160 protein-coding genes, 5 pseudogenes and 1 riboswitch are annotated in these 191,511 nt (G+C 73.9%); of the genes and pseudogenes, 78 read left to right on the top strand and 87 right to left on the bottom strand.

The window, feature by feature from the left end; translation table 11 throughout:
- Window positions 1–2,024: nitrate- and nitrite sensing domain-containing protein (locus ACFV1W_RS04950; RefSeq protein ID WP_380413178.1), on the bottom strand; the 2,024-nt coding region annotated here is incomplete at its 3' end.
- A 531-nt stretch (window positions 2,025–2,555) separates the two neighbouring features.
- On the opposite strand from ACFV1W_RS04950, the gene ACFV1W_RS04955 reads away from it, so the two are divergent.
- The 3 genes from ACFV1W_RS04955 to ACFV1W_RS04965 all read left to right on the top strand — a co-directional run bounded on the left by ACFV1W_RS04955 (window position 2,556) and on the right by ACFV1W_RS04965 (window position 6,218).
- Entirely contained in the window at window positions 2,556–4,382 is a 1,827-nt protein-coding gene (locus ACFV1W_RS04955) for an AMP-dependent synthetase/ligase (RefSeq protein ID WP_380413180.1), read from the top strand.
- A gap of 244 nt (window positions 4,383–4,626) precedes the next feature.
- Window positions 4,627–4,815, top strand: coding sequence for a hypothetical protein (locus ACFV1W_RS04960; protein ID WP_380413182.1), 189 nt, complete (start codon window positions 4,627–4,629; stop codon window positions 4,813–4,815).
- A 515-nt stretch (window positions 4,816–5,330) separates the two neighbouring features.
- Window positions 5,331–6,218 carry a nitroreductase/quinone reductase family protein gene (locus ACFV1W_RS04965; RefSeq protein ID WP_380413183.1) on the top strand — a complete coding sequence of 296 codons (888 nt, stop codon included), beginning with the start codon at window positions 5,331–5,333 and terminating at the stop codon, window positions 6,216–6,218.
- A 109-nt stretch (window positions 6,219–6,327) separates the two neighbouring features.
- Here ACFV1W_RS04965 and ACFV1W_RS04970 read toward each other — a convergent pair whose 3' ends face one another.
- From ACFV1W_RS04970 to ACFV1W_RS04985, 4 genes are all read right to left on the bottom strand, one after another.
- Window positions 6,328–7,125 carry an SGNH/GDSL hydrolase family protein gene (locus tag ACFV1W_RS04970; RefSeq protein WP_380413185.1) on the bottom strand — a complete coding sequence of 266 codons (798 nt, stop codon included), beginning with the start codon at window positions 7,123–7,125 and terminating at the stop codon, window positions 6,328–6,330.
- Between the two features lie 296 nt (window positions 7,126–7,421).
- Window positions 7,422–8,219, bottom strand: a complete 798-nt coding sequence (locus ACFV1W_RS04975; protein WP_380413187.1) for an SGNH/GDSL hydrolase family protein — start codon at window positions 8,217–8,219, stop codon at window positions 7,422–7,424.
- A gap of 308 nt (window positions 8,220–8,527) precedes the next feature.
- On the bottom strand, window positions 8,528–9,214 hold the full coding sequence (locus ACFV1W_RS04980; protein WP_380413189.1) for a hypothetical protein: 687 nt from the start codon (window positions 9,212–9,214) through the stop codon (window positions 8,528–8,530).
- 140 nt (window positions 9,215–9,354) lie between these two features.
- The gene (locus ACFV1W_RS04985; protein WP_380413190.1) at window positions 9,355–10,572 is read right to left on the bottom strand and encodes a hypothetical protein; all 1,218 of its coding nucleotides are present in this window, start codon (window positions 10,570–10,572) and stop codon (window positions 9,355–9,357) included.
- A gap of 398 nt (window positions 10,573–10,970) precedes the next feature.
- Between ACFV1W_RS04985 and ACFV1W_RS04990 the strand changes: the two genes are divergently transcribed.
- Both ACFV1W_RS04990 and ACFV1W_RS04995 read left to right on the top strand, forming a co-directional pair.
- Window positions 10,971–12,140 carry an exonuclease SbcCD subunit D gene (locus ACFV1W_RS04990; RefSeq protein ID WP_380413194.1) on the top strand — a complete coding sequence of 390 codons (1,170 nt, stop codon included), beginning with the start codon at window positions 10,971–10,973 and terminating at the stop codon, window positions 12,138–12,140.
- Entirely contained in the window at window positions 12,137–15,181 is a 3,045-nt protein-coding gene (locus ACFV1W_RS04995) for an AAA family ATPase (protein ID WP_380413196.1), read from the top strand. Before ACFV1W_RS04990 ends, ACFV1W_RS04995 begins: the two co-directional genes overlap by 4 nt.
- Before the next feature lie 50 nt (window positions 15,182–15,231).
- Here the strand turns inward: ACFV1W_RS04995 and ACFV1W_RS05000 are convergent, their stop codons facing one another.
- Entirely contained in the window at window positions 15,232–15,465 is a 234-nt protein-coding gene (locus tag ACFV1W_RS05000; protein WP_380413198.1) for a hypothetical protein, read from the bottom strand.
- A gap of 185 nt (window positions 15,466–15,650) precedes the next feature.
- On the opposite strand from ACFV1W_RS05000, the gene ACFV1W_RS05005 reads away from it, so the two are divergent.
- Window positions 15,651–16,214 carry a DUF1990 family protein gene (locus ACFV1W_RS05005; RefSeq protein WP_380413200.1) on the top strand — a complete coding sequence of 188 codons (564 nt, stop codon included), beginning with the start codon at window positions 15,651–15,653 and terminating at the stop codon, window positions 16,212–16,214.
- Window positions 16,215–16,233: 19 nt separating this feature from the next.
- Here ACFV1W_RS05005 and ACFV1W_RS05010 read toward each other — a convergent pair whose 3' ends face one another.
- Window positions 16,234–16,689, bottom strand: a complete 456-nt coding sequence (locus ACFV1W_RS05010; protein ID WP_380413202.1) for a YjbQ family protein — start codon at window positions 16,687–16,689, stop codon at window positions 16,234–16,236.
- A gap of 211 nt (window positions 16,690–16,900) precedes the next feature.
- Window positions 16,901–17,170 (bottom strand): hypothetical protein, encoded by a 270-nt coding sequence (locus ACFV1W_RS05015; RefSeq protein WP_380413204.1) that lies wholly within the window; start codon window positions 17,168–17,170, stop codon window positions 16,901–16,903.
- Window positions 17,171–18,025: 855 nt separating this feature from the next.
- On the opposite strand from ACFV1W_RS05015, the gene ACFV1W_RS05020 reads away from it, so the two are divergent.
- Window positions 18,026–20,230, top strand: coding sequence for a CDP-glycerol glycerophosphotransferase family protein (locus ACFV1W_RS05020; protein ID WP_380413206.1), 2,205 nt, complete (start codon window positions 18,026–18,028; stop codon window positions 20,228–20,230).
- A 76-nt stretch (window positions 20,231–20,306) separates the two neighbouring features.
- On the opposite strand, the gene ACFV1W_RS05025 is transcribed toward ACFV1W_RS05020, so the two are convergent.
- Window positions 20,307–20,519 (bottom strand): EF-hand domain-containing protein, encoded by a 213-nt coding sequence (locus ACFV1W_RS05025; RefSeq protein WP_030283062.1) that lies wholly within the window; start codon window positions 20,517–20,519, stop codon window positions 20,307–20,309.
- A gap of 176 nt (window positions 20,520–20,695) precedes the next feature.
- Here ACFV1W_RS05025 and ACFV1W_RS05030 point away from each other — a divergent pair, with 176 nt between their 5' ends.
- Window positions 20,696–21,364 carry a lysophospholipid acyltransferase family protein gene (locus tag ACFV1W_RS05030; RefSeq protein ID WP_380413208.1) on the top strand — a complete coding sequence of 223 codons (669 nt, stop codon included), beginning with the start codon at window positions 20,696–20,698 and terminating at the stop codon, window positions 21,362–21,364.
- Between the two features lie 132 nt (window positions 21,365–21,496).
- On the opposite strand, the gene ACFV1W_RS05035 is transcribed toward ACFV1W_RS05030, so the two are convergent.
- From ACFV1W_RS05035 to ACFV1W_RS05045, 3 genes are all read right to left on the bottom strand, one after another.
- The gene (locus ACFV1W_RS05035) at window positions 21,497–23,335 is read right to left on the bottom strand and encodes an ABC transporter ATP-binding protein (RefSeq protein ID WP_380413210.1); all 1,839 of its coding nucleotides are present in this window, start codon (window positions 23,333–23,335) and stop codon (window positions 21,497–21,499) included.
- A gap of 206 nt (window positions 23,336–23,541) precedes the next feature.
- On the bottom strand, window positions 23,542–24,315 hold the full coding sequence (locus ACFV1W_RS05040) for an SDR family NAD(P)-dependent oxidoreductase (RefSeq protein WP_380413212.1): 774 nt from the start codon (window positions 24,313–24,315) through the stop codon (window positions 23,542–23,544).
- A 428-nt stretch (window positions 24,316–24,743) separates the two neighbouring features.
- Entirely contained in the window at window positions 24,744–25,424 is a 681-nt protein-coding gene (locus ACFV1W_RS05045) for a LysE family translocator (protein ID WP_380413214.1), read from the bottom strand.
- A gap of 99 nt (window positions 25,425–25,523) precedes the next feature.
- Here ACFV1W_RS05045 and ACFV1W_RS05050 point away from each other — a divergent pair, with 99 nt between their 5' ends.
- The gene (locus tag ACFV1W_RS05050; RefSeq protein WP_380413216.1) at window positions 25,524–26,849 is read left to right on the top strand and encodes a PLP-dependent aminotransferase family protein; all 1,326 of its coding nucleotides are present in this window, start codon (window positions 25,524–25,526) and stop codon (window positions 26,847–26,849) included.
- A 124-nt stretch (window positions 26,850–26,973) separates the two neighbouring features.
- On the opposite strand, the gene ACFV1W_RS05055 is transcribed toward ACFV1W_RS05050, so the two are convergent.
- From ACFV1W_RS05055 to ACFV1W_RS05065, 3 genes are read right to left on the bottom strand one after another with little or no spacing between them, the layout of a single operon-like run.
- The gene (locus ACFV1W_RS05055) at window positions 26,974–27,879 is read right to left on the bottom strand and encodes an SDR family oxidoreductase (protein WP_380413218.1); all 906 of its coding nucleotides are present in this window, start codon (window positions 27,877–27,879) and stop codon (window positions 26,974–26,976) included.
- Window positions 27,876–28,937, bottom strand: a complete 1,062-nt coding sequence (locus tag ACFV1W_RS05060; protein WP_380413220.1) for an alpha/beta fold hydrolase — start codon at window positions 28,935–28,937, stop codon at window positions 27,876–27,878. The genes ACFV1W_RS05055 and ACFV1W_RS05060 overlap by 4 nt, the downstream gene beginning before the upstream one ends.
- Window positions 28,934–30,541, bottom strand: coding sequence for a flavin-containing monooxygenase (locus tag ACFV1W_RS05065; protein ID WP_380413222.1), 1,608 nt, complete (start codon window positions 30,539–30,541; stop codon window positions 28,934–28,936). The genes ACFV1W_RS05060 and ACFV1W_RS05065 overlap by 4 nt, the downstream gene beginning before the upstream one ends.
- 225 nt (window positions 30,542–30,766) lie before the next feature.
- Between ACFV1W_RS05065 and ACFV1W_RS05070 the strand changes: the two genes are divergently transcribed.
- Window positions 30,767–31,555, top strand: a complete 789-nt coding sequence (locus ACFV1W_RS05070) for a MerR family transcriptional regulator (protein WP_380413224.1) — start codon at window positions 30,767–30,769, stop codon at window positions 31,553–31,555.
- 113 nt (window positions 31,556–31,668) lie between these two features.
- Window positions 31,669–32,634: an ABC transporter substrate-binding protein gene (locus ACFV1W_RS05075; protein WP_380413225.1), complete on the top strand. Its 966-nt coding sequence runs from the start codon at window positions 31,669–31,671 to the stop codon at window positions 32,632–32,634.
- A gap of 29 nt (window positions 32,635–32,663) precedes the next feature.
- On the opposite strand, the gene ACFV1W_RS05080 is transcribed toward ACFV1W_RS05075, so the two are convergent.
- Complete coding sequence (locus ACFV1W_RS05080) at window positions 32,664–33,329, bottom strand: NADPH-dependent F420 reductase (RefSeq protein WP_380413227.1); 666 nt, start codon at window positions 33,327–33,329, stop codon at window positions 32,664–32,666.
- A 98-nt stretch (window positions 33,330–33,427) separates the two neighbouring features.
- Between ACFV1W_RS05080 and ACFV1W_RS05085 the strand changes: the two genes are divergently transcribed.
- Window positions 33,428–33,832 carry a winged helix-turn-helix transcriptional regulator gene (locus tag ACFV1W_RS05085; RefSeq protein ID WP_380413229.1) on the top strand — a complete coding sequence of 135 codons (405 nt, stop codon included), beginning with the start codon at window positions 33,428–33,430 and terminating at the stop codon, window positions 33,830–33,832.
- Between the two features lie 218 nt (window positions 33,833–34,050).
- Here ACFV1W_RS05085 and ACFV1W_RS05090 read toward each other — a convergent pair whose 3' ends face one another.
- The 5 genes from ACFV1W_RS05090 to ACFV1W_RS05110 form a co-directional block, all read right to left on the bottom strand.
- Complete coding sequence (locus ACFV1W_RS05090) at window positions 34,051–35,646, bottom strand: M4 family metallopeptidase (RefSeq protein WP_380413434.1); 1,596 nt, start codon at window positions 35,644–35,646, stop codon at window positions 34,051–34,053.
- Between the two features lie 551 nt (window positions 35,647–36,197).
- Window positions 36,198–36,464, bottom strand: coding sequence for a glutaredoxin domain-containing protein (locus tag ACFV1W_RS05095; RefSeq protein WP_380413231.1), 267 nt, complete (start codon window positions 36,462–36,464; stop codon window positions 36,198–36,200).
- Window positions 36,461–38,395: a protein kinase gene (locus tag ACFV1W_RS05100; protein WP_380413232.1), complete on the bottom strand. Its 1,935-nt coding sequence runs from the start codon at window positions 38,393–38,395 to the stop codon at window positions 36,461–36,463. Before ACFV1W_RS05100 ends, ACFV1W_RS05095 begins: the two co-directional genes overlap by 4 nt.
- A gap of 106 nt (window positions 38,396–38,501) precedes the next feature.
- Window positions 38,502–39,425, bottom strand: coding sequence for an alpha/beta fold hydrolase (locus tag ACFV1W_RS05105; RefSeq protein WP_380413234.1), 924 nt, complete (start codon window positions 39,423–39,425; stop codon window positions 38,502–38,504).
- A gap of 178 nt (window positions 39,426–39,603) precedes the next feature.
- Window positions 39,604–40,365: a dienelactone hydrolase family protein gene (locus ACFV1W_RS05110; RefSeq protein ID WP_380413236.1), complete on the bottom strand. Its 762-nt coding sequence runs from the start codon at window positions 40,363–40,365 to the stop codon at window positions 39,604–39,606.
- 105 nt (window positions 40,366–40,470) lie between these two features.
- On the opposite strand from ACFV1W_RS05110, the gene ACFV1W_RS05115 reads away from it, so the two are divergent.
- Window positions 40,471–40,788 carry a DUF6191 domain-containing protein gene (locus tag ACFV1W_RS05115; RefSeq protein WP_380413237.1) on the top strand — a complete coding sequence of 106 codons (318 nt, stop codon included), beginning with the start codon at window positions 40,471–40,473 and terminating at the stop codon, window positions 40,786–40,788.
- Between the two features lie 33 nt (window positions 40,789–40,821).
- Here the strand turns inward: ACFV1W_RS05115 and ACFV1W_RS05120 are convergent, their stop codons facing one another.
- Window positions 40,822–41,688, bottom strand: a complete 867-nt coding sequence (locus tag ACFV1W_RS05120; RefSeq protein ID WP_380413238.1) for a (2Fe-2S)-binding protein — start codon at window positions 41,686–41,688, stop codon at window positions 40,822–40,824.
- A 233-nt stretch (window positions 41,689–41,921) separates the two neighbouring features.
- On the opposite strand from ACFV1W_RS05120, the gene ACFV1W_RS05125 reads away from it, so the two are divergent.
- From ACFV1W_RS05125 to ACFV1W_RS05170, 10 genes are all read left to right on the top strand, one after another.
- The gene (locus ACFV1W_RS05125) at window positions 41,922–42,887 is read left to right on the top strand and encodes a FecCD family ABC transporter permease (RefSeq protein ID WP_380413435.1); all 966 of its coding nucleotides are present in this window, start codon (window positions 41,922–41,924) and stop codon (window positions 42,885–42,887) included.
- A gap of 62 nt (window positions 42,888–42,949) precedes the next feature.
- Window positions 42,950–43,963, top strand: coding sequence for a FecCD family ABC transporter permease (locus ACFV1W_RS05130; RefSeq protein ID WP_380413437.1), 1,014 nt, complete (start codon window positions 42,950–42,952; stop codon window positions 43,961–43,963).
- Complete coding sequence (locus ACFV1W_RS05135; RefSeq protein ID WP_380413240.1) at window positions 43,963–44,826, top strand: ABC transporter ATP-binding protein; 864 nt, start codon at window positions 43,963–43,965, stop codon at window positions 44,824–44,826. Before ACFV1W_RS05130 ends, ACFV1W_RS05135 begins: the two co-directional genes overlap by 1 nt.
- Window positions 44,827–44,873: 47 nt before the next feature.
- Window positions 44,874–45,872 carry an ABC transporter substrate-binding protein gene (locus tag ACFV1W_RS05140; protein ID WP_380413242.1) on the top strand — a complete coding sequence of 333 codons (999 nt, stop codon included), beginning with the start codon at window positions 44,874–44,876 and terminating at the stop codon, window positions 45,870–45,872.
- 125 nt (window positions 45,873–45,997) lie between these two features.
- The gene (locus ACFV1W_RS05145) at window positions 45,998–47,197 is read left to right on the top strand and encodes an acetyl-CoA carboxylase biotin carboxylase subunit family protein (protein WP_380413243.1); all 1,200 of its coding nucleotides are present in this window, start codon (window positions 45,998–46,000) and stop codon (window positions 47,195–47,197) included.
- Window positions 47,194–48,900 carry an IucA/IucC family protein gene (locus ACFV1W_RS05150; RefSeq protein ID WP_380413245.1) on the top strand — a complete coding sequence of 569 codons (1,707 nt, stop codon included), beginning with the start codon at window positions 47,194–47,196 and terminating at the stop codon, window positions 48,898–48,900. Before ACFV1W_RS05145 ends, ACFV1W_RS05150 begins: the two co-directional genes overlap by 4 nt.
- Window positions 48,897–50,084 carry an MFS transporter gene (locus tag ACFV1W_RS05155; RefSeq protein ID WP_380413247.1) on the top strand — a complete coding sequence of 396 codons (1,188 nt, stop codon included), beginning with the start codon at window positions 48,897–48,899 and terminating at the stop codon, window positions 50,082–50,084. The genes ACFV1W_RS05150 and ACFV1W_RS05155 overlap by 4 nt, the downstream gene beginning before the upstream one ends.
- Window positions 50,081–51,835 (top strand): IucA/IucC family protein, encoded by a 1,755-nt coding sequence (locus tag ACFV1W_RS05160; protein ID WP_380413249.1) that lies wholly within the window; start codon window positions 50,081–50,083, stop codon window positions 51,833–51,835. The genes ACFV1W_RS05155 and ACFV1W_RS05160 overlap by 4 nt, the downstream gene beginning before the upstream one ends.
- Window positions 51,832–53,058 (top strand): type III PLP-dependent enzyme, encoded by a 1,227-nt coding sequence (locus ACFV1W_RS05165; RefSeq protein WP_380413250.1) that lies wholly within the window; start codon window positions 51,832–51,834, stop codon window positions 53,056–53,058. The genes ACFV1W_RS05160 and ACFV1W_RS05165 overlap by 4 nt, the downstream gene beginning before the upstream one ends.
- 174 nt (window positions 53,059–53,232) lie before the next feature.
- Window positions 53,233–54,030, top strand: coding sequence for an inositol monophosphatase family protein (locus tag ACFV1W_RS05170; protein WP_380413438.1), 798 nt, complete (start codon window positions 53,233–53,235; stop codon window positions 54,028–54,030).
- A 54-nt stretch (window positions 54,031–54,084) separates the two neighbouring features.
- Here ACFV1W_RS05170 and ACFV1W_RS05175 read toward each other — a convergent pair whose 3' ends face one another.
- The 4 genes from ACFV1W_RS05175 to ACFV1W_RS05190 all read right to left on the bottom strand — a co-directional run bounded on the left by ACFV1W_RS05175 (window position 54,085) and on the right by ACFV1W_RS05190 (window position 59,682).
- Entirely contained in the window at window positions 54,085–55,602 is a 1,518-nt protein-coding gene (locus tag ACFV1W_RS05175; RefSeq protein WP_380413252.1) for a pyridoxal phosphate-dependent decarboxylase family protein, read from the bottom strand.
- A complete protein-coding gene (locus tag ACFV1W_RS05180; RefSeq protein WP_380413254.1) occupies window positions 55,599–57,032 on the bottom strand; it encodes a diaminobutyrate--2-oxoglutarate transaminase in 1,434 nt (477 codons plus the stop codon). The genes ACFV1W_RS05175 and ACFV1W_RS05180 overlap by 4 nt, the downstream gene beginning before the upstream one ends.
- Before the next feature lie 203 nt (window positions 57,033–57,235).
- A complete protein-coding gene (locus ACFV1W_RS05185; protein ID WP_380413256.1) occupies window positions 57,236–57,958 on the bottom strand; it encodes a response regulator in 723 nt (240 codons plus the stop codon).
- Window positions 57,955–59,682, bottom strand: coding sequence for an ATP-binding protein (locus ACFV1W_RS05190; RefSeq protein ID WP_380413258.1), 1,728 nt, complete (start codon window positions 59,680–59,682; stop codon window positions 57,955–57,957). Before ACFV1W_RS05190 ends, ACFV1W_RS05185 begins: the two co-directional genes overlap by 4 nt.
- A gap of 184 nt (window positions 59,683–59,866) precedes the next feature.
- On the opposite strand from ACFV1W_RS05190, the gene ACFV1W_RS05195 reads away from it, so the two are divergent.
- On the top strand, window positions 59,867–61,279 hold the full coding sequence (locus ACFV1W_RS05195) for a cation:dicarboxylate symporter family transporter (RefSeq protein WP_380413260.1): 1,413 nt from the start codon (window positions 59,867–59,869) through the stop codon (window positions 61,277–61,279).
- A gap of 193 nt (window positions 61,280–61,472) precedes the next feature.
- Here the strand turns inward: ACFV1W_RS05195 and ACFV1W_RS05200 are convergent, their stop codons facing one another.
- On the bottom strand, window positions 61,473–62,438 hold the full coding sequence (locus ACFV1W_RS05200) for a hypothetical protein (protein ID WP_380413262.1): 966 nt from the start codon (window positions 62,436–62,438) through the stop codon (window positions 61,473–61,475).
- Window positions 62,439–62,529: 91 nt separating this feature from the next.
- Complete coding sequence (locus ACFV1W_RS05205) at window positions 62,530–63,132, bottom strand: RNA polymerase sigma factor (RefSeq protein WP_380413264.1); 603 nt, start codon at window positions 63,130–63,132, stop codon at window positions 62,530–62,532.
- A gap of 236 nt (window positions 63,133–63,368) precedes the next feature.
- On the opposite strand from ACFV1W_RS05205, the gene ACFV1W_RS05210 reads away from it, so the two are divergent.
- A complete protein-coding gene (locus ACFV1W_RS05210) occupies window positions 63,369–63,740 on the top strand; it encodes a hypothetical protein (protein WP_380413266.1) in 372 nt (123 codons plus the stop codon).
- A gap of 214 nt (window positions 63,741–63,954) precedes the next feature.
- On the opposite strand, the gene ACFV1W_RS05215 is transcribed toward ACFV1W_RS05210, so the two are convergent.
- The 7 genes from ACFV1W_RS05215 to ACFV1W_RS05245 form a co-directional block, all read right to left on the bottom strand.
- Window positions 63,955–64,596: an ATP/GTP-binding protein gene (locus ACFV1W_RS05215; RefSeq protein ID WP_380413268.1), complete on the bottom strand. Its 642-nt coding sequence runs from the start codon at window positions 64,594–64,596 to the stop codon at window positions 63,955–63,957.
- Complete coding sequence (locus tag ACFV1W_RS05220) at window positions 64,577–64,924, bottom strand: DUF742 domain-containing protein (RefSeq protein ID WP_380413440.1); 348 nt, start codon at window positions 64,922–64,924, stop codon at window positions 64,577–64,579. Before ACFV1W_RS05220 ends, ACFV1W_RS05215 begins: the two co-directional genes overlap by 20 nt.
- 161 nt (window positions 64,925–65,085) lie before the next feature.
- Window positions 65,086–65,475 carry a roadblock/LC7 domain-containing protein gene (locus ACFV1W_RS05225; protein ID WP_380413442.1) on the bottom strand — a complete coding sequence of 130 codons (390 nt, stop codon included), beginning with the start codon at window positions 65,473–65,475 and terminating at the stop codon, window positions 65,086–65,088.
- 17 nt (window positions 65,476–65,492) lie between these two features.
- The gene (locus ACFV1W_RS05230) at window positions 65,493–68,387 is read right to left on the bottom strand and encodes a nitrate- and nitrite sensing domain-containing protein (protein WP_380413270.1); all 2,895 of its coding nucleotides are present in this window, start codon (window positions 68,385–68,387) and stop codon (window positions 65,493–65,495) included.
- A gap of 114 nt (window positions 68,388–68,501) precedes the next feature.
- The gene (locus ACFV1W_RS05235) at window positions 68,502–69,395 is read right to left on the bottom strand and encodes an MHYT domain-containing protein (protein ID WP_380413272.1); all 894 of its coding nucleotides are present in this window, start codon (window positions 69,393–69,395) and stop codon (window positions 68,502–68,504) included.
- Window positions 69,396–69,767: 372 nt separating this feature from the next.
- Window positions 69,768–71,132, bottom strand: coding sequence for a cytochrome P450 (locus ACFV1W_RS05240; RefSeq protein WP_380413274.1), 1,365 nt, complete (start codon window positions 71,130–71,132; stop codon window positions 69,768–69,770).
- 98 nt (window positions 71,133–71,230) lie between these two features.
- Window positions 71,231–72,298 (bottom strand): RNA ligase (ATP), encoded by a 1,068-nt coding sequence (locus ACFV1W_RS05245; RefSeq protein ID WP_380413276.1) that lies wholly within the window; start codon window positions 72,296–72,298, stop codon window positions 71,231–71,233.
- Between the two features lie 417 nt (window positions 72,299–72,715).
- Between ACFV1W_RS05245 and modA the strand changes: the two genes are divergently transcribed.
- From modA to ACFV1W_RS05260, 3 genes are all read left to right on the top strand, one after another.
- The gene (gene modA, locus ACFV1W_RS05250; RefSeq protein WP_380413278.1) at window positions 72,716–73,564 is read left to right on the top strand and encodes a molybdate ABC transporter substrate-binding protein; all 849 of its coding nucleotides are present in this window, start codon (window positions 72,716–72,718) and stop codon (window positions 73,562–73,564) included.
- A gap of 140 nt (window positions 73,565–73,704) precedes the next feature.
- Window positions 73,705–74,553, top strand: a complete 849-nt coding sequence (locus tag ACFV1W_RS05255; protein WP_380413444.1) for an ABC transporter permease — start codon at window positions 73,705–73,707, stop codon at window positions 74,551–74,553.
- A gap of 16 nt (window positions 74,554–74,569) precedes the next feature.
- Window positions 74,570–75,703: an ABC transporter ATP-binding protein gene (locus ACFV1W_RS05260; protein ID WP_380413279.1), complete on the top strand. Its 1,134-nt coding sequence runs from the start codon at window positions 74,570–74,572 to the stop codon at window positions 75,701–75,703.
- 84 nt (window positions 75,704–75,787) lie between these two features.
- Here the strand turns inward: ACFV1W_RS05260 and ACFV1W_RS05265 are convergent, their stop codons facing one another.
- Window positions 75,788–76,399 (bottom strand): response regulator, encoded by a 612-nt coding sequence (locus ACFV1W_RS05265; protein ID WP_380413446.1) that lies wholly within the window; start codon window positions 76,397–76,399, stop codon window positions 75,788–75,790.
- A 92-nt stretch (window positions 76,400–76,491) separates the two neighbouring features.
- On the bottom strand, window positions 76,492–77,739 hold the full coding sequence (locus ACFV1W_RS05270) for a sensor histidine kinase (protein ID WP_380413281.1): 1,248 nt from the start codon (window positions 77,737–77,739) through the stop codon (window positions 76,492–76,494).
- A gap of 222 nt (window positions 77,740–77,961) precedes the next feature.
- Here ACFV1W_RS05270 and ACFV1W_RS05275 point away from each other — a divergent pair, with 222 nt between their 5' ends.
- Genes ACFV1W_RS05275 through ACFV1W_RS05285 form a run of 3 tightly spaced genes read left to right on the top strand, consistent with a single transcriptional unit; the run spans window position 77,962 to window position 80,386 of the window.
- On the top strand, window positions 77,962–78,879 hold the full coding sequence (locus ACFV1W_RS05275; protein ID WP_380413447.1) for an ABC transporter ATP-binding protein: 918 nt from the start codon (window positions 77,962–77,964) through the stop codon (window positions 78,877–78,879).
- Window positions 78,876–79,622, top strand: coding sequence for a hypothetical protein (locus ACFV1W_RS05280; RefSeq protein ID WP_380413283.1), 747 nt, complete (start codon window positions 78,876–78,878; stop codon window positions 79,620–79,622). Before ACFV1W_RS05275 ends, ACFV1W_RS05280 begins: the two co-directional genes overlap by 4 nt.
- A 17-nt stretch (window positions 79,623–79,639) precedes the next feature.
- Entirely contained in the window at window positions 79,640–80,386 is a 747-nt protein-coding gene (locus ACFV1W_RS05285) for a hypothetical protein (RefSeq protein WP_380413285.1), read from the top strand.
- A gap of 252 nt (window positions 80,387–80,638) precedes the next feature.
- Here ACFV1W_RS05285 and ACFV1W_RS05290 read toward each other — a convergent pair whose 3' ends face one another.
- From ACFV1W_RS05290 to ACFV1W_RS05300, 3 genes are all read right to left on the bottom strand, one after another.
- On the bottom strand, window positions 80,639–81,367 hold the full coding sequence (locus ACFV1W_RS05290) for an aminoacyl-tRNA hydrolase (protein ID WP_380413287.1): 729 nt from the start codon (window positions 81,365–81,367) through the stop codon (window positions 80,639–80,641).
- A gap of 121 nt (window positions 81,368–81,488) precedes the next feature.
- On the bottom strand, window positions 81,489–82,046 hold the full coding sequence (locus tag ACFV1W_RS05295) for a hypothetical protein (RefSeq protein ID WP_380413289.1): 558 nt from the start codon (window positions 82,044–82,046) through the stop codon (window positions 81,489–81,491).
- Window positions 82,047–82,114: 68 nt separating this feature from the next.
- Window positions 82,115–83,044, bottom strand: coding sequence for a hypothetical protein (locus tag ACFV1W_RS05300; RefSeq protein WP_380413291.1), 930 nt, complete (start codon window positions 83,042–83,044; stop codon window positions 82,115–82,117).
- 124 nt (window positions 83,045–83,168) lie between these two features.
- On the opposite strand from ACFV1W_RS05300, the gene ACFV1W_RS05305 reads away from it, so the two are divergent.
- Together ACFV1W_RS05305 and ACFV1W_RS05310 are read left to right on the top strand one after the other, a co-directional pair.
- A complete protein-coding gene (locus tag ACFV1W_RS05305; protein ID WP_380413293.1) occupies window positions 83,169–83,540 on the top strand; it encodes a YbjQ family protein in 372 nt (123 codons plus the stop codon).
- A gap of 122 nt (window positions 83,541–83,662) precedes the next feature.
- Window positions 83,663–84,796 (top strand): NAD(P)-binding domain-containing protein, encoded by a 1,134-nt coding sequence (locus ACFV1W_RS05310; protein ID WP_380413295.1) that lies wholly within the window; start codon window positions 83,663–83,665, stop codon window positions 84,794–84,796.
- Between the two features lie 170 nt (window positions 84,797–84,966).
- Here ACFV1W_RS05310 and paaE read toward each other — a convergent pair whose 3' ends face one another.
- From paaE to ACFV1W_RS05350, 8 genes are all read right to left on the bottom strand, one after another.
- Window positions 84,967–86,151, bottom strand: coding sequence for a 1,2-phenylacetyl-CoA epoxidase subunit PaaE (gene paaE, locus ACFV1W_RS05315; protein WP_380413297.1), 1,185 nt, complete (start codon window positions 86,149–86,151; stop codon window positions 84,967–84,969).
- Between the two features lie 2 nt (window positions 86,152–86,153).
- Window positions 86,154–86,663 carry a 1,2-phenylacetyl-CoA epoxidase subunit PaaD gene (gene paaD, locus ACFV1W_RS05320; RefSeq protein ID WP_380413449.1) on the bottom strand — a complete coding sequence of 170 codons (510 nt, stop codon included), beginning with the start codon at window positions 86,661–86,663 and terminating at the stop codon, window positions 86,154–86,156.
- A 107-nt stretch (window positions 86,664–86,770) separates the two neighbouring features.
- Window positions 86,771–87,706: a 1,2-phenylacetyl-CoA epoxidase subunit PaaC gene (gene paaC / locus ACFV1W_RS05325; protein WP_380413299.1), complete on the bottom strand. Its 936-nt coding sequence runs from the start codon at window positions 87,704–87,706 to the stop codon at window positions 86,771–86,773.
- Window positions 87,690–87,983: a 1,2-phenylacetyl-CoA epoxidase subunit PaaB gene (gene paaB, locus ACFV1W_RS05330; RefSeq protein WP_380413301.1), complete on the bottom strand. Its 294-nt coding sequence runs from the start codon at window positions 87,981–87,983 to the stop codon at window positions 87,690–87,692. Before paaB ends, paaC begins: the two co-directional genes overlap by 17 nt.
- 2 nt (window positions 87,984–87,985) lie before the next feature.
- Complete coding sequence (gene paaA, locus ACFV1W_RS05335) at window positions 87,986–88,984, bottom strand: 1,2-phenylacetyl-CoA epoxidase subunit PaaA (RefSeq protein WP_380413303.1); 999 nt, start codon at window positions 88,982–88,984, stop codon at window positions 87,986–87,988.
- A gap of 309 nt (window positions 88,985–89,293) precedes the next feature.
- Window positions 89,294–90,640, bottom strand: a complete 1,347-nt coding sequence (locus ACFV1W_RS05340; protein WP_380413304.1) for a M20 family metallopeptidase — start codon at window positions 90,638–90,640, stop codon at window positions 89,294–89,296.
- Between the two features lie 649 nt (window positions 90,641–91,289).
- The gene (locus tag ACFV1W_RS05345; protein WP_380413305.1) at window positions 91,290–91,949 is read right to left on the bottom strand and encodes a response regulator; all 660 of its coding nucleotides are present in this window, start codon (window positions 91,947–91,949) and stop codon (window positions 91,290–91,292) included.
- Window positions 91,946–93,223, bottom strand: coding sequence for a sensor histidine kinase (locus ACFV1W_RS05350; protein WP_380413307.1), 1,278 nt, complete (start codon window positions 93,221–93,223; stop codon window positions 91,946–91,948). The genes ACFV1W_RS05345 and ACFV1W_RS05350 overlap by 4 nt, the downstream gene beginning before the upstream one ends.
- A 1,295-nt stretch (window positions 93,224–94,518) precedes the next feature.
- Here ACFV1W_RS05350 and ACFV1W_RS05355 point away from each other — a divergent pair.
- The 3 genes from ACFV1W_RS05355 (at window position 94,519) to ACFV1W_RS05365 (ending at window position 97,259) form a co-directional block, all read left to right on the top strand.
- Complete coding sequence (locus ACFV1W_RS05355) at window positions 94,519–95,532, top strand: aldo/keto reductase (protein WP_380413451.1); 1,014 nt, start codon at window positions 94,519–94,521, stop codon at window positions 95,530–95,532.
- A gap of 71 nt (window positions 95,533–95,603) precedes the next feature.
- Window positions 95,604–96,191 (top strand): TetR family transcriptional regulator, encoded by a 588-nt coding sequence (locus ACFV1W_RS05360; protein WP_380413308.1) that lies wholly within the window; start codon window positions 95,604–95,606, stop codon window positions 96,189–96,191.
- A 162-nt stretch (window positions 96,192–96,353) separates the two neighbouring features.
- Window positions 96,354–97,259: an ADP-ribosylglycohydrolase family protein gene (locus ACFV1W_RS05365; protein WP_380413310.1), complete on the top strand. Its 906-nt coding sequence runs from the start codon at window positions 96,354–96,356 to the stop codon at window positions 97,257–97,259.
- Between the two features lie 130 nt (window positions 97,260–97,389).
- Here the strand turns inward: ACFV1W_RS05365 and ACFV1W_RS05370 are convergent, their stop codons facing one another.
- The 5 genes from ACFV1W_RS05370 to ACFV1W_RS05390 form a co-directional block, all read right to left on the bottom strand.
- On the bottom strand, window positions 97,390–97,656 hold the full coding sequence (locus tag ACFV1W_RS05370) for a GlsB/YeaQ/YmgE family stress response membrane protein (protein WP_380413311.1): 267 nt from the start codon (window positions 97,654–97,656) through the stop codon (window positions 97,390–97,392).
- A gap of 249 nt (window positions 97,657–97,905) precedes the next feature.
- A complete protein-coding gene (locus ACFV1W_RS05375) occupies window positions 97,906–99,453 on the bottom strand; it encodes an NCS1 family nucleobase:cation symporter-1 (protein ID WP_380413313.1) in 1,548 nt (515 codons plus the stop codon).
- A 26-nt stretch (window positions 99,454–99,479) separates the two neighbouring features.
- Window positions 99,480–100,493 (bottom strand): TIGR03842 family LLM class F420-dependent oxidoreductase, encoded by a 1,014-nt coding sequence (locus ACFV1W_RS05380; protein ID WP_380413314.1) that lies wholly within the window; start codon window positions 100,491–100,493, stop codon window positions 99,480–99,482.
- Between the two features lie 109 nt (window positions 100,494–100,602).
- Window positions 100,603–102,033: a dihydropyrimidinase gene (gene hydA, locus ACFV1W_RS05385; protein WP_380413315.1), complete on the bottom strand. Its 1,431-nt coding sequence runs from the start codon at window positions 102,031–102,033 to the stop codon at window positions 100,603–100,605.
- Between the two features lie 12 nt (window positions 102,034–102,045).
- Window positions 102,046–102,888: a nitrilase-related carbon-nitrogen hydrolase gene (locus tag ACFV1W_RS05390; RefSeq protein ID WP_380413317.1), complete on the bottom strand. Its 843-nt coding sequence runs from the start codon at window positions 102,886–102,888 to the stop codon at window positions 102,046–102,048.
- Between the two features lie 460 nt (window positions 102,889–103,348).
- Here ACFV1W_RS05390 and ACFV1W_RS05395 point away from each other — a divergent pair, with 460 nt between their 5' ends.
- The 11 genes from ACFV1W_RS05395 (at window position 103,349) to ACFV1W_RS05445 (ending at window position 115,254) form a co-directional block, all read left to right on the top strand.
- Window positions 103,349–106,465, top strand: a complete 3,117-nt coding sequence (locus ACFV1W_RS05395) for a hypothetical protein (RefSeq protein WP_380413318.1) — start codon at window positions 103,349–103,351, stop codon at window positions 106,463–106,465.
- 146 nt (window positions 106,466–106,611) lie between these two features.
- The gene (locus tag ACFV1W_RS05400) at window positions 106,612–106,689 is read left to right on the top strand and encodes a putative leader peptide (RefSeq protein ID WP_106981192.1); all 78 of its coding nucleotides are present in this window, start codon (window positions 106,612–106,614) and stop codon (window positions 106,687–106,689) included.
- 186 nt (window positions 106,690–106,875) lie between these two features.
- The gene (locus tag ACFV1W_RS05405; RefSeq protein WP_380413320.1) at window positions 106,876–107,421 is read left to right on the top strand and encodes a cysteine dioxygenase; all 546 of its coding nucleotides are present in this window, start codon (window positions 106,876–106,878) and stop codon (window positions 107,419–107,421) included.
- Window positions 107,415–107,795, top strand: coding sequence for a rhodanese-like domain-containing protein (locus tag ACFV1W_RS05410; RefSeq protein ID WP_380413321.1), 381 nt, complete (start codon window positions 107,415–107,417; stop codon window positions 107,793–107,795). Before ACFV1W_RS05405 ends, ACFV1W_RS05410 begins: the two co-directional genes overlap by 7 nt.
- A gap of 267 nt (window positions 107,796–108,062) precedes the next feature.
- Complete coding sequence (locus ACFV1W_RS05415; protein ID WP_380413322.1) at window positions 108,063–109,265, top strand: ABC transporter ATP-binding protein; 1,203 nt, start codon at window positions 108,063–108,065, stop codon at window positions 109,263–109,265.
- Window positions 109,255–109,923 carry an ABC transporter permease gene (locus ACFV1W_RS05420; protein ID WP_380413323.1) on the top strand — a complete coding sequence of 223 codons (669 nt, stop codon included), beginning with the start codon at window positions 109,255–109,257 and terminating at the stop codon, window positions 109,921–109,923. Before ACFV1W_RS05415 ends, ACFV1W_RS05420 begins: the two co-directional genes overlap by 11 nt.
- On the top strand, window positions 109,920–110,597 hold the full coding sequence (locus tag ACFV1W_RS05425; RefSeq protein WP_380413325.1) for an ABC transporter permease: 678 nt from the start codon (window positions 109,920–109,922) through the stop codon (window positions 110,595–110,597). The genes ACFV1W_RS05420 and ACFV1W_RS05425 overlap by 4 nt, the downstream gene beginning before the upstream one ends.
- A gap of 42 nt (window positions 110,598–110,639) precedes the next feature.
- Window positions 110,640–111,593 carry an ABC transporter substrate-binding protein gene (locus ACFV1W_RS05430; RefSeq protein ID WP_380413326.1) on the top strand — a complete coding sequence of 318 codons (954 nt, stop codon included), beginning with the start codon at window positions 110,640–110,642 and terminating at the stop codon, window positions 111,591–111,593.
- A gap of 181 nt (window positions 111,594–111,774) precedes the next feature.
- Window positions 111,775–112,329, top strand: coding sequence for a hypothetical protein (locus tag ACFV1W_RS05435; RefSeq protein WP_380413327.1), 555 nt, complete (start codon window positions 111,775–111,777; stop codon window positions 112,327–112,329).
- Between the two features lie 208 nt (window positions 112,330–112,537).
- Window positions 112,538–113,092 carry a hypothetical protein gene (locus ACFV1W_RS05440; protein ID WP_380413328.1) on the top strand — a complete coding sequence of 185 codons (555 nt, stop codon included), beginning with the start codon at window positions 112,538–112,540 and terminating at the stop codon, window positions 113,090–113,092.
- Window positions 113,093–113,511: 419 nt separating this feature from the next.
- Complete coding sequence (locus ACFV1W_RS05445; RefSeq protein ID WP_380413330.1) at window positions 113,512–115,254, top strand: glycosyl hydrolase family 18 protein; 1,743 nt, start codon at window positions 113,512–113,514, stop codon at window positions 115,252–115,254.
- 126 nt (window positions 115,255–115,380) lie between these two features.
- Here the strand turns inward: ACFV1W_RS05445 and ACFV1W_RS05450 are convergent, their stop codons facing one another.
- From ACFV1W_RS05450 to ACFV1W_RS05475, 6 genes are all read right to left on the bottom strand, one after another.
- The gene (locus ACFV1W_RS05450; RefSeq protein WP_380413331.1) at window positions 115,381–116,685 is read right to left on the bottom strand and encodes a multidrug effflux MFS transporter; all 1,305 of its coding nucleotides are present in this window, start codon (window positions 116,683–116,685) and stop codon (window positions 115,381–115,383) included.
- Window positions 116,686–116,907: 222 nt separating this feature from the next.
- The gene (locus ACFV1W_RS05455; RefSeq protein ID WP_380413333.1) at window positions 116,908–117,390 is read right to left on the bottom strand and encodes a hypothetical protein; all 483 of its coding nucleotides are present in this window, start codon (window positions 117,388–117,390) and stop codon (window positions 116,908–116,910) included.
- A 459-nt stretch (window positions 117,391–117,849) separates the two neighbouring features.
- The gene (locus ACFV1W_RS05460; RefSeq protein ID WP_380413335.1) at window positions 117,850–118,728 is read right to left on the bottom strand and encodes an alkaline phosphatase family protein; all 879 of its coding nucleotides are present in this window, start codon (window positions 118,726–118,728) and stop codon (window positions 117,850–117,852) included.
- A gap of 164 nt (window positions 118,729–118,892) precedes the next feature.
- A complete protein-coding gene (locus ACFV1W_RS05465) occupies window positions 118,893–119,687 on the bottom strand; it encodes an ATP-grasp domain-containing protein (RefSeq protein ID WP_380413336.1) in 795 nt (264 codons plus the stop codon).
- A 5-nt stretch (window positions 119,688–119,692) separates the two neighbouring features.
- Complete coding sequence (locus ACFV1W_RS05470; RefSeq protein WP_380413338.1) at window positions 119,693–120,070, bottom strand: hypothetical protein; 378 nt, start codon at window positions 120,068–120,070, stop codon at window positions 119,693–119,695.
- 96 nt (window positions 120,071–120,166) lie between these two features.
- Window positions 120,167–121,345 carry an acyl-CoA dehydrogenase family protein gene (locus tag ACFV1W_RS05475; RefSeq protein WP_380413340.1) on the bottom strand — a complete coding sequence of 393 codons (1,179 nt, stop codon included), beginning with the start codon at window positions 121,343–121,345 and terminating at the stop codon, window positions 120,167–120,169.
- A 140-nt stretch (window positions 121,346–121,485) separates the two neighbouring features.
- On the opposite strand from ACFV1W_RS05475, the gene ACFV1W_RS05480 reads away from it, so the two are divergent.
- The gene (locus tag ACFV1W_RS05480) at window positions 121,486–121,800 is read left to right on the top strand and encodes a hypothetical protein (protein ID WP_380413341.1); all 315 of its coding nucleotides are present in this window, start codon (window positions 121,486–121,488) and stop codon (window positions 121,798–121,800) included.
- Between the two features lie 94 nt (window positions 121,801–121,894).
- On the opposite strand, the gene ACFV1W_RS05485 is transcribed toward ACFV1W_RS05480, so the two are convergent.
- Both ACFV1W_RS05485 and ACFV1W_RS05490 read right to left on the bottom strand, forming a co-directional pair.
- Entirely contained in the window at window positions 121,895–122,200 is a 306-nt protein-coding gene (locus ACFV1W_RS05485; RefSeq protein WP_380413453.1) for an AzlD domain-containing protein, read from the bottom strand.
- Entirely contained in the window at window positions 122,200–122,967 is a 768-nt protein-coding gene (locus ACFV1W_RS05490; protein ID WP_380413343.1) for an AzlC family ABC transporter permease, read from the bottom strand. Before ACFV1W_RS05490 ends, ACFV1W_RS05485 begins: the two co-directional genes overlap by 1 nt.
- A 167-nt stretch (window positions 122,968–123,134) precedes the next feature.
- Here ACFV1W_RS05490 and ACFV1W_RS05495 point away from each other — a divergent pair, with 167 nt between their 5' ends.
- The gene (locus tag ACFV1W_RS05495; RefSeq protein WP_380413345.1) at window positions 123,135–123,725 is read left to right on the top strand and encodes a helix-turn-helix domain-containing protein; all 591 of its coding nucleotides are present in this window, start codon (window positions 123,135–123,137) and stop codon (window positions 123,723–123,725) included.
- A gap of 147 nt (window positions 123,726–123,872) precedes the next feature.
- On the opposite strand, the gene ACFV1W_RS05500 is transcribed toward ACFV1W_RS05495, so the two are convergent.
- Window positions 123,873–125,687: a cholesterol oxidase substrate-binding domain-containing protein gene (locus ACFV1W_RS05500; RefSeq protein ID WP_380413455.1), complete on the bottom strand. Its 1,815-nt coding sequence runs from the start codon at window positions 125,685–125,687 to the stop codon at window positions 123,873–123,875.
- Between the two features lie 466 nt (window positions 125,688–126,153).
- Here ACFV1W_RS05500 and ACFV1W_RS05505 point away from each other — a divergent pair, with 466 nt between their 5' ends.
- Together ACFV1W_RS05505 and ACFV1W_RS05510 are read left to right on the top strand one after the other, a co-directional pair.
- Window positions 126,154–126,903: a carbon-nitrogen hydrolase family protein gene (locus ACFV1W_RS05505; RefSeq protein ID WP_380413347.1), complete on the top strand. Its 750-nt coding sequence runs from the start codon at window positions 126,154–126,156 to the stop codon at window positions 126,901–126,903.
- 135 nt (window positions 126,904–127,038) lie between these two features.
- Window positions 127,039–128,445, top strand: a complete 1,407-nt coding sequence (locus ACFV1W_RS05510; protein WP_380413349.1) for a class II fumarate hydratase — start codon at window positions 127,039–127,041, stop codon at window positions 128,443–128,445.
- Between the two features lie 146 nt (window positions 128,446–128,591).
- On the opposite strand, the gene ACFV1W_RS05515 is transcribed toward ACFV1W_RS05510, so the two are convergent.
- The gene (locus tag ACFV1W_RS05515; RefSeq protein ID WP_380413351.1) at window positions 128,592–129,062 is read right to left on the bottom strand and encodes an SPW repeat protein; all 471 of its coding nucleotides are present in this window, start codon (window positions 129,060–129,062) and stop codon (window positions 128,592–128,594) included.
- A 186-nt stretch (window positions 129,063–129,248) separates the two neighbouring features.
- Here ACFV1W_RS05515 and ACFV1W_RS05520 point away from each other — a divergent pair, with 186 nt between their 5' ends.
- Together ACFV1W_RS05520 and ACFV1W_RS05525 are read left to right on the top strand one after the other, a co-directional pair.
- Complete coding sequence (locus ACFV1W_RS05520) at window positions 129,249–129,833, top strand: PadR family transcriptional regulator (protein WP_380413353.1); 585 nt, start codon at window positions 129,249–129,251, stop codon at window positions 129,831–129,833.
- Window positions 129,834–129,982: 149 nt separating this feature from the next.
- Entirely contained in the window at window positions 129,983–131,683 is a 1,701-nt protein-coding gene (locus ACFV1W_RS05525) for an acyl-CoA dehydrogenase family protein (RefSeq protein ID WP_380413355.1), read from the top strand.
- 150 nt (window positions 131,684–131,833) lie between these two features.
- On the opposite strand, the gene ACFV1W_RS05530 is transcribed toward ACFV1W_RS05525, so the two are convergent.
- The 3 genes from ACFV1W_RS05530 to ACFV1W_RS05540 all read right to left on the bottom strand — a co-directional run bounded on the left by ACFV1W_RS05530 (window position 131,834) and on the right by ACFV1W_RS05540 (window position 134,454).
- Entirely contained in the window at window positions 131,834–132,529 is a 696-nt protein-coding gene (locus ACFV1W_RS05530; protein ID WP_380413357.1) for a response regulator, read from the bottom strand.
- A 493-nt stretch (window positions 132,530–133,022) separates the two neighbouring features.
- The gene (locus ACFV1W_RS05535; protein ID WP_380413359.1) at window positions 133,023–133,595 is read right to left on the bottom strand and encodes a hypothetical protein; all 573 of its coding nucleotides are present in this window, start codon (window positions 133,593–133,595) and stop codon (window positions 133,023–133,025) included.
- Window positions 133,596–133,656: 61 nt separating this feature from the next.
- Entirely contained in the window at window positions 133,657–134,454 is a 798-nt protein-coding gene (locus ACFV1W_RS05540) for a hypothetical protein (protein WP_380413361.1), read from the bottom strand.
- Window positions 134,455–134,750: 296 nt separating this feature from the next.
- On the opposite strand from ACFV1W_RS05540, the gene ACFV1W_RS05545 reads away from it, so the two are divergent.
- The 7 genes from ACFV1W_RS05545 to ACFV1W_RS05575 all read left to right on the top strand — a co-directional run bounded on the left by ACFV1W_RS05545 (window position 134,751) and on the right by ACFV1W_RS05575 (window position 143,559).
- Entirely contained in the window at window positions 134,751–136,106 is a 1,356-nt protein-coding gene (locus ACFV1W_RS05545) for a phosphoribosyltransferase family protein (protein ID WP_380413362.1), read from the top strand.
- 267 nt (window positions 136,107–136,373) lie between these two features.
- On the top strand, window positions 136,374–137,588 hold the full coding sequence (gene hppD, locus ACFV1W_RS05550; RefSeq protein WP_380413364.1) for a 4-hydroxyphenylpyruvate dioxygenase: 1,215 nt from the start codon (window positions 136,374–136,376) through the stop codon (window positions 137,586–137,588).
- Window positions 137,589–137,659: 71 nt separating this feature from the next.
- Window positions 137,660–138,862, top strand: coding sequence for a homogentisate 1,2-dioxygenase (locus ACFV1W_RS05555; RefSeq protein WP_380413366.1), 1,203 nt, complete (start codon window positions 137,660–137,662; stop codon window positions 138,860–138,862).
- Window positions 138,859–139,761, top strand: a complete 903-nt coding sequence (locus tag ACFV1W_RS05560; protein WP_380413368.1) for a hypothetical protein — start codon at window positions 138,859–138,861, stop codon at window positions 139,759–139,761. The genes ACFV1W_RS05555 and ACFV1W_RS05560 overlap by 4 nt, the downstream gene beginning before the upstream one ends.
- Entirely contained in the window at window positions 139,758–140,978 is a 1,221-nt protein-coding gene (gene fahA, locus ACFV1W_RS05565; protein WP_380413370.1) for a fumarylacetoacetase, read from the top strand. Before ACFV1W_RS05560 ends, fahA begins: the two co-directional genes overlap by 4 nt.
- A 307-nt stretch (window positions 140,979–141,285) precedes the next feature.
- Window positions 141,286–142,344, top strand: coding sequence for an enoyl-CoA hydratase/isomerase family protein (locus tag ACFV1W_RS05570; RefSeq protein ID WP_380413372.1), 1,059 nt, complete (start codon window positions 141,286–141,288; stop codon window positions 142,342–142,344).
- Window positions 142,345–142,773: 429 nt separating this feature from the next.
- Window positions 142,774–143,559: an enoyl-CoA hydratase gene (locus ACFV1W_RS05575; protein WP_380413374.1), complete on the top strand. Its 786-nt coding sequence runs from the start codon at window positions 142,774–142,776 to the stop codon at window positions 143,557–143,559.
- 65 nt (window positions 143,560–143,624) lie between these two features.
- Here the strand turns inward: ACFV1W_RS05575 and ACFV1W_RS05580 are convergent, their stop codons facing one another.
- Complete coding sequence (locus ACFV1W_RS05580; protein WP_380413376.1) at window positions 143,625–145,577, bottom strand: NAD-binding protein; 1,953 nt, start codon at window positions 145,575–145,577, stop codon at window positions 143,625–143,627.
- A 148-nt stretch (window positions 145,578–145,725) separates the two neighbouring features.
- Between ACFV1W_RS05580 and ACFV1W_RS05585 the strand changes: the two genes are divergently transcribed.
- On the top strand, window positions 145,726–146,325 hold the full coding sequence (locus tag ACFV1W_RS05585) for an HdeD family acid-resistance protein (protein ID WP_380413378.1): 600 nt from the start codon (window positions 145,726–145,728) through the stop codon (window positions 146,323–146,325).
- 53 nt (window positions 146,326–146,378) lie between these two features.
- Here ACFV1W_RS05585 and ACFV1W_RS05590 read toward each other — a convergent pair whose 3' ends face one another.
- Together ACFV1W_RS05590 and ACFV1W_RS05595 are read right to left on the bottom strand one after the other, a co-directional pair.
- On the bottom strand, window positions 146,379–147,017 hold the full coding sequence (locus ACFV1W_RS05590; protein WP_380413380.1) for a DUF6461 domain-containing protein: 639 nt from the start codon (window positions 147,015–147,017) through the stop codon (window positions 146,379–146,381).
- A gap of 77 nt (window positions 147,018–147,094) precedes the next feature.
- Window positions 147,095–148,540 (bottom strand): CoA transferase, encoded by a 1,446-nt coding sequence (locus ACFV1W_RS05595; RefSeq protein ID WP_380413381.1) that lies wholly within the window; start codon window positions 148,538–148,540, stop codon window positions 147,095–147,097.
- A gap of 220 nt (window positions 148,541–148,760) precedes the next feature.
- On the opposite strand from ACFV1W_RS05595, the gene ACFV1W_RS05600 reads away from it, so the two are divergent.
- A complete protein-coding gene (locus tag ACFV1W_RS05600; RefSeq protein WP_380413383.1) occupies window positions 148,761–149,453 on the top strand; it encodes an N-acyl homoserine lactonase family protein in 693 nt (230 codons plus the stop codon).
- Between the two features lie 114 nt (window positions 149,454–149,567).
- Here the strand turns inward: ACFV1W_RS05600 and ACFV1W_RS05605 are convergent, their stop codons facing one another.
- The gene (locus ACFV1W_RS05605) at window positions 149,568–150,827 is read right to left on the bottom strand and encodes a cytochrome P450 (RefSeq protein ID WP_380413385.1); all 1,260 of its coding nucleotides are present in this window, start codon (window positions 150,825–150,827) and stop codon (window positions 149,568–149,570) included.
- 227 nt (window positions 150,828–151,054) lie between these two features.
- Here ACFV1W_RS05605 and ACFV1W_RS05610 point away from each other — a divergent pair, with 227 nt between their 5' ends.
- The gene (locus ACFV1W_RS05610) at window positions 151,055–151,972 is read left to right on the top strand and encodes a hypothetical protein (RefSeq protein ID WP_380413386.1); all 918 of its coding nucleotides are present in this window, start codon (window positions 151,055–151,057) and stop codon (window positions 151,970–151,972) included.
- A gap of 315 nt (window positions 151,973–152,287) precedes the next feature.
- Here the strand turns inward: ACFV1W_RS05610 and ACFV1W_RS05615 are convergent, their stop codons facing one another.
- Window positions 152,288–152,554, bottom strand: a complete 267-nt coding sequence (locus ACFV1W_RS05615) for a zf-HC2 domain-containing protein (protein WP_380413388.1) — start codon at window positions 152,552–152,554, stop codon at window positions 152,288–152,290.
- A 55-nt stretch (window positions 152,555–152,609) separates the two neighbouring features.
- Between ACFV1W_RS05615 and ACFV1W_RS05620 the strand changes: the two genes are divergently transcribed.
- From ACFV1W_RS05620 to ACFV1W_RS05635, 4 genes are all read left to right on the top strand, one after another.
- Window positions 152,610–153,212, top strand: a complete 603-nt coding sequence (locus ACFV1W_RS05620) for a sigma-70 family RNA polymerase sigma factor (protein ID WP_380413390.1) — start codon at window positions 152,610–152,612, stop codon at window positions 153,210–153,212.
- A gap of 295 nt (window positions 153,213–153,507) precedes the next feature.
- The gene (locus ACFV1W_RS05625) at window positions 153,508–154,881 is read left to right on the top strand and encodes an MFS transporter (protein WP_380413392.1); all 1,374 of its coding nucleotides are present in this window, start codon (window positions 153,508–153,510) and stop codon (window positions 154,879–154,881) included.
- A 42-nt stretch (window positions 154,882–154,923) separates the two neighbouring features.
- Entirely contained in the window at window positions 154,924–156,366 is a 1,443-nt protein-coding gene (locus tag ACFV1W_RS05630; RefSeq protein ID WP_380413394.1) for a cytochrome P450, read from the top strand.
- A 123-nt stretch (window positions 156,367–156,489) separates the two neighbouring features.
- On the top strand, window positions 156,490–157,488 hold the full coding sequence (locus ACFV1W_RS05635) for an L-tyrosine/L-tryptophan isonitrile synthase family protein (protein WP_380413396.1): 999 nt from the start codon (window positions 156,490–156,492) through the stop codon (window positions 157,486–157,488).
- A gap of 29 nt (window positions 157,489–157,517) precedes the next feature.
- Here the strand turns inward: ACFV1W_RS05635 and ACFV1W_RS05640 are convergent, their stop codons facing one another.
- Genes ACFV1W_RS05640 through ACFV1W_RS05650 form a run of 3 tightly spaced genes read right to left on the bottom strand, consistent with a single transcriptional unit; the run spans window position 157,518 to window position 160,492 of the window.
- On the bottom strand, window positions 157,518–158,312 hold the full coding sequence (locus tag ACFV1W_RS05640; RefSeq protein WP_380413398.1) for an ABC transporter ATP-binding protein: 795 nt from the start codon (window positions 158,310–158,312) through the stop codon (window positions 157,518–157,520).
- Window positions 158,309–159,400 (bottom strand): FecCD family ABC transporter permease, encoded by a 1,092-nt coding sequence (locus tag ACFV1W_RS05645; protein WP_380413400.1) that lies wholly within the window; start codon window positions 159,398–159,400, stop codon window positions 158,309–158,311. Before ACFV1W_RS05645 ends, ACFV1W_RS05640 begins: the two co-directional genes overlap by 4 nt.
- A gap of 3 nt (window positions 159,401–159,403) precedes the next feature.
- Window positions 159,404–160,492 (bottom strand): ABC transporter substrate-binding protein, encoded by a 1,089-nt coding sequence (locus ACFV1W_RS05650; protein WP_380413402.1) that lies wholly within the window; start codon window positions 160,490–160,492, stop codon window positions 159,404–159,406.
- 154 nt (window positions 160,493–160,646) lie between these two features.
- Between ACFV1W_RS05650 and ACFV1W_RS05655 the strand changes: the two genes are divergently transcribed.
- Both ACFV1W_RS05655 and ACFV1W_RS05660 read left to right on the top strand, forming a co-directional pair.
- The gene (locus ACFV1W_RS05655; protein ID WP_380413404.1) at window positions 160,647–161,507 is read left to right on the top strand and encodes a helical backbone metal receptor; all 861 of its coding nucleotides are present in this window, start codon (window positions 160,647–160,649) and stop codon (window positions 161,505–161,507) included.
- 57 nt (window positions 161,508–161,564) lie between these two features.
- Window positions 161,565–162,587, top strand: coding sequence for a transglycosylase SLT domain-containing protein (locus ACFV1W_RS05660; protein ID WP_380413406.1), 1,023 nt, complete (start codon window positions 161,565–161,567; stop codon window positions 162,585–162,587).
- 108 nt (window positions 162,588–162,695) lie between these two features.
- Here the strand turns inward: ACFV1W_RS05660 and ACFV1W_RS05665 are convergent, their stop codons facing one another.
- The 3 genes from ACFV1W_RS05665 to ACFV1W_RS05675 all read right to left on the bottom strand — a co-directional run bounded on the left by ACFV1W_RS05665 (window position 162,696) and on the right by ACFV1W_RS05675 (window position 168,051).
- A complete protein-coding gene (locus ACFV1W_RS05665) occupies window positions 162,696–164,765 on the bottom strand; it encodes a hypothetical protein (protein ID WP_380413407.1) in 2,070 nt (689 codons plus the stop codon).
- 261 nt (window positions 164,766–165,026) lie between these two features.
- Window positions 165,027–166,640, bottom strand: a complete 1,614-nt coding sequence (locus ACFV1W_RS05670; protein ID WP_380413456.1) for a lipase maturation factor family protein — start codon at window positions 166,638–166,640, stop codon at window positions 165,027–165,029.
- Window positions 166,641–166,974: 334 nt separating this feature from the next.
- Window positions 166,975–168,051: a GAF domain-containing protein gene (locus tag ACFV1W_RS05675; protein WP_380413409.1), complete on the bottom strand. Its 1,077-nt coding sequence runs from the start codon at window positions 168,049–168,051 to the stop codon at window positions 166,975–166,977.
- Window positions 168,052–168,480: 429 nt separating this feature from the next.
- Between ACFV1W_RS05675 and ACFV1W_RS05680 the strand changes: the two genes are divergently transcribed.
- From ACFV1W_RS05680 to ACFV1W_RS05700, 5 genes are all read left to right on the top strand, one after another.
- Entirely contained in the window at window positions 168,481–169,836 is a 1,356-nt protein-coding gene (locus tag ACFV1W_RS05680) for an acyl-CoA dehydrogenase family protein (RefSeq protein WP_380413411.1), read from the top strand.
- Between the two features lie 419 nt (window positions 169,837–170,255).
- On the top strand, window positions 170,256–172,457 hold the full coding sequence (locus tag ACFV1W_RS05685; RefSeq protein ID WP_380413413.1) for a sensor histidine kinase: 2,202 nt from the start codon (window positions 170,256–170,258) through the stop codon (window positions 172,455–172,457).
- A complete protein-coding gene (locus ACFV1W_RS05690; protein ID WP_380413415.1) occupies window positions 172,457–172,891 on the top strand; it encodes a roadblock/LC7 domain-containing protein in 435 nt (144 codons plus the stop codon). Before ACFV1W_RS05685 ends, ACFV1W_RS05690 begins: the two co-directional genes overlap by 1 nt.
- Window positions 172,888–173,271, top strand: a complete 384-nt coding sequence (locus ACFV1W_RS05695) for a DUF742 domain-containing protein (protein ID WP_380413417.1) — start codon at window positions 172,888–172,890, stop codon at window positions 173,269–173,271. Before ACFV1W_RS05690 ends, ACFV1W_RS05695 begins: the two co-directional genes overlap by 4 nt.
- Window positions 173,272–173,359: 88 nt before the next feature.
- The gene (locus tag ACFV1W_RS05700) at window positions 173,360–173,971 is read left to right on the top strand and encodes an ATP/GTP-binding protein (RefSeq protein WP_380413419.1); all 612 of its coding nucleotides are present in this window, start codon (window positions 173,360–173,362) and stop codon (window positions 173,969–173,971) included.
- 83 nt (window positions 173,972–174,054) lie between these two features.
- Here ACFV1W_RS05700 and ACFV1W_RS05705 read toward each other — a convergent pair whose 3' ends face one another.
- The 7 genes and pseudogenes from ACFV1W_RS05705 to ACFV1W_RS05735 all read right to left on the bottom strand — a co-directional run.
- A complete protein-coding gene (locus tag ACFV1W_RS05705) occupies window positions 174,055–174,507 on the bottom strand; it encodes a MarR family winged helix-turn-helix transcriptional regulator (protein WP_380413421.1) in 453 nt (150 codons plus the stop codon).
- A 101-nt stretch (window positions 174,508–174,608) separates the two neighbouring features.
- On the bottom strand, window positions 174,609–176,723 hold the full coding sequence (locus ACFV1W_RS05710) for a hypothetical protein (RefSeq protein ID WP_380413423.1): 2,115 nt from the start codon (window positions 176,721–176,723) through the stop codon (window positions 174,609–174,611).
- Window positions 176,720–180,499 (bottom strand): DUF5682 family protein, encoded by a 3,780-nt coding sequence (locus ACFV1W_RS05715; protein WP_380413424.1) that lies wholly within the window; start codon window positions 180,497–180,499, stop codon window positions 176,720–176,722. The genes ACFV1W_RS05710 and ACFV1W_RS05715 overlap by 4 nt, the downstream gene beginning before the upstream one ends.
- A 2-nt stretch (window positions 180,500–180,501) precedes the next feature.
- Window positions 180,502–181,671: an AAA family ATPase gene (locus ACFV1W_RS05720; protein ID WP_380413426.1), complete on the bottom strand. Its 1,170-nt coding sequence runs from the start codon at window positions 181,669–181,671 to the stop codon at window positions 180,502–180,504.
- Window positions 181,668–186,737, bottom strand: a complete 5,070-nt coding sequence (locus tag ACFV1W_RS05725) for a hypothetical protein (RefSeq protein WP_380413427.1) — start codon at window positions 186,735–186,737, stop codon at window positions 181,668–181,670. The genes ACFV1W_RS05720 and ACFV1W_RS05725 overlap by 4 nt, the downstream gene beginning before the upstream one ends.
- Window positions 186,734–187,591 (bottom strand): DUF4132 domain-containing protein, encoded by an 858-nt coding sequence (locus ACFV1W_RS05730; protein WP_380413429.1) that lies wholly within the window; start codon window positions 187,589–187,591, stop codon window positions 186,734–186,736. The genes ACFV1W_RS05725 and ACFV1W_RS05730 overlap by 4 nt, the downstream gene beginning before the upstream one ends.
- Window positions 187,592–187,771: 180 nt before the next feature.
- Window positions 187,772–188,209, bottom strand: a pseudogene (locus ACFV1W_RS05735) (ABC transporter ATP-binding protein); the annotation flags it as partial.
- 23 nt (window positions 188,210–188,232) lie between these two features.
- On the opposite strand from ACFV1W_RS05735, the pseudogene ACFV1W_RS05740 reads away from it, so the two are divergent.
- The 3 genes and pseudogenes from ACFV1W_RS05740 to ACFV1W_RS05750 form a co-directional block, all read left to right on the top strand.
- Window positions 188,233–188,493: pseudogene (locus ACFV1W_RS05740) on the top strand (iron chelate uptake ABC transporter family permease subunit); the annotation flags it as partial.
- Between the two features lie 2 nt (window positions 188,494–188,495).
- A pseudogene (locus ACFV1W_RS05745) lies at window positions 188,496–188,832 on the top strand (alpha/beta hydrolase-fold protein); the annotation flags it as partial.
- An 80-nt stretch (window positions 188,833–188,912) separates the two neighbouring features.
- A riboswitch (guanidine-III (ykkC-III) riboswitch) is annotated at window positions 188,913–188,980 on the top strand.
- Window positions 188,981–188,992: 12 nt separating this feature from the next.
- On the top strand, window positions 188,993–189,850 hold the full coding sequence (locus ACFV1W_RS05750) for an MBL fold metallo-hydrolase (protein ID WP_380413430.1): 858 nt from the start codon (window positions 188,993–188,995) through the stop codon (window positions 189,848–189,850).
- A 6-nt stretch (window positions 189,851–189,856) separates the two neighbouring features.
- Here the strand turns inward: ACFV1W_RS05750 and ACFV1W_RS05755 are convergent, their stop codons facing one another.
- On the bottom strand, window positions 189,857–190,138 hold the full coding sequence (locus ACFV1W_RS05755) for a hypothetical protein (RefSeq protein ID WP_380413431.1): 282 nt from the start codon (window positions 190,136–190,138) through the stop codon (window positions 189,857–189,859).
- A 100-nt stretch (window positions 190,139–190,238) separates the two neighbouring features.
- Here ACFV1W_RS05755 and ACFV1W_RS05760 point away from each other — a divergent pair, with 100 nt between their 5' ends.
- On the top strand, window positions 190,239–190,796 hold the full coding sequence (locus ACFV1W_RS05760) for a hypothetical protein (RefSeq protein ID WP_380413433.1): 558 nt from the start codon (window positions 190,239–190,241) through the stop codon (window positions 190,794–190,796).
- A gap of 24 nt (window positions 190,797–190,820) precedes the next feature.
- On the opposite strand, the pseudogene ACFV1W_RS05765 reads toward ACFV1W_RS05760, so the two are convergent.
- Window positions 190,821–191,391: pseudogene (locus ACFV1W_RS05765) on the bottom strand (MFS transporter); the annotation flags it as partial.
- 13 nt (window positions 191,392–191,404) lie between these two features.
- Window positions 191,405–191,511, bottom strand: a pseudogene (locus ACFV1W_RS05770) (IS5/IS1182 family transposase); the annotation flags it as partial.

The following is a 191,511-nucleotide window of genomic DNA, read 5'->3' on the forward strand; positions in this document are numbered from 1 at the left end:
CCGGGGGCCGGGTCCGCCACCGCGACCAGTTCGCGCCCCCCCGCCTTGCGCCCGGCCGTCCGGCCGGCCGTCCGGCCGGCCGGGCGGCGCCCCCCCCCCCCGGCGGCGGGCGGCTCCGGCAGGCCGTCCGGCGCTTCCGCCAGCAGCTCGCGCGGGATCAGCACCACGGCCGTCGTCCCGCCGTACGGCGAGGGCCGCAGGTGGACCCGGATGCCGTGCCGCCGGGCGAGCCGGCTGACCACGAAGAGCCCCAGCCGGTCGGTGTCGGCGAGGTCGAACTCCTGCTCCACGGTCAGGCGCTCGTTGATCTCGGCGAGCAGCTGCTCGCCCAGTCCGAGCCCGCGGTCGTCGATCTCCAGCGCGAACCCGTGCGCCACCACCTCGCCCTGGACGGTGACTTGGGTGTTGGGCGGGGAGAACACCGCGGCGTTCTCGACGAGTTCGGCGATCAGGTGGGTCACGTCGGCGACGGCGCTGCCGAGCAGGCCGGTGCCGGGGAACGGCCGGACGATCACCCGGGCGTAGTCCTCGACCTCGCCGACCGCCGCGCGGACCACGTCCACCATCCGGACCGGCTTGCGCCAGGCGCGGCCGGGCGAGCCGCCGGCCAGGATGATCAGGCCCTCGGCGTGGCGGCGCATGCGGGTGGTGAGGTGGTCGACCTTGAAGAGGTCCTCCAGCTCCGCCGGGTCCTCGGTGCGGCGCTCCATGGTGTCGAGCAGGGTGAGCTGGCGGTGCAGCAGTACCTGGCTGCGCCTGGCCAGGTTGACGAAGACGGCCGAGACGCCGCGGCGCAGTTCGGCCTGCTCGACGGCGGCCTCGACGGCGGCCCGCTGGACGGCGTTGATGGCCTGGCCGACCTGCCCGATCTCGGCCTGCCCGAAGCTCAGTTCGGGCGCCTCGGCGGCCACGTCCACCGCTTCGCCGCGGCGCAGCCGCAGCATGACGGCCGGCAGCCGGGTGGTGGCGAGTTCGTTGGCCGCGTTGCGCAGGTTGATCAGCTCGCGGGCCAGGCCGCGGCCGATCCGGAAGGAGATCAGCACCGACAGCACGACGGCGACCAGGCCGATGGCGCCGGCGATGCCGCCGCGCCACAGTGCCGCGATCGCGGCGGAGCGGCCGCGGTCGTCCAGCCCGGAGGCGATCCGGGAGTTGATGGAGGAGAGGTCGCCGAGGGAACGGTCGGCGGTCTGCTGCCAGTTGTCGACGTTGAGCGCCTGGACCACCCGCTCGGGGCCGCCGGCGCCGACGAAGTCCGCCTCGGCGCGGGCCAGCGCGGCCCAGGCCTCGCCGCCGCGCAGGGCGATGTAGTCGGCCTGGTCGGCGGGTTCGAGCTCGGCGATGTACACGGTGAACAGCGCCTGCTGGTCGTGCAGGGCGTCCAGCGCGGTCTGGTACTGCTCGGGGGTGGGCCTGGTCGTGCCGGTGCGCAGGCCCTCCATCGCCGCGTCCTCCTGGGAGAGGTACTCGCGGGCGCGGACCAGCTCGATCAGGATGGTCCCCTGGCGCGGCAGTTGGCCGCTCTGCCGGGCGACGGAGGCGGAACGGAAGCCGAACACCGGCCGGACCAGGTCGCTGTACTGTCCGAGCGCGAACTCCCAGTTGAGCGCCAGGCGGCCGACCTGGGCCCGGAGCGGGCCGATCTGGTCGGCGGCGGCGGTGATCTGCACCAGGCGGGCCCGCTGGGCGGCGGAGAGCCGGTCGCCGGCGGCGTCCTTCTTCTGCCGCAGCACCGCGAGGCTGCGGTCGGTGGCGGCGGTGGCGTGCGCGAAGGCGTCCCCGGCGACCGGCGAGTTCGGATCAGCCAGGTGCTGGACGGCGGCGCGGCGCTCGTTCTGCAGGTCGCCCGCGTACTGGTCCACGACCGTTCCGTACTCCTTGTACGTACGGCTGATCGCCAGCTGGTTCCAGGCGTCCCCGGTGGCAGCGATCGTCGCGTACACCCACAGCGCGATGAGCGCGACGATGGGCACCAGGAGCAGCGCGATGATCTTCGCGCGGATCGAGCTGCTGCGCAGACGCATGGAGTCCTCGGTCGGGAAGTGCCAGGCGCGGACGGGGAGCGGTACGGACGGGTTCCGGGATGCTGGGGACGGCTGGTCGGCGGGACTTGGGGAGGCCTGGGAAGGAAGCTGGGGAGGCTTCCCGGCCACAGGTCTGCGAGACTCTACTACGCCCTGACCACACGTTCGAGGGTCGAACCATTCCGCTTCTTCACCTTGCCCCGAACACGTCAGAAGCCGATCGCCGTCCGACCGCACCACCGGCGCACCACTCGCGCGTCGCCGGCGCACCGTCGGCACTCCGTCAGCGCCCCGTCGGCACTCCGTCGACCGCCGGGCCACGGCACCCCCGGCAGCCCTCCCCGATTGCTCCGCAGCTGCGACACCGTTCCCACGGACCGGTGCCGATCTCGTCGCGCCACCGTCACAACCCTGGGCAGTGACAGGCCGATCCGATAGTTTCGCTCCACCCGCACGACCGGGCGCCGCCACCCGGGCGCCCGTGCGCCGGGACCGGCAATCAGCGCCGCGAGACGCGAACTGGGGAGGACTGTGCGCGAGTTCACCACCCCTGCCCCGGCCGGGCCCGAGGCCACCGGAGGACTCGCCGACTCCCTGTACGACACCGCCGAACGCACCCCCGACCTGGTCCAGCTGTCCCGGCGGACCGGCGACGGCGGCTGGCAGGACGTCACCGCCCGGGAGTTCCGCGACGAGGTCCTCGCGCTCGCCAAGGGCCTGCTGACCCACGGCGTGCGCTACGGCGACCGGGTCGCGCTGATGTCCCGCACCCGCTACGAGTGGACCCTGTTCGACTACGCGCTCTGGTCGATCGGCGCGATCACCGTCCCGGTCTACCCCACCGCCTCGCCGGAGCAGGTGCGCTGGATCCTCGCCGAGACCCAGGCGGTGGCCTGCCTGGTCGAGGACGAGGACGCCGCGATGACCGTCGGCGCGGTCTGCGACGCCCTGCCCGACCTGACCGGGATCTGGCAGCTCGACCGCGACTGCGTCTCCGTGATCACCGAGGACGGCCGGGACGTCCCCGACGCGCTGGTGCACCGCCAGCGGCTGGGCGTCGCAGCCGCCAACATCGCCACCGTGGTGTACACCTCGGGCACCACCGGACGCCCCAAGGGCTGTCTGATTACCCACGCCAACCTGGCCGCCGAGGCCGACTCGCTGCTGGCCGGCTGGGGCGAGGTGCTCCGCGACACCGGTGGCGGCCAGCCCGCCACCCTGCTGTTCCTGCCGCTGGCGCACGTCTACGGGCGGGCCGTGCAGATCGCGGCCGTCCGCGGTGGCTTCCGGATCGGCCACATCCCGGAGGTCTCCACCGACGCGCTGCTGCCCGCCCTGGAGAGCTTCCGGCCGAGCTTCCTGCACGCCGTCCCGTACGTCTTCGAGAAGATCTTCCAGCGAGCCAGACGCGCAGCCGAGGAGGCCGGGCGCGGCGAACTCTTCGAGCAGGCCCGGCAGGTGGCCGTCGACTGGGCCGCCGCCCGGGAGCAGAGGTCCTTCGGCCGCGGACCGGGACCGGGAGCGGCACTGCGCCTGCGCCACCTCGCCTACGAGCGGACTGTCTACCCCCGCCTGCGCGCCGTGCTCGGCGGCCGGGTGCGCACGGTGATGTGCGGGGGCTCAGGACTGCGACGGGAGCTGGGCCTGTTCTTCACCGGTGCGGGGCTGCAGTTGTACGAGGGCTACGGCCTCACCGAGACCACCGCCGCGATCACCGCCAATCCGGCCGGGCGGCAGAAGCTCGGGACCGTCGGGCAGCCGGTGCCGGGCGCCTCGGTGGCGATCGCCGATGACGGCGAGGTGTGGGTGCGCGGCGGCTCGGTCTTCGGCGGCTACCTCAACCACCCGCGGTGCACGGCCGAATCACTGGTCGAGGGCTGGTTCGGGACGGGCGACCTGGGCCGACTGGACGAGGACGGCTACCTCACCATCACCGGCCGCAAGAAGGACCTGATCGTCACCAGCAGCGGTAAGAACCTCGCCCCGGCGGCGCTGGAGGAGCGGGTCGAGGCCCATCCGCTGGTTTCCCAGTGCCTGGTGGTGGGCGACGACCGCCCGTACGTGGCGGCGCTGATCACCCTCGACCCGGCCGCGCTGGCACACTGGCTGAAGACGCACGGGCGGGAGCAGCTGGACGCCTGGGCGGTACTCGCGGACGAGCAGTTGCACATCGAGATCCAGCGCGCGGTGGCGGCGGCGAACACCGCCGTCTCGCGGGCCGAGTCGATCCGCGCCTTCCGGCTGCTGCCACGGGAGTTCAACCTGGAGCAGGGACTGCTGACACCCTCGCTCAAGTTGCGGCGGACGGCGATCGCGGAGTTCTACGCGACGGACATCGAGGAGCTCTACCTCTCCTGATGCGCCTCGAACAACCCTGTGGCCGAGGTGTTCTGATGTGTCGTCTTATTCCTTGAAATATCAGCTCGTTCGCCGGATCGGTTCACCTTGCCGTTCCCTTGACGGGTCGATTGGTCCAGTCCATTGTTGCTCTTCGGTCCGCGTGCGGCGCACCGGCACCACCCGCTCCCGCCCCTCCGGGAGCGCCCCGGTTCCACGGTCCGGATTCCCGTTCACGCATGCCCCCACCTGCTGGAGTCTTCACGTGTCGACGTCCACGCGCCTGTCCGCGCTGACCGCTTCCCTCGCGCCGCTCACCGCCCTCACCGTTCCGGCGGCGTCCGCCGATCCGGGCGGTACGGACGGTACGGGCGGTTCCGGCGGCCCGACCGTCAGCCTGGCCACCAATCCCGGCTTCGAGCCGGACTTCAGCTGGGGTGCCTCCAACATCTAGCACCCGGGACCGCTCCGGCCCGGCGACGTGGCCCTGATGCACTGGACCGACACCCTCGCCACCGACCTGCCCCGCACCCTCGCGGCCGCCGAGGCCGCAGGCCTCAGGCCGGCCGGGCTGGTGGACTACCTGCACTGACGACCGGGCGGGTGGGCGAGTGCTGGTCGGATGACAGCTGACAGATTTCAACATCTGAAATCTGTCAGCTGTCATCCGCCGTCCGTCATCTGTTCGCGCTCCGCGGGTCGCGCGGCCCGCATGCCGGGGATCTTGCTCGTTGACAGGGTGTCCGCGTGTGGCTCTAATGGGGACGTGCAGCGCGGCGTCGGCCACAGAGCAGTGGGCCGGCCGGCAGCCGAGCCAGCACCTGATGTGCAAGGGGACGATGCGCGATGAGTACTTTCTCCGCTGCCCTGATCTGACGTAGGCGGTCACCGCGGTGTCCGCCGACTGTTCGCGCACGCCGCGTGTGGCCGCGAATCCCTCGAATTCTCAGGAGACTTCACCACACACGCATGTCCATGTCCTTCAATCTGAACGTCATCGAGGAGTTCCGCGCGAACGGCGGCCGGGTCGGCGGCCCTTTCGAGGGCGGCGACCTGCTGTTGCTGACCACTACCGGCGTGCGCTCCGGTCGGCCGCACACCGTGCCGCTGGGGTTCGTCCGGGCCGAGGGGCTGCTCCTCGTCGTCGCCTCGGCGGCCGGAGCGCCGGAGCACCCGCAGTGGTACCGCAATCTGCTGGCCCATCCGGTGGTCCGGGTCGAACTCGGCACCGAGACCTTCGACGCGGTCGCGGTGCCCGCGGAGGACGACCGTCGGAAGCGGCTGTTCGAGGCCGTCGTCCGCACGGCACCCGGCTACGGCGACTACCAGTCGCACACCGAGCGGGAGTTGCCAGTGGTCGTGCTGGAACGGCCCGAGCCGCCACCAGGCCTGCCGAGCGAGGTGCACAGCCTGGCCGACAAGCTGCTGGAGACGCACACCTGGCTGCGGGCCCAGCTGCGCCACGTCCGGGCCGAGGCGCGGGCGCACGTTCCCGGCCGCCCGGCCGGACTCGGGCTCCAACTGCGCCAGCACTGCCTGGCGTTCTGCGCGGGGTTGACCCACCACCACACCGGCGAGGACTCCGCGATCTTCCCCGCCCTCGCGCGCAGCCACCCCGAGCTCGCCGGAGTGCTGGAGCGACTGGGCGAACAGCACCGGGCGATCGCGCGGATCAAGGAGGAGCTGGTGGCGCTGCTGGCCGGGATCGAAATCTCCGATCCGGACCGGCTCCGGGCCGAACTCGACCGCATGTCGGAGGAGTTGGAGGCGCACCTGGACCAGGAGGAGGCGGAACTGCTGCCGGCGCTCGCCGGGATCCCCTTCCCACCGGTGCGGCCGGCGCCGACCGGGCCATGACACGGCGGTGCCGCCTGCCCCTCCCACGGCGAGGGAGGGGCAGGCGGCACCGGGTGGTCACGTCGAGGGTCCGACGGGACGGTGGAACCCGGGCGGGACGGGCCCGGCCTCAGGACTGGCTGAAGACCGGGAGGTAGCCGTCGGCCTGGCCGGACGAGTTCGGGTGGTAGCTCTCGTCGATCGGCAGGGTGGTGCTGTGCAGCCAGGTGTCCAGTCCGCCGCAGATCTCGTGCCCGGCGAAGGTGTCGCGCACGTCGGCGAAGGTGAAGCCGGCGTTGGCGACCTCCTTGGAGATGACGTTGTCGAGCGTGTCGGCGGCGTCGTTGATGGCGGCGCGCTTGGTGTCGCCGATGCCGAAGAGGCAGTAGCCGCCGATCTGGTAGAGGTGCGGGTAGCCCATCACCACGACGTGGGCGTTCGGCGACTTCGACTTGATCGCGGAGTACACCCGGTCCAGCTGGCCCGGCAGGGTGTTGGTCGCGTAGTTCTCGGCCGTGTTGACGGCGTTGAGGCAGTCGCTGTCGGAACCGAGCACACAGGTCTGCATGGTGCGGGAGAACCCGGCGTCGTTGCCGCCGACCGTCAGGCTGACCAGCGTGGTGGAGCTGTTCAGCGCGGAGATCTGGCTGTTGAGGATGTCACCGGTTCTGGCACCCGAGCAGGCGACGAAGGAGAAGGAGGACGGGGAGTTCGCGTTCGACCACAGGTAGGCGTAGGCGTTGGTGCTGCGCTTGCAGCTACCGCTGTCGCTCAGGTAGCTGCCGGCACCGACGCCGGCCGAGTAGGAGTCCCCGAGCGCCACGTAGTTGACGCCGGCCGCGTTGGCGGATGACGCCGTGAAGAGCGTCGTCATGGTGAGGACGGCCGCTGTCGCGGCGACGGAGAGAGCACGAGCTGGGCGGAACATCGCACCTCCAGGTATGACGCGAGTCACGAAAAGGGATACCAAGCGGTAATCGAACGCGGAAGATTTCGCGCCGAGGCTGTTGACGATCCGTCAATTGAAGACGTGATGTACGCCCCCGGCACGGCGGTGCCGCCACCCCTCCCGCAGCCCGGAAGGGGACGACAGCACTTGCAGCGTTCAGCGCCGCCGCGCAGACGCCCGGGCAGGCGACGAGGTGGACGATCGCAAAGGCGACCGGACAGGCGACCGGACGGAGGCCCGGACGGAGGCCCGGACGGACGTCATGGCCGAGGCACTCAGGAGCGACTGAAGACCGGGAGGTAACCGCTGGCCTGGCCGGACGAGTTCGGGTGGTAGCTCTCGTCGATCGGCAGGGTGGTGCTGTGCAGCCAGGTGCTCAGCGAACCGCAGATCTCGTGGTCGGTGAAGGCACTGCGCACGTCGCCGAAGGTGAAGCCCGCGTTGGCGACCCGCTTGGCTATCACGCCGTCGAGCGCGTCGGCAGCCCCGTTGATCGCGGCGCGCTTGGTGTCACCGATGCCGAAGAGGCAGTCGCCGCCGACCTTGTACAGGTGCGGGTAGCCCATCACCACGACGTGGGCGTTCGGCGACTTCGACTTGATCGCCGAGTACACCCGGTCCAGCTGGCCCGGCAGGGTGTTGGTCGCGTAGCTCTTCGCCGCGTTGACGGCGTTGAGGCAGTCGCTGTCGGAGCCCAGCACGCAGGTCTTCATGGTGTCGGCGAAGCCCGCGTCGTTGCCGCCGACCGACAGGCTGACCAGCGTGGTGGAGCTGTTCAGCGCGGAGATCTGGCTGTTGAGGACGTCCCCGGTTCTCGCGCCCGAACAGGCTGCGAAGGAGAAGGAGGACGGCTTGTGCGCGTTCTTCCACAGATAGGGGTAGGCGTTGGTGCTGCGTTTGCAGCTACCGCTGTCGCTCAGGTAGCTGCCGGCGCCGACGCCGGCCGAATAAGAGTCCCCGAGGGCGACGTAGTTGACGCCCGCCGCGTTGGCAGCTGACGCCGTGAAGAGCGTCGTCATGGTGAGGCCGGCCGCTATGACGGCGACGGACAGGGCACGAGCAGGGCGGAGCATTGCACCTCCTGGTATGACGCGGGTCACAGAAGGGATACCAGGCGGTAGTCGAACGCGGAAGCGCTCATGCCAAGGATGTTGACGGACAGTCTGATGGCAGAGACGTGAACTGCCGCCGACAGAGCGTGAGTTCATGCAGGTGGGTGCGGGTGCATGTCGACGCGCGTCGGTCATCGCGTGTAGACAAAAAAGTTTCGAGACGTCAGCTCGCCGTCAGCCGAAGGTCAGCGTGCGGCCTCCGGAGCGTCAGCTGCCCAACGCGGAAAGGCGCCCGCGCCGGGGGCGGGACCGGTGTCCGAGGGTGCGGTTCAGCGCCTGGGGGCGCGCCCGCCGCCCGGGTACACGGGGCCGGGGAAGACCGTGCAGCCCTCGACGGGCAGCTCCTCGATCGTCTCGTTCGCGGCAGCGGGAACGCCGAGCCAGTGGACGGCCGTGGCGACCGCCGCCCGGGCTTGGCGCAGCCCGGGCGCACCCCAGCCCAGCAGCTCGACCGCGAGCCCCGGCGCGACCAGCAGCCGCCGGTAGTGCCGCCCCGAGGCCGGGTCGGCCTCGCTCGGCCCGACCGCCCGCAGCGCCGCCGCCATCCGGACCCGCGCACACTCGTGCCCGCCGTTCGCCGAACCGACCCGGTCGTAGAGGTAGCCGAGGTAGAACGGCCGGCCGATCACGGCCTGGGCCTCCTCACCCGCCTCCCTGGCCAGCGCGGCCGCGGGGTCTCCGTTGTCCTCCGGCTCCAGCGAGCCGCCGGGCAGCGAGCAGATCCCGTCCCTGGGGTTCACCAGGGTCAGCACCCGCCCGTCCGGGGCGAACAGCCACCCCCAGGACTGCTTGGTCGGCAGCCCGTCCGGCACCTGCTCGCCCGGCCGCCACGGCCAGCCCGCCGTGGGACGCCGACGCACCTTCCCGAGCAGCTCGGCGATCTCCGCCGTGAACTCGATCCGGCCCATGCCGCGCGTCCCCCTCTCGCTGTCGGGCTCGCCGGACCTGCGGAGCACGGTTCGGAGCGGAGCGGCCGGAGCGGCGGCTGGGGTACCGCACGCTCCTGCTGTTGATCTTCTCCGATCTTCCCCGAACAGGCGGTCGATGAACAGTCCCCAGCGCCGCACGGTGGATGCGGAGGCCGCGAACGCCCTGATCACGCCAGCGGCCCACCCCCGGCCTCCGGGAGGCCCGGCAGCGGGAACCCCGGCTGCGGGACCGCCCCGGGCGGGAAGGGCAGCCCACGCGCCGCGTCGTCGGCCAGCTCGTCGAACACCTCATGGGCGGTCATCGGCCGCAGCCGCCCAGCGCCCAGCGCCCAACCCCGCACCCGCGGACCGGGCCTCGCGCCGCCCGGGGACCCGCCCGGGGGCCCGTCGGGTGACCCGACGGACAGCCCGTCGGACGGCCCGTCTCCGGAAGCCGTGGACGGATCGCCGTGCAGCAGCAGCGCTCCCTCGCCGCCCGAGGCCACCCCGGCCGCGAGCGTGACGCAGAACGCCTCCGCGTCCCGCCCGGCGGGGTGCAGGCGCCCCCGCTCCACGCAGACGTCCACCGCGGAGGTGAGTTCCTCGCCGTCCTCCGGACCGTGGCAGCGCAGCGTCAGCAGGTGGCAGCCCTCCCCCGCGCCCTCGGCCAACGCCAGGTAGACCGAGGTCACGTACCGCATCACCGCCGCCATCCGCCGCTGCCCCGCCGGGTCGTCGCCCACCGCGCCCAGCAGCGCCGCACAGGCCACGGACATCCGCACCCGCGCCCGGTGGTCGTCCAACAGCACCGGGGCGAGGTCGGCCAGGGGCTCCCCCGCGTAGACGAAGGGCTCCCCGGCCAGCTCCGGATCCCCCGCGTACGCGACCCGGGCGGCCGGGGCCCTGGGGTCGAGCCCGAGCGCCGAGCAGTAGTCCTCGAAGTCGGCCGCCTCCAGGACACGCAGGTGCACCTCCAGCCCCTGCTGGTACAGGCCCGTCAACTGCTCCTCCGCCCGCAGCAGGTACTCCTGGTGCCCGAGCGCTCCGAACAGCCCGTACTTCGCCAGCCCGGCGAAGTCGGCCGCCTCCACGGCCAGCGCCACCGCCACCGGCTGCGGCGGCGCACCCCTGGCCCGGCCGCCGAGCCGCCGCCCGCGCGCGCCGGCGCCACCGGATCCGACGGCCCCGGCGGCCCGTCCGCCCGGCGGTCGGCCCCCTCCGGGCGGCGCCGCCCCGCCGGGCCCGCCGGCCGGCGAACCACCGGCGCCGGCGCCGGGCCCGCGCCCACCGGACAGCGACGCCCGCGACCCCCGAGCCGCCCTCGGCGCCGTGAGCGCCTGCGCCAACGACCGGCGCCGCACCACCACGACGCCCAGCACCTCGTACACCGACTCCCGCACAGCCATGGGTTTCCTCCCGTTCACTTCACCGGCACGACGAGCACGAAACAACGCGAACCAGCACCGACCACCCCGACTCTCGGAGCCGCCGACGCCACGGAACCTACACGGAGTCACTGACAATCGACTCCAAGTAATCGAACACCAGCAGCCGACGCCGCTCCCGGGGATAAAAATTAGCCCCCCATGTGCTCGCACCGACCCCGCCTCCACTCCTTGGGGAACACAATGTGCCCTTCTCGCCGACGGCCCGCCCCGCCCGCGAACCCCGGGCAACGGCCGAGGCAGCCGGAAAGGACAGCCGGAGGACAACCCGGCAGGGCGTCGGTCAACGACAGGGGCCACGACCACCCGAAACCGGTTACCACTGTCGATGTCAGTGGCGGGCGTTAGGGTCGGGGACCATGCGACTGCTGCATACCTCCGACTGGCACCTCGGGCGCTCGTTCCACCGGGAGAGCCTTCACGACGCCCAGCGCGCCTTCCTGGACCACCTGGTGGCGGTGGTCCGGTCCGAGGGCGTGGACGCCGTGCTGGTCGCCGGGGACGTGTACGACCGGGCGCTGCCCGGACTGGACGCGGTCGCACTCTTCGACGACGTGCTGCACCGGCTGGCCGGCCTCGGCGTGCCGACGGTCTTCATCAGCGGCAACCACGACTCGGCCCGCCGCCTCGGGGTCGGCGCCGGGCTTATCGGCCAGGCCGGGATCCACCTGCGGACGGACCCGGGCGAGTGCGCCGAGCCGGTCCTGCTGGCGGACGAGCACGGCCCGGTGGCGGTGTACGGGCTGCCGTACCTGGAGCCGACACTGGTGCGCGAGCGGTTCGGGCTGGCCAAGGGCGGGCACGCCGCGGTGCTGGGCGCGGCGATGGACCGGGTCCGGGCCGACCTGGCGGCGCGCCCCGGGGGAACGAGGGCCGTGGTGCTGGCGCACGCCTTCGTCACCGGCGGCGCGCCGAGCGACAGCGAGCGGGACATCGCGGTCGGCGGGGTCGCCGCCGTGCCCGCCTCGGTGTTCGACGGGGTGCACTACGCCGCGCTCGGCCACCTGCACGGCTGCCAGACCCTCGCCCCGCACCTGCGCTACAGCGGCTCCCCGCTCGCCTACTCCTTCTCCGAGGCGCGCCAGCGCAAGACCATGTGGCTGGTCGACCTCGCGGCCGACGGCTCGGTGACGGCCGAGCGGGTCGACTGCCCACAGCCGCGCCCGCTCGCCACCCTGCGCGGCACGCTGGAGGCCCTGCTCGCCGAGGAGGGGTACGCCGGGCACGAGCAGTCCTGGGTACAGGTCACGCTCACCGACGCGGCCCGCCCGAGCGAGCCGATGGAGAGGCTCCGCCGCCGCTTCCCCCACACCCTCCAACTGTTGTTCGACCCCGAGAACGGCGCGGCCGAGCCGTCCCGGTCGTACGCGGCCCGGGTCAGCGGCCGGGACGACCTGGAGATCGCCGAGGGCTTCCTGCGGCACGTCCGCCCCGGCGCCGAGCCGGAGCCGGACGAGCTCGGCTGGCTGCGCGAGGGCTTCGAACGCGTCCGCGAAGGTGCCGACCGGAAGGCGGACCTGCCCCGATGAGGCTGCACAAGCTCACCGTCACCGCCTTCGGCCCGTTCGCGGGCACCGAGACGGTGGACTTCGACGCGCTCGCCGCCGGCGGGCTGTTCCTGCTGCGCGGCGCGACCGGCGCGGGCAAGAGCAGCGTGCTGGACGCGGTCTGCTTCGCCCTGTACGGCGAGACGCCGAACGCCCGGCGGGCCAACCGGCTGCGCAGCGACCACGCCGGTCCGGGGCGGCTGACGCAGGTGGAGCTGGAATTGACACTGGGCGGGCGCCGGCTGCAGATCACCCGACTGCCGGAGCAGCGCCGGCCGAAGAAGGTCGGCACCGGCACCACCGTCGAGCGCCCGCAGACCCTGCTGCGCGAGTGGGCCACCGACGCGGGCGACGGCACGCCCGGGTGGCAGCCGGTCAGCAAATCGCACCAGGAGGCCGGGGAGGAGATCCACCGGCTGATCGGCATGAGCCGGGAGCAGTTCTGCCAGGTGGTGCTGCTGCCCCAGGGCGACTTCGCCCGCTTCCTCAAGGGCGACTCGGAGGAGCGCGGCAAGCTGCTGCGCCGCCTGTTCGACACCGAGCGCTACGGGCTGGTGGAGGCCTGGCTCGCCGAGCAGCGCCGCGCCCAGGAGAGTGCCGTCCAGTCCGGCCGACGCCGGCTGCGCGATCTCGCGAGCAAGGCCGAGCAGGCGGCCGGGCCCGCGGCCGAGCCCGCCGGGGAGTGGGTGCCGGCCGAGGACGGCGACGCGGACCTGACAGCCGGCGTGCTCGGCTGGGCGGCGATCCTGCGCAGCGGCGCGGCCGAGCAGCTCGCCGTCGCCGAGGCGGCGCTCGCGGGTGCCGAGGCGGCGCAGCGGACGGCCCAGCAGAGGCGCGAGGCCGCCGAAGAGCTGGCCGGGCGGCAGCGCCGGCACCGGGAGGCGCTGGCCGAGGCCGAGCGGCTGGCCGGGTTCGAGCAGGCCGCGGCTCGGGACCGTCGGCGCCTGGCGGCCGCGCAGGAGGCGGTCGGCGTGGACTCCGCGCTGCGGCTGCGCGACAGCGCGGCCGAGGCGCTCGGCCGGGCGCGCGCGGCGGAGCAGCGGTGCCGGGAGGCACTCGCCCGGGCGGGCGGCGGCGGGCAGCTGCCGATCGCGGCCGGAGCCGACGCCGCCGCGCTGGCCGAGGCCGAGCTGCGGCTGCGCGCCGACGTGGTCCGGCTGGAGGCAGCCCGGGCGGAGGAGCGGCGCTGCACCGAACTCGCCCTTGAGCAGCTCGCCTTGACGCAGGACCGGCGCGGCGCCGAGGAACTGGCCGAGGAGGCCGAGGACTGGCTGGCCGAGTTCGACGACGAGCTGGGCCGCTTGGAGGAACAGCAGACGCGGGCCCGGGCGGCGAGCACCCGGGTCGAGCAACTGGACCTCCAGTTGCGCGAGTTGACCGCCCGCCTGGGTGCGGCCCGGGAGCGGGACGGCCTGCTGGCACAGATCGCCGCCGCCGAGCCGAAGGCCGTCGAGCTGCGCACGGCCGCACTGGACGCCCGCGAGTTCAGCCTGGACCTGCGGGACCGCCGCCTCGCGGGCATGGCCGCCGAGTTGGCCGAACAGCTGCGCCCGCACGAGGCCTGCCGGGTCTGCGGCTCGCCGGAACACCCGGCACCCGCCGAGGCCGCCGAGGGCGAGCGGGTGAGCGCCGAGGACGAGGAGCGGGCACGCCTGGCCCAGGCCACCGCCGAGCGGCTCCGGGACGAGGCCGACCAGGCGCTGACCGCGCTGCGGGTGCGCGAGGCGACCGCCGCCGGGGCGGCCGGGCCGGAGAGCACGGACGTGCTCGCGCGATCGGTCGCCGAGCTGGAGCGCGAGCACCGCACCGCGCTGCACGAGGCGGAGGCTCTCGGCCGGATCGGGCAGGAGATCGCCCGGCTGTCCGAGGACCGTGCCCGCCGACTGAGGGAGCTCAACGAGGCCAGGGAGCACGCCGCCGTACTCACCGACCGGCTGGCGAAGCTGGACGAGGAGCAGCGCGAACTGAGCGCCAGGGTCGCGGTCGCCCGGGGCGAGGCCGCCTCGGTGGCCGACCGGGCCGCGACCCTCACCGCGCTCGCCGAGGCGGTCGCCGCGGCCGCAGCGGCCGTCCGGACGGCGTCGGAGGCACGGGCCCGGTTCGACGGGGCGGAGGCGGAGCTCGGCGAGGCCGCCGCCGCCGCGGGCTTCCCGGATGCCGGGGCGGCGCTCGCGGTGCTGCTGCCGCGCGAGGAACGGGAACGGCTGGAGGCCCGGCTGGAGCGGCACCGCGCGGAGTCGGCCGCCGTCCGGCACGAGCTGGCGCTGCCCGAACTGGTCGAGGCTGCGGCGCTGCCCCCGGCCGACCTGCCCGCCGCCGCGGCCGCGCTCTCCGCCGCCACCGACCGGCTCGGCCGGGCGCACGCGGCGCGATCGGCGGCCCGGGAGCGCTGCGCGGCACTCGCCGCGATCGGGCGCCAGCTGGGCGACCTCGCCACCGAGCTGGCCCCGGCGCTGGAGCGGTACGGACGGATCAACCGGCTCGCCGCACTGGCCTCCGGCACCTCCACCGAGAACCGGCTGCGGATGCGCCTGGAGTCGTACGTGCTGGCGGCCCGGCTGGAGCAGGTCGCGGCGGCGGCCAGCGACCGCCTCGTCCGGATGTCCGGGGGCCGCTACACCCTGGTGCACAGCGACGACCGCGGCACCGGGAACAAGCGCTCCGGCCTGGCCCTGCGGGTGGTCGACGCCTGGACGGGCACCGAACGGGACACCGCCACGCTCTCCGGGGGCGAGAGCTTCTTCGCCTCGCTGTCCCTCGCCCTCGGCCTGGCCGACGTGGTCACCGACGAGGCGGGCGGGATGCCCCTGGACACCCTGTTCATCGACGAGGGGTTCGGCACCCTGGACGAGCAGTCCCTGGAGGAGGTGATGGACGTCCTCGACGGCCTGCGCGAGCGGGACCGCGCGGTCGGCATCGTCAGCCACGTCGCCGATCTGCGCAGCCGCATCCCGGCGCAGCTGTTGGTCCGCAAGGGGCGGCACGGCTCCACCCTCGCCCTGGCCGGCCGGGAGGACGCGTAGCGGCGGAGGAACGCCGTCGGCCCTGTCGGACGCCCCGGGCCCCGGGCCCCTCAGCCCGAACAGGCGATCCGCTGGGCCTGCTGCCAGGCGCAGGTCGGGCACAGGGTACTGCCCGGCTGATCGGCGGGCAGCACCGTCGGTTCGCCGCACAGCACGCAGTCGGCGCGCGGCCCGGGCGCGGCCGGGTCCTCGCGCAGCGCCGTCTCCGCCGAGTCGGCGGGCGCCGACTCGCAGACCACCGCGTCCTCGCCCGAAGCGCCGTCGTTCGTCGCGGTATCGCTCATGCCGCTTTCCTACTCCCCGCCCCCGCCCCGCCGCAAGGCACCCCGGCCGGGCCAGCGTCCGCCCGGGCCCGCTGACTGCACCGGACCGGCCTCCTCGACCATTGCGTCGACACCGCCGCGCCCCCGATCCGTCGGCGAACCCCCCACCCGAGGCGCTCCCCGACCCGCCGACTACCGTAGCCGCCATGCAAGGCGATGGCGATCTCCAACAGCGACTGCGAGCCGCCCGGGCCGCCGGGCCCACGTACCCCGAGGTCGGGGCCACCCGCCACGGCCGGCTGCCGGGCGGGTACGCGCACCTGCGGCGCCGGGTGCACCTCGGACACGGGCCGGAGGTGCTGGAGCGGGCCGGGCGGTACGTGCTCGGGTGGGGCAGTCAGCTGGGGAGCGGGTTCGCGGTGCACCCCGGCGGCCCCGCCCGGGAGGGGGCCACCGTGCTGCTGCGGCTGAGCCTGCCGGGCAGCCGGTGGCCACGACTGGTGATCCCCTGCCGGGTGGTGTGGACGGAGGCCGGGCCGGACCGGATCGGCTTCGCGTACGGGACGCTGCCCGGCCACCCGGAGTGCGGCGAGGAGTCGTTCCTGGTGTCGATGGACGCCGAGGGCGAGGTGTGGTTCGAGGTCGCCGCGTTCTCCCGGCTGTCCGCCTGGTACGCCCGGCTGGGACGGCCGGTCGCGCTGCTCTGCCAGCACCTGGCGATCGAGCGCTACCTCGCCGCCGTGGCCGGCCACGTCGCCACGGGCCGCTGAGGCCTGTCCGCAGCACGGCTCAGCCGAGGAAGGACAGCCGGACGGTGCGGCGCGGATTGTCCCCGTTGGTGTCGATCAGCACCACCGACTGCCAGACGCCGAGCGCCAGTTGACCGCCGAGCACCGGCAGGGTGGCGTGCGGGGCGACCAGGCCGGGCACCACGTGGTCCCGTCCGTGGCCGGGGCTGCCGTGCCGGTGGCGCCAGCGGTCGTCGGCTGGGAGCAGGTCCCGCAACGTGGCGAGGAAGTCGTCGTCGCTGCCCGAGCCGGTCTCCAGGACGGCGATCCCGGCGGTGGCGTGCGGGACGAAGACGTTGAGCAGCCCGTCCCGCCCGGGGGCCCGCTCGTTGAGGAACGCGACGCAGCGGTCGGTGATGTCGAGCGCGACCTCGCGGTTGCCGGTGGTGATCTCCAGGGTCGTGCTCTGGAAGGCGCCGGTCGACCCGGCCGACGTGAAGTGGTTGTTGTCCGCCATGACGCCATCCTGGCCCAGGTCAACGGGTCGGGCGTACCGCCTCGCCGACTGCCCGCGCCGGGGCGTCGGGCTCGCATAGGGTGAGAGGTTCAGACCAAAGACACGGCCCGCCCTCCGGATACGCCGACGACCCGACGGACCGGGTGGTCCGACGGGTCGTTCAGGGACCGGCCACTGGGCCCGGGGCGCACCCCGCCCCCGGGACCGGGTGCTAGCCGCGCCCGCCGAAGAGGCTCCGCCGCAGCCGACGCAGCGGCGCCAGCAGCGAGACGCGGGTGTGGCGACGGCGGGCCGCCGCCGGGGTGTCGGCGCCTCGCGGCGTCAGCTCCCTTATCAGCCCGAGCGCCTCGGCGGTGTCCACCGCCGAGAGCGCGGGCGCGCCGAGCACGGCCAGGTGTCGGTCGATCCGGCGGCCGGTCGCGCCGACACCGCACTGGATCGCCGGCACACGGGGCCGAGTCCGCACTTGCATGTGTTCCATCAGTTTTCCCACCCCTACGAGGCGCCAGGGCCGTGAGGCGAAGACTATCCGTGAGGGACGGCCTTCGCGCAACCGTCCTTGGTGTTGTGCCACCGTACCGTGCGACGCCAACTGACGATGCACCAGGGGCCGCCCGGGCGGTCACGACTAGGCATCAATGATGGTGCACGACCGGCCGTCCGTCATCAGGGCCAGGAGGCACGGGCCCGGCGCCCGTACCCGCGGGACGCGCCGGGCGCACGGGGGCGGGCGGCCGGTGCGACCGCCGTGTCGATGAATCGCCCCCGGACGCGTCCCCCGGAAGCACCCCGGGAAAGCCCCCGGCCCGCGTCGACGCCAACCCCTCGCACGCCCTCCCTCAGCCCCGCGCACGCCCTCCCGCAGCCCTTCCCGCAGCCCCTCGCGCGACTCCGACCCGGGTCCGGCCCGGCTCCCCATATAGGGGACAGCCGTCACATCGACAAAGCGACCACCGCGTCACCGTCCAACTTCATGAAGTGAACGCATTCGGGGGATTGACTCCCGTCAATCCTCCAAGCAATATCTGATGCACACGCCCAGGTGCCCGCACCGCACCATGCGCGTGTTCGAGTGATGAACGACTCGATGAGGGCTCCGGCTCCTGCGGGCCACTGCCCGGCCACCTCGACGCTGCGGTGGCCAGGCCCGCACGGTGCCCGGACCGGCGGCCGGCCGTAGAGGGTCGGCCGGGCCGCCACCAGACTGCCGGTGCCGCCCCGCTCGGGGCCCGGCACCGGCGGTTCCGGGTCGACCACGCCACCGGCTCCTCCACTCCTCCCGCACAGCCGGACGTCCCCGCAGGTCGCACCGCGTGGATCGGTAGACTCGGCCAGCGTGTCCCTCCTCCTCAGCATCGTGCTCCCGGTCCACGGCGTGGAGCGGTACCTGCCGCGCTGCCTCGACTCGATCCTCGGCGAGACCCCCGCCGCCGAGACCCGCTTCGAGGTGATCGCGGTCGACGACCTCTCCCCCGACGGCTCCGGCGCGATCCTGGACGCCTACGCCGCCCGCGACCCCCGGCTGCGCGTGATGCACCTCACCGAGAACCAGGGCCTCGGCGGCGCCCGGACCGCCGCCCTGCCACAGGTGCGCGGCGAGTACGTCTGGTTCGTGGACAGCGACGACTGGCTGCCCGAGCGGACGGTAGGCGTGATCCTCGACGAGCTGGCGCAGGAGCACCGCCGCGAGGTGCCCGCCGACGTGCTGCTCACCGACTTCACCCACGTCTACCCGGACGGCGGCAGCGAGCCCAACCCCTGGCGGCACGTGCTGGTCGGCTCCCCGCTGGTGGAGGGCTGCACCCTGGCCGAGTACCCGGCGCTGTTCCAGACCGTGATGTCGGTGTGGAACAAGGTGTTCCGCCGCGAGTTCCTGGAGGGCCTCGGCGTCGCCTTCGGCCGCGGCTACTACGAGGACATCTCGGTCACCTATCCCGCGCTGCTGGCCGCCGAGCGGCTGCGCTACCTCGACCGCCCCTGCTACTTCTACCGGCGCGGCCGGGACGGCGCGATCACCGCCACCCCCTCCCCCAAGCACGCCGACGTGTTCGCCCAGTACGACGCCATCTTCGCCTTCATCAACCGCTCCGACCGCCCGGGAAGGGCCGTCCCGGAGTCGCTGCGCACCCTGGTCTTCGACCGGACCGTCCGCCAGGCGCTGAACGTCTACGACACCCCCGGGCTGGTCCCCGCCGCCCGGCGCAAGGACTACTTCCACCGGATCGCCCTGCACTTCGAGCGCCACCGCCCGGCGGACTACCGCTTCCCCGGCGGAGTGCGCGGCGTGCAGTACCGACTGGCCGCCCGCGGCGCCCGGATCGCCTACGCCGAGCTGCGCCGCACCGGCCGCCTGCCGCGCGAACTCAAGCGCGGCGCAAAGGCGGTGGCGCCCGCGGTGAAGAAGGGCGTGCGCAGCGGTGCCCGGTTCACCGCCTACAACGCCTTCCGCCGGCTCCCGCTGGACGAGCACCTGGCGGTGTACGCCGCGTACTGGCACCGGGGTTACGCGTGCAGCCCGGCGGCGATCTACGAGAAGGCGAAGGAACTCGCGCCGCAGATCCGGGGCGTGTGGGTGGTCGAGAACCGCCGGCAGGCCGACGCCATGCCGCCCGGCGTCCCGTACGTGATCGTCAACACACCCGCCTACCTCAAGGCGATGGCGACCGCCAAGTACTTCGTCAACAACGTCAACTTCCCGCGCACGATGGCCAAGCGCCAGGGCACGGTGCACGTCCAGACCCAGCACGGCACCCCGCTCAAGGCGATGGGCATGGATCTGCGAGGGCGCCCCGAGGCGGCCGAGGGGATGGACTTCGACCGGCTCCAGGAGGCCATCGACCGCTGGGACTTCCTGGTCTCCTCCAACCCGCACACCAGCGAGCACTTCGCCCGGGCCTTCCCCGGCCGGTACGAGATGCTGGACACCGGCTACCCGCGCAACGACCGGCTGGCCAGCGCCACCCCGGAGGAGGTCCGGGCGATGCGCGAACGGTTCGGGCTGCGCCCGGGCACCACGGCGGTGCTGTACGCGCCGACGCACCGCGGCGGCAAGGGCGGCTACGTGCCCCTGCTGGACGTGGCGGAGCTGGCCCGGCGCCTCGGTCCGCGCTTCACCCTGCTGGTGCGCACCCACTACTTCCACACCGACGGTCCGGGCGACCTGACGACCGGTGCGGACGCCGCGGAGGTCGTGGACGTGTCGGCGCACCCGGTCGTGGAGGACCTCTACCTGGCGGCGGACGCGCTGGTGACGGACTACTCGTCGATGATGTTCGACTACGCGGTGCTGGACCGGCCGGTGGTGATATTCGCCCCGGACTGGGAGGAGTACCAGCGCGAACGCGGCGTCTACTTCGACCTGTTCGCGGAGCCGCCGGGCGCCGTCACGGTGGACGTGGACGGGCTGGCGCGGGCGCTGCGCGCGGGCGATCCGGAGCCGGGGGCCCGGGAGCGGTTCCGGGCGAGGTTCTGCGTCTGGGACGACGGCGGGGCGGCGGAGCGGGTGGTGCGCCGGGTGTTCCCGGTGGGCCCGGCCGAGTAGCGAACCGGGCCGCGAACGGGGCCGCGAACGGGGCCGGGACCGCCGGTGGGGCGGCCCCGGCCCCGTCGGCGTCGGCTCAGCGCTGGCGGGCGGCCAGGAACTCCTCGAAGTCCAGGAAGCCCTGGTGACGGGTGTCCATCGCGTGGATCAGCGCCTCGGCCATCGAGATGGTGACGCTGTGGTCGCCCATCTCGTTGGCGGCCAGCGCGTACTCGGCAGCGGTGATCTTGCCATCGCCGTTCTTGTCGAAGCGGTCGAACATCTCCTTGATGGCCTCGACGCTCTCCATCGTTTCCTCCTGGGCACTGCGGGGTCTTGCTCGGTTCGGACGGCCGTACCCTACCCGGCCGTGGTGTGCGCCACGGTGTCCGGGAGTGGACGGGCGCCGGGGTTGGTGTCGTAGTCTGCGGGTCTGATTGCTGACCCGGGCGCCTCCCGGGCGGTCGTTCGTCCAGGGAGGGAACCGTGCTCGACCTCGCCACCAGGCTGGTGCTGAAACCCGTTTCGCGGGGGATCTGGCGCCCGGTCATCGAGGGCATCGAGAACGTGCCGCGCAAGGGCGGGGTGATCCTGGCCAGCAACCACCTGTCGTTCATCGACAGCGTGGTGATCCCGCTCACCGCCCCTCGCCGGGTGCACTTCCTCGCCAAGGCCGAGTACTTCACCGGCACCGGGCTCAAGGGCCGGATCTCCAAGGGCTTCTTCGAGGCGATCGGCGCGGTACCGGTCGAGCGCGGCACCTACCGTTCCGCTCAGGCCTCGTTGGAGTCGGCGCTGGAGATCCTGGAGGACGGCAAGGCCTTCGGCATCTACCCCGAGGGCACCCGGTCGCTGGACGGCCGGCTCTACCGCGGCAAGACGGGCGTGGCCTGGCTCGCGCTGACCGCCGGCGTCCCGGTGGTGCCGGTGGCCCTGGAGGGCCCGGAGCACATCCTGCCGATCGGCAAGCGCATCCCGCGGATCAAGAAGGTCACCGTCCGCTTCGGCGAGCCGCTGCACTTCGACGAGCTGCACGGGCAGGCCCGTTCGCTGAAGGCCCGTCGGCAGGTGACCGACGAGGTGATGGCGGCGATCCAGCGGCTCTCCGGCCAGGAGGTCGTGGAGAGCTACAACGAGATCCCGAAGGCGGCCTGACCGCCCTTCGGCCCGGTCGGGCGCGGCCGACTGCTCCGTGGCCTACGGCCGCGTGGGCCACGCGCCGCCGAGGCCCGGCAGGCTCAGGCGCGGCCGAGGCCCGGCAGGGCTCGGCGTGACCGGGCCCCACGGTCACGCGTGGCCGAGCGCGGCGGCGTCCGACAGGGCCGCCACCTCCGGCGCCTCCCGGCGCAGCAGCGCCGCGTACCGGCCGTCCAGCTCCACCAGCTCCTCGTGGGTGCCCAGTTCGACCACCTCACCGTGGTCGAGCACGGCGATCTGGTCGGCGGAGCGGACGGTGGAGAGCCGGTGCGCGATGGTGATGGTGGTCCGGCCGGCGGCCAGGGTGTCCACGGCCTGCTGGACGGCGCGTTCGGTGCGGTTGTCGAGCGCGCTGGTGGCCTCGTCCAGGATGAGCACCGGCGGGTTGCGCAGGATGGTGCGGGCGAGCGCGAGGCGCTGCTTCTCGCCGCCCGAGAAGCGGTAGCCGCGTTCGCCGACCAGGGTGTCGTAGCCGTCCGGGAGGGCGGCGATGGTCTCGTGGATCTGCGCGGCCCGGGCGGCCTCCACCAGTTCGGCGTCGTCGGCGCCGGGTTTGGCGAAGCGCAGGTTCTCGGCGACCGAGGCGTGGAAGAGGTAGGTCTCCTGGGAGACCACGCCGACCGCGCGGGCCAGGGTCTCGAAGGACAGCTCGCGCACGTCCACGCCGTCCAGGGTGACCCGGCCGCCGGTGACGTCGTACAGCCGCGGCACCAGGTAGCTGAGGGTGGTCTTGCCCGAGCCGGTCTCGCCGACGACGGCCAGTGAGGTCCCGGCCGGGACCTTGAGTTCGACGCCGGTCAGCGTCGGGCGCTCCTGCTCGGGGTCGTAGCGGAAGTCGACGGCCTCGAAGCGGACCTCGCCGCGGATGTCGGTCAGGTCGACCGGGCGCGGCGGTTCGGCGATCTCCACGGGCAGGTCGAGGTACTCGAAGATGCGCTGGAAGAGCGCGAGCGAGGTCTGCACGTCCACGCCGGTGGAGAGCAGGCTGACGGTCGGGCGGAACAGTCCCTGCTGGAGGGTGACGAAGGCGACCAGCGTGCCGACCGAGACGATCGGCGCGCCCGCGGCCGACGTCAGCCCGGCCGCCCAGTAGATCAGCGCGGGCATCGCTGCCATCACGATCATGATGGTGTTCATCCGCCAGCGCCCGGCCATGCTGGCCCGCACCTCCAGGTCGGCGAGCTGGTCCGACTGCTCGGTGAACTCCCGGGCGAGCGAGTCGGAGCGGCCCATGGTGCGGCCGAGCAGGATGCCGCTGACCGACAGCGACTCCTGGACCGCCGAGCTCATCGCGGCCAGCTGCTTCTGCCGCTCGGTGGTGATCTTCTTGCGCTCCCGGCCGACCCGCCGGCTGATCCAGACGAACAGCGGCAGCAGGAGCAGCGAGACGACGGTCAGGCGCCAGTCGAGGGCGACCATGGCGACGATCGAGGCGATCACCGCGGTGAGGTTGGAGACCAGGCTGGTCGCGGTGGAGGTCACCGTGGACTGCATGCCGCCGATGTCGTTGGCGATCCGGGACTGCACCTCGCCGGTGCGGGTGCGGGTGAAGAAGGCCAGCGACTGCCGCTGGAGGTGGCCGTAGACCGCCGTGCGCAGGTCGTGCATGACCCGCTGGCCGACGGTGGTGGAGATCAGCGTCTGCAGCACGTTGAAGATGCTGTTCACCACGGCGGTCAGGATCATCCCGGTCGCGAGCAGGCTGAGCAGCCCGGTGCGGCCCTGCGGGATGGCGGTGTCCAGCACGGCCCTGAGCAGGAACGGCGAGACGACGGACACCACGGCGGAGGCGGCGACCAGCAGCCCGACGGTGGTGAGGCGGCCCCGGTACGGGCGGAACAGCGCGAGGATGCGCCGCCACTGGGCCGGCGGGCGGGGGGCGCCCTCGGCGCGCTCGGGCGGGGTCCAGTCGATGGCGGCGGGCCTCAAGAACGGGCCTCCCTGGATCGGGCGCGCGGGGGCGTGGCCGCGGCGGCGGGCATGGCGGTCGGTCGGTTCTCAGCATAGCGAGAGTAGCTCATAGTTAGGCAAGCTAATAGTGAGGGTTGCTCTATTCCCGCGTTGTCCTGCCGCTCCGACCGACTGCTCCGCCCGACCGACCGCGCCACCCGCCGACCGGCCGACCTCCGGGCGCCTCAGTTCGTCCGGTAGGTGCGTGCCGCCTTCGAGGAGAGGCCGCCGAGCTTGCCCGACGGCAGCACCCGGGCGATCGCCACGGCCAGCTTGTAGCGCTTGCCCGGCACGGACACCGAGCGACCGCGGGCGAGGTCACGCATCGCCTCGTCCACCACCCGCTCGGCCGAAAGCCAGGACCAGGACGGGATGTTGCCGGTGCCCATGCCCGCCCGCTGGTGGAACTCGGTCCGGGTGAAGCCCGGACACAGCGCCATCATCCGCACGCCCGTCCCGCCGAGGTCGCGCAGCACGCCCTGGGTGAAGCTCACCACCCACGCCTTGCTCGCCCCGTACGTGCCGCGCGGCAGGAAGGCCGCCACCGACGCGACGTTCACGACCGCGCCGCGGCCGCGCTCGCGCATCCCCGGGAGGGCGGCAGTGGTCAGCCGCAGGACGGCCTCGATGTGCACCTTCAGCATGTCCAGCTCGTCCTGGAGCGGGACGGTCCCGAAGGCGCCCTTGTTGCCGAAGCCGGCGTTGTTGATCAGGAGGTCCACCGGGCGCTCGGCGTCGGCGAGCCGGTCCTCGACGGCGGCGATGCCCTCGTCGGTGGCGAGGTCGGCGGTCAGCACCTCCGCCTCGGTGCCGTACCGGGCGTGCAGGTCGGCGCTCGCGCGCTCCAGGCGCTCGGTGTCCCGGGCCACCAGGACGAGCCGGTAGCCGCTGCGGGCGAGCCGACGCGCGAAGGCGGCTCCGATGCCGGCGGTCGCGCCGGTGATCAAGGCTGTGGTCATGCCCCCGACCGTACCGACTCCCCGCAGCCACGCCCACACCCAGGGCGACTCCCGTGCTCGGCGGCGTGCGGATGCAGGCGATCGACCGTCTCGAAGAGTCGAATGCGGGCATCTCCCGATCGGGCGAGGCGAATCCGGACGAGGAGACGCCGCTGATGCCTGCTCAGTTCGGGACCGAAGCCGCACCGGCGCCACGCGGCGCGACACTCACCGCGGCCGAGACGCTCGCGAGCCTGATGGCGGAGGACGAGGCCGTCGCGGCCGCTCGGGCGCACCGCCGGGGTGGCGGTCGCGGCCTCGACGGTCGCGCTCTCCCGGGCACTGGGCAGCACCCGATCCGGCGGGCGCGTGAACGGGTTCGGAGCCGCGACGGCGGTGGGCGGTTGAGCCCTCCGTCGACCACCTGCGCGGCCCGCCCGGAGCGCAGCCTAGGCCGCCACCGCCTTGGCGCGGTCGGCGGCGATGCGCACCGCGAGTCCGGCGAGGACGGTGCCCATCACGTAGCGCTGGACGCGCAGCCAGGCCGGGCGGCGGTTGAGGAAGCCCGCGATGCTCCCCGCACTCATCGCGATCAGGCCGTTCATGCCGACCGCGATGACGATCTGGGTCAGGCCCAGCACCAGGCTCTGCGCCGCGATGTGGCCGCGCTCGGGCACCACGAACTGGGGCAGCAGCGAGATGTACATGACGGCGATCTTGGGGTTGAGCAGACAGGTCAGGAAGCCCATCGTGAACAGGCGGCGGGGCGGGTCCGGGGGCAGCTGCTGCGGGGCGAAGACGGCCGTGCCGCCCGGCTTGACCGCCTTCCAGGCCAGCCAGAGCAGGTAGCCGGCGCCCGCCAGCTTGATCGCGGTGTAGAGGGCGGGGACCACCGAGAAGACCGCGGCCACCCCGGCCGTCACCGCGACCAGGTAGACCAGGAGCCCGGCGGCTACGCCCGCCAGCGACACCAGTCCGGCGCGGCGGCCCTGGGATATCGAGCGCGAGACCAGGTAGATCATGTTCGGCCCCGGCGACAGCACCATGCCCAGCGCCACGGCCGCGGTGCCGAGCACCGCGTGGCCGTCCACCGCCCGCAGGGCGTCCGCGACGTTCGTCAGCTCGTCCATGCGTCGAGGCTAGGGGCGGAGCGATCTCGATGCAATGATGACTTTGTGCTCGGTGCAATGCGGCCCCGGGGTGACACGTGGACGAGGGATTGGTTCGAGATGGAGGACTACCGGCTGATCGCGGACGAGGTCGCCGCCGACATCACCGGCGGACGGCTGCGGCCCGGCCAGCGGCTGCCCACCCAGCGCGCCTTCGCCCGCAGCCGGGGCATCGCCGCCTCGACGGCGGGCCGGGTCTACCGCGAACTGGTCCGGCGCGGGCTGACCGTCGGCGAGGTCGGGCGGGGCACCTTCGTCCGGGCCGGGCGGTCCGCGGAGGACGAGCGGGTCGCGCTCGCCGAGCCGGCCACCGCGCCCATCGACCTGGAGCTCAACTACCCGAGCGCGCCCGGGCAGGCCGAACTGCTGGCCGGCGGGCTGGCACCGCTGCTGCGGGCGGACGCGCTGGGCGAGGCACTGCGGCCGGTCGGCGCGGCCGGCACGGACGCGGCGCGACAGGCCTTCGCCGGGCTGCTGGCGACGGGCGGGGCCGGCTGGGAGGTCGACGCGCGGGGGCTGCTGTTCGCGGGCAACGGGCGGCAGGCCGTCGCGGGGGCGCTCGCCGCGCTGGTGCCGCCCGGACGGCGGCTGGGGGTCGAGGCGCTGACCTACCCGGTGGTGAAGGCGGCCGCGGGGCGGCTGGGCATCCGGCTGGTGCCGCTCGCGGTGGACGAGCACGGGCTGCGGCCGGACGCCGTCGCCGCGGCCCACCGGGCGGCGCCGCTTAGCGCGGTCTACGTCCAGCCCCGACTGCAGAACCCGCTCGGCGTCAGCCTGCCGCCCGAGCGGGCCGTCGCGCTGGCGGCGGAGCTGCGGCGGCTGGACCTGCCGGTGGTCGAGGATGCCATCTGGTCCTTCCTGCGCCCCGAACTGGCACCGCTCGCCGCGCTCGTACCGGAACGGACGGTGCTGGTCGACAGCCTCTCCAAGCGGCTCGCGCCGGGACTGACCACCGGGTTCGCGGTCGTCCCGCACGGGCTGCGCGAACGGGTCGCGGGTGCGCTACGGACCGGCGGGTGGACGCCGAGCGGCTTCGCGCTGGAGGCTGCGGTGCGCTGGATCGGTGACGGGACACTGGCGGCGGTGTCGGCGGCGAAGCGGACGGACGCGGCGGCGCGGCAGGCGCTGGCCCGGGAGGCGCTCGCGGGGCAACGGGTGCGGGCGGACCCGTGCTCGTACTACCTGTGGTGGGAACTGCCGGGCACCTGGCGGGCGGAGACCTTCGTCGCCGCGGCGGCGCGGGCAGGGATCTCGGTGACGCCCGCGTCGGCCTTCGCGGTGGGCCCGCGGAGCACGCCGTCCGCGGTGCGGGTGGGGCTGGCCTCACCGCCGTTGCCGGTCCTGGCATGGGCCCTGCGGGTGCTGGCGGGGATCGCCAACAGCTGAACAACCGACGACTGACAGATGACAGATGACAGATGACAGATGACAGATTTCATGTTTCAAATTCTGAAATCTGTCATCTGTTCGCTGTCACCTGTTCGCCACCAACCGGTCAGCCGTCAACCGGTCAGCCGTCAGCCCCCGACCGGCTCCCCCGCGCCGCCGTGTCCGCGGCGCCCCCGGCCCCGACGGCGCCCAGGCGGGAGGCGGCGGTGGCCGCGAGCTGCGGGGCGAGCTTGGCCACGTCACGGGAGCCGACCACCGCGATCAGGCTCGGCAGCAGCCAGCGGACCGGCTGCATCCCGCGCAGCCAGGCCTGGGCGTACACGTGGGCGGACCGTCGGGCGAGCCCGGCGACGATCCGGTCCACCGCGGGCTCCAGCGGGTAGGTCTTGTTGGCCGGCCACGGCAGCCGGCCGCGCATCTGCTTCAGCACGGCGTCCTCGTCGGCGCCGCGCACCATGTCGGTGTCGGTCCAACTCAGGTACCCCACACCGACCTTGACCCCCTGATGGGCCACCTCGGCACGGATCGAGTGGGCGAAGGCCTCCACCCCGGCCTTGCTGGCGCAGTAAGCGCTCATCAGTGGTGCGGGCGTCAGCGCGGCGAGCGAGGCGATCTGCAGCAGGTAGCCGCGGCTCTCGACGAGCGCCGGCAGGAACGCCCGCGCGGTGGCGACGCTGCCGAGCAGGTTGACCTCGATCACCCGACTGAACGCCCGGTGGTCGCTGTCGGCCAGCGGTCCGCCGATCGCGATCCCGGCGTTGGCGACCACGGTGTCGATCCGACCGTAGTGCTCCTTGATCCGGCCGGCGGTGTCGTTGAGCGCTTCCAGGTCGGTGACGTCCACCTCCCAGGCGGTGGCGGCCGCGCCGCACTGTGCCGCGACGGCCTTCAGCTCCTCCGGCTCCAGGCCGAGCAGCGCGACCTTGGCGCCGCGCCGGGCCAGCTTGCGGGCCACCGAGGCGCCGACCCCCCGGGCGGCCCCGGTGACGACGACGACCTGTGCGGACAACGGCGGGACGGCGTTCATGTGACGGTGATCCTCTCGGCGACGGCGGCGGGAGCGGGGAGACTGACAGGCGCCGACCCGGCAGCGGGAGCGACGACGGCATCGACGACGGCATCCGTGACGGCATCCGTGACGGGCTCAGCCGCCGGCCCGCCCGCGGAGGCGGCAGCGGTCAGGTACGCGGCGGCCATCCGGTGGATCTCGGCGGCGACCTCCACCGGCCGCTCCAACGGCGCCATGTGTCCGACCCCCGGCAGCAGCAACAGACCCTGGGAGTCGGCGAGTTCGGCGACGATCCGGTGCGCGTGCACCGGCGGGGTCAGCCGGTCCGCGGTGCCCACCACCACGGCGGTGGGGGCGCCGATCCGGCCGAGCCCGGCCCGTATGTCCAGCCGGTCGAGCACCCCGGCCCAGTGGAAACGGACCCCGGCGGGGCAGGCGTGCACGATCCGGGCCGTCGCCTCGACCTGTCCGGCGGGTGAATCCGGCCCCATCGTCGCGTACTTGAGCGCCGCCCGGCTGACCGCCGAGACCGGGCCGAGCGGCAGCCGGGAGCGCAGCAGCTGCCGGTGCAGGAAGCGCCGCAGGCCCGGGGCGCGGACGGTGTCCGGCAGGACGGCGAGTTCGGCGACCAGCTCACTCGGGCCGGTGGAGATCAGGACGTTGGCGGCGGTGCGCTCGGCGACCTCGGACCGGCCGCCGGCGGCCATGATGGTCATCCCGCCCATGCTGTGCCCGGCCAGCACCGCCCGCTCCCCCGCCGGAACGGTCCGGGTGAGCACGGCGGCCAGGTCCTCGGCGAGCGCCCTGGTGGAGTAGCGGGCCCGACCGGGCGGGATCTCGCTGCGCCCGTGGCCGCGCTGGTCGTAGGCCACCACCCGGTAGCGGTCGACGAGTCGGCGGATCACCGGGGCCCAGAACGCGGTCGAGCAGGTCCAGCCGTGGGAGAGCACCACGGTGGGCGCTCCGGGTCGGCCGTGCACCTCGACGTGCAGCCGGATGCCGTCCGCCGAGCGGATGCTCAACTCCTCGACGGGCGTGGGCGGTAGGTACTCGGCGGGGAGCCGGACGGAACTCATGCGCGGGCCTCCTGGACGGTTCGGGCGGTGGTCGGGGCGGTGCGCATGATCAGCTCGTACTCGCCGAGGTCGACCTTGCGGGTGGCGCGCCGGAAGGAGGTCGTGGAGCCGGGCCAGAGCACGGTGTTCTTGCCGCTCGGGTCCAGGTACCAGCTGCGGCAGCCGCCGGTGGTCCAGACGGTGCGGTCCATCCGGTGCTGCAGTTCCAGGTTCCACTGCCGCTGGGCGCGGACGGTGGGCTGCATGGCGGCGGCGCCGATCGAGTGGAGCGTCGTCAACGCGTCGACCATGTAGTTCAGTTGGGACTCGATCATGAGGATCATCGAGCTGTTGCCGAGGCCGGTGTTGGGGCCGATCACGAAGAACAGGTTGGGGAAGCCGTGCACGGTCGAGCCCCGCAGCGCCTCCATGCCGTCCTTCCACTCCTCCGCCAGGCTCGTCCCGTTCGCACCGAACACCCGGGCGCCGATGGGCATGTCGGTGACGTGGAAGCCGGTGCCGAACACGATGGCGTCCACCTCGTGCTCGCTGCCGTCGGCGGCGACCAGGGTGGAGCCGCGCAGCTCGCGCAGGCCGGAGGAGACGACCTCGGTGTTGGCGGCGGCGAGCGCCGGGTAGTAGGTGTTGCTGAGCAGGATGCGCTTGCAGCCGATCCGGTAGTCCGGGGTGAGCCTGGCGCGCAGCGCCGGGTCGGAGACGCCCTGGGCGATGTGGCGTTCGGCCAGTTGCTGGACGAGGCGCAGCAGCCCGGGGCGGCGCACGAAGGCGTCCACCTGGAGCTCGCGGAGCGCGAACAGGGTGCCCCGGCGGATCTTGGCGGTGACCGGCAGCCGGCCGTGCAGCCACTTCTCCAGCTGGGTGATCTCCCGGTCGCGGCGCGGCAGGACCCAGGCCGGGGTGCGCTGGAAGACCGTCAGCTTCCCGGCCCTCGGCTGGATCGACGGGATGATCTGGGCGGCCGAGGCCCCGGTGCCGACCATCGCGACGCGCTTGCCGGTCAGGTCGTAGTCGTGGTCCCAGCGGGAGGAGTGGAACACCTTGCCGGGGAAGGTGTTCAGGCCGGGCAGGGCGGGGATCTGCGGGTCGGCGAGCGGCCCGGCGGCGGAGACGAGGGCGTCGGCGGTCCACCGGCCGGCCGAGGTGGTGATCCGCCAGCGGGTCTGCTCGCTGTCCCAACGCGCTTCCAGGACCTCGGTGTTGAAACGCAGGTGCGGGCGGAGGCCGAATACGGTGGCGACCTTCTCCAGGTAGGCGCGGATGTCCGGCTGGCCGGAGAAGCTGCGCGGCCAGTCGGGGTTGGGCGCGAAGGAGAAGGAGTAGAGGTGCGAGGGCACGTCGCAGGCGCAGCCGGGGTAGCTGTTGTCGCGCCAGGTGCCGCCGACGGAGTCCGCGCGCTCCAGGACGACGAAGTCGGTGATCCCGGCGCGGCGCAGCCGGACGGCCGCTCCGAGGCCGCCGAAGCCGGAGCCGATCACCGCCACCCGCACGTGCGGGACGGCCTCCGCCGCGGCGCCGTCACCGGTCGCAGCACTGGGGCCGGTCGCGGCGCCGGTGTCGGTCGCCGCGGACGCGCCGGAGCGGGGGCGCTTGCTGCTGGATGCCATGCGGCCTCCTCCTGAAAGGGTGGGGCGGTGGTCGTCACGCTCTTCCGGCGGTCCCGGCCCCGGAGCCTCCTGGACCGTCCTCGGAACCCTGCCAATCGCGCCAGTAATCACTGGCGCGATTGGCAGGGTAGTCCTTGCTGACACCGGATGGAAGAAGCGCGACAGCCCGGATTAACCGGAAGTTCCCCGAGCTCCCGGAGGCTCCCCCGTCGAGGTGACGGACCTATGCTGATCGCCGTGGACAAGGTCAGAGCTGCTGCGGGCGACAGAAAACGCGAGTACCGGGTGGAGGAACTGGCCGAGGCGGCCGGAATCACCACCCGCACCCTGCGCTTCTACCGCGAGCGCAAACTGCTCCAGCCGCCCCGCAAGGAGGGCCGGATCGCCTGGTACGGCGAGGAGCACCTGGCCCGGCTGCGGATGATCGGCGAACTGCTCGAACGCGGCCACACCCTGGGCGGGATCGCCGAACTGATCGGCGCCGGCGAGAGCGGCCGGGACGTCGCCGGGCTGATCGGGCTGGAGGCCGCGATCGTCGCCCCGTGGTCGGACGAGACGCCGGTGCGGCTGGACTGGGAGGAGCTGAAGACCGCCTTCGGGGACCAGCTCACCGAGGAGAACACCGCCGAGGCGATCGCCCAGGGCTACATCTCGATCGAGGACGACGGCATCACCCACATCAGCCGGCGGCTGATGGACGCCACCACCGAGCTGGTCGCCGAGGGGGTGCCGCTCGCGGCCGTACTGGACGCCAGCCGGCGCACCCGGGAGTACGTCGACGCCATCGCCGAGATCTTCATCGAAGTGGTCAGCGAGCACCTGCTCAGCGCGCTCTCCGGCGACACCCCGCTGCCGCCCGGCGAGGCGGCCCGGCTCACCGAGCGCATCCTGCGGGTCCGGCCGCTCGCCCGTACGGTCGCCGACGCCCAGTTCACCCTCGCGATGGACCGCCGGGTGCGGGCCGAGTACGCCGAACTGCTGCGCCAGCGACGGGAGTACGGCTCCGAGGCGTAGCGGGGCCGCCGGGCGGGCAGAGTTCCGGCGCCCCGTCCGGCCGTCGGCGGCCCTGCTCCGGCTCACGGCAGGCGACCGCCCGTGGAGGTGTCCGTCCGTTGGAGGAGTCGCCGATGCCCCGAACCCTCAGCCGCCGTGCCGCGCTCGGCCTCGCCGCCGGGCTCGCCCCGGGCCTGGCTCTCGCCGCCTGCGGGGCCGGCTCCCCGGCGCCGGGCGGCGGGCCGTCCGGCTCCGGCGGCACCCGGGCGGTCCGGCACGCGCGTGGGGAGAGCACCGTACCGGCCCGGGCGAGCCGGGTGGTGGTGCTGGACACCGACGCCCTGGACTCGGCGGTCACCCTGGGGCTGAGCCCCGTCGGCGCCACCACGGTCAGCGAGGGCGCGCCGTTCCCCGGGTACCTGCCCGCCGAGCGGCTGGCCGGGACGAAGGCGGTCGGCACGATCGGCCAGCCCGATCTGGAGGCGATCGCGGCGCTACGGCCGGACCTCGTCCTGAGCAACCAGGTCCGCGACGACAAGCGCTACGACCAGCTGTCCGAGATCGCACCGACGGTGCTGTCCAGGACCACCGGGCCGACCTGGAAGGAGAACGTCCGGCTGCACGCGGAGGCGATGGGCCGCCAGAGCGAGGCCGCGGCGGCGGACGCGGCGTACCGGTCGAAGCTTCGGGACGTGGTCACCGCGCTGGGCGGACCGGCCGGGGCGGCGGCCACCCGGGTCGAGATGGCCCGCTTCCTGGCCGGCGCGCCCACCCGGCTCTACCTCGACGACACCTTCGTCGGCTCGCTGTTCAAGGACGTCGGCCTCGGCCGCCCGGCCAACCAGGACAAGTCCGGGTTCTCGCTGGAGATCAGCCCGGAGCAGGTGGACCAGGCGGCGGCCGACGTCATCTTCTACTCGGTGTACGGGGACGAGGCGAAGTCCGACCGCGGCAGGATCACCGAGTGCGCGCTGTGGAAGAACCTGGACGCCGTCCGCAACGGCCGGGTGTTCCAGGTGGACGACGACCTGTGGATGCTCGGCATCGGCTACACGGGTGCCGGGCTGATCCTGGACCGGATCCGCGAGGATCTGGCATGACGGCGGTCGCCATCCGCCCTCCGCCCCCCCTACTGGGCGTCGTCCACCGCCCCCGGCGCCAGCGCCGGCGACGGGAAGACGTGCCGGGCCTCGCCGCCCGACCACCACACCCCGATCGCGAACACCGCCGCCGCCTCCAGCAGCCCGGCCCGATCGAGGCCGCCGCAGTGCACCGGGTCGCAGCCCATCGAGCCCACCAGGTCAGCGGCCAGATCGGCGGCAGCCCGGTCGTCCGCGCAGTACGGCACCCCGAGCGGCGCACCTTCGAAGCTCGGCCGTGGCAGCGACCAGATGCTCTCGTGGCAGATGCCGAACACCTTCACCACCCGCGCCGCCGGAGCCGCCGCGGCCAGCTGCCGGGCGACGGAGCCCACCGCTCCCCCCGTGGTCAGGGCCGGCCCGTCCGCGCCCGGAGCCATCGGCACGGTGCAGTCCAGCAGCACCCGCCCGGCCAGTTCACCGGCCAGTGACCCGACCACCGGCACCGCCGCCCCGGTGGGCAGCGCGACCAGCACCGCCTCCCCGAAGCGCGCGGCCTCCGCCGCCTCGCCGCCACCCGCGGCCCCGATCTCCGCGGCGAGCTTCCGGGCCGCCGCCAGGTCACGCCCGCCCACCCGCACCTCGTGCCCGCACCGCACCCATGCCCCGCCGAGTGCGGCCGCCATGGAGCCGGTACCGAGAATGCCGATCCGCATGGTCCATCCACTCCTCATCACGTCCGATGTCGTGCTCCGGACGCTAGACGGGCCGATGCACACCCCCCGGTAGGCAACGGATCGGGCAGGATGGACGCATGCGGACCGAGGACGTCATCGAGGACCGGGCGGACGACGACCTGGGCGGCGGGCTGTTCGCCGCGGACTGTCGCGCGCGGCTGGCCTTCGAGGTGATCGCCAACCGCTGGGACAGCGTGGTGGTGTACGTCCTCGGCGAGCGCGGGCCGATGCGCCCCCGGGCCATGCTGGACCGGATCGGCGGGCTCAGCCCGAAGGTGCTCAACGAGACGCTGCGCCGGCTGGAGTACAACGGCCTGGTGGAGCGCCGCCGTTACGCCGAGGCCCCGCCGCGCGTCGACTACACCCTGACGGAGGCGGGCACCGCCCTGCTCGGCCCGATCCGTGCCCTCGGCGCCTGGGCGGCCGTGCACGGCGACGCCGTCCTGGCGGCGCAGGAGCGCCGCGGCGAGGAAACGGATTGACGGATCGTCAGTGCTGCGTGCCGCCCTGGCCGTGACCCGCCCCGGTCTGACCCGACCCGGCCTGACCTGGCCGAGGACGGCGGGGGCGACGGCGGTCCGCACACCGTCACCCCCGCCGCCGGGCCCGGCCGTTCGGCACCCACAGTCCGGCCCGGCCCCGCTCGGGCGCGCCCCGGGCGGGCCTGCCCGGCTCAGGGCCGCCCCGGTTCAGGACCGGGTCAGTTGACGTTGACCGCGGTCCAGGTCGCCGCGACCGCGTTGTACTCGGCACTGTCCGCGCCGTAGAGGTCCGACGCCGCGCTGAGGGTGGCCGCACGGGCGCCCGCGTAGTCGGTCGTCGAGGTGAAGTACGCCGTCAGCGCGCGGTACCAGATCTGCGCGGCCTTGTCCCGGCCGATGCCGGCGAGCGAGGAGCCGTCGGCCGTCGGGCTGTTGTAGCTGAACCCGTTGATCGTCTTCGCGCCGCTGCCCTCGGACAGCAGGTAGAAGAAGTGGTTCGCCACGCCGGACGAGTAGTGCACGTCCAGGTTGCCGACGTTCGCGTCCCAGTAGTCCGCCGAGGAGCCGTCCTTGCTCGGCTGGTCCATGTAGCGCAGCGGGCTGCCGTCGCCGCGCAGGTTGATCAGCTCGCCGATCCAGTAGTTCGGCGGGTTGGAGGGCAGGTTGGCGTACCACTCGACCATCGTGCCCATGATGTCCGAGGTGGCCTCGTTGAGACCGCCGGACTCGCCCGAGTAGTTCAGGTTGGCGGTCGCCGCGGTGACGCCGTGGGACATCTCGTGGCCGGCCACGTCGATCTCGGTGAGCGGCGCGCTGTTGTTGCTGCCGTCGCCGTACGACATGCAGAAGCAGTCGTCGCTCCAGAACGCGTTGACGTAGTTGGAGCCGTAGTGCACCCGGCTGAGGGCACCGACGCCGTCGTTGCGGATGCCGTTGCGACCGAAGGTGTTCTTGTAGAAGTCCCAGGTGGTGGCGGCCCCGAACTGGGCGTCCACGGCCGCGGATTCGCGGTTGTTGCTGGTGCCGTCACCGAAGCTGTTGCTGGGGTTGGCGAACAGCGAACCGCTGCCGGACTCACCGTTGTTCATGTCGGTGGTGGACTGGCCGCCGCGACTGGTGTCCTTGAGCTCGAACTGCGAGCCGTTGCCGTTGGTGTTCAGCGGGACCTGGCCGACGAAGATGCCGTTGCCGGTGCCGGCGGCGGTCTCGATCTTCTCGTGGGTCGAGAGGACCTGGCCGTTGGAGGCGTCGGTGACGAGGATCTGCGCACTCGGGGTGCCGTCGGCGCGGGTGCCCTCGACGGTGGTCCGGTAGGCCAGCCGCGGCTTGCCGTCGGTGGCCCAGACGACCAGCTGGGCCTGGCCGGTCTGGTGGACGTCGACCAGCGGGGACTCGTCGGAGTCGATGGTCTGACCGACCGTGGCCTTGACCGCGCCGGAGGCCTGGTCGGCGGCCTTGTCCGCCGGGATCTTCGGGGTCAGGCTCGGCAGCGCGATCTGGGCGGAGACCGCCTTGTCGACCGACTTCACCGCGCCGTCGGCCTTCTGGTGGACGACCAGGTCGCCGCCGATGACCGGCAGGCCGGCGTAGGTGCGCTCGAAGCGCAGGTGCCGGGTGCCGTCCTTGTCGACGACGGCGTCCTTGGCCACCAGCTTCTCCTGGCCGCCGAGGCCGAGGGCCTTGGCCAGCGGGACGGACTGGCCGTTGGCCACCGCGAGCACGGCCTCGTGCTGCTGGGCGGCCTGCGCCTGCAGCGAGGGGGCCGCGGGGGCGGCCTGGGCGGTGGTGGCGACCTGGATCACACCGGTCAGCATGGCCGTGGCCGAGAGCACGGCGACAGCAGCGAGCTTTCGCTTCACGTACGAGTCCTTCCGGGAAACCGCGTGTGGGCGCGGTCGCACCGCGTCCCGGGGGCCGGGGTCGGCACCTGTGGGGCGGAACGGGCGCTGACGTGCTGGAACCCCGTGCGGTCGAGCGGCTCGCCACCGAGGGGTGGGGGTGGGGGCTACCGCTGGGGGATGACAAGAAGCATGACAATCCAGCAGGTGAATTGACAGGTCTGCCTCAGTATTTGGCCAGGTTCCGCCAGTAGGTAAAGGGCTTCAAGCGGCGGCCGAATCAGGGCAATTCACCCCGCCTTGCAGGGGGTTCCCGCTCGAACCAGGGCCGACCGCCTGCACTGACGACGGATCGGGCGCACGGCGCCGACCCGACGATCGGAATCGATCACGGGCCGACCGACTTTTACATCTCTGTAGAACTTTCCATACACACCCTTGACACCCGGGTGGCGAGGTCCCGCCACCGGCCACCCTTGTCCGGCGGGCGGCTGTCTGATAGCGCCACCTGCCGGGTGAACAGCCGCTTACGCGCCGTGTTCCCTTGCGGCGTGCAGCAGTTGGCGCAGCGACGGGTTCACCATCGGACGACCGGCCACGGTCACCGTCGGAACGGTCTCGTTGCCGTCGGCGACCGAGCGGACGAAGGCGGCGGCGTCCGGGTCCTTCCAGATGTTCACCCGGGTGAAGCTCCGGCCGTAGCGGAGCCGGGTGAAGAGCAGGCCGAAGCGCAGCCTCATGCAGTAGCTGCACAAGGGACGCCAGTAGAGCACCACCCCGCCGTGCCGGGTCATTGCTGGAACCGCCATTCCTGGGCCGGGTTTCCGGGCGTGCACGTGACCATGGTGATGTCGTTGCCCGGCCCGTTGTCGGTCATGCAGGACTGGTTCTGGTAGTCGGCCAGCGTGTAGGAGCCCGCGGTGCTGCCGTTGCGGACCGTCCACCTGGTGAGGAAGCTGAAGCCGTTGCTCAGGACGACCTTGCCGTCCATGGTCTGCACGAGCTGCGGGCCGCCGTTGTTGCAGGCGTTGAACACGATCCAGCTGCCGGGGTCGGTCGAGCGCACCCAGCCGTACTGATCGGCGCCGCCGAGGACGATCGGGTTGTCGCCGTTCAGGTTGTCGTTGCGCATCCCGATCGGGCGGTTGTCCTTGACGCTGACGACGGTGCTCCAGTTGCCGCCGCCGCAGGAGGCCGGCCGGGCCGGGGTCTGCGTGTTGGCACCGGAGGAGGGACCGCTGGAAGTGCCGCCCTGGGAGGTGGAGTTGCCGGGTCTGGCCGGCGGCTGGTTCGCCGCGCCGCCCCCGCCCGCGGGCTGGTTGGCCTGTCCACCCGAGGAGCCCCCCGAGGAGCCCCCCGACGAGCCGACGTTCGAGCCTCCCGAGGAGGCGCCGTTCGAGCCCCCGCCTCCACGGCCCTGGGCCCCGCCGTTCCCGCCGTTCCCGCCCTGGGCCGGTGCCGGTACGGGCAGTTGGCCGCCGGACGGCTGATCGGCGGCCGGGGTGCCCGACGGGGTGTCCGTCGGCTGCGCGCTCGCCGACGCCGCGGTGGTGGCGGCCGAGGTGGTGGCGCTCGCGGTCGCCGGGACGGTCACCACCACGGTCGGCTGGGCGGCGGGCGGCGCCGCTCCGGAGTCGCCGGGGCTGCGGTCGATCAGCAGCGCGGTCGCCGTGCCCATCGAGATGACGACCGGGACGACGATCGGCAGCAGCAGGGTGCGGCGCGAGCGGCGTCCGCCCGGCTCGGTGTCCGCCTGCGGGTCCATCTTCACGACCTGGTCGGGCGCGCCCGGAGCCCCCGCGACCACGGCCGCCGCTCCCGCCCCCGGCCGCAGGTCGATCGTCCCGCTGTCCGCCGCCCGCCTCGGCGCCCCCGGCAGGCCGATCGCCACGCGGGCCGCCGCCGCCATCCCGGCGGCGCTCTCGAAGCGGTCCTCGGGCCGCTTGGCCAGCGCGGTGGCGACCAGCGCCCGCACCGCCGCCGGGAAGGTCTGCGGCAGTTCCGGCACCGGCTGGTTGACGTGCTTGAGCGCGACCTGCAGCGGCCCCTCGCCCAGGTACGGGACCTGCCCGGCCAGCAGCTCGTAGCAGACCACGCCAATCGAGTAGAGGTCGGAGGCCGGGCCGGTGCTCTCCCCCGAAGCCTGCTCGGGGGACATGTAGGCCGCGGTGCCGATGATCGCGTACGGCGCGGTGAGCTTGGTGCTGGCGACGGCCCGGGCGATGCCGAAGTCGGTGATGACCACCCCGCCGTCCTCGCGCACCATCAGGTTGGAGGGCTTGATGTCGCGGTGCACGATCCCCCTGCGGTGGGCGGCGTGCAGGGCGTCCAGGGCGTCGGCGAGCAGGCCGAGGGCGCGCTCGGCGCTCATCGGGCCGTCCTCCTTGAGCACCCGGTCCAGCGGGCGGCCCTCGATCAGGTCCATCACGATGTACGCGCAACGCTCGTCGCCGTCGCCGTCCCCGCCACCGTCGCTTCCGCCGCTCTCGCCGTAGTCGTGCACGTCCACGATGCCGGGGTGGTCGATCGCGGCGACCAGCTGGGCCTCGCGGCGGAAGCGCTGGACGGAGGTGTCGTCCTCGAACAGGTCCGCACGCAGGATCTTGACGGCGACCGGTCGCGCCAGCACCTCGTCATCGGCCCGCCAGACCGCGCCCATCCCCCCGCCGCCGATCTTCTCGACCAGCGTGTACCGCCCACCGAGTACAGTGCCCGCGCTACTCATCCCGCCCGCCCCCAGGTGTCGTGACCCTCCCCGCCGGGTCGTCGGCACACAGTGTGCCAGAGCGTGCCGCAGGTCCAGCAGGTGCCGTGCGAAAGGTCGTTGGGGCTCAATGTCCGGCGTTCCGGGCGATTCGGGTGGGGGCGGACACCTCTCGGACGGCCGCGGCGACCACGTGCGGCCGGTCGGCGTGGATGTAGTGTCCGGCGCCCGGCACCACGGTGTGGACGGCCCCGGCGACACCGGCCGCTATCCGCGCCTGCGCGGCGGTGAACCGGGCGCGCAGGGCGCGGGGCAGTCCCTCTGTCGCGCTCAGCACGGAGACCGGCACCTCGGGCAGCGGCGCGGCGGCGCGCCGCCGCCGCAGCGCCGGGACGGCGAGAGCACTCAGCCGGTGCTCGGCGAGCACCGCCCGCCGCTGGTACGGGCGGGCGACGGCCGCCGCCTCGGCCCCGGCGAGGGCGTCGCCGGGGACGGGTGCGGCGGGTGCCAGCGCCGTCCGGAGCAGCGAGAGCCGCAGCAGCACGGCCTCGGCGAGGGCGATGGCGCGTGGGCGGAACTCCTCGTGCGCCGGGTCCACCAGCACCAGGCCGGCCACCAGCTCCGGCCGTTGCCGGGCGAGGAGTTGGGCCAGCTGACCGCCCCAGCTGTGCCCGACCAGTACGGCCGGTCCGGCGTCCAGGTGCCGGACCAGCACGGCGAGGTCCTCGACCTGCGTGTCCAGCGTCGGGCGAGGGGCACGGGCCGGTGCGCTGGCACCGAGCCCCGCCCGGTCGTACGCCACGATCCGGCCCAGCCCGGCGAGTTCGGGCAGCAGCGGAGCCCAGCTGAGCGAGGAATCGCCGCAGCCCGCGACCAGGACGATCGGCGGACCGTCGCCCGAACCGGACTCCACCCAGCGCAACGCCCGCCCGTCGCGGTGGAGTTCACCCGGCCGCACGCCACCGGGAGTGTGCTCGGCCAGCGCCTCGGCAATGAGCTCCCGAACGCCGCCGAGTGCGCGGCCGGTTCGGCTGTTCCCCTTGTTCCCCATGTCCCGCTTCCCCCGTGTCCGTGTCGACGGGCCCGCTGGGGCGGTGCGACCGGACACCCTGCCGTTCCGGCGCCCGGATGACCGGGCGACCGGAGTCGGCCTCCCGGCCGCGCCGGCGGGCCCGGCCCCACTCTACGGCCGGTGGATCGGGGACCAACAGGCCGGATTCCGGCCGGGATTACGCGGAAAGGGTCCGCTTCAGCAGGTCGAACAGCGCCGCCCAGTGCCGAGCGTCGCCGACCGCGTCGTAGCGGGTGGTGTCGGCCTGGGTGAAGCCGTGCCCGGCGCCCTCGTACACCTCGGCCTTGTGGCGCACACCGGCCGCGGTCAGAGCCTCGTCCAGCCGGGCGATCTGCTCCGGCGGCATCGAGTCGTCCTGGTCGGCGTGGCCGAAGTACACCTCGGCGGTGATCCGTTGGGCGTCCAGGTGCGGGCTGTCCGGGCGGTCGGTGGCGAGGTGGCCACCGTGGAAACAGGCGGCAGCGGCGACCCGGTCCGGATGGCTGACGGCGGTGCGCAGGACGAGGAAGGCGCCGAGGCAGTAACCGGTGACGCCGATCGGGCCGTCCTGGACCAGCGGGGAGCCGTCGAACCAGGCCAGGTAGGCGTCCGCGTCGCGGGCGGCCACCTCCGGCGCGGTGACGCCGATGAGCAGCGGGCCGAGCTGGGCGTAGATCTCGTCGCACTGCTCGACGTCGATCAGCTCGGGCAGTTCGACCAGCGGTGCACGCCCCTTGCGGTAGTAGGCGTTGGGGACGAGGACGGCGTACCCGGCCTCGGCGATCCGGTCGGCCATGGCCTTCAGGTGGGGCCGGAGGCCGAAGGCGTCCTGGTACAGCAGCACGCCGGGGTGGGGGCGGCCGTCGTCGGGGTGGGTGAGGTAGGCATCGGCGGTGCCGTCCGCCGTCGGGATGTCCACGATGGTTCCGCGCACGGTCATGGGTGAGAGCTCTCCTTAGGGTCCGCGGGCAGCCTAGCCGGTGGGCCCGAGGATCCGGGAACGCGTGTGCGGCCGCGGGGCGTTGGGCTGAACATGGGGTTGATCGTGGGTATCGGGTGCGTGGTCGCGGCGGCGATCGGACTGGTGCTGCTGGCGAGTTGGCAGCTCCGGTCGGAGTCCTCGCCGCGCCGCCGCGACGGCACGCCCGGCGTCGGAGTGGGCGGCGGCGGTGGACTGGACGAGCTGCACGCGCTGTTCAGCCCGGGCAAGCAGATCCAGGTGGAGCAGCGGCGGGAGCAGGCGACCCGCCGGGACGACACCCAGGCCGGCGCGCCACCGCACTTCGGGGTGGACCTGGAGCAGGGCGTGGCGGTGCTGCGCCGCGACGGGAGCGGTGGGAGCAGCGGAGGCGCACGGGCCTAGGAAAGGGACCGCTCGTCAGGACGGGACCGCCCGTCAGAACCGCCGCAGCCGCTCCTCGTCGCCGGTGCGCGGGCAGGTCAGGCATGCGGGGGCATCGGCCTTGACTGCGTAGTAGAGGCAGCAGCCGAGCCGGGTGCGGGTGTGGTGGCCGCGGCCGTCCGGGGTGCGCAGCCGGCGGAAGTCGGCGGCGCCGGGCAGCGGCAGGGTGCCGCCGGGCAGCAGGGCCCCGGCGGCGGTGACGGCGGCGTCCTCCTCGACGGTTGGGCGTTCCCCGGCTGCGCACTCCCCGACCTCGACCGACGTGCCCCGAGCGTCGAGCATCCGGCCGAGGTACCAGACGGCGGAGGCGAGGTCGTCGGTCACCATGCCCCAGAGCGCCCGGTCGCGGCGACGGGTCGGCCCCGCGAACGCGGCGAGCACCGGTTCGAGGTGGGCGACCACGGCGGCCCGCAGTTCGGCGCGCAGTTCGTCGTCTCCGGGGCGGGTGACGTGCCCGCGCGGGCGCAGCGCGAGGTCGCCGGTGGGGGCGTGCAGCCAGAGCTCGGCGGGGTCGAGAGCGGGGACCCTCCGGTTGAGGTGCCAGGGGCCGGCGATGAGCAGGCAGACGGACCAGACGTAGTGGTGGAGCAGCCGGGAGGCGGTGACGTGCGGGCGCGGCGCGCGGCCGTGCTCCGCGGCGATCCGGGCCTCCTCGCCTGCCAGGGCGGCGGCCAGCGCCCCTATGTCGGTGGCGAGTTGAACCCCGGAGTGCCAGCCGTCGGCGGCCGACGGATCGGGCTCGGCGGGGTCGAGCAGGCGCAGCCGGAGCACCGGGCAGAGCCCGCGCAGCCGCTCGTAGTCGCCAGCCAGGGCGACGAACCGCCTCCGGGGGAGGACAGACAGGGGTATTCCGGGGACCATCGGCGCTCCCGAGATCGACTCCGAGTGATCGATTAAGGTGAGGCTCACCTTACAATGCCTCAGGGGGTGCACCAACCACCCTTCCGGGCGAACGGGGCCACCCCGCCCGCCGACCGGACCGGGCCTTGACGAACTTAGGTAAACCTAACCTAAGATGTCGACTCGTGCTGAGAACCGATCCGCCGGCCACCACCGCCCCGGCCACGCCTCGTTCCTCGGCGGTACAGCGGCCCCTGCTGCTGGCCGCCGGCGTGGGCGTGCTCGTGCTGTGCGCCGCCCTGAGCCTTGCGCTGGGCTCCCGATCCATCCCGCTGTCCACCGTCGTCGACGCCCTCACCGGCGCCGCCCACGGCGGCGACGCCGACGTGGTGACGGGCCTTCGGGTACCGCGAACGCTCATCGGACTGGCCGTCGGGGCCGCGCTCGGCGTCGCCGGAGCGGTCGCCCAGGGCGTCACCCGCAACCCGCTGGCCTCGCCGATCACCCTCGGCATCAACGCCGGCGCGAGCCTCGCCGTGGTCGCCGCCATCTACACGCTGGACCTCTCCCGTCCGGCCGAGTACGTCTGGTTCGCCTTCGCCGGGGCGGCCGTCGCCGCGGTCGCCGCGTACGCGATGTCCCGGCGCGGCGGTGACCTCGACCCGGTCCGGCTCGCCCTCGGCGGCACCGTGCTCACCGTGGTGCTCACCTCGTGGACATCCGCGCTGATGCTGGCCAGTCACCGCACCCTGGACGAGGCCCGGTTCTGGCTGGCCGGCTCGATCGCCGGGCGGCACCTGGACACCCTCACTCCGGTGCTGCCGTTCCTGGTGCTCGGCCTGCTGGCCGCCTTCGCGATCTCGCCGGCGCTCAACGCGCTGGCCCTGGGCGACGAGACCGCCCAGTCGCTGGGCGTGCCGGTGGCCCGGATCCGGGTGGTCGGCGGACTGGCCGTGGTGCTGCTCGCGGGCGGCGCGGTCGCCGTCTCCGGACCGGTGGCGTTCATCGGACTGGCAGCGCCCCACCTGGTCCGTCCGCTACTCGGAAACGACCACCGCTGGCTGCTCCCCGGCTGTCTGATCACCGGGCCGCTGCTGCTGCTCGCCGCCGATGTGCTCGGCCGGCTCGTGGTGCAGCCCTCCGAGATCGAGGTCGGCATCGTGACCGCCTTCCTCGGTGCTCCGCTGCTCGCCGTGCTGGCCCGGAAGGTGGCCAAGTGACCGCGCCGACCACCCCGACCACCCGAACGAGGCGGGCCACACCGACCGCACCGACCGCACCGATGGGCGCGATCACCCGCCGCCGGGTCAGGACCGCCGCCTGGTCGCTGCTCGCCGTCGCACTGCTGGTGCTGCTGACCGGCGTCGCCCTCGGCACCGGCCAGGTCCGCATCTCCGCCTGGGACGCGCTGCGCGCGCTGTTCGGCCAGGGCGAGCCCGGCGACGCCCTGGTGGTGCAGCAGTTCCGGGCGCCGAGGGTGGTGTCCGCGCTGATCGCGGGCGCCGGACTGGCGATGGCCGGTTCGATGCTGCAGCGGCTCTTCCGCAACCCGCTGGCCGCCCCCGACACCATCGGCATCACCGGCGGCGCCTCCTTCGGCGCGGTGCTGATGCTCGCCACCGGCGCCTCGCAGCAGCTGATCCCGCTGGCCGCGGTCGGCGGCGGGCTGCTCGCCGCGCTGCTGCTCGGCGGCTTCGCCTGGCGCTCGAAGATGGCCGTCACCCGACTGGTGCTGGTCGGCCTGGCGGTCCAGCAGGGCCTGGCGGCCGCCGTGAACCTGATGATCGTACGGTTCCCGGCCGAGCTGGCCTCCTCCGCGATGCAGTGGACCACCGGCTCGCTGTACGGCCGCAACTGGACCGAGGTGTCGATCGGCGGCACCGCCATCGCGCTGACCGCCGCGGCCCTCCTGCTCTGCCAGCGGCGGGTCGCCGTCCTCGACCTCGGCGACGACTCGGCCGGCGGCCTCGGCCTCGACCCCGCCCGGGACCGGCTCTGGCTGCTGCTCCTCACCATCACGCTCGCCTCACTGGCCGCCGCCCTCACCGGGCCGGTCGCCTTCGTCGCGCTCGCCGTCCCCCACCTGGTCCGGCTGCTCGCCGGTCCGCCCACCCTCGGCACGCTCGGCCTCACCGCGCTCACCGGCGCCGTGCTGCTGCTCTCTGCCGACCTCCTCGTGCTCCACGTGATCCCCGTCCACGGCCTGCCGGTCGGTGCCGTCACCGCCACCCTCGGCGCGCCCTGGCTCCTGGTGCTGATGATCCGCCAGGGCCGGCTTCCCCAGAGGAGCAGCTGATGACCAGCGCCACCGACGTCAACCGGCTCGCCGCCCACGGCCTCGGGCTGCGGTACGGCGACCGCACCATCGTCGAAGGGCTCGACCTCGAACTGCCCGGCGGCGCCGTCACGGCGATCGTCGGACCGAACGCCTGCGGCAAGTCGACCCTGCTGCGCGGCCTCGTCCGGCTGCTCGACCCGGCCGCCGGCACCGTCACCCTGGACGGCGCCGACATCCACCGGATGCCCGCCCGGACGCTCGCCAAGCGGATGGGCCTGCTGCCGCAGCAGCCGGTCACGCCCGAGGCGGTCACCGTCGAGGCGCTGGTGCGGCTCGGACGCTACCCGCACCAGCGGATGCTCAGCCCGTGGTCCAAGGCCGACCAGGCGGCGGTCGAGGAGGCGCTGGCGCGCACCGGTACCGCCGAACTGCGCGACCGGCAGGTCGACCGGCTCTCCGGCGGGCAGCGCCAGCGGGTGTGGATCGCGCTCGCGCTCGCCCAGGAGACCGACCTGCTGCTGCTCGACGAACCGACCACCTTCCTCGACCTGCGGCACCAGCTCGACGTACTCGACCTGGTCGCCGACCTGCACGCCGAGGCGGGACGCACCGTCGTCATGGTGCTGCACGACCTCGGGCAGGCCGCCCGGTACGCCGACCACCTGGTGGTGCTCAAGGGCGGCCGGCTCGCCGCGGCCGGTCCGCCCGCCGAGGTGCTGACGGCCGAGTTGGTGGAGTCCGTGTTCGGCGTGCCGTGCCGGGTGGTGCCCGACCCGGAGACCGGGACGCCGCTGGTCGTGCCGCGGGCGCGCGTCCGGGCCGCCTCGGGCGTCCTTTCCTCCTCCTCTCCCGCCCCCGCTTCCACTTGCGCTTCCGCGTGAACTTCTTCCCCCCGTACCCCCGTTCGACCCGATCCAAGGAACCCCCGATGAACCGCCGCCTCCCCGTCGCCCTCCTCTCCGTCACGCTCTCCGCCACGCTCCTCGCCGCCTGCGGCAGCAACGGGGACACCACCGCGTCGGGCGGTGGCTCGGCGTCCTCAGCCGCCTCGGCCGGCACCGCTGCCGGGTTCCCGCGCAGTGTCAAGCACGCCGCCGGGACGGCCCAGATAAAGTCGCAGCCCAAGCGCGTCGTGGTGCTGGACAGCGGTGAGCTGGACGACGTCACGCTGCTCGGCATCACGCCGGTCGGCGCGGTGTCCCCGCACATGAAGACCGAGGGCGGGTTCCCGAACTACCTCAAGGACAAGATCAAGGACACCAAGGACGTCGGCCCGATGAACGAGCCGAACCTGGAGCTGATCGCCTCCCTCAAGCCCGACCTGATCCTGTCCTCCACGGTCCGGCACGCCAAGGTGTACGACCAGCTGAACGCGATAGCACCGACCGTGCTCGCCGAGACCACAGGCTTTCCGTGGAAGGAGAACCTGGCTCTGTACGCCCAGGCGCTCGGCAAGGAGGACGAGGCGAAGAAGGCCCTGGCCGACTACGAGGAGCGGGCGCACAAGCTGGGCGAGGAGATCAGGGCGAAGTACGACGGGAGGATGCCGACCGCCTCGGTGGTCCGCTTCGTCGCCGGCCCGACCCGCCTGTACGCCAAGGCCTCCTACAGCGGTGTGGTGCTCAAGGACGTGGGCCTGGCGCGCCCGGCCTCGCAGGACGTGGACAAGAACGTCATCGAGGTCAGCGCGGAGCAGATCAACCAGGCCGACGCCGACCTGGTGTTCGTCACCACTGCCGACGACCCGTCCAAGACCAAGGAGAGCGAGGTCCAGCAGACCCCGGTCTGGCAGGGCCTGAACGCCGTCAAGAACAACAGGGTCTTCACCGTGCCGGACGAGACCTGGATGTCCGGCATCGGCGTCCAGGCAGCGGACGCGATGCTCGTCGACATCGCGAAGGCGACGGGCGTGGACGCGCCCAAGTAGCGGTTGCCCGCTGTCGCCAGCCGGCGGCGGACAGATGACAGATTTCGAATTCCGTCATCTGTCATCTGTCATCTGTCATTTGTTCGCCGTCCTCCGCCCGTCACCCCGCCCCCAAGGACACTCCCATGCGGCTCTACCTGCTCGCCCTCAGCCCCACCGACTCGGTCACCCTCGGCTTCCTGCCCGCCGCCGCCCGGCTCGGGCTCGACGTCACCGTCCTCACCGACCACGTCGAGGCCCACCAACGCGTCTGCGCCGAAGCGGGATTGGCGTGCGAGGTGATGGAGTGCGACGTCCAGGACTTCCGCGAGGTGATCGGGCTGATATCCCAACGCCACACGCCCGCCGCGGTGTTCAGCAACAGCGACCACCTGCAGACCCAGACCGCGCTGGTCGCCGAGTACTTCGGCCTGCCCGGCAAGGACTGGAAGGCCGCCCTGCGGGCGAAGAACAAGGGCGAGCTGCGCCGCCACCTCGCCGAGTGCGGGCTGGACCGGGTGTGGTCCGCCGAACTGGCGCCCGGCCAGGACCCGGCCGGCCTCACCCCGCCGTTCCCGTGCATCGTCAAGCCCCGCGAGGGCGTCGCCAGCGAGGACGTCACCCTGGTCGCCGACGCCGCCGAACTCGCCCGGCGGGTCGAGGAGATCCGGCGCCGCCGCCCCGGCGCCACGCTGGTGGTGGAGGAGTTCCTGGCCGGTGAGCTGTGCACCCTGGAGACCCTCGGCGACGGCCGCGACCGGCACGTCCTCGGTGGCTTCCACACCCGGCTATCCCCGCCGCCGGACTTCATCGAGGAGGTGCTGACCTTCGTCCCGGCACACCCCCGGCCGGCGGTCGACCAGGTGCTCGACCAGCTCGACGCCCTCGGCGTGGGGCTCGGCGCCTGCCACACCGAGTTCGTCATCCAGCCGGACGGCCGCGCCCGCATCATCGAGGTCAACTACCGTGCCATCGGCGACCAGTGCGACCTGATGCTCGCCGAGATCCTTCGGATCCCCTACTTCGAGCTGGTGCTGCGCACCCACCTCGGCGAACCGCTGCCCGCCGACCTCGGCGCACGCACCGACCAGCGGGCCCGCCACGAGCGCGTCTGCGCCGAACGGGCCGGCACCCTGACCGCCGCCCCCGAACCCCGCTTCGAGCGGCGCGCCGACGGTGTCGTGCTCTCCTACCGCCCGGTGCGCCGACTCGGCGCCCACCACGAGCTCTACCGCACCAACCGCGACTACCTGGGCATCGTCTGGGCGGTCGGCCCGGACCAGGGCGCGGTGGACTCCGCCGTGGCCGAGTTCATCGCCGCCAACCGCTGGGAGATCGCCTCATGACCCCGGTCCAGGCCGCCGCCCCCGGCGGCGCGCCCGTCGACGGAACCGCCGCCGACCGGCTGACCCTGCGGGTCCTGTCCGCCCTGCTGCGCGAGGACGTGCTGGGTCTGCGTGCCAACGGCGTCCTGGAGCAGCGGCCCGACGGCCCCTGGCTGAGCGACGGCACACTCGCCCTCCCCGTCACCCCCGATGGCTTCCAGGCCGACCACGGCGCCCGGCTGCCGGAGTTGGAGGTGAACGGCGCCCGCCTCACCGGCCTTCCCGCCGTCCTCGCCCACCTGGCCGACCACGCCGATCCGCTGGACCGCCCGGGCCACCTGGCCTTCGCCGAGGAGTGCCGGCAGACCCTCGCCACCATGGAGCTCCACGACCGGGTGCTGCCCGAGGTGCACACCGAGCTCGCCGAGCGCTACGGCAAGGACGTGGCCGACTGGACCGGCCCGCGCGCCTCCCTCGGCTTCGAGGCCCTGGCCGCCTTCCTGGACCACCCGGTGTATCCCACCGCCCGCGGCCGTTCGGGTCTGACCGAGCCGCAACTGCGCTCCTACGCGCCCGAGTTCCATCCCACCTTCAAGCTGCGCTGGCTCGCCGTCCCGGCCGGGCGCCTGACCGTACGCGGCAGCGGCCCGCTGCCCACCTGGTGGCCGAGCGCCGAACGGCTCGGCGTTCCGGGCGAGTTCCTGACCGTCCCGGTCCATCCGCTCAGCGCCGGAGAAGACTTCGGCCGGATCGCCCCGGGCGCGGTGCTCGCCCCCGAGCCGTACCTCGACGTGCTGCCGACGCTGTCGATGCGCACCGTCGCCGTCGCCGAGGACCCGGCCTGCCACCTCAAACTGCCACTGGCCACCGCCACCCTGGGCCTGCGCAACCGGCGTACCATCAAGCCGGTCACACTCGTCAACGGGGCGGTCGGGCAGCGCCTGGTGGAGGCCGTGGCCGCCCGCGAACCGCGCTTCACCGGGCGGGTGCTGCACGCCGACGAACAGTGCTACGCCCACGCCGACGACGAGCTGCTCGCCGTCCTGCTGCGCCGCTACCCGGACGGCCTGGACGGCGCCGTCACCGTGCCGCTGGCGGCCCTGCTCGCCGAGGCCCCCGGCGGGCGACTGGTGATCGACCACCTGGCCGACCGCTTCCACCGGGGCTCCGTCCTCGCCCTCTACGAGGAACTGCTACGGCTGCTGGTCGACTGGCAGACCACCCTGTTCGACCACGGCATCGCCCTGGAGTCGCACCAGCAGAACACCTCGCTCGTCCTCGACGGCTCCGGCCTGCGGCTGCTCTACAAGGACAACGACGGCCCACGGATCAATACCACCCGGATCGGCGAACTGGCGCCGACGGCAGCCCAGTTCCGCGACCCGCGCATCCTCGGCGACCAGGACCGCGCGCTCACCGACCTGTTCACCACCATCACCGGCCACCTGTGCACCGCCTCGCTCGCCTTCGGCCTCGCCGCGCACGGCCGGGTGCCGCTGGAGCGGAGCCTGGAGCTGCTGCGCACCACCCTCGCCGAGGCGGTCGACCGCCTCGGCGAGGCCGGGCAGCCGCTGCGCACCGACCTGCTGGACGCCGACCGGCTGCCGGTCAAGGCCATGGTGAGCGCCGGCACCCTGCTGAGCAAGGAGCGCAGCGGCGCCGCCGACATCAACAAGCACTACACGGACGGGCCCAACTACCTTCTGCCCAAGGACGGTTCATGACGACCGTGGAGCCGGTGGCGCGCCCGGCCGGAACGGTCGGACTGGACCGGCGCCAGGTGCGCGCGGTGGCGGCCTGCTACTTCGTCGCCTCCTTCGCCGCCCTCGGCCTGCCGCCCTACCTGACCGAGATCCTCCCCGGCCTCGGCGACCACGACGGGCACTGGGCCGGCCTGCTCTACATCGTGCCGACCGTCTTCACCGCCCTCGGCGCGCCGCTGTGGGGCCGGCTGGCCGACCGCTTCGGCCAGAAGCGGCTGCTGCTGCGCGCCCAACTCGGCCTCACGATCTCCTTCCTGCTCGCGGGCGCCGCCGACAGCCTGCCCGCCTTCACCGTCGCGCTGGTCCTCCAGGGCTTCCTCGGCGGCACCTTCTCCGCCACCAACGGCTACCTCGCGGCAGCTCTGAACGGCTCCCAGCTGTCCAGGGCGCTGACCCTGATGCAGGGCAGCGCCCGGGCCGCCCTGGTCGCGGCACCGGTCCTGGTCGGCGCGCTGTCGCCGTGGATCGACCCGCATCGGCAGTACCTCGTGCTGGCCGTGCTGCCGCTGACCGCCGCCGTGCTGCTCAACCTCCTGCCGGAGCCCGCCCGGCCGGCCGCCGCCCGTACCGGCCGCGACGCCGCCGAGGCCGGCCCGCCGGGCTCGCTCGGGCTGCTCTACGCCTTCGAGTTCGCCTTCGTCTTCGCCACCGTCATCTCCTTCCCGTACCTGATCACCCTGGTGCAGCAGCGACTGCCGGGCGTCAACGGCACCGTCGCGGGCCTCCTGTTCGCGCTGCCGCACCTGGTCTACCTGGTCGGCGCCGGGCGGGTGCACGCCGCCGTCGAGGCACGCCCCCGGACCGGACTGGCCCTGGGCTTCGCCCTCGTCGCCCTCGGACTGGCCGGCCACGCCCCGGCCCACTCCCTGCTCGCCTTCGCCCTCACCCGGGCGCTGCTCGGACTCGGCATGACCTTCGGCCTGGTCTGCCTCGCCGTCCTCGCCGCCGAAGCCGCCCGCGGCCGCGCGCCGGGCCGGATGTTCGGCACCCGCGAAACCGTCTCCAAGGGCGGTGCCGTCGCCGCCGGACTCGCCGCCGCGCTCGCCAACGGCAGCAGCGGCCCGGCCGCCCCGGTCTTCACCGGCACCGTCGCCGCACTGGCCGCCGCCCTGCTCGCCCTCCTGACCCGTAGGAGTCCCCGATGACCGCCCGGCCCGCCACCCTCCCCGCCGCCCGTGCGCTCGATACGAACGCCGAACTGCCCGGCACCGACGAGGCGGTGGCCCACACCCTGCTCAACTGCCTGCTGCGCGAGGTCTCCGCGCCCGAACACCAGACCGCCGTCGACGACGGCCGGCTGCTGCTGCGCCTGCCGCGCCGCGGCACCCTGCTGCGGGTCGCCCTGCGCCGCACCTCACTGCTCGGCGCGCACCGCTTCACCGGCCCGGTGCACGAGGAGACCCCGGACGGATGGCGCGAGCTGGGCTGGCGCGAGCTGGCCGGGTACGCCCAGGACGAACTGGAGCTGCGCACCGGCACGGTGAACGAGGAGTTCATCGACCAGGTGGCCTCCAGCCACCACGGCGTCGGCGCCGGCCTGGCCGAACGCCCTGCCGCCGGGCCGGACCGCTACCTGGAGTCCGAGCAGGCCCTGCTGTTCGGCCACCGCTTCCACCCGGCCCCCAAGTCCCGCTCCGCCGCCCGCGGCGACTGGCGCCACTACGCGCCCGAGTCCCGCGCGGCCTTCCCGCTGCACCACCTCGCCGTCCGCACCGAACTGCTGGCCGAGGAGTCCGTGGACGAGGCCGCCGGCACCGTACTGGACGGACTCGGCGACGTACCGGAGGGCTACCGGCTGCTGCCCGCCCACCCCTGGCAGTACCAACTCATCGGCGAACACCCCCTGTTGCGTGCCGCCCTGGCCAGCGGCGACGTCCTCGACCTCGGCCCGCGCGGCGAGGACTTCGCCGCCACCGCCTCGGTGCGCACCCTGTACGGCTCGGACGCCTTCCTCAAGTTCAGCCTCAATGTCCGCATCACCAACTGCCTTCGCAAGAACGCCGCCTACGAGCTCACCGGCGCCGTCGCGCTCACCCGGCTGCTCGAACCCGCGCTCGCCGACCTCGCCCGGCGCTTCCCAGGGGCGGCGATGCTGCGCGAGCCCGCCTTCCGCACCCTCGCCCTGCCCGGCCCCGACGGCCGGCCCGACCGGGCACTGTACGAGGGCTTCGGCCTGATCCTGCGCGAGGGGTTCGGCGGCCTGCTGCGGCCCGGCGTCACCCCGCTGCTCGCCGCCGCCGTCGCCGACGAGCACCCGACCAGCTCGGCGCAGGTCTCCCGCCTGCTCGGCGGGAGTTCGGACGGAACGGCGGCGCTCGACTGGTGGCGCCGGTACCTGCGGCTGCTCCTCCCGCCCGTACTGGCCGCCTACTTCGACCACGGCGTGGTGCTGGAGCCGCACCTGCAGAACGTGCTGATCGGCGTCGACGCCGAGGGCCGTCCGGCGCAGGTGCTCTTCCGCGACCTCGAAGGCACCAAGCTGGTCCCCGAGCAGAACGGCGACATCCTGGCCGCCCTGCCGCCCGAGGTGGCCGGCCCGATGACGTACGACGCCGAGCGCGGCTGGGACCGGGTGGTCTACTGCCTGCTGGTCAACCACGTCGCCGAGTTGCTCGCCGCCCTCGCCGACCGCCACCCCGAACTGGAGGGCGCGCTCTGGCAGGCCGTCCGGGACGTCCTGGAGGAGTACGCCGCCGCGCACGGCCGCCCGCCCCGGCTGCGGGCGCTGCTGGCCGGCGTCCCGCTGCCCGCCAAGGCCAACCTGCTGACCCGCTGGGAGCGCAAGGCCGACCGCGAGGCCGGGTACGTCCGACTGCCCTCCCCGCTGGCCGGCTCGGTGCTCGCCGAGGCCGCCCGCATGACCGCCCACCGTGCCACCAGGAGCACCACCCGATGAGCACCACCGTGTCCAACACCCTCGACAGCCCCGTCCCCCGCCATGTCGCCTCCCTCGCCGCCGACCAACTTCCCGCCTACGTGTACGACTTGGCCGCTCTGCGCGAGCACGCCGCCGCCGTCCGGACCGCACTGCCCGAGCGGGTCGAGCTGTACTACGCCGCCAAGGCCAACCCGGAGGCGCCGCTGCTGACCGCGCTTCGCGACGCCGTCGACGGCTACGAGGTGTCCAGCGGCGGGGAGTTGGCGCACGTGCGGGCTGCCGCGCCGAACGCGCCGCTGGCCTTCGGCGGGCCGGGAAAGACCCCGGCCGAGATCGCCGCCGCCGTGGACGCCGGGGTGCACCGCTGGCACGTCGAGAGCGAGCAGGAGCTGCACCGGCTCGCCGCCGTACTGGCGGAGCGGCCGGGAGCCGCGGTGGACGTCCTGCTGCGGGTCAACCTGCCGGTGGTGACCGACGCCCTGGACGCGGTGCCGCTGGCCATGGGCGGACGGCCGACCCCGTTCGGCCTCGACCCGGACCGGGCCGAGGAGTGCGTCCGGCTGCTCACCGGCGGCGGCCCGCTCGGCCGGCAGCTTCGCCTGCGCGGGGTGCACGCCCACCTGGCCAGCGGACTGGCGGCGGCGGAGCAGCTGGCGGTCGCCGAGCAGATCGTCACCTGGTCGGGCGAGCTGGCCGAGCGGACCGGCTTCCCGCTCACCGAGGTCAACATCGGCGGCGGCATGGCGGTGGACTACGACGACCCCGCGCGGCGCTTCGACTGGACGGCTTTCGGCGAGGGCCTCGCGGAGCTCCTCGACCACCGCCCCGGGCTGACCCTGCGGATCGAGCCCGGCCGGGCGCTGACCGCGTACTGCGGCTGGTACGCGACCGAAGTGCTGGACGTGAAGCGGAGCCACGGCGAGGACTTCGCGGTGGTCCGCGGCGGCACCCACCACCTGCGCACCCCCGCGACCCGCGGGCACTCCCAGCCCTTCGCGGTCCTCCCGGTGGACGCCTGGCCGCACACCTGGGCACGCCCCGCCGTGGGCACCGGCCGGGCGACCCTGGCCGGGCAGCTGTGCACCCCGAAGGACGTGCTCGCCCGGGCGGCGAGCGGCGCGGCCGGCCTGCGGGCGGCGGACCGGGTGCTGTTCGCGATGGCGGGCGCGTACGCGTGGAACATCTCGCACCACGAGTTCCTGATGCACCCCCGCCCGGGGTTCCACTACCTGGGCGGCTGACGGCGAACAGCCGACGGACGACAGCCGACGGGTGGCAGAGAACAGATGACGGAGAACAGATGACAGATTTCGAAATCTGTCATCTGAAATCTGTTTGCCGCCGCCCGTCCGCCGCCACTCCGTTCGCTCACTCGTGCGAAAGTGGTAACCGGCGAAGGGAGCGCGGACGTGCTGATGGACAAGGTGGCGGAGATACTCGCCGAGGCTTCGGCCCAGGCGGTGGAGCCGCGCTTCCGGGCGCTGGCCGCCGGCGAAGTGATGGAGAAGGCGCCCGGCGAGATCGTGACGATCGCCGACCGCGAGGCCGAGGCGATCATCGCCCGCCGCCTGCACGAGCTGCTCCCGGTCCCGGTGGTCGGCGAGGAGGCGGTGGCCGCCGTGCCGTCGCTCGCCGAGGCCATCCACGACGAGCCCGCCGTCTGGCTGGTCGACCCGGTGGACGGCACCTCCAACTTCGTCGCCGGACGCCCCGACTACGCCGTGATGTGCTCCCTGGTCCGCACCGGCCGGACGGTCGCCTCGTGGATCTGGCAGCCCGCCACCGCGACCGGTTACCGCGCCGAACTGGGCTCCGGCGCCTGGCGCGACGGCGAACGCCTCTCCCGCCCGCCGGCCTCGGCCGACACCGGCAGACTCACCGGCATCCTGAAGAGCCGTTTCCTCGCCCCGGACGACCGCCGCCGTCTGGAAGCCGGCTGCTCAGCCTTCGGCGGGATCTCCCCCGGCCGCAGCGCCGCCGGGATCGAGTACCCGGACGTCGTCGAGGGCCGCACCGACTTCATCTTCTACTGGCGCACCCTCCCCTGGGACCACGCCCCGGGATCGCTGCTGCTCACCGAGGCCGGCGGCGTCGCGGCCCGCCTGGACGGCACCCCCTACCGGCCCGAGGCCCCCGGCTGCGAGGACGGCCTGCTCGTCGCCGCCGACCCCGACACCTGGGAGCGCACCCGCGGCATCCTGTTGAACGCCTGAGCCCTCCCCCCGAACGCCCGGCCCCTCCCTGGGCGCGCCCCTACCCCCTCGCCCCTACCCCGCCCGTTCCCCGGCGACCTTGCGCCCCGCTCCGACCACCTCCCGCAGCAGCGCGCCCACCTCCTCCACCGTCGTGTGCGGATTGAGCAGCGTGAGCTTCAGCCGCACCCGCCCCGGCCCCTCCCCCGGCAGCTCGGTGCGCCCGACCACCGCGCGCCCGGTGCGCAGCAGCAGTCGGCGAAGCCGCCCGTTCAGCTCGTCCACGGCGGCCTCGTCCGTCATCCCGGGCGGCCGGTAGCGGAACAGCAGCGCCGTGAGGACCGGCTCGGCGTGCAGTTCCAGCGAGGGTTCGGCACGGACGGCGGCGGCCGCGGCCAGCGCCAGTTCGTGACAGGTGTCCACCAGCCGACCGAGCCCCTCGCGGCCGAGGGTGCGCAGCGTGACGGCGAGCTTGAACGCGTCGGCCCGCCGGGTCGTGCGCAGCGAGCGGCCGAGCAGGCTGGGGTAGCCGGCCTGCTCGTCGTCCACCGGGTTGAGGTACTCGGCGCGGCGGGCGAGCGAGACGTACGTCTCCGCCCGTCGGACCAGGAAGACCCCGGCGGCCGCGGGCTGCCAGCCGAGCTTGTGCCAGTCGAGGGAGACCGAGTCGGCGCGGGCGATGCCGTCGAGCAGCGGGGCGAGCCGGTCGGAGAGCAGCGCGCCGCCGCCGTACGCGGCGTCGACGTGCAGCCAGGCTCCGTAGCGTCCGGCCAGGTCGGCGGCGGCGTCCAGCGGGTCGATCGCGCCGGTGTCGGTGGTCCCGGCGGTGGCGACGACGGCGACGGGCGTCCGCCCGGCCCAGCTGACCTCGGCCAGTGCCCGTTCCAACTCCTCGGGGGGCATCCGCAGCCGGCGGTCGACGGGGACGGAGATCACGGCCCGTTCGCCGAGGCCGAGCAGGGCGGCCGAGCGCTGGACGGAGAAGTGCGCGGCCTCCGAGGCGAGGATGCACGGCCGTACGCCCGGCGGGATCCCGTCCAACTCCACGATGCCGTCGAGCTTCTGGTCCCGCGCCAGCATCAGCCCCATCAGGTTGGACTCGGTGCCGCCGGAGGTGAGCACCCCGGCCGCGCGCGCCGGGTCGTAGCCGACCAGCGCGGCGAGTTCGGCGATCAGCGCCGTCTCCAGGGCCGTCGCGGCTGGGGCCTGGTCCCAGGAGTCCTGGGAGGGGTTGAGCGCGCTGACCGCGAGGTCGGCGGCGGTCGCGACGGCGAGCGGCGGGCAGTGCAGGTGGGCGGCGCAGGCCGGGTCGGCCGGGTCGGCGGCGCCGTAGGCGAGCAGTTCGGTGAGCCGGGCCAGCGCGCCGCGCCCGCCGGTCCCGGACAGCCCGTCCGCGACCAGGGCGGCGATCTCGGCCGGGCTCCCGGCGGGCAGCGGTCCGGAGCGCAGTGCGGTGCCGGTCTCCAGCGCGTCGAGGACGGTGGCCAGCAGCGGGCCGAGTGCCCCGGGCCCGCCGGCGCCGCCCGCGAGCGCGTCCGACGGGACGTCCTCTCCGGGTGGTCCGGGCACCGCCCCGGACGCGTCGGCGGTCATGCGCCGTTCCGGGTGACCGGGGCTGCCACCGGCGGAGCCACGGCCGAGGCCGAAGCCGACGCCGAGGCGATCGCGTCCGCCAGCCGCTCCAGCACCGCGGCGACCTGCTCGTCGGTGATGGTGAGCGGCGGCAGCAACCTCAGCACCGCGTCGTGCCGTCCACCCAGTTCGACGATCAGCCCGCGCGCCAGGCAGGCCTCCCTGACGCGTACGGCGAGCGCCGGATCGGCCGGCCGGGCGCCGCAGGCGTCGGGTTCGGCGGCCGGGTCGACCAGTTCGACGCCGATCATCAGCCCCCGCCCGCGGACGTCGCCGATCGCCGGGAGTTCCGCGGCGAGTTCGCACAGCCGGGCGGTCATCCGGGCGCCCGCCACGGCGGCCCGCTCGGCCAGCCCGTGCGCGGCGACGTACCGCAAGGTGGCGGCACCGGCGGCCATGGCGAGGGTGTTGCCGCGGAAGGTGCCGGTGTGGGCTCCGGGGAGCCAGCCGTCGTAGTCCTCGCGGTAGACGACGACGGCGAGCGGCAGGCTGCCTCCGATGGCCTTGGAGAGCACCATCGCGTCCGGGGTGATGCCGCTGTGCTCGACGGCCCACATCGCGCCGGTGCGTCCGACGCCGGTCTGCACCTCGTCCACGATCAGCGGGATGCCGCGTTCGGCGGTGATCCGGCGCATCTCGCGCAGCCAGCCGTCGGGCGCGGGGACGACCCCGCCCTCGCCCTGGACGGCCTCCAGGATCATCGCGGCCGGCGGCACCACTCCCCCCGAGGGATCGTCCAGCAGCCGTTCCACGTAGGTCGCGGCGAGTTCGGCGCCGGACTCGCCGCCGACCCCGAAGGGGCAGCGGTAGCCGTACGGGTAGGGCAGCCGGACCACCTCGCCGCCGCCGGGCAGCGGCTCCTTGACGGCGACGTTGCCGGTGAGCGCGAGGGCGCCGGCGGTCATGCCGTGGTAGGCGCCGGTGAAGGCGAGCGAACCGGACCTCCCGGTGGCGGTCTGCATCAGTTTGAGCGCGGCCTCCACGGCGTCCGTTCCGGCCGGTCCGCAGAAGTGCACCCGGGCGCGGGCGGCGAACTCGGCGGGCAGGCTCTCGAACAGGGCACTGGTGAAGTCGTCCTTCTCGGCGGTGGCGAGGTCGAGCAGGTGCAGCGGGGCGCCGCTGTCGAGGGTGCGGCGGATCGCCTCCAGCACGACGGGGTGGTTGTGGCCGAGGGCGAGCGTCCCGGCGCCGGAGAGGCAGTCCAGGTAGCGGCGCCCGTCGGCGCCCTCGACGGTCATGCCGTGGGCCCGGACCGGGACGATCGGGAAGGAGCGGGCGTACGTCCGGGCGGCGGACTCGCGGACGCGCTGTCGGCGCAGGATGGCGTCACCGGAGGGCGGGGCCGCGTTGGCCCCGGAGGCGGCCCGGGCGGGTACGGCGGCGAGCGACAAGGCGAACCCCCAGAAGAAGTTAGGTAAGCCTAACTTTATCGCCCTTGACCTGGCGGAATGCTTCGGGGCACCCAGAACCACCCGGGCGAGTGAACCTCCCCCGGTACCGCCTGCGCCGCTCCCCGTCGACCCAACGACCGACCCACCGAAAAGTCACGCCCCCGACCGCCCCCGACCGGATCCGCCGTGGCGGGCTCGGAACGTCACCGCCCCTTCCACCGGTAGCAGAGTTCAGGCCGCCCCACGCTCCCGTACTGCGGCTCGCGAACCGCCCGCCCGGTGTCCACCAGATGTTCCAGGTAGCGCCGCGCGGTGATCCGGGACACCCCGGCGGCGGCACCCGCGGCCGCCGCCGACAGCCCGGTCGACGCCTCCCGCAGCACCGAGGCGACGGTGTCCAGGGTGGGCGCGCTCAGGCCCTTGGGCAGCGAGCTGCGCTCGGGCGTGCGGAGCAGGGCCAGCGCTTGGTCGACCTCGTCCTGGCCGGTCGCCTCCCCGGTGCGCCCGAGGCTGTCCCGGTAGCGGGCGTAGCGCTCCAGCCGGTCGTGCAGGGCGGCCGCGCTGAACGGTTTCAGCAGGTACTGGACGACCCCCGCCGAGACCGCCTGCCGGACCATGGCGAGGTCGCGCGCCGAGGTCACCGCGATGACGTCGGTGCCGTGCCCGGCGGCGCGCAGCGTGCGGCACAGCTGGAGTCCGTGGCCGTCCGGCAGGTAGAGGTCGAGCAGGGTGAGGTCGACGGGCGCTCCGGCGGTGCGCGCCCGCTCCAGGAAGCGCAGCGCGTCCGCGCAGCTGTGGACGGTGCCGACGGCGTGGAATCCGGGCTCGCGCTCGACATAGAGGGTGTGCGCAGCGGCGGCCACCGGGTCGTCCTCCACGACCAGGACGGAGATCCCGCTGCGGGTCCCGTCGGCGACGCCGGTCACGCCGGGGCCCCTTCGCGCTCCCGCACCCGGCCGGCCAGCGGCAGCCGTACGGTGAGCACCGCGCCGCGCTCGCGCCCGACCTCGACGGTTCCGCCGTTGCGCCGGGCGGCCTGGGCGACCAGTGCCAGCCCGAGGCCGTGCCCACGGCCGTCCTGCTTGGTGCTCCAGCCGCGCCGGAACACGTCCTCGACGGCGGACGGGTCGATGCCCGCCCCGGTGTCGGCGACCCGCAGCAGCAGGCACGCGCCGTTCCGGGCACCCTCCGAACCGGTCCCCCCGCCACCCTCGCCGTCGCCGTTCCGCGGGGCCTCGATCCGCGCGGTGACGGTGACCTCCGGGGCGACCGGGCTGTGCGCGGCCCCGGCGATCGCGGCGTCCACCGCGTTGTCGATCAGGTTGCCGAGGACGGTGATCAGGTCCCGGGGGGCGAGGCCGGGCGGCAGTACCCCGTCGTCGATCCGGCTGTCCTCGGTGAGGGTCAACTCGACGCCCCGCTCGGCGGCTTGGGCCGCCTTTCCGAGCAGCAGCGCGGCCAGCACCGGCTCGCTGACCGCGGCGACCACCCGGTCGGTGAGCTGCTGGGCGAGGGCGAGTTCGGCGGTGGCGAACTCCACCGCCTGTTCGTGGCGGCCGAGTTCGATCAGCGAGACGACGGCGTGCAGCCGGTTCGCGGCCTCGTGCGCCTGGGCGCCGAGCGCCTCGGTGAAGCCGCGTACGGAGTCCAACTCGCCGCTGAGCGACTGCAGTTCGGTGTGGTCGCGGAGGGTCACCACACGGCCGAGGCCGGTACCGATGGTGGAGGTGTTGAGCACCACGACCCGCTCGGTGGTCAGGTGCACCTCGTCCCGCACCGGCGCCTCGCCGAGCACGGCCGCAACCAGCGCCTCCGGCAGCCCCAGACCGCCAACCGGGCGGCCATCCAACTCGCCCTCCAGCCCGAGCAGTTCGCGAGCGGCATCGTTGCACAGCACCACCCGGTGCGCCCGGTCGAGCAGGATCAGCCCCTCGCGCACCGAGTGCAGGGTCGCCTGGTGGTACTCGTAGAGGTGGCTGAGCTCGTCCGGACCCATGCCGTGGGTGTGCCGCCGCAGCCGGGAGTTGGCGAGGTACGTGCCCGCCCCGCCGAGCGCCAGGGCACCCACCGCGACCCCGACCAGCGCGAGCAGCGGTCCGCTCAGCTGGGCGGAGATCGACTCAAGCGTCAGCCCCACGCTGACCAGCGCGACCACCCGGTGCCGGTCGTCCCACACCGGGGTCACCACCCGTACGGACGGGCCGAGCGTGCCGGTGTACGTCTCGCTGCGGGTCCGGCCGGCCAGTGCCCAGTCGATGTGCCCGAGGTACGGCTTGCCGATCTGCTCGGGCAGCGGGTGGGTCCAGCGCACCCCGTCGGTGCCCATGACGGTGATGAAGGAGACCCCGGCGTCCTGGCGCACCTGCTCGACGTACGGCTGGAGCACCGCGGTCGGGTCGGGGCCGCCGACGGCGGAGCGCACGGTCGGCGAGTCGGCGACGGCGTAGGCGACCGAGGTGACCTCGCGGCGGGCCGCGTCCTCGGTTCGCTCGGCGGTGAACAGGTACGCGAGCACCGCGCCGCCCGCGACCACGGCGGCGACGATGACCACCTGGACGACGAACAGCTGGCCGGCCAGGCTGCGGACCAGCCGGTGCGGCAGGGGGAACCACCGGTGACGCGAGCGGGTGGGGGAGGTGCTCACGGACATGCCTGCCAGTGTGCACCACGGTCCGGGACTCCCCCAGGGGCTGGACCGGGCCCGAAGGGCCGGGACCGTTCCCGTCACGCCGTGAACTCTATGAACGCAAACGTGACCTCCGTCACGCCCGAACCCCATAGTCGGAGCGGCCCACCACCCGGGCCGCCAGGACTGCAGGGCGAAGGAGCCGCAGATGTCGATCACCGAGACCGCCACGGCGGGGGGACCCAGACGCAAGGACCGGACCCACTACCTCTACCTGGCGGTGATCGCTGCGGTGATCGCGGGCGTGATCGTCGGGCTGGCCGCTCCCGGCTTCGCCGTGGAGCTGAAGCCGATCGGCACCGGGTTCGTCAATCTGATCAAGATGATGATCAGCCCGGTGATCTTCTGCACCATCGTGCTGGGCATCGGCTCGGTCACCAAGGCCGCGAAGGTCGGCAAGGTCGGCGGCCTCGCGATCGGCTACTTCCTCGTCATGTCGACCATCGCCCTGGCCATCGGCATGGTCGTCGGCAACCTGCTGGAGCCGGGCGGCGGACTGCACCTGACCGCCGCGCTCGCCAAGTCCGGCCACGCCCAGGCGGCGGCCGGCGGCGCCCAGTCGACCACCGACTTCCTGCTCGGGATGATCCCCGACACCCTGTTCTCGGCCCTCACCCAGGGCAAGGTGCTGCAGACCCTGCTGGTCGCACTGCTGGCCGGCTTCGCGCTGCAGGCGATGGGCCCGGTCGGCGCCCCGGTGCTGCGCGGGATCGAGCACCTCCAGCGGCTGGTGTTCCGGATCATGTCGATGATCATGTGGGTCGCGCCGATCGGCGCCTTCGGGGCGATGGCGGCGGTGGTCGGAGCGACCGGCGTCGACGCGCTGAAGAGCCTCGCCGTGATCATGGTCGGCTTCTACGTGACCTGCGCGCTCTTCGTCGTCGTGGTGCTCGGGGCGCTGCTGCGCCTGGTCGCCGGGGTCAACGTGTTCGCACTGCTCAAGTACCTCGGACGCGAGTTCCTGCTGATCCTCTCGACCTCCTCCTCCGAGAGCGCGCTGCCCCGCCTGATCGCCAAGATGGAGCACCTCGGCGTCAGCCGCCCGGTCGTGGGCATCACCGTGCCGACCGGCTACAGCTTCAACCTGGACGGCACCGCCATCTACCTCACCATGTCCTCGATCTTCATCTCCGAGGCGATGGACAAGCCGATGTCGATCGGCGAGCAGCTCTCGCTGCTGGTGTTCATGGTGATCGCGAGCAAGGGCGCGGCCGGGGTCACCGGCGCCGGGCTGGCCACCCTCGCGGGCGGGCTGCAGTCGCACAAGCCGGCACTGGTGGACGGGGTCGGCCTGATCGTCGGCATCGACCGGTTCATGTCGGAGGCCCGGGCGCTCACCAACTTCGCGGGCAACGCGGTCGCGACCGTGCTGATCGGGCACTGGACCGGTGAACTGGACACCGAGCGGGCCGGCCGGGTGCTGAGCGGCGCGCTGCCGTTCGACGAGCTGACGCTGGTCGACAGCCACGGCCCCGCCCGCCCCGGGCCGGAAGCCGATCCCGCGCCGGAGGGCGGCCCGGCCCCGGAGGCCGTCCCGGTCGCGGCGACGACCACCAGCTGAGCGACCGCCCCGCACACTCCCCCGGTCCGGCGCCCGTCACCAACCCCGGAAAGGCGCCGGGCCGGGAGTTTCCGGCTCGACCCGGGCCTTCCGTTCGGTCCGGGCCTTCCGTTCGGTCCGGACCTCCCGTTCGGGCCCGGCTTCCCGCTCGGTCCGGGACCGCCGTCCGGGCCACGCCCCGTCCGGCCGCGGTTCACAGCTCCTGCGAGCCGCTGACCGCCCAGGCCACCCCGCTGGCAGGATCCTCCAGCGCCACGTGGAGGTGGCGCAGTCCGGCGGCCGGCTCCTGCCAGGTGAAGCAGCGCATCCGGGCCACCAAGGCGTCGACCTCGGAGCGGTTCGGGCCGTTCGCGCCGGCCATCGCACCCAGCGCGCGCCAGAGGCGCACCCGCCCGTGCGCGCAACCGTGCGTCCGGCCCACCGCGGCGGCCTGCACCAGCGCCGGGTAGACGAGCGCGAACGGCAGGAACCCGCCGAGCACCCGCCGGGTCCGGGCCAGCACGGCAGCCGCCTGCGGAGCCGGGCCGCGGACGCAGACCACCTCCGCCCAGGGCACCAGCGCGGCCAGCTCCGCCAGGCCCCGGGTCACCCGCTGCCCGCCCGGCCGGGCCGCCGTCTTCGGCAGTTCGATCTCACCCAGGCCCTCCCGGCTCGCCGGCAGGGTCAGCACCGCGCTGCGCGCTCCCCCGCCGGGCAGGTACTCGCGCACCCGCGAGGCCTCGTCCCAGCCCGCCTTCTCCCAAGGCTCCAGACTCAGCGGCACACCCTCCGGATCGGGCTCGGCCCCGTACGAGAGGTCCTCCCCGAGCAGCACCCGGGTGTGGGCGACGAGGCGGCGCACCGGCGCCGGACCGAGCAGCGGTGCCAGCCGCAGCCAGGAGTGGCGGGTCGCCAGCACCTCCCAGAGCGGACCGGCGTCGTGGTCGGCCACCCCGGCGACCGTCCCCTCACCGGCGTCCGCGTCGAACAGCCGGACGGCCAGTTCGGGCGGCGCCGCGTAGGCGATCAGATGGCCCAGCGGCGCGGTCAGGGCCGCCGCTGCCTCCTCCCCGGCCTGCGCGACGGCGGCCGCGCGGCCCTGCCGGTAGGCGGCGAGCAGCTCGGGCCAGCGGCCGTCCTCGGCCAGGGCGCGGAGGCTGTGGTCCTCGTACGTGATCACGATTTTCAATGTACGGGCCGGGATCGCGCTTCAGCCGACTTGCCGTCGGCTCGGTGCGTCGGGGCGCGGGCCTCCGGGCGGTCGCCGGTCGTCAGGGGTCGTGCCGTCGCTCGCGCTCCAGGACGGCGCGCAGCCGGCTGTGGGCGCGGCGGCGGGTGACGGCCAGGGTGCTGCGGTGCAGGCCGAGCAGTTCGGCGGCCTCGTCGATGGAGTAGCCGTCGAGGTCCACCAGCACCACGGCGCGGGCCTGCTTGGCGGTCAGGAAGCCCAGCAGCCGGACCACCTCCCAGCGCGCCTGCAGCTCGGCCATCCCGCCGTGCGGCGGATCGAGCGCGGCCGCGCCGCGCTCCACCGCCTCCACCGCCTCGGCCGGCTCGGGCACCTCGGGCAGCACCACCCGGCGGCGCTCCCGGCGCCACTGGTCGCGCAGGATGTTCGTCATGGTGGTGAACACGTAGGCGTACGGCTGCGGATGGCTGAGGAAGCGCTCGGGGCGGCGGGCTATCCGCAGGTAGGCGTCGTGGACGACGTCGCCGGCGACGAGCGGGCTGCCGGTGAGCATCGCCGCAGCCTGGTGGAGTCTGGGCAGCAGGGCCGTGAACGCCCGGTTGAAGTCGGCGGATTGGCGTTCCGTGGGCTCAGGGCCGAAGTCCTTGCGCCGCCCGTCCGCGTACCGTCCGCTGCATTCCGCCATGCCGTTCTCCCCGGAAATCGGCATTCCGAACGCCCAGTTGGGGCTGGCCCCAGCCCAACCGGACAGGTTGTGACACACGTCACATCATAGGCCGTCCTCTCACCGTGCGCAGTCATTCGTGTGCAATTCGTCACCGGTCGGACGCAAGGCGGGAATTCACCCTCCGCAGGCTGCGCCCGGGCCGGGGACACCAGGGGCATTTCGCCCGATGGAAACCGTTGAGCGAGGAGAACCGCATGCGAGGCTGCATCGCCAGGAAGACCGCCGCGTTCGGGATGGCCGCCGCGGCCGCCCTGGGCATGCTCGTAACCGCCACCCTGCCGGCCGCCGCGGCGTCGGCCGACGACCAGACCATCACTCCGGGCGCGGTCGCGGCCTCGCCGCACGTCGCCGCATCCCCCTACCACTGCGTGATCACGGCCAACTACGGGTGGCGCTGGGAGGGGTACTGCAACGTCTACTCCGGCCAGCTGCGCACCATCACCTACTGCGCCAACGGCAGCTACTCGGTCGGCCTGTGGATCGGCGCCCGGCCGGATGCGTGGGCGGTCTGGGGCAACTGTCCGGGGTCGACCTGGACGAAGATCGTGTTCCAGTGGCACAGCTGAGCGGGTAGCGGGAGGGGAAGGGACGACGACGAACAGATGACAGCCGGCAGCTGACGGATTTCGAAATCTGTCAGCTGTCGGCTGTCATCCGTCGTCCGTCATCTGTCACCGCGGCCCGTGGTCGGCTTCCCGTCGTCTGCTTCCCGGCCGCCGGTTCCCGTGATCCGCCACCGGCCGTCGGGCCCGGTGCCTGTCGCCCGTTTCCCGGTGCTCGTCAGCGGACCGGCGAAGCCTCCGCCAGAAGGCGAGCCGCGTGCATCCGGCCGGCGTGTTCGACCAGGTTGATCAGCACCTCCTTGCCGGAGGCGCGCTGCCGGGCGTCGCAGAGCACCACCGGCGTACCGGGATCCAGGTCCAGCGCGCGGGCGACCTCCTCCGGACCGTACTCGCGCGTCCCGGCGAAACGGTTCACCGCGACGACGAACGGGATTCCGCGGTGCTCGAAGAAGTCGACGGCCGGGAAGCAGTCGGTCAGCCTGCGGGTGTCGGCCAGCACCACCGCACCGAGCGCGCCCTGCGCCAGCTCGTCCCAGAGGAACCAGAACCGGTCCTGGCCCGGGGTGCCGAACAGATAGAGGACGAGCCCCTCGCGGATGGTGATGCGGCCGAAGTCCATCGCCACCGTGGTGGTCGTCTTGCGCTCCACTCCGTCCAGGTCGTCCACCCTGCGCCCGGCCTCGGTCAGCTGTTCCTCGGTGCGCAGCGGGCGGATCTCGCTGACGGCGCCGACCAGCGTCGTCTTGCCGACCCCGAAGCCGCCCGCCACCAGGATCTTGAGCGCGAGCACGGAGTCGGCCTGGTCCACCGGATCGGACGGCCAGCGGTCGGACGGGTGTTCAGAGTGCACGGAGCCCATGGAGGACCTCCTGGAGGATGCGCTCGTCGGGGAGCAGGGCGGGCGGGACGGGACGGCTGACCCGGATGAGCCCGGCCGCCAGCAGGTCGCCGAGCAGCACCCGCACGACGCCCACCGGCAGGTCGAGGTCGGCGGCCAGTTCGGCCACGGACAGCGGCGTGCCCCGGCACAGGCCCAGGATGCGCGCCTGCTCCGGCCCGACCGGCGGCTCGGTCGCCCCCGGGGCGAGCGCCGGGTCCGGGAGGTCGGACACGACCACGGCGATCAGGTCGAACTGCTGCTCACCGGCACCGGTCCGGCCCCCGGTCACGGCGTACGGGCGGACCAGCGGCCCGGCCTCGTCGTCGTACCAGCGGGCCCGGTGGGCAGCGGCGAGCGGGTTCCGGGGCGGCCGACCGGGGTCGGCCCGCGGATGTTCCGGATGTCGCTGGTGGTACGGATGGAACGCGGGCTCCGACCGGTACGGGCGGTCCGGGTGGGGCACCGTCCTCACCCTCCGTGCACCGCACGGGGCGGGGCGCTCAGGTGCTCGCCGACCCGGCGGACCAGTCTGGCCATCTCGTAGGCGACCAGCCCGAGATCGGCCCGGGCGCTGGCGAACACGGCCAGGCAGGTGCCCTCCCCGGCCGCCGCGACCAGCAGGTAGCCGCCCTCCAACTCGACCAGTGTCTGCCGGACTTCGCCCGCACCGAAGTGCCGGCCGGCGCCCTTGGCGAGGCTGTGGAAGCCGGAGGCGACGGCGGCCAGGTGCTCGCCCTCCTCGCGTTCCAGACCGGCCGAGGTGCCCATGGCCAGGCCGTCGGCGGAGAGCATCACGGCGAAGCGGACCTCGGGGGAACGCTGGACCAACTCGTCGAGGAGCCAGTTCAGTTCCCCCATGCGGTGGGTGGTGCCGATCACGGCTGGTCTCCTTCGGGTCGGGCTTCGGGGCGGGCGTCGGGTCGGTGGTCGTATCGGTGGTCGTGTCGGTGGTCGTATCGGCCGTCGGACCGGAGGGGGTCGAATCGGTCATCGGGCCGTCGGTCGAAGAGGTCCTCCGGTCGGGCGGAGGGTCGCTCATCGAATCGCCGGTCGGGCCGCAGGCCGCGCGCCCACCCGCTCTGGAAGGCGGACATCGCCGCCCGTGCCGCCTCCGGGCTGCGGGCCTCGGGCCCGGCTCCGGCGCTGGTGATGGCGGTACGGCGGCCACGCGGGGCGGCGTCGGCCGGGGTCTCCCTCAGCTGCGGCACGAGGCTCGCCTGGCGCACCCGGCGCGGCAACTGCTCAGCTCCATCGCCGTGTTGCCCCTCGTCCGGCGGCGGAACGGTCGCCGTGCGGTTCGGTGGCGGCGAACCGGGCTGCGGACGGGAGGCTGCACCCGGGCCCCCGTCCGCAGCCGGTCCGGCCGTCCGGGCGCCGGGAGCCCGGACGGGGGTGCGGCGCACCGGCCCGGGATCGCCGCCCCGGGCACCGAAGGGCAGCAGCGCCCCGCCCTCCGGCGACAGCCCACCCGCCGCCGGAAGCTCGATCTCCGTCGCCCCGCCGCCCCGGAAGGCCGGCGCCGGCTCGGGCCGAGGCCGGGCCGCGGGACCCGGACCGGGCGTCGTGAGCGGAGCCGGAGCCAGTTCCGGAGACGGGACCGGCGTCGGAGACGGAACCGGCGCCGTAGACGGGACCGGCGCCGTAGACGGTACCGGCGCCGGAGCCGTGGCCCAGGCCGGCCCGTCCGGCACGTACGCGGCGTCCAACTCCGGTGTCACTTCGAAGCTTTGCCCCTGCTCCTCCCGCCCGTCGGCCAGCAGGTCGGTGGGCAGCAGGACCACCGCGGTGGTGCCCCCGTACGCGGAGGTCACCAGCGAGACCCGCACGTCGTGCCGACGGGCGAGCCGGCTGACCACGAACAGCCCCAGCCGGTCGCTGTCGAACAGGTCGGTCTGCTCGGCGGCGGCGATCCGCCGGTTGGCGGCGGCGAGCGCGGTCGGGCCCATCCCGAGGCCGCGGTCCTCGATCTCCAACGCGTAGCCGTTGCCGACCTGTTCGCCGCGGATGTGCACCCGGGTGTGCGGCGGGGAGAACCCGGTGGCGTTCTCGACCAGTTCGGCAACCAGGTGGGTCAGGTCCGCGACCGCGTGGCCGACCACGGCGGCGCGCGGCAGCGGGTGCACCTCCACCCGGGCGTACTCCTCGACCTCCGAGACGGCCGCCCGCACCACGTCCACCAGCGGGACGGGCCGGCGCCAGGCCCGGCCGGGGGCGGCACCGGAGAGGATGATCAGCCCCTCTGCGTGGCGGCGCATGCGGGTGGTGAGGTGGTCCAGTCGGAACAGGTCGGCGAGCTCGGACGGATCCTCGGTGCGCCGCTCCATGGTGTCGAGCAGGGTGAGTTGGCGGTGCACCAGGACCTGGCTCCGGCGCGCGAGGTTGACGAACACCCCGGACACCCCGGACAGCACCTCGGCCCGTTCCACGGCCGCCGTGACGGCCGCCCGCTGCACGGTGCCGAGCGCCCGGTGCACCTGGCCGATCTCGTCGTCGCGGCCCACCGGAAGCGGCGCCTCGGTCTCGATGTCCACCTCCTCCCCGGCCCGCAGCTTCCGGATGGTGGCAGGGAGTTTGCGGCCGGCCAGGTCAAGGGCCGAGTTGCGCAGGCCGGTCAGCTCGGTGACCAGGCCGCGGCCGATCTGCACCGAGATCACCAGCGAGGCGACCACTCCGAGCAGGCCGAGCAGCACGGCCATCCCGGCCGGGGTGAACAGGCCGAGCGCATAAGGGTTCTGGCGCTCCGCGGCGAGCCGTCCGGCCCGGTCCTCGATACCGCGCAGTCCGTCGGCGACACTCCCGGCCACCACCGCCCACCGGTCCGCCGGCACCGCGGCGACGGCGGACCGGCCGTCGGCGGCCGTACGGACCTTCTCCTCGTAGCCGACCAGCTCGCGGTGGTCCGGACCGGCGGTCAGGGCGAGCAGCGCGTCCCGGTCGACGGAGCCCAGGCCGGCGGCCGCACCCTGCTCGAACGTGCGCCGGGCGAAGGCCACCCCGGAGAACTCGCGCAGCTGGTCGTCGCCGAGCCCGCCCGAGAGCTGGGCGGAGCGCAGCAACGCGTCCTCCCTGGCGAGGAGTTCACGGGAGCGGGCCAGGTCCAGCAGCACCCGGGTGTCGGCACCGGCCCGACCGTCCTGCAGCGGCGCGACGGCACCGGACACGGCCAGCGCCCGGTCCACCGCCTCGCCGTACGCGGCGTACGCCTCGGGCCAGCCGACGCTCCGGGCCAGCACCCTGCCGCGCAGCTCGGGCAGGGCAGCGAGGGAACCGCCGAGGGCGTCCAGCCGGGCGGCGGCGTCGGCGCCCACGCCCTGGGCGTCGGCACGGTTGTAGCCCTCGTCGGGGTGGCGGGGGTCGGGGAACAGCGGGGCGAGCGCCCGGTCGGTGGTGGCGGCGGCCTCGCGCAGAGCGCTCTCCCGCCCGGCGGCGGGCACCGTCCCCGGGACGAGACCCGGCCCGGCCAGCAGCTGGCCGGCGGCCGCGCGCTCGGCCTGCAGGCCTGCGACCGTGTCCGCGACGGGGGTGAGCAGGGTGCGCTGGGCATCGCGCAGGCGCAGCAGGTCCCAGACGCCCTGGGCGGTGGTGACGGTGGCGAAGCTCCAGAGGGCGATGACGGAGACGACCGGCACCATCAGCAGGGCGATGATCCGGGCGCGGACGGTCCGGGGGCGCAGCCCGCGCAGCCAGGGGCCGGGGCGCGGCGGACGGGCGGGCGGCCCGGCATGGGCACCCCGGCGGGCGCCGGGGGCGGTACCGCGGTCTTCTCGCATGGGTGTGGGGCCTTTCGGGCGGGGCGTGGAGAGAACGGTGCGTGGAGAGACAGATGCGTGGAGAGACGGGACTCGGACGGCAGGGCTCAGGGGGCGGGGCTGAGGGCGCGGGGCTCAGGCGGCGCGGTCGTGGCCGTACCGGCCGGCGCCGTACGGGTCGGTGCCGTACGGGTCGGTGCCGTACGGGTCGGCGGGCGCCGCGTCCGTGAGGCCGGTTTCCGGGCCGTCGGCCGGGACGGAGAACTCCTCGACGGCCGGCTCCCCCGCCGGCAGCTCACCGGCCGGCTCCTGGGCGGTCGGGGAGAGCGCGACGAACGCGGAGGCGAGGAAGAGGAACGAGCCGAGTCCGACGGCGAGCGGGAAGACGAACTCCATCGGGCTGACCCCGCCGAGGTCGGTACGGGCGGGGTCCAGCCGGACGTGAACGGCGGCCATGCCGATGTAGTGCATGCAGCTGACGGCGAGCCCCATGCCCAGCGAGGCGGCGGCGGCCGCGTACACGTTGCGGATGGTGACGGCGGCCCAGAGCGCGGCGGTGGCGGCGCCGACCGCGACCAGCACGGACAGGGCGACCGTCCCCGCGTCGTAGCGCAGTCCGCCGTGCATCCGGACGGCGGCCATGCCCAGGTAGTGCATCGCGGCGACGCCGACGCCGGTGGTGACGCCGCCGCCCAGGAGAGCGAGGCCGCGGTGCCGGCCGTAACAGACCACGGTCAGGCCGAGGCCGGTGACCACCACCGCGACCAGCAGGCTCAGCACGGTCAGCAACACGTCGTAGCGCAGCTCGGTGCCGTCGACGGCGAAGCCGAACATGGCGACGAAGTGCATCGTCCAGATCCCGGAGCCGATCGCGGCGGCGGCGGTGAGCAGCCAGTTCCGGCGGGTGGCGCCGGTGGCGGCCAGGCCGCGCAGGGTGCAGCGCAGGCCGAGGGCGGCCCCGGCGCAGGCCATGGCGTACGAGACGAGGGGTGTCAGCCAGCCGAAGCTGAAGTGGTTGAGGGTGCCCATGGGGACCTCCGGTCGACCGGTCGGGCCCGGGGCGGTCAGCGGTGCGCCCGGGCACCCCCGGTCGGGCGGCCTGCACCCGGAGGGCATATGCCAGCCGCATGTGCGCTTCCGACCTGGGGTGCGAGGGACGCTATCGAGCGGCCGGAATAGGTCAGACGAAGATCTGAAAAGCTGCACACGCGACTGGGGTGATGTGTTCGAATGACCCGGTCGTGTGCCCGGCGGGCCCCTCGTCCGTCGGCGAACGACGAACGACGAACAGCGGACGGATAACAGATGACAGATGACAGATGTCGACATCTGTCATCTGTCATCCACCCGCTGAAAGTTGAACGCCGCCCCCCGACCGCGGAGCCCGTCCCCCGCCGTCCGTCACCCCACCGGCGAAACCCGCACCCGCATCGCGCCCGCCGCCCGAAGGGTGATTCCCTGCGCCAGCGCCACCCGCCGGTCCACCACCTCCAGCTCGAAGTCCCGCAGCAGCACCCCGAGGGTCAGCACCGACTCCAGCATCGAGAAGTGCTGCCCGATGCACGCCCGTGGCCCACCACCGAACGGGAACCAGGCGTACCGGTGGCGCGCCTTCTCCGCCTCCGGCAGGAACCGGTCCGGGTCGAACCGCTCCGGGTCCGCCCAGTGGTCCGGGTGCCGGTGGGTCACCAGCGGCGCGACCACGAGCTGCGCCCCCGCCGGGATGACGTACCCGTCGACGACCGTCTCCTCGACCGCCCGCCGCCCGACCAGCGACGCCGCCGGGAAGAGCCGCATCGCCTCCTTGAGCACCCGGGTGATGTAGGGCAGCCGCTCCAGGTCCGCCGCCGTCGGCGCCCGCCCGGCCAGGACGGTCCGCGCCTCCTCCTGGGCGAACTTGCGCTGCTCCGGGTGCTTGGCGAGCAGGTGCAGCGCGAAGGCCAGCGACGTGGCCGTGGTCTCGTGCCCGGCGAGCAGGAACACCAGGACCTGGTCCCGGAGTTCGTCCGGATCCAGCCGCTCGCCGTCCTCCCCGCGCGCCCGCCCGAGCAGGGTCAGCAGGTCGTCCGCGTCCTCGTCGCCACCGCCGTGCGCGGCCCGCTCGGCGATGATCCGGTCGCAGACCTCGTACAGCGCCCGCTGCGCCGCCAGGCCGCGCCGGTTGCTCGGCGTCGGCCAGGTCCGCGGGAGCCGGACCGGCGCGAAGCCGCGTCCCACGATGTACGCGCCGAGCGCCGGGAAGCTGCGGTTCACCACCTCCACGGCCTCCTCCACGTCGGCACCGAAGAGGATCCGCGCGACCGCGCGCAGCGCGAACCGCGACATCTCCTCCGCCGCGTCCACGACCCCGTCCGGCACCGCCCGCCAGCGCTCGGTGAGCGCCTGCGCCTCCTGCGCGAGCGCGTCCGCGTAGCCGTCCACCCGACGCCGGGTGAACAGCGGCTGGACGAGTCGTCGCTGGCGCTGGTAGAGCTCGTCCTGGCTGGTCAGCAGCCCGTTGCCGACACTGGTCCGCAGCTCGTCGTAGAAGTTGTTCTCCTTGCGGAAGTTCGCCGCCTCGCTGCCCAGCACCTGGTGGACGCCCTCCGGCGAGAACACCCCGTAGAACTCGGCGCGCAACCCGGGCGGCCCGGCCAGGAAGCGCACCACGTCCCCGTGGTCGCGCCGGGCCGCGAGGTAGGTGCGCAGCGGACGTCGGGTGAGGTCGAAGAGCGAACCGACCAGGGGGTTCCCGGCCGGTCCGGGAATGGCGGCTGCGGTGGCCATCGGCACTCCTTCTGGATGTCCCCGGCGTTCCGGATCGGCGCCGGCTGCGCTTGGCTGCCCTCCAACCTTACTGACGGGTATTCGGCCGAGGAAGCCGCTCACTCGTACTCGGTGCCGCCCTTGCGGGTCAGGTAGGCGTCGCTGACCACCTTGGCGATCGCCCGCCCGCCGAGCAGCGGACTCCACCGCTCCACCACCGGCCGGACCACCACGCCCTCGCGCAGGTGGAGTTCGCGCCCGGAGTGGCTCTCCGTGCCCTGCGCGTACGCCAGCACCGTTCCGGTGTCGAACGGTCCGCGCCACAGCTCGGGCGCCAACGGCAGTTCGCCGTCGAGCAGTTCGGCGGCCGGCAGCCAGCTCAGCTGCCCGTCCACCACGGCCGAAACGTCGAACGCGACGTACCCGGGGCGGTCGGTGCGCGCGGAGGCGCCGTACGTGAGGTCCTGCACGCCCTCGCCGAACACCTCGCCGAAGATGCCGACCCGCTCGGCGCCCAGTCGTTCGGCCAGCCGGGCCGCCACCGCGGGGAGGTCGTACGCGCGCACGGCCCGCCAGTACAGGTTGCGCTCGTCCTCCACCAGGGCCAGGCCCTGCGCGCCGATCCCCTTGGAGGAGACCTGCACCTCGCCGGTGGCGGCGGTGTAGGTGACCAGGCAGCAGCTGCCGTGCAGCTTCTCGGTCAGCACCACGGGCTCGCCGGGCTCGAAGACGTCGGGGTGGCGCTTGAGGTTCTCGATGTCCACCCAGGGCAGCAGGTCCGGCGCGCTGACCACCTCGCCGCTCATCGAAGTCGGCACCGGCGGCTGCCACTTGACGATCCCGAGCAGCTCGGCGAAGTCCTCGCCCCGCGCGGCCGCCCCGGCCAGGTCGGTGCCCGACAGCGCCGCCGGCCGGCAGACGATGCCCTGCGACAGCTCTCCGCGCAGCCGTACCGCCTTCACCCGGTTCGCCGCGCCGCCGGCCAGCTTTCCGGTCAGTCCGAGCTCGCCGATCAACTCGTCCGGCAGGACGGCCTGTTCGGGGATGTAGACGGCGTGGTCACCGGTCCGGTACACGCCCTTCGCGACCACCGCCCGGTAGAGCCCGACCTGCGCCAGCTCCAGGGCATCGGCGTTCGGGTGCTCCAGGATGACCAGCCTCTCGGCGGTGACTCGCAGCGTGGACATGGACGGACTCCTCCCCGTGGATCCGCGTGGATCGACCGTTGGGCCCGGGCGGCCGACGCTCGGCCGCGCCTTCGGGCTGCGACCACTCTGACCTCTCCTCCCGCCCTGGTGCGACGGATTTTCCGGCGGCTCCGGCCGCACCCCTCGCGCCTCCTCGCGGCTGCTCGGCCCCCGCACGCCTTCCGCACCGCCAGCCCCGAGGGCCGGCCACCACCACCGCACCCACCGTCCGAACCGGAACCGTCCGGGCACGTTTGAGCCTTCGCACAGCGGCCCCGAGCCCCCCGCCCCACCCCGCCTGTGCAAAGCGCCAGAGGACTTATCGCTCGCATCTGCGGCACTATGATCGGCGTACTGGCCGCACCTGCGGTCACGACTCCGCGCCCCTTCCGGCGCGACCCTGGAGGGGAAGCACCGATGAACACCCGCACCACCGCCAGCCGCAGACTCGCGGTCGCCGCCGCGGCGGCCCTCGCCCTCGGCCTCGGGGTCACCGCCTGCGGCGGCGACGGCGGCAAGTCCTCCGGCGCGGCCTCCTCCGCGGCCACCGCCGCGAGCCGCGAGCCCGGCACCGGGAACGCCCCGAAGGCCAAGGGCGCCATCACCGTGTTCGCCGCCGCCTCGCTCAAGGAGACCTTCACCGAGCTCGGCAAGAAGTTCGAGGCCGCCAACCCCGGCACCAAGGTCACGTTCAACTTCGGCGGCAGCTCCGCACTCGCCACCAGCATCAACTCCGGCGCCCCGGCGGACGTGTTCGCCGCCGCCAGCCCGGCCACCATGAAGACCGTCACCGACGCGGGCGGTGCGAGCGGCGAGCCGAAGACCTTCGTCAAGAACACGCTCACCATCGCCGTGCCCAAGGGCAACCCCAAGCACCTCGCGGGCCTGAAGGACCTCACCGGCTCCGGCGTGAAGGTCGCCCTGTGCGCGAAGGAGGTGCCCTGCGGCGCCGCCGCCCTCACCGCACTGAAGGCCGCCGGTGTCGACCTCACCCCGGTCACCCTGGAGCAGGACGTCAAGGGCGCGCTGACCAAGGTCGAGCTCGGCGAGGTCGACGCCTCACTGGTGTACCGGACCGATGTGCGGGCCGATGCTGCGAAGCTCGACGGCGTGGACTTCCCCGAGGCCGACAAGGCCGTGAACGACTACCCGATCGCCGCCCTCGCCAAGGCGCCGAACAAGGACGGCGCGGCCGCCTTCGCCGCCTACATCCAGTCGCCCGAGGCCAAGCAGGTGCTGACCACGGCGGGCTTCCAGGCGCCGTGAAGGACCGCACCACCGCACACGGCCGGGACGGCGGCGTCGGACCCGACCGGAGCCGCACCACCGGCCCCGACCGGGACGGTGCTGCCGGGCCCGGTCCGGACGGCCCCGCCGCCGGGGCGCCGTCCGGGCCCGCGACGGCCCTGCCGCACCGCGGGAGTACGGGGCGCCCGGGCACTCACCGCTCCCTCGGCGCGCGCCGTCACCCGGCCTCGCGGCGCGTCCCGGCCACGCTGCTGCTCCCGGCACTGCTCGGCCTGGCGTTCCTGGTCCTTCCGTTGGTCGGGCTCCTGGTCCGGGCCCCGTGGAGCGGCCTGTCCGAACAGCTCACCAGCAGCGCCGTCTGGGAAGCCCTACGGCTGTCGCTGATCTGTGCGACGGCCGCCACCGCGGTCTCGCTGGTCCTCGGCGTCCCGCTGGCCTGGCTGCTCGCCCGTACCGAACTGCCCGGGCGTCGGCTGATCCGCGCGCTGGTCACCCTGCCGCTGGTGCTGCCGCCGGTGGTGGGCGGCGTGGCGCTGCTGCTGGTGCTCGGGCGGCGCGGGATCGTCGGCTCCTGGCTGGACTCGGCCTTCGGCATCACCCTGCCCTTCACCACCACCGGGGTGGTGATCGCCGAGGCCTTCGTCGCGATGCCCTTCCTGGTGATCAGCGTCGAGGGCGCGCTGCGGGCCGCCGACCCCCGCTACGAGGAGGCCGCCGCGACGCTGGGCGCCTCCCGGCTGACCGCGTTCCGCCGGGTCACCCTGCCGATGATCGCCCCGGGGATCGCCGCCGGGGCCGTCCTCGCCTGGGCCCGGGCGCTCGGTGAGTTCGGCGCGACGATCACCTTCGCGGGCAACTTCCCGGGCCGCACCCAGACCATGCCGCTGGCCGTCTACCTCGCCATGGAGTCCGATCCGCAGGCCGCGATAGCGCTGTCGCTGGTCCTGCTGACGGTCTCCGTCGCCGTCCTCGCCGGACTGCGTGACCGCTGGTTGTCGACCCCGTGACCAGGATGCCGAACCGATGAACTCCCCGCACCGTACGAGCCCCGCGACCCCGGACACCACGACCCCGGGCGGCACACCCCCCGGCGCCGCCGCCGGCCCCGCCCTCGACGCCCGCCTCCGGGTCGAGCGCGCCGCCTTCGCCCTCGACCTGGCGCTCACCGCCGCCCCCGGCGAGGTGATCGCGCTGCTCGGCCCGAACGGCGCCGGCAAGTCCACCGCCCTGCGCGCCCTGGCCGGGCTGCTCCCGCTCACCGGCGGCCACCTCCGGCTGGACGGCCAGGTCCTGGAGGACCCGGCCCGGCGCCTCCACACCCCCGCCGAACAGCGGCCGGTCGGCGTGGTGTTCCAGGACTACCTGCTCTTCCCGCACCTCAGCGCGCTCGACAACGTCGCCTTCGGCCCGCGCTGCCAGGGCCGCCCCAGGCGCGCGGCCAGGGCCGAGGCGGCGGGGTGGCTGGAGCGGATGGGCCTGGCCGAGCACGCCTCGGTGCGCCCCGGCCGGCTCTCCGGCGGTCAGGCCCAGCGGGTGGCGCTCGCCCGGGCCCTGGCCGTCCGCCCCCGGCTGCTCCTGCTGGACGAGCCGCTGGCCGCCCTGGACGCCCGCACCCGGCTCGACGTACGCGCCCAGCTGCGGCGCCACCTGGCCGAGTTCGAGGCCGTGGCGGTGCTGGTGACGCACGACCCGCTGGACGCGATGGTGCTGGCCGACCGGCTGGTGGTGATCGAGGACGGCCACGAGGTGCAGTCCGGCAGCCCGGCGGAGGTCGCCCGTCGGCCGCGCACCGACTACATCGCCCGCCTGGTAGGCCTCAACCTCTATCGGGGCCGGGCCGAGGGCACCCGGGTGACCCTGCCGGACGGGACCGTCCTGATCACCGCCGAGGAGCTGTCCGGACCGGCGTTCGTGGCCTTCCCGCCCTCCGCCGTCACGCTGTACCGGGAGCGGCCGCAGTCCAGCGCCCGCAACCTCTGGCAGGCCGGGGTCACCGGCCTGGACCTGCACGGCGACCAGGTTCGCGCCGAACTCTCCGGCGCCCTGCCGATGGCCGCCGACCTCACCCCGGCCGCCGTCGCCGAACTGGGGCTGGCCCCCGGCGCGGCGGTCTGGGCGTCGGTCAAGGCCACCCAGACCCACGCCTACCCGGCCTGACCCGCCGACCGGCCCGGCCCCGCACCGAACCGCACCGCCCGACGTGCCCGGACCGCCCGGACCCGCACCGCCCGACGCGCCCGCCTACTCCGACGGCTCGACGAACCCCGACTCGTACGCGGCGATCACCGCCTGGGTGCGGTCCCGCGCGCCGAGCTTCGCCAGCACACTGCTGACGTGCGTCTTCACCGTCTGCACACCGAGGACCAGTCGCTCGGCGATCTCCCCGTTGCTGAGCCCGCGCGCCATCAGCCGCAGCACCTCGGCCTCCCGGCCGGTCAGGGCCGCCCGGTCCAGGGCCGCGCGGGCGGCGGGGTTGCCGTGCCCGGCGGCCAGACGGCGGATCGCGGACGGGAACAGCAGCGACTCGCCGGCCGCCGCCAGCCGTACGGCGTGGGCGATCTCGGCCGGGCGGGAGCGCTTGAGCAGGAAGCCGTCGGCGCCAGCGCGCAGCGCCTGGTAGACGTAGTCGTCGTTCTCGAAGGTGGTGACGACCAGGATCCGCGGCGGCCGCTCCCCCGGCGCACCGGGGCGCAGCAGTTCGCGGGTGGCGGCCAGGCCGTCCAGAACAGGCATCCGGACGTCCATCAGCACCACGTGCGGGCGCAGCGCGCGGGCGAGGGCCACCGCCTCCGCACCGTCGGACGCCTCGCCGACCACCCGCAGGTCGCCCTGGGCCTCCAGGACGGCCCGCATTCCGGCCCGGACCAGTTCCTCGTCGTCGGCGAGCAGGATGTCGGTCACGCCCGTGCCGCCCGCCGTCCGGCCGCCGCCCGCAAGATCATTCGTCACGCGCCCAAGCGTAGGGGCAGCCGGACGTCGAGCACCCACTCCCCGGCCCCGTCGGCGGACGGCCCCGCAGGCGGCCCGAGGGGGTCGGCCCGCCCGGCCGAGGCCGCGCCGCCGAGCAGCACGGCACGCTCGCGGATCCCGCGCAGCCCCTTGCCACCCTCGCGCCCGGCGCCGCCACGGACCGGCACCGCCGCCAGGCGGTTGGCACAGCGCAGTTCCAAGTGCCCGTCCCGGACGGCGACCCGGACGGCGACCGGCTGACCGGGCGCGTACTTGAGCGCGTTGGTGACGCCCTCCTGGACGATCCGATAGGACTCGCGCGAGAGCACCCCCGGCAGCACCCCGGCCGGCACCTCGATCCGCGCCTCGACCGGGCTGCCGGCCGCGCGGGCGGTGTCGAACAGCGCGGGCAGCTGGTCGATGCCGGGCTGCTCGGTGGCCACCGCGTTCCGCACCGCGCCGCCCGCAGAAGCGCCGCCCGCCGAAGCCCCGCCCGCCGGGGTCTCGCGCAGCAGGACGAGGGTGCGTTCGAGGTCCTCCATCGCCTGCCGCCCGGTCTCCTCGATCACCTCCAGCGCCTTCGCGGCGAAGGCCGGGTCCCCCACCTCGCGCGCCGCTCCGGCCTGAAGGACCGTCACCGTGAGCGCGTGGCCGATGGAGTCGTGCAGCTCCCGGGCCAACCGGTTGCGCTCCAGCAGCCGTTCGGCCCACAGCTCCGCCTCCGCCAGCCGCTCCGCCGGAGATGGCCCCAACAGCCTTGTGGCCATCGCGAGTTGAAGACGGCCGACCCAGACCACCAGCCACCCGCAGCCGAGTGCCAGCACCGGCACGAGCGGGAGGTACCGGAGGGCGTGCGGACCGGTCAACAGGTCGAAGACCGGGGCCAGGCCGAAGGCCATCACGAAGCCGACCGCCGAACCGAGCACCACCCGCCCGACCAACCAGCCCGCCGTACGGCGCCGGTCGGCCCAGGTGCCGGAGGGCTCGACGCCGATGTCCTCCTCGCGGTCGGGCACCAGCAGCAGCCGCGCCTGCACACCCTCCGCGCGCCGCACCGCCGGGACGAGGGCGACCAGCGCGAGCAGCGCGGCGTCCAGCGGGACGGCGCTCGTCAGGATCCCGCCGAGGCTCTTCCCGTACGTCCCCGGGTAGATCATCAGGACGACGCCCGCGAAGATCCACCCGACCAGCAGGTGCAGCAGCCGGGCGTAGCTGGCGCCGGCCACCAGCGGCGCGAGGATCATGGTCGCTCGGCTCCGGATCCGGAGCCCGGTCATTCTTGGCACCGCCCCATCCTGCCAGCTCAGCGGGGCGCCCCGACTCCCCCGCCGGGTCGTCGTCGGCTCCCTCTCGGGAGGGAGGCCGGTCCCCGCTGCGGCGGGATCCGCCCGCCGGCCCGTTCCGGTCGAATGGAACCACCGCCCGCAGCACGGACGGTGACCAGCTACCAGGAGGGGAAGGCGGCCGTGATCGAGATCCAGGGCCTGACCAAGGAGTACGACGGCCGGCGGGTCGTCGACGACCTGTCGTTCGAGGTCCGACCCGGCGTGGTGACCGGCTTCCTGGGGCCGAACGGCGCCGGGAAGAGCACCACCATGCGGCTGGTCCTCGGCCTGGACCACCCCACCGCCGGGCGCGCCCTGGTCAACGGCCGACCGTACGCCGAACTCGCCGATCCGCTGCGCCAGGTGGGCGCACTGCTGGACGCCCAGGCCCTGCACGGCGGGCGGACGGCCCAGGGCCATCTGCGCTGGCTCGCCGCGAGCAACGGCCTGCCCGCACGACGGGTCGGCGAGGTGCTCGCCCAGGTCGGACTGGCGGAGGCCGCCGGGCGGCGGATCCGGGGCTTCTCGCTCGGGATGCGCCAGCGCCTCGGGGTGGCCGCCGCACTGCTCGGCGACCCGCCGGTACTGCTGCTGGACGAACCGGTCAACGGCCTGGACCCGGAGGGCATCCGCTGGATCCGCACCCTGCTGCGCGAACTGGCCGGCGAGGGAAGGGCGGTGCTGGTCTCCTCCCACCTGATGACCGAAATGGCCATCACCGCGGACCACTTGGTGGTGATCGGCCGCGGCCGCCTGCTCGCGGACGCCGCCACCTCCGAGTTCATCGACCGCCACGGCCGTACCAGGATCCGGGTCCGGGCGGTGGACGCCGGCAAGCTGGCCGCGCTGCTCGGCGGGCCCGGCCACGGCCTCGATGCCGTCGAGGCCGGGGGCGGCGCCTGGGAGGTGACCGGCGCCGAACCCGAGCGGATCGCCGCACTGGCCGCCGAGCACGGCGTCGTGCTGTACGAGATCGCGGTCCAACAGGACTCGCTGGAGGAGGCGTTCATGCGGATGACGGCGGACAGCGTCGAGTACCGTGCGGAGGCCGCCGCATGAGCCCCGGGTCGCAGGCGCTCCGTGCCGAGCGCATCAAGCTCACCACCCTCCGCTCGCTCTGGGCCACACCACTGCTCGCCGCGCTGCTCACCGCCGGGATCACCACGGCCGTCGGCGCGGCACTCGGCGACAGGGACCACAATCTCACCGACGACCCGGGTGTCGGCATCTTCTACGGGCTCAACTTCGGCCAGGCGGCCTTGGTCGCCTTCGGAGTCCTGCTGGTCGGGCAGGAGTTCAACACCCGGATGATCGACGTCTCCCGCACCGCCGTCCCCCGGCTCGGCCGCCTGTACGGCGCCAAGCTGGCGCTGGCCGCCCTGATCGGCCTCGGCGCGGGCGCGGTCGGCACGGCGGGCGCCTACGCCGGGTACGCGGCCACCGTCCCCGCCGACTGGCACGGCCCGGCCTTCGCCCGCGCGGCCACGGCCGGCGTGCTGTACCCGGCGTTCCTGGTGGTGTTCTGCCTCGGGATGACCGCGGTGTTCGGCAACCTCAGCGCCGCCATGGGCCTGTTGACCCCCACCGTCTTCCTGTTCTCCCCGCTGCTCGGTGGCGTGCCCGCCCTGCGCGAGGTGTTCCAGTTCCTCCCCGACCGGGCCGGTCAGTACGCGCTGCGCTACGCCGACGACTCGCAGCTCGCGTACGGGCACTGGACCGGACTGGCGATCATGGCGCTGTGGACGGCACTTGCCGCGTACGGCGGACTGCGCGCGATGCGGCGGCGCACCGAATCACCGTGAGCGAAGGAGAATTGAGGATGAGCATCGGCAACGCCCTGCGCGCCGAACGGATCAAGTTCACCACACTGCCCTCGCAGTGGGCGGCGCCGCTGACCGCCGTGGCACTGACCGTCGGCGTCACCGCAGCCGTCAACGCGGCTTACGGGGCGAAGGACCACACTCCCGGCGAGGACCCGGCCGGAGGGATCTACTACGGCCTGCTGTTCGGCCACGTCGCGGTGGCCTGCCTCGGGATCCTGCTGGTCGGGCAGGAGTTCAACACCCGGATGATGGGCACCTCGCTCACCGCCGTTCCCCGGCGCGGCCGCCTGTACGGCGCCAAGCTCGCGCTCGGCGCCGGGCTGGGCCTGCTGGTGGGGCTGGTCTCCACGGCCGGCTGCTTCCTCGCCGTCGACGCCACCGTCGGCCTCGACTTCTCCACCCCAGGGCTGGCCCGCAGCTTCCTGGCCGGCGTGCTCTACCACCCGATGATGGTGCTGATCTGCCTCGGACTGACCGCGATGCTGGGCAACTTCAGCGCGGCGCTCGGCCTGCTCACGCCGATGGTGTTCCTCGGCACCACGTGGCTGGCCGCGATCCCCGGCGTCCGCGAGGTCGGCCAGTTCCTGCCCGACCGGGCCGGCCTGTACGCGATGCGCACCCAGACGGAAGCGGGGATCCACTACGGCCACTGGACGGGCCTGCTGATCATGGCGCTCTGGACGACCGCGGCGGTGGTGGGGGGCCTCCGGGCGATGCGGCGCTACCAGGCCACGGGCGAGTAGCGGACGGGCGCGCGGGGCGGGGAGCGACGGGGGCCACGGGGGCCACGGGGGCGCGGGCTTCCGGCGGAGGGCAGCGAACAGCAGACAGGCAACAGCGAACAGATGACAGATTTCGAAAGCTGTCATCTGTTCGCTGTCATCTGTTCTCTGTCAGTTGTCGGCTCTCAGCGATCGGCTGCCAGCCGTTCGGCGGTCGGCTGTTCACTTGGCGGTCCGCGGTCCGCGGTCCGCCACCCGCCCCAGCGCCACTGGTCACCGCAGCGCCGGATGCTCCGCGATCACCGTGCAACTGCCCGGCGCGATCTCCGTGAAGCCCGCGTCCTGGACCACCGGCAGCCCGCTGCGGACCAGTTCCTCCCATGCCTCCGGCGCAGCCGTGCGGACCGCGAGCGCGAAGCCCGACTCCGTCCACTCCTTGCGCTGCGCCTCGTCCAGCCGCCACCACGCGAGCTGCGCCGCGTGCCCGGTCTGGGCCATCGTCTTGCCCGCGCTCATCTCCAGCTCAGGGTTGAGCCACAGCACCGGCATCCCCGGCTCGGGCCTGCCGACCTCGGTGTTCTCCTCCAGATCCGTGCCGGAGACCTGCAGCTTGGCCAGCTCCTTCGGCCAGCCGTCCAGCGGGATCGGCGGGAACACCCGCACCTCCGCCTCCCGCCCCCGCACCGTGATGCCGGGCAGCTCCCCCGCCCGACGCCACTCCCCGCCCCTTGCCCGTCGGACCACCTTGCGGATCCGGGCGTCCTCCCAGGCCGCGACCCGCTCCGCCCACTCGCCGTCCACCTCGGTCACCCGGGAGTCGGCGAGCAGCGTCAGCACCGCCCGCGCCGAGGTCTCCAGCGCGTCCGTCCGCCCCGGCGGCGTCGCCCGCTCCAGCCGGACGACCAGCGGCAGCACGTACTGGGGCAACGCGTCGCGGTCCGCGGGGTCGGGTGCGTCATCGGGAGCGGGAACGGCGGCCGGGGCATCGAACGGAGAAGTCACCCGTCCAGCATGCCAGCCCCGCCCCCACCGACCCGGGCCGCCCCCGGACCGCTCCGGACTCCCCCGCGACCTCGCGACCTCGCGACCTCGCGACCCCGCTGCCCCGCTGCCCCGGGGGGAATCAGCGCAACCGCTGCCGGAGCTCGTCCACCGCCGCCCGGATCCCCGCGCTGTAGGCGTCCTCCGGCAGCGCGTCCAGGCTACGCACCGCCCGTTCGAGCTGCTCGCGCGCGAGGTCGGGCTCACCGAGCTTGAGGTGGTCGGAGGCCAGGTTGAGGTGCAACGAGGGGAAGAACGCCCGGACCTGGAGGGCGGACTCGTACGTCGCGGCCCGCTCGGCGGTCAGCGAGTCGGCCGCCGCGAGGGCCCGCCGGTCCCACTCCAACTCGGCCCTGGGGTCGTCCTGGAGGTCGGCCAGATAGTGCGCCAGGACGCAGCGGTGGAAGACGTCCCGTTCTCCCAGTTCCTCCCACAGCGCCTCGAAGCTGGCCCGCGCCTCGGCGGTCCGGCCGCGCTGCGCCGCCCGTACGCCGTTCAGCCCGAGCTCGAACCGACCCAGTGCCGACTCCCCGGCCCCGGGCTCCCCCGGAACAGACCGTTCCGGGCCGGGCCGCCCGGACCTCTCCGGCTCCGCCGACTCCCCCGAGGGCGTACCTCTCACACCAGACACATCGGACATACCCGCAGCCTAGCCGCCCGCCCACAGCGCCGCCCGGACCGCGAACCGCAGGAGCGGCCGGCGTCCGCTCAGCGCCGGTAGCCGCGCTGCGGGTCCCGCTCCTCCGCGTCCTCGTACATCAGGAACCACCCCTCGGGGTGCGTGGCCGCCAGCAGCACTTCGGTGCGCTGCTCCGCGCCGAGCTCCGGGTCCCCGTCGTCCGGCCCGTACACGCCGAACAGTTCGTCGTGGCAGCCGTCCCAGTCGTAGTCGTACAGGTCGGCCGGCAGGTCGCCCATCATGTCGGCCACCGACTCGGGCTGGGAGCCGAGCAGCGCCCGGGCATCCACCAGCGCCATCCGCAGCGCGATCTCCTCGGCCAGGCAGCGCGGCAGCGGCCACTCGCCGAGGGCGAGGTCGTCGGCGAGGTCGTCGAAGGTGCGGGCCATCGCACGCCGCCAGCCCCGGTGGAGCCGCCAAGTGCGTTGGGGCAGCCGGGCGAAGACCGTCCAGTCCACGTCCTCGCCGTCGACGACCGGCTCGTCCCCGTGTTCGTCGAGGTCGTCGTAGGCGGCATCGGCCAGGCCGAGCAACTGGGCGTGCAGCAGGCAGGCGGTGCGCGGGGTGAGGGTCCAGTCCGCGCCCGCGCCGCCGTCCTCGTCCTCGCCGTCCAGCGGGAACAGTTCGGCGAAGTCCGGCGTGAAGTCCTCGGTGACGCTGATCTCCAGCGTGCCGCCGATCGCCTCGACCCCGGGGATCGCGGCGACCAGCCGGTCGGGGTGCAGCAGCGCGCCGAGCGCCGCGTTGGCGTCCTCGGCGACCTCGCGCAGCAGTTCGCGGCGCTGGCCGGCCGGGTCGATGCCCTCGAAGTCCAGTTCCTCGACGGCCCTGATCGCGGCCGCGCGCAGCGCCGGCCAGTCGGTGATCCGCAGGCCCAGCACCACGGTCGCCTCGATCTCCGGCGCGCCGGAGTACTCTGCCGCGCCCGGCCCCTGCGGATGATCGCTTCGCTCGCCCATGGGGCTACGGTACGGCTTTTCCGCCGCCCGATCACCGGTCTGAACCAGCTTCCGGAGAGCTTCTCGGCCACCTCCCCGCCGCGCCTCTGTCACTCGAACGCACCACCCCGGCAGGATGGGCCCCATGGCTGACATCAACGAGTTCGGCGGCGGGCAGGGCCCGAACGCCGACGTCCTGGTCGTGACCACCAACGACATCCCCGGCTTCCGGGTCGACCACGTGATCGGCGAGGTCTTCGGACTGACCGTCCGCAGCCGGCACATCGGCAGCCAGATCGGCGCCGGGCTGAAGTCCCTGATCGGCGGCGAACTGCGCGGTCTGACGAAGACCCTGGTGGAGAGCCGCAACGAGGCGATGCAGCGGCTGGTGGAGCAGACCAAGGCGCGCGGCGGCAACGCCGTCCTGATGATGCGCTTCGACGTGACCGAGGCGGCGGACGTCGGCACCGAGGTGTGCGCGTACGGCACCGCCGTGGTGATCTCCCCGGTCGGCTGAGGCCCGCCGCCGCGCGCCTACCGCCGCCCCCCGCCGCCCCCTCGGCGCAGTCGGCGCAGTCGGCGCAGTCGGCGCCCCGTCGGAACCGGTCGCGGGAACAGCCAGCCGATCCCCGATGTTTCATGGGCGTGACTGTTTACGGCGCAACCAACGAGGCTGGACAGCGGCGCGTGGACGTCCTGGTGGTGGGCGCCGGACAGGCGGGCCTGTCCGCCGCCTACCACCTCCGCCGCCGCGGCTTCGCCCCCTACCGGGAAGGCGTCGACGGCGGCTTCGTCGTCCTCGACGCCAACGCCACCCCCGGCGGCGCCTGGGCGCACCGCTCGCCGTCCCTGCGGATGGCCACCGTGCACGGCTTCCACGACCTCCCGGACGCCGAGCTCCCGTCGCCCGACCCCGAGGCCAGCGCGCGCGAGGTGGTGCCGGGATACTTCTCGGCGTACGAGGCCCGGCACGCGCTCCCGGTGGTGCGCCCGGTCGCGGTTCGCGCTGTACGCGCCGAGTCCGAGCGCCCTGACTCCCGGCTGCTGGTCGAGACCGACCGCGGCGCCTGGTCCGCCCGCGCGCTGGTCAACGCCACCGGCACCTGGACCCGCCCCTTCCTCCCGCGCTACCCCGGCCGCTTCGCGGGCCGTCAGCTGCACTACGCCGAGTACCGCGGCCCCGAGGAGTTCGCCGGGAAGCGCGTCCTGGTGGTGGGCGGCGGCGCCTCGGCGATCCAGGTGCTGTCGGAGGTGGCGGTGGTCGGCGAGACGATCTGGGTCACCCGCTCCGAACCCGTCTATCACGAGGGTCCGTTCACCCCCGAGTACGGTCGCGCGGTGGTCGCCAAGGTCGAGGAGCGCGTCCGCCAGGGGCTGCCGGTGCGCAGCGTGGTGAGCGTGACCGGCCTCGGGCCCTCCGTCGCCTACCGCCGGGCGCAGGAGTTGGGCGCACTGCACCGTCGGCCGATGTTCGACCGGCTCACCGAGCACGGGGTGGCCTGGGGCGACGAGGAGACTGCCGTGGACGCGATCGTCTGGGCCACCGGCTTCCGTCCCGAGGTCGGCCACCTCGCCCCGCTCGGCCTGCGCTCCCCCGGCGGCGGCATCGCGCTCACCGGCACCCGCGCCACCGCCGACCCCCGCGTCCACCTGGTCGGCTACGGCCCGTCCGCCAGCACCATCGGCGCCAACCGGGCCGGTCGCACCGCCGTCAACGACCTGGTCAAGCTGCTCGGGGACCCGGCGAAGCAGCCCGCCCCGGCCGCGGTCTGACCGGCGGCGCCGACCCGACCCACCGAGGCGAGAACGACCCGTTCCGGCGCGCCGGCTGGTTGGAGGTCGCGGACGACGGCACCGCCCGCCGACTGCGCGGGCGGGGCCGACGGCGCTCACCGACGTCTTCGCGGTTCACCGCACCGAAATCCTCGGGGGGTGAAGGCCGTTCAGCGGTCGTAGTCGACCGTGACCCGGTCGGTGAGCGGGCGGGCCTGGCAGGTGAGGACGTAGCCGGCCGCGAGCTCCTTCTCCTCCAGCGCGAAGTTGCGGCGCATCTCCACCTCGCCCTCGGTGACCAGGGCCCGGCAGGTGCCGCAGACGCCGCCCTTGCAGGCGAACGGCAGGTCAGGCCGGGAGCGCTGGGCGCCGTCCAGGATCGAACGGTCGCGCGGGAGGGTGAGGGTGCTGCCGCGCCCGTCGAGGACGACGGTGACCTCGCTGCGCTCGCCGGGCGCGCCCTCGGCGTCGCCGTCCGCGCGGTCCCAGTCCTCGTCGCGCTCGGCGAGCGGCTCGTCCTCGGCGTGGAACAGCTCCTGGTGCACCCGCTCGCCCGGCACCTGCAGCTCGGCGAGCAGCTCCTTCGCTCCGGCGACCATGCCGAACGGGCCGCACAGCCACCAGTGGCCGACGCCGCCGACGTCCACCAGGGCCGTCAGCAGCGCCCGGACCCGCTCCGGGTCCAGCCGTCCGCTGAGCAGTTCGGCGTCCCTGGTCTCCCGGGAGAGCACGTGCACCAGCTGGAAGCGGCCGAGGTAGCGGTCCTTCAGGTCGGCCAGCTCGTCCGCGAACATCACGGTGTCGCTGCGCCGGTTGCCGTAGAGCAGGGTGACGGTGGAGCGGCGGTCGGCGGCCAGCACCGAGGCGGCGATCGACAGCATCGGGGTGATGCCGGAGCCGGCCGCGAGCAGCACGTGGTCCGAGGGGACCCCGAGTTCGGGGGTGAACAGGCCGGACGGGGTCAGCACCTCGACCTCCTCCCCGGGCCGGGCCTCGCGCACCAGCCAACGCGAGAAGAGCCCGCCGGGCACCTCGCGGACGGCGATCCGCAGCGGCCCTCCGACGGGAGCGCAGATCGAGTACGAGCGGCGCTCGTCGGCGCCGTCCACCACCTTGCGCAGGGTCAGGGTCTGCCCGGGCCGGAACGCGTACGCGGCCGTCAGGCCGTCCGGCACCGCGAAGGTCACCGCCACGGCGTCCTCGCACAGCCGCTCCACCCGCTCGATCCGCAGCGAGTGGAAGGTCGGGCGGCGGGCCGGGCGGACGGCCTCCGAGGAAGTCGCGGGACCGGCGGACGCCGTGGCACCCGTGACTGCGGTGGGCGAGGCGGCGGAGGCGGGCGAGGCGGCGGGCATTCTCAGATCTCCTTGACGCGTTCGAACGGCTCGCGGCAGGCGCGGCAGCGCCAGAGCGCCTTGCAGGCGGTGGAGCCGAAGCGGGACAGCTCCTCGGTGTCGGTGCCGCCGCAGTGCGGGCAGGGCACGGGGGCCGCGGCTCCCCTGCGGGTGGGGCCGAGGGCGAGCGGAACGGGACCGGGCGCGGACTCGCCGGCCGAGGTCGGGCGCGGCGGGGCGATACCCGCCTCGACGAGCTTGCGGCGGCCCTCCGCGGTGATCAGGTCGGTGGACCACGGCGGGTCCAGCCGCAGCCGCACCCGTACGTCCGGGTACCCGGCGGCGCGCAGCCGGCGGTCGACGTCGGCGGCCATCTCGGCGACGGCCGGGCAGCCCGAGTAGGTCGGGGTCAGCCAGGCGGTCACCGCGCCGCTGTCGCCGTCCACCCCGACTTCGGCCAGCACGCCCAGGTCGGCCAGGGTGAGCATCGGCAGCTCCGGGTCCGGGACGGCTGCGGCGACCGACCAGGCCAGGTCGCGGGCGGTGCCGGCGGAGCCGGCCGTCCCGGTCGAGCCTGCGGTGCCGGGGGTCCCGGCGGTCCCGGCGGTCCCGGCCGTGCCGGTGGTCCCGGCCGTGCCGGTCACCACGTCGCCCCCGGGTGTGCGCGGGCCACCACCTGCAGCTCGGCGAGCAGCGGGCCGAGCGCCTCGGTGTGCACCCCGTCCCGGCCGGCCCGGCCCAGGACGGTGGCCAGCGGCGGGACGTCCGGCACGGTCAGCCCGGCCTCGGCGATCACGGCGGCCAGCTCGCGCAGCACCGGCTCGCGCAGCTGCGCCGGGTCGACGCCGACCCGCAGCTCCACCGGGTGCGCGGTGAACAGCTCCTCCAGCAGCGGCCAGACCGCGTCCAGCCCGGCCTGCATCCGCTCCGCCGAGTACGGCGTGCCGTCGCCGAGCCGCAGCGTCCAGGCGGTGGCGTACTCGCGGTGGTACGCCAGCTCCTTGACGCCCCGGGCAGCGACCGCGGCCAGCACCGGGTCGGGGTGCGGGCCCAGCGCCTCGTACAGCGCGCCACGGGCGGTGGAGAACAGCAGCAGTCGGGCGATCGAGTACGCGAAGTCGCCGTTCGGGGTCTCCACCAGGCGGACGTTGCGGAACTCGTGCTCCTCCCGCCGGTACGCCAGGTCGTCCTCGGTGCGGCCGGAACCGTCGGCCTGGCCGGCCCGGGTGAGCAGCAGCCGGGCCTGGCCGAGCAGGTCGAGGCCGAGGTTGGCGAGCGCGACCTCCTCCTCGAGCTCGGGCGCCCGGGTGCACCACTCGATCAGCCGCTGCGCGAGGACGAGGGCGTCGTCGCCGAGCATCTGGCAGTAGGCGGCGAGGTCGTCACCGGCCAGGCCGGCGGGCAGGGCGGTGTCCACGCCGAGCAGCGGGTCGGCGAAGCCCGTCCCGTACGCCCAGCGGCCCTCGCCCTCGGGGCCGGGGGTGGCTCCGGCGAGGCTGAGGTAGACATGGTCGTCCTCGGTGGTGGACGTGGTGTGGTCGTGCACGGTGGCTCCCCCGTCAGATGTGCGGGACATCCTCGGGGATGTCGTAGAAGGTCGGGTGGCGGTAGACCTTGTCACCGCTGGGCTCGAAGAACGGGTCGCGCTCGTCCGGGGTGGAGGCGGTGATCGCGTCCGAGCGGACCACCCACAGGCTGACGCCCTCGTTGCGGCGGGTGTACAGGTCACGGGCGGCGAGCAGGGCCATCCGGTCGTCGGAGGCGTGCAGCGAGCCGACGTGGACGTGGTTCAGGCCGCGCCGGGGGCGGACGAACACCTCGTACAGCGGCCAGTCGGCCTTGGACTCGGTCACGTTCAGTTCTCCTGTTCGGGGGTGGGCCGCTCGGCGGGTGGGGCTTGTTCGGCGGCGCGCTTGGCGGCGTAGGCAACGGCCGCCTCGCGCACCCAGGCACCGTCCTCGTGCGCGGCCCGGCGTCGGTCGACCCGCTGGGCGTTACAGGGGCCCTGGCCGTGGATGACCCTGGTCAGCTCGGACCAGTCGGGCTCGCCGAAGTCCCAGCCGCCGCGCTCCTCGTTCCAGCGCAGCTCGGGGTCGGGGAGGGTGACGCCCAGGTGCTCGGCCTGCGGGACGGTCATGTCGACGAAGCGCTGACGGAGTTCGTCGTTGGTGTGGCGCTTGATCCGCCAGGCCATCGAGCGGGCGGTGTTCGGCGATTCGGCGTCCGAGGGGCCGAACATCATCAGCGACGGCCACCACCAGCGGTCCACCGCGTCCTGGACCATCCGGCGCTGGGACTCGGTGCCGCGCATCAGGGTCATCAGGAGCTCGTAGCCCTGGCGCTGGTGGAAGGACTCCTCCTTGCAGATCCGCACCATCGCGCGGGCGTACGGGCCGTAGCTGCAGCGGCAGAGCGGGACCTGGTTGCAGATCGCGGCGCCGTCCACCAACCAGCCGATCACGCCGACGTCGGCGAAGGTGAGGGTGGGGTAGTTGAAGATCGAGGAGTACTTCTGGCGGCCGCTGATCAGCTTCTCGGTGAGCTCGGCCCGGTCAACGCCGAGGGTCTCGGCGGCCGCGTAGAGGTAGAGGCCGTGGCCCGCCTCGTCCTGGGCCTTGGCCAGCAGGATGGCCTTGCGGCGCAGCGAGGGGGCCCGAGTGAGCCAGTTGCCCTCTGGCTGCATGCCGATGATCTCGGAGTGGGCGTGCTGGGCGATCTGGCGGATCAGGGTGGCCCGGTAGGCGTCGGGCATCCAGTCCCTGGGTTCGATCCGCTGCTCGGCGGCGATCACCGCGTCGAAGCGGTCCTCCGGCGTCTGCGCCGGGACCGCCTCGGCCACCTCTGCTGTCACCACGGTCCCCTCTCGTGTTCCCTGCTCTGGCTCCCCCACCGGCCCTGTGCGCCGGCGCCGGTGCGCCAACCGACTGACCGTTCGGTCGGTACCATTCTGCGTGGCGGGACGGAGGGATGGCAAGGGAGTGGGGAAAACGGGTGACAGCTGACAGAGTCTGAAATCTGTCAGCTGTCATCCGTCATCTGTTATCCGTTCGCCGTCTTCCGTTTTCTGTCAGCTGGCAGCCGCCGGCTGACAGTCGTCAGCCCTCCGCCGTCCGCCCTCCGCCGTCCGCCGTCCGCCGTCCGCCCTCGGCCGACCTGTCCCGGCTCATCCCTCCCCGCGATCACGCAGCCGGGGCAGCGGAACGGCCAGCAGCGCCGCCAGCAGGGCGATCCGCGGAGCGAGCTGGTCCAGCCGGATGTACTCGTGCCGGGCGTGCGCACCGGCGCCCACCGCGCCGAAGCCGTCCAGCGTCGGGAGCCCGCGCGAGCCGGGCAGATTGGTGTCCCCGGCCCCGCCCGCCGGGGCGCCGTCCAACTGCTGCCCGAGCACCGCCGCGAGCGAACGCACGTGCCGCAGCAGCGGATTGCCGGTCCGCTCGGGCCAGGCCGGCCGGCTGGACAGCACCTCCGTACGCACCCGCGCGCCCGGCCGCAGCGCGGTCAGCCGGGCGAGGTTGTCCAGCGTGCGGCGCTGTGCCTCCGCGGTGGAGAACCGCAGGCCCAGTTCGGCCTCGGCTCGTCCGGCGATCACGTTGGCCCGCGAACCACCGCTGATCCGACCGGCGTTGAGCTCCGTACCGGGCTGTCCGGCGAGGCCGCGGACCAGCACCAGCTGGTCGACGAGCTCGTCCACCGCCGACACCCCGTCGTGGGCGTCGTTGCCCGCATGGGCCTCCCGCCCGGTGACGGTGAGGCGCACCCGGGTGCTACCGCGCCGCGCGGTCTTCAGCCGCCCGTCCGGATGCGGCGGTTCCAGCCCCAGGGCGGCCGCCGCACCGCGCAGTTGGCGCTCGACGAGGCGCCGCCCGTCCGGGCTGCCGACCTCCTCGTCGGACACCACGACCAGCCGCACGGTGCGGTGCGGCCGCTCCCCCAGGTCCGCGAGCAGCGCCAACGCGCCCTCCAGGACGGCGAGTCCGCCCTTCATGTCGACCACACCTGGCCCGGTGAGCCGCCCGTCCTGCTCGGCCACCGGCCAGTCCGCCAGGGTGCCGACCGGCCAGACGGTGTCGTGGTGGCCGACGACCAGCAGGTGCGGCAGGGACTCGTCCCGGCCCTGCCACTCGATCACCAGATGGTCACCGGCCGGCCCGGGTTCTCGGCGGGCGGTGGCCCCGGTGGCGCGGAACCCGTCGGCCAACTCCTCGGCAAGCGCGTCGAGTCGGGGAGCGTCGCCGCTCGGCGACTCGATTCGGGCCAGGTCCGCGCAGCGCCGCCGGACGGCCCCCGCGAGGGTACGGGCCCGGGCGCTGAGCGCCTGCGGCAGCCCGGGCAGCGCCGCAGTGGTGCCGGAGGCGACGGCCGCGACAGGAGCGGCGGCCGGGCCCACCGCAGGACCGGCAGCGGCGGCCAGGCCCTCACCGTCGGCGGCGGCCGGGACCGCCCCCGGTACGCGGTCGGGCTCCGCGGCAGCACCCGGTGCGGCCGGCGGCCCGACGATCTGGGGACTCAACGCTCGCCTCCGCGGCCGCAGCCGGTATTCAGCGGCCGGACCGGGCGACCGCTCCCGCCCGGGTACCAGGCCCGGCCGGATCGCACCGGGCGGCCCGGAGGTCGGACGGCCCGTCGGAACGGCCCGTCCGGCCCAAGTGCGGTGGAACGGCTGGGCGGCGTGCTTGGCATTGCGTCCTCCTCGCTCGATCCGGTGCCCCGGTCCGCCCGGAGCCCCGTGCACGGCGGCTTCCTCACGGCGGGCGCAGTGGCCGGACCGCCGCAGGGAAGCCGAGATGTGAGCCTAGAAGAACCGTTCGGTTTCCTGCGAGGTGGCCCTGTTCCCAGCGTGCCGGTGCGGGCCCCGGCCTCGGTCACCCGTCGGAGGAAGCGGCGGGCGCTCGGCGCGCGGGCCTGGATCGGCGCGCGGGCGCGGTCGCCGGATCACGCCCATCTCCACCATGGACCCGCCGCCCGGGTTCGGCAGCGCAAACCGGCAAGGCACGGCATTTCCACGCCGGATGGGTGACAACGGCTCAGCGGGCGGTACCAACCGGAGGCACGCGACGGCTCAGGGAAGCCCGCGCCGCGGCCCGAACCGACCTCGGGAGAACATCCGCGTGAACGCCGACCGACGCTGCGCCCCGCCCTGCCCTCGCGAGCGCCCGCCGTCACACACCGTCCCCGACCAGCCCCGCATCGCGCGCGAGCAGCGCGGCCTGGACCCGGTTGGCCACCGCGAGCGCGGTCAGGATCCGGCTGACGTGCGCCTTGACGGTGCTCTCCCGCATCCCCAGCACGCCCGCGATCTCCGCGTTGGACAGCCCGTCGGCGAGTTCGCGCAGCACGTCGGTCTCGCGCGGGGTGAGCCCGGCGATCCGCCTCCGGGCGGCCACCGCCCGGGGCGCGCCGACCCGGTGGTACCGGTCGATCAGCCGTCGCGCGGCCGCGGGGTGCAGCATCCCCTGCCCGGAGGCGACCACGTGCACGGCCCGGGCGATCTCCGCGGGCGGGGTGTCCTTGAGCAGGAAGCCGTCGGCTCCGGCGGCGAGCGCCTGGTACACGTACTCGTCCAAATCGAAGGTGGTGAGCGCGATGATCCGGGGAGCGTCGGGGAGTTGGCGCAGGCGGCGGGTGGCGGCGATCCCGTCGAGCCGGGGCATCCGGATGTCCATCAGCGCGACGTCGATCCGGTGGCCGCGGGCCAGCTCGACGGCCTGCAGCCCGTCGGCGGCCTCGGCGACCACGGTCAGCGCCGGGTCCTGGGCGAGGAGGTCGACCAGCCCGAGGCGCACCAGCGCGTCGTCGTCGACCACCATCGTGCGGATCATGCGGCGTCCTCCGACTGCGGGGGCTGGGGGTGAGGGACCTGCGGGCGCGGGGGCTGCGGCCGGTCCGGCGCCGGCAGCCGGGCGGAGAGCCGGAAGCCGCCGGCGCCGTCCGGGCCCGCCTCCAGGTGCCCGCCCAGCGCGCCGACCCGTTCGCCGAGCCCCACTAGCCCGTACCCGCCGTCGCTGCCCGGCCCGTTCGGCGGGGCGTCGCCGGGGTCGTTGCGGACCTCGACGGTGGTCGCCGGCGTGCCGTAGCCGACCCGGACGGTGACGGGCGCGGCGTGCGCGTGCTTGCGGGCGTTGGTCAGTGCCTCCTGGACGACCCGGTGGACGGCCAGCCGGTGGGCGGTGGGCACGGCCTCCGGGTCGCCGGCCAGGGCGAGTTCGACCTGCTGCCCGGCCTGGTTCGCCTCGTCGACCAGGTCGGCGAGGTCACCCAGGGCGGGCGCCGGGACGCGCACGGGCGGGCTGGGCGCCGGCCCGGCGGGCACGAACGGTCCGTCCCCGACGGCGGGCCGCTCCAGCGGTTCGGCCCGCAGGGCGCCGATCACGTCGCGCAGGTCGTCGAGCGAGCGCGCGGCGGTGGTGCGCAGCAGTTCGAGGCGATGGGTGAGCCGGTCCGGGTCGGCGAGGACGGTACCGGCGCGGGCCTGGTCGCGCAGCACTCCGGCGTGCAGCACCAGCAGGCTCAACCGGTGGGCCAGCACGTCGTGCATCTCCCGAGCGATCCGGGCGCGTTCGGCGGACCGGGCCTGCTCGGCCCGCAACTCCCGCTCACGGCGCAGGCTATCGACCTGTGCGTGCAGGGCACGGATCAGCGCCCGGCGGCCGTGCAGCCACAGCCCGAAGGACAGCACGGCGCTCTGGAGGAGGAGTTGGGAGCCGGTGGTGCCCGCCCAGCCGACCAAGGAGTCGGCCCTGGCGGCGCTGACCAGCACGATGACCGCACCTGCGGCCACCGCCGGACCGGTCCGGCCGAGGGAGGCGAGGTGGGCGATGCTGAACAGACCGGGAAAGGCCCGGTTGAAAAGACTGCCGGTGAGCACCGGCAGGACGGCCGAGGCGGCCGGGGAGCGACGGGCGAACAGGAGCGAGAGCGCGGCGAGCGCGGCGAGCGCGGCCACCGCGGTCCGGTACGGGCGCAGCGGGCCGTCGGCGTGCAGCCACTGGAAGAGGCCCTCCTCGGCAGTGAGCACGAGGATGCCGAACAGCAGCAGACTGTCCAGCCAAAGCCTGCTGTCCGGGCCGTACCAGCCGAGCAGGCCTGTGCGCATCGAGCTCTCCCGTCCGCTTGAACCCGGCCCGTTTACGCCGGTTCGCGCCCGTCCGTACCCGTCCCCGCCCCCGCCGTACCCGTTCGCCCCCTCCACACCCCTCCGCGCCCGGCCATGCCCTCCGCATCCGTCCGCGCCCGCCCCTGCCCGTCGCGTCCGCTCGCCTCCGCATGCTCGATGCTACGGGCGGGCGCCGGCCCGGCACCCCTCCTCCCGGGCACCTGCTCCCTCGACTTTCGTCGGGGGTCGGCGCAGCTCACCGGCCGGTTCCGGGGCACCACGGCCTCCCTAGCGTCGACGGCATGACGACCGAACGCCTCCACCCCACCGCCGACTCCCTTCCCCCGCAGCACGGTTCGCAGCCCTCCCCGTACGGCGGGGACCGCCTGCTCTTCCTCGCCGAGCCGCTGCGCACCTTCCACGACACCGGCGCCCTTGCGCCGAGCGGGCCCGATCTGGTGACCGCGCTCGTGGTGCCTGCCGCCAGCCGTCCGAACCGGCCGATCTCGGTGCTGGAGGTCGGCGCCGGGACGGGCGTGGTGACCCGCCGACTGGCCCGGGTGCTCCGTCCGGGCGACCGGCTGCACGTGGTCGAGGCGAACCCCCGGTTCGCCGACCGGCTGCGCGAGGACCCGGTCCTGGCCGCACGCCACCCGGCGGTGGGGCTGCGGCTGTCGGCGTGCCGGGTGGAGGAACTGCCGGAGGCGGTCGGGGACGCGGGCCAGGGCGGCCAGGGCGGCGCCGGACGGTACGACGTGATCGTGTCCGGGCTGCCCTTCACCAACTTCGAGCCGTCCCTGGTCCGGGGCATCCTCGACCTCTACCTGCGGCTGCTGACCCCCGGGGGAGAGCTGACCTACTTCGGCTACCTCGGTACCACCACCGCGCGCACCCTCACCTCGGGGCGCCGTCGGGGCGCCCGCCACCGGGCGGTGGTGCGGCTGCTGCGCCGCTTCGAGGCCGCGTACGGGCTGGGCGAAAGCACGGTGTGGCGCAACCTCCCGCCCGCCCGGGCGTACCTGCTGCGCTCGCCGGGGCCGTACACCTGGCGGAAGCCCTCCGACGGGGCGGCACCCCCTGGCCGCGGTGCCCCGACTGCGGCAACCCCGGCCGCAGCAACTCCGGCAGCGGCGGCACGGCACCCCGGCAGGGAAGCCGTTCACCGAGAGCTCCGGTGCGAACAAATGACAAAAGACAGCGAACAGATTTTGAAATCTGTTCGGCGCCGTGTCATAGTGAGACCCGGGTCACACTGCCCTCCGCCACCCGGCGCCGCACTCGCCCCTGGAGTTCCCATGGCCTCGACCCCCCGCCCCGCCCAGCGCCGTCTCGGCGCCTCCGGACCGGTCACCTCCGCCCTCGGCCTCGGCTGCATGGGCATGTCCGATCTCTACGGCCCCGCCGACGAGACCGAGAGCATCGCCACCGTCCACGCCGCCCTAGACGCCGGGGTCACCCTCCTCGACACCGGCGACTTCTACGGCATGGGCCACAACGAGCTGCTGATCCACGAGGCCCTGCGCGGTCGCGACCGCGAGAGCGTGCAGATCAGCGTGAAGTTCGGCGCCCAGCGCGGCCCGGACGGCCAGTGGCTCGGCTACGACGCCCGCCCGGCCGCAACCAAGACCGCGCTCGCCTACACCCTGCGCCGCCTGGGCACCGACCACGTCGACGTCTACCGCCCGGCCCGGCTCGACCCGGACGTCCCGATCGAGGAGACCGTCGGCGCCATCGCGGACCTGGTCAAAGCCGGCTACGTCCGCCACATCGGCCTGTCCGAGGTCGGCGCCGACACCCTGCGCCGCGCCGCCGCCGTCCACCCGATCAGCGACCTGCAGATCGAGTACTCCCTGCTCACCCGCTCGATCGAGGCCGCCATCCTGCCCACCGCCCGCGAACTGGGCATCGGCATCACCGCGTACGGCGTGCTCTCGCGCGGCCTGCTCAGCGGCCACTGGAAGCCGGACCGCTCGCTCGCCGGCACCGACTTCCGCGGCGACAGCCCGCGCTTCCAGGGCGACAACCTGGCCCACAACCTCGCCCTGGTCGAGGCGCTGCGCGCGGTCGCCGACGCGAAGGGGGTCAGCGTGGCCCAGGTGGCCATCGCCTGGGTCTCGTCCCGCGGCGAGGACGTCGTCCCGCTGGTCGGCGCCCGCCGCCGGGACAGGCTGGCCGAGGCCCTCGGCTCGCTTGACGTCGCCCTGACCGCCGCCGACCTCACCGCCATCGAGGCCGCCGTCCCCGCCGGCGCCGCCGCCGGTGACCGGTACGCTGCCGCGCAGATGGCGCGCCTGGACAGCGAACACTGACCCGGCCACGCCGGCCGAGCCCCAGGCCGACCGGCGGCACCCCGACCGCACGACCCTTAAGGACGGCCCCCGTGACCACGGACACCGCACTCACCGCCGAGCAGATCCTGATCGCGGCGGAGGATGTCCTCCGGCGGTTCGGCCCGGCCAAGGCCACCGTCGTGGACGTCGCCCGGGAACTCGGCGTCAGCCACAGCAGCGTCTACCGCCACTTCCCCAGCAAGGCGGCCCTGCGCGAGGCGGTCACCCAGCGCTGGCTCGACCAGGCGCACGTCGAGCTGAAGGCCGTCATGAACGACGGCGGCGGCGCCGCCGACCGCCTCGGACGCTGGCTGACCACGCTGTTCGCGGCCAAGCGGAAGAAGGCCCTGGACGACCCGGAGCTGTTCGCCACCTACATGGTGCTCGTCGAGGAGAACAGCAGCACCGTCGAGGCGCACATCGACACGCTGGTCAGGCAGATCGCCGAGATCTTCCAGGACGGCGTGGACGCCGGGGAGTTCAAGCTCGCCCACATCCTCAACACCGCCCGCGCGGTCTTCGACGCCACCGCCCCCTTCCACGATCCCGCCTACGCGTCCACCTGGTCCGAGCCCACCGCGGACGAGCGCTTCAAGGCCGTCTGGAAGCTCGTCCTCGGCGGGCTGAAGGCCAAGTAGCCGCCCGACCCCTCGAATCGACCCGCCGACTCGAATCGTCCGCCGTCGAATCGTCCGTCGTCGAATCGTCGAGGCGCCGGCCGCCGGAGCGAAATCCGGTCGCCGGCACCTCGACGCCTCCGGCAGACTGCGGCCCACAGTTGATCTCACCTGGAGGATGACATGCGTGCGGCCGGCCCGGTCCTGGACAGCCTGCGGGGGCTCACGCTCGGCGACGCCTTCGGCGACCGGTGGTTCTCCGTCCCGGTCGACGAGGCCCCCGCCCAGCTGGCCGCCCGCCTGGCCCGCCCGGCGCCCTGGCACTGGACGGACGACACCGCGATGGCCCTCGTCCTGGTCCGCCACCTCGCGGTCCACGGCGAGGTCCGGCAGGACGCGCTGGCCGGGGAGTTCGCGGCCGAGTACGCCCGCGAGTACCAGCGCAAGTACGGTCCGTCGATGCACCGGGTGCTGCGCGGGATCGGCGCAGGCGGGGACTGGCGCGCCGTCACCTCGGGCCAGTTCGAGGGCCAGGGCTCGTACGGGAACGGCGCCGCGATGCGGGTCGCCCCGCTGGGTGCCTGGTTCGCCGAGGACCTGGACGAGGTCGCCCGGCAGGCCGAACTCCAGGCGCTCACCACCCACTTCCACCCGGAGGCGGCGGCCGGGGCGGTCGCGGTCGCGCTCGCTGCGGCGCTCGCCGTCCGGAGCCGGGGCGGGCGTCCGCCCGGCCGGGCCGAACTGCTTGCCGAGGTCGCCGGGCGACTGCCGGACAGCGACGTCCGCTCCGGTCTGCGGACCGCCGCCCGGCTGCCGGAGCACACCAGCACCCGGCACGCCGCCACCGTGCTCGGCTCGGGCCTGCTGATCTCCGCCCCGGACACCGTCCCGTTCGCGCTCTGGTCCGCCGCCGGGCGGCTGGACTCGCTGCCCGGGGCCATCTGGCACACCCTGGAGGGCTGGGGCGACATGGACACCACCTGCGCCATCGCCGCCGGCGTGGTGGCCGCCCGAACCGGGCTCGCCGACGTCCCGGCCCCCTGGCACACCGCCTGCGAGGACCTCCCCGGCTGGGTCGCCGAGCTGTAGACGCCGAGCCGTGGGCGCCGAGGCGCGCACGACCTTCCCCGACGCGCTGGACCGGAGCACGCCGACGGGCCGGTCCCCGGAACTCCGCCCCCGGAGGCACCGGCCCGTCGATCCGTGCCCGACGCGCCGGTCAGCGGCGCGAGTTGCCGAACAGCAGCCGGTAGACGATCAGCAGCACCAGCGCGCCGCCGATCGCGGACAACCAGGTCGGCCCGTCGAAGAAGCGGGCCGTGATCGACCGGTGCATGAAGTGCGACGCGATCCAGCCCCCGACGAAGGAACCGGCGATCCCGATCAGGGTCGTCACGATCAGGCCGCCCGGGTCCCGCCCCGGCAGCAACAGCTTGGCCAGGGCTCCGGCCACCAGGCCCAGCACGATCCACGCGATGATGCTCATCCGACCCATCCCTCCCGTCCGTGGCGCGACGGCCCCGTCCCGCGCGCCCTGCCCCGAAGGACGCCGTCCCCACCGGCCCGGTTCCGACCGGCCGGGGCGAGCGGCGCGATCCGGCCAAAGCCCTGGCGGCCGGGGAGGCGGCGGCTCACGGATGACAGCTGACGGATGACAGATTTCATCATCTGTCATCCGTCAGCTGACATCTGTTGGCCGTTGTCTGTTGACCGTTGCCTGTTGGCCGTCATCCGGTCAGCCGGTCGCCCGTCCCGCCCTGCGACCGGGGCTCAGGAGGAGGTACAGCACCGAGGCGGAGGCGAAGCCGACTGCCCAGCCGTAGTCGGCGAGGGGCTTGAGGAAGGGAATCACGCCGTCGACCGGGAAGGGCCCCTGCTTCGCACCGTGGTCGTCGAGGGCGGAGTACGAGCCGCCGACCGCCAGCAGGCCGCCGACCAGCAGGGCGGTGACCGCCCGCCAGTTCCAGCCGGCCGCATACCAGTAGGCACCGAACGGCCGGTAGAGGTCGGCGAGTTGGAGGCGGGTGCGGCGCAGCACCCAGTAGTCGGCGATCAGCACCCCGGCGACCGTTCCGAGCAGGCCGCCGACCACGCCCAGCCAGACGTAGATGTAGACGTGCGGGTCGGCGGTCAGCTTCCACGGGAAGATCGCGATCCCGACCACGCCGGTGATCAGCGCCCCGGTGCGGAAGTTGATGAGCCGGGGCAGCAGGTTGGTCAGGTCGTAGGCCGGCGAGACGACGTTGGCGGCGATGTTCACCGACAGCGTCGCGACCAGGACGGTCAGCAGCGCGAACAGGACGGCCACCGGGCTCTCCATCTTCGCGGCGAGCTCGATCGGGTCCCACACCGGCTCGCCGTACACCGCCTCCGACCCGGAGGTGACCAGCACGGACAGCAGCGCGAAGAGCGTCATCGTCGTCGGCAGGCCGAGCGCCTGGCCGCGGACCTGGGCGCGCTGGCTGCCGCCGAAGCGGGTGAAGTCGGGGATGTTGAGCGACAGCGTGGACCAGAACCCGATCATTCCCATCAGCGACGGGAAGAAGACCTTCCAGAACCCGCCGCTCCAGCCCAGCTTGGACGGCTGGTCGAGCAGCGGCCCCAGTCCGCCCGCCTTGACCGCGATCCACACCAGCAGGGCGAGCGCGCCGACGATGACGAACGGCGCCGCCCAGTTCTCGAAGCGCCGCAGCGCCTCCATCCCCCGGGCGATGATGACCATCTCGACCAGCCAGAACAGCAGGAAGGAGGCCCACTGCGTCCACGGGTATCCGCCGAACTCCGTCGCCGTGCGCCATGAGTCGCCGAACAGCTTGCCCGCCAGCAGGAAGACCCCCTCGCCCCCGATCCAGGTCTGGATGCCGAACCAGGCGCAGGCCACCGCCGCCCGGACGAGCGCGGGCAGGTTGGCGCCGCGCAGTCCGAACGATGCCCGGGCGAACACCGGGAACGGGATGCCGTACTTGGTGCCCGCGTGCCCGGTGAGCAGCATCGGCGCGAGCACGATCAGGTTGGCGAGTGCGATGGTCAGCACCGCCTGCTTCCAGTCCATGCCGATCGCGACCAGGCCCGAAGCGAGCGTCCAGGACGGGATGTTGTGGGCCATACCGACCCACAGCGCGAGGAAGTTGTACGTGGTCCAGGTGCGCTGCCGCACCGGGACCGGCCGGAGGTCGTCGCTGGTGAATCCGTTGGGCGGCAACACCCCCTCGGCCGGGTCGAGTTCGACCCGGCCGTCGGAGTGCTGCCGATGTCTTCCGCCGCCGGTCGCGGTGTCGGCCATGGGCAACTCCCGTCTGCCGAAGGGGATCAGAGGTGGGGGATGACGTCCGTTCCGTACGCGTCGGTGGTCGCCTCGACCGCGTCGTGCATGGCGTAGACGGCGAACTGGTCGACGCCGAGCGAACGGAGTTCGGCGAGCCGGGCACGCTGGGTCTCCACCGGCCCGATCAGGCAGAAGCGGTCGACGATCTCGTCCGGGACGAAGGCCGTGTCGGGGTTCCCGGCGCGGCCGTGGTGGCTGTAGTCGTAGCCCTGACGGTTCTTGATGTAGTCGGTGAGGGCGTCGGGCACCAGGTCGGAGTGCTCACCGTAGTGGCTGACCAGGTCGGCGACGTGGTTGCCGACCATCCCCCCGAACCAGCGGCACTGCTCGCGGGCGTGGGCGAACGCGGCGGGCGAGTCGTCCGCCGTGACGTACGCGGGCGCGGCCACGCAGATGGCGACCGAGGCCGGGTCCCGGCCCGCCTCGACGGCCGCCTTCCGGACCGCCTTGACCATGTACTCGGTGAGGTAGGGGTCCGCCAACTGCAGGATGAATCCGTCCGCCTGGCGACCGGTCAGGGCCAGAGCCTTCGGTCCGTAGGCACCCATCCAGATCGGCAGCGAGGCGCCGGGGCCGACCCACGGCAGGTGCATCTCGGTGCCGTCCACCTCGACGGTGCGCCCTTCGGCCAACTCCTTGACCGCGTGCATGGCCTGGGAGAGCCGGTCGAGGGTGGCGGGGCGCCGCCCGGCGACCCGCATGGCGGAGTCGCCGCGGCCGATGCCGCAGATCGTCCGGTTGCCGTACATGTCGTTGAGCGTGGCGAACAGGGAGGCGGTGACCTCCCAGGTGCGGGTGGAGGGATTGGTGACCATCGGGCCGACGGTCAGGCGCTCGGTCTCGGCGAGGATGCGGCTGTAGATGACGAAGGGCTCCTGCCACAGCACGCAGGAGTCGAAGGTCCAGCCGTGGCTGAACCCGGCCTGTTCGGCGCGGACCATCCGGTCGATGAGCAGGCGCGCGGGCGGGTCGGTCTGCAGGACGAGGCCGATGTCCATGGGGGCTCCGGGGGAAGGGGTGTGAGGGCTGGCCCGGGGCCGGCGCGCACGGCGCGCGGCACGGCCCCGGGTACGTGTACGAGGACGGGAGGGAGACCCGGGGAAGGGGTCAGGTCAGGTACTGGCAGGTGTCGCGGCGCAGGAAGGTGCCGTGCCCGGCACGGCCGAGCCAGCGGCCGTCGTCCAGCACCACGGTGCCGCGCGAGAGCACCGTCCGTGCCCGGCCGGTGAGTCGGCGGCCCTCGTAGGCCGAGTAGTCCACGTTCATGTGGTGGGTGGCGGCGGAGACGGTCTGCACGGCGGTCGGGTCGTAGACGACGAGGTCGGCGTCCGCACCCGGCGCGACGGTGCCCTTGCGCGGGTGCAGCCCGAACATCCGGGCCGGGGTGGTGCAGGCGATCTCGATCCAGCGGCGCCGGCTGATGCGCCCGTCCACCACGGCCTGGTGCAGCAGGTCCATCCGGTTCTCCACGCCCGGGAGGCCGTTGGGGATCTTCGAGAAGTCGCCGCGGCCGAGCTCCTTCTGACCGGCGTAGCAGAACGGGCAGTGGTCGGTGGAGACCACCTGGAGGTCGTTGGTGCGCAGACCACGCCAGAGCGCCTCCTGGTGCTCGCGCGGCCGCAGCGGCGTGCTGCACACGTACTTGGCGCCCTCGAATCCGTCCGCGCCCTGCTCGGCGAGGTTGTCGGTGGAGAGGAAGAGGTACTGCGGGCAGGTCTCGCCGAAGACGTTGAGCCCGGTGTCCCGGGCCCGGGCGAGTTCGTCGAGCGCGGAGGCGGCGGACACGTGCACGACGTAGAGCGGGCTGCCGGCCACCTGGGCGAGCTTGATCGCCCGGTGGGTGGCCTCGGCCTCCAGCAGTTCGCGCCGGACCTCGCCGTGGAAGCGCGGGGCGGTGCGCCCGGCGGCGAGGGCCTGTTCGACCAGGACGTCGATGGCGATGCCGTTCTCGGCGTGCATCATGATCAGCCCGCCGTTGGCCGCCCCGCGCTGCATGGCCCGCAGGATGCGGCCGTCGTCGCTGTAGAAGACGCCGGGGTAGGCCATGAAGAGCTTGAAGGAGGTGGACTCGCCGGAGTCGACCAGCGCGTCCATCTCCTTGAGGACGGCGTCGTTGACGTCCGAGACGATGGTGTGGAAGGCGTAGTCGATCGCGCAGTTCCCCTCGGCCTTGGCGTGCCAGGTGTCCAGGCCCTCGCGCAGCGCACCGCCGACCGGCTGGACGGCGAAGTCGACGATGGTGGTCGTGCCGCCCCAGGCGGCGGCGCGGGTGCCGGTCTCGAAGGTGTCGGAGGCCGCCGTGCCGCCGAACGGCAGTTCCATGTGGGTGTGGGCGTCGACGCCGCCCGGGATGACGTAGTGGCCGGTGGCGTCGATGACGGTGTCGGCGGTCCAGGCCTCGGCGGCGGCGCTGCCGGTGGCGGCCAGGGCGGCGACGCGCTCGCCCTCGATCAGGACGTCGGCGTGGAGTTCGTCGGTGGCGGTGATGACGAGGCCGCCGCGGACGACGGTGCGCTGCTGCGGGTCGCGGGTGGTCATCAGCGGTGCTCCTCAGGCCTCGGCAAGCGGTCCGTAGGCGTCGGGCCGGCGGTCGCGGTAGAACGCCCACTGCTGGCGGACCTGTTCGATCAGCCCGAGGTCGAGGTCGCGGACGACGAGTTCCTCCTCCTTGTCGGAGGCGACGTCGCCGACGAACTGGCCGCGTGGGTCGACGAAGTAGGAGGTGCCGTAGAAGTCGTTGTCGCCGTACTCCTCGGTGCCCACCCGGTTGATGGCGGCGACGAAGTACTCGTTGGCGACGGCGGCGGCCGGCTGTTCGAGCTGCCACAGGTAGGCGGACAGGCCACGGCTGGTGGCGGAGGGGTTGTAGACGATCTGCGCGCCGGCCAGCCCCAGGGCGCGCCAGCCCTCGGGGAAGTGCCGGTCGTAACAGATGTAGACGCCGACCTTGCCGACGGCGGTGTCGAAGACGGGCCAGCCGAGGTTGCCGGGCTTGAAGTAGTACTTCTCCCAGAAGCCCTTGACCTGCGGGATGTGGTGCTTTCGGTACTTGCCGAGGTAGCTGCCGTCCGCGTCGACCACCGCGGCGGTGTTGTAGTACACCCCGGTCTGCTCCTCCTCGTAGACCGGCACGACGATCACCAGGCCGAGTTCGCGGGCGAGGTCCTGCATCCGGCGCACGGTCGGGCCGTCCGGGACGGCCTCGGCCCAGCGGTAGTGCTCGGGCTCCTGGACCTGACAGAAGTACGGGGAGTTGAAGACCTCCTGGAAGCCGATGATCCTGGCGCCCTGGGCGGCAGCCTCGCGGGCGTACCGCTCGTGGAGCGCGATCATGCTCTCCTGGTCGCCGGTCCAGCGGGTCTGGACGAGCGCGGCACGGACGATCTGCGACATGGGTACCTCCGCAACTCCGCGTCCCGGCCGTGCGGTCGGGCCCGCGGTCTGAGGGTTGACGGGGCGGTCTCGTCCTGCGGGTCCGCTCGGGGAACCGCAGGGGTCTACGTGATGGGTCTACGTGCGTAGAAAGCGATCTGTAGACGGTAGGCCGGGCCTCGGTGGCCTGACAATACGTCGGCGGTAACGCGTCTGGGGCGATCTTGTTACGCGGACACGCGATCAGTCCCGAGTGGGATGAAACGCTCATCTACCCCGGAAGTGACCTCCTTACTCATTCGAGTGAAGGGGGGCACCAGGGGTGCGGAATCCGCCACGGCGGGGTAAGACGCGCGTGGGCGCTTCGACGGTCCGTCATCTGACGTCGGCGCAGCGCCACTTCGGGTATCAGGAGATCGTTCGGGGATCAGGCGCAGGGGTCGACGGTCGGCAGGAAGGCCGAACGCGGGGGGGGGTACGAATGGCAGCGGTCGAGGGGCACGAGGAGCGTACGGCGGACACCACGGCACCAGCGGCACCGGCGGCACCGGCGTGCGCATCGGCGCCGAACGGAACGGCCGGGGCGGCTCGGGCAGCCGGACCGGTCGCGACAGCCGGAGGCGACGGCCCGGCGGGGCGGCCGCCGGCCCTGCCCGCCTGGGCAGGCCTGCTGCTCTCCCTCTCGGCCCTGCTGCCGATCGCCCTCGGCCTCCTGCTGAGCCGGTCGCCAGCGCCGCGGACCGGCCTGACAGCCCTGCAACTGGCCGGTTCGCGGGCGGCCGCCGCGGCGGTCGTCGGCGAGCACTCCTCGGCGTACCGGGCCGCCCTGCGCGCCGAACCCTGGCTGATCAGCGGCTACGGGCTGACGCTGGCGGCCGCCGCACTGCTGGGCGGGTACGTGATCGGGCGGCGGCTCCGGGTCGGCCCGGTGCTCGCGGTCGGGGCCGCGGGCCTGCTCGCCGCGGGCTGCGACCTCGCGGCGAACGTCCTGCTGCGCATCGGGCTCGACCACGGCGGCTCCGACACCCCGTTCGCGGTGGCGGCGGCGCTCGCCACCGTCGCCTGGCTGCTGCTCCTGCCCGCCGGGGTGACCGCCGCGGGCCTGCTGGCGGTGACGGCCGCCCGGGCGGTGCGCGGCCTCCGGCCCCGGGCCGCCAAGCCCGCCGACGACGCCGACCCCCAGCGCCCGGCACTCATCCCGCCGTGGCCGGTGGCTCCGCGGCACGGCCAGCCCCGGCGCGGAGCACCGCAGCAGGACACACCGGCCGACGCCCCCGGCGCCCACACTCACTGGCACGACGCGGGCCGGGTGCCACCCGGCCGCGAGCCCGCCGAGCTGGGCTTCTGCGCCTCCGGCGGCGGCATCCGCTCGGCCTGCGTCACGCTCGGCGCGCTGCAGGCGCTGCGCCCGTGGCTGAAACGCGCGCGCTACCTGGTCTCCGTCTCGGGCGGCGGCTACACCGTGGGGGCGCTGCAGCTCGCGCTCAGCGACTCCGCGCCCGGCAGCCCGGTGCGCGCCGTCTCGGGTCTGACCGCCGACACCGTGATGGAGCCCGGCTCCCCGGAGGAGGACCACCTCCGCCGCCACAGCAAGTACATCGCCGACGGCGCCGGCGAGTGGCTGGTCGCCCTCGGGACGCTGCTGCGCGGTGTGCTGTCGGCGCTCACCCTGCTGCTGGCCGCCGTCCTGGTGCTCGGCCTCGGCCTCAGCCGCTTCTACCACGCCGTCCCGCTCACCGACCTGGGCGCCCTGGCGGCCGCCGGCCTGCGCCACCCGGGCGCCGCACCCGGCGCCCTGACGTTCCGAACGCCCTCGCTGGCCGCACTCGGCACGCTGCTGGCGGCCGCCGCCGGCTGCTGGCTGCTGTGGCTGCTGGCCTTCCCGCCGCTCGGCTGGCACGCGCTGCTGCCGCGTGCACTGCGCCGGCTCAACTACGCCGCGCTCGCGCTCACCGGCCTGCTGACCGTCGGCGTGCTGGCCGTGCCGGGCCTGGCCTGGGGCGCGGTCCGGCTCCAGCAGGCGATGGCTGCCGGCCCGCAGCTGACCGGCGCCGGGCTCAGCCTGACGGTCGTGCTCAGCTACCTCGCCCTGCTGCTCGGCATACTGTGGCGCGACCGCCGGGCGATCGGCCGGGGCGTGAACGTCCTCGGCGGGGCGCTGCGCGGCGCGGGCCGCCTCGGCGGCGGACTGGCCACCGACCTCCCCCAGTACCTCGTGGTGTGGGCGGCCCTCGCCGCGCTGACGGTCGGCGCGCTGCTGGCCCTCGGCTGGGCGGTCGCCACGGGGTACGCCTGGCCGACGATCGTCCAGGTGCTCTTGCCGCTGCTGCTCGGCGCGGTCGGGCTCAACCTCGACCAGACCTGGATGAGCCTGCACCCGTTCTACCGGCTGCGCCTGGCCTCGGCGTTCGCCGTGCGCCGGGTCACCGAGGGCGGCCGCACGCTGGCCCGCCGGTACGACTTCTACCGGGAGCAGACCTGGCTGAGCCACTACGCCGCCCGGCACCCCGGCTTCCCGCAGGTGATCTTTTCGGCGGCGGCCAACCTGTCCGGCAACTCCCGTACGCCACCCGGCCGTCGGGCCGTCTCCTTCTCGCTCTCCCACGACTACGTGGGCGGTCCGGACGTCGGGTACGCACGCACGGACCTGCTGGAGCGGCGCACCCGCCGCCACATCGCCCGCGACCTCACCGTTCAGTCGGCGATGGCCGTCTCCGGCGCGGCCTTCTCCTCCGCGATGGGCCGCCAGTCCCGGGTCTACCAGGGCCTGTTCGCGGTGACCAACGCCCGGCTCGGGACGTGGCTTCCCAACCCGGCCCGGCTCGGACCGGCCTGGTCCGGCACTCCGGACTGGCGCCGCGCCGGGGAGCCCGCCGTCCGCCGGCTCCCGTACCAACTGCGGGAGCTGACCGGCCGGTTCCCGGTGGACGACCGCTTCCTGCTCACCACCGACGGCGGGCACTACGAGAACCTCGGCCTGGTCGAACTGCTGCGGCACCGGGTGCGGACGGCGGTGAGCATCGACGCCAGCGGGGACTCCGGTTACGCGGGCAACCTGGCCTCCGCGATCACCCTGGCCCGGGAGGAGCTTGGCATCGTCATCACCCTGCACCAGCCGGAGCGGCTGATCCCGGGCAGCGCCGCCGCCGACCGGGGCGCGGACGACCCTCCTCTGCGGGGGCTGGCGGCCCAGCTCGCCGACCGGCTCTCGGCGCGGGGTGTGGTCACCGGGGACATCCACTACCCGGCCATCGACGGCGAGCCGGACTCCGAGCGGCGGGGCACCCTGATCGTCCTCCAGGCGGTGCTGACTGCCGACATGCCGTACGAGCTGCACTCCTACGCGGTGGCCAACCGGGCCTTCCCCAACGACGGCACCAGCGACCAGTGGTTCGACCATCAGCAGTTCGACGCCTACCAGACGCTCGGCCGCTACCTGGGCGAGCAGGCCGGGCCGGTGATCGAGCAGGCCCTCGCGGCCACCGCGGACGGCTCCGTCCCGCCCGCCGCCGCGCAACCTCCGGAGGACCTGGCCCCGACGGCGTCCGGCCAGTCGGTGGCGGTCCCACCGGCGCCGCGTTGTCCTACGGAGGGGTGAGTCGCAGCTTCGCGTCGCGGTCGAGCCGGGGAGTCGGAGAGCCGAGAAGTCGGGGAGTCCGGCAGTCGACGCCTGGGGTTAACAGGGTGCAACAGACGGGCGCCCCGGCTTGACTTCGTCCGACCGGCTCGGAAAGGATCCGACGCATGGACACCGGCACCACTCTGGTCTGCCGCCTGCACGTCGATCTGCGACGCCAGGCGAGTTCCATCTGTGCCTGTTGACCTTGGTCCGCTCCGCCGGTCCCGCCCTGTGACCTCAGCCAGGGCCCGTGCCGCGCACCCGCACCCGCAGTTCTGAATCCCGCCCGCCCGGCGGCACCCGTGCGTGCCGTGACCGGTCGCTCCGCTGCCACACCACCGGCCCGGGCGCACCCCTGCCGACGTTCCCGCCGCACCCGAGGACGCCCCATGAGCCCGGACCTCGTCTCCGAGACCCCACCGCACGCCCTTCACGCCCCGAGCCCCCCGAAGGCCCCCCGCACCCCGAGCGCCCCGAACACGCCGCTCAGCCCTGACGCCCTGCGGACCGTCGTCCGCGAGCTGGCCGAACAGCCCGAGCAGTGGATCCACCTGGTCCGGCTCTCCACCGACGAGCGCTGGTACCAACGGCTGGTGGCCGAGGACGACCACGAGGTCTGGCTGATCAGCTGGCTACCCGGCCAGTCGACCGGCTTCCACGACCACGGCGGCTCGCGCGGCGCGTTCACCGTCGCCCTCGGCGAGTTGGAGGAGCTGTCCCTCGGCGGCCCGGACCAGGGTCTGCTGATCCGCCGGGTCCCGGCCGGAACCGCCCGCGCCTTCGGCCCGGAGTACGTGCACGACGTGCGCAACACCGCCTCCGGCCCGGCCGTCACCCTGCACGCCTACTCGCCCCCGCTGAGCTCGATGGCGCACTACGACCTGCGGGCCGGCGGGCTCGTCCGCACCTCGGAGGAAGGACCGGAGCAATGGTGACCACGATCGACGACCTGGTGGAGCGGGCCCGCGAGGGCGTCCACCGCCCGCGCGCCCGGGAGGCGTACCAGTCCCAGCTGGACGGCGCTCTGCTGGTGGACATCCGTCCGGCGGCGCAGCGGGCGGCCGAGGGCGAGATCCCCGGCGCGCTGATCATCGAGCGCAACGTCCTGGAGTGGCGGCTCGACCCGACGGGCAGTCACCGGATCCCCGAAGCCTCGGGCTACGACGTCGAGGTGATCGTGGTCTGCTCCGAGGGCTACGCCTCCAGCCTGGCCGCGGCCTCGCTGCGCGAACTGGGACTGCACCGGGCGACCGACCTGGACGGCGGATTCGTCGGCTGGGCGGCCGCGGGACTGCCGACGCGTCAGTAGCCGCCCCGGCGGCTGGGACGGCGTCATGCCGCGTGCCGGTCCGTAAATCAGGGACAGGAGATGATGCAGGTCATAGTCTGATCAGAGTTTCCGCCGGTCTGAAGCTGGGCAGCCACGCGGGCGGAAGAACGCCCGGGCGGTGCAACCGCCGTCAACCGAACAAACCACGAGCCGAACGAGCTGCAAGAGCCAGACGAACCAGACGAGCCGAACGACCGAAAGACACAGGCGCCGCCTCGCCGGGGCGCCCTGACGAGGAAACACTCCGTGATCAGATTCGAGGGCGCCGGCAAGCGCCACCCCGACGGCACCGTCGCGGTCGAGGGACTGGACCTGGAGGTCCCGACCGGTCGGATAACCGCCCTGGTAGGACCGTCCGGCTGCGGCAAGACCACCCTGCTGCGCATGGTCAACCGGATGGTCGAGCCCACCTCGGGCCGGGTGCTGCTGGACGACACCGACGTCGCGAAGCTGGAGCCCGCCAAGCTGCGTCGCGGCATCGGGTACGTGATCCAGCAGGCCGGGCTCTTCCCGCACCGCAAGGTGATCGACAACATCGCCACCGTCCCGTACCTGCTCGGCTGGGACCGCAAGAAGGCCCGCGCCCGGGCCGCCGAACTGCTCGAACTGGTCGGGCTCGCACCCGAGACCGCCAAGCGCTACCCGTTCCAGCTGTCCGGCGGCCAGCAGCAGCGGGTCGGCGTGGCCCGGGCGCTGGCCGCCGACCCGCCGGTGCTGCTGATGGACGAACCGTTCAGCGCCGTCGACCCGGTGGTGCGGACCGGGCTCCAGGAGGAGCTGCTGCGGCTGCAGTCCGAGCTGCACAAGACGGTGCTGTTCGTCACCCACGACATCGAGGAGGCCGTCCGGCTCGGCGACCAGGTCGTGGTGCTGCGCGAGCACGGCCGGATCGCCCAGCTGGCCGACCCGCACACCCTGCTGACCTCCCCCGCCGACGAGGGCGTGGCCGCCTTCCTCGGCCGCGACCGGGGCCTGCGCGGTCTCGGCCTGCGGCCCGCGGCGGCCGTCGAGCTGCGCCCGGTGGGCGACGGACTCCGCCACGGCGGCTGGGAGTTGGTCCTGGACGACGAACGTCGCCCGATCGGCTGGGTCGACCGCGGCACGGGCAGCACCGAGCTGCAGCCCGCCGCCGGCTTCCGCCCGGACACCGACACCCTGCGTGCCGCTCTGGACGCCGCCGTGCTCTCCCCCGCCGGGATCTCGGTCGCGCTGGACGCCGACGGGCGGGCGATCGGCACGGCGAGCCGCGAGGCCGTCCTCGCCGCGCTCGCGCCGGCCGACGGCGGGCCCGTCACCGTGAGGAAGCCGGGCCCGGCGGACGCGGCGCGAACGGCGGACGCGGTGGGTACGGCGGACGCGGTGGGTACGGCGGACGCGGTGGGTACGGCGGACGCGGTGGGTACGGCGGACGCGGTGGGTACGGCGGACGGAGCCGACAGTGGACGATGAACCGATCGTCCGCTGGTACTGGATCGGCGACCACCTCGGCTACCTCGGCGGCCTGCTCGCCGACCACGCCGTGATCGCCCTGGTCCCGGTGCTCATCGGCCTGTTGCTGGCCGTCCCGCTCGGCCTGGCCTGCGCCCGCTTCCCAGGGCTGTACCAGCCGATCTCCGCCGTCTTCAACATCGTCTACGCGCTCCCCTCCCTGGCCGTATTCGTGGTGCTGATCCCGTACACCGGGCTCGCCACCCAGGCGACGGTGATGATCCCGCTCACCTTCTACGCCCTCGCCGTCCTGCTGCCGACCACCGTGGACGGCCTGCGCGCCGTCCCCGACTCCGTCCGGCAGGCCGCCACCGCGATGGGGTACGGGCCGTGGCACCGGCTGACCGCCGTCGAACTGCCGGCCGCCGTGCCCTACCTGATCGCCGGACTGCGGGTCGCCGCGGTGTCCAGCATCTCGCTGGCCAGCGTCGGCGCGCTGGTCGGGCGCGGCGGGCTCGGCTACCTCTTCGTCGACGGCTTCCAGCGCACCTTCCCGACCCCGATCGTGGCCGGCATCGTGCTGATCGCCGTCCTGGCACTGGTCGTCGACCTGCTGCTGGTGGCCGCCCGCCGGCTGCTCGCGCCCTGGGCCGTCCGGGAGCAGGGGGCGGGTTCGTGAACTGGCTGAACTGGCTGAGCGACTTCTTCTCCGCCCCGGACCGCCGCAGCGGCCCGGACTCGATCCTGAACCGGGTATCCGAACACCTGCTGCTCTCCGGCGAGGCCCTGCTCTACGCGGCCCTGCTCGCCGTCCCGCTCGGGCTGCTGATCGGCTACACCGGGCGCGGCGTCACCGTGGTCACCGCGCTCGCCGGGGCCGCCCGTGCGCTGCCGACCCTCGGCCTGGTGACGCTCGCGGTGCTGCTCGCCGGGGTCGGCGACACCGCCGTGCTGTTCCCACTGGTCGCGCTGGCCGCGCCGCCGCTGCTGGTGGCGGCCGTCGAGGGGGTGCGCGGGACCGACCCGGACGTCCGGGACGCGGCGCGCGGAATCGGACTGACCCACCGCCAGGTGCTCCTCCAGGTCTGCCTGCCGTCCGCCGCACCGACCCTGCTGGCCGGCTTCCGCACCGCGACCGTCCAGGTGATCGCGACCGCCACGGTGGCCGCCTACGTCGGGCTGGGCGGCCTCGGCCGCTACGTCATCGACGGGCTGGCCACCCGGCAGTACGCGGTGACCGTGGGCGGTGCGCTGCTGGTGGTGGTCCTCGCCGTCGGCGCCCAGCTGTTCTTCGCCCTGCTCGCCCGGTTCGCGCTCCCGGCCGGGGTGCGCGCCCAACGCCGGGCCCGCTGAGGCCACTCCTCTCCCATCCGCTCCGGAAGGACAACTGTCACCATGTCGACATTGAAGAGAAGCAGGCGCGCCGTCCTCCTCGGCACCCTCGCCGCGCTCGCCCTGGGCGCCACTGCCTGCAGCTCCTCCGCGAGCAGCAGCAACCCGCTCGGTGGCGGGCCGAACGCCACGGCCTCCGGGGCCGGTGCCGCCGACGGAAGCGGAACCGGCGGGACGGTGGTCGTCGGCTCGGCGAACTTCCCGGAGAACGTCCTGCTCGGCTCGATCTACTCGCAGGCGCTCAAGGCCAAGGGCGTCAAGGTCGACGAGAAGTTCAACATCGGCAGCCGCGAGGTGCTCTACGGGCAGCTGCAGAGCGGCAACCTGACCGTCCTGCCCGAGTACAACGGCGCACTGCTCGCCTATCTGGACGCCAAGAACACCGCCGTCACCACCCAGGACGTGAACGCGGCGCTGACCAAGGCGCTGCCCTCCTCGCTGGCGATCCTCGACTCCTCCCCCGCCGAGGACAAGGACTCGCTCAGCGTCACCCAGGAGACCGCCGACAAGTACAACCTCAAGAGCGTCTCCGACCTCGCCGCCAAGGCCGGCGAGTTCACCATCGGCGGGCCGCCGGAGTTCAAGTCCCGCCGCGAGCAGCAGTTCAAGGACGTCTACGGGCTGACCTTCAAGGAGTGGAAGCCCACCGCCGACACCACCGCGAACGCGCTCAAGGACGGCGGCATCCAGGTCGGCAACGTGTTCACCACCGACCCGAAGATCGTCCAGTACAAGCTCGTCCCGCTGACCGACCCGAAGAACGTCTTCGGCGCGCAGAACATCACCCCGCTGGTCAACAAGGCGGGCGTGGACGCCACCGCGACCGCGGCGCTCAACGCGGTGTCGGCCAAGCTCGACACGGCCGGACTGACGGGGCTGATGAAGCGCGTCTCGATCGACAAGGAGGACCCGTCGACGGTGGCCAAGGACTGGCTGAAGGCCAACGGGCTCGCCTGACGGCCGGACCGGCGGACGGCGGACGGCGGCATGCCGAGGGACTCCCCTCCACATGCCGCCGTCCGCTGTCCGCCGTCCGCTGTCCGCCGTCCGCTGTCCGCCGTCCGCCGCGTCCGGGGCCGCGTCCCGCCCGCCCCGGGGGACCTTCCCTTCCACGCCGCGAACATGACAGTGTGGCGCCATGCGCACTCGTCTCCTCGCCGCCTCCCTCACGGCACTCGCCGCGGTGAGCCTCGCTGCCTGCTCCAGCTCCGGTTCGGGTTCTGGTACGGGCTCGGACAAGGCCACCGCCGCGGCCGGCTCCCCTACCGTCGCCGCCACCACCGCGCCCGGCGCCGCCACGGCCGGCGCGACCGCGTCGGCGCCCACTGCACCCGGCACGCCCGCGCCGTCCGGCTCCTCGGCGCCCGGCGCGGACGGGTCGGCCCCGGCCAAACCGGCCCCGCCCGCCGACGCCGGGCTGCCCGCCAAGCCGGACGCCGACCTGACCGGCAAGGTGGTGGCCGCACTGAACGCGATCGACCCGGCGATCGTCGGTGGCAAGCCCGACCAGGCGGTGGAGCAGGCCCGCAAGCAGTGCCAGGCGATGTACCAGTTCCCCAAGGACACGGCGAAGCTGGTCGAGCTCGCCGGCCAGCACTTCACCTCGCCCGACCACCCCCAGGGCTTCGGCCCGGACACCTCCGCGAAGATCAACGACGCGCTGCGCGCCACCCTCTGCCCGCCGCAGCGCTGACACCGACCCCGAACCCCCGAACCGCCCGGTGTCCTGAGCTCCGGGCAGCCGTGGCCGCGCCCCGCCCGCCGGGTGCGCGGCCATCGGCGTCCGCGGGCGACGATCCACCGAACTCCCGTACGAGAGGGGCGGGGGTCGGGTAACGTCACCGGAGGTGAGCCGGGAAGACTGGTCGGCAGTGCGCCGAACCCTGCCCCGAGGAGCCGCCGTGAGCGTCGACCGGACCGTCCCGACCACCGCCGACGCCGGCCGCTCGTTGCAGCTCGGCCCCCTGGTGCGCACCGACGACCACTGGGTGATCGGCGACCACACCCGCAAGGCCCATCTCGCCCTCCTCCCCGAAGGCATGGAGCACCGCGTCGTCGGCGAGCAACCCGAGCTGGTCGCCTGGAGCCGCTTCCGGGGCATCCACCTCCAGGTCGCCTGCGACCCCGTCTCCGCCACGAGGACCTTCGCCCTCCTCACCCTGCGCCCCAGCAACCCCTGGGCGGGCGCCGAGCTGGGGTCCAGACTGCGCGACCCGGAGGAGGACTGGCGCGCGACCTACACCCACCACCGCGCCCTGTACCCCTTCCGCCACATCCTGTTGCTCCGCTTCATGCTCATGCACGTCTCCTGCGAGCACCGCACCGAACTCCTCGGCGACGACACCTGGTTGACCGGGGCCGTCGGCAAGCTCGCACCGCTGCGCTGCTATCAGGAGACCACCGCCCTGCGGATGGTCGAGGAGACGCTCGGCGACCTGCGCCGCCGCCCCGCCTGAGGCCCCCCGGCCAACCGCCCGCAGCATCCGCCCGCAGCACACCGCTCCGCCACGCCCCGGCCTCCGATCACTTCCCTTCGGCGACCGGGGCCACATGCTGACGAACTGTTAGGTCCCTTGACAGACTAGTGGTCTAGTCCAAACATAAGCATGTCGATCCGACCGGGATGCACTGTGGGGGTGTGACCACCGGCGGCTGAGGCACCGCCCTGCCCTGCTCCGCACGCCCCCGCTCCGTACGGCGCGCGCGCTCGCACCGTCGCCCGCCTCCACGCGAGTCGGTGGGTTCCGCACGCCCCCGTGTCCGCACCGGACGCTCCGGACCGCGGCCCGCGCGGCCGACCCCACACGGCCGCCGACGCCCCGGACCACCGAGCACCTCCCCAACGTCCCGCCCCACCGATTCCGTTGGAGAATCCATGCGTCTTCGCAGAACCGTCCAGGCCGCGTTGACGGCCTGCGCCACACTGGCCGCCTCGGCCGGTCTGGTCGCCGCCGGGACGGGCTCCGCCCAGGCCGCCACCCCGCTCCCCACCCGGGTCTTCGCACCCTACTTCGAGTCCTGGACCGGCCAGAGCCCCGCCACCCTGGCCGCACAGTCCGGCGCCAAGTACCTCACGATGGCCTTCCTGCAGGCCGACACCAAGGGCTCCTGCACCCCGTACTGGAACGGCGACACCTCCAAGCCGGTCTCCTCCTCGACCTTCGGCGCCGACATCGCCACCATCCGCGCCGACGGCGGGGACGTGATCCCCTCCTTCGGCGGCTACACCGCCGACAACACCGGCACCGAACTGGCCGACAGCTGCACCGATGTCAACCAGATCGCGGCCGCCTACGAGAACCTGATCACCACCTACGACATCAGCCGGATCGACCTCGACATCGAGGACAACTCCCTGACCAACACGGCCGGCATCGACCGCCGCAACAAGGCGATCAAGACCGTGCAGGACTGGGCCGCCGCCAACGGGCGCACCGTCCAGTTCTCCTACACGCTGCCGACCACCACCGGCGGGCTGGCCGACAGCGGCCTCGCGGTGCTGCGCAACGCGGTCGGCAACAACGCGCGGATCGACGTCGTCAACATGATGACCTTCGACTACTACGACAACGCCACCCACGACATGGCGGCCGACACCCAGACCTCGGCGCAGGGGCTGTACAACCAGCTGGCCAGGCTCTACCCGTCCAAGGCCCCGGCGCAGCTGTGGGGTTCGATCGGGATCACCGAGATGGTCGGCATCGACGACTTCGGCGCGGCCGAGACCTTCACGGTGGCCAATGCCACCACCGTGTACAACTGGGCGGTCTCGAAGGGCATCAGCACGCTGTCGTTCTGGGCGCTCCAACGCGACAACGGCAACTGTGCGGGCAAGGGCGGGGACGACTCCTGCTCGGGCATCAACCAGAACACCTGGGACTTCACCCACATCTTCGCGCCGTTCACCAGCGGCGCGACGGCGAGCAACGACTTCTCGGTCGCGGTGAACCCGAACTCCGGTACGGTGGCGGCCGGTTCCTCGACATCGGCGGCCATCGCGACGGCGGTCACGGGAGGCTCGGCACAGAACCTCAACCTCTCGGTCAGCGGCGCTCCGGCCGGGGTCACCGCCACCGTCACCCCCGGCAGCGTCACCGCGGGCAACGGCGCGCGCCTGAACGTCGCCACCACCTCGGCCGCCGCGGCGGGCACCTATCCGCTGACGGTGACCGCCACCGCGCCCTCCGGCACCCACACCGCGACCTACTCGCTGACCGTCACCGGCACGTCCCCGTCGGCCGGCCTGGTCAACGGCGGTCTGGAGACCGGCAACCTGGCGCCGTGGACCTGCCAGAGCGGCGGCAACGTGGTGACCGCTCCGGCCCACTCCGGCTCGTACGCGCTGCTGGCCGCGGCCTCCGCGAGCCAGACCGGCGAGTGCACCCAGACGGTGACGTTGAAGCCCAACACCAGCTACACGCTCAGCGGTTGGGTGCAGGGTAACTACGCCTACCTGGGTGTCAGCGGCGGTGCCACCGCCAGCACCTGGACCAACTCCTCGGGCTGGACCCAGCTGTCCGTCCCCTTCACCACCGGCGCCTCCGGCACCGTCACGGTGTACCTGCACGGCTGGTACGGGCAGGGCAGCGTGTACGGGGACGACTTCTCGATCGCCTGAGAACGGTGGCGGCCGAGGGCCGACGGATCACAGGTGACGGATGACAGGTAACAGATGACGGATAACAGCTGACAGTTTTCAACATCTGTCAGCTGTCATCCGTTCGTCGTCAGGCGTCCGGCTCCCTCACCCCGCCGCCTCCCGCAGCCGGCCCGGGCGGCACAGCGCCAGGTACGCCGTCAGCGCCAGCGCCCCGCAGCACAGCACCACCACCGCCAGCAGCACCGCCGACGGCCGTCCGCCGAGGCTGCTCAGCGGCGCCACCACCGCGCCGCACAAGAAGTTGCCCGTCCCCAGCAGCGCCGAGGCCGTCCCGGCCGTCTGCGGCTCGACCAGGCTCAGCGCCTGCGCCGCCGTGTTCGGCAGCACCACCCCGAGGCTGCCCATCAGCACGAACAGCGGCGGGCAGAACCCGGCCAGCCCGAAGTCCCACACCGTCGTCAGCAGCACCAGCGCCACCCCGGCCGCGACCGCCGCCCCGAGCCCTGCCAGCATCAGCGACCGCGCCGCGAAACGCGGCGCCAGCACCCGCCCGTTCAACTGGGTCATCACCACGATGGACACCGAGTTCAGCCCGAACAGCAAGCTGTAGGTCTGCGGCGAGACCTGGTAGACGTGCTGCAGCACCGTCGACGACCCGCTGATGTACCCGAACAGCGCGCCGAAGGCCAGCGAGCTGGTCAACGCCAGCCCCAGGAACGGCAGGTGGCGCAGCAGCCGCCCGATCGTGCGCAGCGCCGCGCCCACCCCGCCGCCGTTCCGGGCCTGCGGCGGCAGCGTCTCGCGCAGCGCGCCGAACGCGGCCAGGGCGAGCAGCAGTCCGAGCGCCGTGAGCGCCCCGAAGGTGCCGCGCCAGGAGGTGAACCGCAGCAGCTGCGCCCCGATGATCGGGGCGAGGATCGGCGCCAGCCCGGACGTCAGCGCGATCGAGGCGAGGAAGCGCAGAATCGCGACGCCCTGGAAGCGGTCCCGGGCGACGGCGCGTCCGATGACCAGTCCCGCCGAGCCGGCCGCGCCCTGGACGAACCGGGCGGCGATCAGCACCGGAAGGTTCGGGGCGAGCACGCACACCACACTGGACAAGGTGTAGAGGACCAGCCCGGCGAGCAGCGGCGGGCGGCGCCCGAAGCGGTCGCTGAGCGGCCCGAAGAGCAGTTGCCCGGCCGCGACCCCGAACATCGAGAAGGTCAGGGTGAGCTGGACGGCAGCCGGTTCGGCGACCAGGTCGTCGGCGATCGCGGGCAGCCCGGGGAGATAGAGATCGGTGGTCAGCGGGCCGAGCGCGGTGAGGCCCCCGAGGACCGCGATCGTGGCCCGGCCGGGGCCGGTGTGCCCGGCGGCCGGTGCCGTGCCGGTGGACGGGATCGTGCCGGTGGTCGAGGCGGAAACGGTCGGCATGTCATCGGCGGGGCCGACGGTCGGGCCGGGCATGGGTCTCCTCACGGACGCGGTGACGTGGTGTTCGTTCGCGATCCGTCCTATCGCGGCCCGGTGGGCGCGGACGACGGCAGGGGTGCACCGGGACGGATCCGCCCACCGGCCGATCCGCAGCACGCGCACGACGACGGCCCGCCCGCACCTTCCGGTGCCCGGCGGGCCCTTCGTTCCCTGGTCAGGACGGCTGATCCGCGGTCAGCGCCCGAATCAGCACTCTCAGTGCTCGGCGACGTGTTCGGCCCGCAGAGCCGCCTGCAGCGTCGCGCCGTCCTGCCACGCGTAGAGCTGGTTGCCGGTGAGCGTCACATTGTAGTGCCCGCAGGTGCCCACGGCCTTGGACGCGACGCCCTCCGGGAACCAGCCCGCCTTGAGCGAGACCGGCAGCGGGTGCGGGCCCCGGACCGACCCTCCGGTCCTGCAGCCCGCGGGCAGCCGCCCCTCGGGGAGCGTGGCCCGCAGCAGCCGGTCGTCGCCCGTGGTGGACATCAGGTACTTCACCGAGGAGGCGTTGTCGGGCAGCCAGGCCGGCATCGAGCGGCGCTCGGCCTTGGCTTGCGAGCCGGTGTCGTACGAGGCCTGCTCCTGGTGGCGCCCGTCGTACCACTCGGACACCCGCGGGCCGATTGCCACGGCTGCCACGGCGACGGCCATGCCGGTGCCCGCGACTCCCAGCGCGACCTTGCTCACGATGCCCTTCATGCCTGGCTGCCCTCTCCGTCTCCGTTGCCGATGCGTCCGTTGCCGATGCCTCCGTTGCCGGTGCGTCCGCGGCCCTCCGCGGGCCGCCCGGGCGGAGCTGTCCGCCGGTCGGGTGCAACCATCGTGGCCCGGGCCGCCCTGCCGGAGCGTCACCACGAGGTCGCGATCTCGCATCCGACCCACGGGGTACGGTCTCCACCTTCAGGCGTATGTCCGCGGGCCCGATCCCCGAGGTACGTGCCGTTCCGGCGCCGAGGCCGACACGCCCGTCCGGTGTCCGCTCCGAGCCCCGATCGAGCCTGACTCAACCGGCGCCCGGCCGCAGCCCGGCCTGCTGCACCCGGGGCATCGGCGGGCAGCGGGCGGTACGGAACGGTCGGCGTGGAACGGTCGATGCGGAACGGTCGATGCGGAACGGGCCCTCCGGAACGGGCTGTCCGAGCGGGCGCGGAGCTGCCGTCAGACAGCGGCGGGCACCGGATGGGCGACCGGGAAGGGACGGCCGTCGAGCGTCCAGTGCGGGTCGATCGGGCGCAGCAGCGAGGCGTACACCTGGGCGGCGACGTCGGGGTGGCGGATCTCGCCGGAGGGCGGGCCGGCCGGGATGCCGTGCCCGGCGCAGGCCACCCAGGCGGTCCGCTCCTCGACCGTGCGGCCGCCGTGGCCGCCTGCGTCGACGTGCCCGTGGTCGGTGACCACGATGACGGTCCACTGCTCCTCGGCATGGGTCGCCCGGCCGCGGACGGCGTCGAGCAGGCGGCCGAGGCGCTCGTCGGCGGTGCGCATGGCGGCACGGTACTCCTCGCCGCACCCGAGGAAGTGGGCGGTCTCGTCCACGGCGCCGAGGTAGACGAAGGAGGCCTCGGGGTCGGCGGTGCCGAGGACGTGGACGGCCTCCCGGGTGACCTCCTCGTCGACGGTCTCCCAGGCCTCGGGGGTGTCCTCGGCCGGGGCTACGTAGGAGAGCCGACCGGGGGCGCGGAAGAGCGGGCCGCCGGACTCGTTGATCATCAGGGGGTCCCAGCCGGCCGCGACGAAGGTGCGGCGGCGGTCGCCCCGGTTGAGGCGGGTGGCGAAGTCGGGGAAGACGTCCAGCCGGTTGCCGCCCAGGTGGTTGCCCCAGACACCGTGCTTGGGGGGCTCGACGCCGGTCACGATGGTGGCCCAGCACGGCCCGGACATCGTGGGCGTGCCGTCGGCGACGGTGACCGGCACCAGGAACCCGGCCTCGGCGACCTCCTGGAGGCGCGGCATCGGAACCTGCGCCAGGTAGTCGTGGCGGACTCCGTCGATCCCGACGACGAGCACGCGGGGGCGGGGCCACTGGGCTGCGGACATGGTGGGGCTTCCTTTCGGTCGTGCACACCCGGCCGCGCCCGCCGAGGGCGCCGCCGACCGCGCCATGCTTCACGGCCCGCCGTACCGTCCGGCGTCCGGCCGTCGAACGGAGGGTGTCCGCGAGGTGTCGGGGGAGCCGACCGGCCGCGGGCACCCGCCCGTGGTCAGCCGATCGTACGGACCGTCCGGACGAAGCGGCGGTCGGGCCCGCCGAGTTGGGCGGCCGGCCCGGCCGCGCGCAGCACGACGTCCAGGACCCGGTCCGGGTCGGCGGCGTAGCAGTGCGCGAACCAGGGCAGGTTCGCCTCGACCACGGCCCAGTGCTCGACCGGGTCGTAGGGGTCTGCGATCGGGCCGACGTCCAGGGCGACGGCACTGGGCAGGGTGTCCCCGACGGCGGCGAGCAGACGGCGGGCGAAGGCGGTGGCGGCGGCCGTCAGCGGCGCCGGGTCGAGCCGGCCGAAGCGGGCGTAGCGGCTGCCCGTTAGCACCTCTCCGTCGAGCAGGAACAGCCGGTACTCGGCGGCGAAGGTCACCGGCTCGCTGACCAGGACCGGGGTGCCCGGGCCGATCCGCTCACCGGTGCGGGGCAGCCGGGAGCCGTCCGGGTAGACCGCAGGCGCGACCGACTTGTCGGCGGGCGGCTTGACGAAGGCCGGGTGGCGCAGCGTCCAGGCCTCGGCGAGGGTGGTGAGTTCGATCCGGCGGCGGGTGAACTCCTCAGGCAGGCGGGCGAGCCAGTCGTCCTCGGGTTCGAGCAGGGCGAGGCCGAGCGGCGCGGCGATCCGGGCCGCGGCGAGCGGCCCGCCGTACCAGTGGACCGGCCGCCCGGCGAGCTCCCCGACCGTGTCCGGGCCGGTCAGCACGGAGGTGGCCAGGCCGCGGCGGGCGGCGGCCGCGGTGAGCAGGGCGGTGGTGCTGGTCGGCTGGGCGGAGGTGAGCAGGACGGGTGCGTGCACGGCGCTCACCGCTCCGGCCGGAACTCGTGGACGACCTCGATGCGTCCCACGATGTGCCGGTTGAACTCGTCCAACTCCTCTGCGGGAACCCATAGTTCGAGGATCGTCCGACCACCCGCCCGGCGCACGGGGTAGCGGGCGAGGAACTCCGTCTCCACCTCGAAGCGGGTGACGTAGCCGACGCCGGAGGCGGGCACGTTCCAGTCGCGGGCGATCCGGATCGCGTAGTCCTCGTTGAGCACGGGGTAGAAGATCGGCTGCTCGGGCAGCCTGGGCGGCCAGGCACGCCGGTCGGCGGCCTCGACCAGGGCCAGCTCCTGCGGGCCGGTGGGGCGCCAGAGGGTGGTGGTCGGGAGCGTCGGCCGGGCGGACTGGCTGGTCATGGCAGGGACGGTAGCCGGGCCGCGCCGGGCCCGGCCATCGGTTTTCGCCGGCCCTCTCGCTCCGGTTCCGCTGGCGCGAGAGGGCCGGAAAGGCCGTCAGCGGTAGGCCGCTTCGCCGGTGATGGCCTCGCCGAGGACGAGGGTGTGGATCTCGCTGGTGCCCTCGTAGGTGAGCACCGACTCCAGGTTGTTGGCGTGCCGCAGCACCGGGTACTCGGTGGTGATGCCGTTGGCCCCGAGAACGGTACGGGCGCTGCGGGCGATCTCCAGCGCGGCGCGGACGTTGTTGAGCTTGCCGAAGCTGATGTGCGGCGCGCGTGCCTCGCCCTGCTCCTTGAGCCGGCCGATCCTCAGCGCCACCAGATAGGCCTTCTCGACCTCCAGCATCATCTCGACCAGCTTCTGCTGGGTGAGCTGGAACCCGGCGATCGGGCGGTCGAACTGGATCCGGGTCCTGGCGTAGTCGAGGGCGGCGGTGTAGCAGTCGCGGGCGGCGCCGACCGTGCCCCAGAGGATGCCGTAGCGCGCCTCGTTGAGCGAGGAGAGCGGGCCTCGCAGGCCGGTGACGCCGGGCAGTACGGCGTCGGCGGGCAGCACCACCTCGTCGAAGGCGAGCTCGCTGGTGACGGAGGCGCGCAGGGAGAGCTTGCCGTGCACGTCGGTCGCGGTCAGGCCGCGGGTGCCGCGCTCGACCAGGAAGCCGCGCACGCCCTCCTCGGTCTGCGCCCAGACCACGGCGACGTCGGAGATGCTGCCGTTGGTGATCCACATCTTGCTGCCGGACAGCACCCAGTCACCGCCCTTGCGGACCGCCCGGGTGCGCATGTTCGCCGGGTCCGAGCCGAAGTCGGGCTCGGTGAGGCCGAAGCAGCCGATCAGCTCGCCCGCAGCCATGCCGGGCAGCCAGCGCTGCTTCTGTTCCTCCGAGCCGAAGGCGTGGATCGAGCGCATCGCGAGCGAGCCCTGGACGGAGACGAAGCTGCGCAGCCCGGAGTCGGCCGCCTCCAGCTCCATGCAGGCCGCCCCGTACGCCACGGCACCGGCGCCCGCGCAGCCGTAACCGTCGAGGTGCATGCCGAGCACGCCGAGGGCGCCGAGTTCGGGGGCGAGTTCGCGGGCCGGGAAGACGCCGCGTTCGAACCAGTCGCCGATGTGCGGGCGGATCCGCTCCTCGGTGAAACGGCGGACGGTGTCGCGGATCAGCCGCTCCTCGTCGGAGAGGAGGTCGCCGACCGCGAGCAGGTCGGACGGGTCGATCCGGGTCGGCTTCGACATTGAAGCTCCTTGTAGTCTCGGCGGGACACCGGCGAGTATTCCGCAACCCTCCCGGCCTCGGACCGACGGGAACGAGTGAGGAAGGCGACACGTGGTGCCCGCGGGACCGCCGGAACGGGACTCGGAAGGGGAGGCGGGGCATGGCGCGTTGGGCCTTGGTCGTCGAGGAGACGGTGGGCGTCGGCAGGGACCGGACCTGGGGCAGCAAGGTGCTCGGCGAGGTGGAGGGCACCCGCGAGGAGGCCGTCGCGGAGCTGCGGAAGATCGTCCCGACCTTCACGCCGGAGCACCCGATGAGCAGCCGGAGGCAGACGCTCCTCCGGGACGGGGACACCTACCTGCTGATCTCGCAGGGGAGCATGCGGGACTATCACTGCGTGTTCAAGGTGTGGGAGATGCTGTGGGACAGCAAGCGGCCCGAGGTGCAGGCGGAGCGGCTGGGCGAGGACGGGTGACGGGTGACGGCGGGCGGCTGGCGGCTGGCGGCTGGCGGCTGGCGGCGGGCAGCTGACGGGTGGCAGGTGACGGCGGGCGGCTCCCCACCGTCGTTCACCCCCCGCACAACCGCAGCACCGCCGTGGTCGCCGCACCGGCGACCACGACCACCGGGAACGGCACCCGGCGCCACGCGAGGACCCCCGCGACCAGCACGCCCGCCGGTCGGGCCCACCCGGCGAAGCCGTGCCCCTGGGTCAGCGCGCCGGTGGCCACCAGCGCGACCAGCAGCACCGCCGCCGCGACGGCCAGCAGGTGCCGCAGCCGGTCCGAGAGCGCGAACCGGTGGCCGAGCAGCGGTCCGGCCACCCGGTAGGCGTACGTCCCGGCGGCCAGCAGCAGGACGGCGTACAGCGGCATCATCGGGCTTCCTCCTTCACGGCCGCGGCCGCGGCGGCGGCCTCCGGCTCATCCGGCCGCGACGCGGCCGCCCCTCCCGCCCCCTCGGCCTGCGGCGACGCCCCCGGCCGTCCGGCGAACAGCAGCCCGGTCAGGGCGAACAGCACCGGCACCCCGGCCGGGACGAACGGGGCGACCGTGACGGCCACCGCCGCACCCGTCAGCGCCGCCGTACGCGTCCCGCGGTCCCTGAGCGAGGGCAGCACCAGCGCGAGCAGCACCGCCGGGAAGGCCGCGTCAAGGCCGAGCACGTCGGTGTCTCCGATCAGTCCGCCGACGAGGCCCCCGAGCAGCACCGCGAGGTTCCAGACCACGAAGAGGGAGGCCCCGCAGATCCAGAACGCCGCCCGGCGCCGGCGCGGTTCGCGCTGCTGGAGTGCGAAGGCCGCGCTCTCGTCGGTGAGCAGCTGCGCCCCCAACAGCCGCTTCCACCAGGGGCCTTGGAGCACGTCGGCGACGGCGAACCCGAAGGGCAGCAGTCGGGCGTTGAGCACCAGCCCGGTGGCGACGGCCGCGAGCGCGCTCCCGCCCGACAGCACCACGCCGACGGCCGCGAACTGCGAGCCGCCCGCGAACACGAGGAGGGAGAGGGCCATCGGCACCCACAGCGGCAGGCCGCCGGACACGCTGATCGCACCGAACGAGGCGCCGACCAGCGCGTCGGCGACGCAGACCAGGGCGATGTCGCGCAGGGTGGCGCGTTCCAATGTTCGAAATAGCGAACGCATGTCCATCAGGGTGAACCCGAAACGCGTGGTTCGTCAAGGCGAACAGAGCGACCGGTGGAGCGAACGGCGATCGCGCCGGCACCCTGGAGGGTGGACCGTGGCAGCATGAACGGCACCAGCAGCGGGAAGCCGGCCGAAGGGGCCTGGGGAAAGAGTGAGTGGCGAGCATGAGTGACCGGACCGCCAGGCCCGAGGGCGCCAACGGCAACGGCGCGGAGCTGATCGGCCAGATCGCCGCGTCCATCCGGCGTGAACGCGAACGGAGCGGCGTGTCGATGGCCGAGCTGGCCCGACGCGCGGGCATCGCCAAGTCGACGCTCTCACAGCTGGAGTCGGGCGCCGGGAACCCCAGCGTGGAGACGCTCTGGGCGCTCGGCGTGGCACTGAACGTGCCGTTCAGCCGGCTGGTCGACCCGCCGCGCCCGACCGTCAAGGTGCTGCGGGCCGGAGAGGGGCCGGTGACCCACTCCGAGCAGGCCAACTACGCGGCCACCGCGCTCTCCTCGTGCCCGCCGAACGCCCGGCGCGACATCTACCGGATCGAGGCCCAGCCCGGCGAGACCAGGGCTTCCGAGCCGCACATGCCCGGCACCGTCGAGCACGTGATGATCGGCTCGGGTCGAGCCCTGGTGGGCCCGAGCGAGGCACCGGTCGAGCTCGGCCCGGGCGACTACATCAGCTACCCGGGCGACGCCCCGCACGTGTTCCGCGCGCTGGCGGCGGACACCCTGGCGGTGATCGTGATGGAGCACATCTGACATTCCGCCGCTCGCCGGCCGCCAGCCGCCAGCCGCCGGCGAGCGGCGAGCGCGAACAGATGACGAATGACGGATGACAGCGAACAGATTTCATCATCTGTTCGCTGTCATCCGTTCGCTGTTCGCCGTCCCCCGGTTCCGGCGCGGCTATTTCAGCAGCCCGTCCAGAAACGGGTTGCTGAACACCCGGTGCGGGTCGTGGCGGTCCAGGACGGCGACCGCTTCGTCCCAGCCGGGGCCGCCCCCGGCGCGCAGGCTGTCGGGGATGACCCGGCCGATCAGGTCCTGGTCGGACCAGGCCGCCTCGGCGGTGTAGGCCCAGCCCTTGGACCATTCGACCCGCGTGCCCGCCCGGGTGCCGTCGAAGGTGCGTAGCAGCCACTGCTCCAGGTCGCGGGCGAAGCGCTCCAGCCCGGGCGTACCGGGGAAGGCCAGGACGTCGAGCCAGACCGCGGTGTCCCACTCCGGCCGGTCCATCCGCGGCCGCAGCGCGGAAAGCAGCGGGGGCCGGGCGCCGGGGACGCCGGAGCAGGACGGGTCGTCCAGGCCGGTGACCCGGATCTCCACCGCGCCGTTCACCGGGAACTCGCCCCGGACCTGGTAATCGGCGAGCAACTGCCGGTAGTAGGCGGCGAATTCGCTGACCACCCACTGCAGGTCGGCGCGCTTGGTCAGGATCGCGTAGCCGTTGGCGGTGACCCGCAGCGTGGTGGGCCGCACGTACTGCAGCAGGGTGCGTGAGGGGCCCCAGAGGTCGGAGCGCAGGCCGCCGGCGAGCAGGTGGGAGATCAGGTCTCCGGTGAGCAGATCGCGCAGCACTCCGCCGGAGAGCAGCACGTCGGTGAGGTCCCCCGTGAGCGCCACCTTGGCCACCAGGTACTGGAGTTGGCCGAACACCGGGGCCGATCCCCAGGCGCCGGAGACGATTTGGCCGGCCAGCCTGGCGACCGGCTCCGGAACGCTGTCCGAGAAGGGGTAGTTGTAAGGCTCGTCGACGGCCCGGGAGGCGAGCGGCCTGGTCGGGCTGACCGTCCAGGTCTTGAGCCACGGGTAGTCGGTGTAGGCGAACCAGATCGCCTCCACCCGGCCGTCGCGCTCGACGAAGTCGGCGAGGGTGCGCGGGCCGTCGCCGCCGCCCAACAGGCCCCCGAGCAGTCCGCCGCCGCCCGTGGCGCTCCCGGGGCGGGCGAACAGGTCGCTCGCCGGGATGTCCAGTCGGCTGACGCAGCGCAGCGGCCGGTCGGCCCCGGCGCGCAGCACGACCTCGGTGAGGAAGGCCCGGCCGAGGTGCACCAGGAAGGCGGCGCTGTCGTCCTCGGCGCGCTCGAAGGTGCGCAGCGTGTAGCGACCCGTGGCCGGGTCGAGGACGACCGCGGTGAGCCGCACGACCTGGTTGCTGACCGAGCCGTAGCCGTGCCCGTCCGGCCGCAGTTCGCCGTGCGCCGGGGCTGCGGTACCGTGGCCGCCGATGGCGAGCACGCCGCCGACGGTGAGGTCACCGGGCGCCGGGCAGGCCGTCAGGCCGAGTCCCCGGTCGGCCAGGTGGGCGAGGAGCGCCTCCAGGCCGGCGCCGGCCTGCGCCCGGACGGTGGTGGACGAGTCCGCGGTGATGGCGGTGAGGTAGCGGCTGGCGTCGACGATCAGGACGCGGGCGCTGTCCGCGGTCCCGTTGGCGACGGTGAGCGGCGCCCAGGTGTGCCGGTGGCCGGAGGCGCGCAGCCGCCAGCCGTTGGCGTGTGCCCAGTCGGCGAGAACCGGCACCTCTTCCGGGGTGCGCGGCGCGCAGGTCCACAGCTGGTCGGTGCGGATCTCTCCGGACCAGTTCTCGAAGACCCGCTGGTAGAGCTCGGTGCCGGCGGGCAGCCCGGGCGGCAGCGGGGTGGCGGCCTGCGCGCTGTCCGGGCCGATGGTGCCGCGCAGCAGCCAGGCCGCCCCGCCGAACGCCGCGGAGGCGCCGAGCATTTGGCGCCTGGTCAGTCCGCGTCCGGCGTCACGGCCGCTCCCCCGGCGGTCCGGCGTGCCGCCCGCGCCGTTCGTACGGTCGTGGTCGTGTGCTGTGGTCATCCGGTCCGCCCCCTGCGTCGGTTCCCCGGGCCGGGCCGCGGCTCTCCGGGGGCGGTCGGTGTCCAGCCGACCCGGTCAGGAGCGTACGAAGTGCCGTACGACCGTTTGAAGCGATCCGGCCCGGATCTCACTCGTTCGAGTGATCAAGGCCCGAACAGTCGAGCCCGTCCACGCCGTCTGTGCCCCCGCCACGGCAGGGCCGGGCGGTGGCGGCATCGGCGCTGCTCGTGCCGCCGTGGCGTGGCCCGGTGGGCGGTTCGCCGGCCCAGCCGCGTCCGGGCCCGGGCCCGGACGCTTGCCCGGCTCCTCGGCGGCCGCATAGGTTGATCTTGACCACGGACCCCCATCGACCGGAGGCGCCGCCATGCCCTCGTCCGCGCCGCTGACCGTCACCGTAGCCCAGCCCCTCTGTGCCGACCGCGGCCGCCCGGAGACCCTGGCCGTGAACGTCGAACGGCACGCCGAGGCCGTGCGAGCCGCGGGGACCCGTCTGGTGGTGTTCCCCGAGCTGTCGCTGACGGGCTACGACCTCGCCGCCCCCGCCGTCGACCCGGCGGACCCGCGGCTCACCCCGCTGGTCGAGGCCTGCGCCGCCACCGGCACCCTGGCGCTGGTCGGCGCGCCGGTCGCGGAGGCCGACGGCAGCGAGTCCATCGCCACCCTGGCGGTCACCGGCGAGGGCGCCGCCGTCGTCTACCGGAAGATGCGCCTGCACGGCGAGGGCGAGCCCGACCGCTTCACCGAGGGTGAGAAGCCCGTCGTACTGGAGCTGGACGGCCTGCGGCTGGGCCTCGCGGTCTGCGCCGACATCGCAGACCCGACGCACGCCGAGGAGACCGCCCCGCTGGGCATCGACGCCTACGTCGCCTCCACCCTGTACGGCCCGGGCGCCGCGCAGGCCGAGCGCCGGGACGGCCACTGCCGGGACCGCGCCACGGCGCACGGGGTCTGGGTCGTGCTGTCCACCTCCGCCGGGCCCACCGGCGTGTTCCCGGACAGCTCGGGCGGTTCCGGGATCTGGGCGCCCGACGGGTCCACGGTCGCCCAGGCCGGCACCGAGCCGGGCGAGCTGGTCCGTGCCGAGCTGGTCCGCGCCGAGCGCCCCCGGCCGTAACCGCGCCGCACCCGGCGTCCTCCGGATCGGCGATCGCCGCCCCCGGGCGGAAATACCGGGGGCCCGTGCGCGGCTGTCGTGATCGGAAGTCCCGTTACCGGGCCGAACAGGCCCGTACAGGAGGTGCAGCGCACGATGGGTGACGAGCGGGAGAAGCCGCAGGAGTACCGGATCGAGCACGACTCGATGGGTGAGGTCCGGGTGCCGGCCTCCGCGAAGTGGCAGGCGCAGACGCAGCGGGCGGTGGAGAACTTCCCGGTGTCCGGCCAGCGCCTGGAGCGCGCGCACATCGCGGCGCTGGCCAGGATCAAGGCGGCCGCGGCGCGGGTGAACGCCCGCCTGGGGGTTCTGGACGCGGAGACGGCCGGGGCGATCGCGGCGGCGGCCGAGGAGGTCGCGGAGGGCCGTTGGGACGACCAGTTCCCGGTGGACGTCTTCCAGACCGGCTCGGGCACCTCGTCCAACATGAACGCCAACGAGGTGATCGCGACCCTGGCCGGCGAGCGGCTGGGGCGGTCCGTCCACCCGAACGACCAGGTGAACGCGAGCCAGTCGTCCAACGACGTGTTCCCGTCCTCGATCCACATCGCCGCCACCGCCGCCGTCACCCACGACCTGATCCCGGCGCTGGAGCACCTCGCGGAGGCGCTGGAGCGCAAGTCCGTCGAGTTCGCGCAGGTGGTCAAGTCGGGCCGCACCCACCTGATGGACGCCACGCCCGTCACCCTCGGCCAGGAGTTCGGCGGCTACGCGGCGCAGGTGCGGCACGGGCGGGAGCGGCTGCTGGCCACGCTTCCCCGGGTCGCCGAACTTCCGCTCGGCGGAACGGCGGTGGGCACCGGCATCAACACCCCGCCCGGCTTCCCGGCGGCCGTCATCGAGGAGGTGGCCCGCGCCACCGGCCTGCCGCTGAGCGAGGCCCGCGACCACTTCGAGGCGCAGGGCGCACGGGACGCGCTGGTCGAGCTGAGCGGCCAACTGCGGACGGTGGCGGTGGGGTTCACGAAGATCGCGAACGACCTGCGGTGGATGGGTTCCGGCCCGCGCACCGGCCTGGGCGAGATCAACCTGCCGGACCTGCAGCCCGGTTCGTCCATCATGCCGGGCAAGGTGAACCCGGTGCTGCCCGAGGTGGTGCTGATGGTCGCCGCCCAGGTGGTGGGCAACGACGCGACGGTGGCCCTGGCCGGCGCGAGCGGCAACTTCGAGCTGAACGTGATGCTCCCGGTGATCGCCCGCAACGTGCTGGAGTCGGTGCGGCTGCTGGCCAACAGCGCCCGGCTGCTGGCGGACCGGACGGTGGACGGCATCACGGCGAACGTGGAGCGGGCCCGCGAGTACGCGGAGTCCTCGCCGTCGGTGGTGACGCCGCTGAACCGGTACATCGGGTACGAGGAGGCGGCGAAGGTCGCCAAGCAGTCGCTGGCCGAGCGGAAGACGATCCGTCAGGTGGTGCTGGAGCGCGGATACGTCGAGCGGGGCGAGCTCACCGAGGAGCAGCTGGACCGGGCGCTGGACGTGCTGCGGATGACGCACCCGTAGCACGTCCAGCGCCGGACGGGGCTCCGGCAGGCGGGGACTCCGGCAGCCGACGGGGCTGGTGATCCGCGGAACAAGGCCTCGGACGTGCGCCGGGGCGCGGCGGGCACACGTGCCCTCCGTGCCCCGGACGCGGGCTGCGGAGAGGATCAGCCCTTGGCGCGGCCGGCTCGGCCGAGCCGCATCGCTGCTCCGTTCGACGTGATCGTGGCCATGGAGATCGCCGCGAGGCCGAGCAGGAACATCACCGCACCGACGATGACGCAGGTGACGATGTTCTTGCCGTGCGCGACGGAACCCGACACGACCCAGGGGGAGATGATCGTCCAGACACCGAGCGCGGCGGCGGCCCAAGCCCGCGCGTGGGTGCGCTCGTAGGCCGATCCGTAGCCGGCCATCAGTACCGTGTAGGCCAGACCGACGATCAGGCAGGTCACGGTCAGGGTGCTGAAGGCGGTGAAGCCGACGATCCAAGGCGATGCCGCCAGGAAGAGACCGGCCAGTACGGCCAGGGCTTCGACGCCCTGGGCGCGGGGGGTCGCGGTGACCCGCTCGTAGTGTTCCCGGAGTTCGACGATGTCCGGGTGGTGCTCCATGCCCGTCGGCAAATGGGTTGCCACCGATACCACCTCCTGTGGTTCCGGACCATGGAATGGGGCGTACCCCGTACCTATTCTGCCCTTCTCAAAGGTTTTACACCCGATTGTCCGCATTGGCTGATAACCATCCGATCACGCCGGTGACCTGCGTCTCAACAGTCCGCATGAACGTTGCCTATGCAACTCGTTGCATAGCAGGATGCGGGCATGGCACTGGAGCACGCGATCCTCGTCTCGCTGCTGGAGCAGCCCGGCTCCGGGTACGAACTGGCCCGGCGCTTCGACCGTTCCATCGGACGCTTCTGGACCGCCACCCACCAGCAGATCTACCGGGTGCTGCGGCGGATGGAGGCGGACGGCTGGGTCGCCGCCGAGGAGGTCGTGCAGGACGGCCGCCCGGACAAGAAGGTGTACTCGGCGGCCGGACCCGGGCGGGCCGCACTGGCCGACTGGCTGCGCGAACCGGTCGAGCCGGAGACCGTGCGGCACGAGCTCGCGGTCAAGATCCGGGCCGCCGCCTTCGACGACCCGGCCGCGCTGACCGCGCTGATCTCCGAGGTCGAACGGCACCGTGAGAGCCATGCCGCCCTGCTCGCCCGCTACCTCCACGGCGAGCAGCGGGACTTCCCCGACCTCGACGCGCTGGACGTCCAGCAGGAGCTGCAGCACGTGGTGCTGCGCGGCGGCATCGAGTTCGAGCGGATGAACCTCGCGTGGCTGGACGACGTGCTCGCCACCCTGCGCCGACTCGCGGACCGGCGGGGGCGGAGAACCGGAACGGAAATCGGATGACAGAGTCTGAAATCTGTCAGCTGAAATCTGTCGGTTGAAATCTGTCAGCTGTTCGCTGAACTCCGTCACCGGCTGCGCCGGCTCCGCCGCGCCCACCCACCTCGACACCCTCGCACGCCCTCACACACCCTCGATCCAAGGGAGCCCTGATGCTCTTCAACCCGCGCACCTACGACCCCGCGCAGTTCGACGAGCCGACCCGTCGACTGCTGCGCGCGACCGTCGACTGGTTCGAGTCCCGCGGCAAGAAGGCGCTCATCGACACCTACATCGACCGCACCTGGTATGCCGACTTCCTCGAATTCGCCACACAGGAGGGCCTGTTCGCCGAGTTCCTGACCCCGTCCGCGGCCGACCCGGACAAGCGCTGGGACACCGCGCGGATCGCCGAGCTGAACGAGATCCTCGGCTTCTACGGCCTCGGCTACTGGTACACCTGGCAGGTCACCATCCTGGGCCTCGGCCCGGTCTGGCAGAGCGAGAACGAGGCCGTCCGGGCCCGCGCCGCCAAGCTCCTCGCCGAGGGCCACGTGATGGCCTTCGGCCTGTCCGAGCGCACCCACGGCGCCGACATCTACTCCACCGACATGATCCTCACCCCGGACGGCGAGGGCGGATTCACGGCGACCGGCTCCAAGTACTACATCGGCAACGGCAACGTGGCCGGTCTGGTCTCGGTCTTCGGCCGCCGCTCGGACGTCGAGGGCCCCGAGGGCTACGTCTTCTTCGCCGCCGACAGCCGCCACGAGGCGTACCACCTGGTCAAGAACGTGGTAAACGCCCAGATGTACGTCAGCGAGTTCCGCCTGGAGGACTACCCGGTCCGCGCCGAGGACGTGCTGCACACCGGCCAGGCCGCCTTCGACGCCGCGCTGAACACCGTCAACGTCGGCAAGTTCAACCTCTGCACCGCCTCGGTCGGCATCTGCGAGCACGCGATGTACGAGGCTGTCACGCACGCCCACAACCGGGTGCTGTACGGCCGCAAGGTCACCGACTTCCCGCACGTCCGGCGGGAGTTGACCGACGCGTACGCCCGCCTGGTCGCGATGAAGCTGTTCAGCGCGCGGGCCGTCGACTACTTCCGCACCGCCTCCCCCGAGGACCGCCGCTACCTGCTCTTCAACCCGATGACCAAGATGAAGGTCACCACCGAGGGCGAGAAGGTCATCGACCTGATGTGGGACGTCATCGCGGCCAAGGGTTTCGAGGCGGACACCTACTTCGACAAGGCCGCCAAGGACATCCGCGGACTGCCGAAGCTGGAGGGCACTGTCCACGTCAACCTGGCGTTGATCCTCAAGTTCATGGGCAACTACCTGTTCGCGCCCGCCGACTACGCGCCGGTGCCGACCAGGCTGGACGCCGCCGACGACGCCTTCCTGTTCCGGCAGGGCCCGGCCCGCGGTCTCGGCGCGATCCGCTTCCATGACTGGCGCGCCGCCTACGACCGGCACGCTCAGCTGGCGAACGTCGCCCGCTTCCGCGAACAGGCCGACGGTTTCTGCGAGTTGCTGCTCAAGCACGCGCCGGGCAAGGAGCAGCAGGCGGACCTGGACTTCCTGCTGGAGATCGGCCAGCTGTTCGCGCTGATCGTCTACGGCCAGCTGGTGCTGGAGCAGGCCGAGCTGACCGGCCTGGACGCGGACGTCCTGGACCAGATCTTCGACGCGCTGGTCCGCGACTTCTCCGCGCACGCCACCGAGCTGCACGGAAAGTCCTCCACCACCGAGGAGCAGGCCGCCTGGGCGCTGGCGAACGTCCGCCGCCCGGTGGCCGACACCGAGCGCGCCGCGAAGGTGTGGGCCCGGGTCGAGGCGCTCTCGGGCGCGTACGAGATGCAGCCGTAGTCCGGTAGGGCCGGCAAGACCCCGGGGGTGCCGGTCGGCGGACCGGCACCCCCGGACCACCTCCCCCGGCCTGGACCACCTCCCCCGGCCGGGCCCGCGCCCCGGACCGGTCCGCGCCCCGACCGCGATCCCCAGCCGCCCGGGGCTGCCTCAACCGTCGCCGAGGCCCATGTCGCGGGCCCGGGCGACCGCCTCGGCACGGGTCGCCACGTGCAGCTTCTCGAAGATGTGGGTGACGTGGTTGCGGACGGTCTTCTCCGCGACCACCAGCTCCCGGGCGATCCGCCGGTTGTCGTGGCCCCGCGCCACCAGGTCCAGCACCTCGGCCTCACGGGCGGTGAGGTCGGGGAAGAGCTGCCCCGCCTCACGCATCTTCGCCCCGGCCAGCAGCGCGGTGATCCGTTCGGCCACCTCGCCGCCGAACACCGCGCCGCCCGCGGCGACCGTGCGCACGGCGTGCAGCACCTCCTCCCGCCCGGCCCCCTTGACCAGGTAGCCGCGGGCGCCCGCCTGGAGGGCGGCGAGCAGGTTGCCGTCGTCGTCCGACATGGTCAGCATCAGCACCGGCGGGGGCTGCTCCTGGGCGGAGAGCCGGCGCACGGCCTCCAGTCCGGAGCCGTCGGACAGTGAGAGGTCCATGATCACCACATTGGGGCGGTGCCGGGCGACCGTCTCCGGCACGTCGGCGACCCGCTCGGCCTCGGCCACCACGAAGACGTCCTCGGCGCTCTCCAGCGCCGCCTTGAGCCCCTCACGGAAGAGGGGGTGATCGTCGACGATCAGTACCCGCACGGGCGCCGCCCCGCCTGCCGGGCCCGAAGATGAGACCAGCTGCTGTTCATCCACCCGGCCGACCCTAGCAGCGAGGATCGTGTGACTCTCCGTGACATGCCCGGGCGTCGTCCGCACGGCGGGGCCGCACACGCAGCGTTTCGCCGGGCCGACGGACATGGGCCCACCGGCGGTCCCGCCCGAGATGCGTGACCGGTGCCTCGGGCATCCGGGACACCGGGCCGCCCACACCGGGATCGAACGCCGAGGACCGAGCACCGGGAGACGAGGCGCCGGTGGCCCGCAGCGCGGCCGACGGAACACCCGCTGCCCGGATCGAGGTACTGCCGTGATCACGGCGACCTCTCCCCCGCGCCGCATATGGGCCGAGCACTGCCGCTCTGGCCGCGCCTCGGTAAGCTGACGGTCCGTCATCGATGTTGTTTCATCGGAGCCGTGTTGCTGTGGGTGACGGCGCAGGTGGCGCAGGAGCCCGCCGAGCCGACGGCCTTCGGACGTTCCAATCCGCTGGCCGCCGGAAGGGCGCCGACCCGGCCGCGCAGTATGGTCACCGGCCCGCCCGGACCGGCCCGCAGGCGGTACCGCTCGCCCGCCCGGAGGTACACCAAGTCACCTGGGAAGAGGGGTACTTCGCCGCCCTCGGCGACCAGGTGGGCCCCGGTGCCGGAGAGCGGCAGCAGAAAGGTGTCGGCCGCGGCCTCGGTGAACGGCCCGCAGGCCTCGCCGGGGGGGGGAGGACGACGGTGTCCACGGTGATCCGCCGTTCGGGCCCGGCCGGGCGTGAACCGGTGCGCTGGGCGGGGAGTTCGGCGGCCGCCAGGACGGGGCGGACGGTGAGCACGGCGGTCGGCGCACCGCACAGGGCGGTGAGCCGGTGCCTGCTGCCGGGCGGGTGGTGCAGCACCTCGCCCGGGGAGAGGATCCGACCGCCCGCGGACAGCCGGCCGGCGAGCACTACGGTGGCCGACTCGACCGACTCACAGGGCAGTTGATCGACCCGGACACCGGGCGGCAGGGTCTCGACGGTCAGCCCGGCACGGACGGACGGCCGCTGTTCGGGGTCGATGACCCGCCGGAAGGCGGGCGCGGTGCGCGGGACCGCGACGGGTACGAGGATCACGGGTGACTCCTGGGGGGTTTCGGCGAGGACGGACGGGTGGTGGCGACGGCGACGACGGCGGTCAGGGCCGGTCGCAGCGTTCGGCGCGGCGCCGGGCGAGGGCTGCCCTGGTGCCGGCGCGGTGGCGGGGCACGGCCAGGGTGAGACAGAGCAGTTCCGCGCCGAGTGGGCCGGCCTCCAGGTGCAGGGTGCGACCCCGGCGGGCCAGCAGGAGGTCACCGTCGGAGGCCAAGTGGTCTGGCTCGTCCGCGCGTTGACCGATGGCGGCCGCGCCGCGCAGTACGTGCAGGACGGTCTCGGCGTCGGGCCGGCCGGGTAGCACGTGGTGGGCGCCGGGGCTCAGCCGCAGCTGGTCGAAGGCTTCACAGGCGCTGGTGATCATGGCACGGCGGGCCAGCGAGCGGATCCGCACCCGCGCGCCGTCGCGCCCGAGAAGAACCATGGCGGATCCGGTGCCGGTGGTCACCACCAACTGGGCGGGTCCGGCTTCTCCGGCCTCCTCGGGGGAGGACTCGACGGCCGGTACGGCCAGGACCGCGTGGAAGTACTCCAACCCGGCCGTCCCGGCGGTCAGGACGGTCCGCGAGCCGAGCGGCAGCACGAGGGCGGTGCCGTCGATCAGCGGCAGGCCGGTGCCGGCCCGCTCGGGGTGGTCCGGCTGCACGACGTCCTCGGGCAGTGCGCCGAGGCCGGAGCCCGCGGTGACGTACAGCGCGTGCTCGGCGCCCTCGGCGGTGGCCTCGACGCTGTGCCCCGGTTCGAGCCATTGCAGGCCGACGGCGCGCAGCGGGCCCGCGAGCAGGCGGCCGGGGTCGACGGCGCCGTGGCGGCGCAGGTCGGTGATGACGGTACCCGGCATGACGGACGCTCCTTCGGTGGTGGGCGGGCTCGGCGGACCGCCTCTGCGGACCACCGTCCGCCGCCCGCCGTCCCGGCCGCACGGGGGTGGCGTCCCGTCCCGCTCCCGGCCGTGCGGCTGCTCCGTCCCGTTCCGGCCCGCGAGTGCCCGGGACGCACCCGGGACCGACCGGGCAGAAGCCCGGGCCTCACCGGGCGCCTCCCGGGGCCCACCCGGGAGGCGCCCGGGACGCCCCCCCGCACCGACCCGCACCGACCCGTCACGACCGGCGTACGGTGGAACTCGGAGGCCGTGTCATGCACGTCACCGGAACCCACTTCACCGACCGCACCGACGCGGGACGCCGGCTGGCCGCCCGCCTCGCCCACCTCGCCGGCCCCGACACCGTGGTGGTCGCCCTGCCCCGCGGCGGGGTGCCGGTGGCCGCCGAGGTGGCGACGGCCCTCGACGTGCCGCTGGACATCTGCGTGATCCGCAAGCTCGGGGTGCCGTACCAGCCCGAGCTGGCCATGGGGGCGATCGGCGAGGACGGCGTCCGGGTGCTGAACGAGCAGGTCCTGCGGCTGGCCGGGGTCAGCGACGAGCAGCTGGCGCAGGTCGAGCGGCGCGAGCGCACCGAGCTGGCGCGCCGGGCCCGCCGCTACCGGGGCGACCGTCCGGCCTCCGACCTGCGCGGACGCACGGTGGTCGTGGTGGACGACGGCATCGCCACCGGTTCCACCGCCAGAGCGGCCTGCCGGATCGTCCGGGCGCGCGGCGCGGCCCGGGTGGTGCTCGCCGTGCCGGTGGCGCCGCGGGACTGGACGGACCGGCTGACCGAGGTCGCCGACGAGCTGGTCTGCGTCGACACGCCGTCCCCGTTCTTCGCGATCGGCGAGTTCTACGCCGACTTCTCGCAGACCGACGACGAGGAGGTGCTGCGGCTGCTGGCCGAGGCCCGGAGCCGGGGCGGGCGCGGGGGCGGACGGCCCGATGATCCGCCGGAGGGCGTCGACCGCGAGCTGGTGCTGTCCGTCGCCGGGGTCCGGCTCGCGGGCCGGCTGACAGTGCCGGCCGGGGCGCGCGGGGTCGTGGTGTTCGCGCACGGCAGCGGCAGCAGCCGGCACAGCCCGCGCAACCGGCACGTCGCCCGGTACCTGAACCGGGTCGGGCTGGGCACCCTGCTGTTCGACCTGCTCACCGAGGCCGAGGAGCCGGACCGTCGCAAGGTGTTCGATGTCGGCCTGCTCGGCTCCCGGCTGACCGCCGTCGCGCGGGAGCTGGAGCGCACCGACGGGGCGCACGGCCTGCCGCTCGGCCTCTTCGGCGCCAGCACCGGCGCGGCAGCCGCGCTGTACACCGCCGCCGAGCTGGGCCCGGCGGTGCGCGCCGTCGTCTCCCGGGGCGGGCGCCCGGACCTCGCCGGCCCCGACGTCCTGGGCCGGGTGGACACCCCGACGCTGCTCGTGGTCGGTGCCCTGGACACCGCAGTGCTCGACCTCAACCGGCAGGCCCGGGCCCGGCTGCGGGGCGGGAGCGAGCTGGCGGTGGTGCCGCACGCGAGCCATCTGTTCGAGGAACCGGGCACCCTCGACCGGGCCGCTGAGCTGGCCGGGGACTGGTTCCTGCGCCACCTCCCGCCCACCGAAGGCCAGCGTGCCGACGGGCGCTAGTCACCGGTTGCGCAGATTTCGTGGGAGCACCGCCCTGAGGCAGCGCACATTGTGCAGCCAGAGCCGGGAAATCCTGATCAGCTTGTACACATTGAGCAGCGAAAGATCGACCTGTTGCCCAACCCTCACAACAGGAGCAAGCTCTGCGCAACCGCACCGCCCACCCGTTCGCCGTGCGGCAGCGATCCACGCGATCGACCGGAAGCCCCAAACCCCCGGAAACCCCCGGAAGCCTCAATGCCGAGGCCCTGAGTGGAGGAACGAGCGATGACCCCGCAGTCCCACGCCCTTGAGCTGACCCCCGAGGAGCGCGAGGCCGGCCTCGACGCCGACCAGCTGCGCCGCCTCGTCGGCCTCGTCGAGCACGACCAGGCCTCCGACCCGTTCCCGGTCACCGCTCAGGACGCCGTCGTGTTCGTGGTCGGCAACGCCACCCAGACGGCCCAGTTCTACCAGGTCGTGTTCGGCATGGAGCTGGTCGCCTACTCCGGCCCGGAGACCGGTCGCCGCGACCGCAAGTCCTACGTGCTGCGCTCCGGCTCCTGCCGCTTCGTGATCAAGGGCGGCGTCCAGCCGGACAGCCCGCTGCTGGACCACCACCGCCGCCACGGCGACGGCGTGGTCGACCTCGCCCTGGAGGTCCCGGACGTCGACAAGTGCATCGAGCACGCCCGCGCCAGCGGCGCCACCGTCCTGGAGGAGCCGAACGACGTCACGGACGAGAACGGCACCGTGCGCCGCGCGGCCATCGCCACCTACGGCGAGACCCGCCACACCCTGATCGACCGCTCCCGCTACAACGGCCCCTACCTGCCGGGCTACGTCGTCGCCAAGAGCAGCGTCACCCACCCGGAGGGCTCGCCCAAGCGCCTGTTCCAGGCCCTGGACCACGCCGTGGGCAACGTCGAGCTGGGCCGGATGGACGAGTGGGTCCAGTTCTACAACCGGGTCATGGGCTTCGTGAACATGGCCGAGTTCGTCGGCGACGACATCGCCACCGAGTACTCCGCCCTGATGTCCAAGGTCGTCGCCAGCGGCAACCACCGGGTGAAGTTCCCGCTCAACGAGCCGGCCATCGCCAAGAAGAAGTCCCAGATCGACGAGTACCTGGAGTTCTACGCCGGCCCCGGCTGCCAGCACATGGCGCTCGCCACCAACGACATCCTCACCACCGTGGACGTGCTGCGCGCCCGCGGCGTGGAGTTCCTCAACACCCCGGACGCCTACTACGACGACCCGGAGCTGCGCGAGCGTATCGGCAAGGTGCGGGTGCCGATTGAGGAGCTGAAGAAGCGCGGCATCCTGGTCGACCGCGACGAGGACGGCTACCTGCTGCAGATCTTCACCAAGCCGATCGGCGACCGTCCGACCGTCTTCTACGAGTTCATCGAGCGGCACGGTTCGCTGGGCTTCGGCAAGGGCAACTTCAAGGCGCTGTTCGAGTCCATCGAGCGCGAACAGGACCGTCGCGGCAACCTGTAGCGTCGGGACACCCTGACGGACGGTCGACCGGCGGACGGTCGGCTCACGGACGGTCGAGGAGGAACACGGAGATGGCGTACTACCGGCAGCTGGGCAACATCCCGCCCAAGCGGCACACCCAGCACCGCACACCCGAAGGCGGGCTGTACTACGAGGAGTTGATGGGCGAGGAGGGTTTCTCCTCCGACTCGTCGCTGCTCTACCACCGGGGCATCCCCTCGGCGGTGGTCGACGCGGCGCCCTGGGAACTGCCCGACCAGTCCACGGTGCCCAACCATCCCCTGCTCCCCCGCCACCTCAAGCTGCACGAGCTGTTCGCGGACCAGGAATGGAAGTCCGCGGACGTCGTCAGCAGCCGCCGCCTGGTCCTCGGCAACGGCGACGTGCGGATCTCGTACGTCGCCGCCGGGGCCCCCAGCGAGCTGTACCGCAACGGGCTCGGCGACGAGTGCGTGTACGTGGAGTCCGGCTCGGGCACGGTCGAGACGGTCTTCGGCTCGATCGAGGTCGGGCAGGGTGACTACGTGATCATCCCGCGCGCCACCACCCACCGCTGGGTGCCCTCCGGGGACGAGCCACTGCGCGCCTACTGCATCGAGGCGAACAGCCACATCACCCCGGTCAAGCGCTACCTGTCCAAGTACGGACAGCTGCTGGAGCACGCGCCGTACTGCGAGCGGGACCTCCGCGGACCGGTCGGCCCGCTCGTCGTCGACACCCCAGGGGACGTCGACGTGCTGGTCAAGCACCGTGGCCCGAACGGAGTTTCGGGCACCCGCTACACCGTGCCGCACCACCCCTTCGACGTGGTCGGCTGGGACGGCTGCCTCTACCCGTACGCCTTCAACATCCGGGACTTCGAGCCGATCACCGGCCGGATCCACCAGCCGCCGCCGGCCCACCAGGTGTTCGAGGGCAACGGCTTCGTGATCTGCAACTTCGTTCCCCGCAAGGTGGATTACCATCCGCTGTCCATCCCGGTGCCGTACTACCACGCCAACGTGGACAGCGACGAGGTCATGTTCTACTGCGGCGGCGACTACGCGGCCCGCAAGGGGTCCGGCATCGGACAGGGCTCGATCTCGCTGCACCCGGGCGGACACACCCACGGGCCGCAGCCGGGCGCGTACGAGCGCAGCATCGGCGTGGACTTCTTCGACGAGCTGGCGGTCATGGTGGACACCTTCCGCCCGCTGGAGCTCGGCGAGGGCGGACGGGCCAGCGAGGATTCCGACTACGCCTGGACGTGGGCGGGCCGGGGGCCCGGGCGATGAGCTCCGGCACTCCCGCGTTCCCGCCTCCGGGGTCGTCGGCGGGTTCGTCCGCGGGCCCCTTCACCGTCCCGGAGCTGTTCCGGGGACTCTTCGACGACGCGGCGGTGTTCCCGCCGGGGAACCTGCCGGTCGTCGAGGCGGTGCCCGCGCACCGCGCCCACCGCACCGCCTGGTACGCCGACGCGGTCGGCCCGTTCCTCTGTGGGGCGGGCCGCTTGGGCGAACTGGCCGCGGCGGTGGAGGGCACCGGGCCGCTCAGGGTCGGGCTCGTGCTGCCGGGGGGCAGCGCCGAGCTCGGGCCGGCGCTCGCCGCCGCCGCGCCCTTCGAACTCGCCGGGGTCGAACTGGCCACCCGGGACGCCGCCGAGGCGGTCGCCGAGCTGGACCGACTGCTGCCCCCGGACGTGCCCGCCGCCGTCGAACTGCCCCGCGAACTCCTGCGCGGCAACGGGCTGGACGAGACGCTGGACATCCTCGTCGACAGCGCCTACCGGGCGAAGCTCCGCACCGGAGGAGTCGTCGCGGAGGCGTTCCCGGACGAGGACGAGCTGGCCTCCTTCCTGACCGGCTGCGCCCGGCGCGGCCTGCCGTACAAGTGCACGGCCGGGCTGCACAATGCCGTCCGGCACACCGATCCGGAGACCGGCTTCGAGCACCACGGCTTCCTCAACGTGCTGCTGGCCGCCCAGGAGACGGACCGCGCCGCGGCCGCCGAGGTGCTGGCCGAGCGCGACGGCGAGGTGCTGGCCAAGGCCGTCCGCGCCCTGAGCGGGCACCAGGTTACGGTGATCCGCAACTCGTTCACCGCGTTCGGCACCTGCAGCATCGCCGAACCCCTGGACGACCTGGCCGCGCTCGGCCTGCTGTCGCCCAGCCCACTCGTCCAGGAGGACCGTTGAGCACCCCCCGCAGCTGGATCACCAGCGCCCAGGACTCACCGTTCGGCGTGCACAACCTGCCGTACGGCGTCTTCACCGCGGCCGACCGGCCCGGGCAGCGACGGATCGGTGTGCGCATCGGGGACTTCGTGCTGGACGCCGGGGCGGCCGCCCGCGCGGCCGGTGCGCCGTCGGTGCTGCTGGACGCCGACTCGCTCAACCCGCTGATGGCGGCCGGGCGTTCGGTCTGGACGCAGGTGCGGTCCGACCTCACCACCTGGCTGACGGACGGGTCCTTCCGCGAGGCCCTGTCACCGGCGCTGCTGCCGGCCGGCGAGGTCGAGCTGCACCTGCCTTTCGAGGTCGCGGACTACGTCGACTTCTACGCCTCCGAGCACCACGCCACCAACCTGGGCCGGATCTTCCGCCCGGGCTCGGAGCCGCTCACCCCCAACTGGAAGCACCTGCCGATCGGTTACCACGGCCGGGCGGGCACGGTCGTGGTGTCCGGCACCCCGGTGGTGCGGCCGCACGGACAGCGCAAGGCGCCCGCCGACGTGGTGCCGAGCTTCGGGCCTTCGCGCCGGCTGGACATCGAGGCCGAGGTCGGCTTCGTCGTCGGCACGCCGTCCGAACTGGGCCGGCCGGTCACGCTGGACGACTTCCGCGAGCACGTGTTCGGCGTCTGCCTGGTCAACGACTGGTCGGCACGCGACATCCAGGCCTGGGAGTACGTGCCGCTCGGCCCCTTCCTGGGCAAGTCCTTCGCGACCTCGGTCTCGCCGTGGATCGTGCCGCTGGACGCCCTGCAGCACGCCCGGGTCACCCCGCCGCAGCGCGACGTCGAGCCGCTGGCGTACCTCGACGACCGCGGCGGGGAGCCGTGGGGCCTGGACCTGGCGATGGAGGTCCGGCTGAACGGGCACCTCGTCTCGTGTCCGCCGTTCGCCGGCATGTACTGGACGGCGCAGCAGCAGCTGACCCACATGACCGCCAACGGCGCCTCGCTGCGCACCGGCGACCTGTTCGCCTCGGGAACGGTCAGCGGGCCGGAGCCGGACACCCGCGGCGCGCTGATCGAGCTGACCTGGAACGGCGAGGAGCCGCTCAAGCTGCCGGACGGGACGACCCGGACCTTCCTGGAGGACGGCGACGAGGTCGTCATCACGGCGACGGCCCCGGGGCCGGACGGCGCGGTGGTCGGGTTCGGCGAGGTCTCGGGACGGGTGCGGGGCTGACGGCTGACGGCTGACGGCTGACAAGTAACAATCGACGGATGACAGCTGACAGATTTCATCATCTGAAATCCGTCAGCTGTCATCTGTTTTCCACCGCGCAGCCAGCCCGCGTGGACGTCGGTGTCCACCACGCCGGGCGCGATCGAGTCGGCCGTGATCCCGCGCGGGGCGAGTTGCTCGGCGAGGCTGGGCGTGAGGGTGTCCAGCGGTGGCGCCGTAGGCGATATCTCGCGATCACAACCACCCGCCCGCCCCGGTACGGTGGACAGCGGAAGGCGAGATCACCGAGGGGACGGGAGCGGTTCCGATGGGCGAAGAGGTGGCGGAGGTCCTGGCGGTCCTGGGCGGAGACGGCGACGGCGGTCTCGGACGGATCGTGCTGAACCGCCCGCGGGCGCTCAACTCGCTCACCCATGGCATGATCACCGCCATCCGCGCGACCCTGGACGACTGGATCGACGACGACCGGGTGCGAGCCGTCGTCCTGGCCGGCTCCGGTGAGCGCGGACTTTGCGCGGGCGCGGACCTGCGCGCGATGCACGACGAGGTCAGGGCGGGCGGGGCCGGCACCCGCGCCTTCTTCCGCGACGAGTACCGGCTCAACGCCCTGATCGCCCGCTACCCGAAGCCCTTCGTCGCGCTGATGGACGGCATCACCATGGGCGGCGGCGTCGGGCTGTCCGCCCACAGTGCGCTGCGGGTCGTCACCGAGCGCTCCACGATCGCCATGCCCGAGACCCGGATCGGCCTCGTTCCCGACGTCGGCGGCAGTCGCCTGCTCGCCCGCGCCCCGGGCGAGTTGGGCACCCACCTCGGCCTCACCTCCGCCTCGATGGGCCCCGGTGACGCCCTGCTGTGCGGTTTCGCGGACCACTTCGTTCCGTCCGCGCGCATCCCCGAACTGCTCGACGCCCTCGCCCGCAGCACCGACCCGGCCGCGACCGTCGCCGCCCACGCCGAGCCCGCGCCGACCGCCGGGCTCGCCGGACAGCGTGACTGGATCGACGCCTGCTACGCGGCCGACACCGTCGAGGAGATCGTCGAGCGGCTGCTCAACTCCGGTGTGCCGGAGGCGAAGGAGTCCGCCGAGCTGGTGCTCGGGAACTCCCCCACCGCCGTCAAGGTCACCCTGGCGGCACTGCGCCGGGCGCGGGCGCTGGTCTCGCTGGAGGCCGTGCTCGACCAGGAGTACCGGATCTCCTGCACCGCACTGGACGGCCACGACCTGGTCGAGGGCATCCGCGCCCAGGTGATCGACAAGGACCGCAACCCGCAGTGGTCGCCGCGTACGCTGGGCGGCGTGACGGAGGCCGACGTCGCGCGCTACTTCGCACCGCGCGAGGGCGACGAGCTGGGCCTGACCTGACCGGGCGCGGCCGACCACCTGCCACTGATCGGGGCCTTCCGACGCCAGGCCCCGAGGTCGGACGCCTGTTGGCCGATCATGTCCTGGGGTGCGCCGACCGCTCCGCCTGAGCGTCGGCTTCACAGGTTCACGACGGTGCCCGTGCTTGCTTCCGTACGCACGAGGGCAACCAACGCGGCGGCTCCGGCGACCAGCTCTGTACGTCCGCCCACGCCGCACCCGGCGTCCACGCCCGCACCCTCCTGGGCCCTGTGGCCGCTGTGCCGGCGACCGGCCGCCAGCCGGCTGCCGGCAGCCGGCTGGTGACCGGCGTCTCGCATACCAAGACTGGCGCGAGGCGGGGCGCGTCGTAGATCGTTGGGTGGTCAGTGCGCGCCCGCGCGGCGCCGAGCAGTGGAATGGCCGAGCAGCGGATTGGAAGTAACGGCGATGACCGAGACCGAGAGCTACGAGACGATCCTGGTCGAGCGCAAGGGCCGGGTCGGGCTGATCACGCTCAACCGGCCCAAGGCGCTCAACGCGCTGAACACCCAGCTGATGAACGAGGTCGTGGCGGCCGCCACCGCCTTCGACCGGGACCCGGAGATCGGCTGTCTGGTGATCACCGGTTCGGAGAAGGCCTTCGCGGCCGGAGCCGACATCAAGGAGATGCAGGACAACCGGTTCCCGGACGTATACCTGGACGACTGGCTGGGCCCCTGGGACCGCATCGGCGCGCTGCGCAAGCCGGTCGTCGCGGCGGTGGCCGGGTTCGCGCTGGGCGGCGGCTGCGAGCTGGCGATGATGTGCGACATCCTGCTGGCCGCGGACACCGCCAAGTTCGGGCAGCCGGAGATCAAGCTCGGTGTGCTCCCGGGCATCGGCGGCTCGCAGCGGCTGACCCGCGCGATCGGCAAGGCGAAGGCCATGGACCTGTGCCTGACCGGCCGGATGATGGACGCCGAGGAGGCCGAGCGGGCGGGCCTGGTCGCCCGGATCGTCCCTGCCGACCAGCTGCTGGCCGAGGCGCTGGCCACCGCCGAGACCGTCGCCGCGATGTCCACCCCGTCGGCGATCATGCTCAAGGAGAGCGTCAACCGTTCCTTCGAGACCACGCTGGCCGAGGGCGTCCGCTTCGAGCGCCGGCTGTTCCACTCGGTGTTCGCCACCGTGGACCAGAAGGAGGGCATGGCGGCCTTCGCCGAGAAGCGGGCCGCGAAGTTCGAGAACCGCTGACGGGCGCCGGATGACAGCTGACACCTGACAGCTGACGGATTTCAGATGTTGAAACCTGTCAGCTGTCAACTGTTACCTGTCGGCTGTTGCCTGTCAGCTGTCACCCGCTCCCCGTCACCCTCCTCCACCAGCACCGTGTTCAGCCGAGCCAGCCCGCTCCGGGTGGCGGCGACCACGATGCGGTCGCCCGGGGCCAGCCGCCGGGTGCGGTCCGCGAAGCCCCATTGGAGGTGGCTGCTGCGGGCGAAGCGGGCGGCGATCACCCGGACGCCGCCCGGGTCCTCCAGGTCGTGCCTGTTCAGACCGATGAGTCCGCTGCCGTCCTCCACCGTCAGCTCGGCGATCAACAGCACGTGCCGGAACACCGAGAGCGTGCCGCGCACCTCGCTGCCCATCAGGGCGGCGGCGAAGGCGGGCGCGGCCAGGTAGGAGACCGAGCGGGAGGCCGCGTTGTCCAGCGTTCTGTAGAAGTGGCCGGCGAAGTCGTCGTCGAACAGTCGGACGACCACCCGGACGTCGGGGTTGCCGTGGCGGGCCTCCAGCGCCGCCTCCAGGTTGGTGGCGTCGTCCCCGCTGAGCGCGATCACCGCCCGGCTGTGCTTCAGGCGGGCCCGGCGGAGCTGTTCCTCGAACGGCCCGTCGCCCAGCACGACCGGAATGCCGAGCGCCCGGACGGCGGCGATGCCGCGGGCCTGCGGGTCGCGCTCCAGGCAGACGACCGGCACGCCCATCCCGTGCAGCTGGGTGGCGACCCGGGTACCGACGTTGCCCAGTCCGACCACGATCACGTGGTCCCGGGTGCCGGCACTCGGGTTGCGCGGCAGCCCGCGCCGCCCGGAGCCGAGCACCTCGACCGCGATGGCGGTGGCGACCGGCGCGAAGGTGATCCCGCAGATGGTGATCACCACCTGGGCGACCCGTTGCCAGACCCCGCCCGTGCCGGTCCCGGCGGCGATGTCGGCCTGCTGGTCGGGCTGGGCGGCGCCGGCCAGGTCGAGCAGGGAGACGTAGACGGTCCAGCCGAAGTCACGGTTGAGGTACCAGAGCACGGCGAAGGCCATCAGCACCGCGGCGAGCGCGGTGAGCAGCACCACCCGCAGCCGGGCGCTGGCGAGGAAACGCATGGTGTCGAGCACCCGCCAGCGCAGCCGCCGTACCCAGCTGATCGGTTCCCGGGGCTTCATCCGCAGTGCCTGCAGCGCCGCGGTCCCGCCCGACGCCTCCTCGGCGTCGGGCTCGGCCTCGGGCTCGGCCCCGGACTCGAACTCGGAGCCGGCCGCGACTTCGACCTCGCCTTCGGCCTCGGGGTAGGCAGCGGGCGCGGGCTCCGACGCCGGTGAGCGGCGCAGCCCGCCCGGCCGGACGGGCCCGTCGTCGCCGAACTCCCGGGCGAGCCTGACGAACTGGGCCGAGTCGCCCTCCTGTTCCGGCAGCAGACGGATCTTGCTCAGGTCCTGCCGGTCGATGTGGTCGGCGACCACGCAGATCTGGTCCGGGGTGATGGCGTCGTCGAACGCGATGTGCAGGTAGCGGCCGTCGATCTCGACCGAGTTGGGCCGGCCCAGCGCGGCGGCGGCGAAAGCCGGGGCGGCGGTCGCGGAGCCGGAGAGCGCGGCGCCGTTCCTGAGCAATCGCTCGATGTTCTCACCGAGACGCTGGTTGAACATCCGGAACACGGTCCGGATGTCCGGATTGTGGCACTGGGCGCTGAGTGCTGCGTGGATGTTGTCCTGGTCGCTGCCCTCGACCAGGGCGAGGCCGCGGGCGGTGTCGATGGACACCGCCCGCAGCGCCTCCTCGGTGAGGTTCGGGTACTCGACCACGGCCGCGACACCCGTGATCTGCTCGATCTGCGGCGCGTGGTCGCGGGTGCGGTCGGCGACCAGGACGACGACCGGGACGTCGTAGTGCTCGACGAGCTCCAGGACCAGCCGGTGGGCCAGTGCGTTGCCCCCGCAGACGATGTAGTGCTGGCTGATCGGCTCGACCGGAGGGGTCCCCCACCCTTCAGAAGTCATACCGCCGGACGGTATCGCCGGCAGATGGCCGGAGGATGTCGTTCCGGCGGCCTGAAAAACTCGAACGGACGTACCCACCGTGCGGGCCGGCGGCGGTGCGAAGAGGCTGGGGTTCGTTCTCCGCCCCCGACCCGAGGAGTACTTCGTCGTGGCCCCTCCGATCATCACCCCCGAAGGCTCCCCGACCCAGGGCCCGCTCGGCCTGCTCGCCAAGGCCGCCTGGCAGGTCCTGCTGGCCGCAGGCGTGGCCTCGCTCGCCCTGGGCATCGTCGTCTTCGTGTGGCCACGCGAGACGCTGGTGGTGGTGGGCGTGCTGTTCGGCGTCTACCTGCTGGTCATCGGCGTCGTCCAGCTGGTCGCCGCGTTCGGCACCCACACCACCACCGCGCTGCGGGTGCTGGCGTTCATCAGCGGCGCGATCAGCTTGCTGCTCGGGCTGCTCTGCTTCCGCGGCGCGGTGCAGTCACTGCTGCTGCTCGCCCTCTGGATCGGGATCGGCTGGCTGTTCCGCGGCATCACCCAGCTCGCCGCCGTGATCTCCGATCCGCTGATGCCCGCCCGCGGCTGGCAGGCCTTCGCCGGCGTGGCCAACACCCTGGCCGGAGTGCTGCTGATGGTCTGGCCGGTCGGCTCGATCGCCGCGCTCACCGTGCTGGCCGGGTGCTGGCTGGTGATCCTCGGCCTGGTGGAGATCGTGACCGCCATCCAGGTGCGCGGCCGGGCCAAGCAGATCCCGGCCGGGGTCTGACGCGGCGCCACCACCCCCTGGGCCATCACTGTCCGAGCGCCCTCGCCCCCCTGCTACGGCCGGGGGGCGTAGCCGAGCCGGAAGGTGGCGGCCTCCAGCCGTTCCGGTCCGAGACGCACGTCCGTCAGCCGCTCGGCGAGCGCGAAGGCCGCCTCGGTGTGCAGCGCCCGGCGTTCGCCGTCCAGCTGGAAGCCGCAGGCCGTCAGCAGCTCGGCGACACCGGGGGCCTCGGCGTCCGTGCCGTGCCGCTGGTCGGCGAAGAGCGGCTCGAACTGCAGCCGGCAGGAGCCGTGCTCCCACCAGTTGAAGTGGTCCACCGCATTGGCGTTCCGGAAGTGCGAGACCAACCGGGTGCCGTCGACGAGCCGGGGGATGACGTCGTGCAGGCTGCCGAGGTAGCCGTACGGCTCGACAGCGAGCGCCCAGCCGTCGAGCTCGGTGACGGCGACGAGCAGCCGGTCCTCGTCCAGGTCGAACAGTGCCTCGGCCTCCTCGTCCTCCCCGTCGTCGAAGGTCTCCCAGGCCGCGATCACCGCGTCCAGGCCGGTCACCTCCCGGCCGGGCAGGGCGTCGAAGCGGCGCAGCAGTTCGTCGCCGCCGATCCCCTCGACGTGGGTGAGGCAGTAGGCCTCACCCAGGACGGGATAGCGCTGTTCGAACCAGGTGTAGTCGGTGGCGTGTGCGGCGGTCATGCCCAGGATGCTGCCAGACCCCTCTGACGCCACCCGCCGCACCCCCGCCGCGCCACGCCACGCCGCCCCGAGGCCGCTCAGAGCCAGACCGGCGTGTCCGTCCCCCAACGCCCTGGCGAGCGCGCCCAGTCGACGGGTGCGCCGTCGTAACCGATCGGCGGCCGGGCGTACCGCAGCCGTCCGTACGCCGAGTCGGTCTCGATGAGCCAGTGCGCCGCTTCGTACGGTTCGGTGTCCGGGCCCGGGGCGGCCGTCGGCTCGGGCGGGATGCCGTGCAGCAGCCAGGAGGCCGTGCCGGCCAGGGAGAAGCGCAGGTGGCGGCCGCCGGGGCGGTGGGTGCGCTGCTCGGTGAGAGCGCGCAGGACGGCGGCGGCGAGGAGGTAGCCGGTGCCGTGGTCGAGGGCCTGGGCGGGCAGCGCGCCGGGTCGGCCGTCGGGGGCCGCCTCGTGGGCGGCGATGCCGACGCCGGCCTGGACCAGGCTGTCGAAGCCGCGGCGCCCGGCCCGCGGGCCGCTCCAGCCCCAGGCGCAGAGCTGGGCGAGGATCAGGTCGGGGCGGCGGGCGAACAGCGCCTCGGGGGCGAGGCCGTGGGTGTCGAGCGAACCGGGACGGTAGGCGCTGACGACCACGTCGGCGGTGTCGAGCAGGCCCTCGAAGGTGGCCCGGTCGGCCGGGTCGGCGAGGTCCAGCCTGGTGGAGCGCTTGCCGAAGCCGGTGTCGGTGTGGGCGTCGTCGGCCTCGGGCAGCCGGGGCGAGTCGATCCGCAGCACGTCGGCGCCGAGCAGGGCGAGGGTGCGGGTGGCGACCGGTCCGGAGATCACCCTGCTGAGGTCGAGGACCCGGATCCCGGCAGCGGGCCGGTCCACCGGGGCCGCGGGGAGTGGCCGGACGGGCGCGGTGCCGACTTCCCGGCACTCCACCAAGGGGTGCACGGCATTGCTCACCGACGCGACTGCCACGGCGAGCGCCCCTGCCTCGTAGGCGCGCTCCTGGACCTGCTCGGCCGGCAGCTTGCCGAGTGCCTGGGCGAGCTGCTCGGGCCCGGCGTCGGGAGCGAGGCCGAGGACGGCGAGCAGCCGGTCGCGGTGGTGCGGGTAGTTGGCGTGGGTGCGGACCCAGCCGTCGGCGGTGCGCCAGAAGCCGGAGAGCGGCGCGAAGCTGACGGGCTTGCGGCCGTCGACCTCCAGGTGCCGCTCGCTGACGAAGGAGGTGGCGACCGCGCCCTCGTCCACCCGGACCGCGGGGACCGGCCCGCCGCTGCGGTGCGCGGCGAGTTCGGCGGCGGCCAGCGAGCAGGCGGCCACGGTGGCCCGGGCCAGTCGCCGCACCTGGAGGCCGGAGGGCAGGCCGTCCTGCGGGCCGTGGAAACTCACCCGGTCCAGCAGTTCGGCCGGTCCGCCGAGAGCCGCCCAGACGTCGGCGGTGGGGCGGTCGGCGGTGGGGCGGTCGGCGGGGCCGGGGATGGGCCCGGGTGCCGACTCGGGCCGGTGCGCGGCCGCGGGGGTTGTCTGACGTTCGGTCACGGCTGGCATTGTGCTCCGCATCCGGTCCGCCCGCCGTGACGCAGACCACCGCCCGACCCGTTCCCGCACGTCGACCGCACATCGCCTGCGCCGCGCCCGAACGGCGCCCGAACGGCGGCAGTTCCGCAGCACCGGCGGCCGGCTTCCGACCGACGGGTAGGGTGCGAAGACGCGGCCTTCGCGGCCGACGCACGGGGGCTGAGTGACAAGGGGGGGACACATGCACACGATCCGCCGTCTGGACCTGGGCTACATCGTCCGGCCGGCCTCCGAGGTGGGCGGCCCCGAGCCGCGGGTGGAGCCGGTGCTCGCGTACCTCGTCCGCGGCCCGCACGGGCTGTTGCTGTTCGATACCGGGATCGGCGCGGGCTCGCCGGAGACCGAGGCGCACTACCGCCCCGTCCGCCGCCCGCTGCCGCAGGCGCTCGCAGCGGCCGGCGTCTCGGTCTCGGACATCGACCTGGTGGTCAACTGCCACCTGCACTTCGACCACTGCGGCGGCAATCCGCTGTTCGCCGGGACTCCCGTCCTCGTCCAGTCGAGCGAGCTGGCCACCGCCCGGCGCGGTGACTACACCATCGACGGCTTGGTCGACTTCCCCGGCGCGGTTCACCACGAACTCGACGGCGAGGCCGAGATCTGGCCCGGCGTCCGGGTGCTGCCCACCCCCGGACACACCGACGGCCACCAGTCACTGCTGGTCGAGCGGCTGGGCGACTGCACCGTACTGCTAGCCGGGCAGGCGTACGACTTCGCCACCGAGTACGGGCAGGCGCTGCTTGCCCGGCAGGCCACCCGCGAGGGGGTGGCCGCGCCGCTGCCCGGCTACCGGGCCTGGCTGGACCGGGTGGCGGAACACGCGCCGCGCCGGGTGTTCTTCGCCCACGACCACGCGGTCTGGGAGCCTGCCTGACGGGCCGCCGCCGAGCCGTGGGGCGGCCGGGGCCGAGGAAGCTCGGAGGACTCGGCGGGCCCAGCCGGCTCGGAGGAGTCAGCGGGCCCAGCCGGCTCGGAGGGCTCGGAGGGCTCAGAAGGTGAAGCGCAGCGCGCCGACCCGGTGGTCGAAACTGGACGGGACGAGCACCGGCTCGCCGAGCGACCGCGCCTCGGGCAGCCGGGTGAACAGTTCGCGGAACAGCGCCGTCATCTCCTGCCGGGCCAGGTACGCGCCGAGGCAGTAGTGCGGCCCGCCGCCGCCGTAGCCGAGGTGGGGGTTGGGGGTGCGGGCGATGTCGAAGGCCTCGGGGTCCGGGAACACCGTCTCGTCCCGGTTCGCCGAGCCGTAGTACAGCGCGACCTTCTCCCCCGCCCGCAGCAGCGGACCGCCCGGGCCGCCGAGTTCGTGGTCTACGGCGACGGTCCGACGGAACTGGACGATCGGGGTGGCGTGGCGGACGATCTCGTCCACCGCCCCGTCGAGTCGTCCGTCCAGGTCGGCGAGCAGCAGCGCGCGCTGCTCGGGGTGGACGGTCAACAGGTGGAGACCGTGGGCGAGCGCGTTGCGGGTGGTCTCGACCCCGGCGACCAGCAGCAGGCTGAAGAAGGCGCCCAGCTCCCGGCCGGTCAGCCGGCGGCCGTCCACGTCCGCGGTGACCAGCGCGGAGATCAGGTCCTCGGCGGGCCGACGGCGGCGCTCGCGGCCGATCGTGGCCACGATGCCCTGCATCCGGGCGAGTGCCGCCAGGCCGCGCCCGGGAATCCGGATCCGGCCGCTCCGTGCCCGGGCCACCCCGGTGCCCTCGGAGGTGCGGTTGACCAGGTCGAGGATGGTGCGGCGGGGCCCTTCGGGGATGCCCATCATGGAGCAGATGACCTGGAACGGGAGCTCGGCGGCCACCGTGCCGACGAAGTCCTCGGGCCGGCCGCGTTCGACCTCGTCCACCAGGGCGGCGGCGATCCGGCGGACGTCCTCCTCGATCCGGCCGAGCAGTCGCGGGGTGAAGGCCCGGGAGACGATCCGGCGCAGCTGGGAGTGGCGGGGGTCGTCCAGGTTGACCATCGAGTCGCCGAACAGCAGCCGGACCCAGCGGGGCGGTTCCGGGGTAGTCGCGCCGGGACCGGACCGGAAGACGGCGGGGCTACGACTCGCCTCGACCACGTCGGCGTGCCGAACCAAGGCGTGGAAGCCCCGGCCGGTGGCACGGTCGCCGAAGTAGGCCGGGGCGGGACGGCGGCGCAGCTCCGCGAAGGCCGCGGCGCGGGCGGGGGCCGGCAATCGCCAGAAGCGGGGGTCGGAGAGGTCCGGGGTACCCGCCGCCGGGGTGGGGGCCTCCGTCGGAGTGTTCATGGCCGCGCCTCCTGCTTCCGATCCGATTCGTTTCGACACGTACGTTCCGTGCTGGAGTGTGCACATGTAGTGACCGGGAGGTGCGCGTGTCAAGTCGGTTCGACGACCGGGTGAAACGGTGCTAAAAGCGACTTATCGGTCAACCCGACGGGCCGGGCATGGTCTCACGGGCCGGATCCGGCCATGACCGGAGGGTGCGGTACGGCCGGGACCCGGCGGGTGCGACGATGAGTGCCATCGTGATGACCGACCGGATCCGCCTGCTGCGCGCCGCGGTCTTCGCCGCGCTGTGCGTGGCGATGGCCGCCACCGCGCACGTCGCGATGGCCGGGGCCGGGGTCTCGCCGCCGGTACTGCTCGGCGCCTTCGGAGCCGTCCTCGGACTGACCTGGCTACTGGCCGGGAAGCGGCGCGGAATCGGTGTGATCAGCATCTGGATGGTCGCGGCGCAGAGCGCGCTACACCTGCTGTTCCAACAGGCCGGGACGGTCGGCCACGGGGGCGCCGGTCTCGGCCGGCTCGCCGGCACGGACTGGGCGGCCCTGCTGCTCTGCAACCCGGACCGGACCGGCGGCGGGCTCCCTCCCGTCGAGCTGGCCCGGATGGCAGGCATCGACCCGGACGTCCCGCCGCCCAGCGGCAGCCTGCGGCCGATGGCGGGGATGCACCACGGCGCGGTGGGGTCGGTCGACGGGCCGGCCGTGAACATGGGCATGCCGGGGATGAGCGGGGCGGCCGGGACGACCGGGATGCCGGCCATGTCCTCGGGGATGACCCACCAGATGTCCGTCGGGATGTCCGGTCAGACGTCCGGCGGGATGTCCGGTCAGTTGTCCGGCGGGATGTCGCACGGCATGTCGACCGGGATGGCCCTCGCCCACGTCGTGGCGGCGCTCGTCTGCGCGCTGCTGCTCTGGCGCGGTGAGGCCGCGCTGGTCCGGGTCTTCGAGCTGCTCGCCGCGCTCGGGACGGTGGTCGCGGGGGCGCTGCTGCTCCCGCTGCTGACGCTGTTCGCCCGCCCGCTCGGGTACCGGCCGCCCGCCGCGCCCCGGCGCGCCGACCGACCGGCTCGGCCGCTCCGGTCGGTGCTGCTCACCCATGCCGTCGTCCGGCGTGGGCCGCCGGCGTTCGCGCTCGCCTGCTGACGCGCCCGCCGCGCTCCTCCCCCACCGGCCGGACTCCGGCCATCCCGGGACGTTCGCGTCGGGCAGGTCGCCCTGCCGCGCCGCCGCGCCCGGCGCCGTCTCCTCCGGTGCCGTCGCGCCTCGCGCTGCCGTGCCGTCAGGGCTCGGGCCCGTGCCCGCGTCCGCCGCCCTCCTCAGCGGGAGGTGCGGTGTGCCGCGTGGCCGGCCCACGGACGCCTGCGGTGCCGCTGTGCGCGGTGCCGCCCCCAGCCTTCCCCTCGGGACCTTCCCATGCCTCACTTCGACGGCGCACCGGTTCGCACCGGCGCCACCGTCCTACCGCTCCACGGTCTGCGACCCCTCCGGCGCGTGACCGACCGGGGCGTCGACGCCCAGCCGAGCCGGCAGCCCGGCCGCCCACGCCTCCGACGGCCCGTCGGCGGCGGCCGCCGACACCTGGTCGCGCAGCCGCTCGGCCTCTTCCAGCCAGTCCCGGCAGCCGGTGCAGCGCGCCAGGTGCTTGTCCAGCCGGGTGCCGGGCAGGCCGCCCGGTTCGCCGTCGAGCCGTGCGGACAGAGCGGTACGAAACTGCGCGCATCTCATATGACCATCGTCCCGCACGGCTGCCGGGCCGGGAGCGAACGGGTCGCGTCCGGCGATGCTCGCGAGACCGGGATCGTCACGACCGGAGGCCGCCGTGGATGACGACCAGCTGACCGCTCTCGCATTGACCGCCCGGTCGGGGCGGCCCGCCGACGTCGAGGCCTTCGTCCGAGCCACCCAACGGGACGTCTGGCGCTTCGTCGCCCACCTGACCGACGTGCAGTCCGCCGACGACCTCGCCCAGGAGACCTTCCTGCGGGCGCTGCGCAGCCTCCCGGCCTTTGCCGGGCGCTCATCGGCCCGTACCTGGCTGCTGTCGATCGCCCGGCGCACGGTGATCGACCGCTACCGGATGGCCGCCGCCCGGCCGCGTTGCGCGGCACTACCGGACTGGCAGGAGGCGGCGGAACGGCAGGGGGGCGCCCCGACGGCCGAGTTCGAGGACGGCATCGCCCTCGGGGACCTCCTCGAACGGGTGCCCGCGCAGCGGCGGGAGGCTTTCGTGCTGACCCAGGTGGTCGGCCTGACCTACGCCGAGGCGGCCGAGGTCGCCGGATGCCCGGTCGGCACCGTCCGCTCCCGGGTCGCCCGGGCGCGCGAGGAGTTGGTAGCGCGGCTCCGGGCGGCCGAGGCCGGCGAACTCGCGACGGCCTGCTGAGCGGCGGGCGCCCCGGGCGCGGCGACCCGGCGGGCGGCGGCCCCGGCCCGACAGCGGGCGGACGACGGGACGGACGACTAAAGGCAGATGTCGGGTGACAGGTGACAGGTGACAGATGACAGCAAACGGATGACAGATTTCGAAAGCTGTCATCTGTCATCCGTTCGCTGAAAGCCGTTCGCCCGGGAAAATTCCCCCAAACGTTCGGAACCAGGCCCCCCGCGCCCCCGACTGCTGTACCGGACGCCGCCGCCGAGGCGGTGCCCGGTACGGCAGCGGGGAACGGAGGACTTTCGTGCGGGCGCCAAACCCATCACACATCCACGATCTGACGACAGGTCAGCCGCGGCCCGTCGACCGATGGAGCCTGGTCGCGGCCGCCGGGCTGCTCTCGTTCGTCGCGATGCTCGACATGAACGTGGTCAACCTGGCGCTCACCGACATATCCTCCGGCCTGCACGTCTCCGCCGCGGTCGCCCAGTGGGCCGTCCTCGGCTACCAACTCCCCCTGGTCGCCCTGCTGTTGCCGGCCGGACGATGGCTCGACCAGGTCGGCACCAGGCCCGCACTGCTGCTCGCGGTCGGCTGCTTCGCGACCTGCAGCATGCTGGCCGCCCTTGCCCCGTGGATGAGTTGGCTGATCACGGCACGCCTGCTGCAAGGTGCCTTCGGGGCCGTGCTGTTCGTCCTGATGCCGGTGCTGGCCGCGACCTCCGTCCGGCCCGAGCTGCGCGGGCGGGCGATGAGCGTGCCCGCGACGCTGGGGCCGCTCGGGGCCGTCGCCGGCCCGGTGGTCGGCGGCCTGCTGCTGGATCACCTCGGCTGGCGGGCGATCTTCCTGGTCAAGCTGCCGGTCTGCCTGGCCGCCGTCCTGCTCGTGCGCCGGAACGCCCCTCGTCGCGGTCGGCTGCGCCTGCCCGACCGGGGTTCGCTGCGCGACGCCGCCCTCATCGGCGCGGCAGTGGCCGCCGTCCTGCTCGGACTCACCCTGGCACCTAAGGCCCCGCAGTGGCTGCTGCTCGCGCTGCCCGCCGCGCCGCTGGTGCGGCTCTGGCTGCGCCGACCGGGCGGTCGGCCGGTCGCGGAGGTGCTGCGGGCCGCCGGGACCGCCGGGGTGAACGCCTCGGTGCTCGCGCTCGCCGCCGGCTTCGCCGCCTGCCAGTACCTGCTCGTCCAGTACCTGCGCGGCCCGCACGGAGAGAGCGCCACCGGCACCGCGCTGACCATGCTGGCCTTCCCGCTCGGCATGGTGCTGGCCGGGCGGGTCGGCGGCCGGCTGGCCGATCGTTGGGGCGCCCGGCCGACCGCACTCACCGGCGCCGCCCTCACCACCTGCGGCCTCGCGCTGCTCGTCCCGGTGGACTCCGGCTGGTCCACCGTCGACGTCGCCGCGCGGCTCGCCCTGGCCGGTGCCGGGATGGGCCTCAACGGCGGCCCCACCCAGGCGCTGGTGATGACCGCCTCCCCGCCCGGGAAACTCGCCACCGCCGGCTCCGCCGTCCAGCTCTCCCGCAGCCTCGGCTTCGCCCTCGGCCCGGCCCTGGCCACCGCCACTGCCCTCGCGGACGAACGGCCCGGCACCCGGACACACGCGGGCATCGCCCTGGCCGCCCTGGTCGCGGCCACCGCCGTGGTCCTGCTCGCCCGGTACCGCCGCCCGCAGGCCTGACAGCCGCCCGAGATCCCGTCCCGCCCCTTCGGAGGAACCCACATGACCGACACCGTCCGCACCCCGCCCCCGGCCGAAGCCGACGATGCGATCGCCTCAACGAGCACGAGCACGAGCACGGGCGCGCCCACGCCAACGCCCACGCCAACGCCCACGACCACGACCGGAGCCGGGACCGGGCCCGCGTCCGGAGCGCCGCGCTGCCCGTACGGCGACGGCGGGCTCGCCGGCCCCGTCCCGCTGTACGGCCCGGACTACAAGACCGACCCGTACCCCCTCTACCGCCGGATGCGCGAGGCCGGACCGGTGCATCGGGTGGAGTTCCCGAGCGGCATCCACGCCTGGCTGGTCACCGGCTACCAGGCCGCCCATGCGACCCTCAACGATCCCCGGCTCGGCAAGAACCACGCCCTGGGCAACGACAACTGGCGCCGGCTCGCCTCGATCATGCCGGAGCCCCAGCACTCCCAGCTCCAGGTCCACCTGCTGCACCAGGACCCGCCCAAGCACAGCGCCATGCGCCGCCTGGTGGTGGACGCCTTCGCCCCGCGCCGGGTGGAGTCGCTGCGCCCGCGGCTCCAGGAGCTCGCCGACGCCCTGGTGGACGAGCTGCCCGCCACCGGCGGCGCCGACCTGGTGGCGGGCTTCGCGGCCCACTACCCCTTCCGGGTACTGGCCGAAGTCATCGGCTTGCCCGCCGAGTTGGCCGCCCGCTTCGACCGCGAATGGGGCAAGGTGGTCCAGCCGGTCGGCCCCCGGGACCCAGGGCGTCCGGCGTACGAGGCGCGGCTGCGCGGCCTGCAGACGTTCATCGCCGAGGTGGTCGACCGCAAGCACGCCGACCGCCTCGCCCCCGGCTGGGACGAGCGCGAGGACCTGCTCGGCCGGCTCGTAGCAGCCCATGACACGGGCGAGTTGAGCCGCGAGGAGCTCGATTCGATCGTGTTCCAGCTGCTGGTCGCCGGGCAGGAGCCGGTCACCAACCAGATCACCACCATGCTGATCACCCTGCTGCGCCACCCCGGACAGCTCGCCGAACTGCGCGCAGGGCTCGACGAGCCCGGCCGCCTGTCCCGGGCGGTGGAGGAACTGCTGCGCCACGACGCCGCGTTCGAGCTCACCACCTGGCGCTTCTTCGCCGAGGACAGCGACCTGTTCGACACCACCGTCCCGGCAGGCGACTCGGTGATCGTCTCGTTGTGCGCCGCCAACCGGGACGAGGAGCAGTTCCCCGAGGCGGACCGCCTCGACCTCGACCGCGCGCCGAACGCCCACCTCGCCTTCGGCCACGGCATCCACTACTGCCCCGGCGCCGCCCTGGCCCGGGCCGAACTCCAGATCGCCGTCGGCACCCTGCTCACCCGGCTGCCCGGACTGCGTCCGGCCGTCGACCCCGGGGACGGCCTGGACGAACTCGCCTGGATCCCAGCCGTCCTGGCCCGGGGCGTCAACCGGCTGCCGGTCGCCTACGATCGGCGCGCCTGAGCAGCGGCCAGCCGGCTGCCCGACCAGCCGCCCCCGGCTCCCCGCCCCGGCTCCGCCCGCCGAAGCCCGTACTCCCGCCCGCCCGGACCCCGTACGCCCGCCCGTCCATGGAGGAGATCCATCATGCCGCCCGTCGGCACCGTCCCCGTCACCGCCGCGACCTCCCTCGTCACCAGCATCACCAGAACCGCCGGACAGCGGTCGACGGAGCGGCTCGCCGCCCGCATCCTCGGGATGCTGCTCCCGCACCGCCGCGCCGCCGACCCGGAGTTCGACGCCCGTCCCGAGCACTTCCCTCTCCAGCTCGCGCAGTTGGCGGACTTCATCGACGCGGGCGAGCCGATCGTTTTCACCCTGCCGGGCTTCCCGTGCAAGTCGCCGAACCCGGCGAAGGTGCTGGGTCACCTGCCGGACGAGGGCGAGCGGCTGTCCCTGGCCTTCCTCCACGGTCTCTGCGCCCGAATAGGCCGGATCCACCCGCCCGGCGCACGGATCCTGATCTGCTCGGACGGCCACATCTTCGGCGACGTGATCGACGTCCCCGACGACCACATCGACGAGTACTCGGACGAGTTGGCCGCGATGATCGAGCGCGAGGGCCTGCGCCACCTCGACACCTTCGACCTGCGGTCGGTGCTCGGCGACCTGCCGTACGACGAGAAGCGCGCCCGGGTGCACGAGCAGTACGCGCCGAGCGTCGAGGAACTGCGCGAGCAGGTGCTGACCGAGCAGGAGACCCTACGGCTCTACCGCGGCATCATCCGCTTCCTCACCGAGGACGCCACGGGCTTCCCCGGCACCCGGTCCGCCCTGCAACGGGAGTGCCGCCGGCGCGCCTACCGGGTGATCCAACGCAGCAGGGCCTGGGGCGAGTTGATCGCAGAGCAGCACCCCCGCGCCGTGCGGCTCTCCATTCACCCGCAGCCCGCCGGTGCGGCCAAGTTCGGCATCCGGCTGCTGGCGGCGGCCGACGCCTGGACGACCCCCTGGCACTCGGCGGCGCTCCACCGGCCGGACGGCAGCTGGGAGCTGCTCCGCAACGAGGAGGCCGCCCGGCTCGGCCGGCTGGTGGAGCGGAACGGCCGGCCGAGCCACTACGAGAGCCACTACCAGAGCCACTGAGGCCAGGCGGCCCGCCCCCGGAAGCCGGCCTAGCGGAGCTGGGCGGGGGCGGCTGCCGGGGAGCGGTGGTCGAAGGCGATCAACGGGTCACCGGTGAGGGGGTGTTCGACCACCGCGGCGCGTACGCCGAAGACCTCGGCCAGCAGGCCGGCGGTCAGCACCTCGCGCGGCGTCCCGGAGGCGACCAGGACGCCGCGGTGCAGCACGTGCAGCCGGTCGCAGACCGAGGCGGCGGCGTTGAGGTCGTGCAGCGCGACCAGTGTGGTGCGGCGCTGTTCCCGTAGCAGGGCGAGGAGTTCGACCTGGTGCCGGACGTCCAGGTGGTTGGTCGGCTCGTCGAGCACCAGGACGTCCGGCTGCTGGGCGAGCGCGCGGGCCAGCAGCACCCGTTGCCGTTCGCCGCCGGACAGTTCGGCGAAGCGGCGCTCGGCAGCGTCGGTCATGCCGACCCGGTGCAGGGCATCGGCGGTGATCCGGCGGTCCTCGGGGTCGTCGGCCGCGAAGGCCCGCTTGTACGGGGTGCGGCCCATCGCCACCACCTCGTGGACGCTCAACTCGAAGTCGCCGCCGCGCTCCTGGGGCAGTGCGCCGATGTGCCGGGCGGACTGCGCGGGCCGCAGCGCCACCAGGTCCCGCCCGGCCAGCAGCACCCGTCCGGCGCTCGGCCGCAGATGCCGGTAGACCGTGCGCAGCAGGCTGGACTTGCCGCTGCCGTTGGGCCCGACCAGTCCGGCGATCTCCCCCTCCTCGGCGACCAGGTGGACCCCGGCCACCACCGTGCGCCCTGCCAGGGCGACGCTCAGGTCCTCGACGGCGATCCTCAACTGCGCTCCAGTCGTCGGTCCAGCAGGTAGAGAAGGGTGGGAGCGCCGAGCACGGCGGTGACCACGCCGATCGGCAGTTCCTGGCCGTCCAGGGCGGTCCGGGCCATGGTGTCGACCACGACCAGGAGCACCGCTCCGGTGAGGGCGGACAGCGGCAGCAGCCGCCGGTGGTCACCGCCGACGAGCAGCCGGCAGACGTGCGGCACCATCAGCCCGACGAAGCCGATCGCCCCGGAGACGGCGACCAGCACCCCGGTGAGCACGCTGGTGACGACGAAGACCTCCCGGCGCAGCCGGGTGACGTCCACACCGAGCCCGGCGGCCGTCTCGTCGCCCATCAGCATCGCGTTGAGCCCCCGCGCGCGGGCCTGGAGCAGAGCCAGTCCGCTGACCACCGCGACTGCCGGGACGGCGAGTTGGGCCCACACGGCGCCACCGAGACTGCCCATCAGCCAGAACAGCACGCCTCGGGTCTGCTGCTCGTCGCTGGTCTGGAGGACGAGGTAGCTGGTGATGCCGCCGAGGAACTGGGCGATGCCGATGCCGGCCAGCACCAGGCGCAGCGGCGAGAAGCCGCCGCCGCGCCGGGCCATCAGCCAGACCAGGGAGAACGCGGCCAGCGCGCCCGCGAAGGCCGCCAGGGAGACGGTGAGGCCGAGCGCGCTGCCGAAGGAGGGTTCGAGACCGAAGGCGGTGCCGAGGACGATGGTGGCGACCGCCCCGAGGGAGGCGCCGGAGGAGATGCCCAGCAGGTAGGGGTCGGCGAGCGGGTTGCGGACAAGGGCCTGGACGGCGGTGCCGACCAGGCCGAGTCCGGCGCCCACCACGGCCGCCAACAGGGCGCGCGGGACGCGCAGTTGCCAGACGATGAGGTCCCGGGTACCGGGTTCGGGCGCACGGCCGGTGAGGTGGTGGACGACCACCGACCAGACCTCGCCGGGCGGGAGGTCCACCGAGCCGAGCGAGACGGCGGCGGTCAGCGCGAGCAGCAGGGCGACGGCGAGCGCGGCGGCCAGCGGTCCGGCCCGCAGGGTGCGGGCCGGACCGCGGGTCTCCCGGGCGGGCCCGACGCGGAGAGCCGAAGTCACGTCCTACTGCCCGTTCTTGACGAGGTCGGGGTGGACGGTGGCGGCGATCTGGCGGACGGCATCGGCGTTGCGCACCCCTGCGATGGTGGTCACCTCGGAGCCCAGCCGCACGAAGTGCCCCTCCTGGACGGCCTTCAGGCCCTGGGTCGCCGGGAAGCTCCGCAGAAAGGCCTCGGCGTCGTCGTAGGCCTTGCGGGTGGCCTCCTCGCTGCCCCGGTTGCGCACGGCCAGCTGGATCCAGTCCGGGTCCTTGGCCACGACGTCCTCCCAGGAGCCGGGCTTGAAGTCGGCGTCGCAGTCGGCGAACACGTTGCGGGCCCCGGCCTGGGTGATGACGGCGTTGGCGACCTGCCGGCCGCAGACCGCGACCGGCTGCTTGGTCCCGGCGTCGAAGTCGAAGACGAAGTAGCTCGGCCGCTTGTCCCCCGGGACGCCGGCGAGCGCGGTGCGGACCGCGCCGATCCGCTCCTCCATCCCGGAGACGAGCTCTTCGGCGCGGGCGGCGGTGCCGGTGACGGCGCCGAGGCGGCGGATGTCCTCCTCGATCCCGGCGAGGTCGGTGCGCGGCGCCCTGGCGGCCTTCGGGGTGCCGGCGCAGGCGGTGGAGAGGAGGTAGACGTGCTGGATGCCGGCCGCCGCGAACTCCGCCTCACTGGGCCCGGTGGCACCCCCGCCCATCATCGGCATGGCGCCGAAGGTGTCGACGTAGAGGTCGGCGCCGGAGCCGAGCAGCTTCTCCTTGGGGACGGCCTTGTCACCGAGCACCGGGACCTTGGCGCCCTGCTCGGCCAGCGCCGACGGCAGGGTGCCCTTGCCGGGCGGGAAGCCGGTGCCGATCACCCGGTCGCCGACGCCGAGTTGGAGCAGCAGCTCCAGGCTCGCCGCGTTGCTGGTGACGATCCTGGCCGGGGCCTTGGCCATGGTCGTCTCCTTGCCCGCGCAGTCGGCGACCGTGACGGGGAAGCCCCCTGCCGGGACGGACCGGGCGGTGACGGAGGCGCCACCCGCACCGCCGCCCCCGCCGCCGCTTCCGCAGGCCGTGGCGAACAGGGCGACGGCGGCCGCGATGCCGCAGACGACGCGAGGGCGCATGAGAACTCTCCTGGTGGGTGATCGTGCCGGGGGCCCGCGCTGCGGACCCGGACCAGGTAGTCGGGCCGGCTCCGCGCCTGGTTCCCGGGGATCCGGAGGCGATTTCCGGCCCCCGTCCGCCCCCCACGCGGTGGAGCACGCATAGGGTGGCCGGATGCCCGCCCCCACCGACCCGCGCGACGACCTCGACCTTCCGGTACCGCTCGGTCCGCTCCCGCCGCGTCGGGTGGTCTCGCTGGTGCCCTCGCTGACCGAGGCCGTCGCCGCCACCGCACCCGGTCTGCTGGTCGGCGCCACCGACTGGTGCAGCCACCCCGCCGACCTGACCGTGGCCCGGATCGGCGGCACCAAGAACCCGGACCTCCCGGGGATCCTCGCGCTCGCCCCGGACCTGGTGCTCGCCAACGACGAGGAGAACCGCCGCCCCGACCTGGACGCGCTGCGGGCCGCCGGGGTGCCGGTCTGGGTCACCGACATCCGCACCCTGGACGACGCCTTCCGCTCCCTGGACCGGCTGCTCACTGTCGCCTGCCGGCTGCCGCGCCCGGTCTGGCTGGACCGGGCGGAGGCCGCCTGGCACGACGTTCCGCCGGCGGTGGCCGGGGGCGTACGGCCGGAGGCGGTGGCCGGGGGCGTACAGCCGGAGGAGGAGAACGGCCCGCGGGCGATCGTGCCGATCTGGCGCCGCCCGTGGATGGTGCTCGGCCGCGACACCTTCGCCGGGGACCTGCTGCACCGCCTCGGCCTGCGGCTCGTCCACGCCGACCACGCCGAGCGCTACCCGGCCGTGCCACTGCCCGAACTGCTCGCGGTCCGACCGGAGTTGGTGGTGCTGCCGGACGAGCCGTACCGCTTCACCGCCGGGGACGGCCCCGAGGCGTTCCCCGGCATCCCGGTCGCGCTGGTCAGCGGACGGCACCTGACCTGGTACGGGCCCTCACTGGTGAGCGCTCCGTCCGTCCTCCGGCGAGCGATCGACCACCCGTTCGTACCGGGCGGATTGACCACATCGTAGGATGACCGCCACTCGCCGGGATCATCGGATTCCCGGGGACAAGTGGGGGGACGAACCATGAAGTTGAGCACCACCCGGCGGACGACCGTACTGGTCTCCGCCGTCGCCGTCTCGACCGCCGTCCTGGCGGGCTGCGGCACCCAGAACGCCGACAAGCACCCCAACGCGGTGGCGAGCACCACGCTCACGGCCGCCGACGCCACGCCCAGCGAGACGGCCGGCGCCAGCCCGTCCGCGAGCGTCGGCCCGACGCCCACCGGCTCGGCTTCCGCCGGTGCCTCGCACAGCCCGAGCGCCGGCCCGAGCAGGTCAGCGAAGGCCACGCCCGGTGCCCAGGGCGGCAACACCAGGAGCGGCGGCGGCAACGCGGCCGGCGCACCCGCCACCCAGCCGCCGGTCGAGAAGCCCGCCGTCCCCGCGCCGGTGCCCACCGCCAAGCCCGGCTCCGTGGCCCTCCCGCCGCCGCCCGCGCCGCCCGTTCCGCACGTGCCCCCGCTGCAGAGCGGCTGCCAGCCCAGCAAGCCCCAGCCCGACGAGCCCAAGGCGACCGTCGGCGCGGCCCTCACATCGGCGGCCGGACAGTCCCGGGTGCTCACCCTCAGCTCGGGCGGCACCGACAAGCTCCCGCCGCTGCCGGTCAACCTGGTCAAGGCCATCGCCTGGCAGGAGAGCGGCTGGCAGTCCGGCATCCTCGCCTGCGACGGCGGCATCGGCACCATGCAGATCATGCAGAACACCGTCAGCTGGATGAACGGCAAGTACGGCACCAACTCCGACCCCAAGACGCTCAACGGGAACGTCCAGCTGGGCACCCAGCTGCTCGACTGGCTGCTCGCCTACTACGGCGACTCCTCCTTCGGAGGCAAGTACGACCTCTCGCCCGACCCGGCCACCGGCAAGGCCCCACTGCTCGACCTGGTCATCTCGGCGTACAACGCGGGCGCCGGCAACGTGCACTACAACACCGTCACCGACCCGACCACGGGCGAGCTCGTCGGCAGCCTGGACATCCCGAACCAGAAGTACGTGTCCAACGTGAAGGCACTGATGGCAAGCCAGCCGTGGAACAAGACCGGCTGACCCCTTCTGCTCGTTCTGCTGTCCGTTGCGGCTGCCACGGCAGCATGACGCAGGGCCCGGGACGCGAGTGCGTCCCGGGCCCTGTGCCGTACGGCCGTCGGCCGGGCGTCAGCCGCGCGCGGCGGCGACGGCGGCGCCCAGCGCCTCCTTGATCCGGGGGCCGAGACGGGCGAAGCCCAGCTCCTTCATGGCCGCACGGAGCAGTTCCTCGTCGCTCCGCTGGGTGCCGTCGGCGTCGATCCAGCGGACGACCGCGAGCAGTTCCTCGGCGGAGTAGGCGGTCACGGGGCGGCCGGGGGTGAAGTCCGGCTTCGCGGGACGGTCGGCGGGCTCCTCGGCGGCGGGGGCCTCGGCGACAGGGACCTCGGCCTCGACGACCTCGGGCTCCTCCGCAGTGACCTCGACCCCGACAGCGGAAGCCTCGACCTCGACAGCCTCGGGCTCCTCCGCAGTCACCTCGACCCCGACAGCCTCGGGCTCCTCCGCAGTGACCTCGACCCCGACAGCCTCGGGCTCCTCCGCAGTGACCTCGACCTCGACGGCGGAAGCCTCCGCAGTGACCTCGGCCTCGGCGGCGAGCTCCTCGATCTCGGCGGCGGGAGCCTCCTCAACGGTCACTGCCTCGACCAGTTCCGCAACCTCGACGGCGGTGTCCTCGGTGACGGCCTCGGGCTCCTCGACCGCCACGGCCGGAGCCTCAGCCTCGACCGCTTCGGCCTCCTCTGCCAGCTCGTCCGCCGCCGCGGCCTCGGCCAGGGCGGCCGTCGCGGCGGCCACCAGGTCGTCGGCGGCCGGGGAGGGTGCCGGGAGGGACACCACGGCGGCCGGGGCTTCCTCCGCCACCTCCTCCACCGCGACCGGACCCGACTCAGTCGCGGCGGACTCGACGTCCGAGCCCGACGCCGCCTCAGCGGCCTCAGCCTCGGCCTCGACGTCGGTCAGGTCGCCCTCCGACGTCTCGACATCGCTCTCGGCGTCGGCCTCGGTGTCAGCAGCCGTCTCGGCAACCGGCTCCTCGGCGTCGGCCTCGGTGTCAGCAGCCGTCTCGGCAACCGGCTCCTCGGCGTCGGCCTCGGGGACCTCGACGGCCTCGGGGACCTCGACGGCCTCGGGGGCCTCGGGGGCCTCGACGACCGGCTCCGCCAGCCCGTCCCGCTGGCCACCGGCCAGCGCCTGCCGCGCAGCGGCCTCGGCCTCGGCCTCCGCCTGCCCGACGAGCGGCGCCTCCGTCAGCCCGTCCCGCTGCCCGCCCGCCAGCGCCTGGCGCGCCGCGTACGCGGCCTCGGCGGCGCGGCGGTCGGCCTTGGCGGCGGTGAGTTCGGCGAGCAGGTCGGCGAGGCCGGCCTCCTCAAGGGTGGCGCGCAGGCCGCGGATGGTGGGCAGACGGTAGAGGGTGCCCTCGTCGGCGGCGAGGCGCTCGACCAGGTCGGTCAGTTCGGCGAAGGCGAGCCCGTCCAGGTCGTGGTCGGGCAGCAGGCGGGCGAGGTCGCGCAGGCCGGTGTTGATCGGTTCGAAGGCCTGGGCGGTGCGCTCGACGAGGTCGCCGTCGGCGGGCACGCTCGGGAGGCTGCCGGCGGGGGCGAGGGCGGCCCAGGCACGGCGCTCGATCTCGGCGGAAGTGAGCGCCTCGTGCAGCTCCTCGCGGCGGACCTTGCGGTCGTGCGCGAGGGCGGTGGCCTGCTTGCGCAGCGAGCGGCCGCGCAGCCAGGAGAGCTTGACGCCGTTCTCGCGGCGCCAGGTGCTGTCCGCGGTGGCGGCGGCGAGGGCGACGAGGTCGGCGTCGTACGCCGCGGTGCTGAGGATGGCGGAGGTGCGGTGCACGCGCTGGAGCATCTCGACCAGCAGCGCGGCCTTGGCGACGGTGGCGGGCTCGTCCAGCTTGGCCTCGGCGGCCAGGGCGGTGACGGCTTCCCAGATCTGCTGGAGGTCGCGGCCGCGCAGTTCGGCGAGGGCGGTGGAGGCGGCGCGGGCGTCCTCGGGGGTGGCCACGGTGTCGACGGCCGCGTACCAGGCGTGGGTGTCGGCGCTGAGCGTGAAGGCCCCGAGTTCGGCGTACCGGCCGAGGTCTTCGCGGAGGTCGGGCTCCGCGGCGGCGTCCTGGGAGTCCTTGACGTCTGCGGCGTCGGCGACGTCCGCCGGGTCGGCTGCGTCGGCGTTGCGCGAGTGAAGCACTGTCATGTGAGGTCCGGTTCTGGGCGACGACGGCGGGGCTGGCGGCGAGGGGCGGCGGACCGGTTGCGCGGGGTGCCCCTGGGGCGGGGCACGGGGGCGCGCGGTCGGGCTGCCGGTTGTGGAGGCCCAGAATACGGGTGCCCGTTCGAGCCTTGCACGCACCCACCGCCGGACGGGCCGGTGTCGTGTGCCATACCGCCCGCCTGGCCGCTACCCGGGAGGTCCGCCCGGGTGGTCCGGCCTTGGTCCGAACGGGTGCTCGGGCGGCTACTCCGGTGGCTGCTCGGGCGGGTGGTCGGGCGGGTGTTGGGGTCGGTGCTCGGGCGGCCGGCCGGACGCTCGACCCGGCCGGTCGCCGGGGTGCCCCGACCGGAACGGGCGCGGGCGCCGCAGCCGGTCCAGCGGGACGTCTCGGACGCCGCGGGCCGGGCGGCCGAGCGGCGGGCGGAAGCCGGCCCGGCCGAGGGTGGGCAGGTCGACCGGCGCGAGGTACTCGTGGAGCGCGGTGCGGTGCCACCACGCGCCGGTTTCCCGCAGTTCGCGCCATCCGGTGAACCGGTAGAGATAGAGGGTCGCCCGGACGTGGGTCGGTGGGGCGTCGGGGAAGGGGTTGTGGCGCAGCAGCCGCAGGGTCGCGCGGTCGCCGGTCAGCAGGCGGGCGACGAAGGGCAGGAACCAGGGGCGGGCGTAGGCCGGGGAGATGCCGGCGAACCACATCAGCCAGTCCAGCCGCAGGTGGTAGGGGGCGTACTGGCGCGGGAGGCGGCGCACGTCGCCGGGCTTGCCCTTGAATCCGTACTCGCGCCAGACGGTGTGCGGGGTGAGGACGGCTTCGTCGGTTCCCTCGACCACGACCTCCTGGCGGAGGCGGTTGACACTGCCGAAGGCTCCGTAGGTGTTGACGAGGTGCAGCCGGTTGAAGGAGCGGTTCATCACCTGGCCGCGCGAGAGCATGTTCCGCACCGGCCAGTAGCTGAGCACCAGGACGGCCGCGGTCACGGCGGCCACCAGTGCCTGGTACCAGACGGGGGCGCCGGGGAAGTCGTGGGCGCGGCCGGGCAGTCCGAGGCGGGCGGGTTCGACGGCGGCGAGGGCGAGGACGACGGTCAGCCAGTTGAGCCAGGCGAAGTTGCCGGAGGCGATCAGCCACAGCTGGGTGGCGACGACGGCGCAGGCCGCGTAGGTTGCGACCGGCTGCGGGAGGAGCAGGCCGATCGGCACGACGAGTTGGACGAGGTGGTTGGCCGCCGCCTCGACCCGGTGCAGCGGGTCGGGCAGGTGGTGGAAGAACCAGCTGAGCGGTCCGGGCATGGGCTGGGTCTCGTGGTGGTACCGCAGACAGGTCAGGTCGCGCCAGCAGCTGTCGCCGCGCAGCTTGATCAGTCCGGCGCCGAACTCGACCCGGAAGACCAGCCAGCGCATCAGCCACAGGACGGGGGTGGGCGGCGCGGTGTCGGCGTTGCCGAGGAAGACGGCCAGGGAGCCCGCTTCGAGCAGCAGCGACTCCCAGCCGAAGGAGTACCAGGTCTGCCCGACGTTGACGATGGAGAGGTAGAGGAGCCAGAGCGCCGCCCAGAGCGGGATCGAGGCCCAGAGCGGGACGGCGTCGGCGAGCCCGGCCGCGACGGCGGCGGACAGCACGGCGCCGCTCCAGGCGACGGCGGCGAAGAAGCGGTCGCTGTAGTGGAGGTGGAAGATCCCGGGTGACTGGCGGAAGGGGACCCGGGCGGTGAAACGGGGCACCGGCAGCATGCCGTCGGTGCCGATGAGGGGGCGGAACTGCGCGGCGGCCGCGAGGAACCCGATCAGGTAGAGGCCGGCGAGCAGGCGTTGGACGAGCAGTCGGCTCAGCCAGTAGTCGGGGGCGGCGAACCAGTCCATCCAGTCCATGCGGCCCATGCCTACCATCGGTGGCCCGCTGCGGGGCCCGGTCGGGGCGGGGGCGGCGGACGGTTCACCCGCTCGGCCCGGGTGGCGGTTGCGGTTGCGGCAGGTGCGGGTGCGGCGAGTGCGGTTGCGGCAGGCGCAACCGCCGTGGACCGCGGGGCAGGCCGGGCGCGGACCCGAACGGCAAAGCGGCGGGGAGCCTCTCCTCGGGGGTGAGAGGCGCCCCGCCACGGTGGTGGACGGCACGGACGGAACGGAAGGTGCGGACGGTGCGGGGGCCTGGTGCGGCCGCGGGCCGCGCTGCCGCGCACGGGCGACGGTCGGCCGCTCAGCTCGGCAGGACGAGTCCGGACCCGCCGGCGACGCCCGGCCGGCCGGCGGGGGTGGCGGCGCCGCTCTGCTGGAGTCGGTCGACCAGCAGCGCGGCCAGCGTGCCGAGTTCCTCCTCGGTGCGGGACTGGGCGGTGACGTCCATACCGACGGTGAGGACGCCGTTGACCTGGCCGGTGCGCGCGGCCCGCAGCGGGGTGCAGGTGAAGCTGAAGATCTGCTGGATGCGCTGCGCCTCAGGACGGCCGGACTGGACCCGGACGTCGTTGAGGACGGTGGCGCGACCGGTGTGGTACGCCTCCGAGACGGCCTGCTGGAGGCCGGCCGCGCCGAGCTGCGGGTAGGCGGTGCCGATCGATCCGTACGCCACCGGGGCGCCGAAGGTGTCGGCGTGCTGGGCGTTGGCGTAGCGGATCTCCTGGCCGGGGCCGTCGGTCAGCATGATGGGGAACGGGGAGCCGTCGAAGGCCGCGAACATCTCCTGCTGCTGGGCGAGCAGGTTGTCGCGCAGCCGGATCTCGGAGAGCAGCGCCTCGGCGAGGTGCTGGATGTCGCGCAGGCGCTCGCGCCCCCACTGCCGGGGTTCCCGGTCGAGGACGCAGACGGTGCCGATGACGGTGTTGGTGTCGTCGACGAGCGGGGCTCCGAGGTAGGCCCGGACGCCCAGTTCGTCCACGACGGGGTTCCCGGCGAACCGGGGGTAGGCGAGGATGTCGTCCAGCGCGAGGGGCGAGCGCTGGGCGACCACGTGCGGGCAGAAGCCGTGGCTCATCGGCATCTGTCGGGTGGGAAGGTCGAAGGCGATGCCCCGATCCGCCCAGGAAGCGCCTTCTTCGGCCGCGACGTCGGCGGAGTTTGGCGGAATGTAGAGCCCCCGGAACATCTGGCGCTCGTCGTTGATGAAGTTGACCATCGCGATGGGAGCGCGGGTGATGCTGGCTGCCAGGTGGGCGAAGCGGTCGAAGGCCTCGTCCGCGGAGGGTTCGTTGAGACCCAGGCTGCGCAGCCTGCGGGTCCGCTCGGACTCCCCGGCAGCACCCGGGAACTGGCCTTGAGTGCTCATCACATCAGTCATGGCGCACATGTAATCAGACATCCGGGCGCCACGGTGCTATCGGGACCGAACGCCGCTATTGCCGATGGACAGTCAAAGCGGCATGTGAGGGACCTCGCGGCGAACCGCGGAGCAGGGCAAGATCAATCCCCATCCGACGCAGCGGCAAAACCTGCCGCCGGTACGACGGCCCGAATCCCGCCAATCCAAGATCAACTATGTATGGGGCCCATGTGAACATATGACAATGAGCCCTGCCGGAGACACGGACGGTAGTTCCCCCGCCCCACGGGAAGCGCCGGTCCAAGGTCCGCATGTACCGATGGCTTCGACGCGATCGGCACCGCCACACCTCCACACCCCCAACCCTCATCTCGCAGGGGGAGCGGCCGGAGCGGCATCTACGGCGCGAACGGAGGCACGACACCCACCGGAACGAGAGGACCAAGCATGGCGATGGACTACTTCACCGACGAGCGACACGAGAGCCTCCGGGCGGAGGTCCGTGAGTTCGCGGAGAAGGAGGTGCGTCCTCAGGTGGCCAGAATGGAGGCCGACCGGGAGATCGAGTTCGAGCTCTCGCGGGAGATCGCCCGCCGCGGCTGGATCGGCGTCACGATCCCTCGCGAGTTCGGCGGCCTGGGCCTGGGGCACCTCGCCAAGACCATCATCGTGGAGGAGCTGGCGCGGGTCAGCGGCGCGATGGGCGCGATGGCGCAGGCCTCGCAGCTCGGCGTGGCCAAGGTCATCCACTTCGGATCGGACGCCCAACGGCGGGCCTGGCTGCCGAAGTTCGCGTCCGGCGACTCCCTGCCGACGATCGCGGTCACCGAGCCGGAGTCCGGCGGCCACGTGCTCGGCATGTCCGGCACCGCGCGCCGCGAAGGCGACGAGTACGTGCTCAACGGCCGCAAGGTGTTCGTCGGCAACTCGCACATCGGCGACGTCCACGGGGTGGTCTTCCGCACCGACAAGGGCAGCAAGGGCCTGTCCGCCTTCCTGGTCGAGAGTGACCGGCCCGGCTTCCGCGCCGGCGCGATCGGGACCCAGGGCGGCCTCCACGGCTTCAGCTTCGGCGAACTCGTCTTCGAGGACTGCCGGATCCCGGTCGGCAACCGGCTCGCCGAGGAGGGCCAGGGCCTCGACGTCGCGTACTCCTCCTCCACGCTGTACGGGCGGCTCAACCTCGGCGCCGTCGCGCTCGGCATCCACGTCGCCGTGGTGGAGGACACCGTGCGCTACGCCGAGGAGCGGGCGCTCTACGGCAAGCCGATCAACCAGCTGAACAGCATCGCGCTGAAGCTCGGCGAGATGCAGTCCCGGCTGATGACGGCCAAGCTGGCCGCCTACCACGCCTCACACCTGCTCGACCACGGCAAAGCCTGCGACGCCGAGCTGATGAACGCCAAGCTCATCAACACCGAGTACGCGATGGACTCGGCGCGCCAGGCGATGGAGATCTTCGCCGCGCGCGGCACCCAGGAGGAGCACAACGTCATCCGCTACTTGCGGGACGCCACCCACATCTACGCCCCGGCCGGCACCTCGGACGTGCAGAAGCTGCGGCTCGGACAGGTGGCGGCGGGCACGTACGGCAAGCAGTGGTCGGTCGAGCTGTCCGACCTGGCGAGCTGGGCGTGGACCGAGCTGAACCAGCTGGAGTCCGAGGCCGCCCCGGCGTCCACGGGCTCCACGGGCTCCACGGCCCCTGCGGCCTCCGCGGTTTCCGCGGCTTCCGCGGCTTCCGCCATGGACGGGCGGTACGAGCGGTACGGCCGGGTGGTGCCGCTCTCCGCTGCGAGCTGATCCGCCGGAGGAACCGCCGCCCGGATGGCGGCGAACCTTCGGCACAGTGGCGGTTTTGACCTGTTCCTGACGGCTCCTCGGGAGGCCCGCCCGGCCTTCCGAGGAGCCGTCACCGCTTCACGGCGCCCGCACTGAGCTGCGGCGTTCCGTTGGCGAAAACTCCGACCGGCACCGGTCCGCTCTGCCATCAGCCCTTCACATATCGTCAGTTGATGTTGCGATGAGGCCACCTGGGACTGATAGGTTTCCTGCCGTCGGCGGCCGCACTGCACCACCCCGCCCGGACGATGACACCGCGTCACCCCGTCCGGCGACCCCGGCCTCGGCGCCGCCCTGAAGCCCGGTCCGGTCCGCTCGGGCCGATCCGCCGTTCGGACCCGAGACCCGGCCTGCAACCCGGCCCTGCAACAAGGAATCAGATGCCAGGCATATCGGCCCCCCGCACGGGCCACCGCGCCGGCCGGTCCGGCTCCCTCCGCAGCTCGCTCCTCGCCCTCGTGCTGGTCCCCAGCTTGGGCCTCGCCGCCGCCTGGGGCTCCGCCGCCTACCTGCTGCGCGACGCCGGGAACCGCACCGCGCTGGTGGCCGGCACCGCCGTCGTCGCCGCGGTGCTGCTGGTCAGCCTGGTCCGGGGCGTCCGGGCCGCCCGGACCCTGTCCGCCCGGCTGGCCGGACTGCGCACCGACACCCTCGCCCTCGCCCAGCAGGAGATCCCCGACGTCGTCGGGCGGCTGCGCGCCGGGGAGCCGGTGCCCACCCCGCCCACCTGGACGCCGTCACGGCGGGTCGGCGACGAGGTCCAGCAGACCTCCGACGGACTGGCCGCCGTCCGGCAGGCCGCCGTCGCCGCCATCGTCCACCAGGCCCAGGGCCGCGAGGGGACCAAGAAGGTCTTCCTCAACATCGCCCGCCGCACCCAGATCCTGATCCACCGGCAGATCAGCATGCTCGACGCGCTGGAGCGCGAGCACGAGGAGCCCGAGCTGCTGCGCGAGCTGTTCGCGGTCGACCACCTGGCCACCCGGATGCGGCGCAACGCCGAGAACCTGGTCATCCTCGGCGGCGCGCTGCCCGCCCGGCGCTGGCGCAACGCCGTGCCCATGGTCAACGTGCTGCGCAGCGCCGTCTCCGAGACCGAGAACTACGCCCGGGTCGTCGTCCAGGGCGTGCCGCGCGCCTCGCTCAGCGGGCAGGCCGTCGCCGACGTGATCCACCTGGTCGCCGAACTGATCGAGAACGGCACCACCTTCTCCCCGCCGTACACCCAGGTACAGGTCTCCGCGCAGGAGGTCCCCAAGGGCCTGGCCGTCGAGGTGGAGGACCGCGGCCTGGGCATGACCGAGGAGGAGTACGAGCGGCTCAACGAGTACCTGGCCAACCCGCCCGAGCTGGACGTCTCCGCACTCGGCGACGACCTGCGGCTCGGCCTGTTCGTGGTCGCGCGGCTGGCCGCCCGGCACGACATCCAGGTCACCCTGCGGCCCTCGCCGTACGGCGGCACCCGGGCCGTGGTGCTGGTGCCCTCGGTGCTGCTGGAGCAGGCCGAACAGCCGGCCGCGGTGCCCGGGCTGCCGTCCGGCGCCCGGGTCACCCGGAACCCGGCGCCGGAACCCCGGCCGTCGGACGGCGACCCGGGCGAGATCGACGGGGAGCTGTCGGGCGCGCTGGCGGGAGTGCTCGGGGGACTGCTCGGGGGTGGACCGGCCGGGCCGGCGGGGACTGATGCCGGCGCCGATCCGGCGGCTGCGGCGGCGGCAGCTGATGCCGGGGTGCCCGCGTCCTCGGCCTCCGGTCCTGCCGCTTCCGGTCCTGTCGCTTCCGGCCCTGCCCTTTTCGGTGAGGACGGCGGCGGCGAGATCACCGGTGCGCTGCTCGGGCGGCAGGACGGCGGGGTCGACGGAGCCGCCCCCGGGAATGCCGGACTGCCGGTCGGCGCCGAGATCCCCGGACTGCCCGGCGCCGTGGTCGTCCCCCGGCCCGTGCTGCCGCGTCCGTACGACCTGCAGGCCGACCCGTCGGCGGAGGGCGTCGCCGGACTCGCGCCGGAGTTCACACCGGAAGCCGCCTCGGGGCCCGTCCCCGGGCCCGCCGGTGACGTCGGCGCCCACGGCGGTGTGACGGGGCCGCTCGCGGACTCCGGGGCCGGGTTCGACGGGGTTCCCGCCGACCGGTCGACGCCCACCCACGAACGCCCGCAGGAGGACCACGTGGAGCACGGCCCGGACGGCGAACTGCGCACCCCGCGGGTCCTGCCGCAGCGGGTCCGCAACGCGAGCCTCGCCGAGCAGCTCCGCGAGGCCAACGCGCCCGGCGGGATGATCCCACCCTCTGCCGTGCCGGCCTCGCCGCAGTCGCCGTCCCCGTCGCCGGCGCCGTCCGCCGCCAGGGCACCGTACGGGGCCCACGCCGCCCCGACCGGTCCGCGGTTCGGCGAGGCCGACGACCCCTCGCCGGCGCGGTCCCGCGCCACCATGGCCGCCATCCAGCGCGGCACCCGGAGCGCCCGCGCGGCCGGTTCCGCACCGGACGCGCCCGCCACCGCCCCCCACCCGGCCGCGGCCTCCGCCCCCGAGGAAGCCGCGGAAGCCTCCGCCGTTCAGGAAGCCAAGGAACAGCAGTGATGACGCAGCAGCAGACCGAAACCCAGCGCGACCTCAACTGGCTGCTGGACCAGCTGGTGGCGCGGGTACCCGAGACCCGCCACGCCATCGTCCTCTCCGAGGACGGCCTGCTGGTCGGCATGTCCCAGGGCCTCGACCGGGCCGACGCCGAGCACCTGTCCGCCGTCGCCTCCGGCCTGCAGAGCCTGGCCCGCGGCGCCGGGCACCGCTTCAACGGCGGGCGGGTCCGGCAGACCGTCGTCGAGATGGACCAGCTGTTCCTGTTCGTCACCACCGCCGGGCAGGGCGCCCGGCTCGCCGTGCTCACCAGCGAGCAGGTGGACGCCGGGCTGATGGCCTACGAGATCAACATGCTGGTCAAGCAGGTCGGCCAGTACCTCACCGCGGCGCCGCGCAGCGACGCCGGCCAGGTCGGCGAGGGTGGCGGTGCGTGACCACCGCCGACGCCGACGAGGGCTGGTTCTACGACAAGGAAGCCGGCCACCTGGTCCGCCCCTACGCGATCACCAACGGGCGCACCGGCCCGGTCCGTGACGGGTTCGCGCTGATCACCCTGGTGGTCACCGCCGACCCGCGCACCGACACCAGCCGGTTGACCCCCGAACCGGCCGCGATCCTCGACATGTGCCGCGAACGCCCGCTGGCCGTCGCCGAGATCGCGGCCACCATGGACCTGCCGGTGAGCGTGGTCAAGGTGCTGCTGGACGACCTCGCGGATGCCCGGCTGATCCTCACCCGGGCCCCGGTCCAGCTCGCCGAGGCGCCGGACATCTCGCTGATCCAGGCGGTGATCGAGGGCGTCCGCCGGCTCTGACGGACGGCGGCGGCCCGGATGCCCTTCCGGCCCGCCGCCTCTCCCCTGCCCTACTCGAAACTCCCAGTTCCTCCCCAGGAGACCCGAATTGACGACCCAGAGCCTGGTGCCGGGCGCGGTCAAGATCCTCGTCGCCGGCGGCTTCGGCGTCGGGAAGACCACCATGGTCGGCTCGGTCAGCGAGATCGAACCGCTGCAGACCGAGGAACGGATGACCCGCGCCAGCATCGGGGTCGACAGCCTCGAAGGCGTCCAGGACAAGTCCACCACCACGGTGGCGATGGACTTCGGCCGGATCACCGTCCGCGAGGACCTGGTGCTCTACCTCTTCGGCACGCCGGGGCAGTTCCGGTTCTGGTTCATGTGGGACGACCTCGCGCTCGGCGCCCTCGGCGCGGTCGTCCTCGCGGACACCCGGCGGCTCGAATCCAGCTTCGCCGCCGTCGACTTCTTCGAGCAGCGCGGCATCCCGTTCGCCATCGGGGTCAACTGCTTCCACGGCCGCCGCGAGGCCACCCCGGAGGACGTGCGCCGCGCCCTCGACCTCGGGCCGGAGGTGCCGGTGGTGCTGTGCGACGTCCGGGAGCGGGCGTCCAGCAAGGAACTGCTGCTCGCCCTGCTCGCTCGGGTGCACCGGGACGCACTGGCCGCCGGGGCGGCGGTGAGGGCGCGCCCGGCTGGAGTGACCCCGTCGCACTGATCCGGTGACAGTGACCCGGTGGCAGTTTCCCGGTGGCAGTTTCCCGGTGGCAGTGTTCCGGTGGCAGTGTTCCGGCGCCCGGGCTACGGCTCGGCCGGGGTGAGTTCGGCGAGCGCGTCCACCAGCGGGGCCAGCTCGGGCAGTTCGGCTGCCCGGGTCAGGGTCGCCTCCAGGGTGGCGTCGTGCACCGGGCGAGCGGCCTCCAGCAGGGTGCGGCCCTCCGGCGTCAGCTCGGTGTAGATGCCGCGCCGGTCGTCCGCGCAGAGGTAGCGGCCCAGCAGGCCGCGGTCCTCCAGGCGGCTGACCAGCCGGGTCGTCGCACTGCTGCTCAGCGCCGCCGCGCGGGCCAGCTGCTGCATCCGCATGTGCCAGCCGTCCTGCCGGGAGAGCGCCTCCAGCACCGTGTACTCGACCACGGAGAGCTTGTGCTCCGCCTGGAGCGCCTTCTCCAGCGCGGCGTCGATCAACCCGTGCAGTGCGGCGAGCGTCCGCCAGCCGCCGGCCCGGACCTCGGCCCCGTCGTCGCGGATGGACATGGCTCGCCTTCCCTTCGCAAAGCTCCGTGCGCCTCTGGGTGTCTCCTCTCCCACGAGTATGCCAGTTTGCGCCGGTAATCGGTCTCTGCAAATACTTCGGCTCATGCCCGGGCCGCCGTCTGCGCGGCCCCCTCGGTCGCGGTTCCGTCGGCTCCCCAGGCGGCGGAGCAGAGCGCGGTGGCCAGCGCCTCGGTGTAGTCGGCGGCGGCGAGCCAGGCCGTGGCGAAGGCGTCGTGGTCATCGGGGACGACCCGGCCGAAAACGTCCCGACGCTGGTCCGCCGCGGCCGCCCGAAGGCCGTCCAGGAGCTGGGCGGCGGTGGCCAGCCCGGCGGCGCGCAGCAGGCTCCGGTCGGCCGCCGCCGTGGCCGCGCTCGGGGCGAGGGCGAACCGGCCGGTGGTCACCGCCTGCTCCACCCTGCGGCCGAGCACGTGTACGGGCGGGCCGGTTGGGGGCGCGGTCGGGAACTCGGGCAGGGGCTCTGCCGGGTGACCGCCCCGGGGCGCAGCGGGCGGGGTGCCGGCGGGCTGGAGGTCGGCTGTCTGGAGGTCGGCTGTCTGGAGGTCGGCCGTCTGCAGCCGTTCCAGGCCGAGGTTGGCCCGGCCCGCCCGGTCGGCGGCGAGGGCGAGACGCACGGGCGCGGGCCGGTCGGCGGTGGGTTGGTCGGCGGTGGGTTGGTCGGCGGTGGGTTGGTCGGCGGTGGGTTGGTCGGGGACGGGTTGGTCGGTGATGGGCTGGTCGCCGCCGGGCCGGCCGGGGATGTCCGGGGGTGTGCCGATCGCGAGCAGGCGCAGCTGCGGGCGGTCGGCCCGCTCCAGGCGGCCGATCAGCCGCAGCCGCAGGCCGGGGGCGGTGGCGAGCAGGGCGAGGTTGGCCCGGAAGGCCAGGTCGGGGTGCTCGTGCCCCGGGCGCAGCGCGACCACCAGGTCGCTCCCGGCGGCACGGGCGAGCAGCTGGGGCGCCCCTCCGGGGCCGGTCGGGGCCGTGCCCAGCAGGGTGGCGTCCAGGAACAGCAGGTCGCTTCCGGCCGGCCGGCTCTCGTACGGCAGTTCCTGCGCCGCGAGGGCCCGCGCCACCTGGGCGGCGGGCGGCTCGGACCACAGCCGGGCCACCGGCTCCACCGTCCAGTCCGCCCCGGCCGCGCGGACCGCCCGTACGGAGGCTCCGGCGCCCAGCCGTCCGGTGGCCGACCGCGTCGCGCCCTGGACGGCCAGCCCGGCGCGGCTGAACTCGCGGTGGCTGAGCGCGGCGTCCCCCAGCCGCACCGTACGGCTGCCCGCGCCGAGGGCCAGCGGGGCGGCCGTCGCGGCGTCGCCGTGCGGGGTCACCTCGGCGACCGTGCTGAGCCGGCGTCCGGCCTCCACCGCCCAGCTGACCGCGCCCACGTGGGTCGCGGTCAGCACCGGCTCGGCGAACAGCCCGTACAACCGCAGGCCGCCCTCCTCCGCGTAGGCCTGGCGTGCGGTGCCGCGCAGGGCCGGGAGCGGCGTGGGGTCCGGAACGTCGAGGGGCGCGACCAGGGCCACGGTGAGGCCGAGCAGCTCGCGCAGGGCCGACACCAAGTCCGCCAGCCGGTGCTCGGGCGCGCCGGAACGCGCCGCGCGCACCCTGGTCACCACCGTGACCGCCGCCGCGGCCGGACGGTACAACCCCACCACGCGCGCGCGGTGCGCGGCCCGCAGCAGTTCGGCCTGGGAGACGGCGCCCGCACCGCTCACCCCGGCGGCCAGCAGGGCGCAGGCGGCCCGGTGGAGGTGCCGGGCGGCGGCGAGTTCGGGCGGAGTGAGGGCGGCGGGTTCGGGTCGGGGCGCGGGTTCCGGTGCTGCCGGGGTTGCGGGTGTCCCGGGTTCGAATGCCCCTGCGTCAGCGGCGGCGTCAGCGGCGTCGGAGGCTTCGGCGACGTCCTCGGTCGCCTCCGCCAGCGGGCAGAGGCTGACGGCGGCGGCGCGGTGGACGCAGGCAGGGGCCAGCAGGCATCCGCACCGGACGCCGGCCGGGTCGGCGACGGCCCCGCCCGGGGCGTCCAGGACGAGCAGGACCTCCTCGTCCACCTGTACCCGCCACTCGTCGCCGTCCCGGGTCAGCGGGCGCTGCGCCAGCTTCGCCGCCGCGCCGTCCAGCCGTTTCTGCAGCCGGGCGCTCAGCCCGGACACCACCTCGGCGACCACCTCGGGCCGGACGCCCGGCCAGCCGTTCTCCTGCGTCGTCGCGTTCATCGCACCTTCTCCCCCACCCAGTGGGCCAGTTCCAGCGGGCTCAGTGCCGCCACGGGCATACCGGCCGCGACCAGCTGCCCGGCGACCGCCTTCGAGTACCGGGCCTTCCCGGTGTCGTCCAGTGCCGCGCAGCCGAGCAGGTGCACGCCGGAGTCCACCAGCGCCCTGGTCTGGGCGAGCAGCCCGTTGACCGGGCCGCCCTCCTCGAAGTCGCTGACCACCGCGATCAGCGTCCTCGACGGCACCGTCACCAGCTCGCGCGCGTAGCGCAATCCGGTCGCGATGCTGGTACCGCCGCCGACCCGCACCTCCAGCAGCAGGCTCAGCGGGTCCGCCACCCGCTCCGTCAGATCGAGGACCTCGGTGGAGAAGGCGACGAAGTGGGTGCTCAGGGACGGCACTCCGGCCAGGATCGAGGCGGTGAGCGCCGCCCAGACCGTGGAGGCCTCCATCGATCCCGAGACGTCCACCACCAGGATCAGCCGCCAGTCGTTGGCCTGCCGCGCCCTGGTCCGGAACACCGGGCGCTCCGGCACGACCAAGGTGCCGACGCCGTCCGGTGCGGGACGGGCGGTGGCGAGGTTGGCCCGGATGGTCCGGTGGAGGTCCAGTCCGCCACCCGGACGCCGGGACGGGCGCGGCACGCTGATCCCGGTCAGCGCCGGGCGCAGCCTGGTCGCCAGCTCGCGGCTCAACTCGTCCACCATCCGCCGCACCAGCGGGCGCAGCCGCGCCACCCGGGCCTCGGGCAGGCCGCCCGCGTGGTCCAGCACCGTCCGCAGCAGGTCGACCGACGGGCGGACGGCGGACGGGTCGATCGACTCCAGGACGTCCGTCCGGCCCTGGGCGACGGCGGCCGCCAGCACCTCCTCCCTCAGGCCGGGGCCGAACAGCGCCTCCAGTTCCTCGGCCCACTCGCGTACCCCTGGGAAGGGCGCCTCGCGACCGCCCCGGTCGCCCAGGCCCGGGCCGGAGCCCTCGCCGTGCCCGCTGCCGTACAACTCGTCCAGCGCGGTGGCCAGTCGGGCGCTGCGGCCGGACAGGCCGCCGGTGCCGGGCCGGCCGAGCAGGAGGCGCCAGCGCTCGGCCGGGGTGAGGGTGTGCGGGCCGGTGCCCGGCGGCTGGGTGGTGGGTGCGGGGGTTGGTGTGGGTGTGGGTGTTGGTTCGGGTGTTGGTGGAGGGGTGGGGGCCGGGTCCACGGGTGCCTGCGGTGCCAGCCCCCGACGGGCGAGGACCGCGCGGGCGGCGAGGTCCGCGCGGACCCAGCTCGCCACCACGGCCGGGTCGGCAGCCTCGGGCAGGGCGGCGAGACGGGTGCCGAGCCGCTCCTCGACCAGGGCCAGCAGCCGGTCGCGGGCCGCCGGGCTCAGCGTGTCGAAACCGCCGCGCAGCGCGGGCAGCCGGTCCAGGAAGGCGGTGTCGGACAGTGACGTCACCCGCTCCAGCACGGGTTCGAGCGCCTCGGGTGCGCTGTCGAACAGCCCCTCGGCCGCGGTCAACAACCCGACCAGCGCCCGCCCGAGCGACTGCCGCGCGGATACGTCGGTCGCCCCGTCCACCCAGGACGCGGCCCGGCCGCCGAACGCCCCGGCCGGTTCCTGCCCGAGCAGCACCCGCACCGCCCCGGCCGCACCCCGCACCAACGGACTCCCCCGCTCCGCGAGTTCGCCCAGCGCGTAGCCCAGCCGCACCCCGCCCAGCCGATCCGCCCGCCGCGCCAGCTCCACCAGCGCCCGCGCATCCGCCGGGTCGTCCGACCCGCCCAGCCCCTCCACCTGCCGCACCGCGGCGGCGGTCAGCAGTTCCACGGCGGAGTGGAAGGGGTCGGCGGGGCGATGGGGCCCAGCGGTGGTGGGGGCGAGGACGGCGGCGGATTCGGTGGCGACCGGACCGGAAGGGGGCGTTGGGCCTGCCCCGTCGGACACGACCGCCGGGTCGGTGGCCGCCGGGTCGGCCGGAGGCTCCGCTGCGGTACCGGGTACGGGCACCGCTGCGCCGGTGAGGGTCGGGGCGAGGCCGGGGAAGTGACCGGCGGTGAGGCGGTCGAGGAGGGTGAGGGCGTCGAGGAGGTCGGGGAGGCCCGCCGTGGTCGGGAGGGTGGCGGTGAGTTGGGTGAGGCGGGTGGTGGTGAGACCGGGGAGGGCGCAGGAGGCGGCGGCGGTGAGGCCGTCGATGATCTCGCGGGGGGTGGGGTCGTCGCCGAGGCGGGTGCGCAGCGTGCCTTCGGCGGCTTGGGCGGGGGTGACGCCTCGGGTGCCGGCGACGGTGAGCGTGGCGGCGACGGTCGGGGTCCAGTGCAGGCGCCAGCGGGTGCCGAGGGTTTCGGTACCGCCCGGGCCGGTGGAGGCGACGGGCTCGGCGTAGGGGACGCCGCAGGCCGTGAGCCGGTGGAGGAGCACCTCGCGGCGGCGGTCCAGGGGGCTGCGCAGCGGGTCGAGGCGCAGTTCGCGCGGGCCCGGGTCGGTGGGCCCGGGCAGGCCGAGCTCGGCGAGCAGGGTTTCGACGGCGGGGGCGAGTCCGCTGCGCGGGGCGGCGGGGGTGGGACGCCCGGTGCGGGTGCCGACCAGGACCTGTTCGAGGGCACGGGCCACGGCCCGTCCTCTGCCGAGGGGTTCGCCCTGGGCGAGGACGGTCTGGACGGCTTCGACGAGTTCGCCGCGGCCGGGGGCTGCGTGCCCGCGCAGCCGGGCGAGGTCGCCGGCGAGGCGGACGATCTCGCGGGCGTCGGCCGGGCCGGAGGGGTGGTCCTGGGTGCGCAGCGCGGCGCAGATCCGGACGGCGGTGGCGGTGAGCGCCTCGGTGAGGCGCTCCGGGTCGCCGCCGGCGTCGAGGACGGTGTGCTGCCACTCCGGGTCGCGGATGCCCGCGGGGTAGCCGGATCGGGCGTCGAGCAGCGGGTAGGTGTACGGGATCAGCGAGAGCACGTGCCCGGGGTCGTCCGGGGCGGGCGGCTCCTCGTGAGGGAGCGGGCCGTCCAGCAGGGCCGGCGCGTGGAAGGAGCCGACGACCACGGCGATCCGTTGTCCGTCTGCCGAGGCGGCCCGGATGCGGGCGCGCATCCAGGCCTCACGGCGCAGGTCGTACGGGTCGACTCCGGGGCCGGTCTCGGCGTCGTGCCGCAGGGCCCAGCCGACCAGCAGGGCGGCGCGCCGGACGGCGTCCGGGGTGGAACCGGGAGCGGCGGTCTCGACCAGGCGGTCCCACAGGTCCTCGTCCGAGGCGCGGCCGGTGAGGCGCTGGCGCAATGCGTCCGCGACGCCGGGATCCTTCGGACCCTCGGCCCGAAGGCGGTCGTGGGCTCCTTCGGCGCCGCCGGGGGCTCCAGGGGCTCCGGGGCCGGTGCGGTGGGCGAGCGGGAGGTCGCAGGCGATGGCCTGGACGCCGTTGCGCCGGGCCCAGCGCAGCGCGACGAGTTCCGGGGAGAAGTCGGCGAAGGGGTAGAAGGCGAGTCGGCCGGAGTCGTCCGGGCCGGCCGGGGCCGCGGCGAGGGCGACCGGGGCCTCGGTGGCCGCGTCGGCGAGCCGGTCGAGCCAGGGCTGGAACTCGGCGGGCAGTTCGACCAGGACCGCCTCGGGACGGGCGGCGTCGAGCAGCGCGGGGAGGACCGCGCTGAGCGACGGTGCGTGGTGGCGCACGCCGATCAGGTAGGGCCCGGGACGGTCGGTGCCGGAGCCGGCCAGCCGGTCGGTCTCGGCGCGGACGTCGAAGTCGGCGGCAGGGTGTCCGCCGGCCCCGAGGGCGTCGTCCGGGGTGGGCTTCACCGCGCTGCTCGTCATCGTCAGGCCTCCAGCGCCGAGCGGAGCTCCCACAGGGTGCGCCAGGTGGCGGCGCCCTGTTCGGCGCGGCGGCGGACCGGCCCGTCCCAGTAGCCGAGCAGCCGGGCCGCGTCCGCCGGGTCGTCCTTGCGGACCACGCCGAGGAGTTGGCCGGGGAGGCGGCCGAGGAGGTCGCCGCCGTCGGGCAGGTAGGCGGCGGTGACGCCGAGCGCGGTGGCGACGGAGACGGCTTCGGCAGTGCTCATCACGGTGGACGGTCGCTCGACGTCCCAGCCCTCGGTGGAGCGGCCGGTGCGCAGGTCGCGGAAGGCGGTGACCAGGGCCTCCAGGACGGCGTCGTCGACGGCGTAGCTCGCACCGGCCCGGGCGACGGCGGTGGTGGACTGGCGGCGGACCAGTTCGACCTCGGCGGCGAGGCTGCCGATCGGGCCGACCGTCTCGAAGTTGAACCGCCGCTTGAGGGCGGCGGACATCTCGCTGACGCCCCTGTCCCGAAGGTTGGCGGTGGCGATCAGGGTGAAGCCCGCGGCGGCGTGCAGCTGCCCGTCCGGGGTGCCGGCCAACTCGGGTACCGCGATGCGCCGTTCGGAGAGCAGGGAGACCAGCGCGTCCTGCACCTCGGGCAGGCAGCGGGTCACCTCCTCGACCCGGGCGACGGCCCCGGTGGTCATCGCGGTGAGCACCGGGGAGGGGACGAGGGCTTCGCGGCTGGGGCCCTTGGCGAGCAGCAGGGCGTAGTTCCAGCCGTACTTGAGCTGGTCCTCGGTGGTGCCCGCGGTGCCCTGGACGGTGAGCGCGCTGGTGCCGCAGACGGCGGCGGCGAGGAGCTCGGAGAGCATCGACTTGGCGGTGCCGGGCTCGCCGACGAGCAGCAGGCCACGCTCCCCGGCAAGGGTGACGACGCAGCGTTCGACCAGGGCGCGCTCGCCGACGAACTTGGGCTCGATCACCAGGCTGCGGCGCCCGGCCTTGAGCTTCTCGCCGCCGCTGCCCATGACGAAGGTGACGACCGCGCGCGGGGTGAGGCGCCAGCCGGGCGGGCGCGGGCCGCCGTCGTGGGCGGCCAGGAACTCCAGTTCGGCGGCGTGCTTCTCCTCGGGCGGGACGATCTGCCGTACCGGGGAGTCGGCGGCGGCGGTGGTGACGGTGGTGGTCACGGCGGTGGTGGTCATCGGCGGGCCTTCCTGCGCTTGCCGGTCTGGAGCTCTTCGTAGCCGGGGACGTCGCCGTCGACGGTGCGCTGCCACGCGAGGGCGAACAGCTCCGGGACGGGCAGGTGCGGCAGCACCGGCTGGTGGGTGGGCAGTTCGTACAGGGCGGCCTTCCAGGTCTCCACCGGCAGGGCGGGCGCCTTGGCCTCCTGCCAGCCGCCGGGCAGGAAGAGGCTTCGGCCGGCCCGGGCCCGCTTGGCCTCCAGCACCAGGCCCGCGGCCGCGAGCTCGGCGCGGGCGCGCTTGAGCCGGGCGGGCTTCCAGCCCGTCCAGCGGGCGGTGTTGCGGTCGGTCGGGTCGGGCAGGGCGAGCAGTTGGAGGTGGAGCGCGGCCGCGTCCTCGCCGAGGCCGTGGGTGCGGGCCGCCTCGGCGACCAGCTCGGGGGCGGACAGCTGCGGGTTCTGCAGCCAGGCCGGGCCGTCGCCGGTGGCCGTCACCGCGGCGGCGGAGGCGGCCAGGCGCTCCGGTTCGCCGCGCAGGACGGACTGGATCGCGGCCCGCTCGGTACCGAACCAGTAGCTGCCGGAGAGCCCGTCGAGCAGTTCGAGCAGGGGGTCGTCCGGGCCGGTGAGGGCGGCCGGGCGCAGCCAGACCCGCTCGAACTCGGCGTGGTACGGGGTGAGGACGAGCGCCGGGCCGCAACGGACCAGGCCGTCCGGGTCGGCCCCGCCCTCGGCGGGCAGGCCGAAGTGGGGGCGCAGTACGGCGGCCAGCGAGGCGCCCTTGGCGGTGCGGACAAGATCGAGGTCGAGCAGCAGCTCCGGGTCGGCCAGCCGCTCGCGCAGCGCGGTGGCGGCCCGGGGCATCAGCGGTCGCAGCGGGCTGTCGGCGGGCAGGTGGTAGGCGAGCCAGCGCAGGGCGCGGATGGTGGTGCCCAGCGCTCCGGACTCGGGGACGGCGGAGGCGTCCTCGGGCGCCAGTCGCGGGGTGCCGTGGCCGTCGTCGGTGAGCCGGAAGGTGGTGGTGCCGGTCAGCCAGGGGGTGTGGCCGGGGTTGAGCACCGCCTCGATGGTGGTGATGGGCACGCCCTGGACGCCGGCCTGCGCCTCCTCGGGGAGGGTGACGAGCCGTCCGAAGTGGCGGATCCAGGCCTCGGCACCGGCGGCGAGGTCGGGGCCCTCGGTCCACAGCCGCTTCGGGTCGTCGGTGGGCAGCAGGGCGGCCCAGACGCCGGCGATGCCGTCGTGGTCGTGTCCGCGCAGCCAGTGCTGGGCGGCCCTGACCTCGGCGGGCTTGAGGCCGTACTCGGCGGGCACCTGGGCGTTGCCCCAGTGCAGCAGGCCGGACGGCGGGCTGAGCAGCAGGGTGGCGCGGGTGGTGCCGATACCGGTGAGTTCGGCGAAGGCGGCAGCGCGGGCGCCGTCCCACGGGAGGGTCCCGCGCAGGGCGGCGACCCTGCAGAACTTGGCGACCCAGGCGGCGCTGACCCGCTCCTCGGTGCCGCGCTCCTCGACGGTGGTGAAGTGGGCGACGGGACCGAACCCGCCGCTCGGGTCGTGGTCGACGGCGAGCCAGTGCACCGTGCCGTCGGTGTACTGGCGGCGGTGGCCGAGGATGACCACGGTGCGGTCGCCGCGGCGCAGCACCTCGCCCTGGCGGTGGCCGGCCGGCCGGCTGGTCCCGGTGCTGTCGGCGGGCTCGGCGAGGACGATCTCGCGCAGGGTGGCGCCGCGGTCGGCGAGCGGGCCCTTGCTGAGTTCGCTGAGCAGCAGCACCAGCGAGGAGCGGTGGGCCGGGTCGGTGAGCGGTGCGGCGACGGCGTGGGCCAGGACGTCCAGCCGGCCGAGCAGGTGCAGCCAGCCGTGGTTGGCGTCGCCGCCCTGCACGGTGACGGTCGCCGGGGTGCTCCAGCCCTCGCCGCTCGCGGCGGGCGGGTCGGCGAGGACGGCGCTGACGGCGCGCAGGTTGTTGAGCGTCCAGCAGCGGTCGGAGCTGCCCCAGCCGCCGCCGAAGCCGCCGATCCCGGGGAGCACCGTGCCGACGGCGTCGCGCAGTTCGTGGTCGCGGCCGTGCGCGGGCCGCCACTCGGCCGCCTCGGCCTTGGTGGGCCGTTCGGCGTCGGGCTGCGGGAGGAAGCGGGCCGTCCGGTCGAGCAGGTCGGCGGCGGCGCGGGCGAGCCCGGCGACGCCGGCCAGCAGCAACGGGTGGGTGATGCCGGGCAGGGCGGCGCCGACCGCCTCGACCGGCAGGCTGTTGCGGGCCTCGCCGCGCTGGGCGAGCGGGCGCCGGACGCCCTGGACGGTCAGCCAGCGCTGCTCGTCCTCCGGGACGGGTTCGGTGTCGACGGGCCAGGCGAGGTCGATCAGCTGGGCGGCCTGCTCGGCGGTCAGGGCGCGCAGGACCCGGGAGCCCGCCTCGTCGCGGGGCCGCAGGGCGTGCCAGTGGTCGTACGGCGGGACCAGCGCCGTGCCGGCGGCGGCGAGTTCGCCCGGCTTGCAGGAGCGCAGGGCGGTGGTGCGGTCGGAGCGTTCGGCGAGGTCGGGCAGGCCGAGGTCGAGGAACTCGCCGGTGCGGCTCACCACCGGGCCCTGCGCGCCGGGCAGGGCGAGCCGGCCGACCGGAAGGACGTGGGTGTCGTTGTGGTCGTTCAGCGGCAGGACGATGCGCCGTCCGTCGGCGGTGAAGGTGGTGACGGCGCGTCCGGGGTCGCGGCGGACCCAGCTGCCGAGCACGGTGCCGTCGGTGCCGAGCGGGGTGCCCTCCAGGCCGGGCTGCACCGGGAGCAGAGCGGTGCTGCCGATGACGAGCCGGCCGGCCTCGGCCGTGGCGGCGATCAGGGGCGGTTCGGCGGTGCGGCCCAGGATGCCCGTGGCCGGGTCGAGTTCGCGCAGGACGAGGCCGCCGTCCTGGGCGTGGCGCACCGTCCAGTGGCCCGTGCCGTCGCCGAGGACGGGGTGCTCCTCGGGCAGGGTGGTGTCGCCGGGGTGCAGCGGGCGGGTGCCGGTGGTGCGGCCGCCGCCGGGCAGTGGCAGGGAGGCGGCTTCCGGGTGGCGGTCGCCGTAGTAGTAGCCGGTGATGGTCCGGCCGGTCAGCTCGAAGGTCTGGTCCGGTCGGCCGGACCAGTACGCCTTCTGCTCCCGGCCCTCGGACCAGACGACGAGGAGTTCGCCGTCGACGAACCGCAGCCGGGGCCGGTTGCGCACGCCCGGCAGCGGGGGCAGTCGCAGGGTGTGTTCCAGCACGATGCCCTGCGGCCCTACCACGAGGGCCCGGTCGTGGCGGGCGAGGACCAGGTACGGCCAGGCGTCCTCGACGATCAGGTCGTTCAGGCCCCGGATGCGGTGGCCGGGGGCGGTGTCCGGGAGAGCGTCCGGGGCGGGCGGGTCGGCGAGCCGGCCGAGCGCCTCCTCCAGGGCGGGCCAGCCGAGTTCGTCCAGGATGCCGGTGGCGAGGGCGCGGGTGAGCAGCCCGGTGACGTCGAGCGCGGCGATCCTCGCGGCGGCTGCCGGGGCGACCGTGCGGATGGCGGTGCGGTACTGCGTCAGCGAGCGGACCAGGTCGTCGGCGCCGGCCAGGCCGCGGACGGCGGCGAGTTCGTCGGCGCGCTCCTCGGCCCACTCCGTGAACAGCTCGTTCAGCAGCGGCAGGACGGCGGCCCGGTGCCGGACGGCCGCCTCCCAGGCGGACGGGGCGGAGCGGCGCAGCAGCGGCCGGAAGCGCTCGTCGGCGGCGACGGCCGCGAGGGCGGCGGCGTCCGGACCGCTCTGGCCGACCCACTCGCGCAGGTCGAAGCCCAGGCCGGCCGGCGGGTCGGCGACCGGGACGCCCGCGGCCAGCAGCAGGTTCAGCAGGTCGAGTCGGGTGTGGCTGACGCGGATGCCGGTGAACAGGTCGACCGGGACGTCGTCGGCGCGCAGCCGCTCGACCATCCGCCCGGCCAGGGCGAGGGTGGCCGGGCAGCTGGGGCGGCTGCGCCAGCCGCGGCCGAGGTGGTGGCACCAGCGCTGGAGCCAGGCGGCGGCGGGCTCGGCGCCCTCGGGGCGGGCGCCGGTGAGCAGCGCCTCCGCGCCGGTCTCGGCGAGGACCGCCAGCCAGGCGGTGTCGTGCGGGGCGGCGTCGGTGCCGGAGGCGGCCGGATCGGGCAGCAGCTCCAGCAGGCGGGTGCGGACGGCGGCGTCGTTCCTGCCCAGGTCGACCAGCGCGCCGTGCCAGGACTTCCAGAACGCCGCGGGCGCCCGGTTGACCGCCGGGGAGTCCAGCAGCTCGGCGAGCAGGGCCCGTTCGTGCTCGGTGCGGTCCAGCCCGGCCGCCCGGATCAGCGCGCGGGCGTCCTCGGCGACGCCGGCGTACGGGGCCATGCCGGCCGCGGAGCGCTCGGTGCACAGTTGGCGGAAGCGCTGCCAGGCGGTCAGCGGGTCGAGCCGCTGGGCGAGCTCCTTGACGTACTGGCGCAGGGACTTGACGGTGAGCGCGCCGGCCAGGGCGAACTCCAGGAAGACCGCGCGCAGCCGCTCCTCGTCCACGGCCAGGTTGTGGGTGCGCTCGGCCTCGCGGGCCTTGCCGAACCAGGCGGCGGCGTACGTCCGGTTGTCGTGGGCGAGGAAGATCCGGCCGACCTCCTCGCAGAAGGTGGGCAGGAAGTGCGGCACGGCGCGGCCGAGCCGGGTGGCGAGCGCGTCGAAGCCGTCCTTGGCGGCGCCGGGCTTGGAGCGGGCCTGGCGGGCCAGCCGCTCCAGGTCCTTGACCAGGGCGAGCGCGTGGTGCCCGTTGGCGGGGTCGTGGACCAGTGCCCAGGCCGGGAAGCCGAGCGCCTCCTGGCGGACCTGGCCGACCTCGGCGGGCTCGCCCTCGGGGGCGAGGCCGAGGAACTCCAGGGCGAGGTCCTCGGCGCGGCCGAGCGCACCGGGGACCAGCCGGACGATCCGGCGGCCGTCCAGGGCGGGGTGGGCGTAGCCGCGGGCGGTCAGCACGTCGGCGGCGCTGTCGGGGCCGCCGGCGCCCGGCAGCGTGCCGGGCGGGAGGACGGCGCCGGCGTCGAGCAGCGTTTCGGGCGTCGCGGCGCCCCGGTTCGGGACGGTGGTGGTCATGCGGCTTCCTCCCCCTCGATCGTGCGGCCCGCGTACAGGGCGGCGGCCATCCTCGTGCCCTCGGACCAGGCGACCGGCCCGACCTCGGCGAGCGGCAGGGCGCGGCCGTCGGGGCCGGCCCAGCTGAGCGCGCCCGTCTCGCAGGCGTCGTACTCGTAGTAGTCGCCGACCCACACCCGGGCCTCGACGGTGCGGCCGCCCTCGGTGATCGACTGCACCGCGGAGCCGCCGCGGACCCGGCAGCCGAGCCGGGTGCAGCGCCCGACCAGCTCGCGCAGCTCGCGGTAGCGGCCGCCGGCGTAGGTGGTGACCTCGGTGCCGGCCGACGGGTCGTCGGGCCGGTGCCAGACCTCGCGGTAGAGCTGCTGGACCCGCTGGGAGACGCCGAGTTCGACGGCGAACTCGCGCAGGTCGTCGAGGTCCGGGAGGAGCACCGGGTGGGGTATCAGGACCTCGCCGTCGGTGAGGCGGACGGTGTCGCCGTCGAGGTCGACCAGGCCGAGGCCGCGCTCGGCGTCCGCGTCGCGCAGGAAGCCGGCGACGGCGCCGTCCGGGCCGGTGACCACGACGTCCCGCAGGACGGCCCGCCAGGCGTCGTCCGGCCAGACGGCGGCGAGCACGGCGGCGGGCACCGGCAGCGAGCGCACCATCCACCGCTCGACGTCCTCCTGGCAGCGACGCTCGTGCGCGGCGAGCCACTCGGAGAGCTGCTTGAGCTGGGCGACCACCGGGTCGTCACCGAGCTTCGACGGCAAGGACTTGAGCGCGCGCCCCGCAGCGTTGCGGCACACCACCCTGCCCTCGTCGTCGAGCGCGACGCGGTACCCTCCCGCGCCCGTCTCCACCCATGCCACGGCCGTACTCCTCCCACCGGGAACGACGTCTGATCTCGTGCTGACCAGCGATGCGAGGAACGTAGCGAGGGGTACTGACAACACGACGGGCGGGGGGGAGGCTCGTGGTGGGCGGGAGAGTCGAAACCACTCGCACGAGTGAGCGATGGCGGGGCGGGAAGGGCTCGGCGGGCCCCGAACTCAGGCCGTGGCGGGCGGGCCGAAGCCGGCCGGCGCGCGCGGGACGACCACCGGCGCCCCGTCGTCGGGCGCGGGCAGCACGTGGCTGTCGATGTCGTACAGCGCCCGCACCAGCGAGGCGTCCACGACCTCCCGGGGCGGCCCGCAGGCGACCACCGCGCCGTCCCGCAGGGCGACCAGCAGGTCGGCGTAACGGGCGGCCGCCGCGAGGTCGTGCAGCACCATCACCACCGTCCGCCCGCCCGCCGCGACCTGCCGGACGAGCTCCAGCACCTCCACCGCGTGCCCGAGGTCGAGCGCGCTGGTCGGCTCGTCCAGCAGCACCACCGGGGTGTCCTGGGCGAGCACGATGGCGAGCCAGCAGCGCTGGCGCTGGCCGCCGGAGAGCTGGTCGAGGCGGCGGTCGGCGAGGGCGTCGACGCCGGTGGCGCGCAGCGCCCCGGCGGTGAGCCGTTCGTCGTCCCTCCCGGGTCCGGCTCGCCTGCCTGCTGCTGGCCGTCGCGCTCGCCGGGCTGGCGGTCGGGGTCTGCGGGCCGGTCGGCTTCGTCGCCCTCGCCGCACCCGTGATCGCCGCACGACTGGCCGGCCCCTCGCGCGTGCCCGTGCTCGGCTCGGCGCTGACCGGCGCGCTGCTCGTCGTCCTCGCGGACACCGTCGGGCGGGTGCTGATCGGCGGGGTCGAAATCCCGGTCGGCATCGTGACCACCGTGCTCGGCGGACCAACGCGCTCTCCCAGTCCGGCTCCTTCTGGTGGCCGGACGGCGCCGAGTTCGGCTCCGGCAGCGAATGGCTCACCCGTCGCTTCGGCGCCGAACCGCGGCGCGAGGCCCGCTTCTACGTCGAAGTCGGCCTGCAGGAACGGCTGCTGCTCGCCCAGAACCGGCACCTGCGGGACGTCCTCACCGCACGTGGCTACGACGTCGGGTACCGCGAGTTCAACGGCGGCCACGACTACGCCTGCCGGCGCGGGCGGCCTGGCCGACGGGCTGGCGCACCTGCTGGGGTCACCCACATGGACGGTTTCGGTCGGTTCGCACACTCCCGAGGCATCAGACGCCTAACGTCGGGAGCCCACACCGGATGACCTTGGGGGGTCAGCGATGAACGCGTCCTCGCCCGCCACGCCTCCGCCGACTCCCCGAGGCAGCGCGTCGGCGCGCCGCCCCGGACGAGATGTGCGCCGTACCCGGCCCGCCAAGACGACGCACCCCTGGAGGCGTCATGGCTGCTGTCGATACACCCATCGCCCGTCCGCTGGACGTGCGGTGGATCCACGGCTCGCCGTCCGCGAAGCACAACACGGACCCGGACATCCAGGTCCACGAGTACGACGAGCACACCGTCATCCTGCGGCAGAACAAGGCGGTCAACTACGAGGCTCCGTTCCTGTTCCTGCTGTTCGGGACGGAACGGGCCGTACTGATCGACACCGGGGCGACGGCTGAGCCCGAGTACTTCCCGCTGCGCGCCGTCGTCGACGAGCTGATCACGCGACGGCTCGCCCACGACCCCCGCGACGACTACCCGCTGCTGGTCCTCCACACCCACCCGCACGGCGACCACATCGCGGGCGACGGGCAGTTCGCCGACCGGACCGACACCACGGTAGTCGGCGCCGAACTTCCCTCCGCCTGGGCGTACTTCGACTTCGACCGGGACGCCGAGGCCGTCGCCCGCGTCGACCTCGGCGGCGGGCGGGTGCTGGAATGCCTGGCCACCCCCGGGCACCACGAGGCCGCCGTCACCTACTACGACCCGTGGACGGGCTTCCTGCTCACCGGCGACACCGTCTACCCCGGCCGGCTCTACATCGACGACTGGCCCGCCTTCGGCCGCACCATCGAGCGCCTGGTCGCCTTCGCCGAGAGCCGTCCCGTGACGCACGTCCTCGGCTGCCACATCGAGATGACCCGCACACCCGGCGTCGACTACCCGATCCGCACCACGTACCAGCCCGACGAACCGCCGCTCCAGCTCACCGTCGACCATCTGCGCCGCATCCACGCAGCCGTCACCGAACTGGGCGACCGGCCCCGCCGCCACCGGATGGGCGACCTCATCCTCTGGCCGAACGAGTAGCGTCCATCAGAGGTTGGCTGCGGCGTACCGCACGTCGCCGCCGGGCTGCGGGAGCAGGTAGCCGATCTGCCGGACGTCCGGGGCGCGGCCGCCCAGCGCCGCCGCATGGGTGAAGTCGGACACCTCCCACCCGATCACCGCGAGGCTGAACGGCACGGCCCGGTACACCTCGGCACCGACGCCGGCGAGCCAGTCGTCCAACACCGCCGACCTGGTCACCTGCCGCCCGCCGCCGTACGACACCCCGGCCTGCTCCAGCGCGCCGAGCGGAACGTAGTCGGGGTTCATGCGCTCTCCTCCAACGGTCCTGCCACCGTACGACGGTATCGGCAGCCGGGCGGGTCTTCCCGCTGGTCCGAACGGGCATCCGACTGGAATGCTGACCTGCATGAACAGAGATCAACTTGGTCGGCTCATCGGCTCAGGCTTCGGGCTCGTCTTCGTCGAGGCCAATGCGGGTGCGCTGCCGACGGGGGTGGCCGTCCCGCTGCGGGCGGTCGGGGTGGCCGTGTTCCTCGCTCTGGTGCTGCTCGGGCGGCGTCGGCCACAGGCGGCGGCCGAGTCCGGGGGTGAGCCCCGGGGTGAGCCCGGGGGTGCGAGCTTCGGGGGGCGGTACTGGCTGGTGGTGGTGGCCGAGGTGGTGGCGATCGCCGTCGGGTTGGCGGTGATCAACAAGGTGCTGCACACGCCACAGGCCACGGTGGGGTGGATCGCCCTGGTGATCGGGGTGCACTTCTTCGGGCTCGCGGTCGCCTGGCAGCGGCCCGCGCTGCGCCTGCTCGGGGCGGGGATGGCGGCCTGCGGCGCGCTCGGGATGGTGCTGGCGTTCTGCGGCGCCCCCGCAGCCGTGGTCGCGCTGGTGGCCGGGATCGTGCCCGGCGCGATGCTGTTCGCCTCGGTGTGGTGGTCCGGCCGGGCGGTGGTGGCGCCCGGCCGGACGGGCTGACCCTCAGTCCGCGGCGGAGCCGACCGGCAGGCGTCGGGTGAGCAGGGCGCCGGCGGCGACCAGGGCTGCGGTGAGGGCGAGGGCGATGCGGTAGGGGGGCGTCGGCGAGGGCGCCGATCAGGGCGGCGGTCACGGCGATGCCGAGGGCGCCGCCGAGGGTGCGGAGGATGGTGAACAGGGCCATCGCCCGCCCCATGGCGGGTGGTGGGACGTCGGCGAAGCCGGCGATCTGGACGGTGAGCACGGCCGTGCCCAGGACGAGTCCGACGGCGAACATCAACCCCCGTACGGCCCAGGGGTTCTCCGCGAAGCCCAAGGCGGCGAGGACCGCCGCGGCCAGCAGCAGGGCGGGCCGGGCGAGGCGGCGCGGGCCGAGGCTGGGCAGCAGCCGGTCGACCGCCTGGGAGGCGGCCATCAGCCCGATCGCCTCGGGGAAGACGCTGAGTCCGGCGTCCAACGCCGAGGCGCCGAGGGCGTCTTGGTAGAGCAGCGGAAGGACGAACAGCGCGCCCGTCAGCCCGGCGGAGGTGAGTAGGGCGAGCCAGCTCGCCGCGCCGTAGCCGCGGTCGGCGAGCAGTCGCAGGTCCACCAGCGGTTTACTGATCGTTTCAGAATGAGGCTCGGAGTCGTCGCAGGCAGATGATGCTGCAGGCGAGTTGAAGCAGGCCCAGGTGGAGGTCGGCACGTATCTCGTAGCGGATCCGCAGGCGCTTGA

The organism is Kitasatospora sp. NPDC059648 (assembly GCF_042734825.1).
Taxonomy (GTDB): Bacteria; Actinomycetota; Actinomycetes; order Streptomycetales; family Streptomycetaceae; genus Kitasatospora.

Excerpts from the sequence above, each read along its gene's own strand:
- ACFV1W_RS04965 (WP_380413183.1), top strand. The coding sequence starts at position 5,331 with ATGTCCATGTCCTTCAATCTGAACGTCATCGAGGAGTTCCGCGCGAAC.
- ACFV1W_RS04970 (WP_380413185.1), bottom strand. The coding sequence starts at position 7,125 with ATGTTCCGCCCAGCTCGTGCTCTCTCCGTCGCCGCGACAGCGGCCGTC.
- ACFV1W_RS04975 (WP_380413187.1), bottom strand. The coding sequence starts at position 8,219 with ATGCTCCGCCCTGCTCGTGCCCTGTCCGTCGCCGTCATAGCGGCCGGC.
- ACFV1W_RS04985 (WP_380413190.1), bottom strand. The coding sequence starts at position 10,572 with ATGGCTGTGCGGGAGTCGGTGTACGAGGTGCTGGGCGTCGTGGTGGTG.
- ACFV1W_RS04990 (WP_380413194.1), top strand. The coding sequence starts at position 10,971 with ATGCGACTGCTGCATACCTCCGACTGGCACCTCGGGCGCTCGTTCCAC.
- ACFV1W_RS04995 (WP_380413196.1), top strand. The coding sequence starts at position 12,137 with ATGAGGCTGCACAAGCTCACCGTCACCGCCTTCGGCCCGTTCGCGGGC.
- ACFV1W_RS05000 (WP_380413198.1), bottom strand. The coding sequence starts at position 15,465 with ATGAGCGATACCGCGACGAACGACGGCGCTTCGGGCGAGGACGCGGTG.
- ACFV1W_RS05005 (WP_380413200.1), top strand. The coding sequence starts at position 15,651 with ATGCAAGGCGATGGCGATCTCCAACAGCGACTGCGAGCCGCCCGGGCC.
- ACFV1W_RS05010 (WP_380413202.1), bottom strand. The coding sequence starts at position 16,689 with ATGGCGGACAACAACCACTTCACGTCGGCCGGGTCGACCGGCGCCTTC.
- ACFV1W_RS05015 (WP_380413204.1), bottom strand. The coding sequence starts at position 17,170 with ATGGAACACATGCAAGTGCGGACTCGGCCCCGTGTGCCGGCGATCCAG.
- ACFV1W_RS05025 (WP_030283062.1), bottom strand. The coding sequence starts at position 20,519 with ATGGAGAGCGTCGAGGCCATCAAGGAGATGTTCGACCGCTTCGACAAG.
- ACFV1W_RS05040 (WP_380413212.1), bottom strand. The coding sequence starts at position 24,315 with ATGACCACAGCCTTGATCACCGGCGCGACCGCCGGCATCGGAGCCGCC.
- ACFV1W_RS05045 (WP_380413214.1), bottom strand. The coding sequence starts at position 25,424 with ATGGACGAGCTGACGAACGTCGCGGACGCCCTGCGGGCGGTGGACGGC.
- ACFV1W_RS05050 (WP_380413216.1), top strand. The coding sequence starts at position 25,524 with ATGGAGGACTACCGGCTGATCGCGGACGAGGTCGCCGCCGACATCACC.
- ACFV1W_RS05055 (WP_380413218.1), bottom strand. The coding sequence starts at position 27,879 with ATGAACGCCGTCCCGCCGTTGTCCGCACAGGTCGTCGTCGTCACCGGG.
- ACFV1W_RS05060 (WP_380413220.1), bottom strand. The coding sequence starts at position 28,937 with ATGAGTTCCGTCCGGCTCCCCGCCGAGTACCTACCGCCCACGCCCGTC.
- ACFV1W_RS05065 (WP_380413222.1), bottom strand. The coding sequence starts at position 30,541 with ATGGCATCCAGCAGCAAGCGCCCCCGCTCCGGCGCGTCCGCGGCGACC.
- ACFV1W_RS05070 (WP_380413224.1), top strand. The coding sequence starts at position 30,767 with ATGCTGATCGCCGTGGACAAGGTCAGAGCTGCTGCGGGCGACAGAAAA.
- ACFV1W_RS05075 (WP_380413225.1), top strand. The coding sequence starts at position 31,669 with ATGCCCCGAACCCTCAGCCGCCGTGCCGCGCTCGGCCTCGCCGCCGGG.
- ACFV1W_RS05080 (WP_380413227.1), bottom strand. The coding sequence starts at position 33,329 with ATGCGGATCGGCATTCTCGGTACCGGCTCCATGGCGGCCGCACTCGGC.
- ACFV1W_RS05085 (WP_380413229.1), top strand. The coding sequence starts at position 33,428 with ATGCGGACCGAGGACGTCATCGAGGACCGGGCGGACGACGACCTGGGC.
- ACFV1W_RS05090 (WP_380413434.1), bottom strand. The coding sequence starts at position 35,646 with ATGCTGACCGGTGTGATCCAGGTCGCCACCACCGCCCAGGCCGCCCCC.
- ACFV1W_RS05095 (WP_380413231.1), bottom strand. The coding sequence starts at position 36,464 with ATGACCCGGCACGGCGGGGTGGTGCTCTACTGGCGTCCCTTGTGCAGC.
- ACFV1W_RS05100 (WP_380413232.1), bottom strand. The coding sequence starts at position 38,395 with ATGAGTAGCGCGGGCACTGTACTCGGTGGGCGGTACACGCTGGTCGAG.
- ACFV1W_RS05105 (WP_380413234.1), bottom strand. The coding sequence starts at position 39,425 with ATGGGGAACAAGGGGAACAGCCGAACCGGCCGCGCACTCGGCGGCGTT.
- ACFV1W_RS05110 (WP_380413236.1), bottom strand. The coding sequence starts at position 40,365 with ATGACCGTGCGCGGAACCATCGTGGACATCCCGACGGCGGACGGCACC.
- ACFV1W_RS05120 (WP_380413238.1), bottom strand. The coding sequence starts at position 41,688 with ATGGTCCCCGGAATACCCCTGTCTGTCCTCCCCCGGAGGCGGTTCGTC.
- ACFV1W_RS05130 (WP_380413437.1), top strand. The coding sequence starts at position 42,950 with ATGGGCGCGATCACCCGCCGCCGGGTCAGGACCGCCGCCTGGTCGCTG.
- ACFV1W_RS05135 (WP_380413240.1), top strand. The coding sequence starts at position 43,963 with ATGACCAGCGCCACCGACGTCAACCGGCTCGCCGCCCACGGCCTCGGG.
- ACFV1W_RS05140 (WP_380413242.1), top strand. The coding sequence starts at position 44,874 with ATGAACCGCCGCCTCCCCGTCGCCCTCCTCTCCGTCACGCTCTCCGCC.
- ACFV1W_RS05145 (WP_380413243.1), top strand. The coding sequence starts at position 45,998 with ATGCGGCTCTACCTGCTCGCCCTCAGCCCCACCGACTCGGTCACCCTC.
- ACFV1W_RS05150 (WP_380413245.1), top strand. The coding sequence starts at position 47,194 with ATGACCCCGGTCCAGGCCGCCGCCCCCGGCGGCGCGCCCGTCGACGGA.
- ACFV1W_RS05155 (WP_380413247.1), top strand. The coding sequence starts at position 48,897 with ATGACGACCGTGGAGCCGGTGGCGCGCCCGGCCGGAACGGTCGGACTG.
- ACFV1W_RS05160 (WP_380413249.1), top strand. The coding sequence starts at position 50,081 with ATGACCGCCCGGCCCGCCACCCTCCCCGCCGCCCGTGCGCTCGATACG.
- ACFV1W_RS05165 (WP_380413250.1), top strand. The coding sequence starts at position 51,832 with ATGAGCACCACCGTGTCCAACACCCTCGACAGCCCCGTCCCCCGCCAT.
- ACFV1W_RS05170 (WP_380413438.1), top strand. The coding sequence starts at position 53,233 with ATGGACAAGGTGGCGGAGATACTCGCCGAGGCTTCGGCCCAGGCGGTG.
- ACFV1W_RS05175 (WP_380413252.1), bottom strand. The coding sequence starts at position 55,602 with ATGACCGCCGACGCGTCCGGGGCGGTGCCCGGACCACCCGGAGAGGAC.
- ACFV1W_RS05190 (WP_380413258.1), bottom strand. The coding sequence starts at position 59,682 with ATGTCCGTGAGCACCTCCCCCACCCGCTCGCGTCACCGGTGGTTCCCC.
- ACFV1W_RS05195 (WP_380413260.1), top strand. The coding sequence starts at position 59,867 with ATGTCGATCACCGAGACCGCCACGGCGGGGGGACCCAGACGCAAGGAC.
- ACFV1W_RS05205 (WP_380413264.1), bottom strand. The coding sequence starts at position 63,132 with ATGGCGGAATGCAGCGGACGGTACGCGGACGGGCGGCGCAAGGACTTC.
- ACFV1W_RS05210 (WP_380413266.1), top strand. The coding sequence starts at position 63,369 with ATGCGAGGCTGCATCGCCAGGAAGACCGCCGCGTTCGGGATGGCCGCC.
- ACFV1W_RS05215 (WP_380413268.1), bottom strand. The coding sequence starts at position 64,596 with ATGGGCTCCGTGCACTCTGAACACCCGTCCGACCGCTGGCCGTCCGAT.
- ACFV1W_RS05225 (WP_380413442.1), bottom strand. The coding sequence starts at position 65,475 with ATGGGGGAACTGAACTGGCTCCTCGACGAGTTGGTCCAGCGTTCCCCC.
- ACFV1W_RS05230 (WP_380413270.1), bottom strand. The coding sequence starts at position 68,387 with ATGCGAGAAGACCGCGGTACCGCCCCCGGCGCCCGCCGGGGTGCCCAT.
- ACFV1W_RS05235 (WP_380413272.1), bottom strand. The coding sequence starts at position 69,395 with ATGGGCACCCTCAACCACTTCAGCTTCGGCTGGCTGACACCCCTCGTC.
- ACFV1W_RS05240 (WP_380413274.1), bottom strand. The coding sequence starts at position 71,132 with ATGGCCACCGCAGCCGCCATTCCCGGACCGGCCGGGAACCCCCTGGTC.
- ACFV1W_RS05245 (WP_380413276.1), bottom strand. The coding sequence starts at position 72,298 with ATGTCCACGCTGCGAGTCACCGCCGAGAGGCTGGTCATCCTGGAGCAC.
- modA (WP_380413278.1), top strand. The coding sequence starts at position 72,716 with ATGAACACCCGCACCACCGCCAGCCGCAGACTCGCGGTCGCCGCCGCG.
- ACFV1W_RS05260 (WP_380413279.1), top strand. The coding sequence starts at position 74,570 with ATGAACTCCCCGCACCGTACGAGCCCCGCGACCCCGGACACCACGACC.
- ACFV1W_RS05265 (WP_380413446.1), bottom strand. The coding sequence starts at position 76,399 with ATGCGGGCCGTCCTGGAGGCCCAGGGCGACCTGCGGGTGGTCGGCGAG.
- ACFV1W_RS05270 (WP_380413281.1), bottom strand. The coding sequence starts at position 77,739 with ATGATCCTCGCGCCGCTGGTGGCCGGCGCCAGCTACGCCCGGCTGCTG.
- ACFV1W_RS05280 (WP_380413283.1), top strand. The coding sequence starts at position 78,876 with ATGAGCCCCGGGTCGCAGGCGCTCCGTGCCGAGCGCATCAAGCTCACC.
- ACFV1W_RS05285 (WP_380413285.1), top strand. The coding sequence starts at position 79,640 with ATGAGCATCGGCAACGCCCTGCGCGCCGAACGGATCAAGTTCACCACA.
- ACFV1W_RS05295 (WP_380413289.1), bottom strand. The coding sequence starts at position 82,046 with ATGTCCGATGTGTCTGGTGTGAGAGGTACGCCCTCGGGGGAGTCGGCG.
- ACFV1W_RS05300 (WP_380413291.1), bottom strand. The coding sequence starts at position 83,044 with ATGGGCGAGCGAAGCGATCATCCGCAGGGGCCGGGCGCGGCAGAGTAC.
- ACFV1W_RS05305 (WP_380413293.1), top strand. The coding sequence starts at position 83,169 with ATGGCTGACATCAACGAGTTCGGCGGCGGGCAGGGCCCGAACGCCGAC.
- ACFV1W_RS05310 (WP_380413295.1), top strand. The coding sequence starts at position 83,663 with ATGGGCGTGACTGTTTACGGCGCAACCAACGAGGCTGGACAGCGGCGC.
- paaE (WP_380413297.1), bottom strand. The coding sequence starts at position 86,151 with ATGCCCGCCGCCTCGCCCGCCTCCGCCGCCTCGCCCACCGCAGTCACG.
- paaC (WP_380413299.1), bottom strand. The coding sequence starts at position 87,706 with ATGTCCCGCACATCTGACGGGGGAGCCACCGTGCACGACCACACCACG.
- ACFV1W_RS05345 (WP_380413305.1), bottom strand. The coding sequence starts at position 91,949 with ATGATCCGCACGATGGTGGTCGACGACGACGCGCTGGTGCGCCTCGGG.
- ACFV1W_RS05350 (WP_380413307.1), bottom strand. The coding sequence starts at position 93,223 with ATGCGCACAGGCCTGCTCGGCTGGTACGGCCCGGACAGCAGGCTTTGG.
- ACFV1W_RS05355 (WP_380413451.1), top strand. The coding sequence starts at position 94,519 with ATGGCCTCGACCCCCCGCCCCGCCCAGCGCCGTCTCGGCGCCTCCGGA.
- ACFV1W_RS05365 (WP_380413310.1), top strand. The coding sequence starts at position 96,354 with ATGCGTGCGGCCGGCCCGGTCCTGGACAGCCTGCGGGGGCTCACGCTC.
- ACFV1W_RS05370 (WP_380413311.1), bottom strand. The coding sequence starts at position 97,656 with ATGAGCATCATCGCGTGGATCGTGCTGGGCCTGGTGGCCGGAGCCCTG.
- ACFV1W_RS05375 (WP_380413313.1), bottom strand. The coding sequence starts at position 99,453 with ATGGCCGACACCGCGACCGGCGGCGGAAGACATCGGCAGCACTCCGAC.
- ACFV1W_RS05380 (WP_380413314.1), bottom strand. The coding sequence starts at position 100,493 with ATGGACATCGGCCTCGTCCTGCAGACCGACCCGCCCGCGCGCCTGCTC.
- hydA (WP_380413315.1), bottom strand. The coding sequence starts at position 102,033 with ATGACCACCCGCGACCCGCAGCAGCGCACCGTCGTCCGCGGCGGCCTC.
- ACFV1W_RS05390 (WP_380413317.1), bottom strand. The coding sequence starts at position 102,888 with ATGTCGCAGATCGTCCGTGCCGCGCTCGTCCAGACCCGCTGGACCGGC.
- ACFV1W_RS05395 (WP_380413318.1), top strand. The coding sequence starts at position 103,349 with ATGGCAGCGGTCGAGGGGCACGAGGAGCGTACGGCGGACACCACGGCA.
- ACFV1W_RS05400 (WP_106981192.1), top strand. The coding sequence starts at position 106,612 with ATGGACACCGGCACCACTCTGGTCTGCCGCCTGCACGTCGATCTGCGA.
- ACFV1W_RS05405 (WP_380413320.1), top strand. The coding sequence starts at position 106,876 with ATGAGCCCGGACCTCGTCTCCGAGACCCCACCGCACGCCCTTCACGCC.
- ACFV1W_RS05410 (WP_380413321.1), top strand. The coding sequence starts at position 107,415 with ATGGTGACCACGATCGACGACCTGGTGGAGCGGGCCCGCGAGGGCGTC.
- ACFV1W_RS05430 (WP_380413326.1), top strand. The coding sequence starts at position 110,640 with ATGTCGACATTGAAGAGAAGCAGGCGCGCCGTCCTCCTCGGCACCCTC.
- ACFV1W_RS05435 (WP_380413327.1), top strand. The coding sequence starts at position 111,775 with ATGCGCACTCGTCTCCTCGCCGCCTCCCTCACGGCACTCGCCGCGGTG.
- ACFV1W_RS05445 (WP_380413330.1), top strand. The coding sequence starts at position 113,512 with ATGCGTCTTCGCAGAACCGTCCAGGCCGCGTTGACGGCCTGCGCCACA.
- ACFV1W_RS05450 (WP_380413331.1), bottom strand. The coding sequence starts at position 116,685 with ATGCCCGGCCCGACCGTCGGCCCCGCCGATGACATGCCGACCGTTTCC.
- ACFV1W_RS05455 (WP_380413333.1), bottom strand. The coding sequence starts at position 117,390 with ATGAAGGGCATCGTGAGCAAGGTCGCGCTGGGAGTCGCGGGCACCGGC.
- ACFV1W_RS05460 (WP_380413335.1), bottom strand. The coding sequence starts at position 118,728 with ATGTCCGCAGCCCAGTGGCCCCGCCCCCGCGTGCTCGTCGTCGGGATC.
- ACFV1W_RS05470 (WP_380413338.1), bottom strand. The coding sequence starts at position 120,070 with ATGACCAGCCAGTCCGCCCGGCCGACGCTCCCGACCACCACCCTCTGG.
- ACFV1W_RS05475 (WP_380413340.1), bottom strand. The coding sequence starts at position 121,345 with ATGTCGAAGCCGACCCGGATCGACCCGTCCGACCTGCTCGCGGTCGGC.
- ACFV1W_RS05480 (WP_380413341.1), top strand. The coding sequence starts at position 121,486 with ATGGCGCGTTGGGCCTTGGTCGTCGAGGAGACGGTGGGCGTCGGCAGG.
- ACFV1W_RS05485 (WP_380413453.1), bottom strand. The coding sequence starts at position 122,200 with ATGCCGCTGTACGCCGTCCTGCTGCTGGCCGCCGGGACGTACGCCTAC.
- ACFV1W_RS05490 (WP_380413343.1), bottom strand. The coding sequence starts at position 122,967 with ATGCGTTCGCTATTTCGAACATTGGAACGCGCCACCCTGCGCGACATC.
- ACFV1W_RS05495 (WP_380413345.1), top strand. The coding sequence starts at position 123,135 with ATGAGTGACCGGACCGCCAGGCCCGAGGGCGCCAACGGCAACGGCGCG.
- ACFV1W_RS05500 (WP_380413455.1), bottom strand. The coding sequence starts at position 125,687 with ATGCTCGGCGCCTCCGCGGCGTTCGGCGGGGCGGCCTGGCTGCTGCGC.
- ACFV1W_RS05505 (WP_380413347.1), top strand. The coding sequence starts at position 126,154 with ATGCCCTCGTCCGCGCCGCTGACCGTCACCGTAGCCCAGCCCCTCTGT.
- ACFV1W_RS05510 (WP_380413349.1), top strand. The coding sequence starts at position 127,039 with ATGGGTGACGAGCGGGAGAAGCCGCAGGAGTACCGGATCGAGCACGAC.
- ACFV1W_RS05520 (WP_380413353.1), top strand. The coding sequence starts at position 129,249 with ATGGCACTGGAGCACGCGATCCTCGTCTCGCTGCTGGAGCAGCCCGGC.
- ACFV1W_RS05525 (WP_380413355.1), top strand. The coding sequence starts at position 129,983 with ATGCTCTTCAACCCGCGCACCTACGACCCCGCGCAGTTCGACGAGCCG.
- ACFV1W_RS05540 (WP_380413361.1), bottom strand. The coding sequence starts at position 134,454 with ATGCCGGGTACCGTCATCACCGACCTGCGCCGCCACGGCGCCGTCGAC.
- ACFV1W_RS05545 (WP_380413362.1), top strand. The coding sequence starts at position 134,751 with ATGCACGTCACCGGAACCCACTTCACCGACCGCACCGACGCGGGACGC.
- hppD (WP_380413364.1), top strand. The coding sequence starts at position 136,374 with ATGACCCCGCAGTCCCACGCCCTTGAGCTGACCCCCGAGGAGCGCGAG.
- ACFV1W_RS05555 (WP_380413366.1), top strand. The coding sequence starts at position 137,660 with ATGGCGTACTACCGGCAGCTGGGCAACATCCCGCCCAAGCGGCACACC.
- ACFV1W_RS05560 (WP_380413368.1), top strand. The coding sequence starts at position 138,859 with ATGAGCTCCGGCACTCCCGCGTTCCCGCCTCCGGGGTCGTCGGCGGGT.
- ACFV1W_RS05570 (WP_380413372.1), top strand. The coding sequence starts at position 141,286 with ATGGGCGAAGAGGTGGCGGAGGTCCTGGCGGTCCTGGGCGGAGACGGC.
- ACFV1W_RS05575 (WP_380413374.1), top strand. The coding sequence starts at position 142,774 with ATGACCGAGACCGAGAGCTACGAGACGATCCTGGTCGAGCGCAAGGGC.
- ACFV1W_RS05580 (WP_380413376.1), bottom strand. The coding sequence starts at position 145,577 with ATGACTTCTGAAGGGTGGGGGACCCCTCCGGTCGAGCCGATCAGCCAG.
- ACFV1W_RS05590 (WP_380413380.1), bottom strand. The coding sequence starts at position 147,017 with ATGACCGCCGCACACGCCACCGACTACACCTGGTTCGAACAGCGCTAT.
- ACFV1W_RS05600 (WP_380413383.1), top strand. The coding sequence starts at position 148,761 with ATGCACACGATCCGCCGTCTGGACCTGGGCTACATCGTCCGGCCGGCC.
- ACFV1W_RS05605 (WP_380413385.1), bottom strand. The coding sequence starts at position 150,827 with ATGAACACTCCGACGGAGGCCCCCACCCCGGCGGCGGGTACCCCGGAC.
- ACFV1W_RS05610 (WP_380413386.1), top strand. The coding sequence starts at position 151,055 with ATGAGTGCCATCGTGATGACCGACCGGATCCGCCTGCTGCGCGCCGCG.
- ACFV1W_RS05615 (WP_380413388.1), bottom strand. The coding sequence starts at position 152,554 with ATGAGATGCGCGCAGTTTCGTACCGCTCTGTCCGCACGGCTCGACGGC.
- ACFV1W_RS05620 (WP_380413390.1), top strand. The coding sequence starts at position 152,610 with ATGCTCGCGAGACCGGGATCGTCACGACCGGAGGCCGCCGTGGATGAC.
- ACFV1W_RS05630 (WP_380413394.1), top strand. The coding sequence starts at position 154,924 with ATGACCGACACCGTCCGCACCCCGCCCCCGGCCGAAGCCGACGATGCG.
- ACFV1W_RS05635 (WP_380413396.1), top strand. The coding sequence starts at position 156,490 with ATGCCGCCCGTCGGCACCGTCCCCGTCACCGCCGCGACCTCCCTCGTC.
- ACFV1W_RS05650 (WP_380413402.1), bottom strand. The coding sequence starts at position 160,492 with ATGCGCCCTCGCGTCGTCTGCGGCATCGCGGCCGCCGTCGCCCTGTTC.
- ACFV1W_RS05655 (WP_380413404.1), top strand. The coding sequence starts at position 160,647 with ATGCCCGCCCCCACCGACCCGCGCGACGACCTCGACCTTCCGGTACCG.
- ACFV1W_RS05660 (WP_380413406.1), top strand. The coding sequence starts at position 161,565 with ATGAAGTTGAGCACCACCCGGCGGACGACCGTACTGGTCTCCGCCGTC.
- ACFV1W_RS05665 (WP_380413407.1), bottom strand. The coding sequence starts at position 164,765 with ATGACAGTGCTTCACTCGCGCAACGCCGACGCAGCCGACCCGGCGGAC.
- ACFV1W_RS05670 (WP_380413456.1), bottom strand. The coding sequence starts at position 166,640 with ATGGACTGGTTCGCCGCCCCCGACTACTGGCTGAGCCGACTGCTCGTC.
- ACFV1W_RS05675 (WP_380413409.1), bottom strand. The coding sequence starts at position 168,051 with ATGACTGATGTGATGAGCACTCAAGGCCAGTTCCCGGGTGCTGCCGGG.
- ACFV1W_RS05680 (WP_380413411.1), top strand. The coding sequence starts at position 168,481 with ATGGCGATGGACTACTTCACCGACGAGCGACACGAGAGCCTCCGGGCG.
- ACFV1W_RS05685 (WP_380413413.1), top strand. The coding sequence starts at position 170,256 with ATGCCAGGCATATCGGCCCCCCGCACGGGCCACCGCGCCGGCCGGTCC.
- ACFV1W_RS05690 (WP_380413415.1), top strand. The coding sequence starts at position 172,457 with ATGACGCAGCAGCAGACCGAAACCCAGCGCGACCTCAACTGGCTGCTG.
- ACFV1W_RS05705 (WP_380413421.1), bottom strand. The coding sequence starts at position 174,507 with ATGTCCATCCGCGACGACGGGGCCGAGGTCCGGGCCGGCGGCTGGCGG.
- ACFV1W_RS05710 (WP_380413423.1), bottom strand. The coding sequence starts at position 176,723 with ATGAACGCGACGACGCAGGAGAACGGCTGGCCGGGCGTCCGGCCCGAG.
- ACFV1W_RS05715 (WP_380413424.1), bottom strand. The coding sequence starts at position 180,499 with ATGACGAGCAGCGCGGTGAAGCCCACCCCGGACGACGCCCTCGGGGCC.
- ACFV1W_RS05720 (WP_380413426.1), bottom strand. The coding sequence starts at position 181,671 with ATGACCACCACCGCCGTGACCACCACCGTCACCACCGCCGCCGCCGAC.
- ACFV1W_RS05725 (WP_380413427.1), bottom strand. The coding sequence starts at position 186,737 with ATGACCACCACCGTCCCGAACCGGGGCGCCGCGACGCCCGAAACGCTG.
- ACFV1W_RS05750 (WP_380413430.1), top strand. The coding sequence starts at position 188,993 with ATGGCTGCTGTCGATACACCCATCGCCCGTCCGCTGGACGTGCGGTGG.
- ACFV1W_RS05755 (WP_380413431.1), bottom strand. The coding sequence starts at position 190,138 with ATGAACCCCGACTACGTTCCGCTCGGCGCGCTGGAGCAGGCCGGGGTG.
- ACFV1W_RS05760 (WP_380413433.1), top strand. The coding sequence starts at position 190,239 with ATGAACAGAGATCAACTTGGTCGGCTCATCGGCTCAGGCTTCGGGCTC.